This is a genomic window from Roseovarius arcticus (assembly GCF_006125015.1).
Taxonomy (GTDB): domain Bacteria; phylum Pseudomonadota; class Alphaproteobacteria; order Rhodobacterales; family Rhodobacteraceae; genus Roseovarius; species Roseovarius arcticus.
Window position 1 is genome coordinate 1,092,916 of record NZ_SZZN01000001.1, and the last position, 230,686, is coordinate 1,323,601.

Annotated in this window: 198 protein-coding genes, 3 tRNA genes and 4 pseudogenes (2 of these 205 running past the window's edge); 91 read left to right on the top strand and 114 right to left on the bottom strand. The window is 60.1% G+C overall.

Going from position 1 to position 230,686, the window contains the following annotated elements; genetic code table 11:
• The 7 genes from argC to MK6180000_RS05255 form a co-directional block, all read left to right on the top strand.
• Positions 1-939, top strand: partial view of an N-acetyl-gamma-glutamyl-phosphate reductase gene (gene argC / locus MK6180000_RS05225; protein ID WP_138933773.1) — the 3' portion only. Its footprint begins 87 nt before the window's first position; 939 of the gene's 1,026 nt are visible here — the last part of the coding sequence; its start codon lies off the left edge, out of view; its stop codon occupies positions 937-939.
• Between the two features lie 30 nt (positions 940-969).
• Positions 970-1,416 carry a cytochrome c maturation protein CcmE gene (gene ccmE, locus MK6180000_RS05230; protein ID WP_171054709.1) on the top strand — a complete coding sequence of 149 codons (447 nt, stop codon included), beginning with the start codon at positions 970-972 and terminating at the stop codon, positions 1,414-1,416.
• Positions 1,417-1,495: 79 nt separating this feature from the next.
• Positions 1,496-2,107 (top strand): holin-associated N-acetylmuramidase, encoded by a 612-nt coding sequence (locus tag MK6180000_RS05235; protein WP_138933775.1) that lies wholly within the window; start codon positions 1,496-1,498, stop codon positions 2,105-2,107.
• Positions 2,098-2,661: a holin family protein gene (locus MK6180000_RS05240; protein WP_138933776.1), complete on the top strand. Its 564-nt coding sequence runs from the start codon at positions 2,098-2,100 to the stop codon at positions 2,659-2,661. The genes MK6180000_RS05235 and MK6180000_RS05240 overlap by 10 nt, the downstream gene beginning before the upstream one ends.
• A 75-nt stretch (positions 2,662-2,736) precedes the next feature.
• On the top strand, positions 2,737-4,713 hold the full coding sequence (locus MK6180000_RS05245) for a heme lyase CcmF/NrfE family subunit (RefSeq protein ID WP_138933777.1): 1,977 nt from the start codon (positions 2,737-2,739) through the stop codon (positions 4,711-4,713).
• Positions 4,710-5,162, top strand: coding sequence for a cytochrome c-type biogenesis protein (locus MK6180000_RS05250; protein ID WP_138933778.1), 453 nt, complete (start codon positions 4,710-4,712; stop codon positions 5,160-5,162). Before MK6180000_RS05245 ends, MK6180000_RS05250 begins: the two co-directional genes overlap by 4 nt.
• Before the next feature lie 4 nt (positions 5,163-5,166).
• A complete protein-coding gene (locus MK6180000_RS05255) occupies positions 5,167-5,946 on the top strand; it encodes an enoyl-CoA hydratase-related protein (protein WP_138933779.1) in 780 nt (259 codons plus the stop codon).
• Positions 5,947-6,054: 108 nt separating this feature from the next.
• On the opposite strand, the gene gltA is transcribed toward MK6180000_RS05255, so the two are convergent.
• The gene (gene gltA, locus MK6180000_RS05260) at positions 6,055-7,350 is read right to left on the bottom strand and encodes a citrate synthase (RefSeq protein WP_138933780.1); all 1,296 of its coding nucleotides are present in this window, start codon (positions 7,348-7,350) and stop codon (positions 6,055-6,057) included.
• A 76-nt stretch (positions 7,351-7,426) separates the two neighbouring features.
• A complete protein-coding gene (gene gltX / locus MK6180000_RS05265) occupies positions 7,427-8,836 on the bottom strand; it encodes a glutamate--tRNA ligase (RefSeq protein WP_138933781.1) in 1,410 nt (469 codons plus the stop codon).
• 276 nt (positions 8,837-9,112) lie between these two features.
• Between gltX and MK6180000_RS05270 the strand changes: the two genes are divergently transcribed.
• Positions 9,113-10,969: a ComEC/Rec2 family competence protein gene (locus MK6180000_RS05270; protein ID WP_342777703.1), complete on the top strand. Its 1,857-nt coding sequence runs from the start codon at positions 9,113-9,115 to the stop codon at positions 10,967-10,969.
• Here MK6180000_RS05270 and lexA read toward each other — a convergent pair.
• The 6 genes from lexA to MK6180000_RS05300 all read right to left on the bottom strand — a co-directional run bounded on the left by lexA (position 10,963) and on the right by MK6180000_RS05300 (position 15,860).
• Positions 10,963-11,664: a transcriptional repressor LexA gene (gene lexA / locus MK6180000_RS05275; protein ID WP_138933782.1), complete on the bottom strand. Its 702-nt coding sequence runs from the start codon at positions 11,662-11,664 to the stop codon at positions 10,963-10,965. The genes MK6180000_RS05270 and lexA overlap by 7 nt on opposite strands.
• Before the next feature lie 102 nt (positions 11,665-11,766).
• Positions 11,767-12,939: a molybdopterin molybdotransferase MoeA gene (locus MK6180000_RS05280; RefSeq protein ID WP_138933783.1), complete on the bottom strand. Its 1,173-nt coding sequence runs from the start codon at positions 12,937-12,939 to the stop codon at positions 11,767-11,769.
• Between the two features lie 31 nt (positions 12,940-12,970).
• On the bottom strand, positions 12,971-13,447 hold the full coding sequence (gene moaC / locus MK6180000_RS05285; protein WP_138933784.1) for a cyclic pyranopterin monophosphate synthase MoaC: 477 nt from the start codon (positions 13,445-13,447) through the stop codon (positions 12,971-12,973).
• Positions 13,448-14,263: an indole-3-glycerol phosphate synthase TrpC gene (trpC, locus tag MK6180000_RS05290; RefSeq protein ID WP_138933785.1), complete on the bottom strand. Its 816-nt coding sequence runs from the start codon at positions 14,261-14,263 to the stop codon at positions 13,448-13,450.
• Entirely contained in the window at positions 14,260-15,282 is a 1,023-nt protein-coding gene (gene trpD, locus MK6180000_RS05295; protein ID WP_138933786.1) for an anthranilate phosphoribosyltransferase, read from the bottom strand. Before trpD ends, trpC begins: the two co-directional genes overlap by 4 nt.
• Complete coding sequence (locus MK6180000_RS05300; RefSeq protein WP_138936355.1) at positions 15,279-15,860, bottom strand: anthranilate synthase component II; 582 nt, start codon at positions 15,858-15,860, stop codon at positions 15,279-15,281. The genes trpD and MK6180000_RS05300 overlap by 4 nt, the downstream gene beginning before the upstream one ends.
• A 168-nt stretch (positions 15,861-16,028) precedes the next feature.
• On the opposite strand from MK6180000_RS05300, the gene MK6180000_RS05305 reads away from it, so the two are divergent.
• Positions 16,029-17,462, top strand: coding sequence for a divergent polysaccharide deacteylase family protein (locus MK6180000_RS05305; protein WP_246040437.1), 1,434 nt, complete (start codon positions 16,029-16,031; stop codon positions 17,460-17,462).
• 15 nt (positions 17,463-17,477) lie between these two features.
• Here the strand turns inward: MK6180000_RS05305 and MK6180000_RS05310 are convergent, their stop codons facing one another.
• The 6 genes from MK6180000_RS05310 to fabI form a co-directional block, all read right to left on the bottom strand.
• Complete coding sequence (locus MK6180000_RS05310) at positions 17,478-18,014, bottom strand: pseudouridine synthase (RefSeq protein WP_138933787.1); 537 nt, start codon at positions 18,012-18,014, stop codon at positions 17,478-17,480.
• 33 nt (positions 18,015-18,047) lie between these two features.
• On the bottom strand, positions 18,048-19,556 hold the full coding sequence (gene trpE / locus MK6180000_RS05315) for an anthranilate synthase component I (protein WP_138933788.1): 1,509 nt from the start codon (positions 19,554-19,556) through the stop codon (positions 18,048-18,050).
• A 12-nt stretch (positions 19,557-19,568) separates the two neighbouring features.
• A complete protein-coding gene (locus tag MK6180000_RS05320) occupies positions 19,569-21,410 on the bottom strand; it encodes a peptidylprolyl isomerase (RefSeq protein ID WP_138933789.1) in 1,842 nt (613 codons plus the stop codon).
• Between the two features lie 79 nt (positions 21,411-21,489).
• Positions 21,490-22,695 (bottom strand): aminotransferase, encoded by a 1,206-nt coding sequence (locus MK6180000_RS05325; protein ID WP_138933790.1) that lies wholly within the window; start codon positions 22,693-22,695, stop codon positions 21,490-21,492.
• Positions 22,696-22,710: 15 nt separating this feature from the next.
• Positions 22,711-23,211, bottom strand: a complete 501-nt coding sequence (gene gpt / locus MK6180000_RS05330) for a xanthine phosphoribosyltransferase (protein ID WP_138933791.1) — start codon at positions 23,209-23,211, stop codon at positions 22,711-22,713.
• A gap of 133 nt (positions 23,212-23,344) precedes the next feature.
• Entirely contained in the window at positions 23,345-24,151 is an 807-nt protein-coding gene (gene fabI, locus MK6180000_RS05335) for an enoyl-ACP reductase FabI (protein ID WP_138933792.1), read from the bottom strand.
• A 164-nt stretch (positions 24,152-24,315) separates the two neighbouring features.
• Here fabI and pdxH point away from each other — a divergent pair, with 164 nt between their 5' ends.
• The 5 genes from pdxH to MK6180000_RS05360 all read left to right on the top strand — a co-directional run bounded on the left by pdxH (position 24,316) and on the right by MK6180000_RS05360 (position 30,585).
• On the top strand, positions 24,316-24,921 hold the full coding sequence (gene pdxH / locus MK6180000_RS05340; protein ID WP_138933793.1) for a pyridoxamine 5'-phosphate oxidase: 606 nt from the start codon (positions 24,316-24,318) through the stop codon (positions 24,919-24,921).
• 202 nt (positions 24,922-25,123) lie between these two features.
• A complete protein-coding gene (locus MK6180000_RS05345) occupies positions 25,124-25,684 on the top strand; it encodes a cold-shock protein (protein ID WP_138933794.1) in 561 nt (186 codons plus the stop codon).
• Positions 25,663-26,151, top strand: coding sequence for a DUF192 domain-containing protein (locus tag MK6180000_RS05350; RefSeq protein ID WP_138933795.1), 489 nt, complete (start codon positions 25,663-25,665; stop codon positions 26,149-26,151). The genes MK6180000_RS05345 and MK6180000_RS05350 overlap by 22 nt, the downstream gene beginning before the upstream one ends.
• Positions 26,152-26,239: 88 nt before the next feature.
• Positions 26,240-26,316: transfer RNA gene (locus tag MK6180000_RS05355), tRNA-Pro, on the top strand.
• A 603-nt stretch (positions 26,317-26,919) separates the two neighbouring features.
• Positions 26,920-30,585 (top strand): vitamin B12-dependent ribonucleotide reductase, encoded by a 3,666-nt coding sequence (locus MK6180000_RS05360; RefSeq protein WP_138933796.1) that lies wholly within the window; start codon positions 26,920-26,922, stop codon positions 30,583-30,585.
• 219 nt (positions 30,586-30,804) lie between these two features.
• On the opposite strand, the pseudogene MK6180000_RS05365 reads toward MK6180000_RS05360, so the two are convergent.
• Both MK6180000_RS05365 and MK6180000_RS05370 read right to left on the bottom strand, forming a co-directional pair.
• Positions 30,805-31,089, bottom strand: a pseudogene (locus MK6180000_RS05365) (proline racemase family protein); the annotation flags it as partial.
• 1 nt (position 31,090) lies between these two features.
• Positions 31,091-33,136, bottom strand: coding sequence for an NADH:flavin oxidoreductase (locus tag MK6180000_RS05370; protein ID WP_138933797.1), 2,046 nt, complete (start codon positions 33,134-33,136; stop codon positions 31,091-31,093).
• A gap of 98 nt (positions 33,137-33,234) precedes the next feature.
• On the opposite strand from MK6180000_RS05370, the gene MK6180000_RS05375 reads away from it, so the two are divergent.
• Positions 33,235-33,849 carry a TetR/AcrR family transcriptional regulator gene (locus tag MK6180000_RS05375; RefSeq protein WP_138933798.1) on the top strand — a complete coding sequence of 205 codons (615 nt, stop codon included), beginning with the start codon at positions 33,235-33,237 and terminating at the stop codon, positions 33,847-33,849.
• Between the two features lie 29 nt (positions 33,850-33,878).
• On the opposite strand, the gene MK6180000_RS05380 is transcribed toward MK6180000_RS05375, so the two are convergent.
• Genes MK6180000_RS05380 through MK6180000_RS05390 form a run of 3 tightly spaced genes read right to left on the bottom strand, consistent with a single transcriptional unit; the run spans position 33,879 to position 36,309 of the window.
• Positions 33,879-34,274 (bottom strand): carboxymuconolactone decarboxylase family protein, encoded by a 396-nt coding sequence (locus MK6180000_RS05380; protein ID WP_138933799.1) that lies wholly within the window; start codon positions 34,272-34,274, stop codon positions 33,879-33,881.
• A complete protein-coding gene (locus MK6180000_RS05385; protein ID WP_138933800.1) occupies positions 34,274-35,401 on the bottom strand; it encodes an aromatic ring-hydroxylating oxygenase subunit alpha in 1,128 nt (375 codons plus the stop codon). Before MK6180000_RS05385 ends, MK6180000_RS05380 begins: the two co-directional genes overlap by 1 nt.
• On the bottom strand, positions 35,398-36,309 hold the full coding sequence (locus MK6180000_RS05390; protein WP_138933801.1) for a MurR/RpiR family transcriptional regulator: 912 nt from the start codon (positions 36,307-36,309) through the stop codon (positions 35,398-35,400). The genes MK6180000_RS05385 and MK6180000_RS05390 overlap by 4 nt, the downstream gene beginning before the upstream one ends.
• Before the next feature lie 67 nt (positions 36,310-36,376).
• Between MK6180000_RS05390 and MK6180000_RS05395 the strand changes: the two genes are divergently transcribed.
• The 10 genes from MK6180000_RS05395 (at position 36,377) to MK6180000_RS05435 (ending at position 48,376) form a co-directional block, all read left to right on the top strand.
• Positions 36,377-38,827 (top strand): FAD-dependent oxidoreductase, encoded by a 2,451-nt coding sequence (locus tag MK6180000_RS05395; protein WP_138933802.1) that lies wholly within the window; start codon positions 36,377-36,379, stop codon positions 38,825-38,827.
• Positions 38,824-39,900, top strand: a complete 1,077-nt coding sequence (locus tag MK6180000_RS05400) for an alcohol dehydrogenase family protein (protein ID WP_246040438.1) — start codon at positions 38,824-38,826, stop codon at positions 39,898-39,900. The genes MK6180000_RS05395 and MK6180000_RS05400 overlap by 4 nt, the downstream gene beginning before the upstream one ends.
• Positions 39,897-41,009, top strand: coding sequence for a mandelate racemase/muconate lactonizing enzyme family protein (locus MK6180000_RS05405; RefSeq protein WP_138933803.1), 1,113 nt, complete (start codon positions 39,897-39,899; stop codon positions 41,007-41,009). The genes MK6180000_RS05400 and MK6180000_RS05405 overlap by 4 nt, the downstream gene beginning before the upstream one ends.
• On the top strand, positions 41,006-41,170 hold the full coding sequence (locus tag MK6180000_RS20260; RefSeq protein WP_171054553.1) for a hypothetical protein: 165 nt from the start codon (positions 41,006-41,008) through the stop codon (positions 41,168-41,170). The genes MK6180000_RS05405 and MK6180000_RS20260 overlap by 4 nt, the downstream gene beginning before the upstream one ends.
• 9 nt (positions 41,171-41,179) lie before the next feature.
• Positions 41,180-42,460 carry an aspartate aminotransferase family protein gene (locus MK6180000_RS05410; protein ID WP_138933804.1) on the top strand — a complete coding sequence of 427 codons (1,281 nt, stop codon included), beginning with the start codon at positions 41,180-41,182 and terminating at the stop codon, positions 42,458-42,460.
• A gap of 45 nt (positions 42,461-42,505) precedes the next feature.
• Entirely contained in the window at positions 42,506-43,543 is a 1,038-nt protein-coding gene (locus MK6180000_RS05415) for an ABC transporter substrate-binding protein (RefSeq protein ID WP_138933805.1), read from the top strand.
• A gap of 60 nt (positions 43,544-43,603) precedes the next feature.
• Positions 43,604-44,656, top strand: a complete 1,053-nt coding sequence (locus tag MK6180000_RS05420; RefSeq protein WP_138933806.1) for an ABC transporter ATP-binding protein — start codon at positions 43,604-43,606, stop codon at positions 44,654-44,656.
• Between the two features lie 25 nt (positions 44,657-44,681).
• A complete protein-coding gene (locus tag MK6180000_RS05425; protein WP_138933807.1) occupies positions 44,682-45,545 on the top strand; it encodes an ABC transporter permease in 864 nt (287 codons plus the stop codon).
• Positions 45,535-46,332: an ABC transporter permease gene (locus MK6180000_RS05430; RefSeq protein ID WP_138933808.1), complete on the top strand. Its 798-nt coding sequence runs from the start codon at positions 45,535-45,537 to the stop codon at positions 46,330-46,332. Before MK6180000_RS05425 ends, MK6180000_RS05430 begins: the two co-directional genes overlap by 11 nt.
• A 463-nt stretch (positions 46,333-46,795) precedes the next feature.
• Positions 46,796-48,376, top strand: coding sequence for an ABC transporter substrate-binding protein (locus tag MK6180000_RS05435; protein ID WP_138933809.1), 1,581 nt, complete (start codon positions 46,796-46,798; stop codon positions 48,374-48,376).
• Between the two features lie 296 nt (positions 48,377-48,672).
• Here the strand turns inward: MK6180000_RS05435 and MK6180000_RS05440 are convergent, their stop codons facing one another.
• A complete protein-coding gene (locus MK6180000_RS05440) occupies positions 48,673-49,929 on the bottom strand; it encodes a M24 family metallopeptidase (RefSeq protein WP_138933810.1) in 1,257 nt (418 codons plus the stop codon).
• Positions 49,930-50,020: 91 nt separating this feature from the next.
• Here MK6180000_RS05440 and MK6180000_RS05445 point away from each other — a divergent pair, with 91 nt between their 5' ends.
• Positions 50,021-50,941 (top strand): LysR family transcriptional regulator, encoded by a 921-nt coding sequence (locus tag MK6180000_RS05445; RefSeq protein ID WP_138933811.1) that lies wholly within the window; start codon positions 50,021-50,023, stop codon positions 50,939-50,941.
• A 146-nt stretch (positions 50,942-51,087) separates the two neighbouring features.
• On the opposite strand, the gene MK6180000_RS05450 is transcribed toward MK6180000_RS05445, so the two are convergent.
• Positions 51,088-53,916 (bottom strand): trypsin-like peptidase domain-containing protein, encoded by a 2,829-nt coding sequence (locus MK6180000_RS05450; RefSeq protein WP_138933812.1) that lies wholly within the window; start codon positions 53,914-53,916, stop codon positions 51,088-51,090.
• Positions 53,917-54,081: 165 nt separating this feature from the next.
• Between MK6180000_RS05450 and MK6180000_RS05455 the strand changes: the two genes are divergently transcribed.
• The 5 genes from MK6180000_RS05455 to MK6180000_RS05475 all read left to right on the top strand — a co-directional run bounded on the left by MK6180000_RS05455 (position 54,082) and on the right by MK6180000_RS05475 (position 65,367).
• The gene (locus MK6180000_RS05455) at positions 54,082-61,419 is read left to right on the top strand and encodes a cupredoxin domain-containing protein (RefSeq protein WP_138933813.1); all 7,338 of its coding nucleotides are present in this window, start codon (positions 54,082-54,084) and stop codon (positions 61,417-61,419) included.
• Complete coding sequence (locus tag MK6180000_RS05460) at positions 61,407-63,182, top strand: hypothetical protein (RefSeq protein WP_138933814.1); 1,776 nt, start codon at positions 61,407-61,409, stop codon at positions 63,180-63,182. Before MK6180000_RS05455 ends, MK6180000_RS05460 begins: the two co-directional genes overlap by 13 nt.
• A complete protein-coding gene (locus MK6180000_RS05465; protein ID WP_138933815.1) occupies positions 63,182-63,742 on the top strand; it encodes an SCO family protein in 561 nt (186 codons plus the stop codon). The genes MK6180000_RS05460 and MK6180000_RS05465 overlap by 1 nt, the downstream gene beginning before the upstream one ends.
• Positions 63,727-64,761 (top strand): cytochrome c, encoded by a 1,035-nt coding sequence (locus MK6180000_RS05470; RefSeq protein WP_138933816.1) that lies wholly within the window; start codon positions 63,727-63,729, stop codon positions 64,759-64,761. The genes MK6180000_RS05465 and MK6180000_RS05470 overlap by 16 nt, the downstream gene beginning before the upstream one ends.
• A gap of 132 nt (positions 64,762-64,893) precedes the next feature.
• Positions 64,894-65,367: a tRNA (cytidine(34)-2'-O)-methyltransferase gene (locus MK6180000_RS05475; protein WP_138933817.1), complete on the top strand. Its 474-nt coding sequence runs from the start codon at positions 64,894-64,896 to the stop codon at positions 65,365-65,367.
• Positions 65,368-65,579: 212 nt separating this feature from the next.
• On the opposite strand, the gene MK6180000_RS05480 is transcribed toward MK6180000_RS05475, so the two are convergent.
• Positions 65,580-66,338 carry an IclR family transcriptional regulator gene (locus MK6180000_RS05480; protein ID WP_138933818.1) on the bottom strand — a complete coding sequence of 253 codons (759 nt, stop codon included), beginning with the start codon at positions 66,336-66,338 and terminating at the stop codon, positions 65,580-65,582.
• Positions 66,339-66,553: 215 nt separating this feature from the next.
• Here MK6180000_RS05480 and MK6180000_RS05485 point away from each other — a divergent pair, with 215 nt between their 5' ends.
• The 7 genes from MK6180000_RS05485 (at position 66,554) to MK6180000_RS05515 (ending at position 74,953) form a co-directional block, all read left to right on the top strand.
• Positions 66,554-68,044, top strand: a complete 1,491-nt coding sequence (locus MK6180000_RS05485; protein ID WP_246040591.1) for an ABC transporter substrate-binding protein — start codon at positions 66,554-66,556, stop codon at positions 68,042-68,044.
• A 95-nt stretch (positions 68,045-68,139) separates the two neighbouring features.
• Entirely contained in the window at positions 68,140-69,057 is a 918-nt protein-coding gene (locus MK6180000_RS05490; protein ID WP_138933820.1) for an ABC transporter permease, read from the top strand.
• 1 nt (position 69,058) lies between these two features.
• A complete protein-coding gene (locus MK6180000_RS05495) occupies positions 69,059-69,976 on the top strand; it encodes an ABC transporter permease (protein ID WP_138933821.1) in 918 nt (305 codons plus the stop codon).
• Positions 69,977-69,980: 4 nt separating this feature from the next.
• Positions 69,981-70,988 (top strand): ABC transporter ATP-binding protein, encoded by a 1,008-nt coding sequence (locus MK6180000_RS05500; RefSeq protein ID WP_138933822.1) that lies wholly within the window; start codon positions 69,981-69,983, stop codon positions 70,986-70,988.
• Positions 70,985-71,974: an ABC transporter ATP-binding protein gene (locus MK6180000_RS05505; RefSeq protein WP_138933823.1), complete on the top strand. Its 990-nt coding sequence runs from the start codon at positions 70,985-70,987 to the stop codon at positions 71,972-71,974. Before MK6180000_RS05500 ends, MK6180000_RS05505 begins: the two co-directional genes overlap by 4 nt.
• 18 nt (positions 71,975-71,992) lie before the next feature.
• Entirely contained in the window at positions 71,993-73,561 is a 1,569-nt protein-coding gene (locus tag MK6180000_RS05510; RefSeq protein ID WP_138933824.1) for a gamma-glutamyltransferase family protein, read from the top strand.
• 3 nt (positions 73,562-73,564) lie between these two features.
• A complete protein-coding gene (locus MK6180000_RS05515) occupies positions 73,565-74,953 on the top strand; it encodes a M20 family metallopeptidase (RefSeq protein WP_138933825.1) in 1,389 nt (462 codons plus the stop codon).
• A gap of 40 nt (positions 74,954-74,993) precedes the next feature.
• On the opposite strand, the gene MK6180000_RS05520 is transcribed toward MK6180000_RS05515, so the two are convergent.
• From MK6180000_RS05520 to MK6180000_RS05540, 5 genes are all read right to left on the bottom strand, one after another.
• Positions 74,994-75,965: a branched-chain amino acid ABC transporter permease gene (locus MK6180000_RS05520; RefSeq protein WP_425466823.1), complete on the bottom strand. Its 972-nt coding sequence runs from the start codon at positions 75,963-75,965 to the stop codon at positions 74,994-74,996.
• A gap of 5 nt (positions 75,966-75,970) precedes the next feature.
• Entirely contained in the window at positions 75,971-76,858 is an 888-nt protein-coding gene (locus MK6180000_RS05525; RefSeq protein WP_138933827.1) for a branched-chain amino acid ABC transporter permease, read from the bottom strand.
• Positions 76,859-76,932: 74 nt separating this feature from the next.
• A complete protein-coding gene (locus tag MK6180000_RS05530; protein ID WP_138933828.1) occupies positions 76,933-78,135 on the bottom strand; it encodes an ABC transporter substrate-binding protein in 1,203 nt (400 codons plus the stop codon).
• Between the two features lie 43 nt (positions 78,136-78,178).
• The gene (locus MK6180000_RS05535; RefSeq protein WP_138933829.1) at positions 78,179-78,895 is read right to left on the bottom strand and encodes an ABC transporter ATP-binding protein; all 717 of its coding nucleotides are present in this window, start codon (positions 78,893-78,895) and stop codon (positions 78,179-78,181) included.
• Positions 78,888-79,637, bottom strand: a complete 750-nt coding sequence (locus MK6180000_RS05540) for an ABC transporter ATP-binding protein (RefSeq protein ID WP_138933830.1) — start codon at positions 79,635-79,637, stop codon at positions 78,888-78,890. The genes MK6180000_RS05535 and MK6180000_RS05540 overlap by 8 nt, the downstream gene beginning before the upstream one ends.
• 376 nt (positions 79,638-80,013) lie before the next feature.
• Between MK6180000_RS05540 and MK6180000_RS05545 the strand changes: the two genes are divergently transcribed.
• From MK6180000_RS05545 to MK6180000_RS05555, 4 genes and pseudogenes are all read left to right on the top strand, one after another.
• On the top strand, positions 80,014-80,331 hold the full coding sequence (locus MK6180000_RS05545) for a bactofilin family protein (RefSeq protein WP_138933831.1): 318 nt from the start codon (positions 80,014-80,016) through the stop codon (positions 80,329-80,331).
• 143 nt (positions 80,332-80,474) lie between these two features.
• Positions 80,475-80,549 (top strand): annotated as a pseudogene (locus MK6180000_RS20995) (hypothetical protein); the annotation flags it as partial.
• Positions 80,550-80,672: 123 nt separating this feature from the next.
• Positions 80,673-82,574: a PAS domain-containing sensor histidine kinase gene (locus tag MK6180000_RS05550; RefSeq protein ID WP_342777704.1), complete on the top strand. Its 1,902-nt coding sequence runs from the start codon at positions 80,673-80,675 to the stop codon at positions 82,572-82,574.
• A gap of 30 nt (positions 82,575-82,604) precedes the next feature.
• Positions 82,605-82,961 (top strand): response regulator, encoded by a 357-nt coding sequence (locus MK6180000_RS05555; RefSeq protein ID WP_171054554.1) that lies wholly within the window; start codon positions 82,605-82,607, stop codon positions 82,959-82,961.
• A gap of 56 nt (positions 82,962-83,017) precedes the next feature.
• Here the strand turns inward: MK6180000_RS05555 and MK6180000_RS05560 are convergent, their stop codons facing one another.
• Positions 83,018-83,917, bottom strand: a complete 900-nt coding sequence (locus MK6180000_RS05560) for a LysR substrate-binding domain-containing protein (RefSeq protein ID WP_138933834.1) — start codon at positions 83,915-83,917, stop codon at positions 83,018-83,020.
• Between the two features lie 92 nt (positions 83,918-84,009).
• On the opposite strand from MK6180000_RS05560, the gene MK6180000_RS05565 reads away from it, so the two are divergent.
• The 7 genes from MK6180000_RS05565 to MK6180000_RS05595 all read left to right on the top strand — a co-directional run bounded on the left by MK6180000_RS05565 (position 84,010) and on the right by MK6180000_RS05595 (position 89,927).
• The gene (locus MK6180000_RS05565; protein WP_138933835.1) at positions 84,010-85,134 is read left to right on the top strand and encodes an NAD(P)/FAD-dependent oxidoreductase; all 1,125 of its coding nucleotides are present in this window, start codon (positions 84,010-84,012) and stop codon (positions 85,132-85,134) included.
• Positions 85,100-85,417: a (2Fe-2S)-binding protein gene (locus MK6180000_RS05570; RefSeq protein ID WP_138933836.1), complete on the top strand. Its 318-nt coding sequence runs from the start codon at positions 85,100-85,102 to the stop codon at positions 85,415-85,417. Before MK6180000_RS05565 ends, MK6180000_RS05570 begins: the two co-directional genes overlap by 35 nt.
• Positions 85,418-85,433: 16 nt before the next feature.
• Positions 85,434-86,801 (top strand): FAD/NAD(P)-dependent oxidoreductase, encoded by a 1,368-nt coding sequence (locus MK6180000_RS05575; RefSeq protein WP_281284895.1) that lies wholly within the window; start codon positions 85,434-85,436, stop codon positions 86,799-86,801.
• The gene (locus tag MK6180000_RS05580) at positions 86,798-87,568 is read left to right on the top strand and encodes an ABC transporter ATP-binding protein (protein WP_138933838.1); all 771 of its coding nucleotides are present in this window, start codon (positions 86,798-86,800) and stop codon (positions 87,566-87,568) included. Before MK6180000_RS05575 ends, MK6180000_RS05580 begins: the two co-directional genes overlap by 4 nt.
• Positions 87,569-87,610: 42 nt before the next feature.
• Positions 87,611-88,399 carry a lysine/arginine/ornithine ABC transporter substrate-binding protein gene (locus tag MK6180000_RS05585; protein ID WP_138933839.1) on the top strand — a complete coding sequence of 263 codons (789 nt, stop codon included), beginning with the start codon at positions 87,611-87,613 and terminating at the stop codon, positions 88,397-88,399.
• A 77-nt stretch (positions 88,400-88,476) separates the two neighbouring features.
• On the top strand, positions 88,477-89,169 hold the full coding sequence (locus tag MK6180000_RS05590) for an ABC transporter permease (RefSeq protein ID WP_171054555.1): 693 nt from the start codon (positions 88,477-88,479) through the stop codon (positions 89,167-89,169).
• Entirely contained in the window at positions 89,166-89,927 is a 762-nt protein-coding gene (locus MK6180000_RS05595; RefSeq protein ID WP_246040440.1) for an ABC transporter permease, read from the top strand. The genes MK6180000_RS05590 and MK6180000_RS05595 overlap by 4 nt, the downstream gene beginning before the upstream one ends.
• A gap of 121 nt (positions 89,928-90,048) precedes the next feature.
• On the opposite strand, the gene MK6180000_RS05600 is transcribed toward MK6180000_RS05595, so the two are convergent.
• From MK6180000_RS05600 to MK6180000_RS05620, 5 genes are all read right to left on the bottom strand, one after another.
• Positions 90,049-91,218, bottom strand: a complete 1,170-nt coding sequence (locus MK6180000_RS05600) for a LytS/YhcK type 5TM receptor domain-containing protein (RefSeq protein WP_138933840.1) — start codon at positions 91,216-91,218, stop codon at positions 90,049-90,051.
• Positions 91,219-91,378: 160 nt separating this feature from the next.
• Positions 91,379-91,933, bottom strand: coding sequence for a CHAP domain-containing protein (locus tag MK6180000_RS05605; RefSeq protein WP_138933841.1), 555 nt, complete (start codon positions 91,931-91,933; stop codon positions 91,379-91,381).
• A 217-nt stretch (positions 91,934-92,150) separates the two neighbouring features.
• Positions 92,151-93,209, bottom strand: coding sequence for a methyltetrahydrofolate cobalamin methyltransferase (locus tag MK6180000_RS05610; RefSeq protein ID WP_138933842.1), 1,059 nt, complete (start codon positions 93,207-93,209; stop codon positions 92,151-92,153).
• Between the two features lie 20 nt (positions 93,210-93,229).
• Positions 93,230-94,159 (bottom strand): methylenetetrahydrofolate reductase, encoded by a 930-nt coding sequence (locus MK6180000_RS05615; RefSeq protein WP_138933843.1) that lies wholly within the window; start codon positions 94,157-94,159, stop codon positions 93,230-93,232.
• 26 nt (positions 94,160-94,185) lie between these two features.
• Complete coding sequence (locus MK6180000_RS05620; protein ID WP_138933844.1) at positions 94,186-94,506, bottom strand: virulence factor; 321 nt, start codon at positions 94,504-94,506, stop codon at positions 94,186-94,188.
• A gap of 258 nt (positions 94,507-94,764) precedes the next feature.
• On the opposite strand from MK6180000_RS05620, the gene MK6180000_RS05625 reads away from it, so the two are divergent.
• Entirely contained in the window at positions 94,765-95,883 is a 1,119-nt protein-coding gene (locus MK6180000_RS05625) for a Ppx/GppA phosphatase family protein (protein ID WP_138933845.1), read from the top strand.
• Entirely contained in the window at positions 95,880-96,596 is a 717-nt protein-coding gene (locus MK6180000_RS05630; protein ID WP_138933846.1) for an RlmE family RNA methyltransferase, read from the top strand. Before MK6180000_RS05625 ends, MK6180000_RS05630 begins: the two co-directional genes overlap by 4 nt.
• A 3-nt stretch (positions 96,597-96,599) precedes the next feature.
• Here MK6180000_RS05630 and MK6180000_RS05635 read toward each other — a convergent pair whose 3' ends face one another.
• Positions 96,600-96,791 carry a hypothetical protein gene (locus MK6180000_RS05635; protein WP_138933847.1) on the bottom strand — a complete coding sequence of 64 codons (192 nt, stop codon included), beginning with the start codon at positions 96,789-96,791 and terminating at the stop codon, positions 96,600-96,602.
• 234 nt (positions 96,792-97,025) lie between these two features.
• Between MK6180000_RS05635 and MK6180000_RS05640 the strand changes: the two genes are divergently transcribed.
• Positions 97,026-97,511, top strand: coding sequence for a fasciclin domain-containing protein (locus MK6180000_RS05640; RefSeq protein WP_138933848.1), 486 nt, complete (start codon positions 97,026-97,028; stop codon positions 97,509-97,511).
• Between the two features lie 109 nt (positions 97,512-97,620).
• Here MK6180000_RS05640 and MK6180000_RS05645 read toward each other — a convergent pair whose 3' ends face one another.
• Complete coding sequence (locus tag MK6180000_RS05645) at positions 97,621-99,918, bottom strand: hypothetical protein (protein WP_246040441.1); 2,298 nt, start codon at positions 99,916-99,918, stop codon at positions 97,621-97,623.
• 148 nt (positions 99,919-100,066) lie between these two features.
• On the opposite strand from MK6180000_RS05645, the gene MK6180000_RS05650 reads away from it, so the two are divergent.
• Positions 100,067-100,735 (top strand): thiamine diphosphokinase, encoded by a 669-nt coding sequence (locus tag MK6180000_RS05650; RefSeq protein ID WP_138933849.1) that lies wholly within the window; start codon positions 100,067-100,069, stop codon positions 100,733-100,735.
• A 23-nt stretch (positions 100,736-100,758) separates the two neighbouring features.
• Here the strand turns inward: MK6180000_RS05650 and MK6180000_RS05655 are convergent, their stop codons facing one another.
• The 7 genes from MK6180000_RS05655 to MK6180000_RS05685 all read right to left on the bottom strand — a co-directional run bounded on the left by MK6180000_RS05655 (position 100,759) and on the right by MK6180000_RS05685 (position 109,109).
• Positions 100,759-101,685, bottom strand: coding sequence for a DMT family transporter (locus MK6180000_RS05655; RefSeq protein WP_138933850.1), 927 nt, complete (start codon positions 101,683-101,685; stop codon positions 100,759-100,761).
• A gap of 10 nt (positions 101,686-101,695) precedes the next feature.
• Positions 101,696-103,069, bottom strand: coding sequence for an L-serine ammonia-lyase (locus tag MK6180000_RS05660; protein WP_138933851.1), 1,374 nt, complete (start codon positions 103,067-103,069; stop codon positions 101,696-101,698).
• A gap of 202 nt (positions 103,070-103,271) precedes the next feature.
• Positions 103,272-104,546 (bottom strand): amidohydrolase family protein, encoded by a 1,275-nt coding sequence (locus MK6180000_RS05665; protein WP_138933852.1) that lies wholly within the window; start codon positions 104,544-104,546, stop codon positions 103,272-103,274.
• Complete coding sequence (locus MK6180000_RS05670) at positions 104,547-105,491, bottom strand: ABC transporter permease (RefSeq protein ID WP_138933853.1); 945 nt, start codon at positions 105,489-105,491, stop codon at positions 104,547-104,549.
• Between the two features lie 2 nt (positions 105,492-105,493).
• Entirely contained in the window at positions 105,494-106,543 is a 1,050-nt protein-coding gene (locus MK6180000_RS05675) for an ABC transporter permease (RefSeq protein ID WP_138933854.1), read from the bottom strand.
• Positions 106,533-108,077, bottom strand: coding sequence for an ABC transporter ATP-binding protein (locus MK6180000_RS05680; protein ID WP_138933855.1), 1,545 nt, complete (start codon positions 108,075-108,077; stop codon positions 106,533-106,535). Before MK6180000_RS05680 ends, MK6180000_RS05675 begins: the two co-directional genes overlap by 11 nt.
• Positions 108,078-109,109 carry a BMP family protein gene (locus MK6180000_RS05685; protein WP_138933856.1) on the bottom strand — a complete coding sequence of 344 codons (1,032 nt, stop codon included), beginning with the start codon at positions 109,107-109,109 and terminating at the stop codon, positions 108,078-108,080.
• A 349-nt stretch (positions 109,110-109,458) separates the two neighbouring features.
• Here MK6180000_RS05685 and MK6180000_RS05690 point away from each other — a divergent pair, with 349 nt between their 5' ends.
• Positions 109,459-109,929 carry a c-type cytochrome gene (locus tag MK6180000_RS05690; protein WP_138933857.1) on the top strand — a complete coding sequence of 157 codons (471 nt, stop codon included), beginning with the start codon at positions 109,459-109,461 and terminating at the stop codon, positions 109,927-109,929.
• A 70-nt stretch (positions 109,930-109,999) separates the two neighbouring features.
• On the opposite strand, the gene MK6180000_RS05695 is transcribed toward MK6180000_RS05690, so the two are convergent.
• The 5 genes from MK6180000_RS05695 to MK6180000_RS05715 all read right to left on the bottom strand — a co-directional run bounded on the left by MK6180000_RS05695 (position 110,000) and on the right by MK6180000_RS05715 (position 117,378).
• On the bottom strand, positions 110,000-112,438 hold the full coding sequence (locus tag MK6180000_RS05695; RefSeq protein WP_138933858.1) for a GcvT family protein: 2,439 nt from the start codon (positions 112,436-112,438) through the stop codon (positions 110,000-110,002).
• Complete coding sequence (locus MK6180000_RS05700; protein ID WP_138933859.1) at positions 112,435-113,328, bottom strand: phosphotransferase; 894 nt, start codon at positions 113,326-113,328, stop codon at positions 112,435-112,437. The genes MK6180000_RS05695 and MK6180000_RS05700 overlap by 4 nt, the downstream gene beginning before the upstream one ends.
• Positions 113,325-115,322: an ABC transporter permease gene (locus MK6180000_RS05705; protein ID WP_138933860.1), complete on the bottom strand. Its 1,998-nt coding sequence runs from the start codon at positions 115,320-115,322 to the stop codon at positions 113,325-113,327. Before MK6180000_RS05705 ends, MK6180000_RS05700 begins: the two co-directional genes overlap by 4 nt.
• Positions 115,319-116,338, bottom strand: a complete 1,020-nt coding sequence (locus MK6180000_RS05710; protein WP_138933861.1) for a quaternary amine ABC transporter ATP-binding protein — start codon at positions 116,336-116,338, stop codon at positions 115,319-115,321. Before MK6180000_RS05710 ends, MK6180000_RS05705 begins: the two co-directional genes overlap by 4 nt.
• A 101-nt stretch (positions 116,339-116,439) precedes the next feature.
• Positions 116,440-117,378, bottom strand: coding sequence for an ABC transporter substrate-binding protein (locus MK6180000_RS05715; RefSeq protein ID WP_138933862.1), 939 nt, complete (start codon positions 117,376-117,378; stop codon positions 116,440-116,442).
• Between the two features lie 202 nt (positions 117,379-117,580).
• Between MK6180000_RS05715 and MK6180000_RS05720 the strand changes: the two genes are divergently transcribed.
• From MK6180000_RS05720 to MK6180000_RS05730, 3 genes are all read left to right on the top strand, one after another.
• Positions 117,581-118,357: a DeoR/GlpR family DNA-binding transcription regulator gene (locus tag MK6180000_RS05720; RefSeq protein WP_138933863.1), complete on the top strand. Its 777-nt coding sequence runs from the start codon at positions 117,581-117,583 to the stop codon at positions 118,355-118,357.
• Positions 118,354-119,133, top strand: a complete 780-nt coding sequence (locus MK6180000_RS05725; protein WP_138933864.1) for an inositol monophosphatase family protein — start codon at positions 118,354-118,356, stop codon at positions 119,131-119,133. The genes MK6180000_RS05720 and MK6180000_RS05725 overlap by 4 nt, the downstream gene beginning before the upstream one ends.
• A 63-nt stretch (positions 119,134-119,196) precedes the next feature.
• The gene (locus MK6180000_RS05730) at positions 119,197-120,198 is read left to right on the top strand and encodes a GlxA family transcriptional regulator (protein ID WP_138933865.1); all 1,002 of its coding nucleotides are present in this window, start codon (positions 119,197-119,199) and stop codon (positions 120,196-120,198) included.
• A gap of 31 nt (positions 120,199-120,229) precedes the next feature.
• Here the strand turns inward: MK6180000_RS05730 and MK6180000_RS05735 are convergent, their stop codons facing one another.
• The 6 genes from MK6180000_RS05735 to MK6180000_RS05760 form a co-directional block, all read right to left on the bottom strand.
• Positions 120,230-121,222 (bottom strand): C45 family autoproteolytic acyltransferase/hydrolase, encoded by a 993-nt coding sequence (locus MK6180000_RS05735; RefSeq protein WP_171054556.1) that lies wholly within the window; start codon positions 121,220-121,222, stop codon positions 120,230-120,232.
• Positions 121,223-121,227: 5 nt separating this feature from the next.
• The gene (locus MK6180000_RS05740) at positions 121,228-122,685 is read right to left on the bottom strand and encodes a biotin carboxylase (RefSeq protein ID WP_138933866.1); all 1,458 of its coding nucleotides are present in this window, start codon (positions 122,683-122,685) and stop codon (positions 121,228-121,230) included.
• A gap of 65 nt (positions 122,686-122,750) precedes the next feature.
• Complete coding sequence (locus MK6180000_RS05745; RefSeq protein ID WP_138933867.1) at positions 122,751-125,510, bottom strand: aminotransferase class I/II-fold pyridoxal phosphate-dependent enzyme; 2,760 nt, start codon at positions 125,508-125,510, stop codon at positions 122,751-122,753.
• Positions 125,511-125,602: 92 nt separating this feature from the next.
• On the bottom strand, positions 125,603-126,628 hold the full coding sequence (locus MK6180000_RS05750) for a carbon-nitrogen hydrolase family protein (RefSeq protein WP_138933868.1): 1,026 nt from the start codon (positions 126,626-126,628) through the stop codon (positions 125,603-125,605).
• A 145-nt stretch (positions 126,629-126,773) separates the two neighbouring features.
• A tRNA-Gln gene (locus tag MK6180000_RS05755) sits at positions 126,774-126,848 on the bottom strand.
• A 152-nt stretch (positions 126,849-127,000) separates the two neighbouring features.
• Positions 127,001-127,540 carry an SH3 domain-containing protein gene (locus tag MK6180000_RS05760; protein ID WP_138933869.1) on the bottom strand — a complete coding sequence of 180 codons (540 nt, stop codon included), beginning with the start codon at positions 127,538-127,540 and terminating at the stop codon, positions 127,001-127,003.
• 105 nt (positions 127,541-127,645) lie between these two features.
• On the opposite strand from MK6180000_RS05760, the gene MK6180000_RS05765 reads away from it, so the two are divergent.
• The 6 genes from MK6180000_RS05765 to MK6180000_RS05790 all read left to right on the top strand — a co-directional run bounded on the left by MK6180000_RS05765 (position 127,646) and on the right by MK6180000_RS05790 (position 135,837).
• Positions 127,646-128,626 carry a 2-hydroxyacid dehydrogenase gene (locus tag MK6180000_RS05765; protein WP_138933870.1) on the top strand — a complete coding sequence of 327 codons (981 nt, stop codon included), beginning with the start codon at positions 127,646-127,648 and terminating at the stop codon, positions 128,624-128,626.
• Positions 128,583-130,364, top strand: a complete 1,782-nt coding sequence (ggt, locus tag MK6180000_RS05770; RefSeq protein WP_425466824.1) for a gamma-glutamyltransferase — start codon at positions 128,583-128,585, stop codon at positions 130,362-130,364. Before MK6180000_RS05765 ends, ggt begins: the two co-directional genes overlap by 44 nt.
• 95 nt (positions 130,365-130,459) lie before the next feature.
• Positions 130,460-131,650 (top strand): hypothetical protein, encoded by a 1,191-nt coding sequence (locus tag MK6180000_RS05775; RefSeq protein WP_138933871.1) that lies wholly within the window; start codon positions 130,460-130,462, stop codon positions 131,648-131,650.
• Positions 131,651-131,720: 70 nt separating this feature from the next.
• Entirely contained in the window at positions 131,721-132,398 is a 678-nt protein-coding gene (locus tag MK6180000_RS05780; RefSeq protein ID WP_138933872.1) for a hypothetical protein, read from the top strand.
• A 105-nt stretch (positions 132,399-132,503) separates the two neighbouring features.
• On the top strand, positions 132,504-135,011 hold the full coding sequence (locus tag MK6180000_RS05785) for a GcvT family protein (protein WP_138933873.1): 2,508 nt from the start codon (positions 132,504-132,506) through the stop codon (positions 135,009-135,011).
• A complete protein-coding gene (locus MK6180000_RS05790) occupies positions 135,004-135,837 on the top strand; it encodes a hypothetical protein (protein ID WP_138933874.1) in 834 nt (277 codons plus the stop codon). The genes MK6180000_RS05785 and MK6180000_RS05790 overlap by 8 nt, the downstream gene beginning before the upstream one ends.
• Before the next feature lie 64 nt (positions 135,838-135,901).
• Here the strand turns inward: MK6180000_RS05790 and MK6180000_RS05795 are convergent, their stop codons facing one another.
• Genes MK6180000_RS05795 through MK6180000_RS05810 form a run of 4 tightly spaced genes read right to left on the bottom strand, consistent with a single transcriptional unit; the run spans position 135,902 to position 139,748 of the window.
• On the bottom strand, positions 135,902-136,147 hold the full coding sequence (locus MK6180000_RS05795) for a MoaD/ThiS family protein (RefSeq protein WP_138933875.1): 246 nt from the start codon (positions 136,145-136,147) through the stop codon (positions 135,902-135,904).
• 4 nt (positions 136,148-136,151) lie between these two features.
• Complete coding sequence (locus tag MK6180000_RS05800; protein ID WP_138933876.1) at positions 136,152-138,395, bottom strand: xanthine dehydrogenase family protein molybdopterin-binding subunit; 2,244 nt, start codon at positions 138,393-138,395, stop codon at positions 136,152-136,154.
• Position 138,396: 1 nt separating this feature from the next.
• Positions 138,397-138,873, bottom strand: coding sequence for a (2Fe-2S)-binding protein (locus MK6180000_RS05805; RefSeq protein WP_138933877.1), 477 nt, complete (start codon positions 138,871-138,873; stop codon positions 138,397-138,399).
• The gene (locus MK6180000_RS05810) at positions 138,870-139,748 is read right to left on the bottom strand and encodes an FAD binding domain-containing protein (protein WP_138933878.1); all 879 of its coding nucleotides are present in this window, start codon (positions 139,746-139,748) and stop codon (positions 138,870-138,872) included. Before MK6180000_RS05810 ends, MK6180000_RS05805 begins: the two co-directional genes overlap by 4 nt.
• A 266-nt stretch (positions 139,749-140,014) precedes the next feature.
• Here MK6180000_RS05810 and MK6180000_RS05815 point away from each other — a divergent pair, with 266 nt between their 5' ends.
• Genes MK6180000_RS05815 through MK6180000_RS05825 form a run of 3 tightly spaced genes read left to right on the top strand, consistent with a single transcriptional unit; the run spans position 140,015 to position 142,286 of the window.
• Positions 140,015-140,719, top strand: coding sequence for an ABC transporter permease (locus MK6180000_RS05815; protein ID WP_138933879.1), 705 nt, complete (start codon positions 140,015-140,017; stop codon positions 140,717-140,719).
• Positions 140,713-141,429, top strand: a complete 717-nt coding sequence (locus MK6180000_RS05820) for an ATP-binding cassette domain-containing protein (protein ID WP_138933880.1) — start codon at positions 140,713-140,715, stop codon at positions 141,427-141,429. The genes MK6180000_RS05815 and MK6180000_RS05820 overlap by 7 nt, the downstream gene beginning before the upstream one ends.
• A gap of 32 nt (positions 141,430-141,461) precedes the next feature.
• Positions 141,462-142,286, top strand: a complete 825-nt coding sequence (locus MK6180000_RS05825; protein ID WP_138933881.1) for an ABC transporter substrate-binding protein — start codon at positions 141,462-141,464, stop codon at positions 142,284-142,286.
• A gap of 75 nt (positions 142,287-142,361) precedes the next feature.
• Here the strand turns inward: MK6180000_RS05825 and MK6180000_RS05830 are convergent, their stop codons facing one another.
• From MK6180000_RS05830 to MK6180000_RS05855, 6 genes are all read right to left on the bottom strand, one after another.
• Positions 142,362-143,288 (bottom strand): 3-hydroxyacyl-CoA dehydrogenase NAD-binding domain-containing protein, encoded by a 927-nt coding sequence (locus tag MK6180000_RS05830; protein WP_138933882.1) that lies wholly within the window; start codon positions 143,286-143,288, stop codon positions 142,362-142,364.
• Positions 143,288-144,028, bottom strand: a complete 741-nt coding sequence (locus MK6180000_RS05835) for an SDR family NAD(P)-dependent oxidoreductase (protein ID WP_138933883.1) — start codon at positions 144,026-144,028, stop codon at positions 143,288-143,290. Before MK6180000_RS05835 ends, MK6180000_RS05830 begins: the two co-directional genes overlap by 1 nt.
• Positions 144,025-144,816 (bottom strand): SDR family NAD(P)-dependent oxidoreductase, encoded by a 792-nt coding sequence (locus MK6180000_RS05840; protein ID WP_138933884.1) that lies wholly within the window; start codon positions 144,814-144,816, stop codon positions 144,025-144,027. Before MK6180000_RS05840 ends, MK6180000_RS05835 begins: the two co-directional genes overlap by 4 nt.
• The gene (locus tag MK6180000_RS05845; protein ID WP_138933885.1) at positions 144,813-145,961 is read right to left on the bottom strand and encodes an aromatic ring-hydroxylating oxygenase subunit alpha; all 1,149 of its coding nucleotides are present in this window, start codon (positions 145,959-145,961) and stop codon (positions 144,813-144,815) included. Before MK6180000_RS05845 ends, MK6180000_RS05840 begins: the two co-directional genes overlap by 4 nt.
• A 172-nt stretch (positions 145,962-146,133) precedes the next feature.
• The gene (locus tag MK6180000_RS05850; protein WP_138933886.1) at positions 146,134-147,147 is read right to left on the bottom strand and encodes a GlxA family transcriptional regulator; all 1,014 of its coding nucleotides are present in this window, start codon (positions 147,145-147,147) and stop codon (positions 146,134-146,136) included.
• Between the two features lie 40 nt (positions 147,148-147,187).
• Complete coding sequence (locus tag MK6180000_RS05855; protein ID WP_171054557.1) at positions 147,188-147,718, bottom strand: RNA polymerase sigma factor; 531 nt, start codon at positions 147,716-147,718, stop codon at positions 147,188-147,190.
• 264 nt (positions 147,719-147,982) lie between these two features.
• Between MK6180000_RS05855 and MK6180000_RS05860 the strand changes: the two genes are divergently transcribed.
• Complete coding sequence (locus MK6180000_RS05860; RefSeq protein WP_138933888.1) at positions 147,983-148,225, top strand: EF-hand domain-containing protein; 243 nt, start codon at positions 147,983-147,985, stop codon at positions 148,223-148,225.
• A gap of 186 nt (positions 148,226-148,411) precedes the next feature.
• Here the strand turns inward: MK6180000_RS05860 and MK6180000_RS05865 are convergent, their stop codons facing one another.
• Genes MK6180000_RS05865 through rocF form a run of 3 tightly spaced genes read right to left on the bottom strand, consistent with a single transcriptional unit; the run spans position 148,412 to position 151,334 of the window.
• The gene (locus tag MK6180000_RS05865) at positions 148,412-149,470 is read right to left on the bottom strand and encodes an ornithine cyclodeaminase (protein ID WP_138933889.1); all 1,059 of its coding nucleotides are present in this window, start codon (positions 149,468-149,470) and stop codon (positions 148,412-148,414) included.
• A complete protein-coding gene (gene ctlX, locus MK6180000_RS05870; protein ID WP_138933890.1) occupies positions 149,467-150,408 on the bottom strand; it encodes a citrulline utilization hydrolase CtlX in 942 nt (313 codons plus the stop codon). Before ctlX ends, MK6180000_RS05865 begins: the two co-directional genes overlap by 4 nt.
• Positions 150,405-151,334: an arginase gene (rocF, locus tag MK6180000_RS05875; protein WP_138933891.1), complete on the bottom strand. Its 930-nt coding sequence runs from the start codon at positions 151,332-151,334 to the stop codon at positions 150,405-150,407. Before rocF ends, ctlX begins: the two co-directional genes overlap by 4 nt.
• Positions 151,335-151,449: 115 nt before the next feature.
• Between rocF and MK6180000_RS05880 the strand changes: the two genes are divergently transcribed.
• A complete protein-coding gene (locus MK6180000_RS05880) occupies positions 151,450-151,878 on the top strand; it encodes an Lrp/AsnC family transcriptional regulator (protein ID WP_138933892.1) in 429 nt (142 codons plus the stop codon).
• Here the strand turns inward: MK6180000_RS05880 and MK6180000_RS05885 are convergent.
• Entirely contained in the window at positions 151,875-152,342 is a 468-nt protein-coding gene (locus MK6180000_RS05885) for a disulfide bond formation protein B (protein ID WP_138933893.1), read from the bottom strand. The two genes, MK6180000_RS05880 and MK6180000_RS05885, sit on opposite strands and share 4 nt — an antisense overlap.
• 3 nt (positions 152,343-152,345) lie before the next feature.
• A complete protein-coding gene (locus MK6180000_RS05890; RefSeq protein WP_138933894.1) occupies positions 152,346-152,924 on the bottom strand; it encodes a YqaA family protein in 579 nt (192 codons plus the stop codon).
• Between the two features lie 180 nt (positions 152,925-153,104).
• On the opposite strand from MK6180000_RS05890, the gene MK6180000_RS05895 reads away from it, so the two are divergent.
• Positions 153,105-153,188, top strand: a tRNA-Leu gene (locus tag MK6180000_RS05895).
• A 280-nt stretch (positions 153,189-153,468) separates the two neighbouring features.
• Here the strand turns inward: MK6180000_RS05895 and MK6180000_RS05900 are convergent.
• The 7 genes from MK6180000_RS05900 to MK6180000_RS05930 form a co-directional block, all read right to left on the bottom strand.
• Positions 153,469-154,461: an ABC transporter substrate-binding protein gene (locus MK6180000_RS05900; RefSeq protein WP_138933895.1), complete on the bottom strand. Its 993-nt coding sequence runs from the start codon at positions 154,459-154,461 to the stop codon at positions 153,469-153,471.
• Positions 154,462-154,488: 27 nt separating this feature from the next.
• Complete coding sequence (locus MK6180000_RS05905; RefSeq protein ID WP_138933896.1) at positions 154,489-155,334, bottom strand: ABC transporter permease; 846 nt, start codon at positions 155,332-155,334, stop codon at positions 154,489-154,491.
• On the bottom strand, positions 155,331-156,206 hold the full coding sequence (locus tag MK6180000_RS05910) for an ABC transporter permease (RefSeq protein WP_425466825.1): 876 nt from the start codon (positions 156,204-156,206) through the stop codon (positions 155,331-155,333). The genes MK6180000_RS05905 and MK6180000_RS05910 overlap by 4 nt, the downstream gene beginning before the upstream one ends.
• 135 nt (positions 156,207-156,341) lie before the next feature.
• Positions 156,342-157,121: an ABC transporter ATP-binding protein gene (locus MK6180000_RS05915; RefSeq protein WP_138933898.1), complete on the bottom strand. Its 780-nt coding sequence runs from the start codon at positions 157,119-157,121 to the stop codon at positions 156,342-156,344.
• Entirely contained in the window at positions 157,118-157,540 is a 423-nt protein-coding gene (locus tag MK6180000_RS05920) for a VOC family protein (protein WP_138933899.1), read from the bottom strand. The genes MK6180000_RS05915 and MK6180000_RS05920 overlap by 4 nt, the downstream gene beginning before the upstream one ends.
• A gap of 6 nt (positions 157,541-157,546) precedes the next feature.
• Positions 157,547-159,010: a dihydropyrimidinase gene (gene hydA, locus MK6180000_RS05925; RefSeq protein WP_138933900.1), complete on the bottom strand. Its 1,464-nt coding sequence runs from the start codon at positions 159,008-159,010 to the stop codon at positions 157,547-157,549.
• Positions 159,011-159,135: 125 nt separating this feature from the next.
• Entirely contained in the window at positions 159,136-160,386 is a 1,251-nt protein-coding gene (locus MK6180000_RS05930; RefSeq protein WP_138933901.1) for a Zn-dependent hydrolase, read from the bottom strand.
• A gap of 185 nt (positions 160,387-160,571) precedes the next feature.
• Between MK6180000_RS05930 and MK6180000_RS05935 the strand changes: the two genes are divergently transcribed.
• A complete protein-coding gene (locus MK6180000_RS05935) occupies positions 160,572-161,255 on the top strand; it encodes a TetR family transcriptional regulator C-terminal domain-containing protein (RefSeq protein ID WP_138936363.1) in 684 nt (227 codons plus the stop codon).
• Positions 161,256-161,311: 56 nt separating this feature from the next.
• Here the strand turns inward: MK6180000_RS05935 and preA are convergent, their stop codons facing one another.
• Together preA and MK6180000_RS05945 are read right to left on the bottom strand one after the other, a co-directional pair.
• Positions 161,312-162,616 (bottom strand): NAD-dependent dihydropyrimidine dehydrogenase subunit PreA, encoded by a 1,305-nt coding sequence (gene preA / locus MK6180000_RS05940; protein ID WP_138933902.1) that lies wholly within the window; start codon positions 162,614-162,616, stop codon positions 161,312-161,314.
• On the bottom strand, positions 162,616-163,944 hold the full coding sequence (locus tag MK6180000_RS05945) for an NAD(P)-dependent oxidoreductase (RefSeq protein WP_138933903.1): 1,329 nt from the start codon (positions 163,942-163,944) through the stop codon (positions 162,616-162,618). Before MK6180000_RS05945 ends, preA begins: the two co-directional genes overlap by 1 nt.
• A 959-nt stretch (positions 163,945-164,903) precedes the next feature.
• On the opposite strand from MK6180000_RS05945, the gene MK6180000_RS05950 reads away from it, so the two are divergent.
• Positions 164,904-167,417 (top strand): Hint domain-containing protein, encoded by a 2,514-nt coding sequence (locus MK6180000_RS05950; RefSeq protein ID WP_138933904.1) that lies wholly within the window; start codon positions 164,904-164,906, stop codon positions 167,415-167,417.
• A gap of 119 nt (positions 167,418-167,536) precedes the next feature.
• On the opposite strand, the gene MK6180000_RS05955 is transcribed toward MK6180000_RS05950, so the two are convergent.
• The 7 genes from MK6180000_RS05955 to lptF are packed head-to-tail and all read right to left on the bottom strand — an operon-like array spanning position 167,537 to position 175,642.
• Positions 167,537-168,124 carry a nucleotidyltransferase family protein gene (locus MK6180000_RS05955; protein WP_138933905.1) on the bottom strand — a complete coding sequence of 196 codons (588 nt, stop codon included), beginning with the start codon at positions 168,122-168,124 and terminating at the stop codon, positions 167,537-167,539.
• Positions 168,125-168,961, bottom strand: coding sequence for a 16S rRNA (adenine(1518)-N(6)/adenine(1519)-N(6))-dimethyltransferase RsmA (gene rsmA, locus MK6180000_RS05960; RefSeq protein WP_138933906.1), 837 nt, complete (start codon positions 168,959-168,961; stop codon positions 168,125-168,127). It abuts the gene before it with no gap.
• Entirely contained in the window at positions 168,958-169,947 is a 990-nt protein-coding gene (gene pdxA / locus MK6180000_RS05965; RefSeq protein ID WP_138933907.1) for a 4-hydroxythreonine-4-phosphate dehydrogenase PdxA, read from the bottom strand. Before pdxA ends, rsmA begins: the two co-directional genes overlap by 4 nt.
• Positions 169,947-171,236 (bottom strand): peptidylprolyl isomerase, encoded by a 1,290-nt coding sequence (locus MK6180000_RS05970; RefSeq protein WP_138933908.1) that lies wholly within the window; start codon positions 171,234-171,236, stop codon positions 169,947-169,949. The genes pdxA and MK6180000_RS05970 overlap by 1 nt, the downstream gene beginning before the upstream one ends.
• A gap of 5 nt (positions 171,237-171,241) precedes the next feature.
• Positions 171,242-173,431 (bottom strand): LPS-assembly protein LptD, encoded by a 2,190-nt coding sequence (locus tag MK6180000_RS05975; RefSeq protein ID WP_138933909.1) that lies wholly within the window; start codon positions 173,429-173,431, stop codon positions 171,242-171,244.
• Entirely contained in the window at positions 173,428-174,519 is a 1,092-nt protein-coding gene (gene lptG, locus MK6180000_RS05980; RefSeq protein WP_138933910.1) for an LPS export ABC transporter permease LptG, read from the bottom strand. Before lptG ends, MK6180000_RS05975 begins: the two co-directional genes overlap by 4 nt.
• Before the next feature lie 10 nt (positions 174,520-174,529).
• Positions 174,530-175,642 (bottom strand): LPS export ABC transporter permease LptF, encoded by a 1,113-nt coding sequence (gene lptF, locus MK6180000_RS05985; protein WP_138936364.1) that lies wholly within the window; start codon positions 175,640-175,642, stop codon positions 174,530-174,532.
• Positions 175,643-175,862: 220 nt separating this feature from the next.
• On the opposite strand from lptF, the gene MK6180000_RS05990 reads away from it, so the two are divergent.
• Positions 175,863-177,335, top strand: coding sequence for a leucyl aminopeptidase (locus MK6180000_RS05990; protein ID WP_138933911.1), 1,473 nt, complete (start codon positions 175,863-175,865; stop codon positions 177,333-177,335).
• A complete protein-coding gene (locus tag MK6180000_RS05995; RefSeq protein WP_138933912.1) occupies positions 177,335-177,805 on the top strand; it encodes a DNA polymerase III subunit chi in 471 nt (156 codons plus the stop codon). The genes MK6180000_RS05990 and MK6180000_RS05995 overlap by 1 nt, the downstream gene beginning before the upstream one ends.
• On the opposite strand, the gene MK6180000_RS06000 is transcribed toward MK6180000_RS05995, so the two are convergent.
• From MK6180000_RS06000 to MK6180000_RS06010, 3 genes are read right to left on the bottom strand one after another with little or no spacing between them, the layout of a single operon-like run.
• Positions 177,802-178,386, bottom strand: coding sequence for a retropepsin-like aspartic protease family protein (locus MK6180000_RS06000; RefSeq protein ID WP_138933913.1), 585 nt, complete (start codon positions 178,384-178,386; stop codon positions 177,802-177,804). The genes MK6180000_RS05995 and MK6180000_RS06000 overlap by 4 nt on opposite strands.
• 25 nt (positions 178,387-178,411) lie before the next feature.
• Positions 178,412-179,041, bottom strand: a complete 630-nt coding sequence (locus MK6180000_RS06005; RefSeq protein WP_171054558.1) for a MarC family protein — start codon at positions 179,039-179,041, stop codon at positions 178,412-178,414.
• 40 nt (positions 179,042-179,081) lie between these two features.
• Complete coding sequence (locus MK6180000_RS06010; protein WP_138933915.1) at positions 179,082-180,926, bottom strand: ABC-F family ATP-binding cassette domain-containing protein; 1,845 nt, start codon at positions 180,924-180,926, stop codon at positions 179,082-179,084.
• A gap of 135 nt (positions 180,927-181,061) precedes the next feature.
• Here MK6180000_RS06010 and ndk point away from each other — a divergent pair, with 135 nt between their 5' ends.
• Complete coding sequence (ndk, locus tag MK6180000_RS06015) at positions 181,062-181,484, top strand: nucleoside-diphosphate kinase (protein WP_138933916.1); 423 nt, start codon at positions 181,062-181,064, stop codon at positions 181,482-181,484.
• Here the strand turns inward: ndk and MK6180000_RS06020 are convergent.
• From MK6180000_RS06020 to MK6180000_RS06040, 5 genes are all read right to left on the bottom strand, one after another.
• Positions 181,451-181,834 carry a TfoX/Sxy family DNA transformation protein gene (locus MK6180000_RS06020; RefSeq protein WP_138933917.1) on the bottom strand — a complete coding sequence of 128 codons (384 nt, stop codon included), beginning with the start codon at positions 181,832-181,834 and terminating at the stop codon, positions 181,451-181,453. The two genes, ndk and MK6180000_RS06020, sit on opposite strands and share 34 nt — an antisense overlap.
• Positions 181,835-182,256: 422 nt before the next feature.
• Positions 182,257-184,293: an ASKHA domain-containing protein gene (locus tag MK6180000_RS06025; protein ID WP_138933918.1), complete on the bottom strand. Its 2,037-nt coding sequence runs from the start codon at positions 184,291-184,293 to the stop codon at positions 182,257-182,259.
• A gap of 117 nt (positions 184,294-184,410) precedes the next feature.
• On the bottom strand, positions 184,411-185,235 hold the full coding sequence (locus MK6180000_RS06030) for an arginyltransferase (RefSeq protein ID WP_138933919.1): 825 nt from the start codon (positions 185,233-185,235) through the stop codon (positions 184,411-184,413).
• An 85-nt stretch (positions 185,236-185,320) separates the two neighbouring features.
• The gene (locus MK6180000_RS06035; protein ID WP_138933920.1) at positions 185,321-185,776 is read right to left on the bottom strand and encodes an RDD family protein; all 456 of its coding nucleotides are present in this window, start codon (positions 185,774-185,776) and stop codon (positions 185,321-185,323) included.
• Between the two features lie 127 nt (positions 185,777-185,903).
• Positions 185,904-186,344: a DUF2852 domain-containing protein gene (locus MK6180000_RS06040; protein ID WP_138933921.1), complete on the bottom strand. Its 441-nt coding sequence runs from the start codon at positions 186,342-186,344 to the stop codon at positions 185,904-185,906.
• Positions 186,345-186,511: 167 nt separating this feature from the next.
• On the opposite strand from MK6180000_RS06040, the gene MK6180000_RS06045 reads away from it, so the two are divergent.
• From MK6180000_RS06045 to MK6180000_RS06065, 5 genes are all read left to right on the top strand, one after another.
• Complete coding sequence (locus MK6180000_RS06045) at positions 186,512-189,355, top strand: bifunctional [glutamine synthetase] adenylyltransferase/[glutamine synthetase]-adenylyl-L-tyrosine phosphorylase (RefSeq protein WP_138936365.1); 2,844 nt, start codon at positions 186,512-186,514, stop codon at positions 189,353-189,355.
• Positions 189,352-189,624, top strand: a complete 273-nt coding sequence (locus MK6180000_RS06050) for a hypothetical protein (protein ID WP_138933922.1) — start codon at positions 189,352-189,354, stop codon at positions 189,622-189,624. The genes MK6180000_RS06045 and MK6180000_RS06050 overlap by 4 nt, the downstream gene beginning before the upstream one ends.
• Before the next feature lie 199 nt (positions 189,625-189,823).
• Positions 189,824-190,471 carry a DUF6778 family protein gene (locus tag MK6180000_RS06055; protein WP_138933923.1) on the top strand — a complete coding sequence of 216 codons (648 nt, stop codon included), beginning with the start codon at positions 189,824-189,826 and terminating at the stop codon, positions 190,469-190,471.
• 37 nt (positions 190,472-190,508) lie between these two features.
• On the top strand, positions 190,509-191,717 hold the full coding sequence (locus MK6180000_RS06060) for an RSP_2647 family RNA methyltransferase (RefSeq protein WP_138933924.1): 1,209 nt from the start codon (positions 190,509-190,511) through the stop codon (positions 191,715-191,717).
• Entirely contained in the window at positions 191,714-192,253 is a 540-nt protein-coding gene (locus MK6180000_RS06065) for an RSP_2648 family PIN domain-containing protein (RefSeq protein ID WP_138933925.1), read from the top strand. The genes MK6180000_RS06060 and MK6180000_RS06065 overlap by 4 nt, the downstream gene beginning before the upstream one ends.
• A gap of 9 nt (positions 192,254-192,262) precedes the next feature.
• Here MK6180000_RS06065 and MK6180000_RS06070 read toward each other — a convergent pair whose 3' ends face one another.
• From MK6180000_RS06070 to MK6180000_RS06125, 12 genes are all read right to left on the bottom strand, one after another.
• On the bottom strand, positions 192,263-192,946 hold the full coding sequence (locus tag MK6180000_RS06070; protein WP_138933926.1) for a M48 family metallopeptidase: 684 nt from the start codon (positions 192,944-192,946) through the stop codon (positions 192,263-192,265).
• An 825-nt stretch (positions 192,947-193,771) separates the two neighbouring features.
• Positions 193,772-197,197, bottom strand: a complete 3,426-nt coding sequence (locus MK6180000_RS06075) for a type I restriction endonuclease subunit R (RefSeq protein ID WP_138933927.1) — start codon at positions 197,195-197,197, stop codon at positions 193,772-193,774.
• 18 nt (positions 197,198-197,215) lie between these two features.
• Positions 197,216-198,010 carry a hypothetical protein gene (locus tag MK6180000_RS06080; protein WP_138933928.1) on the bottom strand — a complete coding sequence of 265 codons (795 nt, stop codon included), beginning with the start codon at positions 198,008-198,010 and terminating at the stop codon, positions 197,216-197,218.
• The gene (locus MK6180000_RS06085) at positions 198,007-199,182 is read right to left on the bottom strand and encodes a restriction endonuclease subunit S (protein WP_138933929.1); all 1,176 of its coding nucleotides are present in this window, start codon (positions 199,180-199,182) and stop codon (positions 198,007-198,009) included. Before MK6180000_RS06085 ends, MK6180000_RS06080 begins: the two co-directional genes overlap by 4 nt.
• Positions 199,179-201,293, bottom strand: coding sequence for a class I SAM-dependent DNA methyltransferase (locus tag MK6180000_RS06090; RefSeq protein ID WP_138933930.1), 2,115 nt, complete (start codon positions 201,291-201,293; stop codon positions 199,179-199,181). Before MK6180000_RS06090 ends, MK6180000_RS06085 begins: the two co-directional genes overlap by 4 nt.
• A complete protein-coding gene (locus tag MK6180000_RS06095; RefSeq protein WP_138933931.1) occupies positions 201,290-201,493 on the bottom strand; it encodes a type II toxin-antitoxin system Phd/YefM family antitoxin in 204 nt (67 codons plus the stop codon). Before MK6180000_RS06095 ends, MK6180000_RS06090 begins: the two co-directional genes overlap by 4 nt.
• 260 nt (positions 201,494-201,753) lie before the next feature.
• A complete protein-coding gene (locus MK6180000_RS06100) occupies positions 201,754-202,281 on the bottom strand; it encodes a hypothetical protein (RefSeq protein WP_246040442.1) in 528 nt (175 codons plus the stop codon).
• 175 nt (positions 202,282-202,456) lie between these two features.
• Positions 202,457-202,972, bottom strand: coding sequence for a DUF488 domain-containing protein (locus MK6180000_RS06105; RefSeq protein WP_138933932.1), 516 nt, complete (start codon positions 202,970-202,972; stop codon positions 202,457-202,459).
• Positions 202,969-203,364 carry a hypothetical protein gene (locus tag MK6180000_RS20955; RefSeq protein ID WP_342777705.1) on the bottom strand — a complete coding sequence of 132 codons (396 nt, stop codon included), beginning with the start codon at positions 203,362-203,364 and terminating at the stop codon, positions 202,969-202,971. Before MK6180000_RS20955 ends, MK6180000_RS06105 begins: the two co-directional genes overlap by 4 nt.
• A gap of 68 nt (positions 203,365-203,432) precedes the next feature.
• Positions 203,433-203,927 carry a hypothetical protein gene (locus MK6180000_RS06115; RefSeq protein WP_138933933.1) on the bottom strand — a complete coding sequence of 165 codons (495 nt, stop codon included), beginning with the start codon at positions 203,925-203,927 and terminating at the stop codon, positions 203,433-203,435.
• 136 nt (positions 203,928-204,063) lie between these two features.
• Complete coding sequence (locus MK6180000_RS06120) at positions 204,064-205,680, bottom strand: phage/plasmid primase, P4 family (RefSeq protein WP_138933934.1); 1,617 nt, start codon at positions 205,678-205,680, stop codon at positions 204,064-204,066.
• Entirely contained in the window at positions 205,673-206,215 is a 543-nt protein-coding gene (locus MK6180000_RS06125) for a bifunctional DNA primase/polymerase (protein ID WP_138933935.1), read from the bottom strand. Before MK6180000_RS06125 ends, MK6180000_RS06120 begins: the two co-directional genes overlap by 8 nt.
• Positions 206,216-206,259: 44 nt before the next feature.
• On the opposite strand from MK6180000_RS06125, the pseudogene istA reads away from it, so the two are divergent.
• The 4 genes and pseudogenes from istA to MK6180000_RS06135 form a co-directional block, all read left to right on the top strand.
• A pseudogene (istA, locus tag MK6180000_RS06130) lies at positions 206,260-207,750 on the top strand (IS21 family transposase); the annotation flags it as partial.
• 99 nt (positions 207,751-207,849) lie between these two features.
• Positions 207,850-208,203: pseudogene (locus MK6180000_RS20840) on the top strand (ATP-binding protein); the annotation flags it as partial.
• A gap of 47 nt (positions 208,204-208,250) precedes the next feature.
• On the top strand, positions 208,251-208,490 hold the full coding sequence (locus tag MK6180000_RS20845) for an ATP-binding protein (protein WP_281283938.1): 240 nt from the start codon (positions 208,251-208,253) through the stop codon (positions 208,488-208,490).
• Positions 208,491-209,465: 975 nt separating this feature from the next.
• Positions 209,466-210,707: a GAF domain-containing sensor histidine kinase gene (locus tag MK6180000_RS06135; protein WP_138933936.1), complete on the top strand. Its 1,242-nt coding sequence runs from the start codon at positions 209,466-209,468 to the stop codon at positions 210,705-210,707.
• A gap of 14 nt (positions 210,708-210,721) precedes the next feature.
• Here MK6180000_RS06135 and MK6180000_RS06140 read toward each other — a convergent pair whose 3' ends face one another.
• Positions 210,722-213,088 carry a DUF1989 domain-containing protein gene (locus tag MK6180000_RS06140; protein WP_212751875.1) on the bottom strand — a complete coding sequence of 789 codons (2,367 nt, stop codon included), beginning with the start codon at positions 213,086-213,088 and terminating at the stop codon, positions 210,722-210,724.
• A 270-nt stretch (positions 213,089-213,358) separates the two neighbouring features.
• Between MK6180000_RS06140 and MK6180000_RS06145 the strand changes: the two genes are divergently transcribed.
• The 5 genes from MK6180000_RS06145 to MK6180000_RS06165 all read left to right on the top strand — a co-directional run bounded on the left by MK6180000_RS06145 (position 213,359) and on the right by MK6180000_RS06165 (position 219,830).
• A complete protein-coding gene (locus MK6180000_RS06145) occupies positions 213,359-214,381 on the top strand; it encodes an ABC transporter substrate-binding protein (protein WP_246040443.1) in 1,023 nt (340 codons plus the stop codon).
• A 283-nt stretch (positions 214,382-214,664) separates the two neighbouring features.
• Entirely contained in the window at positions 214,665-215,762 is a 1,098-nt protein-coding gene (locus tag MK6180000_RS06150) for a quaternary amine ABC transporter ATP-binding protein (RefSeq protein ID WP_138933938.1), read from the top strand.
• Positions 215,759-217,837 (top strand): ABC transporter permease, encoded by a 2,079-nt coding sequence (locus MK6180000_RS06155; RefSeq protein ID WP_138933939.1) that lies wholly within the window; start codon positions 215,759-215,761, stop codon positions 217,835-217,837. Before MK6180000_RS06150 ends, MK6180000_RS06155 begins: the two co-directional genes overlap by 4 nt.
• Before the next feature lie 235 nt (positions 217,838-218,072).
• Positions 218,073-218,876 carry a DeoR/GlpR family DNA-binding transcription regulator gene (locus MK6180000_RS06160; RefSeq protein WP_138933940.1) on the top strand — a complete coding sequence of 268 codons (804 nt, stop codon included), beginning with the start codon at positions 218,073-218,075 and terminating at the stop codon, positions 218,874-218,876.
• 183 nt (positions 218,877-219,059) lie between these two features.
• Positions 219,060-219,830, top strand: a complete 771-nt coding sequence (locus MK6180000_RS06165) for an MBL fold metallo-hydrolase (protein WP_138933941.1) — start codon at positions 219,060-219,062, stop codon at positions 219,828-219,830.
• Between the two features lie 12 nt (positions 219,831-219,842).
• On the opposite strand, the gene MK6180000_RS06170 is transcribed toward MK6180000_RS06165, so the two are convergent.
• Genes MK6180000_RS06170 through MK6180000_RS06185 form a run of 4 tightly spaced genes read right to left on the bottom strand, consistent with a single transcriptional unit; the run spans position 219,843 to position 222,310 of the window.
• Positions 219,843-220,535 (bottom strand): amino acid ABC transporter permease, encoded by a 693-nt coding sequence (locus MK6180000_RS06170; RefSeq protein WP_138933942.1) that lies wholly within the window; start codon positions 220,533-220,535, stop codon positions 219,843-219,845.
• A gap of 6 nt (positions 220,536-220,541) precedes the next feature.
• On the bottom strand, positions 220,542-221,357 hold the full coding sequence (locus MK6180000_RS06175) for an ABC transporter substrate-binding protein (RefSeq protein ID WP_138933943.1): 816 nt from the start codon (positions 221,355-221,357) through the stop codon (positions 220,542-220,544).
• Positions 221,358-221,360: 3 nt separating this feature from the next.
• On the bottom strand, positions 221,361-221,675 hold the full coding sequence (locus MK6180000_RS06180) for a GYD domain-containing protein (protein WP_138933944.1): 315 nt from the start codon (positions 221,673-221,675) through the stop codon (positions 221,361-221,363).
• Entirely contained in the window at positions 221,675-222,310 is a 636-nt protein-coding gene (locus MK6180000_RS06185; RefSeq protein ID WP_212751876.1) for a cysteine hydrolase family protein, read from the bottom strand. Before MK6180000_RS06185 ends, MK6180000_RS06180 begins: the two co-directional genes overlap by 1 nt.
• A gap of 143 nt (positions 222,311-222,453) precedes the next feature.
• Between MK6180000_RS06185 and MK6180000_RS06190 the strand changes: the two genes are divergently transcribed.
• Entirely contained in the window at positions 222,454-223,350 is an 897-nt protein-coding gene (locus MK6180000_RS06190) for a LysR substrate-binding domain-containing protein (protein WP_138933946.1), read from the top strand.
• Between the two features lie 367 nt (positions 223,351-223,717).
• Here the strand turns inward: MK6180000_RS06190 and MK6180000_RS20265 are convergent, their stop codons facing one another.
• A complete protein-coding gene (locus MK6180000_RS20265) occupies positions 223,718-223,924 on the bottom strand; it encodes a hypothetical protein (RefSeq protein ID WP_171054561.1) in 207 nt (68 codons plus the stop codon).
• Positions 223,925-224,118: 194 nt separating this feature from the next.
• Between MK6180000_RS20265 and MK6180000_RS06200 the strand changes: the two genes are divergently transcribed.
• On the top strand, positions 224,119-225,144 hold the full coding sequence (locus MK6180000_RS06200) for an amino acid ABC transporter substrate-binding protein (protein ID WP_212751877.1): 1,026 nt from the start codon (positions 224,119-224,121) through the stop codon (positions 225,142-225,144).
• Positions 225,102-227,135, top strand: coding sequence for an ABC transporter permease subunit (locus MK6180000_RS06205; protein ID WP_171054562.1), 2,034 nt, complete (start codon positions 225,102-225,104; stop codon positions 227,133-227,135). The genes MK6180000_RS06200 and MK6180000_RS06205 overlap by 43 nt, the downstream gene beginning before the upstream one ends.
• Here the strand turns inward: MK6180000_RS06205 and MK6180000_RS06210 are convergent.
• From MK6180000_RS06210 to MK6180000_RS06225, 4 genes are all read right to left on the bottom strand, one after another.
• A complete protein-coding gene (locus MK6180000_RS06210) occupies positions 227,105-228,277 on the bottom strand; it encodes an aminotransferase class V-fold PLP-dependent enzyme (protein WP_138933948.1) in 1,173 nt (390 codons plus the stop codon). The two genes, MK6180000_RS06205 and MK6180000_RS06210, sit on opposite strands and share 31 nt — an antisense overlap.
• Before the next feature lie 276 nt (positions 228,278-228,553).
• Positions 228,554-229,450 (bottom strand): IS481 family transposase, encoded by an 897-nt coding sequence (locus tag MK6180000_RS06215; RefSeq protein ID WP_138933949.1) that lies wholly within the window; start codon positions 229,448-229,450, stop codon positions 228,554-228,556.
• A gap of 30 nt (positions 229,451-229,480) precedes the next feature.
• Positions 229,481-230,473, bottom strand: coding sequence for a tyrosine-type recombinase/integrase (locus tag MK6180000_RS06220; protein ID WP_138933950.1), 993 nt, complete (start codon positions 230,471-230,473; stop codon positions 229,481-229,483).
• 179 nt (positions 230,474-230,652) lie between these two features.
• Positions 230,653-230,686 carry the 3' end of a hypothetical protein gene (locus MK6180000_RS06225; protein ID WP_138933951.1) on the bottom strand. The gene runs 521 nt beyond the window's last position, so only the last 34 of its 555 coding nucleotides appear in the window; its start codon lies off the right edge, out of view — the gene reads right to left on this strand; the stop codon is at positions 230,653-230,655.

A 230,686-nucleotide genomic window follows, 5' to 3' on the forward strand; every position in this document is an offset into this window, starting at 1 on the left:
GCTGCGCTGGCCGCCAATTCCAAGGCGGGGCAGAGCATGGCGAACGTGTTTCCCCATCTGCGCCATCTGGACCTGCCGGAGCTTGTGACCATTGACCAGATTGATTTCTCGGGCATCGATTTGTGTTTTTGCGCATTGCCGCACGCTACCAGTCAAGAGGTAATCGCGGGCCTGCCCAAAACGCTCAAGATCGTTGATTTGAGTGCTGATTTTCGCCTGCGCGATCCGGCAGCATATGAGAAATGGTATGGCAATCCGCATGCCGCACTCGAATGTCAGGCCGAGGCAATCTATGGCCTGACCGAATTTTACCGCCAGGATATCCGCTCGGCGCGGCTTGTGGCTGGGACAGGCTGCAATGCGGCGACGGGGCAATACGCCCTGCGGCCCTTGATCGCAGGCGGATTGATAGATCTGGATGATATCATCATTGACCTCAAGACGGGGGTCAGCGGTGCGGGCCGCAGTCTCAAGGAAAATCTACTCCACGCAGAGTTGAGCGAGGGCACACATGCCTATGGAGTCGGCGGTACGCACCGCCACTTGGCTGAGTTTGATCAAGAGTTCTCGGCCATTGCTGGCCGTCCGGTAAATGTGCAGTTCACGCCACATTTATTGCCTGCAAACAGGGGGATACTTGCCACAGTTTACGTAAAGGGTGAGGCAGATGCCATCCATGCTGCGCTGGCTTCGACCTACGCGGACGAGCCGTTCTTGCAAGTGCTGCCATTTGGCCAAGTGCCCAGCACGCGGCATATCAGGGGCAGTAATTTTTGTCATATTGGCGTCAGTGGTGATCGGATAGAGGGCCGCGCCATAGTGATCGCTGCGCTTGATAACCTGACAAAGGGGTCCAGCGGACAGGCCTTGCAGAACGCCAATCTGATGTTAGGTTTAGACGAGACGATGGCGCTTATGGCGCCGGCCGTCTTTCCCTGAAGAAAAACTTGAGGATCGCACCGCATGTCGATGAAATCGCTCAAAAAGACCCGGCGCGTGCAGATCATTGCAGTGGCTGCTACGGCGCTGGTTTTGTCCACCGCGTTGATCGGATATGCGATGCGCGACGGTATCAATCTCTTTCGTTCGCCCAGTCAAGTAATGGCCGAGCCGCCGATGCCCGGCGAGGTTTTTCGCATTGGGGGCCTTGTTGAGACGGGTAGCCTGATCCGCGGGGCGGGATCCGAAGTGCTGTTTTCCGTGACCGATGGCGGCGCCGCTGTGCCGGTGAGTTATGTAGGCGTGTTGCCCGATCTATTTGGCGAGGATCAGGGCATGGTCGGCCTCGGCACCTATGACGGCGAAACGTTTCGCGCAACCGAAATTCTGGCGAAGCACGACGAGTCCTACATGCCCAAAGAGGTCGTCGAGGCGCTGAAGGCGCAGGGCGTTTACCAGGCCCCGGACGCGCAGTAAGCGCGCCGTTAACCAAACATCCACCACATTTCGCACGAGGCGGGGAACAGGTCCCGGCCTGTGATGCGAAGGCGGTGGCATGATTGAAGTGCGCGAAATAGCTAGGCAGATCGTCGCCCGTGAGGGCGCCTATGTAAACGATCCCGATGATCCGGGAGGCGCCACCAAACATGGCGTGACGGTGCATACGATGCGCCGCCTTGGGCTGGATTTGAACGGCGATGGTGGCGTGGATGCAGCTGATGTGCGCCGCATCACCCCCGCGCAGGCCGAGGATATATTCATCAAACATTATTATAGCGATCCTGGCATTGGACGGTTGCCGCCAGCTCTGCGCGCCAGCGTGTTCGACATGTATGTCAATGCTGGTACTAACGCGGTCAAAATCCTTCAGCGGCTGCTGCGCCAAATGGGACAGAACGTAACTGTTGATGGCGTAATTGGCCCTCAGACCGCAGCAGCGGCCGATGTTGCGGCGCGTGTGGCGCCTGGCCATATCGGCGACGCCTACGCCATCGCGCGGCGCAATTACTACTTGCGCCTAGCTGATCGGCGACCGGCCAGTCGTAAGTTTGCCCGCACGCAAAAAGGCGGCAAGGGCGGCTGGATCATCCGCGCCGAGGAGTTCATGACCCCGCGCTATCACCTAAGCCGCGAGGAATTTGCCGAAAGGGTCGCCAAATGGGGGTGATGAGCAAACTATTGACGCTGCTTTTTGGTAGCGGGCGCAACGTGGTCGCGCAGACAGCAGAAGTTTTCCGAGAAAATGCCGAGGCTGGCGCAAGCCGCCGAACAGCAGAGAGGGGCGCTGCGCTTGATCAATTTGGTGAGGAATTTAGCGCAGGCCAAACCGGGTGGTTTGACCGGATGATGGACGGGGTGAACCGCCTGCCGCGCCCGGCGCTGGCGCTGGGAACGCTAGGCCTGTTCATCGCGGCGATGGTCGATCCGGTGTGGTTTGCCGCTCGGATGCAGGGCATTGCGTTGGTGCCCGAGCCGCTGTGGTGGCTGCTGGGCGTGATCGTGTCGTTTTACTTTGGCGCGCGTCACCAGTTTAAGGGCCAAGCGTACCGAACGACCATCGCGCAGGCTGTCGCAAGCGCGCCTCAGATCGCGCGCAGCATTGAGGCGCTAGAGGGGGCGCACCCGACGTCCGCCGATGAGCAGGGCCCTGCCGCGCCCAAGCAGCCCGCAGCCAGCGAGGCAAACCCCGCGCTGAGCGCGTGGCGCGAGCAGGAACGCTAGAGCCGCGACAATCTGAAACGTCGCGCGCGTCATTTGCAGTTGGTGGCGCGCGCTGAGGACGGTTATAGATGGGGTATGATTACAGAACTTGGCCATTTCGCCCTTATCCTCGCCCTCTTGCTTGCCTGCGTGCAAGCCACCGTTCCGCTGATCGGCGCGCACAAGCGCTGGACCGGCTGGATGGCCGTTGGTGATACCGCCGCGGGTTTGCAATTTTTGATGGTCGCGCTGGCTTTTGCCGCGCTGATGCATGCCTTCATCACGTCCGATTTCTCGTTGCGGCTGGTCACACTGAACAGCCACTCGGCCAAGCCAATGCTTTACAAAATCACCGGTGTCTGGGGCAATCACGAAGGCTCCATGCTGCTTTGGGTGCTGATTGTCGCTTTATTCGGGGCCTGTGCCGCATGGTTCGGGGGCAATCTGCCGCCCGGTTTGCGGGCGAGGGTCCTCGCAGTGCAGGGTATGATCGGAGTGGCGTTCCTTGCCTTTATCCTTTTCACGTCGAATCCGTTCCTACGCCTCGCTATGCCTCCGTTGGACGGGCAGGATCTAAACCCGTTATTGCAAGATCCGGGTCTCGCGTTTCATCCACCATTTCTCTACCTCGGCTACGTTGGCCTATCGATGACGTTCAGTTTTGCCATCGCGGCGCTGATCGAAGGCCGCGTTGATGCCGCATGGGGGCGCTGGGTGCGGCCCTATACGCTGGCCGCTTGGATATTCTTGACGATCGGCATCGCGATGGGCAGTTGGTGGGCTTATTACGAGCTGGGCTGGGGCGGTTTTTGGTTTTGGGACCCGGTGGAAAATGCCAGCTTCATGCCTTGGCTAATCGCCGCCGCATTGTTGCATTCCGCCATCGTCGTGGAAAAGCGCGAAAGCCTGAAAAGCTGGACTATCCTGCTGGCGATCATCGCGTTCGGATTCTCCATGATCGGCGCGTTCATCACACGATCGGGCGTTCTGACTTCGGTGCATGCGTTTGCCAATGATCCCGAGCGTGGGATGTTCCTGTTGGGGATCACCGCGCTCTTTATGATGGGTGGGCTGACAATGTTCGCGGCGCGCGCGGGGTCCATGCAGGCGCGCGGCGTCTTCTCACTTGCTAGCCGCGAATCGATGTTGGTGGCCAATAACGTGCTGCTGGGTGTTTCGGCATTCGTCGTATTTTTCGGCACGATTTGGCCCTTGGTCGCCGAATTGTTCTTTGATCGCAAGCTGTCGGTCGGCGCGCCTTTCTTTGATATGGCATTCACGCCCTTCATGATCGCGCTGGGGGCTGCGCTGCCTATCGGGGCGATGATGCCCTGGAAACGTGGCCAGCTTCGCCGCGTGCTGAGGCAACTGGTGCCTGCCATGGTGCTCGCGATTGCTGTGCTAGGTCTTGTCTGGTCGATACAGTCGGGCCGCAGCATGATGGGGCCGGTTGGACTTGGGCTGGGCACGTGGCTTGTCGTCGGTGCGATGCTCGATATCTGGTCGCGCACTGGCATGCGCGGCGATGTGTCCACCCGCGCGGCCCGTCTGCTACGCCTACCGCGCGCCGACTGGGGCAAAGCGACGGCCCATGCTGGCCTTGGCGTGACCATCGCAGGCATCGCCGGTTTGTTAGCATGGGAGGCCGAGGATATTCGCGTGCTGAATGTCGGCGAAAGCTTTGGTCTAGCGGGTTATACTATCACATTGCAGGACGTGCGGCGCAGCGAAGGGCCTAACTATATCGCCACTATTGCCGATATGCGTCTGTCAAAAAATGGAACCACGATCAACGTGCTGCAGCCGGAAAAGCGCTATTACCCTGTGGCTGAAATGCCGACAACGGAGGCGGCCATCGACAACGGATTTTTCCGTGACGTCTATGTCGTGATCGGCGATCCGCAGGATAACGGCGGCTGGGCTGTGCGGACCTACTATAAACCTCTGGCCAATTGGGTCTGGGGCGGCGCCATCCTGATGGCTTTGGGCGGCGCGCTGTCGCTGAGTGATCGGCGATACCGTGTAGCGGCTGGCGCGCGTAAGGCCGCGCCCGGCGGTGTGCCCGCAGAATGAAGCGCCTTGCCCTCATCCTCGCGCTGATCGGAAGCCCTCTTTTTGCGGTGCAGCCTGATGAGGTGCTGAACGATCCTGCGCTGGAGGCGCGGGCGCGGGAATTGTCCACGGGCCTGCGCTGCCTTGTCTGCCGGAATGAGAATATTGACGCCTCAAACGCGCCGCTTGCGCGCGACCTACGGCTTCTGTTGCGCGCGCGGCTTGTCGCGGGCGACAGCGACGGTGAAGCAGTTGATTTTATCGTCGACCGATATGGCGAATATGTCTTGCTTCAACCTCGCGCGACCGGAAGCACTTGGATGCTGTGGCTGGCGGGGCCGCTGATGTTACTGCTGGCCGCTGCGGTTGCGCTAATTTATATCCGGCGGCGCGGGCAGGCCGGGCCCGAAGAGGACCGGCTGAGCGATGCCGAGGCCGCGCGCCTACGCGATATTTTAGACGGGCAATAGACCGATGAAGGCCTACTCTACCATCACGATGGGCATTAAGGACGATATCGCTCTGCTAACTTTGAACCGGCCGGATAAGTTGAACGCACTTAATGCGCAGATGCGGGCCGAAATTACTGACGCCTGTGGGTTTGCTGGTCGCCATGCGCGGGTGCTGGTTTTGACTGGTAGTGGCCGCGCGTTTTGCGCAGGGCAGGATCTGAGCGATGCTGGCAATGCCGCCAGCTTGGATCTGGAGCGTGTGCTGCGCGACGAATACGTGCCGATGCTGCACGCGATTTCCGAGTGCCCTATTCCGACGATCGCCGCTGTTAATGGTGCGGCCGCGGGGGCCGGGGCTAATCTAGCGCTGGCGGCTGACGTCGTGATCGCGTCGCACACTGCCTATTTCACCCAAGCGTTCACTCGGATCGGCCTGATGCCAGACGCGGGCGGCACCTACTGGTTGCCCCGCCAGATGGGCGCGGCCAAGGCGATGGGCGCTGCCCTTTTTGCCGAACGGATCACTGCGGAGGATGCCGCCGCCTGGGGTATGATCTGGGAGGCTGTTCCAGATATGGAATTCGATTCCAAATGGCGCGCCCGTGCCGCGCATCTGGCAAGCGGCCCAACCGAGGCCTATCGCAACCTGAAATCAGCCCTGCGCGCTAGCTGGGGCAATGGAGAGAGCGCGCAGCTAGATCTTGAGGCTAAGTTGCAAGGTGCATGCGGCCAGACTCGCGACTTTAAGGAAGGGGTGGTGGCATTTCTGGACAAGCGCAAGCCGTTCTTTGAGGGACGTTGAACCAGAGGGTTTCGTATTACGAGGGTTTGCCCCAGACATTCGCCGCAGATATGACAAAGGCGCAACCGTTCTGGCTGCGCCTTTTTTCATTTTCGGTAAAACCGCTGGTTAACGCTTCTCGATATCCACGTAATCGCGGAACTCCGCACCGACATAAAGCTGGCGTGGGCGTCCAATCTTGAGCTGTGGATCGGCGATCATTTCCTTCCACTGGGAAATCCAGCCGACGGTGCGCGAGACGGCAAAGATCGCGGTAAACATCGACGTGGGAAAGCCCATCGCCTCAAGAATGATGCCTGAGTAGAAATCAACGTTTGGAAACAGCTTCTTCTCCGCAAAGTAGGGATCGGCAAGCGCCTGCTTTTCCAACTCCTTGGCGACCTGCAGGGTCGGATTGCCTTCAATACCCATCAGGTCCAGAACCTCGTCTGCGGACTGTTTCATGACCTTGGCGCGGGGATCGAAATTCTTGTAAACACGGTGGCCGAAACCCATCAGGCGGAAGGGATCGTCCTTATCCTTGGCGCGGGCGATAAACTCGGGAATGCGGTCGACTGTGCCAATCTCGCGCAGCATTTCGAGAGCGGCCTGATTGGCGCCGCCATGCGCAGGGCCCCAAAGGCAGGCGATGCCTGCTGCAATGCATGCAAATGGGTTTGCGCCCGATGACGACGCAAGCCGCACGGTCGAGGTCGAGGCGTTCTGCTCATGATCGGCGTGGAGCGTGAAAATGCGGTCCATCGCGCGGCTGAGGATTGGATTCACCTCATAATCTTCGGCGGGAACGGCAAAGCACATGCGCAGGAAATTCGACGCATAGTCGATGTCGTTGCGCGGATAAACAAACGGCTGGCCGATCGTGTATTTGTACGCCATCGCCGCAATCGTTGGCATTTTTGCGATCATGCGAACCGACGCGACCTCACGCTGCCACGGATCGTTGATGTCGGTACTGTCGTGATAGAACGCGCTAAGCGCGCCCACGACACCCACCATGATCGCCATCGGGGGCGCATCACGGCGGAAACCACGGAACAGGAACTGCATTTGCTCATGCAGCATCGTGTGGTTGGTCACCCGTGCCTCAAAATCCTCAAGCTGCACAGCAGATGGCAGCTCACCATAAAGCAGCAAGTAGCAGACCTCTAGGTAGTGAGATTTCTCTGCCAACTGGTCGATGGGATAACCGCGGTGCAGCAACTCACCTTTTTCGCCGTCGATAAATGTGATCGTGCTGTCGCAGCTCGCTGTTGAGGTAAAACCGGGGTCATATGTAAACACATGCGCCTGAGCGTATAGTTTACGGATATCAATCACATCCGGACCTAGCGTCGGCGTGTGGATCGGCAGCTCGTACTCGTTGCCGTCGATGGTCAGCTTAGCGGTCTTTTTGTCGTCGGCCATGCGGCTCTCTCCTTGTTGCAGCCGGTGCACCGCGTGTCCGGTTTCGGCTGAATACGTCATCGGCCCTTCAGGTTTATTAATTCCTGCTTTGGCCTGCATCACCAAGACGTGCCAGCGTTTCGGCCTGTCCCAAGACCAGCATCATATCAAAAACGCTGGGCGTTGCGCTTCGTCCGGCGAGGGCGGCCCGCAGAGGGCCTGCCATCTTGCCGAACTTGATATCGCGCGCTTCGGCAAAATCGTTCATCAACGCCTCGATGCCTGTCCGGTTCCAAGTAGCATCTCGCAGGTGCGGCGTCAAATCACGCAGCATGGCGCGGGCAGGATCGTCCAACTGGGCGGCGGCCTTTTCATCCGGTTCGATAGGTCTATTTGCCAAGAGAAATTCAGCCTTATCAAGCAGATCTATGAATGTGCGCGCGCGCTCTTTGAGGTGCGGCATCGCATCCAGCATCATCGCTTCCTTTTCGGGGGATAGCGGTGGCTGCGCAGTGACGGCCATGAAATCCTTTAGTTCATGCAGCAGTGCAGCATCATCTGATGCCGCCATGTGTTGTCCGCAAATATTCTCAAGCTTCTTAAAATCAAAACGCGCGGCCGACTTGCCGATTCCGTCCAGGTCAAACCACTTCTGCGCCTCCGCATCCGAGAAGAATTCGGCGTCCCCATGGCTCCACCCGAGACGGGCGAGATAGTTTCGCATGCCCGCAGCCGGATATCCCATCTGGCGATACTCCCGCGTTCCCAGCGCGCCATGCCGCTTGCTCAGTTTTTTCCCATCGGGGCCGTGGATCAGCGGGATATGGGCATAGACGGGCAGGGGCCAATCCATCGCGCGATAGATCATCATTTGGCGCGCCGCGTTGTTCAGATGGTCATCGCCGCGAATGACGTGGGTGACGCCCATGTCATGATCATCCACAGCAACAGCCAGCATATAAACCGGCGTTCCGTCAGACCGCAGTAGCACCATATCATCCAACTGGTCATTGCGGATGGTCACGTCGCCTTGCACGGCATCCTCGATCACTGTGGCGCCGTCCAGAGGTGCCTTGATGCGAATAACGTGGGGCAGGTCCGGATGAGTCGCGGCGTCTGCGTCCCGCCACGGGCTACGATAAAGCGTCGAGCGACCCTCGGCCTTTGCGGCGTCGCGGAATTCCTGAATTTCCTCCTGCGTAGCAAAGCATTTATAGGCCAGCCCGGCGTCCAGCATCTGGCGCGCGACCTCGGCATGGCGCGGCGCGCGCTCGAATTGGCTGACAACCTCGCCGTCGTGATCGAGGCCCATCCACTCCATCCCGTCAAGGATCGCCTGGGTCGCATCGGGCGTAGATCTGGCGCGGTCCGTATCCTCGATCCGCAGCAGAAAAGTGCCGCCGCGACCACGCGCGAAAAGCCAATTGAACAGGGCCGTGCGTGCCCCACCGATATGCAGATAACCAGTGGGCGAGGGGGCGAAACGGGTCACGACCTTTTGGGACATGGGGCGCATTAACCTTTCGGTAACGATGTGGGGGCTAGGTTTGGCAACTGTTTATCGGCCCATGGAAGGGGTGACAAGTGGCGGCACTCTGGGGGCGGCTCGCGGAGGTATTGCTGCTTCAGCGCGGTCACCTGATCGGCTGGGCGCCCGTTTGCATGGGCGGCGGGCATCGCGATCTACTTTGCGCTACCGCAAGAGCCGCTTTGGTGGGGCTATGCGGCTGCCATAGCGGCGCTTGTCTTCTGCGTTTAGCTGGCGCGCCTCCTTGGGCCTGCGTTGTCGCCACTCGCGGTGGGGGCCGGACTGATCGCGCTGGGGCTGCTTCTGGCTGGCGCGCGGGCGAATAGCGTATCGGGGCCCGTGATGGGCTGGCGATACTATGGCCCGGTCGAGGGGCGCGTGATCGGCATCGACCGCTCAGCGTCGGATGCCGCGCGCGTGACGCTGGACCAAGTGCGCCTGCCGGGCGTCCGTCCCACCCGAACGCCGGACCGCGTGCGACTGTCACTCCATTCGGATTTGGCGGGCGCTGTCCCGCGTCCCGGCCTGCGGATGGGGGCGACCGGGCATCTGTCGCCGCCGTCCGGCCCGGTTGAGCCGGGTGGTTTCGATTTTCAGCGCCATGCATGGTTTCAGGGGCTGGGTGCAGTCGGATACACGCGCGTGCCGCTTGTGGCGCTCGCCGCGCCTGACGGTGGCCAGTTGATGTTTCGCATTCGCATGGCCCTGTCGGCGCGGGTTCAGGCCGCGCTGCCGGGCGAGACGGGCGCCTTTGCGGCCGCGATCATGACCGGCGATAGATCGGGAATGGGGCAGGACACACTCACCGCGCTGCGTGTGTCGAACTTGGCGCATTTGCTTGCTATATCGGGCTTGCACATGGGCCTCTTGACCGCGTTCGTTTTTGCCGCGCTGCGCTATGGGCTGGCGCTGATCCCGTATGTCGCGCTGCGCGCCCCGGTCAAGCAAGTTGCAGCCGCAGCAGCGCTGCCGGTGGCGGCGTTCTACCTGGCCTTGTCAGGCGGAAGCATTGCGACTGAGCGAGCGTTCATCATGGTCGCCGTCATGCTCGTCGCGGTGATGCTGAATCGGCGCGCACTTAGCTTGCGAGCCGTTGCGCTGGCCGCGCTGATTGTGCTGGTCCTCAGGCCGGAGGCGCTGATGGGGCCAGGTTTTCAGATGTCGTTTTCCGCGACGACTGCATTGATCGCGATTTTTGGCTGGCTCCAGCATGATGCGATGCCTCGCGGGCCACGCTGGCTGCGCCCAGTGCTGGCGGTAGTTATGTCGTCTCTTGTTGCGGGATTGGCGACGGCGCCGTTCGCGGCAGCGCATTTTAATCAGATCGCGCATTATGGCCTTATCGCCAACTTGTCGTCCGTGCCGCTGATGGGGGTGCTGGTGATGCCAGCTGCCGTCGTTTCGGTCTGCTTGCTGCCATTCGGGCTGGAGGGGGTGGGTCTTTGGGTCATGGGGCTGGCGCTGGACTGGATCTTGGGCGTTGCCCATTGGATCGCGGCGCAGGACGGCGCACGTGGAATGATTGCCAGCCCCGGCCCGTGGGTTCTGCCGCTGATTGCTGTCGGGGCGTTGACCCTGATCCTTTGGCAGGGCCGCACCCGCGCGATAGGCGTTCTGCCCCTTTTGCTGGCGGGGTTCCTGTGGGCGGGGGCCGTCCGGCCCAACATTCTGATTTCCGACACCGGCGGCCTTGTTGGTATTATGACACCAGAGGGCCGCGCCCTCAGCTCGCCGCGCGGTGATGGTTTTGCCGCAAGGAATTGGCTGGAAAACGACGGCGATCCAGCCACCCAAGAAGAGGCGGCAGCGCGTTGGCCAGCCGCACAGCTCAGCCTTGGGGCCGTCACGATCCGGGCGTTCCGAGGCAAGCGCGCTGTCGCGGCATTGACGCAGTGCGCGGCTGGCGACTGGATCGTCACAAACGCCGAGTTGCCTGAAGAATTAGATGATGCTGAATGTATTATAATCGGACCGCGCGAACTGCGCGAGACAGGATCGATGGCGCTGAGCAAACGCGCAGGTGGCCCTCAGATCGATACAGCGCGCGGCATCGCTGGGGCGCGGCTTTGGAACATGCGCCGCGAGAGGCGCGGCGCATTCCAATCTCAGTAGGTTCGGATCAGACCGACGAGGCGGCCCTGCACTTTTACTTTGTCATCGGGCAAAATCCGCGTCTCGTATGCCGGGTTCGCGGCCTCCAGAGCAATTGCTCCACCGCGCCGAAAGAACCGCTTGAGGGTCGCTTCCTGATCCTCGACCAGCGCCACGACGATATCACCATTCTCGGCGGTCGACGTCTCGCGGATCACGACGACATCGCCATCATTGATCCCCGCGTCAATCATCGAATCGCCCTTAACTTCCAGCGCGTAATGCTCGCCCGCACCGGCAATCATTGAGCCCGGCACTGCTACGTTGTGCGACGCGTTCTGAATAGCCTCAATCGGGACGCCTGCCGCGATGCGGCCCATAACGGGTATCTCGTGCGCATCAATGGCGGACACGGGCAGCGCATTGGCCGGGGGCGGGACGTCGGGCATGTCGCCGTCAATCACGCGCGGAGCAAAGCCATGCATCGCGGTACCGCCCAGCGATTCAGGGAGCTTTACGATTTCCAGCGCGCGGGCACGGTGCGCCAGACGCCGAATGAACCCTCGCTCTTCGAGCGCGGTAATCAACCGATGGATGCCCGATTTCGAACGGAGATCCAGAGCATCCTTCATTTCATCAAAGCTGGGCGGGACGCCATCGCGCTGCACCCGTTGATTGATGTATTTCAGCAGATCGAGCTGCTTTTTAGTCAGCATAGCGTCCGTCCCTCCGGCCTATTTTTATCTTATTTTGTTCTATGCATGTTCTCGTTTTGTGTCAAGCGCGGCCGTAGCTATCTCTGTCCGACAGTTGCCCGGTTACAACGTCATGACGCGTGCGTTGCTTCCGCTAGCTCTAGCGGGTTCGTGCGCCGGGCGGATCAATAGCGCGTTGGAGCGCGTCAAAACACTGAGAAGGGCGCTGTCTTGCGAGGTCGCGGGCGTGACGATGCCGGCCTCTAGGTGCGCGCGCATGTAATGCGCGCGAGGTCCGTTTGCGGGCAGATCCACACCCAGCGTGGCCGCGAAGGACGGCGTCGGGGAATTGCCCAATCCCAGCATCGCACGCAACATCGGCAAGATGAATACGTGGCCGCAAACCATTGCAGAAACGGGATTTCCCGGTAATCCCACCATCACAGCCTGGCCGAGTTTGCCCGCCATCAGTGGCTTGCCAGGGCGCATCGCGATTTTATAAAATGAACGCAGGAGTCCGAGGTCCTGCGCAACCCTGCCGACCAGGTCGTGATCGCCGACGGACGCGCCACCCACTGTCAGAATAAGGTCCGCATCCCTAGCCAGCGCGAACGCCGTCTTAAGCGACGCCACATGATCGCGCGCGACCGGCAGGAGGCGCGCCGTTCCGCCATGAGCCTCAATCAACGCAGCAAGGCCGAACGTGTTCGATGCGATGATCTGGCCGGGGCCCGGCACTTCGCCGGGCAGGGCAAGCTCGTCGCCCGTTGCGATGATTGCGACGCTTGGTCTACGCGAGACGGGCACCTGCGCGATATTCATGGCGGCAAGCAGCGCAATGTCATGGGGGCCAATCAGACGCGGCGCTTCCATCATGTCACCTGCGCGAAAATCTGCCCCGGCGGGTCTCACATGAGGGCCAGCATCTAGCGATTCTTCCAGTGTGATCACAGATCCAGTGCGGATCGTATCCTCTTGAATTACAACGCGATCTGCACTAATCGGCAGCGGGGCACCAGTGAAAATGCGAAGCGCCTGACCGGGTGCCAGCGTCCCTTCCCAATGATGGCCTGCGGCCGCCTCGCCGACGACGTCAAAACGCGCGCCTGCTGATGCATCCGATCCGCGTAAGGCGTAGCCGTCCATGGCCGATGCGGCGAATGGTGGTTGGTCGCGGGTGGCCGATACGGGCCGGGCCAAGACCCTGCCAGCCGCAGCGCGTAGCGGCACCATCTCAGCCTGCAAGGGCTGAGCAAGTTCAAAGAGTTTTGACAGGGCGTCTTCAACCGTGATCATAGCACCGATGCCTCCTCAAACAGCAAGACATTCACTCTGCCTCGTAAAGACCTGATTTTCCGCCATCCTTTAGTATGACGCGAAGCCCTCCGATTTGCATCGCCCGGTCAACCGCCTTGGCCATGTCATAGACCGTCAATGCCGCAATGCTGGCGGCGGTCAAAGCCTCCATCTCGACCCCAGTTTGGCCGGTCGTTTTAACCGTCGCCTCAATCTGCAGACCGGGAAGATCAGGGTCGAGGGTCAGATCGACGCTCGCCTTGGCGATGGGCAACGGATGACAAAGCGGGATAAGGTCAGCCGTACGCTTTGCCCCCATAATCCCAGCGAGCCGCGCTACAGCGATCACGTCGCCCTTTTTAGCGCGGCCTTCTGCAATGATATCAAATGTTTCACGCGCCATCTTGATGTGGCAGGCGGCAGTGGCAACGCGAGCTGTCACCGCCTTGGCCGACACGTCGACCATATGTGCGTTGCCCTTGTCGTCAAAGTGCGTGAGGCCAGCCATCTACATGCCGCCGGCTGTCAGCGGACTGGCCAGCATATTGCGCGTTGCGCTGGCCACGTCATCCGCGCGCATCAGCGTTTCGCCAATAAGGAAGCATCGCGCGCCATAACGGGCGATGTCGGCCAGATCCTGCGGCGTCTCCAATCCGCTTTCGCAGATGATGATCCGGTCCTCTGGCACATAACGCGCCAAGGTGCGCGAGGTGTCCAATGACGTCTCAAACGTGTTCAAGTCGCGATTGTTGATACCGATCAGCTGCGACTTCAGCGCTTCGGCCCGCTTTAGCTCGTCTGCGTTATGCACCTCGATGATCGCGTCCATGCCCCATGTCTCTGCGGTCTGTTCCAGCACGGCGGCCTCGCCATCGGTGAGGCTGGCCATGATGATGAGGATGCAGTCAGCACCCAAGCTGCGCGCCTCGATCACCTGATAGGGGTCGTACATGAAATCCTTGCGCAGCACAGGCAGGTTGCAGGCAGCGCGCGCTAGGGTGAGAAACTCTTTGGCCCCTTGAAAACTGGGCGTGTCAGTCAGCACTGAAAGGCATGCCGCGCCGCCATCCTCATAGGCGCGCGCCAGCGCTTCGGGGTCGAAATCGGCGCGGATCAGGCCCTTGGATGGACTCGCCTTTTTGATCTCGGCGATCAGGCCGTAGCCGTTGATCGACGCCTGCAGCAACGCGTCCTTGAAGGGGCGCACAGCAGGCGCGGCGCGCGCGAGATCTTCCATCGCCTCAATAGGCGTTTCGGCCTTCGTCGCCGCAATCTCATCCAGTTTGTAGGCTTTGATCTTTTCCAGAATAGTCGGTGTGCTCATGTCGTCTCCGATGTAATCTTAGCCAGCGTTTCTAAACACTTGCGCGCCGCTCCGCTGTCGATGCTGGCGGCGGCCTGCGCGGCGCCCTCGTGCAGATCGCCAGCGTGACCGGCCACCACCAGCGCGGCGGCAGAATTCAGCAGCACAGCATCGCGGTAGGCGCCGGGCGCGCCGTCCAGCAGGGTGCGAAAGGCGGCAGCGTTGTGTTGCGGCGTGCCGCCCAGGATATCCTCGAACGGGTGAAGGGGCAGGCCAGCCTCTTCGGGGTGCAGCTCAAACTCGGTGATGCTGCCATCCTCGTTCAAGGCTGCGACCCACGATGACCCGCTAATTGCCAACTCGTCTGTTCCATCGCTGCCGTGGACCAGCCACGCGCGCGTTGATCCCAGCTGCCCCAGAGTTTCCGCCATGGGGCGGATCAGATCGCGTGTAAAGGCACCTGTTAGTTGGCGTTTTACGCCGGCAGGATTCGTGAGCGGCCCCAGGATATTGAAGATAGTGCGCGTCCCCAGCTCGGCCCGGACGGGGCCGACATGGGCCATGGCCGGGTGGTGCATGGGCGCCATCATAAAGGCGATTCCTGCCTCTTTTAGCGCCTTTTCAACAAGTTCTGGGCCGATCATCACGTTGACGCCCATCTGCGCCAGCGCATCCGCCGCGCCTGATTTCGAGCTGAGATTGCGATTGCCATGCTTGGCCACGCAGACGCCTGCACCTGCCACGACAAAGGCCGCGGCGGTGGAAATGTTAAGTGTACCTTTGCCGTCGCCCCCAGTGCCGACGATGTCAATCGCGCCCTCGGGCGCGCGCACTTTGTGGCATTTGGAAATCATAACAGCGGCAGCGGCGGCGTATTCATCCACCGTCTCGCCGCGCGTCCGCAGCGCCATCAGAAAGCCGCCAATCTGGCTAGGCGTCGCTTCGCCTTCAAAGAGGATGGCGAATGCGGCCTCCGCCTGGTCCCGCGTCAGCGGGCCGTTTGCGGCAGCGTTAATCAGGGGTTTTAAAGCGTCACTCATGCCGGGGTCTTCAATGTGTCTAGGAAATTCTTGAGCAGGGCGTGACCATGTTGCGATGCGATGGATTCGGGGTGAAACTGTACGCCCTCAATGGGAAGTTCGCGGTGGCGCAGGCCCATAATGGTGCCGTCCTCAAGATGAGCGGTCACCTCAAGGCAGTCCGGCAGGCTGGACCGCTCGACCACAAGCGAATGATAGCGGGTGGCCTCAAACGGCGAAGGTAGCCCAGCAAAGACGCCGCGCCCCTCGTGATACATCTGTCCCATCTTGCCATGCACGATCTCGGAATGTCGCACGACGCGCCCGCCAAAGGCCTGTCCGATGGCCTGATGTCCAAGGCACACACCCAGTAGCGGGATACCCGCCTTAGCCGCTGCAAGCGTCAGGTCCAGGCAGATGCCGGCCTGATCGGGATCGCAGGGGCCGGGCGACAGCAGGATACCGGCAGGATTCAGCGCTAGGGCGGCGGCCACGTCCAACGCATCATTGCGCTTGACCACCACATCGGCCCCCAACTCGCCGACGTAATGCACCAGATTATAGGTGAAACTATCGTAATTATCGATGAGCAGCAGCATCATGCCTGTTCCGTGTTGGATATGCCCCACCCGCGCTGGGAACCCCATCATAGGGGTGGAGGCCGGGGGGCTGGTCGCGATATACTTGTTCAGGCTTGGCCTCTAGGGTCAAGGGGCCGGTGGCAGTAAACGCTACGGTTTGAGCAAGCGATAACAGGAGGGCACGGCATGGCGGGCGGATTTTTGTCGGGACTGGTAATCGGTGCGGTCGTATCCGGCGCGGCATTGTCCGCAGTGTCGGTGGCCACGGGGACCGGGACGGCGCGTCCCAGCGCACCAGTGGCCGCTGCGCTGGAGGTGCCGGCCGGCTCGGAGTTCAACCAATCGCTTAACGACACTGCCGCGCGTTTGCCGCAGGCTGATGGCGTGCCTGGCTTCTCTGCCGAGGCGCCGCAAGTGGGCGCCGCCGCGCCTGACGACTTGGCTGCCGTCGCTGGTGAGAATACGCAGCCCTCTGATCGGCCACAGCCGGGCGGGGTCGATGCCGATCTGAGCGCGCCCCAGATCGTCGACGAGTCCAGCGGAATGGCTGAAGGTGGCATGGACGGCGCCGCGCCCGAAGTGGACACACAGACCGCAATGACAGATTCCAGTGCCGGGACGACTATCTCTGCCGATCCTGCGCAGCCCAGTCTGCCTGATGTCGAAAGCGGCGCGGGTATGTCGACGAACGCCGTATCTGCACGCGCACCAGAAGCCACAGAAAGCTCGGGAATGCCGGAGGCGGATAGCGCCGCGCCGACTGCGCCCGCTGATGAGATGCAAGAGCCCGATCAGGCGGTGCTTGGCCGCACGAACGGCGATGTTGTAGACAAGATCGAAACCGGGCGCCTGCCATCCATCGGAGCCGAGGAGCCTGCCGATACGCCTGATACTACCCAAGAGGGTTTACCTCAGCTCGACCTTAATATCAGCTCCGACTCGGCCCCGGCAATCGTGGCACATGCCGAGTCTTTCGCCAATTCCGAAGGCAAGCCATTGATGGCGATCATTCTGATCGACGATGGCAGCAGTCCAATCCGCCTTGATGCGCTGGACGCGTTTCCCTATCCGCTTACCTTTGCCGTTGACGCCGCGAAACCCGGCGCGCAGGAGGCGATGGAGCGCTACCGCGACGCGGGCTTTGAGGTTTTGGCAATAGCCAACTTGCCCGAAGGCGCGGATGCACGCGATACCGAAACGGTCATGCAAACGGTCTTTGCGGCGGTCCCCGAGGCAGTGGGCGTGCTGGAGGGAACGGGGACCGGCCTTCAGATCAGCCGCGATGCAAGCGAGCAACTGGCCCCGATCCTGCTGGAGACAGGTCATGGGCTGGTCGTATTTTCCAAAGGCTTGGAGACCGCGCCCAAGCTGATTGCCCGCGAAGGGGTACCGGTAGGCACAGTATTTCGCGATTTCGACAGCGAAGGGCAAAGCGCGACGGTCATTCGCCGATTTCTGGATCAGGCGGCATTCAAGGCCGGCCGCGACGCGGGCGGCGTGATCATGCTGGGCCGTTTGCGCGCCGATACGATCAGCGCGCTGCTGCTATGGGGATTGCAAGACCGCGCCAACCGCGTGGCGCTGGCACCGATTTCAGCAGTGCTGACAGCCGAAAAATAAGCCTTTCGCCCGTGGCTAAGCCTCGCGCCAGTCCCCCGGTGCGAGGCCGTCTAGCGACCATTCCCCGATGCGCCAGCGCACGAGGCGCAAGGTCGGGTGGCCAACATGCGCCGTCATCCGGCGCACCTGGCGATTGCGGCCCTCGGTGATGGTCAGCTCAAGCCACGTATCCGGCACTGATTTGCGATAGCGGATAGGTGGGACGCGCGGCCAGAGGTCTGGCGCATTTATGCGACGCGCAGTGGCGGGCCGCGTCGGGCCGTCCTTTAGCGTGACGCCTGACGCCAGAGCCGCGAGGGCGTTGTCGACAGGCACACCTTCGACCTGCACCAGATAAGTCTTGGGTTTATTGAATTTAGGGTCGGCGATGCGCGCTTGTAGCTTGCCGTCATCCGTCAGGATCAACAGGCCCTCACTGTCGCGGTCCAGCCGCCCGGCGGGATAGACGCGGGGCAAGTCGATGTGATGCGCGAGGGTGGGGCGACCGCTGCCCTCATCGGTGAATTGCGAGAGTACGCCAAAGGGTTTGTTAAAGAGGATCAGACGCGCCATGAGGGGCAAGTCTCCCTGATAATCTGCCAGACATCAGCTGTTGCCGCTGCCGCCAAAACGCGCGGCATCTGCGGCGGCGCGGCGGATGGCGTTGGATTTATGCACCGTCTCCATATATTCGGCCTCTGGGTCGCTGTCATAGACGACGCCGCCGCCGGCCTGAATGTATAGCTTGGCATCCTTGACCACAGCAGTGCGCAGGGCGATGCAGATGTCCATATCGCCGCCCGCACTGAAATATCCGACACCGCCGCCGTAGACACCGCGCTTTTCCGGTTCGAGCTCGTCGATGATCTCCATTGCGCGTACCTTTGGCGCGCCTGACACGGTGCCGGCTGGAAGCCCTGCCAGCAGGGCGCTGAGCGCATCTTGATCCTCGGCCAGCTCGCCCACCACGTTGCTGACGATGTGCATAACGTGGCTGTAGCGCTCGATGATAAATTCCTCGGTCGGGCGCACGGTGCCGATTCTGCAGACACGGCCCGCGTCATTGCGGCCCAGATCGAGCAGCATCAGATGCTCGGCCAGCTCCTTTTGATCGGCCAGAAGGTCGGCCTCGTATGCGCGGTCTTCTTCCGGCGTGGCGCCGCGGGGGCGGGTGCCGGCGATGGGGCGCACTGTCACCTCGTCACCGAACACGCGCACAAGGATTTCGGGACTGGCGCCAATCACCTGAAAGCCGCCGAAGTTGAAATAGAACATGAAGGGCGACGGGTTCGTCCGTCGCAAGCTGCGGTAAAGCGCGAAGGGCGGTTGCGTAAAGGGCTGCGTCCATCGCTGGCTGGGCACCACCTGAAAGATGTCGCCTGCGCGGATGTAATCCTTGGCCTTCTCGACCGCGGCCTTGTATTCGTCGCGCGTGAAGTTCGACACAGCCTCGCCATCCTCGGCGGCCTTGCCCAGTCCCCGGCTTTGCGGCAGGGCGCGCTCCAGATCGCGCACGGCGTCCATGACCCGCTCGGCGGCTTGGGCATAGGCGGCGCGGGCCGATTGGCCCGGCTCGTGCCATGCGGGGGCGACGACGATCACCTCGCCCTTGACCCCGTCCAGCACCGCAATCACCGATGGGCGCAACATCAGCGCATCGGGCAGCCCCAAGGGATCAGGGTTGACGTTTGGCAGATGCTCGACCAGCCGGATCATGTCGTATCCGAGGTACCCGAAAAGGCCAGCGCTGGAGGCTGGCAGATCGTCGGGCAGGTCGATCCGGCTCTCTGCGATCAAGCTGCGCAGATTATCCAGCGGCTCACCGTCCTGCTCCTGCCATGCGTCTGGATCAAAGCGCGCAGCGCGGTTGATGCGGCTTGTCTTGCCGTGGCACTGCCAGATCAGGTCCGGCTTCATCCCGATGATCGAATAGCGTCCGCGCACCTCGCCGCCCGTCACCGATTCCAGCATAAAGGCGTCGGTTGCGGCGCCCGCCAGCTTCATCATCAGCGATACGGGCGTATCAAGATCGGCCGCCAGCCGCGTATAAACCAGTTGGCTGGCGGAGGCGTCATAACCCGGCGCGAACGTGTCAAAAGAGGGGGTCAGATCCAAGGCACTGCACCCCTATTGGAAGTTAGCGTGGACAGCGGCGATCGCCTGCTGATCCAGCGTAATGCCCGCCCGGTTGCGGATGTCCTCGGCCAGCGCCAGATAGAGATCCTGCGCGATATCGTTCGCAGCAGAATCGCGGAGTGTGCTGCGGATCTGGTCCATCTCGCCCTCGCTACCTTCGGGCGTAGATACATCATCAAGACGTATAACGTAGAGCTTTTCATCGCCGTCCAGAAGCGTGACGTCGCCCGCCTTCATGGCAAAGACCGCGGGGATGAAGCCCGCAGGCGTGCCCGCCTGAAAGCCCTGACGTGTCAAACCTTCGACTGTTACGGGCGTCAGGCCCGCGTCCTCGAAGGTTTCGCCGCCCTGAAGCGTTTTGAGCGTTTCGCCCGCTTGGGCGCGCAGAGCGGTAAGCAACGCATCGCGCGCCCAGCCTGCGGCGACGAGGTCCTGCACATCATCCTGTGGCTGCACTGTGGGCGGCACTACTTCGTCCAATCGCATTGCAAAGACGCCGCCATCGCCAAGCGCTGCGACCTCGGGAAAGTCGCCGTCCTGCAAATCGCCCGCAGCGTCGCGAAAGGCAGCATAGCCGGCGATGCCCTCGCTCAGGCCGGGGCGCCAGTCGATGGTGTCCACCTGCATCTGCGTCTCATCGCCTAAGTTCTCAAGCGTGGCGCCGCCAGCCAGCAGATCGTTCGTGCCCTCAATTGAGGCGTCGATGACGCGGGCGGCACGGTCTGCGGCCAGCGCGTCGCGAAGCTGCGGCTCTGCCTCTTCAAAGGGCGTGGTCTGCGCTTGTAGCACGGCGTTGACGCGGAAAAGAGCGGGGCCAAGACCCGTCTCAAGCGGGCCGACGACGTCGCCAGCGGTGGCGCCAAAGACGGCATCGCTGGCGCCGTCCAGATCGCCGACAGCGACATCGCCCATGTCGACGTCTTGCAGGGTCAGCCCGCGCGCCTCGACCAGATCGTCGAACGTGGCCTCATCTGCGTCCAGTTGTGCGCGGGCGGCATCGGCGGCGGCCTGGTCGGGGAAAATCAACCGCTCGACCAGTCGGCGCTCGGGCACGTTAAATTCGGCTGCGCGTGCATCGTAGGCTTCGCGCAGGGCGTTCTCGGGGACTTCGACGTCGTCGATGATCATATCGGGCGTCAGCCACGCATAGGTGATGCGGCGCGTCTGCGGCACGGTGAAGGCGTCCAGATTGGCCTGATAATACGCCTCCAGATCGGCGTCAGTCGACACTGGCAGGCCGGTGGTCAGTTGGGCCCGGCCAAGCGCGGCGTATGTGACGCTGCGCTCTTCGGCAATGTAGTTGATCAGGGCGTTTGTGTACGCCTCTGGCGTGCTGACGCCTGCGATGATGGCGCCTTGAACCAGCGTGCTGGCCGTCTCGGTGCGGATATCGTTCTCGAATTCGGCCTCGCTCAGGCCCGCGCGCTCTAGCGCGAAGCGATATCCCTCACGGTCAAAGTCGCCGCTAATGCCCTGAAAGGCGGGAATATCCATGATCTGATCGCGCAGCGCGGCGTCGCCGACGGAAATGCCCATGCGCGCGGTTTCGTCCTCCAGTGCGGCCTGGCTGATCAGGCGCGATAGCACGCGCTGCGGCAGACCGGCCGCATCCGCCTCAACAAAACTAACGGGCGCGCCGCGTTCAGCAGTGGCGGCATTCACTTCGGCGCGCAGGGCACGGGCGTAGTCATTGACGTCCAGAACGGTATCCCCGACCGAGCCGATGCGGGTGATCCCGCCGCCCAGATTGGTCACGCCAAAGCCGCCAAGGCCAAGGATCAAGAGGCCCATGAGGATCCACATTGCGGATTTCGAGATGCTATTGGATCGCATATGAGTGGCGCCTTTGTCTAAGGATACATGCGCGGGGGCGCACGTGTCAGGGGTAGGGTGCGTATTCGTCCAAGTTTGTCTATGCGTTGGCGGCATCCGGGGCAAGGGGCCAGCCGGGCCCGTCCAGTGCGGCCAGACGGCCAAACAGCGCGGCGATCCCGCCCCGGTCGACATTGGCAAAAGCAATGCGGAAATGCCGCGCGCCCGAGGGATCATCCGTAGGCGTAAACATTGTACCGGGCAGGGTCAGCACGCCCGCATCGCGCACCAGTCGGGGGGCCAATACGTCCGAGCCTTCGGCAAAGGGATGGGCGAGATATGCGAAATAGGCGCCTGCGCCCTTTAGTTGCCAGCCTTGGGCGGCCAGTTGCGGCATATGTTCACTGATAGCGGCGCGGCGGTCCAGTATCTCGGCCCGCTCGCCTGCCAGCCATTGGGCGAGGTTCTGCATCCCCCAGAGCGCGCCAATCTGGCCCAGTTGGTTCGGGCAGATGGCGACGCAATCGAGGTACTTCTCAGCCTCTGCCAACCGCGCGGTTGATGCGGTCATCGCGCCGACGCGGTGGCCGGTCAGGCGGTATGCCTTGGAGAATGAGTAGAGCTGGATCAGCGTATCTGCCCAATCGGGATCGGTGAAGAGGTCATGAGGCGCACCTGTGCGCGCATCGAAATCGCGGTACGTCTCGTCCACGATCAGGGCGATGCCGCGTGCGCGGGCAAGGTCGAAAAATTCGCGGACCAGTTCGGCAGGGTACTCGGCCCCGCCGGGATTGTTTGGCGTGACCAGCACGATGGCGCGGGTGCGCGGCGTAATCAGGGACGCGGCGCGCTCGGGGTCGGGCAGCAGGCCGGCCTCGCAGGGCAGGGGCACCGCCCGCAGGCCATTCATATCGCACCACATTTTATGGTTGAAATACCACGGCGTCGGCAGGATCACCTCGTCGCCCTCATCGCAGAGCGTGGCAAGCGCAGCGCAGAACGCCTGATTGCAGCCCGAGGTGATCGCAACGTTTGCCGCGCCGACCACTCCGCCATAGGCCGCGCTCCACTGCTCAGCCACCTCGGCGCGCAACTCGTCGCGGCCCAGCACCGCGCCGTATAGATGCGCGTCTGGCTGGTGCAAAGCGGCCTCCGCGATCACGCGGCGCAGCGCCTCTGGAGGCAGATCAACCGGGGCCGCCTGAGAGACGTTGATCAGCGGGCGATCTGGCGGAAAATGGACGCCATCCAGCCAGCGGCGGGCCTCCATCACGGGCGGGGCAAAGCTGTGGGATGTGCGGCTCATGGTGTGTGTCTCTCGTTATTTGCCGCGATAGGGCTGAACGTATTGCAGGGCCAGATCCCACGGAAAGAAAATCCACGTATCTTGGCTGACTTCGGTGATATAACTTTGGACGCGGTCCCGGCCCATTGGCTTGGCATAGATCGTGGCAATGTGGGCTTTGGGCATATGCGCGCGCACCACGTCGAGGGTACGGCCCGTGTCGACCAGATCGTCGATCACCAGAACGCCGGTGCCGTCGCCGATCACGTCCATATCGGGCGATTTCAAAATACTTGCAGCGCCTTGGGTCTGGTGGTCGTAGCTCTTGACGCTGATGGTATCGACGATGCGAATGTCCAACTCGCGCGCGACGATCATCGCGGGGGCCATGCCGCCGCGCGTGATGGCGACGACTGCGCGCCATGCGCCGTCATCGGGGCCTTTGCCGTCCAGCCGCCACGCCAGTGCGCGCGCGTCGCGGTGAAGCTGATCCCAGCTGACGTGAAAACCTTTCTCGTGGGGCAGGGGTTCTTGCATGTAAGCCTCGTCCGGTTTGGTTGCGATGTGGGAAACCCCAAGGCAGGCGCTGGTGCCCGGCGAACAAATCAGCGCGACAACCAGTGAGTAGGGGAACTTGGACCACTGGTTGCGACTACCGGGCCACGCGCGCCTAGGTCGCGTCGATGTCGGGCGCGTCGACTGCCTTCATGCCGACCACGTGATAGCCAGCGTCGACATGCAGGTTCTCACCTGTCGTGCCGCTACCCAGATCGCTGAGCAAGAATAGCGCGGCCTTGCCGACATCGTTGATCGTGACATTGCGGCGCAGGGGCGAATTCAACTCGTTCCATTTCAGGATATAGCGGAAATCACCGATGCCGCTGGCGGCCAGCGTCTTGATCGGGCCGGCACTGATCGCGTTAACGCGGATGCCGTCTTTGCCCAGATCTTCGGCCAGGTATTTCACCGACGCCTCTAGCGCGGCCTTGGCGATACCCATGACGTTATAGTGGGGCATCACCTGCTCGGCGCCGTAATACGTGAGGGTCAGCATTGAGCCGCCGTCCTTCATCAGCGTCTCGGCGCGCTTGGCAACGGCGGTAAAGCTGTAGCAACTGACGTCCATCGTATCGAGGAAGTTCTGGCGGCTGGTGTCTATATAGCGCCCTCGCAACTCGTTCTTGTCGGAAAAGCCGATGGCGTGGACCAGAAAATCAATCTTGCCCCAGACCTTTTCGATTTCAGCGAAGGCCGCGTCTATCGAGGCAGGGTTGGACACGTTGCAATCAATCATCACCTCGGAGCCGAGCGATTTCGCCAGCGGCTCGACCCGTTTTTTGAACGCGTCGCCCATATAGGTGAATGCAAGCTCGGCGCCCGCATCGGCGCAGGCTTGGGCAATGCCCCAAGCGATAGACTTGTCATTGGCGAGGCCCATGATTAGCCCGCGTTTACCCGCCATAAGAGTGTTTGACATGTACTAATCCCGACCCAATTAAATGTCTTTATTGACCTTTAGGCGATTGGCCGAGGTGCATCAAGTGGCGGTGTGCGGCGTGTGGCGTCAGGCCAGCGCTGGTTTTGCCGCTATACTTGCGCCATATGATGCGAGGCAGGCCCATCCGGGCGGAAAGGGACATTATGACCGACAGGACCGGAAAATTCGCAGGGGACGACCCCTTTCAAATCGCGCGCCGTTGGCTGGGCGAGGCTGAGGCGACAGAGCCGATCGATCCCAACGCCATCGCGCTGGCCACGGTCGATCCCGATGGGCTGCCCAATATGCGTATGGTCCTGCTCAAGGAAATCGCGGATGACGGGTTTGTCTTTTATACCAATTACGACAGCGCCAAGGGGCAGGAACTGGCGGCAAGCGGCAAGGCCGGGTTTGTGATGCATTGGAAATCGCTGCGCCGCCAAATTCGCGTGCGCGGCCCTGTCACGCGGCAGGATGGGCCCGAGGCAGACGCATATTATGCGTCCCGCTCGCTCAAAAGCAGGCTGGGCGCGTGGGCCTCGCGTCAATCGCAGCCTCTGGCCGGGCGCGGTGCGCTGATGGCCGAGGTGGCGCGTGTTTCGGCGCGCCACGGACTTAATCCGCCGCGCCCGCCGTTCTGGGGCGGGTTCAAGATTGCACCCGTCGAGATTGAGTTCTGGGCCGACGGCGACTACCGATTGCACGATCGATTTGTGTGGCGCCGCGCTGATAATGCCGCACATTGGGACATAACACGGCTCAACCCCTGATTGCATGACGTAACGGAATGTGCTACTAATCTGTCAGCCGACCGCCTGCCTAACGTCGGCATTTTACTGCCAGAATCCGCGCATATGCGCTGATTTTCGCTTGATATAGCGCGTATGGTGCGATCGGACGACCAGTTTCCCATAGACTGAGCGACGGCGTTTCCCTATATATAGGGCGTATTAAAAGGCAGGTTTACACGTCATGGTTGAAATCGCGCGCATTGATTCTTCTAGCTCTACGGCGGTGGATCGCCAGCGGACTAGGCGGGTGCGTGGGCATGTAAAATGGTTTGATCCCGTCAAAGGCTTCGGCTTTGTTTTGGCAGAAGATGGCGGCGGCGATATTTTATTGCATGCCAATGTCTTGCGCAATTTTGGCCAGAGTTCTGTTGCCGACGATGCGGTCGTCGATCTGGACGTGCAAAGCACCGATAGGGGCGTTCAAGCCACGGCGGTCCATGATATCCAGCCGCCGGACGGTGCTCAATTCCAGGGATTAGCCGATTTCGACGATATCGACCCAAGCGTGCTTCTGGCTGCGCCATTGGTGCCCGCGCGAATCAAGTGGTTTGATAAGGCCAAGGGATTCGGTTTTGCCAACACGTTCGGCGAGAATGGCGATGTTTTCCTACATCTCGAAGTGATCCGCCGCTCCGGTCTGGCAGATTTGCAACCGGGCGAGGCGCTGGCTATACGTGTCATCGACGGCAAGCGTGGCCGTATGGCGGCAGAGGTTAGCGGATGGGAAAGCGCAACGAAATAAAACGGTTATGTGCCACTTTGGCGCTAATCGCGGGCATTGTGGGGCAGGGTCATGCCGGTACAGAGTGCAACCCAGATCAAGTGCAGCTACGCGGCGATTGGGGCCAAGCCCGATTCACCATAGAATTGGCGGACGACGCGGCCGAGCGGGCAGAGGGCCTGATGAATCGCGCGTCGATGCCGCAATCTGCAGGAATGCTCTTTGTTTACCCCGAGGCGCGCGATGTGGGCTTCTGGATGAAAAATACGCTCATCCCCCTTGATATGATTTTTCTCGATACGGCCGGCACCGTCTCGCGCGTGCATTCAAATGCGATTCCCGGTGATCTGACGCCGATAATGGGCGGCGGTGATATCAAAGCCGTGCTTGAGATCAATGGCGGCCTCGCGGAGCGCCTCGGAATCGCGCCAGGCACACAGCTGCGTCACCCGGCGTTTGAGGCGGCCAGCGCTGCGTGGAAATGCTGATCGACACATAGATGTGCGGATTGATGCAATAACCTGCCATTTGGGCTTTTCTTTGGATAAGTTTCTGCGTATTGGGTGCCGCATGGTTCGGGGTGTGGCGCAGTCTGGTAGCGCACCTGTTTTGGGTACAGGGGGTCGTAGGTTCGAATCCTGCCTCCCCGACCATAAATTTCCCCTCGTTTAGATCTGGCCGATATGGCCCTAATCCGCGCAACCTAGGGCGTGATCACGCTTGCGTGTGGCATCCGTGCACATGTGGCTGGCGCAGCTAAAAATAAATTTCTGTTCGTTCACGCACAGCGCTGCCGGCACACAGCCTTGGGATAAAGTTGAACCCATTCATGAGCCGCACGCCCTAAACCCGCTGAAAACCAGTGTATTTAAAATTATCTGCTAGGGCAGGGTCGGGCGCCGCCCGCTGTGGATATGTTGTGCGTGAATCGGCTGGCGCGAAGCGGGTCTGTCGATGCCGAAAAGGTCAACGACAAACAGGCTGGAATTCGGTAAATTTTGGATTGACGACGTAGGCCTCAATGCGTCAGGTTGTGCAGACCGGCGGCTATGCACACAAGATGTAGTGTGCCGCCACTGGAAAAGGAACATTCACAGCAAAGACCGGATTTCCGGCAGTCAAAGGCGCGCAAGCCAATTTCGCGCCCGATGGCAAGCTGCGTCTTGTTTCCATCTAAGTGGCACGGGGCGCGGAACGGCGCGCCACGGCAAGTATGAGAACACAAACGGCACCCTACGGGGGCGAGAGGCAGTGACATGAAAATCGACCGCAAATTCACCAAGGCAGGCCAAGACGCATATGCGGAGTTGGAGTTCGTCACGACCTCGTCCGAAATACGCAACCCTAACGGGACGTCGGTGTTTAAGCTGGACAATGTCGAGGTGCCCGCCGGGTGGAGCCAGGTCGCAAGCGACGTCATCGCGCAGAAGTATTTTCGCAAGGCAGGCGTTCCCGCCCGCTTGAAAAAGGTTAAGGAAAAGGGCGTGCCCGAGTTCCTGTGGCGCTCGGTCCCTGATGGCAAAGACGTCGAAACAGGTGGCGAGACGTCGGCGCGGCAAGTATTCGACCGACTAGCCGGCGCGTGGGCCTACTGGGGCTGGAAGGGCGGCTACTTTACCACCGAATCGGATGCGCAGGCCTATTTTGACGAAATGCGCATCATGTTGGCCCGCCAGATGGGCGCACCCAACAGCCCGCAATGGTTTAACACTGGCCTGCACTGGGCCTACGGCATCGATGGCCCCGGCCAAGGCCACTATTATGTCGACTACAAAACTGGCGCCCTGACAAAATCGACCAGCGCGTATGAGCACCCGCAGCCCCACGCTTGCTTTATCCAGTCGGTATCCGATGATCTGGTAGGCGACGGCGGCATCATGGACCTGTGGGTCCGCGAGGCGCGTCTGTTCAAGTATGGCTCCGGCACTGGCACGAACTTCTCTTCCTTGCGCGCAGCGAACGAGCCGCTGTCAGGCGGCGGCAAGTCATCTGGCCTGATGGGCTTTTTGAAAATTGGTGACCGCGCGGCCGGCGCAATCAAGTCGGGCGGCACAACGCGCCGCGCGGCGAAAATGGTGATCATTGATGCCGACCACCCCGACATTGAGGAATTCATCAACTGGAAGGTGAAGGAAGAGCAAAAGGTCGCCAGCATCGTTGCGGGCTCTAAGATGCACGAAGAGAAGCTGAACGAAATTTTCGCGGCTATCGGTGCATGGGACGGTAGCATCGAAGATTCGGTTGACCCCAAGAAGAACCCGGGCCTCAAGACCGCCATTCGCGGCGCCAAGAAATGCTCGATCCCCGAAACCTACGTCAAGCGCGTGCTGGACTATGCCAAGCAGGGCTACGAGAGCATCGAATTCCCGACCTACGACACCGATTGGGATAGCGAGGCATACGCCTCGGTTTCGGGCCAGAACTCCAACAACTCGATCCGCGTCACGGACGCCTTCCTAAAGGCGGTCAAGGACGACGCCGATTGGGCGTTGATCAACCGCACAGATGGCAGCACGGCGCGCACCATCAAAGCGCGTGACCTGTGGGAAGATGTCGGCCACGCCGCATGGGCCTGCGCCGATCCGGGCATCCAGTACCACGATACCGTCAACGCGTGGCACACATGCCCCGAGGATGGCGAAATTCGCGGCTCGAACCCTTGCTCGGAATACATGTTCCTTGACGACACCGCCTGCAACCTCGCGTCGATGAACCTGCTGAAGTTCTATGACGATGGCCGCTTTGACGCTGAGGCGTATATGCACGCCTCGCGCCTTTGGACTGTGACACTCGAAGTCAGCGTGATGATGGCGCAGTTCCCCTCCAAGGAGATCGCGCAGCGCAGCTATGACTTCCGCACGTTGGGCCTTGGGTTTGCCAATATTGGCGGTCTTCTGATGAACATGGGCCTTGGCTATGACAGCGACGAGGGCCGCGCCCTGGGCGGTGCGCTAAGTGCGATCATGACTGGCGTGGCCTATGCCACCTCCGCCGAAATGGCGGGCGAGTTGGGCCCATTTGCAGGCTACGAGCGTAACGCCAAGCACATGCTGCGCGTCATGCGTAACCACCGCAATGCCGCCCACGGCAACAAAGATGGCTACGAGGGTCTGGCAGTCAAGCCTGTCCCGCTCGACATTGTCAGCTGCCCCGACAGCCGCCTGATTGAGCTGGCCATGTCCACCTGGGACGAGGCGCTGGATCTGGGCGAAAAGCACGGCTATCGCAACGCTCAATCGACCGTTGTCGCGCCCACGGGCACGATTGGTCTGGTCATGGATTGCGACACGACCGGCATCGAGCCAGACTTTGCGCTGGTCAAATTCAAGAAGCTGGCCGGCGGCGGCTACTTCAAGATCATCAACCAGTCGGTGCCTGCCGCCCTCGAAATGATGGGCTATGGCAGCGCGCAGATCGAAGAGATCATCGGCTATGCCGTCGGTCACGGCACCATCGGTAATGCGCCCGGCATCAACCACACCTCGCTGATCGGCCACGGCTTTGGCGAAACCGAGTTGGCGAAGGTGGACGCCGCTCTCGGCTCGGCCTTCGATATCCGGTTCGTGTTCAATCAGTGGACGCTGGGATCTGAGTTCTGCATGAATGTGCTGGGCATCCCCGAGGCCAAGCTGAACGATCCGGCCTTCGATCTGCTGGCGCATCTGGGCTATTCCCGCGATGATATCAACGCGGCGAATGACCATGTTTGCGGCACGATGACGCTGGAGGGCGCGCCGCACCTGAAACCCGCCCATTACAGCGTTTTCGATTGCGCAAATCCCTGCGGTAAAACTGGCAAGCGCTACCTTAGCGTGAACAGCCACATCACCATGATGGCCGCCTCGCAGTCCTTCATCTCGGGCGCCATTTCCAAGACCATCAACATGGCCAACGACGCCACCATAGAGGACTGCCAAAAGGCATACGAGCTAAGCTGGAGCTTGGGCGTCAAGGCCAATGCACTGTATCGCGACGGATCGAAGCTGAGCCAGCCACTGGCGTCGGCGCTGGTCGAGGACGATGACGAGGCCGCCGAAATAATGGAAAGCGGCAGCAACCACGAAAAGGCGGTCACGCTCGCCGAGAAGATCGTGGAGAAGGTGATCATCAAAGAGATCAACAAGTCCCACCGCGACAAGCTGCCCGAGCGCCGCAAAGGCTATACCCAGAAGGCTATCGTCGGCGGCCACAAAGTATACCTGCGCACGGGCGAATATGAGGACGGCCAACTGGGCGAGATCTTCATCGACATGCACAAGGAAGGCGCCGGCTTCCGTGCGATGATGAACAACTTTGCCATCGCGGTCAGCGTGGGCCTGCAATATGGCGTGCCGCTGGAGGAGTTTGTTGATGCCTTCACGTTCACCAAGTTCGAGCCGGCCGGCATGGTGCAGGGCAATGACAGCATCAAGAATGCGACATCGATCCTCGACTACATCTTCCGCGAGTTGGCAGTCAGCTATCTGGATCGCACCGATCTGGCGCATGTGAAGCCTGAGGGCCACAGCTTTGACGATCTGGGCCGGGGCGAAGAAGAGGGCGTCAGTAACATCAGCGAGATGAGCGCTGCGTCGGCTACCAAATCGCTGGAGGTGCTCAAGCAGATCAGCTCCACCGGGTATCTGCGCAAGCGCATGCCACAGGAACTGTACGTGCTGAACGGTGGACAGGCATTTGGCCGGAGCGTCGCAGATCCAGCCGCCGCCCTGCAAGCGCTGGTGCCTGAAACGGCGGGTGCGACCACTGTGATCTCAGCATCTGCCTCGATCACTTCCGGCGCGGTGTCGATGGACGCCCGCACCAAGGCCAAGATGCAAGGCTACGAAGGCGAGGCCTGCGGCGATTGCGGAAACTACACACTGGTCCGCAATGGCACCTGCATGAAGTGCAACACCTGCGGCGGAACGTCTGGCTGCAGCTAAGCGTCAGACACCTCATGTGTCGGCAGAGGCAAAGTAGCTCCTAAATGGGGCAAAACTCGTCCCGACGACAAGGTTTGCATTAAGGAAGCGACGGCTAGGGCGGTCTCCGCCCTAGCCGGTCGGAAATCGCCAGATCATTCGGTCTGGCTGCCATAGTCATCTTTCAGATCACGCCAAACCGAATGGGGATGATTACCGAGTTTTTCAATGGATTTGTTCGACTGCGCCTGAGCCGGACATGGGCGGTGTGTCTTCGGGCTCCTTGATAATCCAGCCCATTTGTGCCTCTGGATGGACGGGCGGCAGCAACAGGTTCACGTGGCGACACACCCCGCCGCGGGGCTCGTTCAGCATGGAATTGAGCAAGGTTTGATCCTGGGCAATCCACATTCGCTGCTTCTATAGGGTCTTGCCCGGTGGCGGGGCCACGCCGCCGACGATGATATCGCCGACCTCGCCTTCGGCATGGCAGGACACGACATGTATGGTCTTGCTGCTGCGCACGTCAGATATCCTTTACCAGACGTAGCGCGTCATAGATTGCCGCATGTGTGTTGCGTGCCGATACGGCGTCGCCGATGCGGAATAACAGAAAATTGCCGTTCTCGTTGCGCCTGACAGTTTGCGGACTGCCTGCAATCAATGCGTCATAATCGACCTCACCCGAGTTGGATGCGTGAGGCTTGAGGTCAAAATAGAGATCATCCAGCGGCATGGTGCCATAGTTCACAACGACCTGATCAACCTCGACGTCATAGGTATGATCGCTGTAGTCAGTGCCAATCGTGGCGGTCAGTGTGTTGCCGCTGCGCGTGACGCCCATGAGACGGCGCGTGACGGTAAAGGTCACGTCCTTATCCTGCAGCGAGCGCATGTAGGGCACGAGGTTCATCGCCATCACATCAGGGGAGAAGGTGCGATCCGGTGTCATGATCTCGACCGAGGCACCGGCATTTGCGGCAATCTCTGCGGCTTGCAGGGCAGGGTGATCGCCGCTTTCGTCGTAAATCAGCACTTTGCCCGCAGGCTTTACGTCGCCCGAGATGATGTCCCAAGACGTCACGACATGTGCTTGCTCTCCGTTCTGTTCAAACAGTTCGAGATTTGGCAGTCCGCCTGTCGCAACAATGACCGCATCGGGGTTCAGGGCTGTCACATCCTCTGCCTCGGCCCATGTATTGAAATGGAACGTCACGTCTCGCGCGGCACATTGTGCCATGCGCCAGTCGATGATCCCGATCATCTCGCGGCGGCGGGGCGATTGTGACGTCAGCAAGACCTGCCCGCCGGGCAGTGCAGCGGCCTCAAACACCGTCACGTCATGGCCGCGCTCTGCGGCAACACGTGCAGCCTCTAGCCCTGCTGGACCGGCGCCTATGATCACGACCTTCTTCTTGGTTGCGGCCATCGCAATATCATGCGGCATCGTCAATTCGCGCCCGGTGGCGGCGTTGTGGATACACAGCGCGTCACCCGCCTGATAGATGCGATCAAGGCAGTAAGTCGCGCCGACGCAGGGGCGAATGTCATCTTCGCGCCCTTCGATGATTTTGCGCACGATATGCGGGTCCGCCATGTGGGCGCGGGTCATCCCGACCATATCCAGAAGGCCCGCCTGCACGGCATGGCGCGCGGTCGCCACATCAGGGATGCGGGCCGCGTGGAATGTTGGCATACCCGTCGCTTTGCGCACTTCACCCGCGAAATCAAGATGTGGCGCGGATTTCATACCCTGAATGGGGATCACGTCGGTCATGGCCGGGTCGGTGTGAATGCGTCCTTTGATGACGTTGAGAAAATCGATCTGCCCCGTTGCGGCAATGCGCTTGGAAATCTCCAACCCTTCGTCGTGCGTAATGCCGCCCTTTTGCGCCTCATCCGCCGTATACCGCAGCCCAACAATGAACTCCGCGCCAACACGCTTGCGGATCGCTTCGACGACATCGAGCGGGAACCGCATACGGTTCTCAAGTGTATCGGCACCATATGGGCCAGTCAGATCATTGGTCAGCGGCGACCAGAACTGGTCGAGCAAATGGCCGTAAACCTGCAATTCGATCCCGTCCATGCCGCCCGATTGCATCCGCTCAGCAGCATCCGCGAAGTCGCTGATGATCCGCTCGATATCCCAATCTTCGATGAGTTTAGGAAAAGAGTGGTGCGCGGGTTCACGGTGTTTGGAGGACGACACTGAGGGCAACCAGTCGCCTTTGTTCCAGTTGGTGCGACGCCCCAGATGGGTTAGCTGGATCATGACGGCGCAACCATGTTCATGTATTGCGTCCGTCAGGTTCTGGATCCACGGCACCACTTCGTCCTTGTAGGCCAGGATATTGTTGAACACTGGCGGGCTGTCGCGACTAACAGCAGCTGACCCCGCCGTCATCGCAAGGGCAACGCCCGCCTTGGCGCGTTCCGCGTGATAGGCGGCGTAGCGCTCCTTGGGCATGCCGTCTTGCGGATAAGCGGGCTCATGGCTGGTCGTCATGATCCGATTGCGCAAAGTCAGGTGTTTGAGTTGAAAGGGCTGAAGCAATGGGTCGGTGGACATATGGGAATCCCTTTTTTCGGTCGAATTCATCCTGACATAGGCATCAGGATGACAATTTCCCCAATTGACACACCTGTCAAGTTCTTTAGAAAAGTGGTATGAAAGATGTTCCTCCCAGTCGAATACGCGCAAGCCGGGAAATTTGGCTGGATGCCGCGTATGATCTTTTCGTCTCCGAGGGGATTGAAGCCGTCAAAATCATGCCTCTGGCAAAAAAGCTCAACCTGACCCGCACAGGATTCTATTGGCACTTCAAGGATCTGTCGGAGCTGCATGACGCCATTGTCGAGATCTGGAAGGCCCGCAATACCGGCATCGTGCTGGAGCGCTGCGCAGCACCGGCAAAAAGTCTCTGCGCTGCCCTCCTAAACCTGATCGATTGTTGGATTGATGAAGACCTTTTTGACGCGCCCCTTGATCTCGCGATTCGAAACTGGGCGCGAAGCGATGCCAGGCTACAGGCGCTGGTGGATCAATCCGACGAAGATCGTTTTGTGGCGGTCAAAGAGCTGTTTACGCGATTTGGTAGAACGGGTGATGCCGCCCATTATCGTGCGCTGACAGTGATCTTGACCCAGACAGGGTACTATTCAATGCACGTATCTGAGCCTCGGTTGCAGCGCGCGATTGCAGGCTGCCACTATGCAGAGATTTTTGCGGGCGAAGCGCCAACTCAATCAGAGAAAGATGCGTTTCTAGCCCGGCATCGCTGAGCCCCCTGGGGCGCTACTGGTGCGCCGTCTCAGCGATTGAGCTCGCCCGCCTCCTCCAGCACCTTGCGCGCGACGCGGAAACATTCGAGCGCTTGCGGCACGCCGCAATAGATGCCGATCACGTGGATGATCGCGCGGATTTCGTCGCGGGTCACACCATTCTTGAGGGCACCGCGGCAGTGGATCTCCCATTCGTGCATCTTGCCCAAGGCGCCTATCATGGCGAGGTTCATCATCGAGCGGGTTTTGGGCGGAATCACCTCGTCGCCCCAGCCAAAGCCCCAGCACCAAGCGGTCATTGCCTCCTGAAAGGGGCGGGTGAAATCGTCGGCGGCGGCAAGGTTCTTTTCGACATACTCTGCGCCCAGCGTCGCCTTGCGTTGCTCGAGCCCTTTCAGGAACAGGTCTTCGTCGAACGTATCCATCAGCGTAATTCCTTGTCGCTTGCACCATCGGTGTCCACGGCATCGCGCATCCATTGCTGCAATGTCTGCACCGAGTGTTCCGAGTTTAGCCCGCAGGCCGGGTCAAGAACCAGCGGGCCGGGTTTGTAGCCACGGCTTTGCAGCCCGCGATATACGCTTTCGACCAAGTGGATATCCTCCTCTACCGTCGTGCTGCGGTCCTGGATGGCAAGGCGGCGGATCACCTCGCTATCCTCACCGCGGGGAGAGAACCAGCCGCGCCAAACGCTACAAGAACCCACGTCATGCGCGCGCCAGTGATAGGTGTTCAGTACATTGCCCGGATAAACTTGGAACGAGAACATCGGCCACAGAAAGAAGCTACGATATTCGCCCGCATGCGGCTGCGACAGGTCGATGTCATAGCTCATCGCTTCGAGTGACTGGCACTCAGTCGTATGGCGCAGGACATAGCCGCGCGCCGATGGCTGAATGTCATAAGTTTCGGGCTTGATGACGCCGGTCGAAAACGTCGGATGGTTTAGCGAGCAGTGATAGCACTCAGAATAATTCTCGATCGAGACCTTCCAATTGCAATGCTCGGGGATTTCGACCCATTCAAGGGGCTCCAGTGCATCGATCTGCGGCACATATTCGCCCAATTCAGTGCGCACGCCCGGATACCACTCGTCCATCGGGGCGGCGTCATTGTCGAGATTGACAAAGATGAAGCCATGGAAGGTTTCGGTGCGCACCGATGTCAGGCAGATTTTGGTGCGGTCGAATCCGGGAACAGATTTGGTGTTGGGGCCGGAGCGAAGTTCGCCGGTCATTTCGTAGCTCCAGGCATGATATGGACAGACCACGACGCGCGTCGTTCCCGAACCTGAAACCAGCTGATGTGCGCGGTGCTGGCAGACATTGTAGAATGTCCTCAGAACTTCGTCGCGTCCCCGGATGCAGAACAGGCTTTCACCCGCCACCTCGAAGCAGAAATAGTCGCCCGCGCCGCGCATCTGGCTTTCATGGCCGGCATATTGCCATGTGCGGGCCAGCAGGCCTTCGCGCTCCTGCGCGAAAATTGCGGGGTCGGTATAATAGCGCGCGTCCAGCGAATGGACCGGACCGGGGGGCGCGTGACTTGTCATGTCTGCCAATCCTTTTCCTCGACATAGATACCCAAAGCCCGGCGCTGCGTGTGATAGGCTTCGACGGAGGCAATTGCATCTTCACCAGCCTCGGCGATGATGAATGCGATCAGAACCTCGAAGAACGCGTTTAGCGCGATGGTCGAGATAAAGAATTGCGGCGTGTCTGTCGGCACGACAAAGCGGTGCTGGGCGTCGACCATGATCGGGCAGGCCGGACTGTCAGAGATGGCGATGACCGGCACGCCTTGCGCACGCGCCACGGCGACCGCCTCGACGATCTCGCGGCGGTAGGGGCGGAAGGTCATAGCGATCAGGATGTCACGTTCGTCGGCGCGGGCGATGCCGTCTACCGGCAGGGTGCCGCCCTGCGGCAGGGCGCGCACACCGTCAATCGCCATGCCGGCGAGATAGGCAAAGTTGCGAGCGACGGCATTGTTCACCCCGACCCCCAGCACATAACAGCGCCGCGCGGCGACGATCTCGCGCGCCGCTGCCTCGATCAGATGGTGGTCGGTCGCGGCGAAAAGGCTCTCGATATTGTCAATGGCCGATTCCGCGCTGGCGGCATAAAGCGCGCCCATCTCACCGCGCTGCGCCAGCGATTGAAGCCAACGGGCGCGATCGGGATAGGTCTCGCGGCCTTGCCGGATCTCGTCGCGGAATACTTCGCGAAACGCCTCATAGCTGTCCATGCCAAGCGCGCGGGACAAACGTACCAGAGTGTTTGGCTTGACCTCTGCCTTGGTGGCAAGCTGGCGGATTGAGCAAACGCCAATCTCATAAGGATTTTCCAGTAGGTAATCCGCTAGCTTCCGTAATTCAGGTGTCAGATCCAAACGCCCGGACTGAAGCGTCTCGAGAAGTTCGGCGGGCGTGGCAGGTGAGGGAACATTTGTTTTATTCATGTTGACGAGGCTACATTTGTCTTTTACGCCTGTCCATACAAAACATTTGTTTGAAAGGACTGTTCGCATGGTTCCATCTCACGCCCGGGTTGTCATTATCGGCGGCGGCATCATGGGCTGCGGCCTCGCTTATCACCTGGCTCACGAGGGCTGGAGCGACGTGGTGCTGCTAGAAAAAGCGGAGTTGACCTCAGGCTCGACATGGCACGCAGCGGGGCAGATCACCCATTCGACATCCAGCTTTGCTTTGGGCACATGCGTTGGCTACAATATCGACCTTTATTCCAAGGTGCTTGAAGAAGAGACCGGGCAGTCCGTCACTTGGCATGGCTGCGGATCGCTGCGGCTTGCCTATACCGAGGACGAGATGGACTGGCTCTATCAGACGATCTCGGTCGGCAAGGGGCTGGGGTTTCCGATGGAGCTGGTCGGGCCGGACCGCATCCGCGAGTTGCATCCGTTTTACAATCTGGAGGGCGTCAAGGCGGCCCTGCATACGCCCGACGACGGCCATGTAGATCCGGCAGGTGCGGCGTTCGCGCTGGCCAAGGGCGCGCGGCAACTGGGGGTGAAGATTATCCGCCAATGTCGCGCCACCAATGTGACGCAATTGGAAAACGGTGAATGGCTGGTCGAGACGGAGGCAGGCGATATCACCTGCGAACACGTGGTCAACGCCGGCGGAACCTATGCGCGGCAGATGGCGGCATGGTCCGGATACGACCTGCCAGCAACGTCGATGACGCACCATTACCTGATTACCGACACGGTCCCGGAGTTTCAGAATCTAGACAAGGAACTACCTGTCGTGCGCGATGACCGGCTGGTATCGGGCTATATTCGGATGGAGCAAAAATCGGGCCTGATAGGCATCTATGAAAAGGCCAATCCCAATACGGTGTGGGAGGATCATTGCCCATGGGACGCCGAGCACGAACTGTTTGAGCCAGATTACGACCGCATCATGCCTTGGCTGGAAAACGCTATGGAGCGGATGCCGGTGCTGTCCGAACTGGGCATCAAGCGCGCGGTGCATGGCGCGATCAGCCACCCGCCCGATGGCAATCCGCTGATCGGCCCGGCGCCGGGGCTGCGCAATTACTGGTGCTGCTGCGGCACGCAGATCGGCATTGGCTGGGGGCCGGGCCTGACACGCGAGCTTGCCCGTTGGATGGTGCATGGCGCTGCCGATATCAACATGCGCGAGTTCGATCCACGCCGGTTCGGCCCGTATGCGGATCAGGCATTCCAGATCGCAAAGGCGAAGGAAGACTACCTTCTGCGCCACGAAATCCCCTTTCCGCATTTCAACCGTCTTGACGCGCGCCCGGTAAAACCCTCGCCGCTTTATGAGGACCTGAAGGCCGAGGGCGCGGTGTTCGAGGAGGTGTTCGGCCATGAGCGTCCGCGCTGGTTCGCGCCGGAAGGCATGGAGCCGAAGGACATCTACGGCTTCCGCCGCACCGCGCTGCACGACATCGTCGGCGCCGAAGTGCGCGCCGTCCGCGAGCGGGCAGGGATCATGGACATCTCGGCTTTCACCAAGGTCGAGGTGTCGGGGCCGGACGCGGCGACGTTCCTTGATGCGTTGGTGCCGAACCGCCTGCCATCTGCGCCGGGGCGCATCGCGCTTAGCCATCTTCTGACCGAGCATGGCCGGATTGAGCTGGAGATGACGATCGTCCGGCTGGCGGAGGATCGGTTTTATCTGGTCTGCGCAGCATTCTTTGAGCAGCGGCTGGTGGACTACCTCACCTTTACACGGCAAGGCGAAGATGTCGCGATCACCAACCGCTCAACTGAGTGGGGCGCGTTCACTTTGAACGGGCCACGGGCGCGCGATATCCTCGCGGCCTGCACTGACAGCGATCTCACGAACGCTGGTTTCAAATGGATGACGGCACAGGAAATCACTGTCGGCGGGCACCCTCTCTGGGCCTTCCGGATGTCGTATGCTGGCGAGCTTGGATGGGAATTCCACGGGCCGCGGGAGGCGATCCTTGAAGCATTCCGGGCGATCAAGGCGGCGGGCGGGGCGCATGGGCTGACGAACTACGGTTCCTTCGCGATGAACGCGATGCGGATGGAGAAGGGCTTCAAGGGCGCGGGCGAGTTGACCAACGAGGTGACGCTGCCCGAGGCCGATGTGATGCGGTTCGTGCGCATGGACAAGGCGTTTCGCGGCAAGGCGGCGACCGAAGCGGCGCTGGCCACGCCCCTGCGCTGGGTCTGCGCCTATCTGGAAATCGATGGCGACGGTGTATCCGATGGTAATGGCGGCGAGGCGGTGTTGTCGGGCGGCAGGCAGATTGGCACCGTCAGTTCCATCGCTTTTGGCCACGGCGTCGGCAAACTGCTCGCGTTCGCATATCTGAAGGCCGATTACGCCGCGCCGGGATCCGAACTGGAGGTCGTCATTATGGGCGAGTCGCGCAGCGCCAAAGTGCTGACGGCTCCGGTCTACGACGCCGAAAGCCTGCTACCGCGAACCGATGCACAGGCGGAGGCCGCAGAATGAGTAACACCATGCAAGCGATGGTGCTGACAGGCCATGGCGGGCTGGACCAATATGTCTGGCACGACGACTGGCCAAAACCCGAGCCCGGGCCGATGGAGGTGCTGATCCGGGTCGGCGCCTGCGGGCTGAACAATACCGACGTGAACACGCGAACGGGATGGTACTCCAAGGACGTAAGCGAGGAGACGACCGGGAGTGCCTACGAGAGCGTTTCCGAGGAAGACCCGACATGGGGCGGTGCGCCAATCACCTTCCCGCGCATCCAAGGTGCAGATGTGGTGGGTACGGTCGTTGCGGTGGGCGAGGGTGCGGATCCTGGCCTTATCGACAAACGGGTCATGACCAATGCCTGGCTGCGCGACTGGTCCGATCCGGACAACATGGACAAGGCGGGCTATTTTGGCTCTGAAATGGATGGTGGTTTCGCCGAATTTACCAAGATCGACATGCGCAATCTGGCCGTCCTCCAATCGGAGCTGAGTGACGCCGAGCTTGCGACATTCTCCTGCTCCTACACTACGGCAGAAGGAATGCTTGCACGCGCGAATGTCACAGGGGGCGATACCGTCCTGGTGCCCGGGGCGTCGGGCGGGGTCGGCGGTGCGCTGGTGCAGCTTGCCAAGCGGCGCGGTGCGCGGGTGATCGCAATGGCGTCGGACGCCAAACATTCCGAAGTGGCCAAGCTGGGTCCGGACCGCATCCTGCCGCGCGCGCCCGATGATCTGCGCGCCGCGCTTGGTGGTGAGAAAATCACCGTCGTTGCCGATATCGTCGGCGGACCCTATTGGCCCAAACTGATCGACATTCTCGAACGCGGCGGACGCTACACCTGCTCAGGCGCGATCGCGGGGCCGATAGTCCAGCTCGACCTGCGCACCTTCTACCTCCGCGATCTGACATTTACGGGCTCAACTGTGATTCCGCTCGCCGTATTTGAAAATCTGGTCCGCTACATTGAGCGAGGCGAGATTAAGCCGGTGCTTGCCGCCACCTACCCGCTGTCCGACCTGCGAATGGCGCAGCAGGCCTTTATTGACAAGCGATATACCGGGAACATCGTGGTGGTGCCATGAAGATCACACGCATCACGGTTTGGGCGCTCGACCTGCCGCTATCGCAGCCTTACTGGCTCTCCGGTGGTCGGCTTCAATTCGAGCGTCTGGATAGTACCTTCGTCAGGATCGACACCGACGAGGGCATCAGCGGCTGGGGCGAAGGCTGCCCTTGGGGTACCAGCTATCTGCCCGCGCATGGGCCGGGGATCCGGGCGGCTATAGCCACGCTTGCACCTGCGATTCTGGGCCGCGACCCGCGCAGTTTGCGTGCCTTGAACGACGCGATGGACATGCAGTTGCCCGGCCATCTCTATGTCAAATCAGCGATTGATATCGCGTGCTGGGACATCTTTGGACAGGCTGCGGGGATGCCGCTTTGGCAATTGTTCGGCGGGGATGGGGCGGCAGTGGCGGTGAACTCCTCTATCTCTACCGGCACACCAGCCGAAATGGTCGCGCTGATCCGCAGTGCCAGCCAGAGGGGATACAGGGTTCATTCGGCCAAGCTGGGCGGGCATGACATCGCCGCCGACATCGCGCGGATCGAGGCGATATCAGCCGCTCTGCCGATGGGCGAGAAGGTGACATACGACATTAACCGCGCCTGGACGCCCGGCGTGGCGGTGCAGGTCCTGAACACGGCTCCGGCGCGCGACTGGGTTGAACAACCCTGCGAGACGCTGGATCAATGCGCCCATGTCGCGCGCCGCGTCGCCAATCCGATCATGCTGGATGAATGCCTGCACAGCTTTCAGGATCACCTCGACGCCTGGAGGCTGGGTGCCTGCGAGGGGGTCAAGGTAAAGCCGAACCGCGTGGGTGGCCTGACCAAGGCGATGCAGATCCGCGACTTTGGTGTCTCGGTTGGCTGGCAGATGCATATCGAGGATGTGGGCGGCTCGGCGCTGGCCGATACGGCAGCGATCCATCTGGCAAGCGCCACGCCCGAGGCGAACCGGCTGGCAAGCTGGCTGTGCCATTACCACCTCACCGTCGACCCAGTGCCAGGTCAGGGAGCGCGCAATGAGGATGGTTTTGCCACGCCGCCTTCTGTGCCCGGCCTGGGAATCGTGCCCGATCCCGCCCAGCTAGGCGATGCGGTCGCAACTTATGGCGCACTGCCATGACCACCGCCCGTCTAACCCTGTGGGAGGTCCGGCCAATCACCCACGTCGCCGATCAGATGGCAGGCGTGAAAGGCTGGGGCGCGCACAGGTCCGCCGCGCTGCGCCTCAATACCGATACGGATATGGGCATACCCCGCCTGTCCGCGCCCATCAAAGATTAGGAACCTGCCATGACCGATAGAACCGCAATGGATACTTGGGCGATGCGCGCCCGCGCCGTCCTCCCTGCTGGGGGTTTTGGCAATTTCGACCCGTCGATGTTCATCCAGCGTGGCAAGGGCAGCCGCGTCTGGGATGAGAATGGCAAGGAATATGTCGACTATCTAATAGGCTCGGGGCCGATGCTACTGGGCCATGGCCACCCCGAGGTGCTGGAGGCGGTTGCCGACCAGCTGCCCAAGGGCATGACGTTCTTTGCCAACAACACCGCCGGGGTCGAATTGGCCGAGGAAATCTGCAACGCGGTCGCTTGTGCCGAGCAGGTGCGATTCCTGGCATCAGGCGGCGAGGCTGACATGTATGCAATGCGTCTTGCGCGTGCCTTTACAGGGCGCGACAAGATCCTGAAATTTGAGGGCGGGTATCATGGCATGTCGTCCGAGGCACAGATGAGCCTTGCGCCGTCGCGTCTTGTGAATTTCCCGCAGGCCGTGGCTGACAGCGCCGGAATCCCCGAGTCCGTTCGCGGTGAGATGCTGATCGCACCCTTCAACGATCCTGACTATCTTGAAAGCCTGCTGAAGGAACACGGCGACCAGATTGCCGGTCTGATCGTCGAGCCGTTGCAGCGCATCATCCCGCCCGAACCGGGGTTTCTTCAGACGGTGCGCGACCTGTGCGACCGCTATGGCATCGTGCTGATCTTTGATGAGATCGTGACCGGCTTTCGCTTTGCCTATGGCGGCGCGCAGGAGGCGTATGGCGTCACGCCGGACATCTGCACGCTGGGCAAGATCATCGGTGGTGGTTTCCCCCTCGCTGCGGTCGCAGGGCAGCGCAAAATCATGGATCATTTCGACAAGGCCATCGTCGGCGCGGATCGTTGGCTGATGATGCTGGGCACGCTCTCGGGCAATCCGGTGGCGGCGGTTGCGGGGTTGAAGACGATGGAAATCCTGCGCCGCGACGGGGCCTATGACCAGATCAAAGCGAACGGCAAGCGTCTGATGGATCTGAACCGCAAGCATCTGACCGAGGCAGGCGTCGCCCACCGGATCGTTGGCCACGAAACGCTGTTCGACGTGATTTTTACCGACCATGACATTCGCAGTTACCGCGATGTGGTTAGCGCAGATACCGCCAAGAACGCCCGGTTCAACGCCGTGTTGCGCGAAAATGGCATCTTTAAATCGCCCGGCAAAACCTATCCTCATCTGGCCCTCACCGAAGAGGACTTTCAGATGACAGACGCGGCAATTGCCAAAGCGGCACAGGCCGTCGCCGCGCAATGACAAAATCACAACAATCAAAACACTGACCAAAGGGAGACCAAAGATATGCATATTTCAACCAAACTGATGGCGTCGGCCGCGATAATTTCCACGGCGGGGATGGCCCAAGCCACGGAAAGCCTGAACGTATCTGCCTATGGTGGCAGTTGGGGCGACGCACTGACATCGTGTGTGTTCAAACCCTTCGAGGCAGAGACCGGCATCTCCGTCCTGCTAGAGCCAAGCGCGTCAACGGTGACGCTGTCCAAGCTACAGGCCCAAGCGTCGGCCCCGGTCATCGATGTCGCGTGGATGGATGGCGGCGTGTCCGAACTGGCCCGCGACAGCGATGTTGTCGCCGCCATCGACCCGGCTATGGCGCCCGGCTTGGCAGGGGTGGCCGAACAGGCAAAGTACAAAACGGACGCGGGCGATATCTATGCGGTCGGCAACGGGTATTTCGCGATCGGTCTGGTCTACAACACCGAAGAGATCACGACGCCACCGACCTCATGGGAGGATTTGTGGAATCCCGACTATGCCGGACGCGTGATTTTGCCCAGTGCGGTCCACTCGTCAGGCGTGCCGTTTCTGGCGCTGGTCAACACGCTCGCAGGCGGAACATTGGATGATCTGACACCGGGTATTGAGAAAATGTCGACATTGAAGGCGGCGTTGTTCTTTGACTCGTCGGGTGTCGCGAACAGCGGATTTCAGACCGGCGAGGGTCTGATCGGCGCGCATGCTGCAACCCAAGCCTTTACTATGGCCGATAGCGGTCTGCCGATGGCCTACGTGATCCCAAAAGAAGGCGCCATGGCGTCTGATATCCGGATTCACATCGTGAAGGGCACAGATGACCTTGAGGCGTCGCACCAGCTGGTCGATTTCGCGGTGCAGCCGGCACAGGCCGGGTGTCTGGCCGCCGCGTTGCAGGTGGGTCCGGCGACCCAAGATGTGGACATGCCCGGCGATGTCGCCGCACGGATGCCGTGGGGCCCTGATGGGACGATTGCCGATTTGTCAGTCTCGGACTGGACGGCGATCAACGCGCACCGCGATGCGCTGACTGACGCTTGGAACCGGATCGCCTCGGGCAACTGAAACGCCGGGCCGGGGGCGATCAGCGCCCCCGGTCCTTTACTGAACAAAGGACGCATTTTGATGGACCTTATCCAGCTGGACGGAATATCGCGCAGATTTGGATCGATAACCGCACTGGCGGATATCACCCTATCCGTGCGCCAAGGCGAGTTTCTGGCGCTTTTGGGACCATCGGGCTGTGGCAAGACCACGCTGTTGCGGCTGATCGCGGGGTTTCTTGATCCGTCCGCAGGCGAGTTGTCGATTGGCGGCAAGCGGATGAATACCGTGCCGCCGGACCGGCGCCCGGTAAACACGGTGTTCCAAAATTACGCGCTATTCCCGCACATGGATGTCGCGGACAACATCGCCTTTGGGCTGAAACGGGCGCGCCTGCCAAAGGCCGAAATTACCCAACGCGTAAAGGAGACGCTGGAACTTGTGGGGATGGCTGCCTTTGCCGCGCGCTGGCCCAACGAATTGTCGGGCGGGCAGCAGCAGCGCGTCGCGCTGGCGCGGGCCATCGTGAACCGCCCCAAAGTGCTGCTGCTGGATGAACCGCTTGCGGCGCTCGATCTGAAACTGCGCAAGCGCATGCAGATCGAGTTAAAGCGCCTGCACGAAAAATTGGGGATGACCTTTATTCTGGTCACCCACGATCAGGAAGAGGCCCTGACGATTGCTGATCGGATCGTGGTGATGGACCACGGAAAGATCGCCCAGATCGGTACCGGCCAAGAGATCTACGAGGCCCCCGGCACTCGTTTCGTGGCCGATTTCATCGGCGAAGCCAATCTGCTCGCGCTTAGCGTTGAGGACGGACGAAACATCTTCCCCGGTCTTGACCCGTCGGATTCTCTGGACGCGGTGATGTCATCGGCGCAAGGCGTCATGATGGTCAGGCCGGAGAACGTCGAGATCGTCGGCGATGCGACACCCGCCGGATGGGTGACGGGGCAGGGCACCCTGATCCAAAAGATATTCCGCGGCGTCGCTTGGCGGCTATACCTGCAGCTTCCCGATGGTCAGGAAATTGTAATCGATACGCAGCACGATGACGCAGGGCAGATCGAAATCGACAGCAATGTGCGGTTCGGCTGGCCACTCGCACGGTGCAAGGTTCTGGACGCATGAGCATTTCGGCGAAAGGGGGGCGGTTATGAGGATTGGATTGTGGGGCACCGTTCTGCTGCTCGCGGCGCCCGTCGCCTTTATGCTGGCGTTCTTTGCTGCACCCTTTGCAGCGGTCGTTGTGTCTAGCCTGCAAAATCCTGACGGGGACTGGAGCGCCGCGAATTACATCCGCGTCGTCAGCGACCCATATTATCTAAAGGCCCTCTGGACGACGATTTCGATTGCTCTTTGGGTGACGGTCATCACGTTCCTGCTTGGATATCCGCTGGCTTATTTTATGGCCTTCCGAGTGCGCAATCGCTGGTTCAAGCGGCTGCTTTACATCATCGTCGTAACGCCGCTTTTCACCAGTAACGTTGTGCGCGCGTTCAGCTGGATCATACTGCTGGGGCGAAACGGGTTCGTGAACGATCTGCTGATGTGGTTGCACCTAATTGATGAACCGCTTCCGCTGCTGTTTAACAAGGTTTCGATCGTGATCGGGCTGTCCTATATCATGTTGCCATTCATGGTCCTGTCCGTCGCCGCGATCCTTCAAAACACTGATACACGGCTGAAGGATGCTGCGCGCGACTTGGGCGCCGGCCCATGGACCACTTTCGCCTGTGTGACTTTCCCTCTTAGTCTGCCGGGCGTCGTATCAGGTGCGCTGATGGTGTTTACGCTGTGCGTCTCGGCCTATGTCACGCCCAGCATCCTCAGCGGCGGGCGCGAAGTGGTCATGTCGATGCTGGTGTTCCAGCAATACGCTACCGTGTTGAATTTCAGCTTCGGCGCAACGCTTGCCGTGACGCTGTTGATAACAGCCTTTGTCCTACTCGTAGCCTACCAGATCGCCCGACTAGGGTACCAGAAATCGCGAAGACTGCGGGGCCTCAATGCTACATAGACTATTCGGCCATTTCGGCCTCACCCTCTACAGTTGGCTGATCATCCTCTACCTTGTGTTCCCATTGGCAGTTCTCATTGCGGCGTCCTTTACGGCCAGCGACTTTCTGGCCTTTCCGCCCAAGGGGTTTTCGCTGAAATGGTACGCGCGTCTGGCGGGCAACGAGGGCTTTATCGAGGCGGCTTGGATTAGTATCAAGCTTGCAACGATCGCGACCCTATTGGCCCTCGCGCTGGGCGTTCCTGCCGCGCTGATCCTCGCCAGACAGCGATTCAGGGGCAAATCTGTGGTCAGCGCATTGTTCATTTCGCCCCTTCTGTTGCCAGCCATCGTGATTGGCGTCTCCATTTTGCAATATGCGCACCTGCTTGGCTTTGCGCGCACGTTCTGGGCGCTGTTGGTCGGGCATGTCGTGATTATGGTGCCCTATGTGATCCGCACCACGATGGCCTCGCTGGGCGGTTTGCCTATGAACATTGAGGAGGCGGCGCAGGATTTGGGTGCCAACCGGTTCGAGACTTTCTTTTTGATCACGCTACCGCAGATCAAGCCGGGGGTGATCGCGGGCGGGCTGTTCGCGTTCATCATATCTTGGATCAACGTCGAAGTAAGTATTTTCAACTCGACTGCCGAATTGGTGCCGATCCCGGTCAAGCTGTTCAATTACATCCAATACAATATCGATCCACTGGTTGCGGCAATATCTGCGGTGACGGTTTACGTGGCGTTTGGCGTCGTGTTCCTGATTGATGCTCTGGTCGGCATCGACAAGGCTGCGACAGGCTAGCCCGAAGGATGAGTGGTTTACCGTCAAATGCGCGCGGTACGGCATTAAACTGGGATCGTTAATTTAGTTAGTCGGATACGTCGCTTTTAGATTTTGACATGCGTAACTTTTTCTGGTTGCAGGTCTGCCGCAAATTATTGCGGATAGCCCCGCTAGCAAGGCAGACCTCGTCGGCGCGCACTGCCCGCATGAGCATCCGATGCAGGACGGAGTATCACGCCCGTCGCCGCAATCAGAAAACACAGCCAGTTCGCACGCCAGATGCCAAACCACGGTGCATCCTCACTCAGTGGCTTGATCGGTGCGCAAAATAGCAGCAATATGCAATGCAGGGCGTTCTACCTGGGGGATGTCGATCTATAGAGCGCAAGCCTCCGTTACTCTTCAAAAGCGTCCAGCCTATTCTCGAGTTTGAGATGCGCGCCGGTGCGGTTTCTGCGCCGAAATCATGAAAGAGAGAACCATGAGCCAGATCACCAAACCGACCAAAATTACCGGACCAACGCGCCGCGGATTTCTCGGCACAACTGCGGCCGCTGTCGGCCTCGCATCTGCAGGAACGCTCTTGGGACTCAGGCCCGCCCGCGCCCAGCAGCAGCGCGGTGGCACACTTCGGGTGGCCAAAGGCCATGGCCAAACTGGCGACACGCTGGATCCCGCAACATGGACCAACGGCTTTGAGGTTGCGCTGACCTTCGGGTTGAACGGCTACCTCGCCAAAGTGGGAGTCGATGGCTCGGCCGAACCCGATGTGGCCGAAAGTTGGGAAGCCAGCCCAGACGCCAAGACGTGGACGTTCAAGATCCGCCCCGGCATGACCTTCCATTCCGGCAAGCCGGTCACGCTGGACGACGTGATTGATTCGATTAACTATCACCGCGGCGAGGATTCGAAGTCGGCCGCAGGTCCACTTGTTGCGCCCATCATAGAGATCACCAAAGACGGTGAAGACACGGTGGTCTTCGAATTGGAATCCGGCAGCGCCGACTTCCCCTTTGTCTTTACAGACTACCACATGGCGATCTGTCCCTCGGACGGCGCCGGCGGCATCGACTGGCGCTCCGGTGATGGCTGCGGCCCCTATCGGCTGGTGGAATTCGATCCCGGCGTCGTGGCGCGGTTCGAGCGTTTCGAGGACGACTGGAACCAGGATCGCGGCTTTATTCAGTCGGTCGAGATGCTCTCTATCGTCGACGTGAACGCCCGGACCACCGCACTCGCCTCCGGCGAGGTCGATGCCATCGACAAGCTGGACCTCAAGACGGTGGCGCTTCTTGGCCGCAATCCCGAAATCTCGATCCATTCCATCCCCGGCCCGCAGTACTACAGCTTTGCGGCGCGTGCGGATACGCCGCCGCTTGATGATGTCAACGTGCGCCTCGCCCTAAAGCACGCCATTGACCGGCAGGAACTGGTCGACAAGATCCTGTTTGGCCACGGCACCGTGGGCAACGACCAGCCGATTGGACTGAGCTATCGTTTTCATAATCCCGACGTGCCGCAGACCACCTATGACCCCGACAAGGCGAAGTTCTACCTCAAGGAGGCCGGGCTCGACCGACTGACCGTGCGGCTGTCGGCGGCCGATGCAGCCTTCCCGGACGCCGTCAATGCTGCCACCTTATACCGGAATTCAGCGGCCAAGGCCGACATCACCATCGACGTCAATCGGGTTCCGAATGACGGCTACTGGTCCGATGTCTGGATGAAGCACGAGTTCAGCGCGGTCTACTGGAGCGGCCGTCCGACCGAGGACCAGATCTTTTCCACCGCTTTCGGGGGAGGCGCGGCGTGGAACGACAGTTTCTGGGCAAACGCTCGTTTCGACGAATTGCTGGTCTCGGCCCGCGCCGAACTGGACGAGGCAAAGCGCCGCGAAATGTATGGCGAGATGCAGCAGATCGTTGCGCAGGATGGCGGCACGGTCCTTCCGATGTTCGCCAATTGGGCCTTCGCCACCTCCAAGCGCGTTGTCCATGGCGAATTCGCATCGAATTTCGACCAGGACGGCGAGCGCTGGATGGAGCGGTGGTCTCTGGCCTGATCCAGTACGGGCGCCGCCACCTGTCATAGGTGGCGGCGCCGTCAGACATTTAATGGAACGCGTGGGGAATTGCCCCTGAGACATAACGACGAGTTATTCAACATAATGTTTGTTGATCGCGTGCTGGCCATGTAGCTGGCCCGTGCCAAGGTGGGTCGGCGAAGGCTATCGCGTCTCATCCCCGGTATATGGGTATCGGTTTTGGGCTTGCGGCTCTGGCGCAGGCGGAAACAGCGCTACGAGCGCGCGTCTTGGACGTAACAAAGCACAGTTCGTCTGTAATCAGATGGTCTTCGCTACCCGAGCAGGTCTTCTTCAAAGGGAAAGCGCGACAGCAATTCGATACCAGTCTCTGTCACGAGGACCTGTTGTTCCAGCTTCACGCCTTCGCGGCCCCCAGCTTCGCCAGTATAGCTTTCAACGCAAAGGGTCATGCCGGCAAGGATTTCACCGTCATAGCCCGCATCTGGGAAGTCGCCACGGTGGTAGAGGTAGGGATACTCTCCAGTCATGCCGCAGCCGTGCGCCGACAGGTAGTAGCGGTTTTGATAGTATTTCTCGGGGATGTCCCAGGCGCGATCAGCGTAGTCGCGAAAGCTCATGCCTGCCTTCAGGATGCCCATGTTGTGGACTACCTGCTCGTGCGCGACTTTGTATAACTCGCGCTGCGCACTGGTCGGCTTGCCCGGACCCGAATGGAACGTGCGCGAGAAGTCGGAATAATAGCCGTGGCAGCCCACTACATCCGTATCCAGTGCGATCAGTTCGTTCTCTCCGATTACGTTGCTGGAAGTTTCCTGAAACCACGGATTGGACCGCCCCCCGGCATTCAGCAGGCGCGTCTCGCAGTAATCCGCGTTCTGCGCGATAACGGACTGGTGCAGGACCGACCATAGCTCATTTTCGGTCATACCGGGGCGGATCGCGGCGCGAAGTTTTTCCACGCCGTTTTCCGTGGCGCGGAGCGAGGCATTGATGCATTTCATCTCCTCGTCCGATTTAATCGCCCGCGCCATTTCGACGGGCTGCTGCGCATCGACGATGGTCAGCCCGCACTCTTTCAGCGCAATCGCAGTGCCTGCATTTAACCGTTCCAGCCCGACAGTCGCGCCAGCGCCGACCAACTCGCCGATCAGGTCTGCCATCTCTGTGGCCCATGCCTTTTCGCGCGCCGCAATATCAGGCCCCGCTGCAACAAAGCTGGCGGTTTTGGAGGGGCGAACTTCGTCGATAGTCTCATAGCCCTCGCCCAGGTGGAGGCAGCCGGTGAACTCGAAGAGGATCGATTTGCCGGCCGTCAGCAGCAGATAGCGTGACGGCGCGTTGCGCTGGCAGAACACCTGCATGTTGCGCGCGCCGGTTGCGTAGCGGATGTTGATCGGGTCCGACAGGATCACCGCGTCCACGCCGTAGCGCAGCATCTCGCGGCGCACGCGCCCGAGCCGATAAAGACGGACGGCCCTCAGGTCGATGCCTTCGCTTTCGGGCGCGCGATCCAGCAAGGCAATCCCGGCTAAATCACTGCGTTCCGCGTGCCAATCAAAATTCGCCAAGTCATGCTCTCCTGCGTTCAAGTGTAGCTTCGGCTATGCGGCGAAACGAGTAAACACTTGAAAAATTCAGGCTTTTGGATAACCACAAGGAATGGAACGTCTCAGAAAATCCCTGCCGCCGCTGGACACGTTGTTGTTTTTCGATGCCGTCATCCGAAATGGCGGCTTCACGGCGGCATCGTCCGAGCTTTATGTCTCGCAAGCCGCTGTCTCCAAGCGGATTAGGCAACTCGAGGATTGGCTCGGTACGCCCCTGTTCGAGCGCGGTACCCGCAGCCTGGCAACCACGCCGGCGGGCGCGAAGCTGGCCGAGCCTGTCGCGATGGCGCTCGACTACCTGACCACGTCCCTCGAAGGCATCAGATCGCCCGCGAAACCCGCGGTGCGGATCGCGGCCAATAATGCTGTATCGGTGTTCTGGCTCTTTCCGAGGATCAAGGCATTCGCCTTCAGCGAGGCATCCTGCCCGATCGAAACCGTGGTGTCGGATGACCCTGCGGCCTTGCTGTCCTCTGACCACGATCTTGCAATCATCTATGCAAGCGCGCCGCCAGAGGGCTGGGAAGGGGTCATGTTGATCGCGGAGGAACTCACCCCCGTCTTGTCACCATGCTGTTTAGAGGCTTTTCAAAACGAGCCAGAGAGCCAATTTCTACTTGATTACGAACGATATGCGCCGGATTGGATCAATTGGGACGTCTGGGCGAAGCGTCATGGCACGTCGGTTTTGACGACACTGCCAAGAAAGGTTTGCAAGACCTACAGCCAGTCCATAGGCCGGGCGATCGCGGGAGAAGGACTTGCCTTGGCCAGTTGTGCCCTTTTGCGCGATGAGTTGGCCTCAGGCGCGCTCCTCGCGCTTGGCGGTGAGCGCTATACGACAGGCAAGGGGTACTTCCTCGTGCACCGATCCGGGCGCGTCGCTGGGCGGCAGGTCGCGGAGTTTGCAGATTTTTTGGCGGATGCCGATTGTTTTCCATCCCAACCGTTGAATAAGTCAGGAATAGACTGAAGCTGTTGGCAGAGCAGGCGCAGGCACACCCGAAGAGTCGCCCGTGCTGCCAACGTACCCGCGTTCTACCGCCCATTCGTGTCAAACAGGCGAACCACGAAAATTAGGAATTGGCGTGTTCGCGCCGCCCCAAGCCAATAACAGGATCACCTAAATCGCATCGTGGGCGATGGTGCGCGGCCCTTGATCGTTGCGACGAGCGCGTTCAGCAATTTGGGGTCGGTACAGCAGGCGGCAAGGTTTCCGGGCGTGTCTGAAGTCTCATCCGGCTTGGCGCGAACTGTGCAGGCCGCCCCGCCCATCGCTCTTTCCGCCAGATCTGCCCAGTCACCGGCATAGGGTGCCAGGTTACTCGTGTCCCGGCGGGGGCCAAGCGGCCAGACCCGGTGGGCATAAGTGCCGTTGCGGATTGGCTGCGCGACCGGGCCGACCTGAAGCAGCCGGGTTATAGCAGGCTCGCCCCTTTGGACCGCCTCATCAATCTGGGCAGAGGCAGCTATAGCCCCAGCGCCGAAGGACAGCATCGACAGGGACCGTCCCTTGGCCGCCTCGATGCACAGGGCTGCACCGGCCTGCCACAGCGGCCCGCCCGGCTGCGCGGAGATCGCCGCGAAGTTTGCAAAATCCGCGAGCAGCCTACCGCAAAGACGCTCGGCGCGGCGTTCCAGATAACTCCCTGCGCCACTCGCCGCCTGTCCGAAACGGTCGCTGACCAAAGTAGCTTCGGCCCGCATACGGGAGGCAAATGTCGTAATCTCGTCAAGCCCGTAGGTGATGTGCAGCGGAAAGATCCTGTTGCTCAGCAGGACAGGCGTCAGGTAAGCGGCGACCCGGGCCAGCGTCTCAGCGCCAAGGAACGGATCGTGATGCAGGATCAAAAGGTGCGGGCAGCGCACACTGCTTTTGGGATCGCAAAGCTCGGCAACCGCCTCGCGTAGGGAGGCAAGGCCCAGACCAAGCCTGCCAACTTCGACAATTCCGTCGCGTTCGGCGTGGATGACATGACCCAAAAGCACGTGACGCGGCGCTCGCGGTAATTCTCGGATAGCCGCTGGAAGGGCCGCGTCGGCCTCATCGGATACCCTCGCTGCCGGGGCCAGTCCAAATCCTGATGGCGCAGGTGGGGCGAGGCGGATGATCCAGGCGTCGATCAGGTTCTGCGCCCAATCTTTGTAGCTCCAATGTGCGAGACCGTCGAGATCGTGCCAGCCGCCCCACTGCGGCCCCCATGAGTTTTGCACAATGAATCCGTCCGCGTCATAGCCGATGATAGCAAACGCATGTGCGCCGATACGGTCACGGCTGTAGCGGATCGAGTGGATGCGCTTGCCGTCGCTGCGTATCCATCCTGCGTGGATATGTGCCGAGACCGCGATTGCCCCCATCTCTTGTATTGCGGATTGAAAATCGGCCAGCCGGGGGCGCAGGCGGTAATAGGCGCCAGACGTGATGGCGCGCGCATTGCGGGCAACCTGCCTTGTCATCGTCCAGCCGCGTTGACCGGGCACCCACGGGGCAAGATCGGCAGTGCATGCACCTGAATAATGAAGCCCCTTGATAGCCGCGCGCAGGCTGGTTCCGCCGAGCCGGTCATCGATCCACTCATCCTGACTTTGCGCCATTTCATACAGCATCCGGGCACTGACCGCCGGGGCATTTGGTGCGGTCTGGCGCCGTTGCAGATCAATTACTGCGGCCAGCGCAAATCCAACGCAGGCCGCCTCTGATCGCTGGTTATGGATTATGCGGGCCGGATCACGAACCGGCAGGACTGCGTTGCGTGGCATACACATTGGCGGTGTGTAGAAAAAGTCGCGCGTATCTGGTCTGTCTTGCGTTGCTGCGGAAATCAAAGGTAGCGGAATGTCTGCCGGGTCCCCGCCGATAAAGGGCGACGCTGCCTCATCATCGGGATCGACCAGCGCGGCTGACCATGAATCCGGAGGACGCAGTTCCGGCGGTGCGCGCTCGGCTACGGGCAAGGTATTCTCTATCTCTTGGTGCATCCGAACCTCGCGCAATAGCTGAGGCATCGAAACCGCGCGATTGGCCTCTTCTGCGGCAGGATTGCCGCCCACTACGAACTGCCCGCCGCTGGTATGCAGGCCGACGATCCGCCCGGTGCGCAGACTAAAGACGGGCGAGCCGGAATTGCCGCCAAGCGTAGAGGCATCATGGCGCAGCATCAGGGCCTCGGCCTCAACATGGGTCGTGGCTGCTGGGGCCTGAGCGGGCGGCGCACCTAGGCAAAGACCGGGGCAAATGCGGCGAACGCCGAGCTCGCCCTCAAAGATTGAGGCGAAACCGCCGCTATCCTCCAGACCCTCTGGTACGAAACCTTGCGCCACAGGGTACCCCAGAACTGCCATCGGTTCGTCCGGGTCATGTGTCCAGTCCAGATCGGGCTCAAGCGGGGGAGGGACCACCGCAAGGGGGCGATCAAGTTCGCAAAGCAAGACATCCCAAAGCGCGTGCGGCCAGATGACCGACGTGATGTCGATGCCGTCTGCCTCCGGGTCCGGATTATCGGCAAAGGTGATCCGGGTCTGGCGCAATGCTGTAGGATCGGCCGGATCGACCGGGATGCGGCGAAGCCGCCGAATTGCACGCGTTTGAGAGTTCATCATATACCGCAGCACATGGCCGGCGGTCAGCAGACGGGCAGTTTCGCCGTTTGCGCCGGCACTGACGACCCATCCGGTCCCGATACGCATCCAGCCCTGTTGGTGGCGCACCTCAATCCTGCCGATCGCAGCGGAATGAGTGGCGGCAATATCAGCCAGCGATCCTGCGAAATCGCGAAACTCAACTGGGAGGAGCGGTGGAGGAGGGCCGGGCAATGCATTGTTCGCTAGCGCGATGCCCGGCCGCAGAAGCCGGATGATCCGCCCGACGCGTGAAAGGCTCCCGCGCGCGGCTGCACCGTCGTCACGCATCAGTGGGCGAAGATTGGAAACGATTTTAGAATTTTTCATCGGATAATCTCCGAAATAAAATTAGCACAACGCCAAGTTGCGCGAAAGCCTGTTAGCGAATCGTAAAATAAGGCATACTGGACCTACCCTACGTTTTATTTGCAGCACATCGCGCCTTTATTGACCGCAGCGATTTAGGCCGGTGAATTGATAAAGGGTTTGATCATGCCTATTGTTCTTCGCCTTTTCGTATTTGCTTTGGTTGCTTTATCTTTTGCCGCCGTGGCGCCTGTCCCGGCGCGGGCCGCCGAGCAGATTGAGACACGCCCGACGATGGCAGAGATTTGTCGAGAGGCGCCTGAGGACGGCAGGGTGATCTGCGCCGATGTTGGCGCGCTTGACCAAACGCTGGTTTATAACCGCTTCGGCTCGTTCAATCCGTTTGGGATGATCTTTGCGCTGGATCGCGATCTCGCTGTACTGCGCCGCGAGAGTGAGGCGCAGGCTGACCCATCGGTAGATTTGATAACCGCATCCGACTGCTCGGCGTTGACGGGGGCTGAACACGGCCATCCAGGGATCGCGCTAGAGGCTGGAAACGTACGCCTGAAGGATTGCAAGCGTCCGCGCCCACTGGTTCTGCGGGCAAATGTCGGAGACGTGCTGATCGTACGGGTGTCCAACTGGCTGTTCGATCCGGACGCGCCCGACTTCTCAAAGAATTTTTGCAAGGCCGCCCCGACCACCGATAGCAACGCCGAATCCGTGCGGCCGCATGTCACGCGAGGCAATTCCAGCGAACTGCGCCATCAGGAAGTGTCCTGCCTTGCCACCGATGCGCTGGAAGAGGACGAGGCTGCGCAAGACTTCCCCGCGCCCACCGACTGGCCCCGGACCCGGCATATCAACTTTGTCACCCAAGGTCTGATGCCGCTGCAGATAGATGGCGAAATTCATCCCGGATGCATCGGAACAGGCTCAGCGGGGCCGAATGAGAGCTTTCTCTGCAAATACAAACTGCCCCAAGAGGGAACCTACTTCTTTGCCTCGCAAGCGGCTCCGGCAGGGGGCGAGGGTAATGGCGGATCAATCGTACATGGTTTGTTTGGCGCGCTGATGGTTGAGCGGGCCGGCACCCGCAGCTTTCGCAGTCAGACATCGACTGCAGCCTTTGATGCCGTCTGGCCCCGCGCCGAAAATGGTGTCCGCCACGCGCGCAGCGAAATCCTCGATTACGAGCGCACGCTGGCCGATCATCTTGGCACGCCGGGGGCCGATCTTGAACAGCGCGCGCCGCTCCTTAATATGGCAATGGTGCTGGACGCGCCCGCACCGCAATCGCCGCCAGACCAGCGCGCCTTTGCTGAGGCCACCCGGCTGGAAATCGTGCATTCGGATCTGAATGCAATCATCTATTGCGATCCGGCGGTTGACGGCAATGATTGCCGCGCCGACCAAGCCAACACACCAGCACTTTCGCGCGAGCCGGTGTTCAAAGCCTTCCGTGAATTCTCGGTCTTCTTTCACGATGAGTTAAAAACTTTCTACACGCGCAACTACGAAGAACTGGCGCGGTTCGGCCAGCTTGCTGGCGTAAAGGATGGCTTTGCGATTAATTATGGCTCGTCTGGCATGGGCTCTTTGCTGCTGGCCAACCGCAAGGGACTGGGCCCGGCGGCGGAATGTGCTGAATGTATGTATGAGGAGTTTTTCCTCGCGTCTTGGGCCAACGGCGATCCGGCGCTCTTGGAGTGGTATGCTGACGATCCGTCGAATGTGCACCATTCCTACCTCAACGATCCGGTGGTTTTCCGCAATTTCCACGCTGGACCTAAAGAAACGCATGTCTTTCACCTGCACGCGCATCAGTGGTTCGCCGGTAATGACCCTAGCCGTGGGACCTACCTGGACAGCCAGACGGTCGCGCCGCAACAAAGCTTTACCTACAATATATATCATGGAGGATTGCGCGCCTTCGACGGTGCCGATGAAGGGTGGTGGGATACCCAAGGGTCAGGAAACCGCAACCGGACGATTGGCGATTCCATCTTTCACTGCCATCTTTATCCGCATTTTGCCCAAGGAATGTGGGCGCTGTGGCGCGTTCATGACGTTCTTGAGGACGGCACCCGCAAGCTGCCCGACGGTCAGTTAACGGCAGAGCTGTCGACACGGTTTCCGACGGCCGACGAACGCGGTCACAGCCGTCCCGGCTCGGTCGACAGGCTGACGGGCGCTTGGACCGGCCCCGAGGCGGGTGATCCGAATGAAAACAACGGAACGCCCATTCCGGCACTGATCCCCCTGCCGGGAGAGCCGCTGCCGCTGTTGCCGACCTACGCCGCTGATAGCGATGTGGATGATAGCGGCGCAGCGCCGGTGCTAAAAGCCGAGGCCAAGACGCCCATGCCCGGCTATCCATTCTACATCGCCGGCCAGCCGGGACACCGCCCACCGCAGGCACCGCTGGATATTGCGCGGGATCTGGGCGAGCACGCCGACGGCACGATTACGGACGCCTCGCCAGTCGCCGACATCACGGCTGAAATAGACGAACGGGTGAACACCGAGGCGTGGCTTGATGGCGGGATCGGGCGCCATGTGGTCAGCGATGGATCGCAGCGCGAACTCGGTTTTGCATTGCCACCCGATACGGCGGACCTGCTGGAGTCCGCCGCATTCGACGCACTGAGCGAAGAGGAGCGCGCCGCGCTGACTTATCAAATCGTCGCCAAGGCCTTTGCGCTGGGCGATCTCTCTGCCCATTTGACCGAGGCGCGGATTGAGACGCTGCCGAATGACGGCACTCGGTTAGAGCGTGCTGCGATGGGATTCCATTTCAACGGCCAGCTTTACCGCGCCGATGGGCTGAACGCCGCCTTGCGACTGACCGATTTCACGGGCACCGATCTGGCCGATGGTCCGGTCGACGGGCTTTACCCGACTGGGGATGCGCCGCTTCCCGATGGATCATTTCCTCTAACCCCCCGCAATGCATTTCCGGTCAACGGCAATGCGCCAAAACCCGGTGCGCCCTTCGCAGATCCGTGCGGAGTAACGGCGCCCGAAATGCGTGCCGAAGTGACACCCGGCATCGACCCACTGACGCGCAACGCAGATCCCGGTGATCCCTATTTTCACGATCCGTTGCTGCTGGGGTTCAGGCGGTACGAGGTGTCGGCGGTACAGCTCGACTTGATCGTGAACCGCGCGGGTTGGCACGATCCGCAGGCGCGCATCAATGTGCGGACCGCGCAAAGCGAACGCTTCAAGGAGGCGGCAACGCTGGAGGGTGCCAAGCCGATTTCGCCCACAATCAGCGATACCGAAGAGCCGTTCTTTTTCAGGGCACTATCGGGGGAATGCATCGAATTTCGGCATACCAACGAATTGCCCAAGGATCTGGAGCTGGACGATTTCCAAGTCAAGACACCGACAGACACAGTGGGCCAGCACATCCATCTGGTGAAATTTGATGTCACCGCATCTGACGGGTCCGGCAATGGCTGGAATTACGAGGATGGCACTTTTGCCGCCGATGAACTGGCTGCGCGGCGCTGTGCATCCGCAGGCAATGTGACCCCGCGAGAGGACGCAGGGGGGATCACGCTGAACGGCGGTGAATGCAACGGGTCCGACCCTGCGCAGAGTGATATCTGGCGGCTGAGCCGGACAGAGAACCGGGACAAGTTTCAGACCACCGTCCAACGATGGTTCGCGGACCCGATCCTAACGATGAATGGCGATACGGACGATCCGCAATTGCGCGACCGGACCTTGCGCACTGTGTTTTCGCATGATCATTTCGGTCCATCGTCAATCCAGCAGCACGGGTTCTACTCTGCACTGGTGATTGAGCCGGGCGTCGGCGTGCCGCCCGGCCCGCTCGGACAGCCCGACGCGACAGGCAGCGTTGGCGGCGAAATGGAACTGGCGTCGATTTGTAACCAGAGCGGCGGCGATTGTGTCGGGCCAATTCCCGACGCGAGCCGCCTGAACTCGGTCGCTTGGTCGGGCGAGGTCTGGGATGGCACAAAACGCCGGGTACGGATGCAAGGCACAAACCCCGCGCACCCTGATTATCGCGAATTTGCCCTTTCAATTGCGGATTTTGCACTGCTCTACGATCCGCGTGACCGCACCAGCGTCGCCGATCTGCAAGAGCCGGCAAAGTCCAAGGCGTACGGCGCAGGCGAGGCCGAAGAGCTAGCCTTTGCCGATGCCTTCGGCATGGGGCAGTTATTTTGCGAGGCCAAATGGCGGCTGAGCCCCGAAATGCTGGATCAAAAATGCGGGGTCGCAGCCACCTTGGAATTCGCGTCCGATTTCGAGTCGGCGGACGGTTTGACGAATGACAGCTGGTACCTGCCCGGCGATATGGCCCCCGCATGGATAGCGGGCGGGACGGCCGGCGACGAGGCCCATAGCGCGCGCCTGTTTGGTGATATGTTCGATGACACGGCCACCGATGAAGTGAGCGAACTTTTCGATCATATGGTCTCTTATCGGCAAAGGGCGGCAGGTTTTCTTAGCCCGCCCGACGACGATAAGGTTGCGTCGCTGGCCAAACCAGTCGCGCCGCCGATCCGGCCTGAATCGATCTCGGTCGATCACCACGATCCTTATCTGGTAAACTACCGCGGCGCGCCGATCCCTCTGCGGATAGGTGACAAGGAGGCGCTGGCGACCCCCTCAGATGACTGCCGCCTCCGTGATATGGGGGTGCCGGGCGAACACGCACTGGATGATGCCGGCAACCCGCTGAACGATCCTAGTGAGGTCGCAGAGACCTTGGCGAATGGGGATTTCGGCGAATGTTCCGTTGACATGCAGCTGACGGGATCTGCTGGCGATATGGGCGAGGCACTGCGTTCGGCAGTGCACGGCGATCCGGAAACTCTGATCCTTGAGGCCTATCAGAACGAGCGTTTGGTGATCCGCCTGATCCAAGGTGCGCAGGAGGTGCAGCATACGTTCAACGTCGCCGGGCTCGCGTTTCATCGCAACATCGATCAGGCGTATCCGGCAGGCAAGCAGCCACTGGGCCTGTCACAGGAGCGCCAAGACACGCTTTCGCTGCGCGACCGCTGTCTTGGGAATGGGGTGCCGCTTGGATCGCCCGTTCCTGCGGCGCTTGATGGGCGGCCGGATGAATACCGGACCTGGCGCGATACGGCTGAGGATCATGCGTCCCATTCCGAGTATTGGCGCGACTATGAAAAGTTGATCGCCGAATGTGACAACGTGGAGGGGTTTACGTTCGCGCAGGAGGTAGGGATTTCCGAACATTTCGAGATGAACGGATCGCTCCGGGCCGATGTGCCGATCAGCGTCGAGGCCGCCGCCTTTCCAGTCGCTGAGGAGCCATCGGGCGACGTGCCGGACAAGTCGTCAGACTTCCTCTACAGCTTTGGCTCGGTTGATGCGCTGTGGAATGGTGCATGGGGCCTCGTGCGCATCTATAGCGACCCGAGCGCGCCTGATCCGGCCACGGTTGCCGCGTTTAATCCAGGGTCTGATGCCGAGGAGGGCGATTCACCCGCTGCAAACGTTCCAATCAGAGACCGGCTCGGCGAGACAGGAGTGCGCGACGAAAGTTTGGGCGATGAGGGATCTGCCGTTGGCACCGGCGGGCTGATGTGCCCCTATCCGGACAAGGACGCGCCGCCGCAGCGTATCGTTGATGCGGTGCTTGCTGCGGTTGAGACCCGCACAGTCTGGCCTTCGGATGGCGGCACAAACTATGGGGGTGGGCGCTATGACCCCGATGGGCTGATGCTGGCGCTGTTGTCGGCGGATGATCTGGGCATTGAAGGCGGCGTCGCTGCAACCGATGGATGGGACGCGCTGACACGGCCGGACGTTCTGGACGCGGTAGCGCTGAACTACCGGCACGGACCACGCCCGATGACGTTGCGGGTGCGCGCAGGCGATTGTGTGCGGCTTCGTTACATCAACGCGCTAGAGCAAAGCGAGGGCGGGCTGAGCGACCTGCTGGGCGATGCGACAATGCCGCCAATTGTTCCGCTGAACACCGATCCATTCCCCCACGCGCCAGCACATGGCGGCAGCGATGGTCTGCTGCAACCTGTAGAGGCTGGGATGCGAAAAGGCGGGGTTCGCCCATCAGCGCAACTGGCGTTGAACGTGGGGCTGCCCGGTATGGACCTGATCCGCGATTTGCCGCTGGCTTATGGGTACGGCACTGCCGGGCTGCCCGCGGCGGAAGGCGACGGCGTCACTGTCAGCCCGCCATTCCTGTTTTATGCCGGGCGCATGCGGCTGGACCTGCCGGGCGAGGCTGCGTTAAACGATCTGCTCGTGCGGATTGCGGCGCGGACGGCACAGGAACTGGCAGCGTTGTCGCCCGCCTGGATATCGGACGGGACAGACACATTTCCAGCGGCTGGCGAGACTGATGTCTTTAATCCAAAGGATCTGCCGCCCGAGTCTGCCCAAGATGCCATCTTCTCGGTCCTTGGGGTGGGATATGCTTTGGAGCTGATACCTCAGATCGTGTCGGGGCCACTATCCCAGCGGCTGGATGAAGCACTACCCATCATCGACGCGTCGGAGGACGGGTTTGACACACTTGTCGCGGCGGTTTGTGAGGGTAGCGATTGTCTGGACACGGATACCGTGCGCGCACAGCTTATGGACGCCGCGCGCAACGCCGCGCTGGAGGAGCTTGACGCGCGGGTTCACTGGATGCCCTACGCCTTTGGGGCGGTGCCGATCCGGTCCACATCCGACGTCATCAGTCACGTCCAGCACGGTCTTTTCGGCGCAATCGATGTGGTGCCACGGGGCTGGACACCGGTCGGGTCAATGGGACAACAGCTGGATTGCGAGGTGATCGACCGATACGAGGTCTGCGGCGCGCGTCATTCCGAGGGCGCCGATCCGGTGCCGGGCGATGGCGGCACGATGCTGTTCGAGGCCGAAGGGCCGGAGGGTACAGTCGAACGCACGCGCGAATTTGTGCTCTATTATCAGGACGGTCTGAACCTTTGGGACGACGCATCGCGCATCGACTGGTCATGGCAGGACGAGAGTGCGACGCCCGCTGTTGAGCAGGATGGAACACCTGTCAAGATGGTACCGGACTGCATCGTTTGCGATGACAGCTATGATCGCGGTGAGAAGGGCGTGAACTATCGCTCGCCCTCGTTCACACAGGCGCTAACGACAGCCGCGCTAAGGGTGGAAGAGAGTGATGACCTGAATGCCTTTGTCTTTGCGCCTGACTACCTGACTGCGCATCCCGGCGCTCTGCGGCTAAAGGCATGCGAAGGCGAGCAGGTCGTGATCCGCGTGATCCATCCGGGCGGCCGTGCGCGACAGCGAGCGTTTGTGATGAACGGCTACAACTACGATGATCTGTTCCCCGGTTTTGGCTTTCCACGCTCTGTGCTGCTGGCACCGGGCAAGAGCATGACAGCATGGCTAACCCCAAAGGCAGTTCCGGGCGTTGCGGTCTGGCATGATGGACCGGCGCATATTCGCACCGGCGGCGTCTGGGGCCTGCTGGACGTGGCGGAGGCCGCGCAATGCGGTGGCTGATAGGTGCATTCTTGCTCATGTTTGCCGCGCCGCTAGCGGCGCAAGACGAACTGCGCCCCGCGCTGTCGGCCGACGTGGTATTCACCGAACTGACAGGCGCGGCGCTGGTTCGACCCGAACCGGGCAAGCCGTTCGAGGTCACGGTACGGATCGATAACCGGCTGGGCACTGATCCGCCTGCTGGCCTGCAACTGGCCGGGTGGTTCCGCCCTGTCGAGGACAACAATCTTGGCTGCGTTGAGGCGGCCCGCAGCTTTTTCGCCACGGGCCGTCTGCCGCGAGGCGCGATCAAGCTGAACGGGGCGCTGATCGGTGTCGCCTCAGAGGACGGATCGTTCACGATTGTTGACCCTGAGATCGATCTGGCCAGCGCCAACCTCGTCGGTGCCGCGCGCTTTGACGAGGCGCCGGCCACCCTTGTGGCCGATATTGCCGGACGCCGTTTCATTGCCGCATTGACGGAGCGGGGCGAGGTCTTGGAGATTGCAGTTCCCAGCGCCGCTCTAAGGGTACTGGCCGAAGGTCTTGCGCGTCCCGTCGCGATCCATCCAGTGCGTGGCGGCGACGTCTGGGTCGTCGAGTCGGGGCGCGGTAGCCTCAGCCGGATTGGTGCGGACGGTAGTTTGACGGTCGTGGCCACAGACGTCCGCCACATGCTGCCCTCGCCGCCGGGCGATACGTTGGCTGTGTCGGGGCCGGGAGGGGCCGCGCTCCGCGATGCCGCAACGGGCCGTATGCTGATTGAGGTCAGCGGACCTGCGGATCACGCCGTCGCACTAGCAGATTTTGATGAGACGTTCGCGCTGGCTTCGCTTGCCGCGGGCACTGTGGCTATTCGCTATACCGATGCGCCAGACACGCCTGTGATGATTGAGTTGCCCGCGCCTGCGACCAGGCTTGCCGCTGGACCCGAAGGGCGCTGGATACTGGTCTACGATCCCCGCAAGGCAGGCGACATGATGCTGATTGATGTGGGGCGCGGCGCGGTAATACAGTCGATTGCGACACCGGGGCCGATATCGGAAATCGCCTTTACTGACCGCGCGGCCTATCTGATGACGTCAGACCAGTCGCGGATTGGCGTGTTGGATCTAGCCGCGATCCGGTCTGATCGGCCGACGCAACTGCGCGAGGTGATGCTGGGGCAGGCGCGAAAGAAGCCCCTTGAGCATGGTGGTTATCTTGCGCCGCTTTGGCCGCAACCGGGGATGATCGCCGTTCACGCCGAAAGCTATACTGGCTTTATCGTCCATGATTACAGCATGATGGGCGACGCCCCGCCGATGAGTGCGATCCGCCTGAGGGGCGGCGTTCCGCGCCTTGTCACGGGGTTCGACCGCAGCTTTCGCGAAGTGTTGCCCGGTGTGTTTCAGACCACGGCGATGCTGCCAATCGCGGGCGAATACGAACTGGTGACGACGACCGGCATTGGATCGCTCTCCTTTTGTGCAGGCTTGCCCGCGATGGAAGGTGCCGGGGCGGGTGATCTGTCCGCGCCTGGCCACATGATCGCCGAGCGGATTGATCCCACCCATGTGCGCCTGAGCTTCCGGGGCGAGGACGGCGTGCCTGTCACAGACGCCCGGTTCCGGGTCCTTGTTACCGGGCTCGCCACACCTTGGAGGAACACGGTGGTATTGACGTCGGACGCTGCCGGTCAGGCTACAGACGCTCTGGCAGTGCCGCAGGGCGGGCCGGTGGTGATCGCCGCCCAAGGGCGCGACGGCCATTCCTTTCACCCTTTGGTAATGGAGACACCGTAATGCGCATATTTCAGGTTCTCGCAATCTTCTGCGCGCTGCCCTTTGGCCCCGCATCGGCGGCAGATGCACCAGCGGAGCTACTGATGCCCCCCAACATTCCGGTCACCGACAAGGATGGCCATACCGAAGGGTTTGTTACACGGCTGCGACCGCGCGGGCCGGTCATCATCAGCTTTTTCTACACAAGCTGCGAGTCGCTCTGCGATGTGACAAATGGCATCCTCTACGGTGTGGATCAGATCATTAGGGAAGAACGCTCAGAGCCGATTACCCTCGTCAGTCTCAGCATAGACCCCATGTCAGACACTCCGGACGCGCTGCATGCGAATGCGGCGAATTTTTCGCCCAGCAAAGAATGGCTGTGGTTGACCGCCGGCATGCGGGGGACCGATCCGCTACTGGATGGTCTTGGCGTCTCATTCGACAGCATCTTTGCCCATGACCCAATGTTCCTTGTCGGTGATTTTTGTTCCTCTCGATTTGTCCGGGTTATCGGCCTGCCCGAGCCGGCCCTGTTGATAGAGATGGCGCGAAAGATACCTGAATGCGTTGCGGGCTGATCCTAGCGTTTTTGGTCGGGGCGCCCGCCTTTGCTGAAACGCCGGGCGCCGCGCTTTACCTGCACGGCGAGGGAGCCGAGATCGCAATTGGGGGCGGCAGCGTCAGTTTGCCTGCCACGCGGTTTGCGTGCGCGGGATGTCATGGAGCAGATGGCAGAGGCCGCGCCGAAGGGGTGACGGTTTTTCCACCTGTTCGCTGGTCCGATCTGTCGGCGTCTGGACCCTACGACCGGATGAGCTTTGCCCGCGCGTTGACAGAAGGTGTCGCGCCCCATGGCCGCGTGCTGGCGCAATCCATGCCGCGTTTTCGCCTTGAGCCGGATGTGCTCGCCTCGCTTGTCGATCACCTGACTGCGCTGGATGCCAGTGACAGGGCAGGGGTGACAGCCACGCAGATACGTGTGGCCGCATCGGGAAACGCCGACCTCGACCGCGGATTTGCTGCGGCGATCGAGATATTCAATGCGGGCGGCGGCGCGTTCGGGCGCCAGATTGTCGCGACCCTAGACAGCGCGGCGCTCGATCTTGTCTCCTTTGATCAGGGTCAGGCGCCGCGCGTCAAAGCCGCCTGCCTCGCAGCCGCAATTGCCGCTATCCGCCAAGATGGGTACGAGGCAGTGCGCCTGGCCGGCCCGTCCGGCGATGATATTGCTTACCGATTGCGCGCTGCTGGTCTGTTGGTTGATCCTGATTCCGAGGCCGTCCTTCATGCAGGTGAACCGGATGTCACACCGGCGGCGCCGGGATTGACCCACTATGGCTGCATTGATCAACTTGGCCCTTTTGTAGCTGAGCTGGTGCGCGGGGGTAATCACGTGGCATTGGCTGTTCCTGATCGGGCAGCGCTTGGCTGGGCGGCGGCATCGCACCGATCGGCAGACGCCATGCGGGGGTTTGCCTTGGGGATGCTGCTGGGCCGCGCGGCGCTTACTGCTGGCCGCAAGGTCACACTGGCCGAACTTGTGGAAACTGCCAGCGCGCTTCCGATAGTTCCGGAAATTGTGCGCTTGGCACCGTGACTGGTAGCGGTGGCGCGTATTGCGGCCACTTTGGCGGCAAGGTTGACGTTGTGACGGACCCCTCAAGTGGGTTAACGGGATGCCAACGACGGTTCAATCCTGCGCCGGTGACCTAGAAAGCCTATTCATCCTATGTCTGATCCGTGTCTGAAGATGGTATTGGTGACACCTGAAATTCCGTACAACACCGGTGCTATCGGGCGGACCTGTTTAGCGTTAGATCTGGAGCTGATCCTGATCAAACCCTACGGGTTTTCGCTCGACGAAAAGGCAGTGCGGCGGGCCGGACTGGATTACTGGCAGCATGTTCATCTGACTGAATATGACGACTGGCACAGCTTTTTGGACGACAGAAAGCCACCACGGGCAAGCCTGCACTTCTTTGAAGAGAGCGGCGCGCAGAGTTTTTACACGCCAGACTATCAACGCGATGCCTATTTGGTTTTCGGGTGCGAATCCAAGGGTCTGCCAATTGCGGTCTTGGATGGCATGGAGGATCGGACATTCAGCTTGCCAATGCGCAATCCAATTGTCCGGTCGCTGAACTTGGCGAATGTCGCCACAGCGGTGGTTTATCAAGCCATGCGGACCCAGTTGGGCGGCTAGAGGCTGTCAATGCTGACTAGCGGGGCGATACGAATGGCAGCTTATCAGCAGAGGCATAGCATTTGCCTCTCAGCTATTTGTGATTTCACCGCGTTCTTGCGCCCGCTGCAATAAGTCTATGACCATTTCCTCGCGTGCCTTAACGCAAAGCGCTTTGAAAACCTCGTCCACGGCATAGCCGTCCCGCGCCGGATCATGGAGAGAGGCGGCGGTCAGATCGTGTTTGCAGTATCCTGTAGCCACGGTAGGATTTCTGCTTTGATACGGGCATCGTCCCAGTGGTGGGCTGAAACCGAGCAATGAACAGCCGCTCGCCCCCTGCCATCGGGGCTGCGAATCACGCATGCGACGCCCACCTCATTCAGGATCATCTGATCGTAGGTGATGGCGTAGCCGTTTTGCGCCGCAGACTCGATTTGGCTGGAAATCTCGGCGCGATCCATCGTGGTGCGGTGTGTCTGGGGATACAGATGCCAATCGCGGATTGCAGCCGCGCGTTCCTCAGGCGGGAATGTCGCCACGATGACCTGCCCGGCTGAAATGCTGAGGGCGGGCACCGACCGGCCCGGCACCGATGCGGCAAATATTGTGCGCGTGCAGGGCAGGCGGGCCGCATAGATAATGTCCTGCCCGGATAATTGCGCCAGATTTACCGTCTCGCCAAGGCGCTGAGACAGGTCAATCAATTTGGGCATGGCGCGCGCGATCAGCGGATCAGACCAGTAATAGGCATAGGCCATCCGCAGCCACGCATGCGACGGCCGGTAGAGCCGCGTCACCGGGTCCTTGTCCAGCATCCCCTCGACGTGCAGCGTATTGGCAAGGCGCTGAACCGCGCTTTTGTCGAGGCCGGTAATCTTGGCCATCGCCGCCAGCGATAATTCCGTATTGGTGTGATCAAAGGCGCGTAATATGCGCAGACCCTTTGCCAGTGAGGCTACAAAGAGGGTATTCTGTTTAGGCTTGGTCACCAAATGTCGCTTTTCAAAAGTGGAGCGGGCGAGGCCGCCCAAGTTTGCTCTTGATTTATGCCGGTCCGCAGGGTTCAAATAATTAAATGGTAATGCAGCGTATCATTATATGATGCGCTGCACATGTAAACAGAATTTGGCGAAGAACCGCAGCATGACTGCGGAAGGGAGGACGAAAGATGAAAGCTGCATTTTTGAAAACAACAGCGCTGGCAATGGCCATGTCGGTAGGCGCCGCTGGCGCCGCGCTGGCAGATAAGGCGAACGATACGCTGAGCATCGCATTTACCAAGGAGCTAGAGAACGTCGACAGTTTCTTTAACTCCTCACGCGAGGGCGTGGTGATGCAACGCGCCGTCTGGGACGGGCTGATCTACCGCGATCCCGAGACCAATGAATACAAAGGCAATCTGGCGACAAGCTGGGAATGGATTGACGACAAGACGCTGGAGTTCAAGCTGCGCGAAGGCGTGAAATTTCACGACGGGTCAGACTTCAACGCTGATGACGTTGTCGCCACGGTCAATTTCGTCGCCAAGGAAGAGAACGGCGTCAAGACACAGCGCAACGTGAACTGGATGGAAGCGGCCGAGAAGATCGACGATTATACCGTCCGCATCACCACCAAAGACGTTTTTCCTGCTGCGATCGAATTCCTGTCTGGCCCGGTTTCGATGTATCCGGCGGACTATTACGCCGAAGTTGGCCCCTCAGGCATGGGCTTGAAGCCCGTCGGTACCGGCCCCTACAAAGTGACCGAGGTCATTCCCGGCCAGCATTTCGTTCTGGAGAAGAACGAAAACTACCATGATAGCCCCAAGGGCCAGCCGACTGTCCCCAACATCGACATCCGTACGATTCCGGACGTTAACACCCAGCTGGCTGAGCTGTTCTCAGGCTCGCTAGACCTGATTTGGCAGGTTCCGGCGGATCAGGCCGAAAAAATGGCCGAGATGGGCGACCGCTTTACCGTGTTGAACGAATCCACGATGCGCGTCGGATACCTGTCGATGGATGCGGCGGGCCGCTCGTCGATGGACCCGAACCCGTTTACCGACGTTAGGGTGCGCCAAGCCGTGAACCACGCCATCGACCGTCAGGCGCTGGTTGATAACCTGCTCAAAGGTAAATCCAAGGTCGTGTCGACCGCCTGCTATCCCAGCCAGTTCGGCTGTTCGCAGGATGTCACCAACTATGATTACGACCCCGAAAAGGCCAAGGCGTTGCTGGCCGAGGCGGGCTATGAGGACGGCTTCAGCACCGAATTCTACGCCTACCGCGACCGCGAATACGCCGAGGCAATTTCGAGCTACCTGAACGCTGTCGGCATTCAGACCGATTTCAAATTGCTGCAGTATTCCGCACTGCGCGAGTTGAACATGAAAGGCGAAGTGCCGATCCAGTTTTCGACCTGGGGCAGCTACTCGATCAATGATGCCTCGGCAATGGTCAGCCAGTTCTTCAAGAAAGGCAGCCTTGACGACGCGCAGGACGATCAGACGAAGGAATGGCTAGACGTTGCCGACAGCTCGACCGATCCGGACAAGCGGCTGGAGTTCTACACCAAGGCGCTTCAGCGTATCGCGGATGAGGCGTATTGGGCGCCGCTGTTCAGCTACAACACCAACTACGTCATGACCAAAGAGGTGCAATACACCCCGACGGCAGACGAGGTGCTGCGCTTTACGGATATGACCTGGAACTAAAGCCGATGATTGGCCCGGTGGATCCACGCGATCCTCCGGGCCTTTCGCTTTGCGCATTGTAGAAACTCGCCAATCCGGCAAGGAGACAACGGCACATGCTGCCATTCATTCTCAAAAGGCTCGGCCTCGCGCTTTTGGTGGCCATTACGGTCAGTTTTATCAGCTTTTCCCTGTTGTTCCTGTCAGGCGACCCTGCCGCGGCTCTCGCGGGCGAGACAGCCAGCGGCGAGGATATCGAATCGCTGCGGCGTCTCTATGGCTTTGACCGGCCTATGCTGGTGCAATACGGCGATTGGCTGTGGCAGGCGCTACAGGGCAATTTCGGCGAGAGCTACTATTTCAAACTACCGGTCGCCAGCCTGATCGCGGACCGCCTGTCAGTCACGATGACGCTGGGCGTTTGCGGGATCACGTTCGCGCTCTTGACGGCTGTGCCGTTGGGCGTCGTTGCAGCGATCCGGCCAAATTCGATCATCGACCGCATCGCGTTGTTCGTATCGGTGGCGGGGCAGGCGATGCCCAGCTTCTGGTTTGGCCTGATCCTGATCGTCCTTTTCGGAATCCAACTGGGATGGTTGCCGCCGTCGGGTGCATCCACTTGGCGCCATTTTATTATGCCGACCGTTGTCTTGGGCTATTACGCCATGCCCGCGATTATGCGTCTGACGCGCGCCGGGATGCTGGAAGTCCTGAACTCAGATTATATCCGCACTGCGCGTGCCAAGGGTGCCGGCGAGGGCCGCGTCATGTTCAAGCACGCGCTACGCAATGCGATCATCCCGGTGGTCAGCCTTGCTGCCGTCCAGATGGGCTTCATGCTGGGCGGCTCGATCGTGGTCGAATCGGTCTTTGCCCTGCACGGCGCGGGCTATCTGGCGTGGGAGAGTATCGCGCGCAACGATCTGCCCACCGTCCAAGCGCTGATCCTGATCTTTTCGATGTTCTACATCATCTTCACTTTTCTCGCGGACGTGCTGAACGCGTGGCTCGATCCCCGCATGAGGAGTTCGTAGAATGGCCGTGCATAAATCCGAGCTCAGCCGGGCCTCCGACCCTTTGCTAGAGGAAATCAGCGGCCCGACGCCGCGCCAGATCCTGCGCAAGCGCGTGCGGGGCCATACCGGACTGCTCTTTGGCGTCGGCGTGGTGTTGGTGCTAGTCATCATTGCGATCCTCGCCCCGGTGCTGGCGCCGCATGATCCCTATTCGCAAAGCCTTAGCAGCCGGATGGTCAAGCCCGTCTTTATGGGCGGCACGTGGGATCATCCGCTGGGCACCGACCATCTGGGCCGCGATTACCTGTCGCGCCTGATCTACGGCGCCCGGGTGTCGCTGCTGATCGGTACCGTCGCGGCTGTCATCTCGGGCATCATCGGCACCGCGATGGGCGTCGCCGCCGGGTATTTCGGCGGCAAGGTAGATGCAGTCGTCACCTTCCTTATCAACGTGCGCCTTGCCATGCCCGTCGTGCTGGTCGCCCTGGCAGTCGTCGCTATCCTTGGCGGATCCCTTGAGGTGGTAATCGGCGTCTTGGGCCTCTTGCTGTGGGATCGGTTCGCCGTTGTGATGCGCGCCTCGACCCTCCAAGTGCGCAGACGCGAATATGTGGCAGCGGCGCAGGCCATCGGCGCGTCTACTACCCGCGTGATCCTGTCCGAAATCATGCCGAACATTGTCAACAACCTGATCGTGATCGTGACGCTGGAAATGGCGCATGCCATCCTGCTGGAGGCGGCGCTGTCCTTCCTCGGCCTCGGGGTGCAACCGCCGACGCCCAGTTGGGGCCTGATGGTCAGCGAGGGCAAAAACATGATGCTGTTTGAGCCATGGCTGGTGCTGATCCCTGGCGTTGTTCTCTTCATCCTCGTGCTGGCGATCAATCTGATGGGTGACGGCCTGCGCGACGTGACCGCCCCCGAAAACCGGAGCTGACTGAATGAGCGACGTATCCGCCAAGCCGCTGCTTTCCGTGCGCGGCCTCACGCTGGACATACCCCTAGCCAGCGGAACCTTGCACGCTGTGCGCGGCATAGATTTCGACCTGCACCGGGGCGAGACGCTGTGCATTGTGGGCGAGTCGGGGTCTGGCAAATCACTGACCTCGCTGGCCATCATGGGGCTGCTGGAGAAGAACATCAAACGCACCGCTGAGCGGATGGATTTCGACGGCATCGAGTTGACCCGCGCGTCCAAACGCCAGATGCGCGGCTTGCGCGGCGACCGGATTGCGATGATTTTTCAAGAGCCGATGACGTCGCTGAACCCCGCCTATACCATCGGCGATCAACTGGTCGAGGCGCTGCGGCTGCATCGCCGCGTCAGCCGCGACAAAGCCCGTATGCGCGCCGTCGAGCTGCTGGAGAAGGTTGGTATCACCGCCGCTGCCAGCCGCCTTGGCCAGTACCCCCACCAGCTGTCGGGCGGTCTGCGCCAGCGTGTCGTGATCGCCATGGCCCTGATGTGCGAGCCCGAGCTGATCATCGCGGACGAGCCGACAACAGCGCTGGACGTGACAATTCAGGCCCAAATCCTGCGATTACTGGTCGACCTGACCAAAGAGATGGACGTTGCCATGATCCTTATCACACACGACCTTGGCGTCGTCGCGCGCGTGGCCGACAATGTTGGTGTCATGTATGCGGGCGAACTGGTGGAAAGCGGTCCCGCAGCCAGCGTCTTTGGCAAACCGCTACATCCCTACACGCGCGGCCTGCTGCGCTGCATCCCGCAACCGGGCAAGACTGCGCGCGGGGCCGATCTGGGTACCATACCCGGCATCGTGCCTTCGCTGGTGGGCGACGTGCAGGGCTGCGCATTCCGTACCCGGTGTCCGCACGCCGTGGACGCCTGCCGCGACAGCATCCCTGAGCGCGGCGAGCCGCCGCATGAATTTCTTTGCGTCCACCCCGATGGCGCCCGCGCCGCCGAAGGAGAACCCGCATGAACGCCCCCGTTCTGGAGCTGCGCAATGTCGCCAAGACCTACAGCGTCAAACAGGGCATCTTCGGCAAGCCAAAGCCTCTGAAGGCCGTCAATGACGTCTCCCTGACGCTGAACCGCGGCGAAGTGCTGGGCCTTGTGGGCGAGAGTGGTTGTGGCAAGTCGACACTGGCCAAGATCCTGCTGGGGCTAGAAGAGCCGACATCGGGGCAGGTACTGGTCGATGGCGAGCAAATCGGCGGTCAGGATCGTCTGGCACTGGCGCGGCGCATTCAGCCGATCTTTCAGGACCCCTATTCGTCGCTGAACCCGCGCAAGACTATTGCCGACATCGTGTCGTTGCCGCTGCTTGTTCATGGCGTAGGCGATGCGAAAAGCCGCGCCAAATCTGTGCGCGAGATGTTGGAATTGGTCGGGTTGCCTGCGCGCGTGCTGAACACCTATCCCAGCCAGATGTCGGGCGGCCAACGCCAGCGTGTCGCCATCGCGCGCGCCCTCATCATGCACCCCGAAATTGTTATCTGCGACGAACCTACCTCGGCGCTAGACGTATCGGTTCAAAGTCAGATCCTGAACCTGCTCAACGAACTGCGCGATGAATTCGGGCTGACCTATCTCTTCATCAGCCACGATTTGGCGGTGGTTGAGCATCTGGCGACGCGCGTTGCGGTCATGTATCTGGGCCGCATCGTGGAAGAGGCGGAGGTAGGCGCGCTGTTTGACGCGCCGCGTCACCCCTACGCGCGCGCGCTTTTGAATTCAGTGCTGACGCCCGACCCGTCGCTTGGCGTGCCCGACACGCAGCTGGGTGCGGCTTATCCTAACCCCATCGCGCCGCCTTCTGGTTGCCATTTCCACCCTCGCTGCCCGTTTGCTCAGGCGGAATGCAAGAGTAAGGCACCGCGCCCAGTGCCACGCGACGCCGGGATGGTAGAGTGCCATTTGCACGATCCCAAAAGTGCGATGTATCGCCCGGATTTCACCGTTTAAGCCCTAAGGAAGCCGCCCATGACCTCGTCCCTGTCGCGCACAATGCAAACCCGCAAGACCGTTATCGAGACGAAAGGGGGCGTCGTCGCATCCCAGCACCGCCTTGCCGCTGAGGCGGGCGCGGAGGTGCTACGCGCCGGGGGCGATGCGGTGGACGCTGCGGTCGCTACATCCTTCGTCGTCGGCGTGCTGGAGCCGTGGATGAGCGGCCCAGCAGGCGGCGGTGCAATGATGCTGTGGCGCGCGGGCGAGGAAAAGGCGATTGCTGTAAACCACGGAATGCGTTCGCCGGCCTCTCTGCGGGTCGAGGACTTTCCTCTGTCGGGGGCAGGGATAGCCAGTGACCTTTTCCCGTGGGAGCAGGTCACCGGCGATGTCAACGTGCAGGGGGCCAAGGCGATCGCCGTGCCGGGCGTCGTCGACGGTCTGGGGCAGGTCCACGCGCAGTTCGGACGCATGCCATGGGCCGATTTGCTGGCCCCGGCGATTGCCCACGCGCGCGAAGGAATGTTGGTCGATTGGTATGCCGCACTTGTCATCGCCTCGACCACGCGCGCACTGGCCGAGGATGCCGACGCCGCCGCGCTGTTTCTGGAGGACGGCCAGTGGCCGACTATCTCAGGCTGGACCGCGCTGGCCGAAAAACGGCTGGATCAAAGCCGCATGGCCGATAGCCTCGACATCATAGCGCGGGGCGGGGCGCGTGCGCTGTATGACGGGGATCTGGGCGCCGCGATGGCCCGCGACGTGCAGGACAAGGGCGGCTATCTGGCCCATGATGACTTGCGCGCATACCGCGCCGAAATGCAGGCGCCACTAAGCGTGTCCTACCGCGACGCGCTTTTCCATGTGATGGATGGGCTGACCGCGGGGCCAACACTCGCCCACGCAATGAGCGAGCTGGAGGCGCGCGACCTCAGCGCCAAGCCTGAGGCATTCGCCGCATACGCCGACGCGCTCGACACGGCCTACGCCGCGCGGCTGGGCAAAATGGGCGACACAGGCGAAAGCCCGCACGCGCCCGGATGCACCACGCATTTCTCGGTCGTGGACCGCGATGGCAACATGGTCAGCCAAACGCAGACGCTGCTGTCGATCTTTGGCAGCCGGGTCGTGTCGCCCTCGACAGGATTTCTGATGAACAACGGCATCATGTGGTTCGACCCGGTGCAGGGGCGTCCCAACTCGCTGGCGCCCGGCAAGCGGTGCCTGATGAATGTCTGCCCGATCATCGGCGAGGTTGGCAGCCGCCGCTTTGCCTTCGGCGCGTCGGGGGGGCGCAAAATCGTGTCGGCCATGACGCAGATGGCGTCCTTTGTCGCCGATTTTGGGATGGACATCGAGGCCGCGTTTCATCACCCGCGCATCGACGTTTCCGGCGGCCCAAAGGTGGTCGCCGACGAGGCGCACAGCAAAGAGGTACTGGACCGATTGCGCAAAGGCCGCGATGTGGTCACTGCCCCGCGCACGGTGTTTCCCTACGCCTTCGCTTGCCCCGCGGGGGTGATGCGCGACGGCGACGCCAACACCGGCTGCACCGAGATCATGTCGCCCTGGGGCGACGCCGCGCTAGAGACAAAGGACTGAGCTATGAGCCGCGAGACCGCAATCGACACCGTCGCCGCCTATTTTGACAACGGCACATTTCAGAGCGAACTGGCCACGCTTGTCTCATACCCTAGCGAGAGCCAGAACCCCGATGCCGCACCCGAACTGATGCGCTATCTGGTCGAAGCGATGCAGCCTCGTCTGAAAAAGATGGGGTTCGAGACCGAGATTATCACAAACCCCGATCCCAGCGGCGGCCCGCTTCTGATCGGTGAGCGGCGCGAGGGCGATGGCCTGCCCACGATCCTGACATACGGCCATGGCGACGTGATCCGCGCGCAAGAGGGTATGTGGCGCGAAGGGCTGGCGCCGTTTGAACTGATTGAAGAGGGCGACCGCCTTTATGGGCGCGGCACGGCCGACAACAAGGGCCAGCATCTGATCAATATCGCCGCGCTTGAGGCGGTGCTGGCAGTGCGTGGCAACCTTGGATTTAACACCCGCATCGTGCTGGAGATGAGCGAAGAGGTCGGATCGGGCGGTCTGGCCGATGTATTCCGCAGCCACAAAGACCGGCTGACGGCCGACGTGCTGATCGCCTCGGACGGCCCCCGCCTGCAGCCCGAAGTGCCGACGATATTCATGGGATCGCGCGGCGGCGTGACCTTTGATCTGGAATTGAACCTGCGCGAGGGTGCGCATCATTCCGGCAATTGGGGCGGCCTTCTGGCCGATCCTGCGATCATTCTGGCCCATGCACTCGCGACGATCACCGACCGGCGCGGGCAGATCCAGATTGCCGAATGGCGCCCCGATAGCCTGACGGACGATGTGCGCGCAGCGCTCGATGGTTTGCCTGTTACTGGTGGCGACGGCCCAGAGGTCGACCTGGATTGGGGCGAGGAAAGCCAGACCCCGGCCGAGCGTGTTTATGGCTGGAACAGTTTTGCCGTCCTCGCGATGACCAGCGGTGTCCCCGACGCGCCGGTCAATGCCATTTCCGCCTCGGCGCGCGCCACCTGCCAGCTTCGCTATGTTGTGGGCACCGACCCTGAGGATATCATCCCTGCGCTGCGCCGGCATCTGGACGCACACGGGTTCGACGCGGTCAAGATCGTTGCGCATGATCGTGGCTTCTTTGCCGCGACGCGGCTTGACCCAAAGCATCCTTGGGTTCTCTTCGTCACGAAATCGATTGAGAAAAGTGCGGGTAGGGCACCGCATGTTTTGCCCAATTTGGCTGGATCGCTGCCGAATGACTGCTTTGCTGACATTCTAGGCATGCCAACCGTGTGGGTGCCACATTCCTATCGCGGATGCTCGCAGCATGCGCCGAACGAGCATGTTCTGAAATCCCTCAGCCGTGACGCGCTGCGGGTGATGGCGGGGCTGTTCTGGGATGTCGGTGCAGGTGGAACGCCAAGCGCGTAGCTCAGGCAAGCTGGCTGATCCGGGGGCGTCATGCGACAGGTCAGAGCGGTCTTTTCAGCCAACGCGCCAGAACGCCCACAATCCCCTCGCGAAACATCAGAACCCCGAGAACAAAGATGACGCCCTGAATGACCGTGACCCAAGCCCCAAAGGTTGCCAGATAGTTCTGCATTGTGACGATGATGCCCGCGCCGACGAGCGGCCCGAATATCGTCCCCATGCCGCCCAGCAGTGTCATCAACACGACCTCGCCCGACATCGACCAATGAACATCCGTAAGCGATGCGAGTTGAAACACCTGCGCTTTGGTAGCCCCGGCGACACCTGCCATGGTGGCCGACAGGGTGAACACGATCAACTTGTACCGATTAACGTCGTATCCCAATGAAATGGCGCGCGGCTCATTCTCGCGGATCGCTTTGAGAACCTGACCAAAGGGTGAATGCACAATCCGGTATAGCAGCAAGATGCCACAGAACGTGACGGCGAGAACAAAGAAATAGAGTGCGATATTGTCCGCAAGCGGGATCAATCCAAACAGATCACCGCGCGGAACGCTCTGAATGCCGTCCTCGCCGCCGGTAAAGTCCGCCTGCAGGGCCACGAAATAAACCATTTGCGCAAAGGCCAGCGTGACCATGGCAAAATAGATCCCCTGTCTACGGATGGCCAGCGATCCGATCACAAAGCCCAGCACCCCGGCAGCCGCGGCGCCGCAGAGCACCGACAACTCGGGCGTAAGGCCCCAGACCTTGGCGGCATGTGCGGCGATGTAACTTGCCCCGCCAAAGTAGGCGGCATGTCCGAACGATAGCAGCCCGCCAAAGCCCAAGAGCAGGTTAAAGGCGGCCGCGAAGAGGGCAAAACACATCACCTTCATCGCAAAGATCGGGTAGACGTAGAATGGCAGAATGATCAGCGCGATCAGCAGAACGGCAAAGATGACCCTGTGGAGCATCGGCATGCTCTCGGTCTGCGCCATCGGGTCAGTATCAGTTTTTTTGTCAGCCATAGCCATTATACGGGCCTCCCGAATAGTCCCTCAGGTTTGATCATCAGGACGATTGCCATGATCACAAAGATAACAACGGCCGATCCTTCTGGATAAAACACGCGGGTCAGTCCCTCGACGATACCCAGCATATAACCCGTCAGGATCGCCCCCATGATTGATCCCATCCCGCCGATCACAACCACGGCAAAGACGACGATGATCAATTGCTCGCCCATGGTGGGGTTTACTGAATAGATCGGTGCGGCCAGTACGCCGGCAAATCCGGCCAGCGCGACGCCGAACCCGTAGGTCAGCATGATCATCAGCGGCACGTTCACCCCAAAGGCGCCGACCAGCACGGGATTTTCCGTGGCAGCACGCAGATAGGCGCCCAAGCGGGTCTTTTCGATCATGAACCACGTGCCGAAGCACACAACAACTGAGGCGGCAACGACCCACGCGCGGTAGTTCGGAAGGAACATGAAGCCAAGATTGTGTCCACCAGAAAGCAAGTCAGGGATCTGATACGGCAGCCCCGAAATCCCGTAATAGTTGCGAAACAGGCCCTGAATGATCAACGCGAGCCCAAAGGTCAGCAATAGCCCGTACAGATGATCGAGATGGTAGAGCCGCGACAGCATTGTCCGCTCAAGCACGATGCCAAAAACCCCCACGATCAAAGGCGCCAGAATAAGCGCCGGCCAGTAGCCGATGCCGAGGTATGCCAGCAGCATCCACGCGACAAAGGCACCAGCCATGTAAAGCGCGCCGTGGGCGAAATTGATGATGTTGAGCAGGCCAAAGATTACCGCCAGCCCAAGCGACAGCACCGCATAGAACGACCCGTTGATCAGGCCCAGCAATAGCTGGCCTAGCAGAACCTGCGGCGGTATTCCCAGAAGTTCAAACATGATGCGGTCTCGTTCGTCGGTGGGGTCAAGGTAGATCCGCCCGGCCAGAACGGCCGGGCGGGCGTTAGCAGTGATTACTGCTTGGTAAAGTCACACTCTTCCAGCATCGGCAAGAACGCGTCTTCGCCGCTGATCGAGGAGATCTGGTTGTAGAGGTCCCATTCGCCAGTCGACTCGTCGGGCGATTTGACTTCAAAGAGGTACATGTCGTGGATCGCACGGCCATCGCCGCGCACTGTGACCGTACCAAAGAGCGGATCTTGGAATTCCATCTCTTTCATCTTCGCCACCACGGCCTTGCCATCATCGGCACTGCCGACGGCTTCGACTGCGGCCAGATAGGCCATAGTGCCGGAATAGACGCCCGCCTGCACCATGGTCGGCTGCGAGCCGTGCGCATCCATAAAACGCTTGGACCATGCGCGCGTATCGTCGTTTTGGTCCCAATAGAACGCTTCGGTCAGCGACAGGCCCTGTGCGGTCTGCGCGCCCAAGGCATGCACGTCGGTGACAAAGAACAGCAGCGCAGCCAGCTTCTGACCCGCCTGCGTGATGCCAAATTCCGACGCTTGCTTGATCGCGTTGACGGTGTCGCCGCCGGCATTCGCCAGACCGATTACATCAGCGCCGCTGCCTTGTGCCTGTAGCAAAAAGGACGAGAAATCGGTCGCCGGGAAGGGCACATTGACTTGGCCGACCACTTCGCCGCCATTTTCCTCGACCACACGTGCCGTGTTTTCCTCCAGCGAATGACCAAACGCATAGTCCGCTGTCAGGAAGAACCACTTTTTGCCGCCTGCATTTGTCATCGCGGCGCCGGTACCGGTGGCCAGAGCGGCCGTGTCATAGGTCCAGTGAACTGTCGTCGGGCGGCACTGCTCGCGGGTCAACGAAGTGGAGCCGGCGCCTGAGTCGATCAGCACACCGTTTTTCTCAGTGGTGATGTCACTGACGGCCAGCGCGACGGACGAGGTTGGCACGTCGAGAATGGCGTTCACGCCATCCACATCATACCACTGGCGCGCGATGTTCGAGCCGATGTCAGGCTTGTTCTGGTGGTCGGCAGAGATAATTTCGACGCTCATGCCCTTGTCCGCGGCTTTGAAATCCTCAACTGCCATGCGCGCAGCCACTACCGAGCCTTCGCCCGACAGGTCTGCATAGACGCCCGAGCGGTCGTTGAGCACGCCAAGCTTCACTGCGATATCCTGGGCAAGCGCGGGTGCGCCCGTCATCGCGGCAAGCGCCGCTGAACTGATAGCAAGTTTCCTGAACATGTCTTTCCTCCTTGGTTGTAGCGCAGATGCGCCCTTTATAGCTCTAGACGCCCAGATAATCGTGAAGTTTCTGGGTGTTCTCATCCGACTGGTCGTTCGGGATCATGTCCACGACCTTGCCTTGATCCACAACGTAATGCCGGTCAGCGACCGACGCGGCAAAACGGAAATTCTGCTCCACGAGGACGATGGTGAATCCCTCTTCCTTGAGAGCTGCGATAGTATGCCCGATCTGTTGGACAATGACCGGGGCCAGACCTTCGGTAGGCTCGTCCAGCAGCAAAAATTTGGCTCCGGTGCGCAAAATGCGTGCGATTGCCAGCATCTGCTGTTCGCCCCCCGACAATTTGGTGCCTTGGCTGCTGGTGCGCCGTTCGCTCAAATTGGGAAAGAGATCATAGATCCGTTCCACGGTAAGGCCGCCATCCGCGATGCGCGGCGGCAGCATCAGGTTTTCCTCCACACTGAGCGACGAAAAGATGCCGCGTTCCTCAGGGCAAAGCGCGATGCCAAGCCGGGCGATCTGGCGCGGTTGCATCCCGATCAGTTCAGTCCCTTCAAAGGTCACCGACCCGGAGCGCTTGCTCAAAATTCCCATGATCGCCAACAGCGTTGTGGTCTTGCCCGCGCCGTTACGGCCCAGCAGGGTGACAACTTCGCCGCGCCGCACCTCAAAGTCGATACCGTGCAAAACATGGCTTTCGCCATACCAGCCCTGCAGGCCGCTGACTTTCAAAAGTACATTTGCCGCGTCACTCATGGCTGGCTCCGATGTAGGCTTCGATCACTTCCGGGGCTTTTGAAATCTCGGCGTAGGTGCCTTCGGCCAGGATCTCGCCGCGCGCCAGCACCGTGATGCGGTCGGACAGATCTGCAACCACCGACAGGTTATGCTCAACCATCAGCACGGTTCGGTTTTCGGCAATGCGCCGGATCAGGTCGGAAATACGATCAACGTCTTCCCGGCCCATGCCCGCCATAGGCTCGTCGAGCAGCAACATGTCCGGACTGAGCGCCAGCGTTGTGGCAATCTCAAGCGCGCGCTTGCGCCCATAGGGCAGGGCGGCGGCGCGCTCATAGGTGAATTCGGTCAGTCCGACCTCGTCAATGTAGCTACGGGCCTGATCGTCAAATTTCGTCAGTACCTTTTCGGACCGCCAGAAGTCATAGCTTTCGCCGCGCGCCCGCTGCAATGCGACCCGAACGTTCTGCAAAACGCTCAGATCCGGAAAGATCGCCGAGATCTGAAATGACCGTACCATGCCCAACCGTGCAATTTCCGCAGGCTTCAGACGTGTGATGTCGCGGCCTTCGTAGATGATCGTTCCACGGGTCGGTTGCAGAAACTTGGTCAACAGGTTGAAACAGGTCGTCTTGCCGGCGCCATTCGGGCCGATCAGCGCGTGAATGGTTCCTTTTTCGATCGATAGATCGACGTTGTTCACGGCAACGAAGCCCTTGAACTCTTTCGTCAATCCCTTGGCTGCAAGCGCGATTGCCATCCCATCCCCATGTCATCTTTTTTGCCGAACTGCACACGTTGAGCGCGTGTCCGAGCATTGTTGTTACGAAGATTCGTAACGTTTGGCTGTAGAATGTAAACACTATTACGGCGCCTACGGTAGGTTTACGCGGTCGGCATACGCAGACCTTGATCGCCACTGCGTGTTGAAAGCTCAGTGCGCTCAGTGACGATTTCGAACGAGAACATTTTGCGACGACCTATTCAAGACTGCTTTTGCTGGGTGCGCGATGCGGCGTCGCGTGCTAGACAATTGGCCTAAATTCACAGTGTGGCCAATCTTCGCCTATGCTGGAGGTGTTAAAACGATTCAATGCATTCTAGTGTTTCCAATATCGAGGTGAGGGGAACTCAAAATGGCAAGCTCAATAATCGAAGAAGACCTGAAGGTTGAAGGCAACATAAGCTCAACCGAAGGAAGCGTCGAAGTAAAAGGAAGCGTGGTTGGCGACGTCGCTGCCGAAGAAATCACGATCCATTCGAGTGGCTCAGTCGAGGGCGCCTTGTCTGCGAAAAAGATATATATAGAGGGCAAGGTCAAAGGCAGCCTGAAATGCGACGATCTGAAAATCGTATCCACGTCCATTGTGCAAGCCGACGTCGTAGCCAAAACGATGACCACCGAAAGTGGCGCGAAGGTCGTAGGCAAGGTCGAAATCACCGGAGGGCAATAGAGGATATTATGTTGAATAATATCGCATAGGCCTCGTAAGCTCTTAAACTCACCTTCCTTGGTCAATTTCCGCAAAGTGAACCAGTCACGATGTCGCTTACCGCTTCTACCGAAATGTCTGCGCTGCAACCCTTTATCGATGCCATGCAAGATGGTGTCGCGATTGTTGCGCGGGACGGAACGATTATTGGCGTGAACAAAACTTGGCGGCAGTTTAGTGGGGCCAATGGCGGCGACCGGGTGTCGGACTACCTTGGCGCGAACTATCTCGACGTCTGTCACAAAAGCTCGATCGAAGGAGACACCCTCGCCACGCCCATCGAGCGGGGCATCTCTGGTGTTTTGACAAATGGAAAAGAGTTTTTAGCGGAATATCCATGTCACTCTGCAACCGAAAGGCGATGGTTTGAAGTAATTGCGCGCCCCTTTGACATTTTGGGCCAACGGCTCGCTTTGGTCGCCCACCGAAACGTAACCTCCAGAAAGCTTGCGCAAGTTGAAGCGAACTACGCAGAGCAGAACGCGCAGAACCTTGCCGCTATTGTCACGACGATGCCGGATGCCGTCATTTCTTTTGATCTGGAAGGCCGGATCACTAATTGGAACGCCGCTGCCACGGTTCTTTACGGATATGAGCGCGATGAAGTTATTGGCCAATCAATGGAGATCCTATATCCGCCCAATTGGCCAACGCGGGTTAAGACCTATATTTCCGAGATTATAACGAGCGAATTGAAATACTTTGACGCCGTACGTCAGACCAAATCCGGCGGACTGCGAACGATTGCGATAACCGCCGCACCGATACGGTCTGAAGTGGGTGAAATCGTTGGCATTTCGAATGTTCATCGCGACGTCACGCACAAACGCAAAGCGGAACAGAAGCTGCGTAGCGTGCTCGACAATCTCTTTGCTTTTGTAGGGATATTAGAACTCGATGGGACGCTTGTTGAGGCCAACAGGGCACCTTTGGAGGCCGCCGGGCTAGAGGCCAAAGATGTCATTGGAAAAAAGTTCTGGGATTGTTTCTGGTGGAATTTTTCGCCGGATGCACGGCAGAAATTACGCGATGACTGCACGCGGGCGCGCAATGGCGATATCGTCCGGTATGACACACAGATCCAAGTCGTCGGCGGGCATCTTGTCTGGATAGATTTTCAGTTGGCGCCTTTGCGAAACGCTGATGGACAGATCATCAACCTTGTGCCTTCGGGCATTGATATTTCCGACCGCGTTAAGATGGTCGAGGCTCTTGAATTGTCTCACGACACATTCAAGAACCTTGTGGCTCGCTCTCCGTTCGGAATCTACACCGTTGATGCAGACTTTCGCCTTTCCCACGTGAGCGACGGCGCACAGCCGGTTTTCGCCAACGTCCGCCCACTGATCGGTCATGATTTTGAAACAGCGTTAAAGATCATCTGGCCAGCAGATTTTGCAGCCGAGGCAGTTGCGTTATTCCGGCACACTCTCGCGACCGGTGAGCCCTACCATTCGCCTTCAACTACTGAACGCAGGCAGGACAAAGGCGAAGTCGAATCCTACGACTGGATGATCGAACGCATTGTAATGCCCGACGGGCGGTTTGGCGTCGTTTGTAACTTTTACGATCTGTCTGAGCGTGAAAAATACGAGCAACACGTCCGCCTTTTAATGAGTGAGGTGAACCATCGCTCGAAAAATCTTCTTGCGGTTGTTTTATCTATGGCGCGTCAAACCGCCCGGAGCTCTACATCAGAGGAATTCGTTGACCACTTTTCACAGCGTCTTCTTGGTCTTTCAGCGTCTCAGAACCTAATCGTAGAAGGCGGCTGGGGGGGCGTGAGTGCCAAGGAATTGGCCCGCTCTCAGCTGAATCATCTGGGCGAGGAAATGCGCACTAAACGTGTCAGGATCGAAGGGCCAGAAATTATAGTATCACCGCCAGCCGCAGAGGGCATCGGGATGGCATTGCATGAGCTGTCGACGAACGCACTTAAATACGGATCCCTGTCGGGCCCTGCCGGGTCGGTTGAGATTACGTGGGGCATTGACGAATGCGCCAACACATTCCAAATACAATGGACTGAGAAAGGTGGGCCGCCGGTTTCCAACCCTGAAAGGATAGGGTTCGGGCGGACAGTGATAGAAAAAATGGCGGCAAACTCTGTTGGCGGGTCAGTCGAGGTTCGATATGCATCAACCGGGCTGGTCTGGGTTTTAACCGCGCCACTGCAGGGCATCGAGATGGCCAAAGAGGCGTAAATTCGGCTAATCTTTTGGGGAGCAAACATTTTGGGCAGCCGGATTATCTTAATCGAAGACGAGCCGCTTATCGCTGCCGATATTGAGTTTGCTATTCAGGACGCTGGCTACGACGTTGTAGGCTCTGCGCGGACCGTGGATGAAGGACTTCGCCTGCTAAAGACGACAGTCTGCGACGGGGCGGTGATTGATGCAAATCTCAATGGTCAAAGCTCCAAAGCGATAGTGGACAAGTTGGATTTAGCCGCTGTGCCCTACATCGTCGTTTCGGGATACACTCGTGATCAGATCGATTTTCTAAAGGAAGGCACTGTATTGATCGGCAAACCGTTTCGCATGTCTGATCTTACAAATGCCATCCGAGAAAACTTGGTTCGTGAAAACTAGATATCTATAATAACGCCGCGATCCTCAAAGACTGGATTACGTCTGACTGCGCACATTCAAAACATCTCGAAGCGGTCGTTGACCAGTTCCAGAAACCGGGCGGCAACGCGCGAAGGCTGGCGCAGCGCAGGAAGAAGCAGATCATAGCGAAAGGGCTGCTCGGGCGTCAGGGGGCGCACGGTGACGCGTCCGGCATTTGCAAAATATGTCGCTGTGACAGGCTCGATGATGGAAATGCCCGACCCAGCCGCGACCATCTCGCAGATTGAGGCCGAGAGTTGGGCTTCGGCGACGATCCGGGGACGCGCGCCGCCAGCGGACAAGAACAGGTCTGTCTCGGACCGGGTGCCGATTTCGGCGCCAAGCGCGATGAACGGTTGCTGGTCAAAATCCGCGGGTTCCAAAATCTCCTTTCGCTCCAGCGCATGGCCGATCGGCAGGACGGCTAGCATTGGCGCTGTAAAAATCGGCCTGCGCAGTACTGCGGGATGATCGTTGTCCAGCGCAGCAAACCCCAGATCAAACTGCTGCGAACTGAGGTGCCGCAAAACCGCCTGCGAGCTTCGGGCGCGCAAGGATACGGTGATGCCCGGCTCTTCGGCGATGAATTGCGCGATGACGTCTGGCAACAGCTTTAGCGCCAGTGCGGGCATCCCGGCAACCAGCAGGCTGCCTTTGCGAAAATCTCGGATATCCTCGATCACGCGAGAAATCTCGGCCATCCCGACGAAGGAGCGTTCTACCTCCTCATAAAGCGCCAGCGCCTCGGACGTCGGCAAGACCTGCCGGCCGCGCCGCTCAAACAGGTCAAACCCCGCCGCGCGCTCAAGATCCGCGATGACTTTGCTGATTGAGGGCTGCGTGGTGCCCAGTACCTCGGCTGCTGCTGTGATCTTGCCCGTCTCGATAACGGCGCGAAAGGCCTCGATCTGGCGATGGGTGAGACGATGAAGCATCAATAATACATATCCCAGAGGAATGGCTTGCGCGTATATTGCGACTATTCATATGAACGTAAAGCTGCGACGCTGTTCTGTGGAGGCAGCAGATGACCAGAACCGATCCTGAAATTACGATTGTCGGTGGCGGCGTTGTTGGGCTGTCCGTCGCGCTTGGGCTGCTGCTTGCTGGGCGCAGCGTGCATGTCCTGGACGGCGCGGATGGTGACGCGCGGGCGTCTCAGGGCAATTTTGGCCTTGTCTGGGGGCAGGGCAAGGGATGGAATTTTGCACCCTATGCCAAGTGGACCAGTGACGCGCTGGCCGCATGGCCAGAATTTGCACGCAAGCTGGCCGATCTGTCGGGCATCGACGTAGCGCTAGATCAATCAGGCGGCTTTGAATTTTTCACGGACGCGGCTGAGATGGACGAATTCGCATCAATGCTGGCGCAGCAACAGCGGCATCTGGGCAATCGGTTTAGCCCCGAGTTGCTGAGCGGAGATGACCTGAGGGCGCAGATTCCAGGCATCGGCAGGGGGGTCGTCGGGGCTAGCTATTCCCAGCGGGACGGGCATGTAAATCCGCTTCGATTCTTGCGCGCTTTGCGCCTTGCTGTCGGGGCCGCTGGCGGCCACGTGACGTTGAATGCATCGGTTGCAAGGATTTTGCCTGTAGCGAGCGGTGGATTTGATCTGGCGCTGGCGAATGGTGAAAAGGCCCGCGCGGATAGGGTCGTCCTGTGCGCCGGCTTGGGCGCCATGACCCTCGCCGCCGATCTGGGATTTTCGGCGCAGATCAGGCCCCAGCGCGGCGAGTTGCTGATAACCGAGAAGCTGCGCGATCGTCTGCCGTTCCTGTCCAGCACGATCCGGCAGGTGGACGAGGGCGGCGTGCAGATCGGCGGGACCAAGGCGGACGCCGGGCTGGACGACAGCGAAACACTGGACGTGATGGCCGGGCTGGCGCGCCATGCCGTCACCGTCTTTCCGTCGCTTGCTGATGTACGAGTTGTGCGCGCATGGGGCGCGCTGCGCGTTATGTCGCCCGATGGATATCCGGTTTATGCCCGTTCAAACCGCTATCCGGGCGCCTACCTCGTCACTTGCCATAGCGGCGTCACGCTGGCCTCTTTGCACGCCTCAGTCCTTGCGGATTGGATCGAAGGAACGCCTTCAGCACCTGATTTGGAGGCATTCGATGACAATCGTTGCGCGATTTCAACCGCCGCCTGACACGGGCGCGACCGCTGAGTTCGAATATGAAGGCGCGGCCATCACCGCCCCGCTTGGCATATCTCTTGCGGCGGCCTTGCTTGCGCATTCGGGCGCATTCACCCGCCAAACGGCGGGCGGCGACACGCGCACCGCGTTTTGCATGATGGGCGTCTGCTTTGATTGTCTGGTCGAGGTCGACGGCGTGCCCAACACGCAGGCTTGCATGACCTCGGTCCGCCAAGGCATGGTAGTCAGGCGCCAGATTGGATTGCGCAGACTGAACGGGTGCAGCGATTCCTGAATTTCACCTCATCATCATCGGCGCCGGCCCTGCTGGCATGTCAGCGGCTGTAGCAGCAGCCGATGGTGGCCTGCGTGTGCTGCTTCTGGACGAGCAGCCGCAGCCCGGCGGCCAGATTTATCGCAACGTCGGCGCGGGCTGCGCCGCACCCAAATGGCTGGGCAAGGACTATGCGGCCGGATCTCAGCTGGTCGATGCGCTGGCCCGGTCCGGCGTCACGGTACAGTCCGGCGCGGCGGTCTGGCGTGTGGATGGCGGGCCGCGCGTGGTCTGGTCCCAGAACGGCCTTAGCCGGGTAACGACCGCGCCCTATGTCCTGCTGGCCAGCGGCGCGCAGGAGCGGCCTGTGCCGTTTCCGGGTTGGACGTTGCCGGGCGTGATGACGGCAGGAGCCGCGCAGATACTGATGAAGACAGCGGGGATGCTGCCGAAAGATGCCGTGCTCGCAGGCTCAGGTCCATTGCTCTATCTGGTCGCGGCGCAGATGATCGACGCGGGATGCCCGCCAAAGGCGCTGGTCGAAACGCAGACACATGGCATGCTGTTGCGTGCCTTGCCGCATTTGCCCAAAGCGCTGTTTTCACCGGATATGCTGATGAAAGGGCTCGGCCTGATCGGCAAAATTCGCGCAGCGGGCGTGCCTCGTTACAAGGGCGCCTCAGGCTTTGCGGCGACGGGCGATGGCAGCGGCATGGTCAACTTCTCGTTTCGCTGCAAGGGCAAGTTACAGAACCTGAAGTGCACTTTGCTGCTGACGCACCAGGGCGTCACACCGTCTACGCATATGAGCCGCGCGGCTGGGATCAAGCATGAGTGGAACGCGGCCCAGCACGCCTTTCAGCCCATCTGCGACATCTGGGGCGCGACTGATCGGCCCGGCCTATATGTCGCGGGTGATGGGGCAGTTATCAACGGTGCAAGCGCTGCGAGCGCCACTGGAAAGCTGGCGGCGCTGGACATTTTGCGCGCCTCGGGACGTATCAGCGCCGATGCCCGCAACCAGCGCGCCACGACGTCCCTGTCGGCCCTGTTTCGCGCCCGCGCCATACGTCCCTTTTTGGACGCAGCCTACCAGCCGCCCGCCGAAATCCTGTCGCCGCCAGACCAGACGATCGTCTGCCGCTGCGAGGAAGTGACGGCCCGCGCAATCCGGCAGGGCATAAGCGAAGGCGCGAACGGCCACCGCCAGATCAAGACTTCGCTGCGCGCTGGTATGGGCCCGTGTCAGGGCCGGATGTGCGACGCCACCGTTCGCGGTATCCTGAGCGCGGGGAAGGCATCCCGCATGGGGGGCATAGACCCGCCAAGAGCACGCGCGCCGATCAAGCCGATCACCTTGGGCGAACTTGCCGCGCTCTCACCCCAGTCGGAGGACACTGCATGAGCCATCCCGCAGCACTGAAGATCGAAAACCTGCACAAAAGTTTCGGCAGTCACAAGGTCATCAAAGGCATCTCGCTGGAGGCGCAAAAGGGCGAGGTCATCGCCATTCTGGGCGCCTCCGGATCGGGCAAAAGCACGTTTCTGCGCTGTATTAACTTGCTGGAGACGCCCAATTCCGGCGATGTCTGGCTGGCCGGTGAAAAGATGCGGATGAAGCCGGGCCGCCATGGCGATGCTATCCCTGAGGATATTCGGCAGGTCGAGCGAATGCGCGCGCGCCTCGCCATGGTCTTCCAGAGCTTCAACCTCTGGTCGCATATGACAGTGATGGAGAACGTCATGGAGGGGCCGCTCTACGTTCAGAAAACGCCCAAAGCCGAGGCCCGTGAAAAGGCAAAGGCGCTGCTCGCCAAGGTCGGGCTTTCGGATCGCGCGGATTATTACCCGGCGCATCTGTCAGGTGGCCAGCAACAGCGCGTCGCGATTGCGCGCGCGCTGGCGATGGACCCTGATGTGATGCTGTTCGACGAGCCTACCTCAGCCCTTGATCCCGAGTTGGTGGGCGAGGTGCTGGGCGTCATGCGCGATCTGGCAGACGAGGGCCGAACGATGCTGGTCGTCACACACGAGATGAGCTTTGCCCGCGATGTATCGTCCAAGACCGTTTTTTTGCATCAGGGCGAGATCTGCGAACAGGGCCCGCCAACCGAGCTGTTTTCCAAACCGAAAACCACCGAATTTCAGGCGTTCCTATCGCGCATGAATTGATCCGACCGACCAAATAAACCAACCCAAAGAGAGGATAACCCCATGATCCGTAGAACTTTTGTAACCACAGTCGCTGCTGCAGCTCTTGCTGCATTCACCATTCCTGCCGCAGCCCAAGACGTGCTGCGCATCGCAGTTGAGGGCGCGTACCCTCCGTTCTCGTCCACGGAATCGGACGGCTCACTTGTCGGCTTCGACATCGACATCGCAGAGGCGTTGTGCGCTGAAATGCAGCGCGAATGCGAGCTTATTCAGCAAGAATGGGACGGCATGATTCCGGCGCTCAAGGCGCAGAAGTTTGACGCCATCGTCGCCTCCATGTCGATTACAGAAGAGCGCAAGAGCCAGGTCGATTTCTCGGACAAGTATTACCAAACGCCGGCCCGTGTCGTCGCGCCCAAGGATGCGGGCTTCGAAGACACCGCTGAGGGGATGGCGGGCAAGCGTATCGGCGTACAGCGCGGGACCACGCACCAGTGCTATGCTGAAAAGATGTTCCCGGATGCCGAAATCGTCCTTTATGGCACGCAGGAAGAGGTCTTTCGCGATCTGGCCCTTGGCCGTGTAGACGCCCAACTATCCGACAGCCTGATTGCGTTGGAGGGTTTCTTGAAAACTGATGAGGGCGCCGACTATGCGTTTTTGGGCGGCGATCATCTCGACCTCGAATGCTACGGCGAAGGCGTGGGCGTCGCTGTGCGCAAGAACGAAGAAGAGCTGCGCGACGCAATCAGCGCTGCGATTGCCGCCATTCGTGAGAACGGCACCTATGCCGAGATCAACGATAAGTATTTCGATTTCGACATCTATGGCGCACGTCCCGCCGAGTGATCGAAGCTGCGGCATGTGAAACGAACAGACCGGGGCGGCCTTGCGTCGCCCCGGTAACCCCAGCTTAAGGACGGCAGATGGACCTGATACTGGAGTATAAATCCCAGCTTATTGACGGCACGCTGATGACAGTGCAACTGGCGCTGACGTCGCTGGTCATTGCGCTGATCTTTGGCCTGCTCGGGGCATGGGCCAAACTCTCGTCCAGCAAGGTCGCGCGCCGGGTCGCTGGACTATACACCACGATCGTGCGCGGCGTGCCTGACCTGGTGCTGATTCTGCTGGTCTTTTTTGGCGGGCAGGTAACGTTGAACAATATCGGTGCGATGACGGGCCTCTGGGGCTATATCGAAATCAGCCAGTTCGCGGCTGGCGCCTGCACCATTGGCGTCATTTTTGGCGCCTATTTTACCGAGACGTTTCGCGGCGCAATCATGGCCATTCCCCGTGGCCAGATCGAGGCCGGAATCAGCTGCGGTATGTCTAGGTCGCTGATTTTTCGCCACATTATCTGGCCCCAAATGGTTCGATACGCCTTGCCCGGCTTCACCAACAACTGGCTTGTTCAGCTCAAGGCGACGGCGCTGGTATCGATAATTGGACTTCAGGACTTGGTCTATAATGCGTTCACCGCAGGCCGCTCTACCGGGCAGCTTTTTACGTTTATGGCGGCGGCCTTCGTCATCTATCTTATGCTGACGGCAATTTCGGACCTACTGCTGCGCGCGCTGGAACGGCACTACAGCCGCGGCGTGGTTAGGGCACGATGATGGAGCATATACTGTCCTACATTCCGCTCGACATTTCGCTCATCGCCGAGAATTTCGACCGCTTTCTTTATGGGGTTTGGGTTACGTTGAACCTGACATTTCTGGCGTTGTTTTTGGGCGGGCTTCTCGCGATTCCGATGGCGATTGCACGGGCATCCCAGCACCGGATCTTTAATCCGATGATCCAAGTCTTTACCTACGTTTTTCGCGGCACGCCCCTGCTGGTTCAAACCTATCTGATTTACTACGGCGTCGGCCAATTCGATGTCATACGCAATAGCTGGCTATGGGATCCCATTTTGTCGTCGGCATGGTGGTGTGCACTGATCGCGTTCACGCTAAATACTGCGGCCTATACCACCGAACTTTTACGCGGTACCATCGCCGATACCCCCACCGGCGAGGTCGAGGCGGCAATTGCAACGGGCCATTCCTATCGCAGCCGGATGCGCCGGATCATCCTGCCTTCGGCGTTTCGGCGGGCAATTCCGGCTTATTCGAATGAGGTCATTTTTATGCTTCACGGATCGGTCATCGCCAGCACGATCACTCTTCAGGATATACTCGGGGTCGGTCGCTGGCTGAACGGGCGCTACTACCTTGCCTATGAGGGGTTCATCACGGCCGCGCTGCTGTATTTTCTGATAGTTTTATGCATTACGTGGGCCTTCCGCTGGTTCGAGCGCCGTTACCTGCGGCATCTGGTACGCCGCGATGCAGGACCAGAGCCTAGTGAGGCGCCAAAGCCTGCCACCTGAGAGCTTGGGTCTCCTCACTAGATCCGGTCTGCACGAGCGTAGTCTGGATCACTCGGCATTCATGCTGAGGCGATAACAGAACTGGTCACTCTGCCGCGCGGCGAACTAGGGCAGGGGCAGCCTAGCCCGTGTCCTTTGTAGCAAATAGAACGCTGGCTGCGGCAAAGAGGCGCTCTTGTTGCGGGCGACGCGTCGCTTGCGGTGTATCAGTGTTAGCACTGGTGATCACGCTCTTGCTGCGTTGTGTGCCAACCGTCGCGTGCGAGCTGCTGATAGACAGCCCATCGAGAGCCGCCTCCAGTTTTCCGGGCGTCGGGGCTGCATGCACGTCGACTGATACGCTGATGCGCAGAGAAGGATCATCCTTCAGATGATAGGCGTGATCATTCAGAACGCGGCGCACTTCTGTCATTATGCGCTCGGGCTCTGCAACTTGGCGAAAATCCAGCGACATGACGATGCGCCCGTCATTGGTTACTGCGATCGCAACTTCAGTTGCGTCAAATTCCTGTAGGCGAAGGCGCATCGCGCTTTGAACCTCGCGAAAAGCATCGCGCCCCAGGTCTTTGGCCAGACGCCTCGCGCCAAGGGTGCGAACCACCAGCAGACCGGTGACGCGCCCGTTGCAATCGCTGCGGGCAAGAGCCAGCGCGTCGCGCTTGAATTGTTCGAAATTGGCAAGTCCACTGATGGGATCGAACGTAAGGTCTGTCGCCAGCGCGCGCTCTGCCAGCATGCGCAGTCTTTCATGTTCAAGAAATGCCGCTGCTATCGGAATTGACAGCATGTTTAGCCCAGCCATGGGTAAGGCGGCCGTCGCAAAGAAGGCAATGCAGACCTCCCAAGGTAGCAAAAACGCCGCGATCATGTGGCTGCTCACGAGGGCCGCTAAAACCATCAATTGTACGATTCCACGCCGCTTGGCGCGCATGGTGTAGTAGTTCCAGAGATAGCCAGCGCCGCAAGCGATCATCATCGCGGCGATGCCGGACGGCATACCAACCCCGCCAATCGTGAAACGGGTCGCAGCAGCAATGGCAACGCAGACAAGCGCCCCGCGCCATCCCAAGAACGCACCGGCAAGCGCCACGGGAACGTTCCGCATGTCCAGTATAACGCCCGGCACCATCTCAATCGGGGCGTTCATCTGGAACATCGCGACCAAGCCAAAGGCCAAACCTAGCGCAAGCTGCGCACGTGCGTCGTGCAACCACGACCTAATTGCTCCAAATGCCGAAGCCAGCAACGCGACGACCGCAAGCGATCCAATAATTTCCGGTAACAATAGCATGAGAAATACCCCCTAGGCCCACATCTCATCAATGAAGGGAGGGGAATAACATTGTCTTAACAGATAAAATCGAGCCTAAAAGGAGCGGCACATTTTTCTGTGGGCCCGCGCTTACAGTTCCCTAGAACAGACGTCATTACAGAGCATTAGAGGATGACGCTCACCCGCCAGAATTCGGCGGGAGGATGAAGCCGTTTATTGGGTAGACGCTGCCGAACGCGTCTGGATTGCTCTCGAGGCGGACTGCAGTCCAGTCGCCCTTGGGAGAGACGTCGATGACAGCCATGCCCTGGCTGACCTGATCGCGGTGCCAGTTTGCGTGATCAATCAAAATTCGGTCTTGGGACACGATTTCCGACACGACGGCGACATGGCCCAGCGGCATTGATGGGGTTGAGCGGAAAGACATGACCGCACCAACGGCGGGCTTATGGCTTTGATCAAAGCTATTTTTCGCCTTGCCCCACCAGGTATGCGCATTGCCGCGAATGTTAATGCCGCTGACGTTGCGTGCGAAGGGCACGCACCAGACGCGCTGGCCTTTGGCACGCAGCGCTGACGCCTCGCGCAGGGCCATCGCCTCGCGGACGGGATCGATGCTGGCGTGGCTGACCTCTTCCATCCGGGGGGCGCCTGCGCAGGCCGACAAGGCGAGTGCGGCAACACACATAAAGGGCGCTATGCGCCATGATTTCCGGCTATATTGGATGGTCATGTAGGTCCCTCAAAGAGTCTCGTGCCCGTGACGCTCTTGCGGCGCTCGCAGGAATGTTTCCTACAATTTTCCTGCAAACCGAAGTGTTTAGAATCTCGCCGGCGAGATTCCGCTTGAAATCGCGGTCCGTTAAACAGGTTAAGGATCGTGGTAAATATACACCGCACACGAAAAAGCCCCGCCGAAGCGGGGCTTTAAGGCCTGTCTCAGGTGCATCTTAGCGGCGTTTGCGGCCGCCAACGCGGCCAGCACGGCCGCGACCTTCTTCGCCAGCTTTGGGTGGCTGCTTGTTAAAGCGGATCCACTCGCCGCCATGCGGGTCATTGTTGGTCAGGAAGTTGGCAGCGCGAATCGCTTCCATTTCGGTCCCGGATTTTGGCAGCGTGCTGCCGAGGCCAAAGAGCTGGCAGAACGTCTCGTCGTCCATATCCTCGGGGATTTCGAGGCCGGTCGCAGCGACTTCGGCGCGCTTTTCCGCGATCTTGGCGGCAGGGACGGGCAGGCCGACCGGGTTCATGATGGCCGACGTCATGCCAGCGCCCATCGCCATGGGCAGGAACGCGTTGTTGATACCGTGCCGATTAGGCAGGCCAAAGCTGATGTTGGACGCGCCGCAGGTGGTGTTTACGCCAAGCTCTTCGCGCAGGCGGCGGACGAGGGCAAAGACCTGAAGGCCGGCGGTGCCCATAGCGCCGATGGGCATGACCAGCGGATCGACCACGATGTCATGCGCAGGGATGCCGAAATCAGCGGCCCGCTGGACGATCTTTTTTGCCACTTCGAACCGTACATTTGGATCCTCGGAAATGCCGGTGTCGTCGTTTGAAATCGCCACGACGGGCACGTTGTATTTCTTGACCAGCGGCAGCACGAATTCCAGCCGGTCCTCCTCGCCCGTCACAGAATTTAACAGGGGGCGACCCTCGCAGGCCTTCAGCCCCGCCTCAAGCGCGGCAGGAACCGAGCTGTCGATGCAGAGCGGCAGATCAACGAGATTTTGCACCATCTGGACAATCTTGCTCATCAACGGCGGCTCTGTCTCGTTCGGGTTGGGGTTGGAGTTATAGACGACGCCCGCATTGATATCGAGGACGGTGGCGCCGGCGTTGGCCTGCGCGACCGCGTCCTTCTCCACGGTCGAGAAGTCGCCCGCCTCTAGTTCGGCCGCCAGCTTCTTGCGACCTGTCGGGTTGATGCGCTCGCCGATGACGCAAAAGGGCTCGTCAAAGCCGATGACGGCGGTTTTCGTTTTGCTCTCGACGATAGTGCGGGTCATGTGTGTTCCTTGTATTTGAATTACTTGGCCGAGGCAGGCACGCCAGACGCGCCTGCATTCTCGATCGCCCATGTCGCGTTTGCCTTGATCCCGCCCAGCGGAAAGAAGTGGACATTGGTGATGTTGAAATCGGGGTTCGCGGCCTTGTGCGTCGCCAGTTGGCCGATGACGTCAGTCGGCTCATAGGGCAGCAGCAGCTTGGTCACGTCCATCGCGCGTTTTTGCAGCACTTTCAGCGACGGGCCGACGCCGCAGGCGATGGCGAACTTGATAAGCGTCTGCAATTTGGCCGGGCCAGCGATGCCGATATGGATCGGCAGATCAATGCCTGCGGCCTTCAATCCGTCTGCCCATTCGATGATCGGGCCTGCCTCAAACGCGAATTGCGTGGCAAGCGCCATTTCAGCGTCGGACGTCTCGGAAAACGCCTGCTTCCACTTGAGCGCAGCGGACACGTTGTCCATGCCCCCCGACGGATCGATATCGCGGTTGCCCTCGGGGTGGCCAGCGACGTGCAGCCGCTTGAATCCTGCCTTGCCGAATTCACCCGATTCCAGCAGCTGCATTGAGCTGTGATAATCGCCATGCGGAGTGGTGACCCCGCCGGCCAGCAGCAGCGCCTGATCGACGCCGGCCTCGCCCTGATAGCGTGCAATCCAGTCGGCCAACATCGCGCGATCCTTGATGATGCGCGCGGGGAAATGCGGCATTACAGGATAGCCATCCTCGGCCAGACGCTTGGCCGTCGCGACCATATCCTCGATCGGGGTGCCCTCGATATGGGCGATATAGACGCGCGTTCCCTCGGGCAGAAGATCGCGGAAATTCTCGACCTTTTCGGCGGTGCGCGGCATTACCTCGATCGAGTAATCCTTGAGCAGCGCCTCGACAGCGGCAGGCGGGGCGGCGGGTGCAGCATGGGTGCGCTTCTTGAAGTTCAAAAGAGCCATTATAGCCTCCTTAATCCCGGTAGGGGTCATTCCTGAGGGGTCTCGCCTGCGTTGTTCCAACCGTCATTGGCAATCAATGCCTTGATACGGTCGCGGTCATATTCTGCGTCGATACGGGCGGCCTCCGCGGCGACGACGTCGGATGCCTCGCCGTCCAGCTGATAAGGCGAGGCTTTGCGCCATTCGGCAAGGTAGGCATCGCTATCGCCTGCGCCAATTTTCATCGCCGCGCGGTCGATGGCTTGCTCGAACCGTTCGGGCAGCTGCTTCTTAGCGCCGCTGCGGCCCTTGCCGACTATGACCTGCGCGGGAATGTCCCGCCAGTAGACTATTGTGACATCGACCATGGTGATTCCTCCGGCTGCTCGCCTTTGCTTCTATTGCACGTCCGGCAGCGCGCGGCGCCTGTTTTCGACCCAACGCGCGCCCTGCGCGACGTGCCCTTGGTAACCCAAGTCCGCGCATGTCGCCAATCGGGTTATCCGCCCCATAAATATCGGGTGGTCATTGAAATGGATGGGTGCGCGCGGCCATGCGCGAGCGGGCTTGCGCCGGAGCGCCATAGCCCATACCTTGATGGTAACTCGAAATGGAAGGCGTTCCCTATGACGCCCAAGCGTCCCGAAGGTGCGGGCGCAATCCCTATACCGGTTGAGAGCCCCGCGCCGAAACCGCCCAGCAGACCGCCGCTTTATGCGGCGCTTGATCTGGGTACGAATAGCTGCCGGATGCTGATCGCGGAGCCGCGAGGCAGCCAATTCCGTGTGATCGACAGCTTTAGCAAGTCTGTGCAACTAGGCGCCGGTCTGGAAAAGACCGGACAATTGTCGCGCGCCTCAATCGGGCGCACGATACAGGCGCTGCGCGTTTGCCAGCAAAAACTCAAACGCCACAAAGTCACATCAATGCGCCTTATCGCAACAGAGGCATGTCGCCGCGCAGGCAATGGCGCCGCTTTTATGGCGCGCGTTCAGCGCGAGACGGGCCTCTCGCTGGACGTTATCTCCCCTCTGGAGGAGGCGCAGCTGGCTGTTGTTAGCTGTGCGCCGCTGGTGGCCCCCGAAACGGACCAACTGCTAGTTGTCGATATTGGCGGCGGCTCAACCGAATTAGTGTGGATTGATCTGACGGAGGTGCCACCCCATGACCGGCGCCGCGCCATCATGCGCCTGCACGGCGGCTTTGACATCGGCAGCGGGGAAGGCAAGCCGCGCGCGCGGGTCGTTGACTGGATCAGCGTGCCGCTGGGCGTCGCGACCTTGCGTGACCAGTTTCGCGACGTCGATGACGACGCCGCCCGGTTTGCGCTCATGAGCTGGTTTTTCGAGGAAAATCTGGTCGAATTCGCCCCCTACAAGAGCGAGCAGTCGCGCAAGGGTTTTCAGATCATCGGCACGTCAGGCACAGTCACGACTGTCGCGGCCAGCCACCTTAACCTCAAGCGATATGATCGCAACCGAGTTGATGGCCTGCGCATGACATCGGACGAGATTGACACGGTCATCCACAGCTACCTGGCGCTTGGTCCCGAGGGCCGGCGCACCGATCCGCGAATTGGGCTGGACCGGCACGCGCTGATCATGTCGGGCGCGGCGATATTACAGGCGCTCTTGCGCTGTTGGCCAACAGACCGTCTATCGGTCGCTGATCGCGGGCTGCGCGAGGGGATGTTATACGCTCAGATGTCAGCAGACGGCGTGCTGAGTGTCGAGGAGGACGCATGAACAAAGGACCGGATGGCAAGAACACGTCGGGGCGTGGCCAACGCGACCTGACCGTCAGAGTCAAAAGCGCGCGCGGTCGTAAGGCGTCGTCGACGCGCTGGCTGCAACGGCAGCTCAACGATCCATACGTCAAACGCGCGCAGGCCGAGGGGTATCGCGGCCGGGCGGCGTACAAGATCATGGAGGTGGACGACAAGTTCCGCTTTCTGGTGCCGGGCGCGCGCATCGTCGATCTGGGCTGTGCGCCTGGTGGCTGGGTGCAGGTGGCGGTGCCGCGCATCAACGCGCTTGGCGAAAAGAGCGGCAAGGCGATCGGCACCATTCTGGGTATCGATTTGCAAGAGATGGAGCCGATTACAGGCGCGACGTTGCACCAGCTGGATTTCATGGCCGAAGGCGCGGACGAGCAAGTCAAGGAATGGCTGGGAGGGCCTGCCGATGTGGTGATGTCCGACATGGCGGCCTCCAGCTCAGGGCATAAGCAGACAGATCACCTTCGCATCATATCGCTCTGCGAAGCGGCGGCCTATTTTGCGTTCGATGTATTAGAGGTCGGCGGCACGTTCGTCTCCAAGGTGCTGGCCGGCGGTGCAGAAGGCGAGTTGCAAAAGCTGCTCAAGCAGCGCTTTACCAAGGTGTCAAACGTCAAGCCGCCAGCATCACGCTCGGACAGCTCGGAAAAGTTCGTGGTCGCCACCGGCTTTCGCGGCTGAAGATCAGCGCATCTTTTGCCAAGAGGCGGCGGCGCGGCGCGCGATCTGCGTAAGTGCGCCCTGCGCCTCCGGTGTGTCGCCTTTCATCCTTTGGGCGACGCACTGGGCGCGCTGCTGCTGGCGGAGCAATTCGAAAAGACGCGCGTGACGCGCTGCGACCGAGTCCGGGATGCCAAGTTCAAAATTGGAATTCATCACACTGTCCTCCTACCCTCCTTAAGAGCTATGCGTCAGAATAACGCAGGATCACGAACCGGGCGTGACCGAAACATGGCAAAATAAGACTATTTTGCATAAAATTGAGCGCGCCTCGACCTAACGGTAGCCCCAAAATCGGGATCTCACGGCTCCGTGAATGATCTGCTCGCAGTTCCGTCCGTATCTCTCCCATCGTCAATACCGACGACACCCTGACAGGAGAGTTTGATAATGATCCGTAGAACATTCATGGCACTGGCCGCATCGACCGCTATGGCATTTCCCGCATTTGCCGACAACCATTCCAGCATGGACGTCGTTGACACAGCCGTCGAAGCAGGCTCCTTTACCACGCTGGTTGCAGCCGTCGAGGCCGCAGGCCTGGTCGAGACGCTGAAGGGCGAAGGCCCGTTCACCGTTTTTGCCCCCACCGACGAGGCATTTGCAGCACTGCCCGAAGGCACCGTCGATGACCTGCTGAAGCCCGAGAACAAAGATAAGCTGACAGCAATCCTGACCTATCACGTCGTCCCCGGCAAAGTCATGTCGACCGACCTGACCGATGGTATGACTGCGGCGACGGTCGAGGGCAGTGATGTCACCATAAAAACTGAGGGCGGCGTCATGGTGAATGATGCAGCCGTCACGAAAGCTGACATTGAAGCGTCCAATGGCGTCATCCATGTTATCGACAGCGTCCTGATGCCGTCAATGTAAGCGATCCTAACATAGGGCGCGGTTATTTGCGCGCTATGTCGAACGCTTAACGCGAAACGCTGCCGAAGATTACTTCGGCAGCGTTTTCGTTGTCGATGACGGCACGTCCCTACGCCGACTGGCGAAATTCGGTGACAGATGTGACGGCAAAGCGGCCACCCTTCAACTTTTGCAGCTTACCTTGGCGCAGCAGTTGACCGAACGACCGCAGGCCATCCTCGCGTGAGAAGTCTTCGTCCTGCGCCTCGCGCAGCTTTTGCATCAGCATGGGTCGCGAAAATTGCGGCGTCCCCTCAACATCGGCCAGGTAGGCGGCTGCCGCCTCTAGCATTTCGGTCAGGCTGCTGGCGCCCTTCTGTTCGGCGAAGTCTGCAAAGCTTGCACTGCCTTGCGCATTTTGCGCGCCAGAGCTTGGATTTGCGCCGTCTGTCCGTGCTGATTGCTCGGGTCTGGCCGGAACCAGGTCGGCGCGGGTAATGCGGCGCGGGCGCACGGGCTGAACTGCGTCGGACGGCGAGTCGATGCGCTGCTCGGCAACCAGTTTCAACGGGGCAGGGCGCGAGGCGAGAGTTGCCCCCGGGCGCGGTGTCATTGATGTGGAAACAGGTTGCGGTCGCCGCGGGCGAACTGCGCTTTGCAGGTCGTTGCGATAGGGTTGGTCGTCAACGTCCACCTGCATGGCGCCGCCTGCGCGGCGCTCGGCCTTGGTTGCGGCGACTGCGGCGCGCAGATGCTGGATCGCGCTGCGCCGCTGATTAGATTCCGGCTCTTCCAGCTGGGTGTCAGCCTCGTCAAAGATGCGCGCGGCCTGCGCGTCGGACGCAGGCGCGTCCAGATGCTTGGCCCGGGGCGCGTCATTCTCGTGGTCGCTTTTCTCGTCGGTGCCGTCGGTCTCAGGCGTGACGTCAGGCGCCTCATCTGGCGTGATTGCAGTGGTTTCGGCTTCACAGTCCGAATCCTCGATGGACGAGGGTGACATCGTGACATCCGCAGTAATCGTCTCGGGCGCGCGTGTTTGGTGCAGCTCTGCCTCGACCTCGGCCAACTCGCGCTGAAGATCCGCCTCGGCTTCGTCACTTAGATCGCTGGGGGCATCTGTCGCCTCGATCACTTCTTGCAGGTTTTCACCGGCGAGGGCCGCATCCAGATCCGAACGCTTCATTTTGATGACGCGCGCGGCTAGGGGCCGCTCGTCTGAGGGGGCTGCGTCGGCTTCGTCGATTTCAGACGCGTTGGCATCGGCGGTATCCTGTGCCTGAACGTCATTTTCTGGTGCGCTTTCAACCTTCGAAGTTTCATTACCTGCGGCGCCACCGTCCAGCGCATCGGCCAGAAGCTGAGATAGCGTGTCGTCGCCTGCGCCGTATTCGTCATCTGCCTCGTCGTCATAGTCGTCGGCGTCATCGCTGGCTTGCGCGCCAAGGCTCGCATCGCGAAGGAATGCGTCTAGGTCATCTGATTGCTCGGCTTCGCTCGCTTCTTCCTCTGAGGCGTCTGTTTCTGAGGCGTCTGCCGTCAGGTCGGGCACGGCGCCCGCATCGGCGTTCAACCGCGTCAAAATGTCGTCGTCGTCGTTATCGTCTACTTCGTCTGTGATCTCAGGGACGGCATCGTCGCTGTCATCCGCGGTTTCCGTCTCTGCCGCCACAACGTCATCCTGCGCCGTTTCAAGGGTAACTTCGGATGTGGGCTCTGCGGTGTCCGTAGCGGGATCGGCGGCGGCGTCCTCGGCGGTCTCTGGTTGCGGATCGGGCAACACGTCAGCCTCATCGCTATCACGCGATGCTTCGGATGGGACGTCGTCTGCTGCGTCCTCGGCAGGCTGGTTCATGCCCGATTGAATTTCCTGAGGCTGGATGGCAGCGCCTGCCAGGAAGTCTTGTGTATTATCGTCCTCGTCAAAGCCGCTTCCTGGAAAGGTAGAGATGCTGGGTGCGGCGACTGCGCGGATGCGGCGCAACTTGTCAGCCATGCTCTCGCTGGATGTATGATTGGTGCGCGGGGCAGGCGCAGAAGCGGATGGCGGAGCAGATTGCGAGACCGGCTCTGCTGTTGCGTGCGGCGTTGGGGCAGCCCATTCAGCAGTCTCATTCGCAGCAGTCTGATCGGCGGTAGTCTGGTCAGCAATAGGATCGGCGGCGGGCAGGGCGGCGGTGCCTGCGCGCAGGTGGATTTTGCCGTTGGTGTCATGCGCCTCGACCCGGCGGGAAATCTCGCGCTCGGCGATGCGGGCCAGCATTTCGGCGTCAGGCGCCGCAGGTTCGGCGCCGAAGTAGCGGTCGTCAGCGGCGAGGTCGCGGAAATACTCGGCAATCGCCTTCATGGTGTCGAACGAATCATCAAAGCCTTCCAACGTGCAGGAGAAAGTGCCGTAGGAGACCGTGAGGATCTTGCTGTTGCTGACCATAATTAACTCGCCTTTCCTTGACTGCGAAGCCAATGTTTACCATGGCGTGAAAGCCCAAAGAGGCCCGAATCTGCGATCATCAAAGTATTATTTCATGGCAAGATTGTGATTTGTTTCCAAAAAAGATGTAAGTCCGAAGGAATTTAGTATGATTGTTCACAGATCCGGCACTGTCGCGTTGATTGGTGGGGCGGATGTCCCCTCCGAGGTGATGCGGCTGGCACTGTCGCTGGGCGAACGGACCATTGCCGCTGATGGTGGGGCCGCGACCGCGCTGGCGTATGGAGTCGTGCCCGAGGCGGTCATCGGCGATTTCGATTCGATTTCAGACGAGGTGCGCACGGCGTTGCCGAAGTCCGTGCTGCATCCCGTTACAGAACAGGATAGCACCGATTTCGAAAAATGCATCAGCCGGATCGATGCGGCCCTGATTGTCGGCGCGGGTTTCAGTGGCGCGCGGGTGGATCATCAGCTGGCAGTTTGCAACGTCTTGGTGCGTTGGCCCGCCCGTCGCTGCGTGCTTATTGGCGCGGATGACGCGATTTTTCTCGCGCCGCCTACCATGGCGCTGGATTTGCCTCAGGGCTGCCGCGTGTCACTCTTTCCCATGGGCGCGGTCGAGGGGCGCTCGGACGGGCTGAATTGGCCGATCGATGGCCTGACGCTGACACCGGACGGACAGATCGGAACGTCGAACTTTGCAGTTGGTCCCGTGAACCTAACTGTGACGACGCCCAAGCTGCTGGTGATTCTGCCGGTAGAGCATCTGGGGCAGGTCGCAGATATGTTGTTGAGCAATCCGGCACGCTGGCCCTGACAATCGGCCTCGGGGCTGTAATCTCAGGGCTGTGGCAGAGGGCGGCGCTCTAAATGTCTTTCGCGCAAAAGGACAAAGAGGCCGGACGCCACGATCAGCGCAATACCGATGAATGCGATGGCATCCGGCAGATCACCAAAGATCCAGAAACCCAGCGCCGTGGCGGTGATGATTTCCATGTATTGCACCGGTGCAAGCGTCGAGGCAGGCGCGAATTTCAGCGCAAAGCTGATGCAGATATGGCTGACGGTGGCACACAGGCACAGCCCGACCAATAGCCACACCTCGCGCATGGCAGGCCACGCGGGGTCCAGCTGCGCAAAGCCTGAGCCGTCAAAGGCGATCAACACAGGCAAGGCCAGGGCCAGCGCGGCAAGACCGGTATACGCCTGAAGTGTGATCGGGTGCATCCGCGTGGCCATGCGCCGCGTCAAAATCATATAGAAAGCAAAGAGTAATGCGGTGCAAAGCGGCAAGATAGAGGGCGCACCAACCTCCTGAAAGCTGGGCCGGATAATCAGCAGCGCACCCGCAAAGCCGACTGTGCAGGCGATGTAACGTCGCGCGCCTACCACCTCGCCTAGTAGCAGCCCGCCCAGAATGGTCAGGATGAACGGCTCAACAAAGAAGATGGCGATGGCATCGGCAACCGGCATGAATTGCAGCGCATAGAAAAAGCATGTGGTGGCGACCAGAAGTAACGCGGCGCGCACCAGATGCAGGGCGATTTCGGCCCTTGGCGGCCAGTGCAACCAGCCCATTGCGGCGGCCAAAGGCATAAGGAGGGCCGCCTGTGCAAAAAACCGGATCGCCGCGACCTGCGTCACCGGGAGGGCGTCGCCGATCAACTTGGCAAAGCTGTCCATCGCCGGCGCGATCAGTCCGAACGCGACCATCATCAAGATGCCGAGTGAGGCGCGTGTCGCCGGATTGGCTAGAACGGGTTCCATTATTCGCGCGTTAACAATTCGGCACGTTGACGGCGAGGCCGCCCAGCGATGTTTCCTTGTACTTGTCCATCATGTCGGCGCCGGTCTGTCGCATCGTCTCTATACAGGCGTCCAGCGGCACCAGATGCGTGCCATCGCCGCGCATCGCGAGGGAGGCCGCCGATACGGCCTTGATCGCGCCCAAACCGTTCCGCTCGATACATGGCACCTGCACGAGGCCTTTGACCGGATCGCACGTCATGCCCAAGTGATGCTCCAGCGCGATTTCGGCCGCGTTCTCAATTTGCATCGGGGTGCCGCCCATCACGGCGCAGAGGCCCGCAGCGCCCATCGCGGCGGCGCTGCCGACCTCGGCCTGGCAACCTGCCTCGGCGCCCGAAATAGAGGCGTTGAACTTGACGAGTCCGCCGATCGCGGCGGCGGTCAGCAGGAAATCTTCGACATGCGCCTCCGACGCGCCGGGATAGTGGTCGAGGTAGTACCTGATGACTGCCGGCACGACGCCCGCTGCGCCATTCGTCGGCGCCGTCACAACCTGGCCGCCGGCCGCGTTCTCCTCGTTGACGGCCATGGCGTAGCAGCTCATCCAATCGTTGATCTTGTGCGGCGCTTGCAGGTTTGTACCGCGCTCGGCGATCAGGCCGTCGCGGATGCTTTTCGCGCGGCGCTTCACGTTCAGACCGCCGGGCAGGATGCCATCGGTCGTCATGCCGCGCTCAATACAGTCATTCATCACTTGCCAGATGCGCTTTATCCCAGTGGTCATGTCGGTCTCGCCCCTACGAGAGATCTCGTTAGCCTTCTTCATCTGGGCGATTGTTTTGCCGGAGGTCTCGCACATCTGCAGCATCTCGGTGGCGGATTTGAACGGGTAGGGAACAGGATCGCCCTCATCGGTATTGCGCCCTGCCGCCAGCTCGGCTTCGGTCATGACAAAGCCGCCGCCGATGGAATAATACGTCTCTTGCAGGATCGTGTCGCCCTGACTGTCGGTCGCCATCAGGACCATGCCATTTGCGTGACCGGGCAGATTGGGGCCGAAATCAAAGAGCAGATCTTCTTTGGGGTTAAAGGAGAGCGGCGGCAGCCCGGCGGGCGTCAGGGTGTGGGTCTCGCGGATCTGGTCCATGGTTTGTTCGGCCGCGGAGTGATCGTAGGTGTTGGGCAGATAGCCCGCGAGGCCAAGGATCGTCGCGCGATCAGTCGCGTGGCCGATCCCAGTAAAGGCAAGGCTGCCGTGCAGTGATCCCTTGACGCCGTGGCAGGCAAAGGGGGCTGCGCGCATTTTGTCCAGAAACCGTGCGGCGGCCACCATTGGGCCCATCGTATGCGACGACGACGGGCCGATGCCAACCTTGAACATGTCGAAGACGGATAGGAACATAAGGTGGCCTCCTTTTAGTATATGCGCGGCTGCGCCCTTGTCGCAGGTTGCGGGAGCGCGGCCTATACCGAATACGACATAGAGCGGCGCTGTTGTGACGCGGGCGTTGCGGTTAGGGGCGTTGCCCCTCACGCTGAATTCCAGAGGAATTCAACGCTCACCCCAGGATATTTTTGGCAAAAAGAAAGATGCAGGGAAGGGGCTATTGAACTTGATGGCGGCGGCGGATGGTTTCGGGGCGTCCGGGAATCGTGAGGGCAGCATCCATGCGAGGGGTGCGGGATATGACGCGGCCTTTGGCGATGACGCACAAACGCGCGGCGCGCAGGCGCAATGCCTCGATTGGATTTGCGGCATCGAGGATGACAAGCGAAGCGGTCGCGCCGACATGCAGGCCGTAATCCTCAAGGCCCATGATGGCCGCGTTCTGGTGCGTGACCATATCAAAGCAGTGCGCCATTTCATCGGGTGATGACATTTGCGCGACGTGCATTCCCATGAACGCAACGTCGAGCATGTCAGCAGTGCCCAGTGAATACCAAGGGTCCAGCACGCAGTCCTGCCCCCAGCCGACAGTGATGCCGTGGGCTTGCATTTCCTTGACGCGGGTCATGCCGCGCCGCTTGGGGAATGTGTCTTGGCGTCCTTGGATCATAATGTTGATTAGCGGATTGGGCACCGCTGACACCTCTGCCTCGGCGATCAGGGGCAGCAGTTTGGACACATAGTAATTGTCCATCGAGTGCATGGATGTGAGGTGGCTGCCGTTGACGCGGCCTTGCAGGCCGAGGCGCTGCGTCTCGTATGCTAGGGTTTCGATGTGGCGGCTCATCGGATCGTCCGATTCGTCGCAATGCATGTCGACGCGCAGGCCGCGCGTGGCGGCCATTTCGCACAGATCGCGGACAGACGCCGCGCCATCCGCCATCGTGCGCTCAAAATGCGGGATGCCGCCGACAACGTCGACGCCCATATCCAGCGCGCGGATGGTATTGGTCCGCGCGGTGGGATCGCGGTAGAGGCCGTCCTGCGGGAAGGCGACCAGTTGCAGGTCAATATACGCCTTTACCGCATCTTTGACGTGCAGCATCGCCTCGACGCCCTTGAGGCTGTCGTCGCAGGTATCCACATGACTGCGGATCGCCAGAAGGCCCATGGACGCGGCCCAGTCGCAATATGTCAGCGCGCGGGTCACCATGTCGCCCACGGTCATGACCTCCTTCAACTCGCCCCAGAGGCCGATCCCCTCTAGCAGCGTGCCCGATACGTTGATGCGCGGTGTGCCGTAGGACTGGGTGGCATCCAGGTGAAAATGCGGGTCCACAAAAGGCGGCGAGACGAGATCGCCAGTCGCGTCAATCACTTCGCCCGCGTCTGCGTCCAGCGATCCGATGGCTTTGATCCGTCCCGCCTCAATGCCGATATCGGTGATGCGGCCATCTGGCAGCGTGCCGCCCTTGACGATAATATCGAACATTCAGCGTTCCCCTTTGTTGAATGGCACCATCAATGCGGCGGGCACCTCGGCCCGGCGCGACATCACGACCAGTGCGAGGATGGATAGGAAGTAGGGCATCATCAGGAACACCTGATAGGGGATGCCCGCCCCTAGCGGCGTCTGCTGGATGCGGATTTGCAGCGCATCGAACGCGGCAAAGAGGATCGCGCCCAACAGCGCCTTGCCCGGCCTCCACGCACCAAAGACGACGAGGGCGATGCAGATCCAGCCGCGCCCCGACACCATTTCGAAGAAGAAGCTGTTGAACGCCGACATAGTCAGGAACGCGCCGCCGATAGCCATCAGGCCGCTGCCGACCATCACCGCGCCCATACGGATGGCTGTAACCGAAAGGCCCTGCGCGGCCACGGCCTGCGGGTTTTCACCCGCTGCGCGCACAGCAAGGCCCAGAGGCGTGCGGTAGAGGATGATCGCGACGATGGCGACCATCGCGAAGGCCAGATACGTCAGCGGCGTCTGTGCGAAAAGGGCCGGGCCGATTAGCGGGATATCCGACAGAACCGGTATTGGCAGCGGTTGAAACGCGTCAATCTTCGGCGGGCTGGTGACTTCGGGCAGGGCGAGGCGATAGGCGTAGTAGGTGCTAGACGTCGCCAACAGGGTGACGCCAAGGCCAACGACATGCTGCGAGAGGCCAAAGGGCACCGTCAGGATCGAGTGGATCAGCCCAAACCCCATGCCGACGACGAACGCCACAGCGACGCCCGGCCAGAGGCCAAGGCCCGAATAGACCGCCATCCACCCAGCGAACGCGCCCGCGACCATGATCCCCTCAATCCCAAGGTTCAGAACGCCCGCGCGCTCGCAAATCAGCTCGCCCAAGGTCGCAAAAATCAGCGGCGACGCAATGCGGATCGCGGCGGTCCAGAAGCTGGCTGTCATCAGGATTTCGAGGATGTCCATTCCTATTCCCTCACCACGCGGAACCGGGTCAGAAGGATGGCCACGACCATCAGCAGCAGCGCGGTGGCCAGCATTATGTCGGCCAGATATGTCGGCACGCCGACCGCCCGGCTCATACTGTCGGCGCCGACGAATATACCCGCGACAAAGAGAGCGGCCACGACGACGCCCAGCGGATTAAGCAGCGCCAGCATAGCCACGATGATGCCCGTGTAGCCAAAGCCGGGGCTCAGATCGAGGGTGAGCGAGCCCTTGAGGCCCGCCACTTCGGAGTATCCTGCGAGCGCCGCAAGACCGCCCGACAACAGCGCTGTTTTGATCAGTACGCGGCCCACGGGAATGCCCGCGAATTCGGCGGCGTCGCGATTGAGGCCGACGGCGCGCATCTCGTAACCCAGCGTCGTGCGCGCGCCGATAATCCAGACAATGACCGCCGAGATCAAAGCAAGGCCGAAGCCCCAGTGCAGGCGCAAGCCGTCCATGATGCGGGGCAGGCGCGCCTCATCAATCAGGCGCGCGGATTTAGGCCAGCCCATGCCCATGGGGTCCTTGAGCGCGCCTTCAAGCAGCATCGAGACGAATAGCAAAAAGATGAAGTTTATCAATAGGGTCGTGACCACTTCGTCGACGCCAAGCCGGACCTTGAGCAGGGCCGGGATGAGCAAGAGCACCGCCCCCGCGATCATGGCAAGGATCGCCATAAACGGCAGCAGCACGGCGCTGGGCCAGTCCAAGAGGCCCGCGCCGAGGATCGCAACGACGAGCGCGCCGGCGTATAACTGGGCCTCTGCCCCGATATTCCACAGACGCGCGCGGAACGCGACAGCGACCGCAAGACCGGTAAAGATCAGCGGTGTGGCGCGGTTTAACGTCTCCAGAAGGGCAAACTGGCTGCCAAACGCGCCTTTTATGATGAGACCCAGCACTGCGAGCGGATTTGCCCCGGCGAGCATTGCCAGCAGCGAAGCGGTGACCACTGTAGCGATGATTGCCAGCGCAGGCGGCGTTAGGGTGCGGGCCAGTGATGGGTTTGCGATAGGCTCAAGACGCATGGGCGGCCTCCGCAAAGCCGTGACCGGCCATCCAGATGCCTAAATCGGCCGGGCTCATGCTACCACGGGGGAACGGTGGTGACAGGCGGCCTTCGGATATGACGTGAATAACGTCCGACAAGGTCATGATTTCATCCAAGTCTTCTGAGATCAGAAGGACCGCCGCGCCGCGATCCCTAGCGGCCAGTAACTGCGAATGGACGTAATTTACAGCGCCAATATCGAGGCCGCGCACGGGCTGATTGGCGAGGATGATCTGCGGTGCGCCCTCCATTACGCGGCCAAGGATCAGCTTTTGCATATTGCCGCCCGATAGCAGGCGAATGCGCGTGCCGGGGCCGGGGCAGCGCACGTCATAACGGGTGATGATCGCTTCGGCAAACCCCTTAGCTGCGCGCCAGTTCATCCAGCCATGATGGCTGAAGGGGGCGTCTGCATAGGTCTCAAGTATTGCATTCTCGGTCAGGTCGAAATCGGCGATCGTCCCGGTCTTGTGCCGGTCCTCAGGGATGCGCGCGATCCCGGCATGAATGGCGGCGCGCGGCGACCATGTCGTGACCTCCGCGCCATCCAGCGCAAGTGTCCCGGTGGCAGGCCGGATCATTCCGCCGATGAGGTCGGCCAGCGCCGCCTGACCATTGCCCGACACGCCCGCCAGCCCGGTAATCTGCCCGGCCAGCAGGCTGAAATCCAGCGATTTGAGGCCGGGTGCAGCGCCGCGATCCGGTGTCGACACAGCTGCCAGTGACAGCAGCGCCGCGCCGGGGGTGCCGGGACTTGCCTCTGGCGCGTTTACTTCGCCGCCGACCATTCGCGCGGCCAGATCCTGTGGGTCCGTCTCGCGCGTGGCGCCTTCGTGGACGACTTCGCCGTGGCGCAGGATCACGACGCGGTCCGAAATGGCCATGACCTCATGCAATTTGTGCGAGATAAAGACTATGGACAGCCCCAAGGCCACCGCTTTGCGCAAGGTTTCGAACAGATCGTTCGTTTCTTGGGGTGTCAGAACCGCTGTCGGTTCGTCCAGTATCAAAATCCGTGCGTCGCGGTAGAGCGCCTTGAGAATCTCGACCCTCTGCCGCTCGCCCACGGTCAACGTGCCGACGCGGGCATCCGGATCGACGCTGAGCTTAAAATCGGTCGCCAGTTGAGCAATCCTGGCCCGAGCGGCAGCGCGGCCCTGGCCCAGCGACCATAGCGAACGGGTGCCCAGCGTCACGTTCTCTAGCACGGTCATGTTGCCCGCCAGCGTGAAATGCTGGTGCACCATGCCGACGCCAGCATCCAGCGCTGCGCGTGGATTGCCGGCGGGCAGGGGCGTGGCCATAACCTCGACCGTGCCGCTATCTGCAGTGTATTGGCCAAAGAGGATGTTCATCAAAGTCGTCTTGCCGGCGCCATTCTCGCCCAAGAGCGCGATGACCTCTCCCTTGTGCAGAGAGAGGCTAACCGCGTCGTTCGCAGTGAGGGCGCCGAATGTCTTGGTGATTTGGTCGAGGCGCAGGACGACCTGCGCCTCTTTGGTATCAGGCATTTACTGGGACTTCGGCTCTTCGTCGTTAATCTCGGTGACGTAGTCGCCGGCCATGATTTCGGCCTTACGGGCCTCGACCATATCCATCGCCTCCTGCGGGACTTTGCCCTCAAAGGTGCCCAGCGGAGCCAGCTCTGCGCCGCCTTCCTTCATGGTGGAGTATATCCCGTAGTCAAAAGCCGAGAACGTGCCATCCCTGACTTGACTGATCGCCATGTTCAACGTCGGCTCAAAATTCCAGATGGCCGAGGCGACGACGGTGTCCGGATAGTCGGCTTGGGTGTCGATCACGTTGCCAATGGCCAAAACGCCCTTTTCCTGCGCCGCGTCAGAGACGCCGAACCGTTCGGCATAAAGCATGTCCGCGCCGTTTTCGATCATCGCATAGGCCGTTTCCTTGGCGGCGGGCGGATCGAACCAAGAGCCAATGAAGCTGACCTGAAATGTCGCCTCAGGCTTTGTCTCACGGACGCCTGCCATAAAGGCGTGCATCAGGCGGTTCACTTCGGGAATGGGAAAGCCGCCGATCAGGCCGATATTGCCGCTTTCGCTGAGTGATCCGGCAATGATACCAGTCAGATAGGACGCATCCTGAATGTAGTTGTCAAAGACCGCAAAATTCATAAGCGCATCGTCAGGCTTGAAGCTGGAGCCAAGCAGGAACGCAATTTCAGGATACTCAGCAGCCACCTCGCGTGCCTCCTGCTCGACGGCGAATGCCTCGCCGATGATCAGGGTGTAGCCGTCATTTGCGTATTCGCGCATGACGCGGGCATAGTCGGTGTTGCTGACGTTTTCGGAAAACGCATATTCAATATCGCCGCGCTCGGCCGCTGCTGTTGCGGCCTTGTGGATGCGGCTGACCCATTGCTGCTCAACGGGGACGGTGTAGATGCCGGCAGTCTTGATCGGGTCCGCGGCCATTGCGGGGCGCGCGCCGCCTATCAGCCCGGCGGTGAGTGCAGCGGCCGCAGCCGTCGCCAAGAAGTGGCGGCGGGTCATGCCGCGCCGCGGTGTCATCAGCTTTGTCATTTGTCGTATACCCCCTCAGGTTTTCGTCTTCTTATTCTGGGGTGAGCGTAAAATTTTTCCGCGCGAATGACCAGTATTTTGACACGCTTCTGGGCTTTGCTGCGCTGCCTTCGGTCGGCTGCCAATTTTTGGTGCAGGTAAAGGTGGCAAAGCCGGTCAGGCAGTGCGGTATCCGGTTGCACGCAGCAGGGCGGGTTTCGCGAATGCGTTTTATTCCGGGCGCGGCACCTGCGGCAAGGTGACACCTCGCATTGAGGCCCGCAGATATGGAGTGTCGGGAACCTACGGTATGCTCTATAAGTTGGAGTATCTATTAGAAGTAAGGTCCGTAAAGGGCCAAGGAGGAACCATGAACCGCTTTATTCTAACGGCAACCGCCGCCGCACTGACGCTAGGTGCGCCTGCCTTCGCGGCAAGCGACGACACTGCAATGGCCGCCCCCAGCGGCGACGTCGCCGCAGGCGAAGCAGCGTTTGGAAAGCAATGTGTGTCGTGCCATGTGGTCAAATCAGACGATGGCGAATTGCTGGCGGGCCGCAATGGCCGCCAAGGCCCGAATCTATTCGGCGTCGCGGGCGGTAAAGTTGGGTCTGTCGAAGGTTTCAAATATGGCAAGGCGTTGGCCGCGGCAGGCGAGGCTGGCAATATGTGGGACGAGGAAAACTTTGTCGCCTACGTCCAAGATCCGACAGATTGGCTACGCAAAGCTACAGACGACAAGAAGGCCCGCAGCCGCATGGGATGGAAGGTGCGCGACCCGCAAGAGGCCGCTGATCTGTACGCATATCTCTATTCCATCGCGCCAGCCGCAGCAGAATAAACCTCCGTAGACAAAACGATCAAAAAGGCAGGCCGCAAAGCCTGCCTTTTTTCATTGGTGCCGCGAAGTCTCAGGCTTTTACCCGTTCCATTTTAGGATCGTAGAGCGCAGTCAGATGCACCTCGGCGTGCACCCGCTCGCCCGCGACCTCTAGCTCGTACGCGCCTGCCATTACATCCTCGCGCGTCAGTCCGGCCGCATCGCGCACATACCCCATGCCAATGGATTTTTGGACCGTGTGGCCAAAACCCGCAGAGCTGAGCCAGCCGCAGCGCTTGCCGTTTCGGTAAATCGTCTCGCGCCCCGACAGGATCACGTCTGGCGCGGTGGTGAATGTTGCCATGATCTTGCGCACGCCATCCGCCCTTTGCGCGATGCAGGCATCGCGGCCCCGGAAATCGAGGTTCGTCTTTAGCTTGACCGCCCAACCAAGCCCCGCCTCAATCGGCGTATGATCCGGCCCAATATCGGATGCCCAGGCGCGGTATCCCTTTTCCAAGCGCAGCGTTTCAATCGCGCGGTAACCTGCGTTGCGCAGCCCGTGGCGCGCGCCTTCCTCGGTCAGTTTGGCATAGACGGCAGTGGCATATTCGGTGGGAACGTGCAGCTCCCAGCCCAGCTCGCCCACGTAGGTTACGCGCAGCGCGCGGACGGGCGCGCCTGCGATACCGATGGTCTGCGCGGTGCCAAAGGGGAATGCGGCGTTCGACATATCCGCGTGAGTTACGGCCTGCACGATGTCGCGCGCGCGCGGTCCCATGATCGACAGAACCGAGTAGGCAGAGGTCACATCAACCAGCTGCGCGCGCGTTCCATCCGGGATATTTCGCGCGATGTGGTCGAAATCATGGGTGGCATAGCCGGTGCCGGTGACGATGTAGAATTCATCAGGCGCGGTGCGCAGGCAGGTCAGATCGCATTCGATGCCGCCGTGATCGTTTAGCATCTGGGTATAGGTCAGCGTGCCAACCGGGCCGCGCACGTCATTCGCAGCGATCCAATTCAGCGCCGCCTCCGCATCTGCGCCCTTCAGCACAAACTTGGCAAATGACGTCTGATCGAACAGGACTGCCGCGTCGCGTGCTGCATTGTGTTCGCGGGCGACGGCGGTGTGCCAATTAGGCGTCTGGAAGGTATAGATATCGCGCGCCTCTTCGCCGGGGGCGGCAAACCAGTTGGGCCGCTCCCATCCCAGCTTTTCACCGAACACCGCGCCTTGGGCTTTCAGCGTGTCATAAAGCGGTGACTTGCGGCAGGGGCGCGCCGACGCGTGTTCTTCGCTGGGCCACGCCATGGTGTAGTGTTTGCCATATGCCTCGTAGGTGCGGGCGCGGATCCAGTCATCATCGAAATGCGGCCTGCCAAAGCGGCGGATGTCGACCGCCCACAGATCATATGGCGGCGCGCCCTTGGCGACCCATTCGGCCAGCGCCATGCCCGCGCCGCCGCCCGCCGCGATACCGTACGCGTTAAAGCCCGCCCCAACAAAGAAGTTGCGCAACTCGGGGGCCTCACCAAGAATGAAATTGCCATCGGGGGTGAAGCTTTCGGGGCCGTTCGTCAGCGTCTTGACCCCTGCGGTCTGCAACGCAGGAACGCGGCCTAGCGACAGCTCCATCAGTTGCTCAAAATGGTCAAAGTTGCTGTCCAGCAGCGTGTAGTGAAAATCCTTGGGAATGCCGTTTTTCGCCCAAAGGATCGGATTGGCCTCGTAGCCGCCCATCACCAGTCCGCCGACCTCCTCTTTGTAATACGTCAGGCGGTCGGGATCGCGCAGAGTAGGCAAATCCGGGGTCACGCCGTCAATGGGCTCGGTCACCATATACTGATGCTCCACCGGGACGAGAGGGACGTTGACGCCCACCTGCTTGGCAAACTGGCGCGTCCACTGGCCGCAGCAGGCGATAACGATAGGCGTGTCGATGCGGCCCTTTTCGGTCTCGACGCCCTTGATGACGCCGTCCTCCATGATGACGCGGGTGACTTTGGTATCTTCAAAGATCCGCGCGCCCTTTTGCCGCGCACCCTTGGCCAGCGATAGGGTAATGTCGGATGGGTTGGCCTGCCCGTCGGTGGGCATGTAGGCGGCGCCGATCACGTCATCGACCTGCATCAGCGGCCATAGCTCTTGCGCCTCTGACGGTGTCAGCAGCTCCATCTCCAGCCCGAATGAATGCGCGGTTGTCGCCTGACGCTTCACCTCGGTCCAACGCTCCTCGTTACAGGCAAGGCGAAGACCGCCGTTCATCTTCCACCCGGTCGCCTGACCCGTCTCGGCCTCCAGCCGCTTATAAAGATCAACGGAGTAGCCCAGCAGTTGCGTGATATTCGCGTTCGAGCGTAGCTGGCCAACCAAGCCGGCGGCATGAAACGTTGTGCCCGATGTCAGCTTCTTGCGCTCCAGCAGGACCACGTCCCAGCCCAGATCGGCAAGGTGATAGGCGGTGGAGCATCCGATGATGCCGCCGCCGACGATGACCGCGCGGGCCTGATTGGGAAAATCGCTCATGTCAGGGTATCCTTGGCTTTGAGGTCTGCCAGCGCAGCGCGATAGCGGCTCAGGTTCTTGTCGGTGTATTCGGAGTAGTCAAAGTCGATGACAGAGGTCTGCTCGCTGACCATCGACCACATCGTCTCGCGCAGCAGGGAGGCGCATTTCATGGCGCTGTAGCTGCGCCACAACGCGGCATCGGGTGGGGCGCCATAATAGCGCGCCAGCATCGCCTCCTCGGCGCCGCGCGGCAGGTCGCAGTTAGACGCGAGGCCGCCCAGATCGAAGAGAGGCGAGTTGAACCCGCCGTATTCCCAGTCGATCACCCAGAGGCGATCATCGGCGCGCAAGATATTAGCAGGCAGCAGGTCGTTATGGCCCAGCACCAGTCTCACAGGGCCGACCGCGCGCTCCAACATGTCGGCCTCGTCCAAGAGGCCCGCGAGCGCGGGCGCATGGCGCGATCCGCGCTCAGCCAGATCATGGGCATAGCTGCGTAGAATGTGGAACACCCAGAAGGCGAGGACAGGGCCATGCGCGTGGCGCGGCAGTTGGCGATGCACCTGAGCGATCAGGTCCGTCGCCCGCATCAGCGTGGCCGCGTCGTGCAGATCGCCCTCGGTCAGTGCCACGCTGTCGATGAAATCGATGACCAGCGCGCCCGTTTCATGATGATGCACTCGCGGCGATAGCCCCGCATCTGCGGCGGCGCGGCTTAGCGACAGCTCGTGCCAGCGCAGGATGCCATGCTCAGGTATATCCTCACCCAGCCGCACCACATAGTCGCGGCCCTTATCGGTCACCTTGATGTTGTGATTGGTGATGCCGCCGTCCAGCGGCACAGCGGCTGTCACCGTGGTCCAGCAGGGCAGAGTGCGCGCGATGCGGATTGCCTCATCAGGTGTCATGTCAGGCCCAGCCTTTCCTTGGATTTAGCGGCCATGGCCGAGATCATGCGATCCGCGATGATCGCAATGAACGCCACGGAAAGGCCTGCGACGATGCCCTGACCCACATTAGCCTTGGTCAGCGCGATATAGACTTCCTGTCCCAGATCGCGCGTGCCCACGAGGGCGGTGATGACCAGCATCGACAGCGCCAGCATGATCGTCTGGTTTAGCCCCAAGAGAAGCGAAGGCGCGGCCAGCGGCAGCTTGATGCGCCATAGTAATTGGCGGGGCGTGCAGCCGGCGACCAGCCCCGCCTCGATCATCTGCGGATCGACAGACCGTACGCCATGCGCGGCATAGCGAACGGCAGGGGCGAGCGCATAGAGGACGACCGCGATCATGGCCGAGAAGTCGCCAACTCGGAACAGCATCACCACCGGGATCAGATACACAAAGCTGGGCAGCGTTTGCAGCGTGTCGATGAACGCGCCGACCCAAGCATGGGCGCGCGCCCGTTGCCCGGCCCAGATGCCCAGCGGCACGCCAATTGCATAAGCGATCAGTACGGACACGCCGCACAGGTAGACGGTCGTCATCGCCTTGTCCCAGAGGCCCACAGCCGCGATCAGCCCAGCCATGACCGCAGCCATCAGGCCCAAGCGCCAGCCGCCCACGCGCGCCGCCGCCAGACCAGCGGCGATGATGCCCCAAGCCCACGGGATGCCAGTGAAAAAGCGCTTGACCGGCAGCAGCAGCCACGTGAGGAAGAAGGATTTGATCGTGTCCAGCGTGTCAAAGAACGTAATATTGATCCAGCGCATCGCATCCTCCCAGAACGCGCTGGTCGTCAGCGTAAACCGCTCGGGGTAGTCCTGCACGAAAGGCAGCGCGAGGCTGGCAAGGTATGTAACAACCACGATGAGCGCGGCAACCACCAGATAGGGATGGCGCTGGGCGATGTTTGCGCCGCGCACGGGCGCCGCGTCTGGCAGGCGGCTCGCAAAGGCTTGGCTTACCCGGTCCAGCGCGATGGCGATGACCACAATAGCGAGGCCCGCCTCAATGCCGCCGCCAATGTCGAGGCGGCGCAGCGCACTGAGCACGTCAAAGCCAAGGCCGCCGGCGCCGATCATAGACGCGATGATGACCATGTTCAGCGATAGCATGATGACTTGGTTGACGCCCACCATCAGCGTCGGTGCGGCAGAGGGCACCAGCACCTTCCACATCATCTGGCGCTTTGTGCAGCCGGCCATATGGCCGGCCTCGACCACCTCAGGCGGCACCGATTGCAGGGCAACCGTCGCCACCCGCACCATCGGCGGCATGGCGTAGATCACGGTGGCAACCAGCGCCGAGACGGGGCCAAAGCCGAAGAGGAAGAGGATCGGCACCAGATAGGCAAAAATCGGGACCGTCTGCATCAGGTCCAGCACCGGGCGCAACGACCGTTCGACCCACGCCGCGCGATAGCTCGCGATGCCAAGGGCAAGGCCCCCCAGCACCCCGATCGGGACGGCGATGACGACGGACGCCAGCGTGACCATGGCGCTGTCCCACTGGCCAAAGACCGCCAGATAGACAAAGCATGCACCGACGAGCGCGGCCAGCCCCCAGCCGCGTGCGTAGCGCGCCAGCAGCACCATAAGCGCTGTAACCGCGATCCAGCTAAGCGGCGGCGCGATGTCGACCGCATTGCTGCCCAGACCGCGCACAAAACCGTCTGCCAACAGCGCGCGTGCCGCGTCATACGGCACCTCAATGATGGCCGAGATAAAGCGGGTCAGTTCTTGAAACGTGAAGAGACCGAAACTGGCATCCTCCAGCAGCCATTTCATTGCCGACGATATCCAACCCTCGAAATTTAGCTGCCAACCCTTGGGAAAGCGGATGATCCAGCGGGCGTCCAGCGCCTTGTAAAGTGGGAATGAATAGGTCGAAAGCGCCCAAGTCAGGCCCAGCAAACCCCACCAGAAAAGCGCGCTGGGCGTGGTGAGGCGCCGCCAGTTCATGTGCGGGGCCGTCCGATCAGCACGTCGACGACGGCTGCGGCATCCACTTGGCCTACGGCCGCTCCGTCCTGGGTCACGCGAAACGGGCGCTGGGCCGCCTCGACAGAATCGGCCACGTCGGCGATGCGGGACGCCGCATCCAAATCGCCCGCAAAGGGGCCGCTGCCGAGGGGGGCCATAATTGCGCCGATGCTAAGTACTTTGCCGCGCGGGATATGCTTGGTAAATTCGGCGACGTAGTCATTGGCTGGATTTAGCACCAATTCCTCGGGCGTGGCGGTCTGCACAATGCGCCCGTCCTTCATCACTGCGATCCGGTCAGCGAGGCGGATTGCCTCGTCAAAATCATGCGTGATGAACACGATTGTCTTATGCAGTAGGCCCTGCAGCCTCATAAATTCATCCTGCATCTCGCGCCGGATAAGAGGGTCCAGCGCCGAGAACGGCTCGTCCAGAAACCAGATCTCGGGCTCGCCCACGAGGGAGCGCGCGATACCGACGCGCTGCTGCTGGCCGCCAGATAACTGGCGGGGAAAGTTATCCTCGCGGCCCTTCAGGCCAACGATGTCGATCATCTTATGCGCGCGCGCCTCGCGGGTAGCGCGGTCGACGCCCTGCACATCCAGCGGAAACGCGATGTTTTGCAAGACGGTCAGATGCGGCAAGAGGGCAAAGTTCTGGAACACCATCCCGATCTTGCGCCGGCGCAACTGCGTCAGCTGCGCCGCGTTCATCGCCAGCAGATCTTCGCCGTCAAATTCGATCTCGCCGCCCGTCGGCTCCACCAGCCGCGACAGGCACCGGACAAGCGTAGATTTGCCGGAGCCAGACAACCCCATGATGACGAAAATCTCGCCCTCGCGAATTTCGACATTGGCAGCGCGCACGGCGCCGATCATGGCGCCCTCTGCGAGGTCCGCATCAGTAGGGTCGGCGTTTTGGTCTAGAAAGCCGCGCGCGTCCGCGCCGTACAGCTTCCAGACGTTGCGGCAAAGAAGTTTACGCGCACGGGGCATCAAACACCTCGGAGTGGCCCACTTGCGGGCATTATCAGGGCTTGAGAGAAAAACGGGGGGCAAAACGCGCCCCCCGGTTAGCCTCAGGAAGGTTCGTGTGCTTAGTTGATCCAGCCGTCCACTTTGGCCGCGTTATCAGCCATCCACTGATCCGCGACTGCCTCAATGGATTGCCCATCCAGATCAACGGCCGACACCATCGCGCCCATTTCCTCATTAGTGAGGGTGTAGTTGCGGACAATCTCGGCAGCGCCCGGCCATTTATCCTCGACTCCAGCCCACGCGACCTTCCAGATGGGGCCTGTCGGCTTGCCGCAGTCATAGGCGGCGTCCGGGTTTATACCGACCGAGGCATCATCGTAGCAGGCCTTGGAGTATTCGGGGAATTCGATGAACTTACCATCGTATTTCGCAGGGGCCCAGTGCGGCGAGTAAAGCCACAAGACAATTGGCGCCTCGCGCTGATAGGCCGACTCAAGCTCCGCGAATAGTGCCGCATCCGTGCCCGCATGGACCACCTCGAAATCTAGGCCAAGCGCCTCGACACGCTCTTCGTCAAAGCCGCCCCATGTGACGGGCCCCCCCAGATAGCGGCCCAGCGGGGCCGTTTCGGACGTGGCGAATTCCGACGCACAGTTGTTCAGCGCCTCCCAATCGGGCAGTCCGGGGCAGCGCGCCTCCATATAGCTGGGGTACCACCATTCCTCGATGGCGATCATCCCGCCTTCGCCCATGTTAACGACGTTGCCGGTCGCGACGGCCTCGTCCATCGCCTCGCGGCCCGTCGTTTCCCAAATTTCGGTGGCGACGTGCAGATCGCCGGTTTTGAGGCCTGCGAATTGCGCGATGTAGTCGGCTTGTACCAGTTCGGTATTGTAGCCCGCCTTTTGCAGCACGTCCTGAAGGATGGTCGTGTTGATGATCTGGCCGGTCCAGTCATGCGTGGTCAGACGGATCGGATCCTGGCTTTCAACCTCGGCAATGGCGGGCAAGGCGGCAAGCGTGGCGCACGCGGCGGCGGAGAAGGCGATACGTTTCATTAATGGGACTCCCTGAAATATGCGCCGCCCTCATTGAATCGGGTGCGGCGTTATAGCAGCGAGTGAAGCGCAGATTCCAACATATGGCAACACTAAATGTGGTTTTATGTTGGATATGTACGGCTGCCGTGCCAAGGTCCGCTTGCGCCCGAAATGCACTGATGCCATTTCGGAAATGACCCGTTCTTAATCGTCAGGCCCTATGGACAACGCCCATCCCACTCATCGACAGCAAGAAATTCTCGACGCGCTGCGCAGGGGCGGCGGATCGTTGCGCGTGCAGCGATTGGCCAGCGATCTGGATGTCAGCGAGGAAACCGTGCGCCGCAATCTCAAGCGGTTGGTGAATGCGGGCCTCGTCGAAAAGATGCATGGTGGCGCGCGACTGGCCGAGGCGGGCGGCGAGGGCGATTTTCAGCATCGTCTCAGCATTGCGGCAGGCGCCAAGCAGCGCATAGCGCGGCATGTGGCAGGGATGATCCCTGATGGCGGATCGGTGTTTTTGGATGTCGGCAGCACGACCAGCTACATAGCCGATGCCCTGCGCGATCATGCGGATCTGCTGGTGGTGACCAACTCTGTCTCGGTCGCGTACAAACTGGCGACGCGCGGCGGGAACCGCGTTTATATGGCTGGCGGCGCGCTGCGCGCCCATGACGGCGGTGCGTTCGGTGCAGAGGCACTGGCGTTTGCAGATAACTTCAAAACGGATTTGGCCGTATTGTCGACGGCAGGCATCACGGCAAAGGACGGCTTCATGTTGTTCGATCTGGAAGAGGCTAATTTCAGCCGCGCAATTATCAAGGGCGCGGCCCGGCGCATCGTGGCTGCCGATTCGTCGAAATTCGGGCGCGCGGCGCCGATTACTGTGTGCGATCCGTCGCTCATAGATACGCTTGTCACGGATGCCCCCCCGCCTGATGATTTGGCGGCGGCGGCGGCCCGATGGGGGACAAAAGTAGAGGTGGCAAGGACATGAAACTACAGCAGATAGCATCAATCGCCGCGCGTATCGCCGAGGAGGCAAGCGCGGTTCCAATGCGGCATTTTCGGCAAGCGGGCCTTGGGGTCGAGACGAAGGATGACGCCGATTCCAGCCCCGTCACCATCGCTGACCGCGCGACGGAGCAGGCGATCCGCGATGCATTGGCCGCCGAATTTCCCGGTCACGGTATTTTTGGCGAAGAGTTCGGCGTAGCCGGGTCGCTGGACGGGCTCGCGTGGATCATCGACCCTATCGACGGCACGCGGTTCTTTCTGACCGGGTATCCGGGATTCGGCATGCTGATCGGGCATTTACAGGCGGGTGTGCCGCAGGTGGGCATCGTGCGTATGCCCGCCTTGAACGAGACATATGTGGGCATCCTTGGCGGCGGCGCCACACTGAACGGCGCAGCCATCGCGGCACGCGGGACCACGCAATTGGCCGAGGCGCGCGTATATATTAACGAGGCTGAACGCACGTATGACCATGATCCGGCACTTTTTGCGAAGCTATGCAAGATCGGCCACACGCGGCGCATGTCCTACGATTGCTATCCCCACGCGCTTGTCGCGGCGGGGCAGATCGACGCGGTGACGGATATCGGCCTTGAGCCGTATGATTTTCTACCGCTCGCCCCTCTGGTCGAGGCGGCGGGCGGTGTCATGACCGACTGGGACGGGCGCGCGCTGACTTTGGGATCGGACGGGCGCGTGGTCACGGCGGCCACGCCAGAGCTGCACGCGGCGCTGCTGGATATGCTGAACGGCTGAGGTCGCTGGGCCTGGCGGTGGCGCCGTGATATAGTGTTGCCCGTCTCACGGAAATTTAGCGACATGACCCAATCGGACTATATCCCCAAAGGCGCGGCCAGCTTTCGCATCGCGCCGGTCGCAGCGCCGCGCATGTTCGATTTCGTGCTGTTGCCCAAGCTGACGATGCTCGCGCTATCCGCTGCCATTGAGCCGTTGCGCGTTGCCAATCAGATATCGCAGCAGGAGCTGTACCGCTGGCGCACCATGACGTCCGGCGGCGGGCATATCCGCTGCTCCAACAACCTGGCGCTGGTGCCTGACGCGCCCCTTAGCCCGCCAGCGCGGGGGGCGCGCGTTTTCATCTGTTCGGGCGTGGAGCCGGCAGAGACCGTGGACACGTCCGTCATCCACTGGGCCGCGCGGCAGGCGGCGCATGGCACACCGGTGGGCGCGATCTGCACGGGGGCATTCACGCTGGCGCGAGCCGGACTGCTGGGCGGGCGCACGTTCACGCTGCACTGGGAAAACCAGCCCGCCTTTGTCGAGGCGTTTCCGAATTTGGTGCCAACCCCGAACCTTTATGAGGTGGACGGCGATCTAATGACGGCGGCGGGCGGGTCTGCGTCGACCGACCTGATGCTAAGCGTCATCGAGGATGATTTCGGTCCAGATTTCGCGCTGGTCGTGTCGGATATGTGCCTGCACGGACGCAGCCATTCGGACCACGCGCCGCAGCAAACCGCGCGCTCGGCAGTGATTGGCAGCCGCAATAGTCACTTGATCGCCGCGATGCGCCTGATGCAGCTGCATCTGGAAGAGCCGATGACGGTAGAGGCCATCGCCAGCGAGGCGGGCATATCAAAACGCCAGTTGGAGCGAAGTTTTTCGCAGCATACTGGCCTTAGCCCGCGACGATACTACACTGATATGCGGCTGTCGCGCGCCTACTCGCTGCTAAGTGAGACGGACCTGCCCATCGCCGAGATCGCCGCCGCCACAGGCTTTGGCGGCACGTCAGCATTTGCACGGGCCTTTCGGGCCAAGTTTGACGTGGCGCCGGGCAAATTTCGCAAGCGTTGGTAGAATGGCAGGCGTCCGCCGCGCCAGATGCAGCTCACTCTGCCGCAGATGACACCCCTTCGGGTGTATAAATCACACGCGTATCCTCGCGGAAATCATGTAAGTCCAGCGGCCAGCGGGCGCGGGGCCAGCGCATTTCCATTTGCAGCCGTTGAGGCCGGTAGACCGCCGTGTATAGCGTTCCGAACCCCTGATCGAACCGCGAAGAATAGAGCGGCGGGCGCAAGAAGGCATTGATGAACTTTTCCTCAGGCTCCACATGCAGGGTCATGCGCTGGAGCAGGTAGCGCTCGCGCTCGACCGTTGCGGTAAACCGCGCATGGCTCGCCCATTCCACCCGCTCTTGGTGGTTTGTCGCGACGGCCTGATGGGTGATCACTGCCTTGCGGTCGGGCGCCATAAGGGCGGTCAGGAACTGCCGCTTGGCGTCAACCACGGTGACGTTATAGCTCATATGCGTTGGGATGCGGGCCAGCGCGCGGCCCGCCTCGGCGGCCGTCTCGCAGGTTTGCAGGACGTAGCGCAGGATCAGCGGCACGCCAAAGCCGTCGCCAACCACGCGCCGACCGCCAAATGTCAGCGAGACCGCCAGCCCCGCATCGTTTATCCCGTCGACCAGCCCCCAAAGGCCGTCGGACGTGCCCATAACGGCGCGGCCTTGCCACTTTGTGCGCAATGTCAGGCTGTCGAACGCCTTGGGCGAATAGTCGTAATTGCGCACTAAAACGGGCTCGGCCCCCGGCCAGATCGCTTGGGAGCAGGACGACAGGTAGGGTGGCGGACAGTAAAAGCTGAGAAAGCGCGCCGCCTGATCGCTGCCGCCTGCCAGCTCGACAAGCTGGTCGTAGAGGGGCAGCATTTCGGGCATATGCGCGCGCAGCGCCTTGTGACTATCGAGGAAGCCTGGCCGCGCCTCGGCACCCTCGCGCGCCCACCAGCGATGGTAGTCGGGCCAGTATTCACGGAAAAGCCCGGCCCATTTAGGGCCGGGATCATCCTCGGAAATTGCGCGCCAGTTCAATTGCATGGGACTTACATGATCTTGAATGCCGGATCGGCAAGGGCTGGCCCCGCCTCGGCGGTCGGCAATGGCCGCCCATGAACGCCGTTCTTGATGCCGTGAATCCAGCGCTTGCCACGCTCATTCAGCTTAAATCCATTGGTCATTGAGCGCCCGCGCGTGACGAGAATACCGATATCGGCACCCTCATAGCGGTAATCGCCCGGCTGCAGAATACGCAAGAAGAACGCCTCATTTTCACTTTCCACCGCGCGGCGGTGATAGTCAAAGCGGTTGAAATCGATGCTGCCGTCTTCCTTCATCCGGTAGATGCCCGTCTCGGGGACTTCGGTCGCGATGTCGACGGTGTCGTCGGTGTGCTTTATGACCATCTGGGACCAGCTGTCGATCATCTTGGGATCGGCCCAACGGCTGTTCAGTTCGTCCACGTCCAGCGAGAATTTTTTCTTGGAGAATTCGAGCAGGTGGAACAGGAACAAGGGCGCGTCCGCATGCGCAAAGGCCGCGTGGTTCGTCATCGACGAGCAGCCAGTGATGCGCGGGTTCAACTCGCCCAGCCAGATATCGCCGGTTTTTTTGTCGATCAGGAAATCCAACTCAAAATAGCCGCGATAGCCCTCCTTACGCAGTTGCTCACCGAACTTGAAGGTCAGCTCACGCGCTTTCTGGCGGACCTTCGGAGGGAAGGCCGTCGATAAAATCTCGTTCCCGCACCAACCGCCGCGATAAGGTGTCAGTTCTTTGAAGCCGACAAGCTCGGTCATCAGTGGGCCGACGATCGTGCCCTCCTTGGTGGCGCAGCCCTCAATCGCCGATCCGCGGCAATCAATTCGCTTCATAATCTTGATCTCGCCCTCGCCGACGATGTCGTGCTCATGGCGGCGGAAATCAGCCTCGGATTTTATGAAAAACGTTGTATGGCCACTATCGCCAAAGGCCGATTGCAGTACCAGATCGTGGCCGAGGCCCGCTTTGTCGCAAATCTCTTTCAGGTTATCGTAGCTCTCGACCACGCTCAGCGTGTTTGGCACAGACGGCACGCCGGCCTTGTTGCCGATGCGGACGGTCTCGATCTTGTTGTCCATCTTCTGGCGCAGCTTGGCCTTGGGGAACCAGACATCGGCGCCCAGCTCTTTGGACAGGCGCTCGGTTTCCTCGTCGAACATGAGGAACACAAACTTGGGCTTGCCGCCGCGCCGCTTGATGAGGTCGATGACCTCTTTGTGCTGCAGCAGATAGTTGTTGATGTCCTCAATCGACTGGAATTCAGCATGCGGCTGCTCGCTAGGGACGAACGTGTTCGGATGTTTGCCGCCGTAGCAGTCGATATAGCAGATATACTTGAAGTTCTTGCACCATTCATCCAGCCCCAAAAGGTTGAAGTTGGTGGCCGAGATGAAATAGATCGGATCTTCGTTGCGGTGAAAGTGGCGGCGGATTTCCGAGATATTCTTGAGCTCTGCGGACATGTTGGGTGGTCCTCCTGTTGGGTAGGTCTTTTTTTTGATTTTGTCGTTGGTCAGAGATTGGCTGGCTATAGATTGGCCCGAGCGTCGTTAAGTTTCAACCTTGCAGTGTTAGCTTTGCCCGCGCGCTTCAGCGCATCTTGGGTAAAGACGCGCAGGCCCAGATCGCCGCGATAGCCGTGGATTTCGCTGACGTCCAACGCGCGCATGAATGCCAGGATTTCCGCGCTAACCACCTGTCCGGGGACGAGGATGGGAAAGCCGGGGGGATAAGGGATGATGAACTGCGCCGATACGACGTCGTCCCCGGTGGACATTGCCTCGTGGATGCTGCCGTCCAGCTCCAAATAGTCGCAATTCTTGTCGTCATAGCTAAGGAAGAAGGCCGAGCGTATGTCGCCCTCGGGCGTTTCCTTACCAGAGCGGAAGGAATCGTGGAAACGGCTGAAGTCGGGCAGGGGTGGCAGATCATCCATCAGATTGGCCACGCGCTTCTCAAAGCCGCGCCGCTCCATCATTGAGGCGTCGTCCTGCAATTCGTCCAACTCGCGCGCGATTTCGACCAACACTTCGATCAGGTAGGCGACCGAGGATCGCGTGGTGCCGATATTGGTCATAAAGAGGACCGTATTGCGCGACGTCTTGTTGATCTGAATACCGTACTTATCCATCAGGATCTCGGTCTTGAACGTGTCACCGTCCCAGCCAGTGGCACCAACGGCCAGCGTCACGCGGGTCGCGTCCAGCACAAACTCGTCGTTCTCCCAGCAGTCCCAGATATCGGTCCAACCCTGCTCGGGATCGTAATACGACTCAACGCCGCTCTCGCGGTGCTCCTCAGGGATCATGTCGCCGGCGGTCAGCACCTTGAAGTATTTTTGCAAGAGCGGATGGGTCGAGATTGCCCGCCGCATCGACATCGCCGCCTCAACCTGTCTTTGAACGAATTCAAAGCCTTCCAGCTCGACTTGCCTGCGGCCCACGTCCAGCGACGCGATGATCTGGTAGTTGGGCGAGGTGGACGTATGCGTCATGTACGCCTCGCGAAACGATGCCTCGACTTCGCCTTTGAAGTCCTGATCGTTGACGTGGATCATCGAGCCTTGGCGCAGCGACGTCAGTGTCTTGTGCGTCGATTGGGTGGCATAGACGCGGACGCGGCTGGTCGGCGGCGGAATGAGGCGGGTGTTTATCAACGTCTCCGCGTCCGCGTCCTTCAGCTTTTCCTGCTGGGCGGCATATGCCTCTGCGTGGCTGTCGCTGCGGAACCGCTCGCGCAGGTTGTTTGCGGCGTTCATTGCAGTGCGCTGTCGGTAGGTCGGGCCAAAGCGGGCAAATGCGAACCACGCCTCGTCCCACAGGAACACGAGGTCGGGCTTGATGGCGAGGCATTCCTCCATCATCCGCTCAACGTTATAGACGATGCCGTCGAAGGTGCAGTTCGTCAGCAGCAGCATCCGCACACGGTCAAGCTTTCCGGCGGCTTTCAGCTCCAACAATTGGCGCTTGATGTCCTTCAGCGGCACCGCGCCATACATCGAATACTCATTGAGCGGATAACTATCCAGATAGCAGACCTGCGCGCCCGCCAGCACCATTCCGTAGTGATGCGATTTGTGACAGTCGCGGTCGACTAGAACGATATCTCCTGGTCTTACAAGGGCTTGGACGACGATCTTGTTGCAGGTTGAGGTGCCGTTAGTGGCGAAATACGTCTGTTTCGATCCGAACGCGCGGCTGGCAAGGCGCTGCGCCTCTTTGATCGGGCCATGCGGCTCTAGCAGACTGTCGAGGCCGCCGGACGTGGCAGATGTTTCCGCCAGAAAGATGTTGGGGCCATAGAAGGCGCCCATATCCTGAATCCAGTGCGACCGGGAAATGGACTTGCCCCGGCTGATGGGCATCGCGTGAAACACGCCTGTCGGCTGCTTGGAATACTCGACCAGCGCAGTAAAGAACGGCGTTTTGTAGCGCGCCTGAACGCCGCGGATGATGTTCAGGTGCAGCTCTAGGAAATCTTCTTGGTTGTAGAACACGCGGCGGCAGATGCCGAGGTCCAGACCCGCAATATCCTCGACCGAGCGGTCGGTGATGAGGTATGCGTCCAATTCGGGCCGCACGCGGGCGATCATGCGACACAGCTCGGGGCCGTAGTTGCTAGGGTCCAGCTCCTCCAGCGCCTTCATGCCGCCGGCGCGTTTCAGATACCGCTCAAGGATGGGCAGCACCATTTTCGACGTCAGCGTCAGACCGGGGCGCACCACGATGGCCTGAATGTTGTGATTAAACAGTACCCCCAATAGTGCATCCTGAAGGCTGGGCACGACGACCGCCTCGTAGTGAAAGGGGTCCTCTGGGCGGCGCATCCGCTGGAAATTTGACTTCAACCAGCGCTCCTGATGCTCGTTCAGGTTGTCGACGACCATCACCTCAAAATAGGGCTTGGTCAGGGCACGGGCCTCTAGCGATTGCATCGCCTCGTCCTCGTGATCGTCTGCGTCGACGCTGTCGCGATCCAATGGGATATGTCGCCGGCGGTACGCGCCGCTGGTCAGCGCGCGCGTGATGCGCTGCACGGTATGGGACAACTCTTCATGATGTCCGGCATCGAAGTGGCGGCGCAGGACGTCAAAGGCAGGAGTGCCGGGAAAGGCCCAATATGTCTCTATCGGGGCCAGTTGGTCCAGCAAGTTGTCGATCTTCTCGATCAGACCCTTGGACCCGCGCCCGCCGTCCGCGCGCACCAACTCCGCGGAGGCTTCGCGCAGCGAACTCCACCTGTCGGACCGCAGTTGAACCGCTGAATAATAGTCTGCCATCGAATGCATATTAATTCCCCGCTATTATTGGCAGGCGATCAGATGATGAGAGCAGTGACGTCGTGCCGTCTCAGTCTGATCGGCCGCAGTTATTATTTATATCAGTTGGTAATCGGCGGCGTGCCTCCGGCCTTTATGCCGGGCATAACGCCGACGGGCGGCTCTGCATCCTCTTGCATCCGCAGCGGCAGGGGCATGTGCCCTTGTCCCTCCAGCGTGCCGGGCCTCGTGCCCACCGGATCGCCCAGACCCGCCCGCGCTGCACCTGAATGGTCCTGTCCGGGCACAACTAAAGGGCCCAATGTGTGCAGGTAAGCATCGGTGCCGCTGCTGCGGTCGTAGACGGAAAAATCGACCTCGCGGTCGCGAAAGCTCTTGAGGACTTGGCCCAGCCCCTTCATGCCGCGCTCGCGCTGGCGGCGCACATAGCTGAGGTCGACCTCAATGGGAAACATGTCCTCCTGTCCCGCCGACTGGTGCAATACTGTCGAGGTTGGGTCAATCACGCATGATTTGCCCACACCGCCGGCACCAAGGCCATTCACATCAATGACATAGCACTGGAACTGCGCGGCAGTGGCGCGGGCAATCGACAGCTCTGCCTCGCGGTCGGTCGTGCCGGTCAGGACCGGATGCAGTAACACCTCGACGCCCTGCGAGGTCAGTTGGCGCGTCGTTTCGGGAAACCACATGTCATAGCAGATCGAGAGGCCAAAACGCCCCACATCGGGCACATCGAACACGCAAAAACCCGTGCCCGCCTCAACGCCCGCTTCATAGGGGCGAAATGGGAACATCTTGCGATAGTTGCACACAACTTCGCCCGCGGGATTGATCACCGAGGAGGTGTTATAGATGCGCCCGTCCTCGGCCGTCTCAAACATCGAGCCGGGGATCAGCCAGACGTTATGGCGGCGCGCTGCCTCGCAGAACCGATCAACGGTTTCATTCCGCAGCGGCAGCGAAAACTTGGTCAGCGGCCCGAATGGCGCCAGCTCGGAAAACAGCACCATCTGCGTCCAGGGAAAGCGCGTCATCAGCAGGTCAAGCCTGTGGATCATCCCATCGACATTGGATTGCAGCGCGTTCACGTACATCTGAACACCTGCGATTGCGAATGGCGTCATAGAGAGCATTTTTCCTTAGGAATGCATGCGGGTTCGGCCACCATACGACAGGTATTTGCTAAATAACAACAGGGGAGGAGGCGTGCCACAAGCGATTACGCAGCGTCAATCATGTGCGCACCGGGTCGGGCAAGTCAATAAAAGCTGGCTGGGGTGGTAGGATTCGAACCTACGATACACGGTACCAAAAACCGATGCCTTACCGCTTGGCTACACCCCAACGTGGCGTGGGTGTTACTCCGGAGTGCATTGGGGCGCAAGGCCGAATGGCGAAAAATTCTGGTGAATTTGGGGATTGGTTTTCCGGATCATGTGCTTGGCTTGTCGCGGTTGTAGGCATTGGACGGGGCAGGCGGCAGAATAAAGGCGGGATCAGTCCAGAATTTCGTCCGCGCCCACACCCCAGATCGCGGTTTTCTGCACCCAGCCCCCGTAGCCGCCGACCTTTAGCTCGCACCAGTCTATCCCGCATTCCTCGATCCGGGCAATCACGCCCAGTTCCAGTTGTGCGGTGGTCATCGTGTTGAGGTCGGGCGAAGTGTGCATTTGCAGCATGTCCTGCTCGACGATGGCGGTGCGCACGCCCGATAACAGCGAATAGTGCATCCAGCCGCCTGCGCCGTCGCGGTCGCGCACGCGGCGCCAGTGGCCATGCTCGGCGGTGATTTCCAGCGGGGTATCGCGCCGCTTGAATATCCAGTCGATCCGGTGGGTCCGGCTGGGTCCGCGCCGCACGTTACCCTCAGCGGCCTTTAGCGAGACAAAGCGGGGGATGGGCAGGTTCGTCACCGGCCCCCGCACCTGCAAAGTTGGCGGCTGCGCAGCCTCTTGCACCGTCTCTTGCGCAGTGACGGCAAAGGGAAGCGCGGCGACCAACGCCAGCGCATATGCAAAGGGGGATCTTCTGCCCATATCGCTATTTCTGCCTCATCCGGTCTGCGGAGTTCTTGTGCCCCGCCCGTTCCTGCGCCACCATGGCACCAAAGCGCAACATATGAAAGATCAAGGAGGCGCCCCATGCCATCAGAACGCCTGAGTGTTGTCGTGACGCGCCGCCTGCCGGCGCCCGTCGAGGCGCGACTAAGCGAATTGTTCAACGCCCATCTGCGCCCCGACGACACGCCAATGACCCGCGATGAGCTGGTCGAGGCCGCGCGCGGCGCCGACGTGCTGGTGCCGACGCTGTCCGACCGGATCGACGCAGGTCTGATCGGGCAGGCGGGCGACCGGCTGAAATTGATCGCAAATTATGGCGCGGGCGTTGACCATATCGACGTGGCCACGGCGCGACAGCGCGGCATACTGGTGTCCAACACACCGGGCGTGTCTGCGGACGATACTGCCGATATGGCGATGGCGCTGATCCTCGCCACATTGCGGCGCATCCCCGAGGGGCTTGCGATGATGCAATCAGGGGAATGGGCCGGCTGGTCGCCGACGGCCCTGATGGGCGGGCGCGTGTCAGGCCGGCGTCTGGGAATACTTGGCCTTGGACGGATCGGACAGGCGGTAGCGCGGCGCGCGGCGGCCTTTGGCATGCAGGTACACTACCACAATCGCAAGCGCCTGCGGTCCGAGATTGAGGAGACATTGGGGGCCACCTATTGGGAGAGCCTCGACCAGATGGTCGCGCGGATGGACGTGATTTCGGTTAACTGCCCGCACACGCCGTCGACCTTTCACCTGATGAATGCACGCAGGTTAAAGCTGATGAAGCCGGAAGCGGTGATTGTGAACACCTCGCGCGGCGAAGTGATCGACCAAAACGCGCTAACGCGGATGCTGCGCGCGGGCGACATCGCGGGCGCGGGTCTCGACGTTTATGAGGATGCCGCCAACCCGCGCCTGCGCGAGATGAAGAACGTGGTTTTGCTGCCTCATATGGGTTCGGCCACGCATGAGGGCCGCGTCGAGATGGGCGAAAAAGTGCTGCTGAACATCAAGACATGGGCAGATGGCCACCGCCCGCCCGATCAAGTCGTTCCGGCGATGCTGTAGGATGCGCGCGCTTTTCCTCGCTCTGATGTTCGCGGCTTCGGGCGCAGCCGCCCAGCAGGCTGCCGACGCAGTTGCGCCGGAGGTGGGTGCGTTTCAGGTCGGCGAGGCAGTCGCGCCTGTGACGGCCGAAAACTGGATGGTCGTCGCGGCCCATCCATTGGCAAGCAAGGCAGGCGCACGCGTTTTGCGGCAGGGCGGCACGGCCGCCGACGCCATGATCGCCGTGCAGCTCGTGCTGGGTCTTGTTGAGCCGCAAAGCTCAGGCCTTGGCGGCGGCGCGTTTTTGGTCTGGTGGGACGCGGCGGCGCAGACGCTGACCACCCTCGACGCGCGTGAAACGGCGCCGCAGGGCGCGACGCCGCTGCTGTTTCAAAATGCCGCCGGGCAGCCAATGGACTTCTTTGACGCCGTCGTCGGGGGCCGCTCGGTGGGGGTGCCCGGCACGCCGATGCTGCTGGGCGAGGCGCATGCGCGCTGGGGACGGCTGGACTGGGCGGACCTCTTTGAAGAGGCGCACGATCATGCGACGAACGGCTTTGCCGTCAGCCCGCGCATGGCCGCCTCCATCGCTGCCAATGCAGACACCCTAGACCGTTTTACCGCCACGCGGGATTACTATTTTCCGCAAGGCCGCGCGCTCAGGGAAGGGGATACGCTGAAAAATCCGGCCTACGCCCAGACGCTTGCGACCATTGCGCAAAACGGACCCGCGCCGTTCTATATTGGCGATATCGCGCGCCAGATCGTCCGCGCTGTGCAAACTGCGCCGGGCAATCCTGGCACGCTCGATCTGCTCGATCTGGCGCTTTACGCGGTCAAGGAAAGGCCCGCCGTTTGCGCTTCTTATCGTGCCTATGAGGTTTGCGGCATGGGGCCGCCATCCTCGGGCGCGATCGCCGTAGGCCAGACGCTGGGCGCCTTGGAGGCGTACGATCTGGCTGCATATGGTCCGCAATCGCCGGATGCGCGGCGGCTGATTGGCGATGCCAGCCGCCTCGCCTTTGCCGACAGGGGGCGCTATGTCGCCGATGCCGATTTTGTGCCTGTCCCGGTCGAAGGTATGCTCGATCCCGCCTATTTGGCTGCCCGCGGTGCGCTGCTGGGCGGCGATGCCGCACTGGAGAATACTGATCCCGGCCAGCCAAAATTCGACCACGCGCTGAACTGGGCGGATGACATTGCAGTGGAGGCGCCCTCGACCTCGCATATCTCCATCGTTGACAGCTACGGCAACGCACTGTCGATGACGACGACCATTGAGAACGCCTTCGGCTCGCGTGTCATGGCGGCTGGTTTTATGCTGAATAATGAGCTGACTGATTTCAGCTTTGCCAGTCACGAAAATGGCGTGCCCATCGCCAACGCGGTCGCGCCGGGCAAGCGGCCGCGCTCGTCCATGGCGCCAACGATTGTTCTAAAGGATGGCGCGCCTCGCCTCGTATTGGGCAGCCCCGGCGGCAGCCGCATCATTCCCTACGTCGCAAACGCGATCATCGGATATGTTGATTGGGGCATGGACGCGCAGGCAATCACGGCGATGCCGCATCTGGTAAATCGCTTTGGCACCTATGATCTGGAGGAGGGGACAGACGCCGAGGCGCTGGCCCAACCCCTCCGCGATATGGGCTATGAGGTAGAGTTGCGCGGCCTGAATTCGGGCCTTCATGCGATAGCTATCGGGGATGCCCTGACAGGCGGCGCCGATCCGCGCCGCGAGGGGCTGGCCATCGGCGAATAACCCGTTGCCGCCAAAGCGCCGCGACCGCATCGCGAAAATGCCAAGGTTGCCGCCTAGCGTGACGCGCAAACGCACATACCAGCGGGAGCGCATGCATGAACTATTTCGCCATCGGATTTGGCGCGGTTGCCCTCACGGCGGTCGGGGCTATCGACTATGCCAATCAGGCGAATGCGGCGGGCGAGGCGGCGGGGCGATTCTCGGCGGGCGCGTATGTCGCAACCTACGGCGCGCGCATCACTGGTGTGCGCGAGGCGCGCGCCGATGCTGCCGCCGCCAAGGTGCAGGCATCACTGCGCAAGGCCGGCGCGCGCCCCTATCTGCCAGGCGCGCCTGCTGGCTGGACCCGGCGCGCATGGCTGGACGGCAATAATAGCGCGGTCCTCGTCCCGGTGGCCGATAACATGCCAGAAAACACGCCCGACCTGCTCAAGAATATGGCCGCCAAGAGTGCCAAGTCAGCTGAGGAGCGCCGCGACGATGAAACGTGGGTCTACCAGCAAGGGGACCGCATCATTGCCTTGCGCGCCAAGTATACGCCGCGCGATGACGCGCGCAATCTGGCAGGCGTGGTGGCCGATACTCTTGCGGCGACTGCCTTTGTACCCAGCACCGGCTGGGCGGTAATCGGCGGCGTGGCATTCGCTGAAACCTCTGCCAAGCTGGGCGATGCGGGCGCTCCCTTCATTTCGCAGGCTGGTACGCCCTTTCATGCCTATGAGGCCCCCATCGGCCTGCACGATGCAGTGCAGCTAAGCGTGTTAAGCAACGCGGGGGAGGATGATCTGCGTGCCGTTCTGGGCGCGATTGACTATAATGGGTTGAACGCGCTACTCAGTTATCCCCTCGTCCATATTGGTTTGAATGCGCCTGATATTCCGCTGGAGGCGCAGCCGCAGATGGCAGATCTCATGCTAAAGATGCACAGTGACCTGAGGGCGCGCCGCAGCGTTGAGGCGCAGGCTTGGCTGCAGCGCGCTGCGACGCCTGAAAACGCGATGAAGATGATGATGAACGAGCTTGCTACGGGTTGGGGGGCGGGCGGTATTCCGCAGCTGGATCCCGGCGCCGCGTCCGGATCTATGCAAGAGACAGACGAACCCGCGCAGGCCAGCGCATCCGGCGACGTGCCCAGCAGCAAAAGTGTCGTAGATTTCGCCGCCTCCCTCTTTGGCGGTGGCGAGGACCCCGCAGAACGAGAACCTGCACCCAAGCCAAAACGCCTGATGTTGTCTGGCGGCTCTAGCTGCCTTGCCGGATCGGCAGGAAAGTTCTGCCGCGACTGACATACACCCCTTGGCCTTTGCCCGCGAACGCGCGAGGATGCGCGCCGGTGACGCATTGGGGCAGAATTAGATGGGGCAGGTACGCACGCACTTGATCGGCAGGGCCGCGCTATGTGCGTTTTGCCTTGTGCTGGCTGCGTGCGCGCGCCCATTGACGCAAAACGAGCGCCAATTTGCCGCCGACATCATTGGCCCGACGCTGGATGTGGACGCAGTGCGCATCGCCAATGGCTTTGCGGCGCTGCCGCCTGCGCCTGCTGAGCCCGATCTATCGGACCTCTACCCTGTCACGGATGAAAACACCGTTACCGGCCTCTGTGCGCGCGCCGCGCCCGAGCCGCGAAGTGGCCCGCCCCCCGGCTGGGCGCTATGGAACCGCGTGCATTTCAGCCGCGAATTTTATCGCGCCGATCTCGCGCTGGAATGGCCGCGCGCTGCGCGCTTCCCTCAGGCGTTGGTGCTGGCGCATGAACTGGTTCATGTCTGGCAATGGCAACAGCGCGCCAGCACTGGCTATCGCCCCACGCGTGCTGCGCTGGAAAGTATGATGAACATGGACCCCTATTTTTACGTCCCAGACGCGGATGCCACATTCCTCAAGTTCGGCTATGAACAGCAGGCGGCGCTGCTGGAGGACTACCTCTGCCACGCGCTATATGACCCTGCTGCCCCCCGCCGGGCCGAGCTGCGGCCGTTGCTCGCGCCCTACTTCCCGCTGGACCGGCTGGATGCGGCACTCGGCCACTGACGCCGCGCTTGTCGGTTTTGCATGGCGATTGGTCGGATGGGCTGCGCGCCATATGGGGAAACTGATAGAACCGGAGGCAACGAATGCCCATCGGAGTCGCATCGCATGAAAACTAAAGTCAAAGCTCTTGTCGTCGGCGGCGGTGCCGTAGGCACGTCCATCGCATACCATCTGGCCAAGGCCGGCTGGGACGACGTCATGCTGCTGGAACGGGACGAGTTGACATCAGGCTCCACATGGCACGCGGCTGGCCTCTTGCCCTACTTCAACATGAGCTATGCGACGACCCACATCCACGACTATTCGATCAAGTACTACAAGACGCTGGAGGAGGAGACGGGCCTGAACGCAGGCTTTGCGGTGGTCGGCAACCTGCGCATGGCACAGACGGACGAGCGGATGGACGAATACCGCCTCTATGCGTCGACAGCCGAGACTTGCGGCGTGCCCTACGAGTGGATGACCCCCGACCAGATCAAGGCGAAATGGCCGCTGATCCGCACGGACGATCTGAAAGGCGCGATCTACCACCAGACCGACGGCTACATTAACCCCGCCGACGTTACCATGGCGATGGCCAAGGGCGCACGCCAGCGCGGCGTGATGATAGAGCGGAAATGGCAGGCAGACGCGTTCCACTGGACCGGCGATGCATGGGAAGTAACGGCGACCAAGATGATCGAAAAGGGCGGCAATCTGGTGCCCTCAGATGAGCAGATCGTCATCACCGCCGAGCATGTCGTGACGGCATCAGGCAACCACGCGCAGCGCACCGCGAAAATGTTGGGGATCAAGATGCCAGCCATCCCGGTCGAGCATCAGTTCATCGTGATGGACAGCGATCCGGCGCTGGTCGCCTTTCGCAAGGACGGCAACCCCGAGCATCCCGTCATCCGCGACGCCGACGCCCAAAGCTATGTCCGCGAGGAGCGGGGTGGCTGGATCCTGGGCGTTTACGAGCCGAACGCGCCTGCGCGGTTTGAGCATGGCGTGCCGGACAGCTTCCGCGCGGATCTGTTCCAGCTGGATCTGGACCGGATCGAAGACCAGTATATGGCGATGAACCACCGCATCCCAAGTTGCGAGGAATGCGGCCTGAAGGACGATTTCAACGGCCCGATCTGCTATACCCCCGATGGCAATCCGCTGGTCGGCCCCGCGCCGGGACTGCGCAACATGTGGCTGGCCGAAGGCTTCAGCTTTGGTATTACGGCGGCGGGCGGCACCGGCTATTACCTCGCCCAGTTGATGGTAGATGGCGAGGCCGAGATCGACATGGCGAGCCTTGATCCTAAGCGCTACTCATCAAATTGGATGACCACCGAGTTCGCCGCGCGCAAGAACGAGGAATGCTACGAGCACGTCTATATCCTGCACCACCCAGATGAGGAGCGTCCCGCCTGTCGCCCCCTGCGCACAGCGCCGGCCTACGAGCGGCAAAAGGCGCGCGGCGCGCAGTTCGGCTTCGTCAACGGTTGGGAGCGGCCCAACTACTTTGGCCCCCTCGATGCGCCTGATAACTTTGACCACGACGCCCGCAGTTTCCGCCGGGGCGGCTGGTGGCAGCACGCTGTGGACGAGGCGACGGCAATCCGCGAGGGCGCCGGGCTGATCGACGCGACCGCATTCTCAAAGCATGTCGTCAAAGGACCGGGCGCGACCGCGTTTCTTAATTGGTTTACCTGCAACAAGCTGCCCAAAGTGGGCCGAATCAATCTGACCTACGCGCTGACCGCCCATGGTACAACGCGCACGGAATACACCATCGTCCGCAATGGCGAGAATAACTATTACCTCGTCTCGGCAGGTGCATGGACGGAATACGATGCTGATTTCCTGCGAAAGGCCGCCGAGGATAAGATGGAGGAGTTCGGTTATATCGAGATTCAGGACGTCACCACCCAGTGGGGTGTTTTCGCCATCGCCGGGCCAAAATCGCGCGACGTGCTGAAATCTGTGATCGTCGACGCTGATCCTGAAACGGCTCTCTCGAACAAGCGTTTTCCGTGGCTGACCGCCCGCCAGATCGAACTGGGCATGTGCCCTGTCAATGCCATCCGCGTCGCCTATACAGGCGAGCTGGGATGGGAACTGCATCACCCGATGGAGATGCAGAACTACCTCTTTGACTTGCTGGAAAAGGCAGGCGAACCGCACGGCATGAAACTGGTCGGCGCCCGCGCGCAAAACTGGCTACGGCAAGAGAAATCCTACCGCGCGTTTGGCAACGAGCTGGGCCGCGACGCGACCCCGCTGGAGGCCGATCTGCCGCGGTTCGTTGATCTGGAGAAGGATTTTCACGGCAAGGACAAACTGGTGGAGACGGGTGTGCGCGCCAAATGCTGCACCTTCCTGATCGACGGGCCGGATGATGCCGACCCTTGGGGCCGCGAAGTGCTGTATACGGAAAGCGGCGAGCGCGTTGGCCGCCTCACCTCGGGCGGCTATTCGGTCGCCTTCGGCAAGAGCATCGGCATGGGCTATATCAAACCCGAACTGGTGGTGCCGGGCACGGTGCTGAAGGTCAAGATTATGCACAAGCTCTGGGACGCCACTGTGACCGAGGACAGCCCGTATGATCCGAAGAACGAGACTATTCGCAAGGATGGCTAAAGCGCGCCCCGGTTTCATACCAGCGATACTTCTTATTGCTGCGCTGTCTATCAGCGCAGCAGTTTTTCATACCAAGAATCCCATAGCGCGCGGAGCTGAAGGTTATGCCGCCTCCATCGCTACGGTTAGCGCTGCGACATATGTGACCCTACGCACGCTCAATGCGATACTTTCAACCGCGCAGGAGGTCGAAGTTGGCGCGTCTGTCGGTGTTTCGGGCAGTTTGCAGCCAGGAAAGATCCTGGAACCCGTAGACGACACCATTGAACGCATAGCGTCGGCGGTGTTCACCCTCATGCTGGTGTCTGGCGTTTTGGCCATCGCCATGGGGCCTATTGGCGCAATAGGAGCGGGAATGATTGCTTTGGCCTGCCTTTTTTGGCTAGTGGGTCAGCATGAAAGAGTGCTTTCCACTGCACGCAAACTTGGCGTTTATGGTGCATTTCTTACGCTAGGTCTGCCGCTCTGTCTGATTGCTTCGGATTTGTTGGCCGTCCCGCTGACGGGCTCGGTGTTAGTTCAGCATCAGTCTGTCGTAGATGCCATTGTTGCTGACGTTCCGAACTCTGCTTCCGATAGTTTCGAGATGAGCGTTGATGATGACCGTTGGTTTGACGGGCTGCGTGATACGTTCAGCGCAGGGTCTGATTATCTTGCCAAAGGCCAAAGGTTTCTTGCTCAAGCAAACAACATCATGAGTAACGCCGACACGCTCATTACAAGCTACCTATCAATTTTGGCTGTACTCATCTTTCGCATTTTTCTTTTGCCGATACTTCTCGTCGCCGCTGTCTGGCTCGTCGCGCGCAGTTTTGCGCGATCTTAAGATTAATGCAGGCTTGGTAGGTGTTTGCTCAGATTTCCGACCTGCGCAGGCTGCAGCATTTCAATCACCCGCCCTTCATATACGGCATCAGCACCACTTCGCTGTCCGGCTTCACCTCAGTGAACCAAGAATTGCGGTAGACCAGCCCGTCGACCGCGAGCGATACCCCGCGGTCGATCTGTGGTTTCAACGCCGGATACTTTGCGGCAAGCGCGTCCAGCAATTCCTTGAAATTGCTGGCCTCAACCTCGACCGTCTCTTGCCCCTCCGCCAGATCGCGCAGCGAGCCCCAGAGTTTCACCGACACCATTGCTTTAGCCCTTTGTCATGACCGCCTTGAGGATCTTGGGTGGCGACATAGGCAAATCGTGCAGGCGAACACCGATAGCCCGGCCGACCGCGTTCGACAGCGCGGCTAGGGGCGGCACGATCGGCGTCTCGCCCACGCCGCGCACGCCGTAGGGGTGGCCGGGGTTGGGGATTTCCAAAATAACGGTGTCGATATTCGGCAGATCAGACGCAACCGGGACGCGATAGTCGAGGAAGCCCGCGTTTTGCAGGCGGCCATCCTCGCCATAGATGTATTCCTCATTCAGCGCCCAGCCGATGCCTTGGACTGCGCCGCCTTGCATCTGGCCCTCGACATAGTCGGGATGCACGGCCTTGCCTGCGTCCTGAAATACCGTGTAGCGCAGCACTTTCGTCGCGCCTGTCTCGGGGTCGACCTCCACATCGGCCAGATGTACGCCAAAACTGACGCCAGCGCCCTCGGCGTTCACCTCGTGATGGCCGGCAATCGGCCCGCCGGTTTCCGACGAGATTGCGGCGATCTCGGCCAGCGTCATTGGCTCAAAATCACCCGCGTTTGGCCCGGAGGGTTTGGCTGCGCCGTCCTCCCATACTACGGCATCTTCGTCGATGCCCCAGATTTTGGCCACACGCCCGCACATCACGCGGATCGCGGCGCGCGCCGCCTTGATCGTGGCGAGGCCCACAGCAAAGGTCACGCGGCTGCCGTCGGTCACGTCGTTTTGGCCCAGCGAGTTTGTGTCGGTGATGATCGTGCGGACCTTTTCATAGGCAACGCCCAGCTCCTCGGCTGCCATCATCGAAATTGACGCGCGGCTGCCGCCGATATCGGGGTTGCCCTCGGTCACGCTGACTGTGCCGTCGCTGTTGATGGCCAGTGACACGCTGGTATTGCCGCCGAAGTTGAACCAGAACCCGCAGCTCAGGCCGCGGCCTTGGTTTTCGCCCAGAGGCGCGCGGTAGTGATCGTGCACTTTTGCGGCCTCCAGCGTTGCCAGCAGGCCGATCTGGTCAAAGGTTGGCCCGTAGGACGATTTCGTGCCGGCATCTGCGGCGTTCAGGATCCGCACGTCCAGCGGGTCGAGGTCCAACTGCTGGCAGAGCTCGTCCACGACGCTCTCGACGGCATAGATCGCCATCGGCGCGCCGGGCGCGCGATAGGCAGCCTCTTTGGGCCGGTTGGTCAACGCATTCCAGCCTTGGGTGCGCACAGCCTTCAGGTCGTAGGCTGCGAACGCGGCTTGCGCGCCCATATCGACCGTCCCGCAAGGGAACGCGCCGCCCTGATAGCGCAGCTTGGCCTCAGCAGCCGTGATGCGGCCATCCTTGGTCATGCCGATGCGCACATCCATCGACGACGACACTGTTGGGCCGGTGGCGCGGAACACGTCGACGCGGCTCATCACGATCTTGACCGGGCGGCCCGCTTTGCGGCTTAGCGCCAGCGCGACGGGCTCAATAAAGACAGTCGTCTTGCCGCCAAATCCGCCGCCGATTTCCGACGCGGTGACGCGCAGTTGGCTGCCCTCGATGCCCAGGATCCCGGAGCAGAGATCGCGAACGAAGTACTGCCCTTGCGTAGTGCACCAAAGGTCAGCCTTGTCGTCATTGCCGTAGGAGGCGACGCAGGCATGCGGCTCGATATAGCCTTGGTGCGTGGCGGCAGTGGTAAAGCTGCGCTCAAGGATCAAGTCGGCCTTGCCGAAGCCGGCCTCCAGATCGCCGTGCCCGAACTCGCAATAATGCGTCACGTTAGGGCCGCAGCCTGCTGGCACGGATTCGTCTGCGCGGGCCTCTTGGACCACAGGCGCGTCCGACTTCATCGCCTCGTCCACGTCGGTCACGTGGGGCAGGGGCGTATAATCCACCTTGATCAATTTCAGCGCGGCCTTGGCTGTTGCCATATCCTTGGCCGCGACGGCGGCGACGGCGTGCCCGTCATACAGCACCTTGCCCCGCGCAAGGCAGTTGTCCTGCACGTCGCGCAAGCTTTGGTCCTCTGGCACGCCCAGATCGGCGGAAGTCACAATTGCCTTGACGCCGGGCAGGGCCGCAGCCGCGCTCGTGTCGATTCTGTTGATCGTCGCATGCGCATGCGGGCTGCGCAGGATCAGGCCCACCTGCATCCCCGGTACGTTCAAATCCGCACCATAAAGCGCGCGACCAGTGACCTTGTCCACGCCATCGGGGCGCGGGACTCGGGTGCCGACGACTTTGAAGTTAGCCTTTGTATTGGATTGAAAGTTCATGTCATGCGCCTCTCATGTCGGCGGCTGCGATCTGAACAGCCTTGATGATCTTGTCATATCCGGTGCAACGGCACAGGTTTCCGGCCAGCCAATACCGGATCTCGGTATCGGTAGGGTCCGGGTTACGCTCTAGCAGGTTTTTCGCCGCCACCAGGATGCCCGGTGTGCAGATGCCGCATTGCAGGGCGGCGTGATCGATAAACGCCTGCTGCAGCGGGTGCAGCGCCTCGCCAATGGCCATGCCCTCGACCGTCTTGATCTGGGCATCCTGCGCCTCTGCCCCCAGCACGAGGCAGGAGCAGACCAGCCGTCCATCCATTTCGACAGTACAGGCACCGCAATCGCCGGTGCCGCAGCCTTCCTTGGCGCCGCTAAGCCCAAGGCGGTTGCGCAGCGCGTCCAGCAGCGTTTCTTCGGGCGCGCAGACGAATTCGGCTTCATCACCATTAAGAGTGGTTGATACGTGGATGTTTTTCATGCCTTTTCTCCGGTCGCATTCTCTTGGGCGCGGTCCATCGCGATGCGCGCCGCGCGTTTGGCCAAAACGCCCACGACTGTGGTGCGAAATTCAACTGTGCCGCGTTTGTCGTCTATGGGGCTGGCTGCTGCCTCGCAGGCGCGTATCAGCGCGGCAATTGCCGGATCCTCCAGCTTGGAGCCTATGATGGCATCCGCCGCATCCAGAACCAGCACGACCCTTGGCCCAACCGCGCCGAGGGCGACGCGGGCGGATTTGATCGTCCCGTCACCTGCAAGTTCAATGTTCACTCCGGCAGAGGCGACGGCGATGTCCATTTCCGTGCGCGGGATAAATCGCAAATAGGCATCGGAGGCCGCCTTGGGCCGCGCAGGCAGAAAGATCGAGCTGACAAATTCGCCCTTGCCGAGGACCGTCTTGCCGGGGCCGGTCACGAATTCTTCGACAGGGCAATCGCGTGCGCCCTTCGGCCCCTCGATCCGCGCCACTGCGGCAGCGGCGATCATTGCGGGAACAGAGTCGGCGGCGGGGCCACCATTGCAAAGGTTACCCGCCATGGTGCAGCGCCCTTGGATCTGGGTCGAGCCGATCAACTCGCACGCCTCGACCACACCGGGCCACATCGCGCGGGCGCCCTCATGCTCGCCCAGGAGCTGGCCGGATACCGCCGCGCCGATGCGCAGGCCGCCGTCTTCGGAAGTGATGTCGGCAATGCCCTCCAGATGCTTGATATCAACAATCATTTCCGGCTCAATCATGCCGGAGCGCATCTGCACAAGCAGGTCGGTGCCGCCGCCCAGGATACGGGCGGCGCCCTCGTTCCGGGCGAGGATGTCTGATGCCTCGGCTGCTGTGCTGGGTTTCATGTATTGCATAGGACGCTCCATGGCTTGCGGGCAGTTGGGTGGCGCGGCGCAGATGCGGCGGCCAGAAACGGCGTTGGCTGGCAAATCTACATTGAGTAAACCTTAATCAGCGCGCGCCCGCAATGCGCTGTGGCGTGAAATCGCGATCAAATTGACGCGCGCAGCCTGCGCATTTCAAGGGTTGCAGGCCGCGCCCGGCAGGGGCAGGTTGCCGCGCAGAAGCTGGTTGCCAAGGCACTTGGCAATGTCGCGGTATATCTGGGGCGGAGGCACGCATGAACGATCTGTGGGACGGCCTCGCTCAGGCGTTTTGGCTGATTGTGTCATTTGACGCGGGTCTCTACGAAATTGCATGGCGAAGCCTTCAGGTGACGGGCGCGGCGCTGCTCATTGCCTGCATTATCGCCCTGCCGCTCGCCGCGTTGCTTGCTGTGCAGCGCTTTCGCCTGCGGCGCGGGACGATCGCGGTGCTAAACGCTCTGATGGGACTTCCACCTGTTGTCGTTGGCCTCGTTGTCTACGTGCTTTTGTCGCGGTCCGGTCCGTTCGGTGTGCTGGGCCTTTTGTTCACGCCCACTGCGATGATCATCGCGCAGGTCGTCATCATCGTGCCGTTGATCGCGTCCATCGCGCACCAATCCCTGCGCGATCTATGGGCCGAATACCACGATCTGCTGATTTCGATGAACGCCACGCGCGCGCAGCGTATCGCGACCCTTCTGATGGATGGGCGGCGCGCGTTGCTCACCGCCGCTCTGGCCGGATTTGGCCGCGGCGTGGGCGAGGTGGGCGCGATTATGATCGTCGGCGGCAATATCGACCACGCGACGCGTGTGATGACAACTGCCATTGCGCTGGAGACGGGCAAGGGCAATTTCGCGCTCGCGCTTGGCCTTGGCTTTATCCTGATAGCGTTGTCGGTGACGATCAATCTGGCGATCCACGCGCTTAGCCGTACCGAAACGGGGGGCCGGTGGTGAGCGCGCTGTTACCCCTGACGCTGGCTGGCGCGGCCGTGCATAGGCGCGGCAAGCGCCTGATCGGGCCGATCAATCTGGTGTTGGACGGGCAGGGGATCACCGCCGTGATTGGCCCCAACGGTGCGGGCAAATCGACCCTGCTCAAGGCCCTGCATGGGCTGGAGCGGCTGAGCGCTGGCAGCATTTCATGGGCCTGCCCGCGCGACGACGCGCTGCACCGCCAAGCATTTGTGTTTCAGTCGCCTGTGATGCTGCGCCGCTCGGTGCTGGACAATCTGGCCTATCCGCTGCGCCTGAATGGCACACCCCGCAGCACCGCGCGCGATGCGGCCGCAGGGTGGTGCACGCGCATCGGCCTTGCCGGGATGGAGGGGCGCGCCGCAGCCGTCCTATCTGGCGGCGAAAAGCAAAAGCTGGCCCTGGCGCGCGCGATGATCACCGCGCCTGATCTGCTTTTTCTGGATGAGCCGTCGGCCTCATTGGATGGCCGGGCCACGCGCGAGATCGAGGCGCTTTTGAGGCTTGCAACCGATGGGGGAACCCGTATCGTCATGGCGACGCACGACATGGGGCAGGCCCGTCGCCTGGCCCGTAATGTGGTGTTCCTGCGCGGCGGAATGATCCACGAACAGGGCGCTGCGCCCGAGTTTTTCGATGCCCCCACCACGGACGCCGCCAAGGCGTTTCTGGCAGGCGACATCGTCGACTAAAACCCGAAAACGCAATTCAAAGGACGATCCAAATGCGTAACCTCACCCTAGCCATAGCCCTTGGCCTGTCTGCCGCCGCCGCACAGGCCGAAGAAATGAAAATGGCTGTCACGACCAGCTTTCACAATTCCGGCCTTGCCGAAGTGCTGCTGCCCGAGATCAAGCAAGACACCGGCATCGACGTACAACTTTTGGTCGTCGGGACAGGTCAGGCGATCAAGCTGGGCGAGACAGGCGATGTCGACGCGATCCTCGTCCACGCAAAGGCCGCCGAGGAGGCGTTTGTCGCTGCAGGTCACGGCACGCACCGCCGCGAGATCATGTATAATGATTTCGTCATTATCGGCCCTGACGCTGATCCAGCAGGCGTGCGCGAAGCTGATTCTGCGGCCGCCGCATTGACGGCGATTGAGCAGGCGGGCGCGCCTTTCGTCAGCCGCGGCGATGATAGCGGCACTCACAAAAAGGAACTGAGCCTCTGGAACGCCGCGGGGATTGACCCGGGTGCAGGCGCCGAATGGTACAAAGCTGCAGGCGCAGGTATGGGCGCCGCGCTGAACACGGCATCTGGCATGGGCGCCTACATCATGTCGGACCGTGCAAGCTGGCTGAATTTCGGCAACAAGGGCGATCTGGCGCTGCTCTTTGCGGGCGATCCGATACTGTTCAACCAGTATGCTTATCTCCCGGTTAACCCCGACAAAGGCGACTATATCAAGAGTGATCTGGCGGCTGAGCTGGAAGGCTGGCTAACCAGCGCACGCGCCAAGGCGCTCATCGACGGTTACCGGGTCGCGGGCGAGCAGCTTTTTACGTTCAATGCGCAGATGACCGATGCGTCAAAGGCGGCGGAATAAGCTGCATCAATCCCTGCGGAGGCTTCGTCAATAGCCTTCGCAGAACCCTTGCAGGCACTTAATCTGCGCCTGCTGTCAGCGATATGGGCGCAGCACCTGCTGCATCGCTGTAATCATTGCATCGCGCCGTACCAGCATATCTGCATGACCCTCATCGCCCGCCGCGTCGGCGGCGCCGGCAACGATCAGCGCAATCGTCTTATCATCTAGGTAGGGCTCGCCCATATCCTTCCACCAGCCATTAAACGTATCGCGAAAATGGTCGCAAAACGCTTGCAGCCCGCCCGGCCCCGCGCCCATGCTAAAGCACGCGGTTGGCCCCATCGCGGCCCACCTGAGGCCCGGCCCGGCCCACATCGCCTTGTCTATATCGCCGACACTGGCGACGCCTTCGACCGCCAGATGGATCGCCTCGCGCCAGACGGCGGCTTGCAGGCGGTTGGCCACGTGCCCCGGCACTTCCTTGTGGATGCGCACCGTCACCTTGCCGATGCTGTCGTAGAACGCGGCGGCGGCGTCCGCGATGCCGGGTCCGGTGCGGTCATTGCCCATGACCTCTACCAGCGGCACCAGATGCGGCGGGTTGAACGGATGGCCCAGAACCAGCGGGGCCGGATCGCGCCAGCCTTCCTGCATCTGGCCCAGCGTCAGGCCTGAGGCCGAACTGGCGACGATGGTGCCGGGGGTCAGCGCCGGTTCGATCTCGGCAAAGAGGGCGTGCTTGATCGCCACACGCTCTGGAACGCTCTCTTGGATAAACGCGGCGCTGCGCGCGGCGTCTGCGGCAGTGCTGTGAAATGTGATGGCATCGGGCGTGCCGTTTTCGGTCAGGCCCATCTGCGTCAAAGTGGGCCACGCCGTTTCGACATAGTCGCGCACGGTTTTCTCTGCCTCGGGCGACGGATCATAGACCGCGACCGAACGGCCTGAGGCTAAAAACAGCGCCGCCCAACTGGCGCCGATGACACCTGCGCCAATGCAGGCGGTGCGTTCGTATTTCATCAAAACAATCCCGGATTGAGGGGGGAGGCAGCCGTCATGCCGCCGTCCACGGTAAAGGACGCACCGCTAACGTATGCCGCCTGATCGGAGGCGAGCCATGATACCATATTTGCAATATCGCCGGGTGCGCCCATGCGGCCGACGGGGTGGCGGGCGAGGGCGTCGGCCTTGGCCGCCTGCGGATTATTCGCCAGTGCGAAGGCATCATCGGCCATTTCCGTCAATATCCAACCGGGCGCGATCGCATTGCAGCGCACATTCGGCCCGTGATCGACGGCGATGGAGCGGGTCAGACCATGCACGAAAGCCTTGGACGCATTATAGAGCGCCATTGACGGATCGGCAGCACTGGCCGAAATCGAGCCGATATTGACGATCACGCCGCCTGTTTTCTCCATCGCCGGCAGAACGGCGCGACACATGTTGAAAACGCCCCGGCAATTGGCGCCGATGACCAGATCCCAATCGGCGTCCGTGCTATCAGTTACTGTCTTTTCGACCTGCACGCCGGCGTTATTGACCAGCAGCGCCACCTCGCCCAGTTTCGCGGCCGCCGCGTTAATTTCAATCGCACCCGCCGGATCAGCAACGCTGGCCTGAACCCAATGCGCGCCCGCCGGAAAATCCGCACCATTCGCACTTCGCCCGCAGCCGACGACGGTATAACCATCAGCCATCAGGCGCTGCGTGATCGCGTGCCCGATGCCGCCCCCGGCGCCAGTAACGATAGCGACGCTCATAGCTTCATCTGCTGCACTTGGGCGCTCAGGCCGCCGTCCAGCACCCATAGCTGGCCGGACGCATACCGCGCCTCATCGCTGGCCAGCCAGTTAACCAGATTGGCGATGTCGTCAGGGGTGCCGTAGGCGCGCATTGGATGCACATCCCGCACGGCTTGCTGCAACTCGCCAATATCCTTGCCGCCGCCGCCCGACCCGTCGCCGGTAAAGAAGCTCTGCAGCATTGGCGTGTCGATATAGCCGGGGCAGATCGCGTTGACGCGGATGCCCTCAGGTCCGTGGTCGCAGGCCATCGCGCGGGTCAGCGCATGTACCGCGCCCTTGGTCGCGCAGTAGGCGGCAAGGCCCGGATCAGCGATAAAGCCGTCATAGCTGCCGAAATTTATCAGCGAGGCGGTGGTGCCGTTTTGCGCGGCCTCTCGCATCAGGGGCAGGGCGTATTTGCTGGTCAGAAACGTGCCGGTGACGTTAACGGCAAAGCTGCGGTTCCATTCTTCAAGGGTGGTATCCTCGATGGTTTTCTCAATCTCGATACCCGCAGCGTTAACCAAGATATCCAGCTTGTCCGCCTCAGTACTGACGCGGTGCATTGCGCTGCGCACCTCGTCCTCATTGCTGACGTCCAGCTTGATAAATTCCGCGTCGCCGCCAGGCGCATCCAGCGATCCGCCTTCACTCAGATCGGCTGCGTAAACGCGCGCGCCCTCAGCTAGAAACCGTGCGCAGATGGCGCGCCCGATGCCGCCGCGCCCGCCAGTGACGAGGGCCGTCTTGCCTTGCAGCTTCATGCGGCAACCTCGGCCGCGCGGGCGTAGGCGTCCAGTACCAGCCCGTGGAAATGATGCACCGCATGCTCGGATTTTCCCGATCCGGCGGGGTCATTGACGATCCGCCCTTGGGTAAAGGCTGGCGTACTCATCCCGCGCTGAACGCTCTCAACCAGTCCGATATCCTCGGGCTGCAGCACCTCGTCGATGTACCGCATCGCATCAATCTCCATCGCGTCAGGCTCGGGCGTTTCCAGATAAAAATCATACGTCTCAAGCGTGCGGTTCGGCCCCAGTGGGATCACATTCAGCACGATAATGCTGGACCGCCCCGGATACCGCATCAGGCAGGTCGTCGGCCATAGCCACCAGACAGCATGCGTTTTAACCGTCGCGTTCGATACGTCATAGGCACTGTTGGGCGAGGTGCCGGCCTCGGCCATGTGGGATGAATAAATGCCGTAGGTGGTGACCTTGTAGGTATCCATATCGACCAGATCGCAGAAGTCCTTGTGTGCGGTCGGGCAGTGATAGCATTCAAGGAAGTTGTCGACGACGTTCTTCCAGTTGGACTTGATGTCATAGGTCAAACGCTTGGCAAACGTCAGCCCGTCGATATCGGGTGCCCAATGGCGGATTTCAGTCTCTAGATCGCCGGTTTGGCTGGCCAATGACGGCGCCGCGCGGTCCAGATTAACATAGACAAAGCCGCAGAACTCCTCGACCTGCACCTCGTCGAGGCAAATTTCGGATGGGGTAAAATCCTCCAGATGCTCAGTCTCGGGCGCGCGGACAAGCTGGCCGTCCAGTTTATAGACCCACGCGTGGTAGGGGCACATGATGCGGGTCGTGTTGCCCTCGCCGCTAAGCAATTCATGCGCGCGATGTTTGCAGACGTTATAGAAGGCGCGCAGCGTACCTTCGCGGTCCCGCACGATAGCGATAGGCTGGCCCGCGACCTGCAAGGCGATGTAGCTGCCCGGGGCGCGCAGCTTTTCGACATGGCAGACCCACTGCCAATGCTTGGCCATGATTGCGCGCAGATCGGCGTCAAACCACTTGGCTTCTGTGTAGGCATCAGCGTTCAGCGATAGCGAGCGGTTGGTGTCGGCGTCATAGCCGCCGCGAATGGCGGCGAAATCGCTGGGTGAGGGGAACTGTGTCATGGCGGCGCTCCGGGGCATGGGATGGATCACGGTTAGCATGGCTGAGCGGCGCTGAGAATATGTGCATGGATCGCCGGGAGTTTAACGTGGATAGCCGCCGGGTGCCAATTGCAATCGCGCGCGGGCGGCTCATCTGGCGGGCTGCGCTGGCATTGCGCCTGACCGGCGCGCCCTAGCTGCTTTTGCGATGCATCGGCCACGCCCTAAACTCGAACGGCACGCGGCCCTCTACCCGGTCCGCGCTTGGCGGCAGGCCAAAGCGCGCGCGATAGGCCCGGCTGAAATGCACCTGACTGGCAAACCCCGATGCCACCGCCACCTGCGCCAAGGGAAGATCAGTCTGGGTGACAAGCCCGCGTGCGCGGTCCAGCCGGATGTCGCGGTAATAAAGCGCGGGTGTTTTGCGGACGTGGGCGGCAAAGAGGCGGTCTAGCTGGCGATGCGAGATGCCGACCTCGGCGCAGATCTGCGCTATAGGCAGGGGCGTTTCCAGATGTTTCTCCATCAGGGCGATGGCGCGTTTGACGGCGCCGGGCGCGGTGTTGCCGAGCGGCTCGACCGGGGCGTCATTCTGGGCGGTTCCTGGCGGGCGCACGGCACCGTGAAACAGATACCGCGCCGCACCATTTGCCGCCGCATCGCCGCGCGCCATGCGGATGATCTGCAGCGCAAAATCCATTGACGCCGCGCCCCCGGCACAGCTGATGCGATCACCGCCCAAGATATAGAGGTCCTCGCTCAGTATGCATTCCGGAAAACGCTCGGCAAAGGCATCCATATGCTCATAATGAACTGTTGCGCGCCGCCCATCCAATAGGCCCGCCTGCGCCAAAAGGAACGCGCCCGTGTCGATCCCGCCCAAGGTTGCGCCGCCCCGCGCCCATCGCCACAGCGCGCTAGAGAGTTGCGGGACAAAATGCGCCTCAGGTGTCCAACTGGACGAGACAATGACCATATCGCGCGCCGCGCCGCGCAGATCTGCCAGCGGCACGGTGTCGATGCACATCCCATTGCTGGCAAGGCATGCGCCGCCGGCCGCCGACGCAATGTCCCAAGTGAAATGCGCCGTGCCATCTAGATAGTTGGCCGCGCGGAACGGGTCGATAAAGCCTGCCGTCGCCGCCATATTGAAATGGGGCGTGACGATCAGGACCAGTTTTGTGGGCGGCGCGTCGGTTTTCACCATGCGCCCGAATGTCGGCTCATTCCACGCTCAGGGCAAGGCGCTATAGCAGGCTGGCCACGGGTGCGCCCGGTGCCATGTCCATGTCGCGGCGCAGTTGCGCACGCGCGCGGGCGAGGCGGGACATCACCGTATTGACCGGGCAGTCGGTCTGATCGGCCAGTGCGGCCGGGCTCGTCTCGCCCGCCATGACCAGCGTGATGAGGTCTGCTTGATCGTCGGGCAGGCGGGTGATGGCGACGCGCAGATCGGTGAGGGCCAGCATGGCGAACAACTCAGGCTGGATAGCTGGGCCGTCCTCATCCTCTAGCGGCAGGTGCGGGGCGCGGCGTAGGCCCTGCCGGAAAAGGTTGCGCATCGCGGCGCGGGCGTAGGCGCGCAGATCATCGACGGCCTCGACCTGCGCGCGCCGCCGCCACAGGCGCAGCAGCGTTTCCTGCGCCAGATCCTGCGCTTCGGCCTCGCTGGCGGCAAGGCGGCGTGCGAGGCGTATCAGATCGCCCTGCAACGCGCTGATGCATTGCGCGACGTCTGGGGCGATGTGCGATGTCGTGTCGGGCAGGGAATGGATCATTGGGCTGGCCTTGTGATCGGGTTGTATGCGGCCAACATTGGGCGGCGCGCGCGCCACTTCAATCGGGGGGTTTCCGCCGATTGTGCACGCGCACCCTTTTTGCGCGGTAGGGCGCCTGCCCGTGCAAGCCATATCGGCGATGCGCCGCCGCCTAACCCATTGGAGAGCCAAGGAAGGGACGCAAAGCTGCCCCATAGCGTCTTGTTAGGTGAAGCAGGCAATGACGCCTCTTCCAAAGATCGAAACCGCTACAGGAGAAATCAAATGACAAAATTCGTCGTACTGGCACTCGGAATGGGCGCACTGGCAACAACCGCATTCGCGGACATTTCGGCAATGGATACGAACGGTGATGGCCTGCTGACCATGGACGAGGTTCAGGCAGCCAACCCAGAGGTTACGGCAGATCAGTTCAGCCAGGTTGATATTAATGGTGATGGCGCCGTCGACGACGCCGAACTGACGGCCGCCCAAGAGGCGGGCCTGATGCCTGCAAGCGAAAGCTAATAATATGTGCGCGGCGGGGGCCATCCCCCGCTGCGCAATAGCATTTTCCCGGCCGCATATCTTTCTCCAGCGGACATTGCGGTTCGGGGAAAGGTAGCCGTGGGGCGGCCCCATCTGGGCCACGCCTCACGGCGCCAATTCCCCGCATGACACATATCGCAGATCCACTAGAACGGCCGACCGCGTTTATTGCTTGGGTGCCGCCCGCCGCACCATACCAAACAAATCGCGTGGATCATCGGGATCGGCCAGCAGGTCGAGTGGCTGGTGATAGTTCGTTCCCTTAATCTGGGCACGTACATATCGCAGCGCGCTGAAATCCTCGGTGGCAAATCCGACAGAGTCGAATAGCGTGATCTGCGCGTTCGACGTGCGCCCCTTGGCGGTCCCGGTCATCACCTGCCACAGCTCGGTCACAGGGAAATCCTCGGGCATTTGCTGAATCTCGCCCTCGATGCGGGTCTGGGGCGGGAATTCGACAAAGACGTCCGCGCGCTCCAAAATGGCGGGGGCCAGCTCGGTCTTGCCGGGGCAGTCGCCGCCGATAGCGTTGATATGCACGCCCGCGCCGACCATGTTGTCGGTCAAGATCGTCGCGTATTGCTTGTCCGCGGTGCAGGTCGTGATGATCTGCGCGCCTTCCATGCTTTCCTCAGCCGTATCGCATTCAACCACGTTCAGGCCCAGCCCGGCGAGGTTCTTGGCCGCCTTGGTGGTTGCCGCTTTGTCGATATCGTAAAGGCGCACATTTTTGATGCCCACGATCGCCTTCATCGCGAGGCTTTGGAATTCGGACTGCGCGCCGTTGCCGATCATCGCCATGGTGTCCGCGCCCTTCGGGGCCAGATACTTCGCCACCAAGGCCGAGGTCGCAGCCGTGCGCAGTGCGGTCAGGATTGTCATTTCGCTCAGCAGCACCGGGTATCCGTTGCCGACATTCGCCAAGAGGCCAAAGGCCGTGACAGTCTGAAGCCCCTGCTTGGTATTGCTGGGATGCCCGTTCACATACTTAAATCCGTAGACCTCGCCATCGGAGGTCGGCATCAACTCGATCACGCCCTCTTCTGAGTGGCTGGCAACGCGGGGCGTCTTGTCAAACAGCTCCCAGCGTTTGAAATCCTCTTCGATATAGGTGGCGAGGCCGACCAGCATCTCTTCGATACCGATATGGTGGATCAGCTTCATCATGTTGTCGACGCTGACAAACGGCACGTAGGCCTTGTCGGAGGGGGATGGTTTGCTCATTTCGGTGCCTTTTCAGGATTGGATTTGCGTTTGGCAAGGTGCAGGCCAGCGATCATGCAGCGGACGGACCCTCCGGCGCTTTCGATTGTGGGGATGTCCAGCGCGATGATGCGGGACGAGCGCTCAATCACCGCGATCTGCTGCTTATCCAGCGCGGCCAGCGCGCGTGCGGACATGGCAGTCAACAGGCCGGTGGGTGTGCTGAGCTCTATGGCGTTGCCGGCGAACTCGGCGATCTGGGTGTGCGTCAGGTCGATGACGTCGCGGCCCGGCTCTGCCAGACGTTCTGCGATCTCGTGGCGGCGCGCGGTGTTTTCGATCATATCTAGGCTGACCATGGCAAAATGCGTACCGATCGCCATGATGACATTGGTATGATAGACGGGCGCGCCGTCCTCGTCCACGGCGTCGAACACCATCGGCTCATATCCGAAGTTTGTGCAAAACCGCTCTAGCAAAATCGGATCGGCGCGGTGCGATCGGGCGACATAGGCGATGCGCCCGATATGGTCGATCACCATCGCGCCAGTGCCCTCTAGCGCCATTCCGTCCTGCTCCAGCCCCGAATAATCGGTGACGACTTGCACGCGGTACTCATCTTTTAGCATCTCGATCACGTCGCTGCGCCGTTCGCGGCGGCGACTGGGCACGAACATCGGATAAATCGCGACATGCCCGCCCGGATGGGTGGAAAACCAGTTGTTCGGAAATATCGCGTCGGGGGTATCGTCCCGCTGGTCCTGAAACACATGCACGCCCACGCCCTGATCGCGCAGCTGCGCCACCGCGCCGTCGAATTCAGCGCAGGCGTTGGCTGCGACCTCTTCGGGCGTGTGGCCGGGTAGGGACTGAAACCTATTGTCGGCGGCAGTCTCGGGGTTTGGGTGAAACCCGTTGGGACGGATCATCACCACGCTGGAAGGGGCCTGAACGGTCATGTAAAGGCCCGCGTCGGGCGGTCAAATACGCGGCGCCCAAGGGCCGATGCGGCCAGATCGACCATCACCTGCGCAGTGCGGCCCCGGTCATCCAGAAACGGGTTCAACTCAACCAGATCGAGCGAGGTCATGAGGCCGCTGTCGCAGATCATCTCCATCGCCAGATGCCCCTCGCGCATTGTCGCGCCGCCCGGAACGGTGGTGCCGACGGCGGGGGCAATACTGGGGTCGAGGAAATCGACATCCAGCGAGACGTGAAGCATCCCATTGGCGGCCTTCACATCGGCGAGGAAACCGGCGAGGGGCTGCGCGATGCCCGTCTCATCGATGCTACGCATGTCGTGATAGCGCACGTTCGTCGCCTGCATTGCGTCGCGCTCGCCCGGATCGACCGAGCGTAGACCCAGCAGGCAGATATTGTCGTGCGGAATGGGGTGCGCAACCTCTGGAAACCCGTGAAAGCCGTCGCGGCCCGTCACATACCCAAGCGGCGCGCCGTGCAGATTGCCCGACGCCGTGCTTTGGGGGGTGTGAAAGTCGGTATGCGCATCCAGCCACAGCACAAACAGCGGGCGCTTCGCCTTGGCCGCATGGTTCGCCGCGCCAAGCACGGAGCCAAGCGCGAGGCCGTGATCGCCGCCAAGAAAGATCGGCAAACCGCGCGGCAGCGCCTCTTCGGCGGCGCGGGCCAGTGCGGATGTCCAGCCGATCATTTCGGACGGGGCATAAAGGTGATCTGGCAGATCGCTGTGCGCCTCGGCCGCATCAGGGGCGACGTTGCCAATATCGACCACGTCATGGCCCAGATCGGCCAGTGCGGGGCCAATACCCGCGACGCGGTAGGCGTCCGGGCCCATCAGGCAACCCTGCCGACGCTTGCCACTGTCCATCGGCACGCCGATCAAAATGCAGGTCTTGGCGGTCATGTCGTTCTCCCATTTGAATTCCGGTGCAGTGTGTTGCGCAAATGGGGCGGATGGAATAGCACAATTCGCACGGATGGGAACAAGTTTGCGCAAAACGGAAGGGTAATCTACCGAAATGGACGATACAGACAGATCTCTCGTTTCTGCGCTACGCCACGACGCGCGCGCGTCGCTGTCAGATTTGGCCGCCGCCTTGGGCGTGTCGCGCACCACGATCCGCAGCCGGATCGAGCGTTTGCAGCGCAGCGGCGAAATCGTGGGGTTCTCGGTGGTGCTGAAGGCAGATGCAGCCCGCGATCCGGTGCGCGGCCTGATGATGCTGGGGATTGAAGGACGCGGCACCGACCGCATCTTGCGCCAACTCAATGGACTGAGCGCCGTGCGCACCAGCCACACAACCAACGGGCGCTGGGATATCATCGTCGAAATCGGCGCCGAGACGTTGGAGGAGTTTGACCGCGTTCTCAGCCAGATTAGGCGTATGGACGGCATCGTCAGCAGCGAGACAAACCTGCTGCTGTCGACGCGCAAATCGGCCGGCTAGCGGCGCGCCGCCATGCCCCACAGCACCGCCAGCGCGAGGGATGCCAGCATGTTCCAGCTTGCCATCGACAAGCCCGCCATCTGCCATGCGACCTGATCGCACATTACCACGCCTAGCGGTCCATCAAGGCTAAGCAGATCGGCGCCCGACCCGGCGCCGATGCTGCCACCAGTGCAGGAGGTCGGACCCTGCCACCAACCACGCTCAACCCCCGTATGATATGCGGCGATGCCAGCCGATGTCAGCGCGGCGAGCATACCCAGCCAAGGCATGAGGCGGCCATGTGACCAGCGCCCCAGCGCCAGTGCGAAGAGGCCGATAAACGCCGCAGCCACATGCGGCCAGCGCTGCCACAGGCACAGCTTGCAAGGGGCCAGACCGCCGATATGTTGAAAGGCGTAGGCCCCGGCAAGCAGCGCGACAGAGCCGAGCGCGGCGAGGGCGATATATGCGTTGCGCGACATGGGTTAGAATACCTTCAGCACTAAAAAGCCGCCAACGAGGCAGGCAAAGAACAGCACGAACATCAGGCCCAAGCGCCGCTCGACGAAATCGCGGATAGGCGCGCCAAACTTCCACAAGAGCGCAGCAACGACGAAAAACCGCAATCCGCGCGCGAGGATTGACGTGGCGACGAACGTAACCAGCGGCATTCCCGTCCAGCCCGACATGATCGTGATAACCTTGTAGGGAAAGGGCGTGACGCCCGCCATCAGCACCGCCCAGAAACCCATATCGTTAAACCGGGTGCTGAATTCGTCCATCGCATGCGCCTTGCCCAGCGATTGCAGGATCGGCTGGCCGATCTGCTCGAACGCCAGCGCGCCGATGGCATAGCCCAAGAGGCCGCCCAGCACCGATGCCAGCATGGCGACGCCGGCGATCAGCCACGCGCGGGATGGCCGCGCGAGGATCATAGGGATCATCAGAACATCGGGCGGTATGGGAAAAACCGAGCTTTCGACAAAGGCGACCAGCGCCAGAACCCACAGGGCGTGGGGGTGTTCGGCCATGGCGAGGGTGCTGTTATAAAGGCGTCTGATCATCAGCGTCGTGCGCTCCGGTTGTGGACAGATGGCTCAGACCACGGACGGGCAGGGCCGGTCAAGCCCTGCCGGCGCCTGCATGCGGGCATTAAGGCCCGACCGTGGGTACAAAAAACCGCGTAGCCGGTCAGCGGGGGCTGGACGGGCGCGCGGCCATTCGTTAGACGACAGTCCTAGTGCGCCCAAGTGGCGGAATGGTAGACGCAGGGGATTCAAAATCCCCCGCCGCAAGGCGTGCCGGTTCGAGTCCGGCCTTGGGTACCACCTTGCTTTTGCAAGGTTTTCCGTGAAGATAGTGGAAGTGTCGTGTGTAAGATTTCGCTCCGGCGGCCCCGCCCGGCTTTCATATGGTCAGTTGGCGCGCCGCATCTGCGCGTCGCGCGCCATTTCCCTTCGATTCGCATCCTTATTAAATTGCTTCCGTCGCAGGGCCGGGGCGACGAAGCCTCAGCCGAGCAATGCTGCGGGCTGCGCTGCACACTCTGCACATAATTTAGGGCGCCGAGGTTGCCCCCGCCGCCCTTAGATCATCTGGCTGCTTGTTTCAGTTAAGAGCTTTGTCCGAAATTGCGTGTGTCCATGCGGCATCGCCGGGATCGGCCGTAATTACCGGATCAGAGCCGCCCGACAACAGCGAGTCCACCGTGCGCTGAAAGTCTGCTGGATCAAGCGCGCCATTGCTGCCTGCTGTCAGCTTGGCTACTTCCTTCATCATGCGGATTTGGTGCTCTTCGGTTTGCGCACCTGAGGCGTCATTATCGAGAACAATCATGGCGGCATCTTCGGGGTTTTCCTCGGCCCATTTCCAGCCCTTCATCGACGCACGAACGAAGCGCACCATTTTGTCTGCAAATGCGGGATCGCTCAGGTTCTCTTCCAGAACGTACATCCCGTCTTCTAATGTCGCGACGCCCTGATCTTCGTACTTGAACACGACCAGATCCTCTGGCGTCAGACCTGCATCGATGATCTGCCAGTATTCATTATATGTCATCGTCGACACGCAGGCCGCTTGCCCTTGCAGGAGTGGGTCAACGTTAAAGCCTTGCTTCAGCACTTCGACGCCAGCGTCAGAGCCGTCAGTCGGCAGGCCAAGTTTGCTCATCCAGCTGAGGAACGGATACTCGTTACCAAAAAACCAGACGCCCAGCGTTTTGCCTGGGAAATCTTCGGGGCTCTCGATCCCGGCATCCTTGCGGCAGGTCAGCATCATACCCGAGCTTTTGAAAGGCTGCGCGATATTCACCAACGGCAGACCTTTTTCCCGGCTCGCCAGCGCCGATGGCATCCAGTCCAGCACCACGTCAGCGCCGCCACCCGCGATGACCTGCGCGGGTGCGATGTCTGGCCCGCCGGGCTTGATCGTAACGTTCAGATCCTCGTCGTCATAGAACCCTTTGTCCTGCGCGACGTAATAGCCCGCGAACTGCGCTTGTGTGACCCATTTCAATTGCAGGGTCACGTCGTCGGCGGCGTAGGCGCCCACACCCCATGCGCCAAGCGCCAGCGTGCCCATTGCCGTTGTAAATTTCTTCATTTTCAGTCTCCCAAGTTGGTTTTTTATCTATTTTCGACTACGTTGCGATGGATGCCAGAATGTCACCGCTTTTTCGACCAGCGCAACCCCGCCGTAGAATGTGCTGCCGGCAATAGCGGCCACGACAATTTCGGCCCAAACCAGATCCATCGCCAGCTGGCCGACGGAGGTAGAAATCCGAAACCCCATTCCGTGCGTTGGCGAGCCAAAGAATTCAGCGACGATTGCACCAATAAGCGCCAGTGTGGTGCCGATTTTCAACCCGTTAAAGATGAATGGCATCGCGCTAGGGAGCCGCAGCTTTAGCAGCGTCATCCAGTATCCCGCGCCGTATGTTCGCATCAAATCGCGTTGCATCGGCTCAGACTCTTGCAAGCCCTGCACCGTGTTCACCAGCATCGGGAAAAACACCATGACCACGACAACCGCAGCTTTTGACTGCCAGTCGAAGCCGAACCACATGACCAATATCGGGGCCATGCCGATGATGGGCAGGGCGGCTACGAAATTACCAACGGGTAGCAACCCGCGCTGCAGGAACGGGAACCGGTCGATTGCGACGGCGATAACAAACGCACTGCCGCAGCCAATGGCGTAGCCTGATAGCGCGCCTTTGATCACCGTCTGCAGAAAATCCTTCCACAGGATCGCAGTTGAATTGGCAAAGGCCACTGCGATGTCTGACGGCGCTGGTAGCAACACTTTTGATATGCCCAGACCGCGCACAAGCGCCTCCCACACCAGCACAAGCGTCACGCCAAAGATGATCGGCGCGATCACCCGCGCCAGCGAGCTGTCGGGCCTGCGCGCCAGCCACGCATTAAACTGCCAGCCACTGATCCAGACGATCAGGCCAAATGCCAGCCAGCTCATTGCGCCATCCCCATGGATTTAAGCGTGATCCGCTGCACGGCACCAATCAGACCGACCAAAGCCGCCGCTAGTACCGCCGCCATGATCAGTGCGCTCCAGATTTGGATGGTCTGGCCGTAATAACTACCGGCCAGCAATCGCGCGCCCAAGCCTGCGACCGCCCCGGTCGGCAATTCGCCAATGATCGCGCCCACGAGGCTGGCAGCGACACCGATCTTCAACGACGTAAAGAAGTACGGCATCGACGATGGCAGCCGCAGCCGCCAGAATGTCTGCGCCGCACTCGCGTGCCATGTCCGCATCTGGTCAAGCTGCATCGCGCTGGGGCTGCGCAGACCTTTGACCATGCCGACGACGATTGGAAAAAATGATAAATACATTGAAATCATCGCCTTGGGCAGCAAACCTGATATGCCCACTGCATTGAGCACCACGATGATCATCGGCGCGATTGCAAGGATGGGAATGGTTTGACTGGCAATGACCCACGGCATCACGCTCATATCCATTGTGCGGTTGAAGACAATCCCGACCGCCAGCAGCGTGCCCAAAACTGTGCCAAGCACAAAGCCAAGCATGGTCGCGCTGAACGTGATCCAAGCGTGATAAATAAGCGAGCGTTTGGAAAATCCGCGCCCTTTAAGGACCATCGCGCCAGTGGTTTCCCATATCTCCGCCGCGACTTGATGCGGGGCTGGCAGTTTTGGCTTTTGTTGGCTCCATGTGTCGGCAACAAGTTGGGTGAAGCTTAATTCGACGCCAGCCCGCGTCGCCTTGTCTTTGGCCCACGGTGTGTTGAGCATCACAGCACCCGCGTACCAAAGCGCAAGAATGGTCGCGACGACGGTAAGGATTGGCAGGACATTGCGCATCAGACCAGCCTAACTTTCATCGTTCGGCAAATACCTGAAGTGTGACGCCGGTTTGGGACTGGGTTGAGCATTTTAAGATATATGAACGTCCGGCGCCGGACAGAACGGGCAGCGCCAAGCGTGATCCAGCGGCGCTCAATCATCAGCATGCCCCGCACGCAGGCCATCGCGAACGCGGTGGGCGATTTCGATAAATTCGGGCGTGTCACGAATGTCGAGCGGCCGGTCGCGGGGCAGGGGGCTGTCGATCACATCCGCGATCCTACCTGGCCGCGGCGACATGACCACGATTTTGGTGCTAAGGTAGACCGCTTCTGGGATGGAGTGGGTGACGAAACAGATCGTTTTGTTTGTTAGCTTCCACAATTGCAGCAACTGCTCGTTCAGGTGATCGCGCACGATCTCGTCCAGCGCGCCGAATGGCTCGTCCATCAACAAGAGGTCGGCATCAAAGGCAAGCGCGCGCGCGATTGAGGCGCGCTGCTGCATCCCACCCGATAGCTGCCACGGGAATTTATTTTCGAATCCAGCAAGTTCCACCAGTTTGAGGACTTTGGCGACGCGTGCGGTCTGATCAGCCTTGTCGTAGCCCATAATCTCTAACGGCAGACGGATATTGCCGCCAATGGTGCGCCACGGATATAGGCCCGCCGCCTGAAAGACGTAGCCGTAAGCGCGCGATCTGCGCGCCTCCTCGGGGCTAACGCCGTTAACGGTGATCGTGCCGGATGTGGGTTTTTCGAGGTCGGCCAAGACCCTCAGGAAAGTCGTTTTGCCACATCCCGAGGGGCCAATAAAGCTAACAAATTCGCCTTGTTGTACGTCTAAGCTGACGTCCTTTAGGGCGTGGACGGGGCCGTCATTTGTCTGAAAGGTCAGGGAGAGGTTATTGGCGGAGATTACAGTATCGCTCACGCGTCAAATCCCCATAGTTTCGCTTCTGCAAATTCCACCGAATTGCCCGCCGGGTCCCGGACATAAATGGATCGTGCGCCGCCGGGCCAGTGAAAATCTGCTTCGATCTCGATGTTGGTATTTGCCAGATGCGCGGCCCAAGCGCCCAATTCGCCCGGTTCAGCGCGAAAGCAAATGTGCCCCTGACCGATGGCGCCATGCGGCGGCACAGGGAGCTTGCCTGAGGCCTTGTCGGTGGCCGCCGGGTTAAACAACAAAACCATCGATGTTTCGCAGCGTAGGAATACATGCCGCCCAGGCACGCGGCTGTCCTCTTGGAGGCCAACGGTATTTTTGTAAAAGTCTGCAGCGGCATCCAGATCAGAAGCGTACAGGGCTGTTTCCAACACAAAGCGAGGGACATGAGGTTTTGGTGTCATGTCCACTTAAATCCCCGCCGGAATGTTCAGCGGATCGCGGTGGATCATCTTCGGCGCGGTCAATGCTTTCCACTTGCTAAGTGCCGTCATTGCCGATGGGAACGCTGGGCGCGGGACGAATTTGCCGCGACCGGGCTGTGGCTGCGAGTTTTGCCCCCAACTCCAGATGACTTCGCCGCGACTGATCGTGTAGCGGCTGTTGGCAGTGACCTCAAAACCCTCGAACACATTGTAGTCAAGGATTGAGTGGTGGTTGGAGTGCGAGATTGTCTTGGTGATCTTGGGGTCCCAGACCACGATATCGGCGTCTGCGCCCTCGACTATCGCGCCTTTGCGTGGGTAGATGTTCAGGATTTTTGCCACATTGGTCGAGGTCACCGCGACGAACTCGTTCGGTGTCAGGCGGCCCGTCTCGACCCCGTGGGTCCACAGGACCGGCATGCGTTCCTCCAGCCCGTTCGAGCCGTTGGGAATGATGCGGAAATCATCGCGGCCAGCCCGCTTTTGCGCGGTGGAAAAGGCTGCGTGATCGGTCGCGACCACCTGTAGTGAGCCCGATTGAAGGCCCGCCCAGAGGCTGTCCTGATGGGATTTGTTGCGGAACGGCGGCGACATGACACGCTGTGCGGCATAATCCCAATCGGTGTTGAAATAGACTGACTCGTCCAGCGTCAGGAACTGCGCCAATGGCTCGCCATAGACGCGCATGCCCTTTTGACGGGCGCGCCGGATCGCCTCGTGCGCCTGTTCGCAGCTGACGTGCACAATGTACAAAGGCACGCCCGCCGCGTCGGCGATACAAATCGCACGGTTCGCCGCTTCGCCCTCAAATTCGGGGGGGCGGGAGTAGGCGTGGCCCTCTGGCCCGGTGATGCCTTCGTCAAAGTACTTCTGCTGCATGTGCGCGACCAGATTGCCGTTTTCGGCATGCACCATCGGCAGCGCGCCCAGTTCGGCGCAGCGTTTGAATGACGCGAACATCTCGTCGTCCTCGATCATCAGCGCGCCCTTGTAGGCCATGAAATGCTTGAAGGAATTGACGCCCATCTCCACGGCATCTTTCATCTCGTCAAAGATGTTCTCGTTCCAGCCGGTGATCGCCATGTGATAACCGATATCGCTGCAAATCTGCGGCGCGGACTTCCTGTGCCATTCGTTTATCGCGTTCTTGATGCTGCCATCCGCGCCCGGCAGGCAGAAATCGACCAGCATCGTGGTGCCGCCGCAAGCCGCGGCCCAAGTGCCTGTCTCGAACGTTTCCGCCGCCGTGGTGCCCATGAATGGCATCTCCAGATGCGTGTGCGGATCAATGCCGCCGGGGATGACATACGCGCCCTCGGCGTTGATATATTCGTCGCCCTTGAGGTCCTCGCCGATCTGCTTGATCGTCTCGCCCTCGATCAGGACGTCCGCTTTCCAAGTGCGGTCGGCGGTGCAAACGGTGCCGCCTTTGATGACTTTGGTGGTCATTGATCTTCTCCCTGATTTCTCATTCGGATTGGTCTGAGCGCCGGGACTCCAGCAATCCGCGCGTTAAGTGTCCACCTGATGCCGCTACGGCAACCACCGCTATTTTTAGACGCCGGGTCATCAACTCACCCCTCAACCCCCGCAGTCTCCACAACCGCGTGCATCAGAACGTCCGCCCCTGCCACGGCCCATTCCTTGGAAATCTCCTCAGCCTCGTTATGCGACAGCCCGCCGACGCAAGGACACATCACCATTGCCGTTGGTGCCACTTGGTTAATCCAGCAGGCATCATGCCCCGCGCCCGAGATTAAATCCATGTGCGAATAGCCCAGCCGTTCGGCGGCATTTCGGATGGCTGTCACGCAGCTTTCGTCAAAGGTGACGGGATCAAAGCCGCCTGCAACTTCGAATTCTACACCCAGCCCCATGTCATCGCAAATCTGCGTCGCGGCGGCCTTCATTTGCGTCACCATATCCGCGATCACATCAATATCGGGTGAGCGGAAATCAACTGTAAAGACCGCCTTGCCGGGGATCACATTGCGCGAGTTTGGGTAGATGTCGATATGGCCTGCCGCGCCAACCGCGTGAGGCCCATGCGACAGCGCGATTTCCTCGACCTTCTCCAACACCCGCGCCATACCCAGCCCGGCATTTTGACGCATCGGCATCGGGGTCGATCCGGTGTGGCTGTCTTTGCCGGTGATAGTGACTTGGGTCCAGCTGAGGCCCTGACCATGGGTGACGACGCCGATATCTTTTCCTTTGGCCTCAAGAATTGGGCCCTGTTCGATGTGCAACTCGAAAAATGCATGCATCTTGCGCGCGCCCACAGGCTCCTCGCCCTTCCAGCCGATGCGCTCCAATTCAGCGCCAAAGGTTTTACCTTTGGCATCCTCGCGCGCGTTCGCCCAGCCTTCGTCATGCACGCCCGCGAACACACCTGAGGCAAGCATGGCTGGAGCAAACCGCGTACCTTCCTCGTTGGTCCAGTTGGTGACGACGATGGGATGCTTGGTTTTTATGTCCAGATCATTCAGAGTGCGGACCAGTTCGAGCCCGGCCAGTACACCAAGGACGCCGTCGTATTTGCCGCCCGTGGGCTGCGTATCCAGATGCGAGCCGACATACACTGGCAGCGCGCCCGGATCGGTGCCCTCGCGGCGGTGGAACATGTTGCCCATCGTGTCGACGCCCATCGTCATGCCCGCGTCGTCGCACCACAATTGAAACAGCGCGCGGCCTTCGGCATCCTCATCAGTCAGGGTTTGTCGATTGTTGCCACCTGCGATGCCGGGGCCGACCTTGGCCATGTCCATCAGGCTATCCCACAGCCGGTCGCCATTTACCTTTAGATTTACACCTGGTGCGGTCATGTCATCCCCCTTGCTAAGTTGTGTGCGGTTTGGCAAAGCGGCCCCGCGCATTTTTTACCAACTGGTTAAAGATACGATTGCGGAGCGCCCCGGTAGTGTCAACTATAGTCTTGGTGCAACGCGCAGTTCTGGCTATTCTAGCCTTTGATGCGCTGAATTCCGCGCCGCAGCCTGAGAGGAACCAGATGCCGCGAGACGCGACCAAAACTGCCCCCAAGGATGGGGAAGACGCGCAGCTTAGCCGTATTCAGCAGCGCAATCGCGGGCTGATACTGAATGCGGCTCTTGATGTATTCTCGCAGCATGGGTTTCGCGGTGCAACGTTGGACCAGATCGCCGATGGCGCTGGTCTGAGCAAGCCGAACATTCTGTATTACTTCGACGGTAAAGAAGACATTCACGTCACGCTTTTGAACCAGTTGATGGATCGCTGGCTGGCCCCTCTGCGCGAGATCGACAAAGACGGCGCGCCACTGGAGGAGTTGATGCGCTACGTGCATCGCAAGCTGGAGATGAGCCAGACATATCCGCGCGAAAGCCGCTTGTTTGCCAATGAAATCCTGCAAGGTGCGCCCCGTATCGCGCCGCATCTGGAGGCGGATTTACGCCCGCTAGTCGATGCGTCGGCGGCCATGATTGAAGGGTGGATTGCAGAGGGAAAACTAGCGCCAGTGGACGCGCGTCACTTGATATTCTCTATTTGGGCAACCACGCAGCATTACGCGGATTTTGAGGTGCAGGTAAAGGTTTTGACGGGGGACGCCGACGTACATGAAAGGGCAAAGGCGCATCTGGATGCGCTCTTTCGGCGTTTGTTGACGCCCTTGGTGCCCGCAATCAACGAAGGCTGCGGCCGCGAAGCAGTTTGACGCTCACGCGCAGAAAAGCCGCTAAACTTATCGGGCTAGACGTTCTGGCTGCGAACCTATTCTGCGGCGCAAGTGCCGGGGTTGTTCGGGTGTGTTGTCCAGTTTGCGTACTCTTTCTCTACGACCTTGCCCGTACGTGGATCGACGCTGCCGGGAGCCATGCGTTCCATCGTGATGCAGTCCTCGACCGGGCAGACATTTACGCATAGGTTGCAAGCGACACACTCGGCGTCGATCACTTCGAACACACGCGCGTCTGACATGGAAATCGCCTGATGCGACGTGTCCTCGCAGGCGGCGTAGCAGCGACCGCATTGGATGCAGGCGTCCTGATCAATGACTGCCTTGGTCACGTAATTCAAATTCAGGTCCTGCCAGTTGACTGTGTTTGGCACGGCCCGCCCGACGATTTCAGATGTGCTGGACAAACCTTTTTCGTCCATCCACTGACTAAGCCCTGAAATCATCTCCTCCACGACTTTGAAGCCATAAGTCATAGCGGCGGTGCAGACCTGCACATTGCCCGCACCGAGGGTCATGAACTCTGCGGCGTCACGCCAAGTCGTCACCCCGCCGATCCCGCTGATTGGCAGACCTGCCGTTGCAGGATCACGGGCGATTTCGGCCACCATGTTCAGTGCAATCGGTTTGACGGCGGGGCCGCAATAGCCGCCATGCGCGCCTTTGCCGTCGATGGTCGGTTCGGGCGCGAATAGGTCGAGATCAACAGAGGTGATCGAATTTATCGTGTTGATCAGGCTGACCGCATCTGCGCCGCCCTCTTTGGCGGCCCGCGCGGGCAGGCGGATATCGGTGATGTTCGGCGTGAGTTTTACGATGACTGGCAAATCGCTGTGTTTTTTGCACCAATGCGCGACTTGGCCGACATACTCGGGCACCTGGCCCATGGCACTCCCCATGCCGCGTTCGCTCATCCCGTGGGGACAGCCAAAGTTCAGCTCGACCCCGTCGCATCCGGTATCCTCGACCCGGCGAAGTATCTCTCTCCACGCGTCCTCGTTCATTGGCACCATCAGCGATGCGATAAGTGCATGATCGGGGTAGTCGCGTTTGACGCGCGTCATTTCCTCAAGGTTCACCTCAAGCGGCCTGTCGGTGATCAACTCAATGTTGTTCAGCCCCAATAGCCTGCGATCCGCGCCGTAAATCGCGCCATAGCGGGGGCCGTTTACGTTCACGACTGGCGGACCAGCCTCGCCGAGTGTTTTCCAGACAACGCCGCCCCATCCGGCATCGAATGCGCGGCGGACGTTGTATTCCTTGTCCGTCGGCGGCGCAGATGCCAGCCAGAACGGGTTTGGGGATTTAATTCCAATGAATGTGCTGGTCAGATCGGCCATCATGTTGCTCCGGTCAGTGTCGCGTGAATATCCATCGCGGCGTCGCGTCCCTCGGCCACCGCCGTGACGGTCAGATCGTCGCCGCCAGCCGCGCAGTCGCCGCCCGCCCAAATGCCGCGTATACTGGTGCGGCCTGTGCTGGATACGGCGATCTTGCGCCCGTCAAGCGCAGGGAGGCTGTCGCCTGTCAAACTCTGGCCAATGGCCCTAAACACCTGATCCGCAGTGAGGCGGAAAGTCTGGCCTGTGGCCACCAGATCATCGTCTGAATACTCAAATTCGATCTCGCGCACCGCACCGTTGCCGATCACGGCGCGGGGGGCGGCGTTGGTGATGATCCGCACGCCCTTGGACGCGGCAAGATCCTGCTCAAACACGCTCGCATTCATTCTGTCGCGGCCTCTGCGATAAACCAGCGTGACATTCAGCGCGCCAAGTAATTTGGCTTGCACGGCGACATCTATAGCCGTCATGCCGCCACCAATAACGACCACATCGCGGCCAATAGGCAGCGTTGCCACATCGCTTGCCTGGCGCAGGGCGGCGATAAAATCGACCGCATCATGCAACCCGCCCATGTCATCGCCATCCAGCCCCAGCGCATTCACACCGCCCAGTCCGATGCCGAGAAATACGGCGTCAAACTCTGACTGCAGCGTTTCCAGCGATAGGTTTTGACCGAGCGCTTGCTCCGTTTCCACGGTGATCCCGCCGATCTGCAACAGCCAATTGACCTCGCGCTGTGCGAAATCGTCGACCGTTTTATAGCTTGCGATACCGTACTCATTCAGCCCGCCCGGCTTGGCGTGCGCGTCAAATAGCGTGACGTCATGGCCGTGCATTGCCAACCGGTGTGCGCAGGATAGTCCCGCAGGTCCGGCGCCGACGACCGCGATCCGCTTGCCCGTGCTAGCGGCGCGGGTGAAGGGATGAACGCCTGCGTTCATTAGCGCGTCGGTCGCGTAGCGTTGCAACCGGCCAATCAGCACTGGCTTGCCCTCCGCCACCTCGCGCACGCAAACCTCTTCGCAAAGTGTCTCGGTCGGGCAGACGCGGGCGCACATACCGCCCATGATGTTCTGCGACAGGATCGTGCGTGCCGCCGCCTCTGGCGTCCCGGTTGCGATCTGGCGGATAAAGAGCGGAATATCAATATCAGTCGGGCAGGCCGTGATGCAGGGCGCATCGTGGCAAAAATAACAACGATCAGCGGCGACGAGCGCCTCATGGTCATCCAACTGGGGATGAAGGTCCGAGAAGTTCTCGGCGTAATTCTCAGGAGGCAGCCGACCAGGCAGAATCCCGGCGGTATAAGTGTTATCTGTCACGGGATACGATCCTCTGGCTACTGGATAAGACAGGGTTACTATCTCACAGAAAATTATTTTATCAAACGGTAAAAAATTTAGATCGAAAAAAGTTGTCTTTCCCGCTGCTTTTCCATCTTGGGCAGGGCAAAAAAAGGCTCCGGCTGTGGCGCTGATGGTGACAATTACCCAGCAATTGCACGCTATAGCGGCGGGGCAGCGTGTGCCTGATTTTCCACGGTCTAGCCCAGTCTCAACGCCATCGCCGACGGCCCTCGCTACAAGAGCAGTTTTCCCAAATCCGCGGCGATTCAGACCACGATCCGTCGATTCGAATGGGCCCGTTTCCAATCTGGAACAAATTTGCAATATGGCGGGTGATTGTTGCCATATCAGCGCGCCACATTTACCATAACTGTTGCCTAATTTATGTCACAATTCAGCCTTCCGTGCAGCATTCGTGTGTCTTTTCCCACAACTTAAACGTGTGATTGAATTCATGCAGCGAGCGAATTTCCTCGCAATAATTTGCTTTTTACGATTATTTAATCGAATTTTCGGGCGATTTCAGACCCCTGTGGATAAGTGAAAAAACACGGTATGCGGGTTTTTCCACAGGGTGCATCGCCATTTAATTGCCACATTTCGATCAAAATTCATTGGGCAAGACGGCGTGTGTGACTTAAACGGAACTAGCCCAACTGGGGGGCAAATGTTTGTGGTCACGGAGGCGGCCGCGCGAAACACACATCGTTGCGGATGTGGCAGTCGCGCACGCGCTACCTCTCTACGAGAACCGTGTAAAACACGACAATCGCAGGTCTGTCCTGCGCGGCGATAGTGCATCTGCACACGCCACTCTCCCTCAGAAGAGGTGCGCGGCCTGAGGGCCGCAATCTGGCCGCTGCCCTAATCGGCGGCGTTGTGTAATGACCGCTCTTTGCGGTGTGCCGGCAACGGTGGTGTATGAGGATAAAGTTATGGCTATCGATAGAACGGACACCGGCACTGGCGTCGTAGACGGAACCACCGGGAACGACATAATCGACAATACATACACTGCCGACGCAGATTGCGATGTCGTTGATGGCGGCGATGCTCACCTTGCAGGCGAGAACGGTGACGATGACATCATCAATGCAGGCGATGGCAATGATGTGGTCGCTGCGGGCGCAGGCAACGACGAAGTGTTCGGCGGTGCGGGCGACGACAGCCTGGATGGCGGCGCGGGCAATGACCTCTTGGTCGGCGATCGCGACATCACCGACAATATCGCGAGCCGCGAAGCCTTTAAGTGGAGCGATGCGCCCGATCCCAACGGCGGCGGCCGTTCGGGCATCGACAACGGCGACGCGCTGACCTCGTTCCAGCAGGATACAGGCAACGTTAACGTGTCTTTCACCAGCACGTCGGGCGGCCCGACCGTCTATAACCCTAGCTCAAATCTCGTCTCGGGTATCAATACCGGCGGCGCAGGCACGGCCAATGCATGCAGCTCGCTGGACAGCCTGCTAAGCGAGGGTGCCAGCACTACATTCGGCCTAGACTTCTCGAACCCGGTCGAAAATGTATCGTTTCGCATCAATGACATCGACGGTGACGGCGTGGTGCAGGTGCGGGCGTTTGATGAAAGCGGCAACAGCATCCTTGTCAATCTGACCGGCGGATCGCGCGTAACCTTGCTGGATAATGACAGCGTGGCCGGCGCCGAAACGGCTGACGCCAATGGCAGCTATGGCTCTGACGACGACGCTAAATATTCGATCCTGATTGATATTCCCGGTCCCGTCGCGCGGGTTGAAGTTGTGCACAGCCAGGATGGCCCGCGGACCTCGGGCATCAAGGTGACGGACGTCTATTACGACAGCTACCCCGAAGTAGCCGAGGGTGACGATACCCTCAACGGCGGCGACGGCGACGATACTCTGTTGGGTGAGGGCGGCGCTGACGTTCTGAGCGGCGGTGCAGGTGCGGACGTGATTTCGGGCGGCGACGGCGCGGACAGCATCATCGGTGGCACTGCTGGCGATGTGGTCGATGGCGGCGCTGGCGGCGACGACAACGACACGCTCGACCTGTCGGGTAGTGGCCCGCTGCGCGTGGTCGGCCTGACGGACGATGCCGATGGGAATTCGGTTAGCGGCACGGTCGAATACCTCGACGCTCAAGGCGCCGTGACTGGCACCAGCACGTTTACCGAGATCGAAAACCTGATCCTGCCCGATGCGCCCGCGCCCGACGGCATAGTTGCCGGCACCGATGGCGACGACCTGATTGATCTGGGTTATACTGGCGACCCCGACGGCGACCGTATCGATGCGAATGACGCGATCCTTGGAAATGTCGGCTCAAACGACGATATCGTCGAGGCTGGCGCCGGCAACGACACTGTGTTCGGCCTGGACGGCGACGACGTGCTACGCGGCAATGAGGGCGATGATAACCTGAATGGCGGCAGAGGCAACGACACGATCGAGGGCGGCATTGGCGATGATTTCATTCGTGGCCAGAATGGTAACGATAGTATCCTTGGCGGTGATGGCAACGACACGATTAGCGGCGATCAAGGGAACGACTTTCTCGGCGGTGGCGATGGTAACGATCTGATCGAGGGCGGTGCCGACAACGACACCATCATAGGCGGTGCAGGCGCCGATACGATGCGGGGCGATGCAGGCCGGGATACGTTCATCATCGGGACTGCCGCCGACGGCAACGGTGATATCGCCGATGGCGGATCGCGCGGTGACGATTTCGACACGCTGGATCTGACCGGCGTGGGCAGATTCGAAATTGTTGGCCAGACCGTAGACGCCGATGGCAATTCGACCAGCGGCACCGTAAACTTCCTCGATGGGGCAGGCGCCACCACAGGTTCACTGACTTTTAAAGAGATCGAAAGCATCATACCCTGCTTTACGCTAGGCACCGTGATTGCCACCCCCAAGGGTGAGCGTGCGGTCGAGAACCTGCAAGTCGGCGACCGTGTCATCACGCGCGACAACGGTCTGCAGGAAATCCGCTGGATTGGTCGGCGCGATCTGGCGGGGGCGGAACTGCTTCAGGCGCCGCAGCTAAAGCCTGTCCTGATCCGGGCCGGCGCCTTGGGCCGCGGACTGCCCGAGCGTGACCTGCTAGTCAGCCCCAATCACCGGGTGCTGATGAACAACGAGAAAACAGCGCTCTATTTCGAGGATCGCGAAGTGCTGGCCTCGGCCAAGCACCTGACGGACCTTGAGGGTGTGGATGCGGTGGATACCGGCGCGATCAGCTATATCCACTTCATGTTTGACCAGCACGAGGTGGTGCTGTCCAACGGGTGCTGGACCGAAAGCTTCCAACCCGGCCAGCAGACATTGGATAGCATGGGCACCGCGCAGCGCGATGAGATCTACAGCCTCTTTCCCGAACTGCGCGATCTTGAGGGTGTCGAAGCTTACCAATCCGCCCGCCGCTCGCTCAAGAAGCATGAGACGCGCCTGCTGACCAGGTAGGCCAAGCCCGCCAGACAGGGTGCTGAGGCTTTATCGACGGCAAAACGGAAACAATCTCGGCCTAGCGCCGGGATTGCTTCGTTTTTGGAGGATGCAAATCAGATGCGTCTTGCAGGCGGTCAGTCCCGCGCCGCACGCCACAGCGCCCAATCCTTGGGTGTGTCGAGGTCAGTAATAGCGCGGTTGCCAAGCAAGGGGACAGGCGTGAACCCTTCCTTGCGCAGCAGCACTTGCGCGCCGGTATCGCCCGTAAGGGTGCCAAGAGCAGCAAATAATGAACGTGGAAATATTGTGGGATGGCCGGGTGTTCCGTCCTGGGCCGTAGCGCGTAGGATCTGATCCGGCGCGGCGACCTGTGCGGCAATCATCGTGTGCAAATCTGCCGTCTCAATATCAGGCAGATCGGGCAGCAGAACCAGCAGCGCGGTCACATCGCCGGGTAGCGCCGCTACACCCGCGCGGATTGATGCAGACAACCCCTGATCGGGGTCTGCGACATGAACCTGAGCCACATCTAAACTATCGAGCGCTGCGATCCGCGCCGGACGATCATGCCGGGTGGTGACGTAGACGGGCGCGCCGGTGGCAAGCGCGCGAAGGGCCTGCCGCACTAATAGCGGCTTGCCGTCCACGATTTCCAACAGCTTATCGCGCCCGTCCATTCGGGACGATGCCCCTGCGGCAGGCAGCAAGATCGCGCAAGTCACTCAGCTCTCCAGAGTGCGGGCCAGCGCGCAAAACTGCTCTAGCCCGATAGTCTCTGCGCGGTCCGTCGGCTTGATACCCGATGCGACCAGCCGATCCTCGATATCAGGTGCCAGCCCCTTGAGCGCAGAGCGCAACATCTTGCGACGTTGGTTGAATGCCATGGCGACTGTCCGCTCCAGCAGCTTGGCCTCTGCGGGATAGCGCGGCTGGGCCAGAGCCGTCAGATGCACAACAGCGCTAGACACTTTGGGCGGGGGCGAGAACGCGCCCGGTGGCAGGTGCATGACAACACGCGGCTCGGCCCGCCACTGCGCCAAAAGGGCAAGGCGACCATACGCCTTGGAGCCGGGCACGGCGACGATCCGTTCGGCCACTTCGCGCTGAAACATCAGGCTTAGGGACTGCCAGTAGGGCGGCCAAGTGTCGGGAGTTAGCCAGCGCACCAGCAACTCTGTCCCGATATTGTAGGGCAGGTTCGCAGCCACCCGGATGGGCGGGGTCAGGTGCTGGAGCGGATCAACTTTCAGTGCGTCACCCTCAATCACGGTTAGGCGGCCGGGATATGCCTCGGCAATCTCGGCCAGTGCGGGCAGGCAGCGGGGGTCCTTTTCAATTGCCAGCACATGACGCGCGCCCTCGGCCAGCAGGCCGCGCGTCAGGCCGCCGGGGCCAGGGCCGATCTCAATCACGTCGCAATTTTCCAGATCACCCGCGAGGCGCGCAATCTTGGCCGTCAGGTTCAGATCTAGCAGGAAGTTTTGGCCCAGCGACTTACGCGCGCTTAACTCATGCGCCTCAATGACGGCGCGTAGAGGGGGCAGCGCATCGATGCTCATACGCGGGCTGCGCCCATGCGCGCGGCCATTTTCAGCGCTTCGATCAGCGACGTGGGATTGGCAATACCGCGCCCGGCAATATCCAGCGCGGTGCCGTGATCGGGCGACGTACGCACGATAGGCAGGCCCAGCGTCACATTAACGCCCCGGTCAAAATCCAGCGTCTTGATTGGGATAAGAGCCTGATCGTGATACATACAGATCGCCGCGTCATAGTGTGCGCGTGCGGCGGCGTGAAACATCGTATCAGCGGACATCGGCCCAATCAGATCCATCCCGCCGGTCTGCAGTTCGGCAATGACCGGCGCAATCAGGTCCAGTTCCTCGCGGCCCATCTTGCCGCCTTCGCCAGCATGTGGGTTTAGCCCGGCGACGGCGATGCGAGGCGCGAGAATGCCAAAATCGCGGATCAGTCCGGCGTGCGTGATGCGGATCGTATCCAGCAGTAACTCGCGCGTCAGCGCGGCGGGCACTTCGGACAGCGGAATATGGATCGTGGTCGGCACAACGCGCAACTGCTCACTGGCCAACATCATCACAACGCGGGGCGTGCCAGTCAGCGCAGCCAGATATTCGGTATGGCCGGGATGGGCAAAGCCCGCACCGTCCGACAGCGCCTTTTTGTGGATAGGCGCGGTGCAGAGCGCCGACGCCTCACCGCTGCGGACCAGATCGACACCGCGCGCGATTGCGTCGATGACGCCCTGCGCATGGGCAGGATTTGGGATGCCGGGGGTCAGCGCGCCTTGCATGGGGAGGGGCAGCACAGGCAACCCAGTCGCGCCCGCCACTTGGCCCGGCCTGTCGATCAGGGTGACAGGGCAGCCCGCAGGCAGGTGCGATGGATCGCCGATCCAGAAAAAGGGCAGGGACGGTCCCAGCGCCTCCCACGCCTTTTGCGCCAGTTCAGGGCCGACGCCCGACGGCTCGCCGCAGCTGAGGGCGATAGGCTGAGAGTTGGATTTGGCCGGGGCTATGGCAGCCATTAGTACTCGATAATCCGCGCCTCGGCCTTCAACCGCTCCAGATAGCCATCTGCGAACGATTCCAGTCGGCGCGCGGCGATTTGCTGCGACAACTGCTCGGTCTGGTCGGGCGCGGCGGCTTGGCCATCCTCGCCAACTTCGCCCGCGGGCGCGGCTACTTCTGGGGTGTTGTTGCGCCCGCACATCATCAGCAGGACCAATGTCTGGCCATTCGCGCGCGTCACATCATACGATACCTCGCCGGGATCAAGCCGCGACAGCGAAATGGCAATGTCGTTTGGTATCTCGCCCGGTGCCTTTGTGCCGCGCTCCAGCACGTTGGCGGGCTGGCCCTTTGCGATCCCGTATAGGTCGTCGCAGGTGTCGGTCTGGGCCGCGACTTGCGCAGCCCGGCTTAGGGCCGCCGGGGTCCGGCCGCCGGGGATGTAATAGGCGGCGTATTCAATCGCGCTATAGGCGCGCTCGGGCGTGTCCGTTTCCTCGATATCGCGCAATTGGAACAGCGCAACGGCACCGTCCAGTGGCAAGGGATCGGTTACTTCGCCGGGCGCAAGGCCAAGCACCAGAGGCCGCAGAACTGGTGGCAGATTGGTGACCGCCTGCCATGGCAGCAGCCCGCCCGCATCACGGGTCTGCGTCGCCGACACTTGCCGGGCCTGCGCGCTGAACGCAGCGGTCGAGGTCAGGTCAGCAATTTGGCGCGCGCGCGCCATGACCTGCTCTTCGCCTGCGCCCTCGAAGGGGATGATGATCTCTGATAGCAGGACGCGGATGCCCGTGCCGTCTGTGTTGGCCGCGCGGGCGCGTTGCAGATCGGCCTCGCTGACGGACACGCGGGCGCCAAAGCGCGCCTGCGTCACTTCGCGCCAGATCAGGCCCGAGCGGACGAAGGCTTCGAACGTTTCCTTGGACACGCCGCCGCGTTCTAACAGAGTGATCATCTGATCGGCCTCAAGGCCACCCTGGGCTGCGAAATTCTTCATGCCGGCGAGGATCTGTTCGTCGCTGATGACAACCCCTTGCGCGTCGCCTGCGGTGGCCTTCAGCCGGTCCTCGATCAGTTGCTCGCGGGCAAGGCGCGTGGGATCGGCCGGTGCGCGCAGCAGTTTCAGCAGCTTGGCACGCTGGTCCAGCTCGTAGCGGGTAATGGCGGCGCCATCGACCTTGATCACCGGATCAAACAACCCTTGGGCCATTGCGGCATTTGGCGCGGCCAGTGGAGCGGCAGTGAGCGACACTGCCAAGCCAAGCAAGGTGGCGCGCATTGCGTTAGTTGCAGTCGTGGTCATAGAGGTCATCTTTTGCATTCCCGAACATAGCTTTTGTCCTCGGCGCGGGCGCTGAAGCCGCGCAGGCCGACGGTCAAAGAGATGTCCGTCGACGGCTCGAGGATAGTGGAAGAGGTGAAGCGGCGCGAGGCCGAAAGCGAGACATCAACGCATTCATTGGTATAAGTCACGCCGACGCCTGCCGTAATGTTGCTGTCGTTGGCCACGTCATAACGCCATTCGGCGCTGCCCGTCCAGTGCCGCGACACACGGTAGGATCCGTCGAATGCCCATTCCGATATGGTCCCAAGGCGATCTTGCTGCGGGTCAGACCGCAGCCAGATATAGGTCGCGCCCAGATTCAGCGCCGAGTTACTCCAACTGGCGCGCGCTTCGGCGCTGGTGGCGTCGGCAAAGCCGTTCAGCAGACTACGCGCTGTAAGGGTCAGACCGCTTTGCGTAGCAATTTGGCCCGCGACCAGCAGATCCGACGTGGTGCCTTGCAAACCTGACGATATCGAAAACGTCTGTTCGCCCGTCGCCTCGCGCTGGGTGCGGTCGCGAACAACCTGGCCCATGCTCAGCGTGCTGCGCAGTCCGCCGGGCGCGAACCTTGTCCAGCTTAGGCCATAGACGGCGCTTGCCCCCCGCTCGCGGCGGTCGGCCGACATGAAGCGCGACAGCGACAGCAGATTGCCCTCGTCGAATTCGGTGCGCGTGCTTTCGTCATTGGCGATGTTGAGCGTCTCGCCGCCCGCCCACGCCAGTTGCATCACCGGCTCAACGACGTGAACGGTTCCGCTCGCTGCTGTCTTGGACAGGGGATAGCGCAGGGTCACACCAATGGCGGGGGTCGCCTGCGTTATTGAGCTGAGCGATGTGGTGCCAGCGCCGTAGACCTCGATATGATCGACTGCGACACCTGCCTGCACACCTGCGCGCAGGCCGCCCAGCAGTGTCCAGTTGCGCAACCATTCGGCGGTGGTGGTCAGGCGCGCGACATCGCGCCCATCGGCAAATAGATCATAGTCCGTCCCGTCCGTGCGCAGCGAGGAGGAGCGGTAATGCCCATGCACTTGCGCCGAAAACCGAAGCTCGCCGCCGATGCGAGCCGGAAAGTATCGCTTCTCATAGTCTAAATCGCCAACACCGCTGGGCAATGTGCTGTTGCTTTGATCGACGCCTAACGTGTGATAATAGGTCAGCGCGGCACGGCGCCATTCGTCGCGGCGCACCCGCTCGACCGAGACGCCGCTATCAAGGCGATCCTTGCCGGAATAATCGTAATCGACGAGATAGGCATCGTCCTTGACCGTCTCGATGTTAAAGCGCAGCGTATAGTCGCGCGGCAGCTTAAACGTGCCGCTTCCGAACAGATAGGCGCGCCGGTCGCGCCGATTCAGATCATCGTCACTAAACGCGCCGTTAAATTCGATATCGCCTTTTGCAAAGGCTTGGCGATATCTGAATTCCAGCGTGCGCGTCTGGGTCGCGTAGTAGGGCGTCAGCGTCAGATCCTTGTCGTCGCCGATGCGGATAAAATACGGCACCTTGATGCCAAATCCCAGCAACGAGGTATTATAGAGCGTGGGCGCCAAGAAGCCGGTCGCGCGCGTCACTGTCGGGTCGGGCAGCCGCAGACGTGGGAAGTACGCGATCGGCACGTTCTTGATGCGGAACTGCGCCCCATCAAGGTAGAGTTGCCGGGTTTCCGAATCGTGAATGACGCGCCGCGCGCGGATCTGCCATAGTGGCGTCGTTCCATCGGCGCAGACGCGGCAGGACGTAACGGCAGCCTTGTAGAGTTGCGAGTACCGGCCATCGACGCGGTTCACCTGATTTGCGGCCAGCTGCAATTGGTCGTCCATAACCACCCGCGCGCCAGTCAGGATGCCGTTGCGCAGATCGCTATCAAGCGCGGCAGAGTCGGCCAGAACGGTCGTGTATTGACCGTCGAACAAGGTCAGCGGCCCAATAATTTCCAGCCGCCCGGTATCGCGATCATAGGCAATGCGCCGCGCCTTCAGGCGCTGGCCATCATAGACCGCCTCGACATTGCCGTCCGCGACCAGCGTTGTGCCGCCATCAATGAACACGTCGTCGGCGATCAGCAGCGCCGGGGCAGGGGCCGCAGGCGTGGCCCCGCGATCCTGCGCCAGCGCAAGAGCGGGCAAGATGGCCAACAGCAGGATAAGGAGGCGTAAAACGGGCGTCATCCGTCCTCCATATGCAGAACGATGCCGAGGGCAAGCATCAAAGACGCGGCAGGCGGCGCCCAAGCTGCGAGAATGACGGGGATTTGACCGTTTTCACCCAAGACCTGCGCAAAGTTGCGGATGTAATGCAGCGAGAATCCCAGCATGATCGCCACAAGCACCGACGCGCCGGTATTGGTGGTGCGCACATGCCGCATGGTGAAGGCCGCGGCGACCAACACCAACGCCATCAGGAAAATCGGGCGCGCCAGTTCCATCTGGTACCACACGGCATAGCGGCGGGCGGAAAATCCAGCCTCCTCCAGATTGGCGATGAAGTCGGGTAAATCCCAGATCGGGATGTATTCCGGCTTGCCAAAGCTGTCGACGATGCCCTCGCGCGTTAGCGCAGACGGCACAGTCATGCTGGCCAGGCGCTCGGCCCCTGCCTCGGAATTGGCGCCCATCGACAACTGCCAAAGCTTGACGTCCTCCAGCACCCACTCGCCTACGCCCAGCGATGCGCGCCGGGCCGAAATGCGGCGGATCGGTTCGCCGTCTGGCGAGAAGGAAAGGAACGTAGCATCAAATAACTCGGACACGTCCGCGCTGGCGGCGTCGGCGTGAATAACGGTCTGGCCCGACGCGCTGCCTTGGCGCAGCCACAGTCCTTCGGATGCAAGCGCAAGGACGTTGGTGCCGTCGCCCCTATAGCTGGCAACGAGGTCGTGATAGCGCTTGGACGATGCGGCGACTAACGGATTAAACACCGTGATCGACACCAACCCGACCAGTGCCGCCATCAACATGGGCGCGCTTATACCGCGCAGGCCTGACAGGCCGGACGCACGCACAACCACCATTTCGGACGACCGCGCTAGACGCACGAACAGTGCAACAGATGCGAGGATCATCACCAGCGGCAGGATCTCGTAATTGGCATGCGGAAGGTTCAGCAGCACGATTTCGGCTACGTCCCAGACGGGCAGTTCAGGAAAATCCTGCAACTCGTCGACCATGTCGATCAGGCCCAGTATCACAACGAAAACGGCGGTGATGCCCAGATAGGTCCACAGAAACTTGCGTGCAAAGTAAAGATGCAGGGTCATGGATGCATCCTCATGGCGCGGCGACGCGAGCGCCGCTCAGGCGGCGCAGCAGGCTGGGATTGGCCGCCGAATAGAGCAATAGCCACGACAGCGCGCCGCCCACCAAGATCGGCAGATATAGCAGCGGCCACATCTCGGGCGCGGCCAGCACGGGCCCTGCGACGGCGCCCTCGACCAGTTTGACCCCGATCAGCAAAACAAGCGCAGTGACGATCTGCCGCCACACCCCAAACCTGCTGAACCCGCCCTGAAGCAGTGTGGCAAAGCCGACCAGCGCCGCCACGACGCACATCATCGCCTGAACAAAGCGCCCATGCAGCATCGACACAGCAGTACCCAGGCTGACATTGGTGCGCTCCGCCACACCGGCAGGATCGCGGATCAATTCAGGCGTCATGGCGAAGGCGATACGGTCGATGTTCAACGCGTTCTGCGACACGAGGCGACTGATATCATAGGAAAAATCGTCAAAATGCGTGGTAAAGAGGCGCTGGCCGGTTGCCTCCACGTTTTGCGCGAGGCCGTTCAGCATAACCAGCTTGGTCCCGCCGCCCTGTTGCACTAGATATGCCGTGGCCGACGTATAGGTCGTCGGCGCGGCCGGGCGGCGACGGTCCGATAGGAACACATTGCGCAACTCGCCATCCGGCGTAATCTCGCGGATGTAGAATGTGACGCCAGAGGCGGGATGCAAAAATTCGCCCTCCGTCAATAGCTTGGCGGTGATGTTGCTTGATACTTCGCCGCGCCGCACCTCTAGCTGCTGCAGGCTGAGCGGGACCAGCACATGCGCCAGCAGCGTCATCATGGCAGCTACGACAAGGCCGTAATAGAGCACTGGCCGCGCCATGCGCCCCGGCGAATAGCCAGTGGCTTGCATCACGGTCAGCTCGCTTTCAGTTGAAAGGCGGTTGGTCACGTAGACGGCGCTTGCGAAGGTCGCGATAGGCAGCACAACGCCGATGACCGCAGGCAATGTCAGCACGGTCAGTTCGGCAAATACCCAAGCCGACTGTCCGTCGCTAATGACGCGGTCGAACATGCGGACAGCCTTGTTGATCCAAAAGATCGAAACCAAAACCAATGCGAAAAAGCCGAACAGCACCATGAATTGCGACAGCATGTATCTGTCGAATCTGGCCACCTCATTCCCCTCGAAACCCTATATCTAGCGGCAAGCTATCCGATTTGGCCGCGCGGGAAAACTGCTAAAGCGGGATCGGCGCACGCGATGCGCGCCATTGCACTCAGCCGCAAAATCGGCACAGTCCGCCGCAGACACCAAATGACCGGCCAGCCGCATCCGCGCACTGCCCCTAGCCCACCCCTCAAGGAGCCGCCACATGACCACGCCCGCAAAGACCCGCATCATCGAGACTGATCTAGACGCAATCGCAGATGCCACAGGCCGGATCGCCGTCGTGATCGGCAAGGACGGCACGCTGAACGCAGGCGCGCGCCGCGTGAACAAACTGGCGAAAGGCGCGCTGGCGCGGATGGTTGAGGGCGGCGCGCTGGAGGGCATGAAATCTGGCGAGGTCAAAACGCTGGCATGGCCTGCGGGCCTCAAGGCGGAGGCCGTCGATGTGCTATTCCTTGAGCCGCGCGCGACCGCGCTTGAAGCCCGCCGCGCCGGCGCCGCCCTTGGCAAGCTGCTGGGCGAAGGGGGCATGACCGTGCTGGCCGCCTCACAAACACGCGCCGTTGATCTGATGCAGGGCATCGCCTTGCGGGCCTACAGCTTTACCGCGCGCAAAACGGGCGCGAAAAAGGCGCTGGGTGATGTGACGATCATGGTCTCCAAGGCAGACAGCGCCCAGACCCAAGCCGATGATGCACGCGCGGTCGCCGAGGGCGTCTTTTTCACCCGTGATCTGGTCAGTGAGCCTGCCAACCATCTGACTACCACCGAATTTGCCAGCCGTATCAAGGATATGGAGAAGCTGGGTCTAAAAGTCACCGTGCTGGAGGAGGACAAGCTGGAGGCCCTCGGCATGGGCTGCCTGCTGAGCGTCGGCCTCGGCAGTGCCAGCCCCACCAAAATGGCGATTATGGAATGGATGGGCGGCAAAGACGGCGATGCGCCGCTCGCGCTGGTCGGCAAGGGCGTCGTGTTTGACACGGGCGGCATCAGCCTCAAGCCTGCTGCGGGCATGGAGGACATGACCATGGATATGGGCGGCGCTGGCGTCGTCGCTGGCGTCATGCGCACGCTGGCGCAGCGCAAGGCGCGCGCGAATGTTGTAGGCCTCGTCGGCCTGGTTGAAAACATGCCGTCCGAGCGCGCAACGCGCCCTGGCGATGTGGTAACCTCAATGAAGGGCGACACGGTGGAGATTATCAATACTGACGCCGAGGGGCGTTTGGTTCTGGCCGATGTCATGTGGTACGCGCAAGAGACGTACAAGCCTCGCGCTATGATTGATCTGGCAACGCTGACGGGGGCCATTATCATCGGTCTGGGCCACGAAAACGCGGGCGTTTTCAGCAATGATGACACGCTGTCGGCCGCGTTCCTCAAGGCTGCGGGCACCGAGGGCGAAGGCGCGTGGCGGATGCCCATGGGGCAGGCCTATGACGACCAGCTAAAGAGCCAGATCGCGGATATGAAGAACGTCGGCGGACGGCCCGCAGGATCGATCACTGCGGCACAGTTCCTCAAACGTTTTGTCCAGGACGGAATGCCGTGGATCCATCTGGATATCGCCGGTGTCGCGTCGGTGAAATCCGACACTGATTATGCCCCCAAGGGCGCGACGGGCTGGGGCGTTATGGCGCTGAACCGCCTCGTCGCGGACATGCTTGAGCAGGATTGATGGGCGCCGCCTATTTCTATCATCTGACCCAAGCGCCGCTAGAGGTGACCTTGGCCATGCTTTTGGACAAGGCGCGCGGCGCAGGCTGGCGCGTGGCCGTTCGGGGGGCTGAGGCGGCCCAGATGGACAATCTGGACGAGGCGCTGTGGCAACAGGACGGCGATGAGGCGTTTCTGCCCCATGGCCGCGCGGGCCAGCCGCATGAGGCGGACCAGCCGATCCTGCTAACCACGGGCGCGGATATGCCGAACGGTGCCACTTGCCTGATGACGGTGGCGGGCGCGGATGTGACGCCCGGCGAGGTGCAAACCCTCGACCGGGTTTGCGTGATCTTCGACGGTAATGATGATGCTGCCATCGCCCACGCGCGCACCCAATGGAAGGCGCTGACCGACGCGGGCTGCGCTGCGCAATACTGGTCCGAGGCGTCGGGCAGGTGGGAGAAGAAGGCCGAAAAAGAAGCCTCCTAACGCTGCAGCACCAAGGTGCCGCCAGTGATATGAACGCTGGTAAACCGTTCTAGATACCCCATACCCAGCAGCGACTCGCGCAATTCGCCCGAGTTGACGACCGCGCGCACATCCCGGTCGGTCAGGCCGCCGGCAGCGATGCTGTCCAGCCGCACGGGCGCGGTGCGCACGATGCCGTTGGCTGTACTGGCCTGCCCGGTAAAGTTCAGATCGTCTGGGTGCAGACCCGCCGCGATCGCATCCTCGCGGCTGAGGACGATGTCACTGGCCCCGGTATCGACGACAAAGCGCACGGGCGCGCCGTTGACTTCTGCCGCCAGATAATAATGCCCGTCAGGCGCGCGGGGCAACTCGATCCGGCCCTGCTCGGTGTTGATGGATTGGCGCGGCGCGACCGTGTCGCTGATATCGTCCCATAGGCCGATGGCTGCGATGACGCCAATAAAAATAAGACCCCAGACCGCTGCCTGCTGAACGGTTTTACCCAGCGAATCGCGGTTGGCGGCAAAGAACCAGATCATGATCGCGCAGCCCAGCACGATGAGATAGATGAGGTTCGCGGTATCAAAATTGGTGTTCATCTTAGCAAGATAAGGCTGGCGCGCGTCAGGCGCCAGACCATCCGACCATGATAGTATCGCGAAGGCCGTCCAGCACGAACTGCACCGCCAGCGCTGCCAGCAGCATCCCCAGAACGCGCGTGACGACGCTAATCCCAGTCTTGCCCAATGCGCGCTCCAGCATTCCTGCGCTCAGGAACGACACGTAGACCAGACACATCACGAACAGCATCATGCCCAGCACCCATGTCAGGCCCAGATAGCCCTCATTCTCGCCGGTCAGCAGGATGACGGTGGCAATGGCGCCGGGGCCTGCGATCAGGGGAATGGCCAGGGGGAAAATTGATGGATCCTCGTGATCGTCCGCCTCGACCTGGCCCTCGCGCCGCTTGGTGCGTCGCTCAAACAGCATGTCCAGCGCGGTCAGGAACAGCAGGACGCCGCCCGCGATCCGAAAGGCGGGCATCGATATACCGATGAAGCCCAGCACCGCCTCGCCGAACGCCCCAAAAACGCAGAGCAGCAGCGCCGCCGTCAGGCATGAGTGCAGCGCGATGGTGCGCCGCCTGTGGGCCGGCATCCCCCGCGTCATGGCAAGGAAGAGAGGCACCAGCGCAAACGGGTCCAGCACGATGAAGAGTGCGGCGAAGGTGGTGATCAGCGTGGTGGTTTCCATGATGGTCCTCGTCCGTTCGGGTCTGCCCGCGCGGCGGCGCTTAGGCCTGCGCGCGCTCCAGTTTCTCCAATGCGCGCATCCACATAGATTCGGCGCGCGTTTGCGCCTCCATGACCTCGGAATACTTCTTCTGCCAGACGGTCGCTTCGTCTTTGTTATCCTCGTCGTACATGGCGGGATCAGCCAATTTTTTGGCCAGCTTTTCCGTCATTACGTTAAGTTTTTCAACACGCTCTTCGCATTTCTTCGCGTCTTGCTTGAGGCCCGCAATCGCGTCCTTCGATGGCCGTTTGACCTTCTGCTCCTTAACCGGTTTTGCGGGCTTGTCGCCCGCAAGCAGCATAGTGCGATAGCTCTCCAGATCGCCCTCATAGGGGGCAACGCCGCCGTCCTTCACCAGCCACAGCCGGTCAGCAACCAGCGACAGAAGGTGCATGTCGTGACTGACGAGGATCACAGCGCCCGTATACGCAGTCAGCGCCTCAACCAGCGCCTCGCGCGATTCGATATCAAGGTGGTTCGTCGGCTCGTCAAGGATCAGCATGTGAGGCGCGTCGATTGTGGCCAGCATCAGCGATAGCCGTGCCTTTTGCCCGCCCGATAGCTTGCCGACCAGCGTCTCGGCCTGCTCGGCGCCAATGCCAAAGCCGCCCAGCCGCGACCGCAGGCGCGACGGTGTCTCGCCGGGGCGAAGACGGCGGATGTGGTCGATGGGCGTCTCGTCGACGTGCAGTTCCTCGACCTGATGCTGCGCGAAAAAGCCAACGCGCAGCTTGGACGACGTCGTCATCTTACCACCCATCGCCTCAAGTTTTCCTGCTAGAAGCTTGGAAAGAGTAGATTTTCCTTCGCCGTTCTTGCCCAGCAGGGCGATGCGGTCGTCCTGATCAATGCGAAGGTCCAGACGACGCAGAACGGGTGTGCCGTCATAACCGACCGAGCCACCCTCGATATGGATGATAGGCGGCGACAGCTCCTCTGGTGACGGGAAGGTAAACCGTTTGAGTGCGGCCTCTTGCGGGGTGGTGATCGGCTTCATCTTGGCGATCATCTTGAGGCGCGACTGCGCTTGGACGGCCTTGGATGCCTTGGCGCGAAAACGGTCGACAAAGCTTTGCAGATGCGCGCGTCTCGCGTCCTGCTTTTTCGCTTCGCTCTCAAGCGCCGCCAGACGCGCGGCGCGCGTTTCGGCAAAGGTATCGTAGGCGCCCTGGTAAAGCGTCAGTTTTTTATCTTCGAGGTGCAGGATTGAATTGACGGCACGGTTCAGCAGGCCCCGGTCGTGGCTGACGATCAGCACGGTATGGGGATAGCGGGCCAGATACGTCTCCAGCCATAGCGCACCTTCAAGGTCCAGATAGTTCGTCGGCTCATCAAGTAGCAAAAGGTCTGGCTGCGAAAAGAGGACGGCCGCCAGCGCTACGCGCATCCGCCAACCGCCAGAAAAGGCGGAGCAAGGCTGGCGCTGTGCGGCGTCGTCAAAGCCCAGACCCTTGAGGATGGACGCCGCGCGCGCCTCGGCGCCCCAGGCGTCGATATCGGTCAGGCGCGTCTGTACTTCGGCGATGCGGGTCGGATCGGTTGCAGTCTCGGCCTCGGCCATCAGGTCGGCGCGTTCGGTATCGGCCGCGAGCACGGTGTCGATCAGTGACACCTCATTGCCGGGAACCTCTTGCGAGACGCCGCCAATACGGGCCCGCAGGGGCAGGGTGATCGCCCCGCCATCTAACGCCAGCTCGCCGCGGATAATGCGGAAGAGCGTGGTTTTGCCCGTGCCATTGCGGCCCACGATGCCCACCTTGTGGCCATCCGGGATACTCGCCGAAGCGTTTTCGATCAGCGGGCGACCCGCGACGGAGTAGGATATGTCATCAATACGCAGCATCCGCACGCCATGCCCCAGCCAGCCGGCAACGTCAATCGCACCTTTTCATGTGGGCACCTGCATGCTACCCGTGCCGCGATTATAGCACGAGGCAGGGCATGAGGCCCGGCCCGCATTTCCAGACAAGAGGCTGACATGGCAATCGAACGCACACTGAGCATCATCAAACCCGACGCAACCAAGCGCAACCTGACCGGCAAGATCAACGCCAAGTTCGAAGATGCGGGCCTGCGCATCGTCGCGCAAAAGCGCATTCATCTGACCCCGGCCCAGGCGGGTGAGTTCTATAAGGTCCACGCAGAGCGTCCGTTTTTCGGCGAACTGCGCGATTTCATGGCGTCCGGCCCGGTCGTCGTGCAGGTTCTGGAAGGTGACGGCGCCATCGCGAAAAACCGCGAAGTTATGGGCGCGACCAACCCCAAGGATGCGGCCCCCGGCACCGTGCGCGCCGATTTCGCCGAAAGCGTCGGCGAGAATTCGGTTCACGGCTCGGATGCGCCAGAGACGGCGGCCGAAGAAATCGCCTACTTCTTTGCAGGTCTTGAACTGGTCGGCTGACTTCGTTCAACCACTCCAATCTCGGCAAGGGCCGCATCCATCGGGGTGCGGCCTTTTTCATCTTTATGAGCGACTTGCGCGGTTTTCTTGATGTAATCAAAGCGGGCGCGCAGGGCAGATTTCTCGGCGCCCTGACAATCATTCCATGGGCGCCCCTGAAGGCCCATGACCATGGCGTAATATCCGATAAAGTGGGGCGCTGTGCCGGAGGCTATCAGCCGCGCATAGCCCGCGTCGGGGCCAATGTCGCGCAGCGCTTCGGCGGAATGAATACCTGCACGCGCGCAAGCTGCCTCTACGGCAGGGCCGAGATTTCGGATGGAGGAAACGGGATCGCGCGTGTCTGTCATAGGCTCAGAGTAGCCGCGCGACCCTATACTTCCAATGCTTAGATACTGGCGAAGTCGCTGAAAACCTGCCGTGAGATGATCTGCGGTTTTTTCGCTGTCTTGTGAGTCGCTGTTCGCTGGGTTTGAGGTTGCGCAGGCTCTGCGGCCTTGGCGTCTTGCGCCTTGGGCGCTGGGGTCGAACTTGGCATCGCTTTGCTCCTAAAAAGGGTCACGCGCCGGAAAAGCATCCAACTGGCAGCTGGTGATTGCCTTAGGATACCCACGAACCCGGGCGTGAATGCGGTGCAATTGGGGCAAAATCTGGGCATTGGCAATATACTATATTCTGCATGAGCGAAGCAGGGCCGACGCCCTGCCAAGCCGTTGCAATATAGCCGCAAAATGGGAGGTGCATTCTGACGCGCGCCGTGCGTTTTTTACCCCTAGCCGCGCCGCCTGCGCCGTCCCCCTTCGCCGCCCGAGCCTGCGTTAAAGTTAGGGCTGGGCAGGGTAATGATTTTGAACAGTTCCGGGAATTGGTCAGTCTTGTGCGGGATCGCATTGGCAGCCACGAAATGCTCCTGAAACTTCGGCGCAATGGCCGTCTCAACCTTGTTGATCTCTAGCACCATACGCTCAATTTCCGCACGCGAACTGATGTTGCACAGTGCGATGCGCGCCCCTGTCCCGGCGGCGTTGCCTGCCGATGTCACCTTGCTCAGATGCGCGTCGGGGATCATGCCCAGCACCATCGCGTGCAAGTTCGAGATGTGCGCGCCGAAAGCGCCTGCCAGAACGATCCGGTCTACTTTGTCGACGCCGCGCTCGTCCATTAGCAGGCGCGCGCCGGCGTAAAGCGCGGATTTGGCCAACTGAATGGCGCGAATGTCGCCTTGGGTCACAGTGATGCGGGGGCCGCCCTGATCCGTCGAATCGTGCACCAGATAGCTGTGTGTGCGGCCCTCGGGCACCATACGCTCGGTTCCCGTTGCGGCGGCTGATCCCATAAGGCCATTTTCGTCCAACAACCCTGCGATGCGCAACTCGGCCACCGCCTCAATAATTCCGGAACCGCAGATGCCGGTGATGCCCGTCGCGCCAATAGCCTCGTCAAAGCCGGGCTCATCCGACCAGATTTCGCTGCCAATCACGCGAAAGCGCGGCTCTTTCGTCACCGGATCGATTCGGATCGCGTCGATCGCACCGGGCGCAGCGCGCTGGCCCGAGCTGATCTGAGCACCCTCAAACGCAGGGCCAGTCGGCGAGGAGCAGGCCAGAACGCCATGCTTATCGCCCAGAAGAAGCTCGGCATTCGTGCCCACGTCGATGATCAGCACTAGATCGTCGGATTTTCCCGGCTGCTCGGACAGGGCGACGGCGGCCGCGTCGGCGCCCACGTGCCCGGCGATGCAGGGCAGGATGTAGGTGCGCGCGCGCGGATTGATCGCGTTCAGGTCCAACTCGCGCGCGTTCAGCGTGATGGATTGCGACGTGGTCAGGGCAAAGGGCGCCTGTCCCAGCTCGACCGGGTCGATGCCTAGCAAAAGGTGATGCATGACCGGGTTGCAGACGAACACCGTCTCGACGATCAGCGTGGGGGCAATGTTTGCCTCCTTGGCGATCTCCTCGGCCAGCGTGTTGATTGCCTCGCGCACCGCGCGGGTCATTTCCACGTCGCCGCCGGGGTTCATCATGGAATAGGAAACGCGGCTCATCAGATCCTCGCCAAAGCGGATTTGCGGGTTCATGATGCCCGAGGATGCGATCACCGCGCCGTTATGCAGATCGGTCAGGTGCGCGGCCACGGTGGTGGAGCCAAGGTCGATGGCGAGGCCGTATAGCCCGCCCTCATGCAGCCCCGGCCAGATTTCCAGAACGCGCGCCACTTCGTCGTCATGCGCCTTGTTCAGGGCGACGGTTACCTGCCATTTGCCTTTGCGCAACACCGGCTGCAGCTTGCTCAGCAGGGTCAGATCGGCGGTGATGCCGGGGATCTCCCATTGCTGCTTCAGCGCGCGGGCCAGACGCTCAAAATCGCCGGTAGGCTCGTGCATGTCCGGCTCGTCAACCTCGATCATGTAGAGGCGCGTGGCCGGGTCCATCTCGATGACGCGGGCAGAGGCGGCTTTGCGCACGACTTGGCGGTGGACTTGGCTCTCAGGCGGCACGTCAATCACCACATCGCCCTGCACGGTTGCCTGGCAACCGAGTCGGCGGCCGGCTTTCAACCCGCGCTTTTCATCATAGCGCTGTTCGACCGAATTCCATTCGGACAGCGCATTTGCGGCAACGGTCACGCCGTGTTTTGAGAATTCACCGTAGCTGGGCGTGATCTGGCATTTTGAGCAGATGCCGCGCCCGCCGCAAACCGAATCCAGATCGACACCAAGCTGCCGCGCCGCCGTCAAAACGGGCGTGCCCACGGCAAAGTGCCCGCGCTTGCCGGAGGGGGTAAAGACGACGAGGGGAAAAGTGCTCATGGCGTGGTCCATCTGTTGCGCAAAGGCGTTACCGGGGACATTAGGGATTAAATCGCGAAGGGGAAGGCCGCCAGCGCCGCAAATTGGGTCAGAGGCGGCATGTTTCGGGCGGCGGCATCACTCCCGTCGCAACGGCTCGCCGTCGGGCAGGGTAATCCCTGCTACTTGCTCGGAAATTGGATCGTTCGACAATGGATGCACCTGCTCGGCGTAATCGCTGGGATTGCGCATCGCCTCCCACTGGCCGCGAATGTAAATCTCAAGGCCCGAGAACCCGGCTTTGTAACCCATCTTGGCGCTTCCGGGCACCCAATAGCCCAAATAGACGTGGGGCAATCCCGCCTCGCGGGCAATCTTGATATGGTCGAGAATGATATACGTGCCCATCGACGCGCGGGTGCGTTCGGGCTCAAAAAACGAGTAAACCATCGATACGCCGTCATCCAAAACGTCCGTCAGGCAAACCGCGACCAGTGCGCCTGTGTCGCGCTCCACATATTCGACAACGCGGGTTCGGATCGGCGTTTCCTCGACCATCGAGGCAAACTCGAACGTGTCCATGTCGGCCATCCCGCCCGACGCATGGCGCCCCTCCAGATAGCGGCGGAAAAGGGCATACTGGTCCTCGGTCGCCCAAGGGGAGGTGGCGCGCCGCTCAATCCCCGCGTTTCGGCGCAGGGTCCGCTTTTGGCTTTTTGATGGGATAAAATCCGCGACGTTGATCCGCGCGGATAAACACGCGGCGCAATCAGCGCAGGACGGGCGATAAAGCACGTTTTGCGACCGGCGAAAGCCTTGCTTGGACAGCCCATCGTTCAACCTCTGTGCGCCGTCGCCTTGTAGCGCGGTGAACAGCTTACGCTCCATCCGGCCCTCCAGATAGGGGCAGGGCTGCGGCGCGGTCACGTAGAATTGTGGAGCGATGGTATTAGTGTGTCGCATCAAGGGCCAATCAAGTCAGCGTTTTGCAAAACCTAGCAATGATGCCGCGCCGCGCCAAGCCGGGAATCGGCCCGTGCACCCAGCGTCAGGCGCGGCGATTAAGCGCGGCAGTGCCCAACATCACATCGCTGAGGCCCTGCGCGCGGCCCCCCGTCAGCATCATCATCACCGAAATGATCTGCGGAAGGACAAAGGCCATGGATGCCGAATAGCCCAATGTATGCAGCGTCGCCGTCAGCGTATCCAGCCGCGCCCCGTCAAAGCGGCGCAGCTCAATCGCCATCAGCGCCATGCCCCATGTGGCCGATCCGCGCGACAGTGTGGCGATGCGGTAGATCAGCCCGGTGGCCAGCATCAAAGCAGGTAGAAAAAAGAATCCGATGCCAAGCGTAAGCACCAATGCGACAACGCAGAACATCAATATCAGCGCCGAATCGACCAGCCACGCTAGGAATCGCTTGGTCGGGACACCGGCATAGAACTCGGGCTGCGTGACGGGGTCGGGCAGGTAGGTGGCGATATCGGTATCAGTGTAGGTCATCGTGCCTCTCGCTGTGGGGCGGTGCGCAGGGATTTGCCGAATATATCAAGTCATGTCGCCCGCTGAAATCAAGTCTGCGCCGCCCGCCCTGGTTGATCAAGGGCGGGCGGCACAATCCTACATCGGTTCAGCTACCGTCTTGCTTGGGGCCTTCGTCTGTTTTGGCTTCGTCAGTGCCGCGCGGTGCGGATGCGCGGTCCTGCATGAACTGGTCGAACTCCGCCTTATCTTTGGCCTGGCGCAGCCGGTCGAGGAAGCCCTCAAAGCTGGCCTGCTCGTCTTGCAAGCGGCGCAGCGTTTCGTCGCGGTAGGCGTCGAAGGCGGTGTTGCCGCTGCTGCGGGTGACGGAAGGGGAAGCCATGCGGCGCGATTTGCAGGGTCCAAACATGCGTTTACTCCATATCATATAGGCGAGAATGGCGAGGCCGACAGGCCAAATCATGGCAAAGCTGATGACCAGCGCCGCGATCCATGCCAGCTTGCCGCGCTGGTCCAGCCATGCTGCGGCGCTCTCTAACCAGCGCAGGGGGGCGGCGGTGGCCATGGGGGATTGTGCGTAGGTGTTCATTATTGGCGTCCTTTGCTTGGTTGCGATTTAGAATGTAAATCATCGTTACATTGAATAGATTGGGATGGACCCGCGCATCTACAAGGGGCAATGTTAATATAATTTACATGCGTGGACGGAAGCAGCCGACCATTGACCGCCCATGCGGCATGCGTATCACTGTCACCATGGATTTTGCCGCCCGGATCACGCGCGCCCCGCGCCCCTATCACAGCGACCGCGCGGATGATGCACTTGCGCGGTTTCCAAGTTTGAATGGCGATCTGGCGCAGGTCATCTCGGGCGCGGCGGGATGCAGCCCATATTTGCGGCAGCTTATGCAGTCCGAGGCAGACTGGCTGCCCGGTGCGCTGGACGCGCCCGAGGCCGCGCTGAAAGCCGTTCTAGATGGCCTGCATACCATCGAGGGCGATCCGTCTATTCCACTGCGCGGCGCCAAACGACGGGTTGCCCTGCTGGCGGGGCTGGCCGATCTGGCGGGCGTATGGTCGCTGGAGACGGTGACAGGCGCCCTGACTGATCTGGCATTCGCAGCCTGCGACGTGGCGCTTCGCCACACGGTCGGCCACGAAATCCGCCGCGGCAAGGTGCCTGGCATGACCGAGGAGGACATCGCGACCTGCGCCGGCATGTGCGTGTTGGCGATGGGCAAGATGGGCGCGGGGGAGCTGAACTATAGCTCCGACATCGACCTGATTTGCCTTTATGACGAGACGCGCTTTGATCCGCAGGACAATGCCGAAGCGCGCGCCGCATTCGTGCGGGCAACGCGCCGCATGGCGGCAATCCTGAGCGAAAATACTGCCGAGGGATACGTCTTTCGCACCGATCTGCGCCTGCGCCCCGATCCCGGCGTCACGCCTGTCTGCATGTCAATGGCCGCCGCCGAGGCCTATTACGAGAGCCTTGGCCGCACATGGGAACGGGCGGCCTATATTAAGGCGAGGCCCTGCACCGGCGATATCGACGCAGGCGAGCGGTTTTTAACCACGCTCAGGCCCTTTGTCTGGCGGCGGCATCTGGATTTTGCCGCGATCGAGGACGCCCACAACATGCGGCTGCGTATTCGCGCGCACAAAGGGCTGGGCGCCGATCTGGGCGGCCCGCTGGACCTGATGGGCCACAACATGAAGCTGGGGCGCGGTGGTATCCGCGAAATCGAGTTTTTCACCCAGACCCGCCAGCTTATCGCCGGTGGGCGCGATCCGTCCCTCAGGATGCGCGGCACTCTGGACGGGCTGGCCGGACTTGCGGGCAAAGAGTGGATACCCGAGGGCGTCGCGACTGATCTGACCGCGCATTACCGCTTTCACCGCGAGGTAGAGCATCGCTTGCAAATGCTGCGCGACCAGCAAACGCATGATCTGCCCATCACCGAGGACGAGTTTGCGCGCCTTGCCGCCTTTATGGACCGTGATACCGGCGATCTGAAGGATGAGCTGTTGTCGCGTCTGTCGGCTGTCGACGGAGTGATCGAGCGGTTTTTCAAGCCTGACGCGCCCGCTGAGGCCACACCGCATGAGACCGAACAGGGCGCATGGCTGGATGCAAAGGTGATCGCGCGTTGGCCGGGCTACCCTGCGCTGCGTACGGACAGGGCAGGGCAGATATTCCGCCGACTGCGCCCTGATATTCTGGCCCGCCTATCCCGCACCTCGCACCCCGAGGAGGCGCTATTGGCCTTCGATGGATTCCTTGCCGGGCTGCCGGCTGGTGTGCAGGTATTTTCGCTATTCGAAAGCAATCCGCAACTGATCGAGCTGCTTGTCGATATCGTCGGCACCGCGCCCGCACTGGCGGGCTATCTGTCGCGCAATGCCGCTGTGCTGGATGCGGTTATCGCGGGCGACTTCTTTGCTCCGTGGCCGGGGCTGTCGGCGCTGAGCGCTGATTTGGCCGCGCGACTGTCGCGCGAGGGCGATTATGAGGCGCGCCTGATTTGCCTGCGCAGTTGGCGCCGCGAGTGGCATTTCCGCATCGGCGTGCATCATCTGCGCGGGCTGGTGGATGCCGCCACGTCCGCGCGCCACTACGCCGATCTGGCCGAGGCGGTGCTGCGCGCTCTCTGGCCTGAAGTGGTGGCACAATTCTCGGTCAAGCATGGGCCGCCGCCGGGGCGCGGCGCTGCGGTGATCGGTATGGGATCGCTGGGCGCACGCGCGCTCAACGCCTCCTCGGACCTTGACCTGATCGTCATATACGACGCCGATGGCGCGGAGGCGTCGGAGGGGCGCCGACCGCTTGCCGTGGGCGCCTATTACGCCCGGCTGACGCAGGCGATGATTTCGGGACTGACGGCGCAGATGACGGGCGGGCGCCTTTACGAGGTGGACATGCGCCTGCGCCCTTCGGGCAATCAGGGGCCGGTGGCCACATCCCTGAGCGCCTTTCAAGACTATCAGCAAAACCGCGCCTGGGGGTGGGAGCATCTGGCCCTCACCCGCGCCCGCGCCGTCGCTGGGGACGCATTGCTCGGGGCAGAAATTGAGGCATTCAGAGTGGACTTGATTGCGGATGTCGCCGCGCGGGACGGCACAGCGCCGCGCCTTGCGCGCGAGGTCGCCGACATGCGCGCGCGCATTGCAGCCGCAAAGTCACCCGCTGGCCCTTTGGATGCCAAGATGGGGCCAGGAAGGCTTCAGGATATTCAGCTGATAGCCCAGGCGGCTGCGCTGGCGTCGGGACGCGCGCGGACAGGAACGCAGGCCGGCTTTGGTGCGGGCACCGCGCTGGGATGGTGGGACAAGGCTGGCGCAGATGCGCTGTCGCGGGCGGCCTCGCTTTGCCGCGACGTGCAGATGGCCGCGCGCCTTTTGGGTGATGGCGCGCTGGACGCAGATCAATTGGGATCGGGCGCGCGCGCGTTCGTCTTGCGCGAAACGGGTTGCGAGGATATTTCAGATCTGGTCGCAGCGCTGGATAGCCGCACGCGCGCTGCGGCGGATGTCGTCGACGCGGCGCTGCGCCGCGCGGGGCAACCGGCAAACACTGGGCAGGGGATTGAGGGATGAAGACAAGCGATCCTCTAGACAAGAAAGGCCTCATCTATGAGGCGTATCGCATTGACGGTATCGTGGCCGAGGAATGTCGCTCGATTTTTCTCGATTGGGCGCTGTCGCTGCCCGACGGGCAGGATACCCAAGACGCGATTGCACATTTTCTGGCAATCTACGCCCCGGATTTTCCGCAGCACCCCATGACCGCAGTGTTGCAGCAGGGCCAAGAAGCCGCTGCACGCCCCCGCCGCAGGGGCGGCTGGAAATCGCGCCCGCGCGACTAAGCGCGCGCTACTTATGCGGGAAATCCCTGAGCGAACGTTGACTGCCAACTGCGCGTGCAGCCCCGCAATGGCCGCAGGGCAAACATGCTATTGCACGTAAATTGTCTCGAATTGGCCGCATTTGCCCCGCATTACTGACCTGAACGGGCGGTCACATCTGCCCCAATGGATCCAGGCTACAGGCCGCAGGAGGACAGTAATGAGACATTATAGCACATCGATCCGCGCAGTTGCGGCCCTTGCCATCGCCCTTGGGCTGTCGGCCTGTGCAGGAACGCCCGGCGATACTGTGACGCGCGGTGCCACCTTGGACACACCGCAGCGCGCGGCGCCGCTTGCGCTGGATATTCAGCAGGTCCGCATTAACGTGCCTCGCACGTTGAAGGTTTCGGAGAAGAACGTCTTTTACCCCGGCGGTGATATCGTCTGGCGCGGCGAGCCGATAGGCGACCGTTATGCACAAGTAGGCGCGATGTTCGAAGATGCAGCAGCGCGGGGCACCGAGGGCATGGACAACGGCCTGCCCGCTGTAATGGATATTGAGGTCGAACGCTTTCACGCGCTGACCGAAAAGGCACGCGTTTTCACCGGCGGTGTTCATGCGATGACCTTCACCGTCACGCTGCGCGATCCTTCCACGGGCCAAGCGCTGAGCGCACCGCGCCAGATCAAGGCCGACCTCAGGGGCTATGGCGGCAGTCAGGCCATGGCCGCCGAACAGCGCGGCCAGACCCAAAAGGTGCGCATCACTGATCATCTGTCGCATGTTATCCGAACTGAGATGATGAACCCCGGCAGCTACCATTCGACAGGTCTGGGGCTGATGGGCGCGCTCAATACGCTTTAAGCTTTGCGCACCGCGTAAAACCCTCTAAGGGGACGGCATGACACCGTCCCCTTTACCCGTTATTCGCCTCATGCCGAAAACCTCGCCGACGGGGGTGCGCCGGGGCGTGCCCTGGCTTTATGACAACGAGCTTGTCATGGACCGCCGGACCAAGGCATTGGCCCCCGGCACCGTCGCGCTACTGGAGGATGCGAATCGCGAGCCTCTGGCGCTGGTTGCCGTCAATCCCACCTCGCGCATTACAGCCCGCGTGCTGGATCTGGATACATCCCAAACCATCGACCGCTCTTGGCTGATTGCCCGCCTGCGCCGCGCGCTGGAGTTGCGCGAGACGCTTTTTGATGCGCCCTACTACCGCCTGATCCACGCCGAGGGCGATGGTATGCCCGGCACCATCATCGACCGGTTCGGGGATACCTGCGTGATCCAGCCCAATGCGGCATGGGCCGAGGTCCTGCTGGACGATTTGGCCGCCGCAGTGGCCGAGGTTACGGGTGCAGCGCATGTTCTGAAAAACGCCAGCGGACGGGCGCGTAGCCTTGAGGGGATGGACGACGCCAGCGCCGTTCTGATCGGCGCCGCGCCGGATGCGGCTGTGCCTGTGCTGATGAATGGCGCGACCTATATGGCCGACCTGACCGGCGGGCAAAAGACCGGCATTTTCTATGACCAGCGGCCCAATCATGCGTTTGCGGCGCGTCTGGCCAAAGGCGCGCGCGTGCTTGACGTATTCAGCCACGTTGGCGGGTATTCCCTTGCCGCGCTGGCGCATGGCGCGGAATCGGCGCTGGCTGTCGACGGCTCGGAGCCTGCTCTGACGCTTGCGCAAAATGGCGCGGCCGCGATGGGCATGGACGGCAAGCTGGAAACCCGCAAGGGCGATGCCTTCGACGTGCTGGAGGCACTGGGGCAGGAGAGCGCGCAGTTTGATGTAGTGATCTGCGATCCGCCAGCATTTGCACCGTCGAAAAAGGCGCTTGAGGCGGGTCTGCGCGCCTATGAGCGCACCGCGCGCCTTGCCGCGCCGCTGGTGCGCGAGGGCGGCTATCTGGTGCTCTGTTCTTGCAGTCACGCCGCTGACATGGAGGCGTTTCGCCGCGCCTGCCTGCGCGGCATCGGACGCGGTCTGCATGGTAGCGGGCGATCCTCGCAACTGATTCATACGGGCGGTGCGGGGCCGGATCATCCGCTGCACCCGCATCTGGCCGAAACGGGCTATCTCAAGGCGCTGTTTTTCCGGTTGTGAAGGCGCTGCTCGACACTTGCGTCATCTATCCGACAGTCATGCGCCAGATGCTGCTGGGCGCGGCGCGGGCAGGGGCATTTACCCCGCTTTGGTCGGCGCGCATCATTGAGGAATGGCAGCGCGCCTCGATCAAACTAGGGCCCGCAGGCGTTGCGCAAGCGGGCGCTGAGGCGGCCCTGCTGGCGGCTGATTGGCCTGCTGCCCAAGTGACTTGGCCGCCCTCGCTGGAGGCGCGGCTATGGCTGCCCGATCCTGCCGACACACACGTATTGGCCGCCGCCATCGCAGGGTCGGCAGACGTGATCGTAACGCTTAATTCCAAAGATTTCCCGCGCCAGATACTGGCCGAAGAAGGTCTGTCGCGCAGCGATCCCGACGCATTGTTGCACGGCATCTGGCAAGCATCGCCTGAGATGATGGCGCAGGTCGCCGGGGGCGTTCTGGCCGAGGCGCGCCGCCTAAGCGGCGACGATTGGACACTGCGCGCGCTGCTGAAAAAGGCGCGGCTGCCACGTGTTGCCAAGGCGCTGGGATAGCAGAGCTGCCTAAGCCCCCCAGCGTGCCTCGAGTTTTTCGATAGCGGCAATCCGCTCGTACGTCTTGGGGTGGCTCATCAACCATGCGGGCGCGGCGCCTGAGTTGGACTTGGTCAGCGCCTCCAACTTGCGAAAGAGTGACTTTTGCGGCGCAGTTCCGATCCCGGCCTTCACCAGCAGGGCGGCGGCGTATTCGTCCGCCTCGTACTCGTCGCTGCGCGACAGCCGGGCGGCCAGCAATGATGTCAGTGCGCCTGCGATCATGACGCCGATGCCCGGAATGAACCGCGACAGCACCATTGCCAGCGCGGTGCGCAGCGCATTTTGGCCAGAAAAGTCGATCATGCGCCGCCGCGAATGGCCGAGCGCGACATGCCCAAGCTCATGCGCGATAACCGATGCCATCTCTTCTCCCGACACGTCACCGGATTGAAATTTGGCGTAAAACCCGCGCGTAATAAAGATGCGTCCATCCGGCGCGGCAAGGCCATTAACTGGATCGATCTCGTAGATATGCACCCGGATGCGCGCAAGCTCCAGCGCCGCCGCCAACCTGTCGGTCAGCGCCTTCAGTCTGGGATCGGCCAATTCGGTCGATTTGTCGGTCAAATCACGCGACGTGCGCCAAACCGAGAAATGGTACATGACGAAGGCGTAGATCAGTGCCAGCAGGATTGGGGTAAACTTCAACATAACTCTTATATGGAGCGGCGCTGCGCCATCGGCAAGCGCGGTTCATTCAGCAGGCGTGCCTCCGGCGGGAGTATTGTCAAGTAAGAAAGTAGTTCTTTATCAGTGCCATAGTAGTAGCATCAGTAATCCGATCTACATTGCAATCTACGTCTCAGGTCTGGGCTAAAAATTGTTTTTACTGAAACAGCTAATCAGGCTCATAACCTGAAGGTCGTAGGTTCAAATCCTACTCCCGCAACCATTAATTAACCAATAATATCAAAAGGTTACAAGCCACCTTCGGGTGGCTTTTTGCGTTCGTGAATAAGCCGTGTCCGGCTGGTGTCCGGTTCGAGGGCCGAACTCGAGCGCGGGATTTTCCATCCGAACGTGCGCTGCTCCGGACGCACCCACACCCACTACACCATATTTATTCGGCCTTGGCCATTCTGACTGGGACACTATAGCGTCTTCAGTCCGACCAAGTTTTGGCAATTTCCGGATGGTTCAGTTTGGTTCAGGAATTTCTCGAACTGTTCGTCAGTTAGAATCCCTTCCGATCCGCCACTTGCCCTTGCGAAAGCGTTCTCCGCTCGTTGCCCTAGGCGAAAATTGTCGTTGTTTTCAAGGGTTATGCGGCAAAGGCTGAGCACCGGCCCCGGTGCCAAGAGGCGTGAAGGTGTTCTTTCAGGGCCGATATTCTCTGGACCTGTTAACCGCGCGCAGTCCGGTTCAGAGCGCCATCCCACTGAAATAAAGCAGAATATTTTAGGTTTGCGCTCGGCGTGGTTCGCAGGTCCGTTCGCCTACCTGATGGACCCTAGATCGAACGATCAGCGAACAGCCTTATGCCGCCTGTGCGAAGCCACCATTCACGGCCTGTTGCCACACATGTGCGTAGACGCTTGCAGCAAGGGCTTTCTTTTCGTCGGGCGTGAACGGCGGTGACGGTAGGCTTCCGAAGACTTCGTCCAAGATGAAGACTTCGACATCAGCCTTGGTCTGCTCTTTCTCCCAGAAGCGATCGAGTTCGGCCAAGCGCGCCTTTATGGATGCCAAGAGGTCGCGGCTCGCCTGCTTCACCCGCTCACGAGACGTTTTGTCCAGGTTATCCTTGAGCAGCAGGTCGAAGAGCGCCAGCTCATCTTCACCAAGCCCCTCCTTCGTTGCGCGCTTCTGCTCCTCGTCCAGACTGTTGACGAGTTCGACCAATCGACGGAACGTCTCCTCGATGGTGGTGCGATCTTTCTCCCGATTGTAGTCGGCAATGATCGCCTCGTACTTCACCTGATAGTCCATCCTGGCGGGATTGCGCGCCAGCATCTCGGCGAGTTTCTGTTCGACGATGTCGCGGATGTCCTGAAGCGCAGTCGCTTTGCGTCTGACCTTCTTTGCAAATTCATCGCGCAGCTTCTCAAGATCGATCTGGCTCAGGTCGAAGGTCAGCCCCTCGGCTTGATCGTCCCCTGATGCCTGCGTTCGGATGGCTTCATTGACGATCCGGTGCAGCTCCTTCAACAGCTCTGTCACATCAGCCGTGTCGCGCCGCTCGGTCAGTTTTTTGTAGATTGCTTCAATGTTGTCGTGTCGTTCGGCGTGTGCCCACGCACTGGGCTCCATAAGCAGCGCCTTGAAGCGGATAAACACCTGTCGTGCAAGAATCTCGAAGCGGCGCTTTGCCTCGTCCGTCGAATAGACGGCTTCTACGGCGTCCTTGAGGCCCTTGATGCGCACAAAGCCCTTCGAGCCAAGCAGTACGCCTGGATCGAAGGCGAGGCTGCGCAAATGCGCCTCGGTCGCCTCGATAGCTTCTAGCAGGGCCTGTACGCGCTCCTCGATGGGCGCAATGATTTCTTCACCGCCCGTGCCATCATCGCCTAGCGCATACTGGGCGAGTGCGGCACGCAAGCTTGCTAGCATCCCGTTGTAGTCGACGATCAGGCCGAAGTCCTTGCCAGGATACACCCTGTTTGCCCGCGCTATGGCCTGCATCAGCGTGTGCGCCTTCATCGGCTTGTCGATATAGAGCGTCGACAAGCATTCCACGTCGAAACCAGTCAGCCACATCGCGCAGACGATTGCGACGCGGAATGGGTGCTCGGGGTTCTTGAAAGCCGTCTCGACATCAATCCGCTCGCCATTTCCGGTATTGAAGCCCTGCTTCATCAAGGCGCGGTGCGGGATGATGTCGAACCCCCATTTCTTGAAGTCCGCGACCTCGTTCTGCGCCTCGCTGATGATGATCTCGACGATGGTTTCCTCGAGCCACATTGCCTGCTCAGCCAGTTCTTGCGCTTGCTCCGCGAGTACAAGGCGAAGGGTTTCATCAGCAGCGGCATCTGCTTCGGCTTGCTTAGCGTCGGCGGCCGCCCTGACTTCTGCAGCCTTCGCCCGCCAGCGCGGGACGATCATTTGGTGCATCCGGGCGCAGGTGATCTTGTCGATACACACGAATAGGGATTTTCCGGACTCCCACCTCGTCGCGCAGTGCTCCACGAAATCGGCTGCGATCTTGTCGAGCCGCTCATCGGCGGTGATGACCTCGTAGTCCTTTCCGAGCAGCTTATCGAGGAGCGCCGCCTGATCTGGGTCGAGCTCCGCTTCCTCGATCTTCTCGGCGATCCGTTCGTTCAGGTTCGTCTTGGCGACCCCTAGCTTCTCGCCCCGGTTCTCATAGACTAGCTTGACGGTTGCGCCATCCTCCTCGGAGCGTTTGAAGTCGTAGCGCGAGACGTAATCTCCGAAGATGCGCTTGGTGATCTGGTCCTGTTTGAATAGGGGAGTGCCAGTGAATCCGATGAAGGCAGCGTTGGGCAGCGCCAGGCGCATATTACGAGCGAGCCGCCCCGCTTGTGTGCGGTGGGCTTCGTCAGAGATCACTATAATGTCGTCGCGCTCGCTGTAGGGGTTCTTGGGGTCCACGTCCTTGTTGAACTTGTGGATCAGGCTGAAAACGTACTGGTTGTTTTCCTTCAGGATCCGTTCAAGATCATCGCCGGATGCCGCGCGCGGGGTGTCGTTTTCCGCGACGCCGCAGCCAACAAAGGTCTTGTAGATTTGGCTGTCGAGATCATTCCGGTCGGTCATCAGTAGGAATGTGAAATTGCCCGGCACCTTGCGCCGCACCTTCTCGGCGAAGAATGCCATCGAGTAGGACTTGCCACTGCCCTGCGTGTGCCAGAACACGCCCAAACGGCCTAAATCCGGATGCGCCCGTTCGATGATGTCGACGGGACCTTCGGGAACGAAGGACGGAAGTGAAGGTTCCGCCGCTAGAAGCGCATGATGACCCCTCTTGCGCTTGGCTGGTGTCTTTCGTTCCAGCGGCAACTCCACCACGCGGTGGCGCAGGCGCTCACCGGGCGGGATCTCGGCCTTGATCGCCTCTTGCCTCGCGACGGAGGCTACCGCACGGTTCACGCCCAGAACCTGGTGATTTCTGGCAACCACCTTCCGTGCCGTACCCGCCTTGCTTTCGTCGAACAGGATGAAGTTTTCGACCAGATCTAGCAATCGATCATGCGCAAGCATGCCATTCAACAGCCGCTCCGCATCCACGCTGCCTTCGTCCGCCTCATCTAGCCGCTTCCACTCGTTGAAATGCTCCCAAGTGCTCGTAATCGAGCCATATCGGGCGCCATCACCGTTCGAGACAATTAGGAAGGCGTTATGATGGAAGGCGTGCGCGATGACGTTTTCGTCCATGTAGTCGCGCAGGTTGCCATCAAACCCGGCTCGGATGTTCTTGTAGACGGCCTTTAGCTCAATGAAGACCAGCGGCAGGCCGTTGACGAAGCAGACCAGATCGGCGCGACGGTTGTAGTTGGGCGTCCGCATGCCGGTCAATTTCAACTCTCGCACGGCAAGGAAGCGGTTGGTGCCGAGCGCGTTGTCGAAGTCGATCACCTTGGCACGAGCGGATTTCTGTCGTCCCTTTGCATCGCGATACGTGACGGGTACGCCGCCGCGCAGCATACGATAGAAATCGCGGTTGTGCTGAACCATCGACCGGCTGACGTCATAGACGGTAAGGCCTCGGATTGCGTCCTCGATTGCCGGGGCTGGCAAGTCCGGGTTGAGGCGGTGTAGCGCCGCCCGAAGGTCCCGGGTCAGGACTGCTTCGGTCGTGTCCTTTCGCCCCAGCGTGCCGTCCGGTCCGAAAGTCTCCTGGTTCCAAGCGTATATGCTGTCCCAGCCGAGCACCGTCTCCAAGTGCTCGGCGAAAGTGGTCTGAACCAGTCGATCTTCGCTGTTAATGCCGGTGACGGCCATGCAATGCCTTTCGTAAGATCACGTTTCGCGCTCCTTCAAATAAAGGCCCACGCCGTCAATGATGCCGTCGATGAGTTCGACGCAATGAGAGCAGAAATCAGGGGACATGTAATAGAGCCACGGTTCGCCATCCCGTTCGGCACTCGTGAACCAGGCTTCCGGCCATTTCTCGGACGCGATGCGGTTTGAAAACTTGCCGATCGCCTCGGCTGGCCATTCGAAGCCGTTGTGCAGCATATTGTTGCGATAGGCGAAGAGGGCGGACAGCGTGTTCCGATAGTCGGGCGGCAGAAAGGGCTTGAGCCCGCAGCTTTCAGCCAACTGGTCGATACCGGCCACGAGATCGCCTTTTGGCCCATCGCTGCGGAAAACAATCTGCGGGTTCCAGAACTGATCGTCAGCACGCTGCCTCCGCGCGTTGCCCGCATCCGTGCTCTGCCTTTTCCTCAGCCCCTCGAAGATGGCGACGAACAGGGACTCGATGAAGGGCGCCAGCATTCCGACCGCCGACATGCTGTGCGCCGAATCCATGAACACCGATTGCCAGAACTGATGATCGTAGCTCCATTCCAAGCCCACATCGTCTGGGTTCGCCTCAATTTCCGCCTTGGCTTCTTTCAGTTTGATGCTCGTTGCAGCTGAAGCTTGTTCGTTGCGGTGCATCAGGCTCTTGATGGCATCCAACTGTGTGCCCGGCATTGTTTGTCTGAGCATCCACCCGGCATGCATGCTCGGCGAAATGGAATCGACGAAGCGCTGCCAAGAGGCGGCCGCTTCTTCGTCGAAAGGTGGAGTGGAGCTGTCCTGCGTCACACCGCGATCTCCCCGTTCATCAGGTGCGGCAGGAGGAGGTCGCGGGCTTGGGCGAGCTTCTCGTTCTGGCTGGTCAGGTTGGCTATCTGCTGGTCGATGGTGGCGGCTTGGGCCTCAAACTCCGTGAGTAACATCGACGAAGGGACCGCCAGTTTCTGTCCTTCGAGTTCCTTCTTGTTCGTGGCAGCGTAAATCGCACCCGAACCGATGATATCCTCTGCATAGAAGTGGTTCTTCAGCGCGTAGAAGAGGAACGATTGATGCCCGGTGCGTGACCGGATTGCCGAGAGGCCGCGCCCAAGAACGATCTTGTCCCGCGTAATATTGATGCGTCCGACAGGGGCGCGGACACTTACGAGAATGTCGCCGGCCTCCGCAATCTTCGTGACCATAGTCGAGTATGTGCGATGGCCGACAAAGCGGAAGCCATAGTCCGTCACGCCTTGATGGAACGGCAGGCCATTGCCGGCGTCATTGTAGAACTGCGATTTCGGGCTCTGGCCCATTACGACTTCAGCTAGATCCACCAGCGTCCGCCGCTCCCAGCCATCGGGGACGCCGTCGGTGATCTTGACGTGTTCGTGCCCGGGGAAACGGAAGTGGACGAACCACTCGCGGTAGAGCAGCCGCGTCGCCTCCTCCAACAGCGCAATCCGCCGCCGGTTGGTCTCGATCAGGTCGTCGTAAGCACCGATGACTTGAGATACCTTTTGCTGAATTGTCAGGGGAGGAACTTGAAACCCAAAAGAAAGAATCTTTTTCAACGATAAATTGTCTTGAGTGGCACCTCTCGACACGCTTCGAAAAGCACGTCTCAACGCGTCAAGAGAATACTTTATGTATCGGATATCCGCCAATTCTGGATTTGGAATAAAACCTACAATGCTATCTGGAAAGCAGGCGGGGAAGTTCAAAATCGCCGTTGAGCCCGTGTTTTCACCTGCGATTGTCATACAAAGCGTTTGCTGATCCCAAATTCTACTCTGAGCAACACCTTCAGGACTGTAGGTTTGGCAGTAACCGGAAATAAACAGATCAGCGGCCTGGATGTCCGCCGTCTGGATGAAAGGGGTTTCTCCCCCGTATAATGCAGGATCATTTCGTGGCCGGTGCTTTGAACGTCCGCGGCCGACGAAACCGAGTTCATCGAGTTTGGCTTCTGGCCAACTCACACCCCCAACTCCTCGAAGTTTCGGGCGATCCGAGCCGCCAGGTCTGCTGCCTCTTTGTTCAGCCCCTTCAGGTCGATGTGGATCGACCGCAGCGCCTCTTCGAAGTCGAAATCCTCGTCCACCTCCTCGGGCGCGACGCCGACATAGCGGCCGGGCGTCAGGCTCCAGTCATGCTCTGCGATCTCGGTCCGATCCACCAGCTTCACCAGACCCTCGACATCCGCCAATCGCGCTTCGGGGAACCGCTCCTGTAGCCAGTCCGCCTGTTTTACGAAATACCGGGCGCCCCTCAGCGCCTCCACCGCGTCGACACGCACGCCTTCCAGCGCCTTGCGTGCCTTGTTCACCTCCACGTTGGCCCAGAGATCCGAGTCCCGTGCCTCCAGTTCCTTCATCGCCACATCGACCGCGCGGCCCGCCAGCTTCGCCGCCAGGTCGATCTGCTTGGTCAGATCGCGGCACCGTTCCGCCATGCCATACAATCCTTCGCGCGCCGCATGGAGCGTGGCGTTGTCGCGGCCTTCTTCGTTCGCGCCTTCGGCCCAGGCCTTCGCCCGGACGGCAACCTCTGCCGCGAAGCTTGCAATGTCGTCGTTGAGCGTGGCCTGCACAGCAGTCAGTTCCGTCCAGGTCTCTGCCAGCGGGTCCGGGTCGCGCGCCTCTTTCGCAAAGGGAGCCATTTGGTCGACCAGCTTGGCGATCGCCTCCTTGAAGCCTGTCAGCGGTTCGGCCGTCGCCTGTCCATGTGCGATGGCCTCAGCAAGATAGGATGTAACCAGGTCGAGGTATCGGTCGGACTGTCCGCGATAGAGCCAGATGATGGCGGCGATGTTCTTCTGCTGCTCGGGCGAGTAGTCAAAGATGGCCCGAGTAACCTTGCGATAAATGTTGCGCGCGTCGAGCATTAGGACGTGATCGGCGCGTTCCGGGTCACGCTCCTTTGCCCGGTCAAAGAACCAGAGCTGGCAAGGCACGGTGCGGGTGTAGAAGAAGTTGCCGCGGATATCGATCATCACGTCCACGGCGCCGGTCTCGACGAGCTTCTGGCGCACCTTCGCCTCATCCCGCCCCGCGCTGGACGCCTGGGAGGACATGACGACACCGGCGCGGCCGCTGTCGTTCAGGTAGCTGTAGAAATAGGACATCCACAGGTAGTTGGCGTTGGAGACCTTCTTGCCCTTGTTCACGCCGGGCAGGCCGAAGGGCAGACGAGCGTCGCCTTTGACCTTGTCGGCGTCGACCTCGTCCACGTTGAACGGCGGATTTGCCATCACGAAGTCGCACTTGCCGACAAGTTCGTGCGGATCCTTGTAGTAGGTGATGGCCTCGTTCCCGGCCCGGATGGTGCCCTGCAGCCCGTGGACAGCAAGGTTGGTCTGGGCGAGCTTGGCAGTCGTCTCGTTCTTTTCGTGGCCGTAGAAGGTGACGCGCTTCATCGTGTCCTGCCCTTCTTCTTGGATGAAGTGGCTGGACTGCACGAACATGCCGCCCGAGCCGCAGGCCGGGTCGAAAACGATGCCGTGGTCGGGTTCGATGACGTTGACGATGGTCTGGACGATTGAGGGTGGTGTGAAGAACTCGCCATTGTCGTGGGCGCCCTGTTTGGAAAACTCAGCGAGAAAGTACTCGTAGATGCGGCCGAACACATCACCCGAGGCATTGCGCAATGCCTCTGTGTCGAACTTGCGCATCATGCTTTCGAGAAGATCATCGTCGAAGCGCTCGTAGTCCTTGGGTAATTGACCTGCAAGCGGCGGGAAGTGTTCCTCCACTGCCTCCATGGCTGCGGTCAGCGCCTCGCCAAGTTGCCCGCCCTTGGGCATATCGAGGATCACATCGTAGCGGGCTGCCTCAGGCAACATCATCGCGCGGCGACGTCGGAAGTCGGCATCGACCAAGGGCCGATCTGGCATTTTTCCGGCAGCCTTGTCGGCCTCGATCGCGGCGAGAGCTGCGTAGTAACGGTTCGTGGCCTGTCGCAGGAAAAGGAGCCCCATGATGGGCATGAAATACTCGTTCGATGCGAGCCCGGAGTTGGCCCGCAAATCGTCCGCCATCTTCCAAAGGTCTGCACCGAACTGCTCAATTCCGGTCAGGTGGTCTGCAATCATTCGTTTGTGTTCTTTCCTACGCTATGGCGCTTGGGAGTGGCGCTACCTTCGTCCAGCGCCTTCAACCGCTCGTATTCCTCGACCGACATCACGACGACGACAGTGCGCCCATGCTTGGCTACCGCGACCGGCTCAGCTCGGGCGAGATCAATCAACCTTCCGAAACCGTACTTCGCGTCTTTCGCAGTCAAGATCTGCATCTGACTCTCCGCTTGTGTACGGCATACTTTGGCCAAATTGGCTAATAAACACAAGTCAGCGATCGACCCGAATTTGATCGTCAGCGAGGTTTGCGACGTTCAAAGTCGCAGCAATGTACGCTGCCTGCCCCAATCCATAGGGAGCTCTGACCGCGGTGTTTCCAGTTTCAGGTCGGGCGGCTGTCACCCATAGAGGATGGCCACGTACAATCCCGGGGCGGTTTCGAAAGCCGGGCCGGTTGCCGAAGTCACGCAGATGCTCAGAACAACGCAGGCTGGCCTGTATCGTCAACCCGAAGAACGCCGAGCAACTGCCATGTCTGCGGGCGCTTGGCCATGTTGCCAACGCAGAAGAGCATTCCCCGTTTTGCGTACTGTTCGTTGAAGGTCGTGCTCATCCAGTCGAGTGTTGCCTGGTCGGATCCTTCGCGCTTTCGCCCGTTGAAAAACATGGCATGAGCTTCCCAGTCCCCATTCGCGTAATCATGTGGGCCGGTGCCATCCTCAAACTTGAAACGAAACTCATAGGGGCTTGGTTCAAGTGCCGCCAGTTGCTTGTCAAAAAAGGATCCCTGGCTGGCGGCTTGCTCGTATATTTTCCGTTCGGCGTCGAGTTCCGATTCTGTCTTAGCCTTGTAGTAAAAGCGAGTATTCTTGGGGCGGATCAACGCAAGAGATTTGCCCGCAGCAGCTGCGTCCGCCACCGAATTTGAAACAAGCGGGTTGAGTACCGCGGAGCGGTCCTTTGCAGGCATTGTTCCATCTAAAATGATGGAGTCCTCCATCACGTGGCAACTTTCGCTCCTCCGGTCGCTTGTTGGTGTGCGATATTTGAAATCCACCCAATCCCATCGCTTGAAGGCAGCACCTTCTCCCAAATGTCGAAACCGGACCGGAAACAGCCGTTTGAAATCGCCATAGGGCGTTACCCCGGCGCAGCAAACTGTTTCCCCATGTGTAGCGCTACGCTGCGGTAACGCTTTCACTAGGATGGAAACGCGGCAATTTTGAAGAGTGACGGACATAGCGCTCTGGATCGTCAGCAAAAAGGTTGAAAATATTGAAGCCGAGTTGATTGGTTACTTCACGAGCAACGATCGTTCGATGGCAAGTTTCTGGGTCTCTCTCGAAACAGAGTAAGCACGTGGCCGCAGTGCTGACGGTATCCTTCAGATCCTGAAGCGCGTCCTGCGCAGCATCTGTTTCGATATGGTCGCCATAGATCGAGCGGAAGAGATCAAATTTGCCTGCTCGGGCCGCTTCCCTACCAGGTTTCGGATCTCCAAGTGCGACGAAATGAATGTATTCAATGCCTTCTTCGGTGAGGCGTTGGGCAAGCTTTTTCTTGGAAAAACCGGGTTTGCGTGAAACCGCAACCGCGCGCACGTCAGCAAGCTGCCGGACTCCGGCTGCCTTCAGAGTCCGAACGAACCTGTCAATATCTGTGCCCTCATAGCCGACCGTGAATAGAATGCTCATGCCTGTATCCTTTTCTTGAACCCTAACACGCCCGAATCTTCTCGTGAATCCCCTGAATCGCTCTGTCTTGACCAACGCGCCCTCGGTCCTAGCCAATGTTGCAAGTGGTTGGTATGGAAGGCCCATTCTGCAGGCAACGGTTTCCGAAGGATCTCCAAGGTGAACTCAACCGGCTGACGACCATCGAGAATCGCCTCGACGATGTCGGGCGAGAGCTGTGTAAGCCGCATCGTTCTCGTAAGGTACGATGCTGCGATTCTCTCATGCGAAGCCAGCTCCGCAATCGTCGTAAATTCACCCGCCTCGAGCATCCTTTGCCAGCGAAACGCTCGCGCCAGCGCCTTGATCAATGTTTTGTCTATCTTGCGCTGGCTGGATGCCCCCTCCGGCATCTGCATTTCCTTGCGGCCGCCTCGTTTCACATGGCGGAACGGCACGTGCAGGAAGCCTCAAGCTCATTTCACCTTGTTAAGCTCAACATCGGCTGGAGTTGCCGTGGCTGTCTCGAAAAATAGACATCCATCTGCTGGATTTGTTCCAGCGAGAAATAAGCAGGTTCCTCCCCTTTGCAGGCCTGCTTATGATCTCTCTGAAAAAATATCTCGAATTCTTTTGCCCTTCCTTGCCACGATCCGATCCCTCCGTTCAGCTTTGGCAATGTGCTGGTGAACAAATCTTTGCATTGATCATCCATAGAATAGCTGAGGCCCAGTCGCTCCGCTGCCCACGACCTGACAGCGCCATACATGTAGTAGATGGGGTCACCCTGAGTTTTTCTAAGGTACATTGGCGGCACTGCCTCAGGGCCTTCGCTACGAACCCTCCAATTATGCAGGGTCGCTGATGTCACGCCAAGCAGGGCTGCGGCTTGCGGGGCAGACAGCAACCACCAAGGGGGAATAAGCGGCCATTTGACTGGATTCTTGAACAGGTTTGATCCTGAAATTTTGCTCATATTTATCTCGGATTATTTGTCAAAGGGCTTGGCGGCGGCAAATGCCATGTATGTTTGGTGTAGGCCGTGTAGGCTCTAACCCTAACTTCCCTACTATTACTTTTCTCTGGAAAGTTAGGGTATAAGACTACACTACCTACACTGCTAGAGAGAGAGGGCGTTCGCCGCAGCTAATACCTGGCCAGACCTTACCCTTATTAGTTCGCGTTTGCTGAATCCTCGTTCGCTTCACGATCTCCGATTTAAAGATTGGTTGGCTGATTGCCTTGGTGCCGTTCGATTGGGACCAGCGTTGATACTTCGAATACAAACGGCTTGCTGTTACAGATCCTTCGGGGTCGAGCACGCATTCGTCCTCGATAAAGGACTGGATCATATCCGATGAAACCATATATCGAGCAGCTTCCTGCTTTATAGTTTCAGGAATATTGAGCCCAAACGCTTGATAATCCTTCAGTCCTTGAAGCAAGCGGTTGAGAATGCCGCTCCCTTCCACCCGCAGCTTCGCAGGCAGATCGCGGTCGCAGTCATCTTCTGGCACCACCTTTTCAAAAGGCAGCAGGATCAGTCGACGCCCCAGCGCTTGATCGCCTCCGTCGACGACAGGAAGCGCATTTGTCGCCATAAACATGACGCACTCTGGCTTGAACTCAAAATGTTCCTTGTATAGGGCGCGAGCCGAGATAATATCCCCGCCAGTGATGCGCTTTATCAGAGCTGTATCGAGGATCTCGCCCGTCGCTAGTTCGGATGTTGCAACCATCCTTGCTCCTTTTAGGCGGGCGAGATCATTACGAATTCCTGCGTTTTTCTGCCTTATGAACGTGCTCGGCTCAGCATTGCAGGCGTAATCATCGAGAATATACGCAATGATATCGATCAGCGTCGATTTCCCGTTGCGACCAGGGCCGTGGAAGATCGCAAAGACTTGCTCCTTAGGATTGCCAAGCAAAGCGTACCCAAACAGGCGAAGCGCAAAGCGCTGAGTCTCTTGTGAAAGCGCTGATGCCATGAAGCTGTCAAAAACGGGGCATATAGCGACTGGATCGTATGCCACCCCGGCCAGTTTGGTTGAATTGTCATTGGCACTGTGCGGTCGTAACTCGTGATCTTCGAGGCCAAGAGTACCGTTCAGCAAATTGAGCTCGCCGACGGATCGATCAAAATCGCCAAACGAGCGCATGATATTGGGATCCGTCGAAAGAAGGTCGAAAACCCTATTAACCTTTGGCGCCGAAAGGAGCTGCTTGGCACTTTTCATTGCGTCAATGTCACCCGATTTTTTTGCTGCGCTAGCAAGCTCTTCAAGGAAGCGCTTGGTTTGTTCTTTCGCATGCGCGCCCTTGGGATCGTCTACCCAGCGCGCTCCATCAAAGCGCATCCAGCCCGTAGTGGAGGTTTGACAGGACGTACCTGCAATCTTGAGGGCCACTAGGTTTGACAGGGGAACGTCATCATATTCGATTTTCGTTCCAGCTTCATATCCCGATATACTGCGGGCGATTCCCCAAACCTCATCGTCTGGTAGCGGATAGGATGCGGTCGCGTTTAGGGCCAACAAAGCCGCATATAGCTGGTCTGCATCATAGCCGTGGTGAGCACGAAGGAAGCCCGCCATGCTGGTAAGGCTATTGTTGCGTGATCCAGCTGATAAGGGGCGCGTTGGAGCTGAATTAGTGTTTGCCGCGACTAGTTTTTTTGAAGCCAGTTTGTCGATCAGCTTTTGTGGTGGCAAAGGGATTTGATTAAGCATTTGTACTCTCCCAAGTATAACGGTTTCCAGATTTGTGGATTGAAGGTGGGGCGATTACATAGCCGCCATTAGCACGCACATCGAGGTTTGGACCAAGCTTGCTGGCACTGCCGCCGACTGGTTGATCGGGCATCTGCATGTAAATGTGCCAGCCGCCACTGCCAGTTCGGACAACGGCCTCACGGGGCAGGGGGCCAGTTTCGGCCTCCAAGCGTTTCAGTGCGGCCTCGCCCTGCTTGTCTGCCCCGACATCCACGTCGAGGATGAGTAGACCCGACACTGACCCCGTAGCGATAGCGACGTTGGCTTCCGGCCAATTAGTCCACCACTGCTGAACTGTGTCGGGGTCAGTAGAGGCGGCCTTGAAACCACCCGCGACCATCGGGTGTTTACCTGCGGGGCCACAAGTCGGATTGCCACACGTGCATTCACCGTGCTGGATGCTGTGGGCAGGGAATACCGCCCAACTGTGTTTCGGCGTGCAAAACTGACCCCATTGACGGGGTAATCGGCGTCCAATTTTGACCCCCCTCATGTTTCATCTAACCATCCGTTGTGCGGCAGCGGATGGAGGGGGAGTTGAAGCGAGTGGATACGATTGCGCGGGTGCGTCGGGCGTTTCATGTGCAGGGCTGGTCGATGAAGCGCATCGCCCGGGAGTTGCATTTGTCGCGCAATACGGTGCGCAAGATCCTGCGAACGGACGAGACCGATTTCACATACGAGCGGGAACACCAGCCGATGCGGCGGATCGGGCCATGGCGGGCTGAGGTCGACCGGTTCCTGGTGGCCAATGAAGGCAAACCATCGCGTGAACGGCTGACGATGATCCGGATCTATGAGGAAGTTCGGGCGCTTGGCTATGAAGGCAGCTACGACGCAGTTCGACGCTATGCCAAGACATGGTCGAAGGCGCGCGGGTCAGCTGCAGCGGAAGCATATGTGCCGCTCTACTACGCGCCGGGCGAGGCTTACCAGTTTGACTGGAGCCATGAGATCGTGCTGATCGGCGGCGTCACGACGACGGTGAAGGTCGCACATGTCCGGCTGTGTCACAGTCGGATGATGTTCGCGCGGGCCTATATGCGTGAGAGCCAGGAGATGGTGTTCGACGCGCATGAGCGCGCCTTCGCCTTTTTCAAAGGGGCCTGCACGCGCGGCATCTACGATAATATGAAGACAGCAGTCGAGGCAGTCTTCATTGGCAAGGAGCGGCTTTATAACCGGCGGTTTCTGCAGATGTGCAGCCATTATCTGGTTCAGCCGGTCGCCTGCACCCCGGCGTCCGGCTGGGAGAAAGGTCAGGTCGAGAACCAGGTCGGCCTTGTTCGCGAGCGATTTTTCACGCCCCGGCTTCGGGTCAAAAGCCTGGACGAGCTGAACGTCTGGCTACTCGACAAGTGCATCGCCTATGCCAAGGCGCACAAGCATCCCGAGCGCAGTGATCAGATGATCTGGCAAATGTTCGAAGCGGAACGCGCGACCCTCGTGCCCTATGTCGGCCCGTTCGACGGGTTTCATTCAGTTCCGGCTTCGGTGTCGAAGACGTGCCTCGTCAGGTTCGACAACAACAAGTATTCGGTCATCTCAACAGCCGTCGGGCGGCCCGTCGAAGTCCACGCCTATGCCGAGAAGATCGTCATCCGACAAAATGGCGTTGTCGTGGCCGAACATCCCCGCTGCTTCGGTCGCAACGAGACGGTCTATGATCCCTGGCACTATGTCCCTGTGCTGGCGCGTAAACCCGGTGCGTTGCGCAATGGCGCACCGTTCCAGAACTGGGTGCTGCCAACTGCGATGGCCGACGTGCGGCGCAAACTCAAGAGCGTCAGCGACGGTGATCGTCAGATGGTCGCCATTCTCGGCTGTGTCGCTGGTGATGGCATTGTCGCCGTCGAGGCGGCCTGTCAGGAGGCGCTGGCACAAGGCGTGTTCTCGGCGCCGGTGATCATCAACATCCTCGCCCGCAGCCGGGATCATACACCACCGCCATTGCTTCTCACCCCCACCGCGTTGCGACTGACCCACGAGCCCGTGGCTGATTGCGCACGCTATGACAGCCTCAGGAGAACAAGTCGCTATGGAACGCACCGTGTTCTGGAACTGATGGGAACCCTCAAACTCTACGGGATGCGCAGTGCCTATGACGAGGTCATGGCCACGGGCATCAAGCGCCAGTTCGAGCCGCCGCGCATCGTGGGAGATCTGCTGCAGTCGGAGATCGCCGAGAAGCAGGCGCGCTCGATCAAATACCAGCTCACCGTGGCGAAGCTGCCGCTCGCGAAGGATCTGGAAGACTTCCACTTTGCGGACACGCCGGTCAACGAAGGGCTGGTGCGCGATCTCGCCACCGGCACCTTTGTGGCCGACCAGCGCAATGTCGTTCTGATCGGCGGCACTGGCACCGGAAAATCGCATCTGGCGATCGCAATTGCCCGGGCGCTGATCCGCAATGGCACACGCGGCCGCTATTTCAACGTCATCGACACGGTGAACCGGCTCGATGCCGAGACCCGCGCTTAAGCAAGCAGGGGCGCACCGCCGATTACCTGACACGCCTCGACTTCATCGTGCTTGATGAGTTGGGGTATCTGCCCTTCGCCCAAGCGGGCGGGCAGCTGCTGTTCCATCTGATCAGCAAACTCTACGAGCGCACATCCATCATCGTCACAACGAACCTCGCCTTCGGTGAATGGCCGTCGGTATTCGGGGATGCCAAGATGACGACCGCGCTGCTCGATCGGCTTACGCATCACTGTGAGATAGTCGAAACCGGAAACGAGTCCTGGCGCTTCAAAAACCGCGCCTGATCCCAACCGATCAAGGTCTATCCCGCCTCCGCAACTTGATCAGCTAAGTCGGGACAGACCCTGATCAACACACCACAAGGGGGTCAATATTGGATGCCGATATGGGGTCAGTATTCAGCGCCGATTGACATTCTGCGCTTTGGTTAAATGTAACCCGTCACATTGGGAGACCTACCAGCAATAGGCCGCGAAACTCTAAAAGGCCAGGTGAAGGGCCGGGTTATGTAGATGTGAATGGCTGGAATTTAGGCCGCGCTTCGGGACGTTTTTGGGGGGTCCTAAAGTCTTCAATTTATCCCAAAGATGTTGACGTCAGACCCTTCACCGTATGATCCGGATTTCGCGGAGCGTTGTGAAACAGTGTCCAAATCGAGCTCCCGCAACCAAATTTTCCAATTAAACCAACGATCTAGTGCCCCTCGGGGCACTTTTTGCGTTTCGGAGCAAAGCCACGGTGCTACACTGGTGCTGCGGCAGGGCGCAAAGCGGTGCGCCAAAGGCACGGCCGGTTCGAAAGCGGCAAAGGCGGGATGCAGATGCGCTCTGCAGACGCTCTGCGCTCAGCTCTCGAAGGGGAGGGCATTCAGTTTCTCGCAACCGGCGATATAGCCAACGCCCCGGGCGTGACTTTGCAAAGTAAGGCTACGTGACCCGGAGGGGCAGAGCGATGAAGTGTGAACTGCTCCAAGTTTGCCGCAGGCACTAGCTCATAAGTAGGATGGAGTTGTTCAGACGCGCAACTCCTTGAAATGGCCGCCTCGAGGCTAATTGTGCGAGTTTTCTCGATTTCGAATTGCAATCTGCTTCGGCTTGCACAGCGCGAGGGTTAGGTCCGTGGCGCCTTTCAGTCGTTATAGGCACAATGCATACCGCCTGGCATTTCCGATATTCGTCCGGTTGGTCCGGTAGATAGTGGCAATCTATTTGCTCTGCGCTCCACGGGTGTTACCGAGGGGGCAAGCATGGGAGACAACAATGAACGACAAGACGCTGCGGCAAGCCGTCATTCAGGATCATACCGCCTTTCTGGCGGGTGAGCATGACTTTCAGTCCGATATTCAGATGCTCGCGGGCAGCGATCTCGTCGGCACCATCCTCGAAACGGTCATGCTGGCCACGAACATGCGTTTCGCAGCCGTCGCGCGGGTGACTGCCGACCGCTGGGTCGCTTGCCGCACTGTAGACGAGGTCAATTTTGGCTTGGTTGAGGGCGATGAGATAGAGATCCAGTCGACCTTTTGCCAGTCAGTCCGCGAAACGTCCAAGAAGGTCCTATTTAACGATACTGCGACTGACGACGTTTATGGAGACCATCCCATCGCTGCCAAGTTCGGCATTGTGAGCTATGCCTCGATCCCGATTCACCGCAGCGATGGGAGCTTCTTCGGAACACTTTGCGCGATCGACACGGAGCCCCGCGACGTTAAACACCCGCGCGCGGTTGCCATGCTGGAGATGTTTGCGAATGTCATTGGCCAGAGCCTAGAGACAGAGGAGCGACTGGAAGCACAGGAACAATTAGTAGCGCAGGAGCGCGAGTTGGCCCGTATTCAAGAAGAGTTCGTGGCTGTCCTCGGCCATGATCTGCGCAACCCCGTGGCGGCGCTCGATGCCGGGTTTAGGCAACTGGACAAGGAGCCATTGACCGACAGGGCGCGAGAAATCCTGCCTTTAATGCGATCTTCGCTGCATCGCATGAATGACCTGATCGAGAACATCATGATGCACGCTAAGGCACGGCTCGGAGGTGGCATCCGTATTTCCGCCACGCCGGAGGCGCCGCTGGCCGAGGCCATTACCCAGATCGTCGAGGAGATCCGCGTGGCATCTCCGGAGCACAAGATCCTACTTGATCTGTCTTTCGACCGGCCAGTCAGCTGCGATGCGCCCCGCGTCGCGCAGGCGATCTCAAATCTGTTGTCGAACGCCGTTCGCTACGGGACACTTGGCGCGCCGATCAAGGTGCAGGGTCTGATCAGCGAGTGCAGCATAGAGATCAGCGTGGCCAATCAAGGCGAGGCCGTGCCCAACGAACTGCGGGGAAACTTGTTCCACCCGTTTCAGCGCGGCGCTTGTGCGAATGGAGAGGGCCTGGGGCTCGGCCTTTACATCGCTTCCTGCATCGCAGTCGCCCATGGTGGTGAAATCGAAGTGATCTGCGAGAGCGGGACCACTACGTTCGCTTTCAAGGTGCCTGTGCTGGTAGCGGCCGCCTGATAAGGTCCGTTTCGTCATGCACGTAGACGTCGCCTTTCGGGATCGTAGACAGGAGTTTGAACGACCTGCGCCTTGATGCGTTTCTGGTGTCCGTCCAGCTTGCCAACTTCAACTGAGGTTCCGGTATCGGCATGAGATTTATCAATTCGGCAGAGGGCGAGGTTCTTGTCCAATAGCGGGGACCGCGCGGCGCTTGTGATCACCCCGATCCGAGCACGTCCTTGATAGACTGCGTCACCATGCACGGCCATCTCATTGCCAGCCAGTTCCAGTGCAACAAGGCTATGCCACCCATCCGTCTTTCGTCGCTCCAACGCGGCGCGTCCGATAAAATTCGAATTTTTGGATTTCAGCGGAACAGTAAACCCGATGCCGGCCTCAAAGGGGTCAATGGTATCGTCGAACTCATGGTGCCCCATGACCAGACCCGCCTCCACGCGGAGCATCTCGAGCGCGTCGAACCCGCAAGGCATGATCCCAAACGCGTCGCCTGCGTCAGCGATAGCATCCCAAAGCGTGACGGCGTTATGGGGGCTGCAAAAAACCTCATACCCCAACTCGCCGGTATAGCCGGTGCGCGATACCACGATGGGCACGCCGTCAAAGCCGTACAGTCTGGCAGTGGAAAACCGAAAACATCCAAGTTGCTCCAACGGCGTTTCGTCATCGCGGGTCCAGATGATTTTAGCCAGCGTATCGCGGCTGCATGGCCCTTGCACCGCGAGATTTGCTAGTTGCTCAGTCGATGACTTGACCCAAGCCTTGAAATTATGCTTTTCCGCCAGTTCGCGCAGCCAGACACCGCAATAGTCTTCGGCACAGACCCACCGAAACAGGTCCTGCCCCACACGAAACAGCGTGCCGTCGTCGATCATGCCGCCAGTTTCGTAGCACATTGAGGAATAGACAACCTGCCCAACCGACATAGCTTGGACATTGCGGGTAAGCGACAAGTTCAAAAGCGCCTCGGCGTCTGGGCCGGTGATCTCGAATTTGCGCAGCGACGACATGTCCATCATCATCACTTTTTGACGGCAGGCATGATATTCGGCCACAGCGCCGTGATTGCGGTAGCTTTTTGGTAACCAGACCCCCGCCACGTCTACGTAGTCTTTGGCCAAGCCCGACGTGCGCGGATGAAAGGCGGAATTCCGGGTTAGCTTGGGTGAGGCATCTGGAGTCATTCTGATTGCTACCGATTTTGAGAAGAGTTCTTTTTTGCCGTAGGTCCGGATATGAATATCAGTTGGGTTCCAGCCATTCGCCGGGTCTAGGTCATTGGGACAGGACGTCGAAACGCAGACGCAATCCGTAAGCGCGCGCAAAAGCACATAATCGCCAGGCCGCGACCAGCCCTCGTCCATGGATAAGGAATTGTCGTGCTCGGCGCGCGAATTAAAGAAAAAGTTGACGGCCTCCCATCCTGCCCGCGGGGCGACGCCATAGGGATCGAGAACAACGTTGATGTTGTCGGTGCAATTGACGTGACCAGGATAACCCAATTCCTCGTAAAAGCGCGGGAAACAGGCCAACCCGAATGTGTCATGGCGTCCAACGGTATCCCTAATCACCTCGAACATCTGTTCTTGGTCCACATTGAAAAATTTGGAATGCAAGCCGGGACCCGGATAAGCATTGCCGTTCAACGACCGTGTCGTGGAATGGTCGATCCCTAGGTCTCGCCCCCGGTCCAGTCCCCGCAGAGTCAACGCCTGAAAGTCCGAGCACTGACGTCCAGAGACATCCATTATCTGAATGTATTCACCCTCACGTATTTGGTATTCAACGGCAGATGAATGGGCCACGTGGATTTCCTGCAAGGGATCGGCCAATGGGTCTGGCAGTCGTTTCCAAGTGTTCAACTGTGGATTAGTTCGCCCGACCAAAAATTCAATCGTCGCGGGCGCGTCGCGCCCATCAATTCCCATTTCGCGTGCAGGCGCGACGGCGATCAAAAGGCCCTCGGCTCGGGCAGTGAATTGGTAATGTACATGCGGCTGGTGGCGATCTTTGAAGAGCTGGAACGCCCGCGCGCGGGGCGTACTGCCAGGCTGTATTTGAATTAAGGCCCGCAGCCTGCCAAGAAAGACCGGATCGAGGCAGTTGTCATAGCGGTTGAAATCTACGACGACATCGTGGGCCTGCTCACTCGTTTGCTGCAAGCCTTCCAAATCCGGCTTAGTACCACCCGCAAGAAAGAAAAGGTCGCAGGCTTGCCCCCCTTCGACATCTTGGATGTCGAGGGTGTCTCCTTCTGAGACATTCAGCACGCATATCGAACGCGACATAACCTCGTGTCGCTCAATGCCCTGCTGCCAGAGCGATAACCCCGGTTCAACAAGATGCCCCCAGCGGCTAGCGTTGACACTCATTCGACCCATGCCCGTTCCCCTTGGTTCGGTGTGTGAACGTGTCATCATCGGCCCGCATGACTCTTGGCAAAGCTTGATGCAGTGTCGGGTGCGCGACCATCATGAACGCTAAATTGGCTTGTACTATTGGCGAAGTTTGTCGATTTACACTCAGCATAAGTTCAAAAATGTCTCAAAACAATGAAAATGTGTTGATTTATATCGTTTACGCGGCAATAAATACTTGAAAATTACTGGGCCTGCTATGGGAGGGACAACTTCACTGAAGCTTAGACGCGCGTGGATTTCTATCCCCGCGAAACAAGGCCAAAGGCCGACACGGAGGAAATAATGAATTTATTTAATAAAAGGGCCAGAAAGGCATTTTTGCCCGCGCTTGCCCTGGCTGCCGCGAGCATAGCTGCGCCTGCTGTCGCAGACAGCAATGAGCCGATCAAGATCCCGATTAAGAATTGGTCCAGCCAAATCGTTATGGCGCATGTCATCGGCGGCATGTTTGAAAGCCAGGGAAACACTGTTGAATACGTTCCTGTCGACAATCAAGCAGCTTTTGAGGCCATTCGAAACGGCGATCTAACAATCGGTCACGAAGTCTGGCAGGCGACGCATCAGAATGCCTTTTACAACGCGATGGAGCAAGGCGGACTGATCGACGCGGGGACCCATGCGGCGGAAACCCTCGAAGAAATGGGCGTGCCAAATTGGGTCATCGAACAGGATCTCTGCCCAGGTTTACCTAACTGGGAAGCTTTGAAAAATTGTCAGGAAGTCTTTGCGACGCCAGATTCTGGCGGCAAGGGGCGTTGGCTAGAAGGGCCTCTCAGCTGGCACGGCGACGTGATGCCGAACCGTCTGGAGGGTCTGGGTCTGGACGACACGTGGATGGTGAAGTTCGCAGGCACCGGTGATGCACTTTGGGTCGAACTGGATGCAGCCGAGCGCGAAGGCCGGGGAACTATCATCTTTAACTGGACACCCAACTTCACCGATGCGTCGGGCTTTACCTTTATCGAATTCCCCCCTTACTTCGATGGGTGCAGGATTGCTGATGGCGGCGATATGTCGACGACTGGCTGCGGATCTCCGCGCGGGTGGCTGAAGAAAGCTGCCAATTATAAGTTCCCGAAGTCGCATCCAAAGGCGTATACCGCATTCTCAAAGGTGTCATTCACGACCCCTCAAATTGGCCAAATGGCTGCCTTGGTAGATGTCGACAAAATGACGCATGAAGATGCCGCCAAAAAATGGCTGGCGGACAATGAAGAGGTCTGGAAACCCTGGACCGAGTCATCGCTACCGTAAAAATCGGCATCTTGCCTCTCGTCCGTCGATACAGGCGGACGGGGGCACCGAGACGCTGTGATAAATCGCGTCTCGGTGCGGACTGATCTCGCCTCCGTATGTCGTGCCGTCGCACCTACATAGTCATCCTTCCGGCTTATCGACGGGCATACGGCAGGCGCATGGCGCCCGCAGCAACCGGCGGCCACCCGTACCTTCGCCTAAGTAAGGAGTGTCGCGCCACGCTTGCCAAGCCTCCTTGATGACACAAAATATTGGCGCATCGACGCGCTTAGGGAACTCAATGCAGGACACATCCAATATAAAAAGGCGGGCTTTGCCTCTGCAAGAGGAGGCCAAGGATTCAGCCGGAGTTGCGGTGCGGTGTGAGGGTGTCTTCAAGGTCTTCGGCAAGAACGCCGCCAAGCTGATAGGGCAAGCCAAAGGCAATATCGACGCCGAGACGGCACAGGCCGTAGGTTGTGTCGTTGGCGTCAACAACGCTACGTTCGACGTCTTTGAAGGGGAGTTGTTGGTGATCATGGGCCTGTCGGGGTCTGGCAAATCAACTCTCCTGCGCTGCATTTCCCGGCTAACCAGGGCGACCGCCGGCAAGATTATCGTTGACGGGCAAGACCTGCTGTCGATGACCTCTAAGCAATTGATCGAACTGCGGCGCAACAAGATGGGCATGGTGTTTCAGAATTTCGGATTGCTACCTCACAAGACTGTTCTTGAGAACATCGCCTTTCCATTGCAGGTGAAGGGCAAGACGACAAAGGCCAGCATTACGCGGGCGATGGAGATGGTGCAGCTGGTCGGGCTGCATGGGCGCGAAAACTATTTCCCCCGGCAACTCTCAGGCGGCCAGCAACAGCGCGTCGGCATTGCCCGGTCCCTTGCCATCGAGCCTGACATCTGGTTTCTGGATGAACCTTTCTCGGCTCTTGATCCGCTGATCAGGAAGGAAATGCAGGACGAGTTTTTGAGACTCCAGCAAGTGCTAAGTAAGACAATCCTCTTTGTAACGCATGATTTTGACGAAGCGCTTCGTTTGGCAGACCGGATCGCGATCATGAAACATGGCGTGATTGAGCAACTTGATACGCCGGAAACCATCGTTCTTAACCCTGCAACTGACTATGTGCGCAAATTCACAAAAGATGTTCCGCGCGAAAAGGTACTAAAAATTCAGGCTGTCATGGACCCCGTCGATCCAACCGAAGAGCTGAGCGATCTGAGAGTTTCTAAAGACGCGATCATCGCGACTGTCGCCGAGGCCGTGCTAAGCCAGCACATGGGCGTCGGGGTGGTCGACGCCCAAGGCACATTGGTAGGTTCAGTGCATCCGTCTCATGTACTCAAAATCCTGTTCGGTGATACGGGCAGGCAGCCGACATGAAATCCAAAGGCGCGTTTTCATCCATCCCAAAACTTACCAAGCCCGTTCAATTCGCGCTGCTTTTGGCCGTCTTTACGGCGCTGTGCGCGCTGATCGCGCCGTCCGAGACCAATCCGCTGTGGCGCTTGCCCCCGTTGCTGAAGCAATTGCCTTATCTCATCAATGACGGCGTCCGGTTTGTGATGTTCGAATGGTGGCCAATCGACGTCTATGACCCTGTCATTGATGAGTACGAACCAAAGCCGCTTTTCCGTGAGCTGACGCGGGCGATCTCGACAGGAATCCTATTTGTCATCAACGCCGTGCGTGAGGTTTTGCTGGGTGGCGTAAAAACTATCGTCGCCTTTACAAGCTGGGATTTTGTCAAGGAAAACCCCTGGGCCGTCTGGCCTGCGCTGCCTTGGACGGTCGTGGTGGGTTGGGTGGTTTTTCTAGGCTACAAACTTCAAGGTCTGGGCTTGGCTGTTTTGGCTGGAGTCACCACGGTCTTTATCTCCATATTTGGACAGTGGGAGCCATCGATGCAGACCCTGTCATTCGTCTTGATCACTGCGCCGGTCGCGGCCCTTTTGGGCTTGGCGTTGGGTGCTTGGAGCTACAAAAGCCGCATGGTCGAGGCAGCGGTCAACCCGTTCCTAAACGTTGCGCAGACGATGCCGCACTATTCCTATCTGGTCCCTGTAATCGTGTTGTTCGGTGTAGGCGATCACGCGGCCGCCATCGCCACGATTGTCTTTGCGACACCGCCGATGGTGCGTCTGACTTTACTGGGATTGAAGAATGTGCCCGATGAGGTAGTTGAGGCCGGATTGATGACCGGGTGTAGCAATTCACAGCTGATGCTGAAAGTTATGATCCCCGCAGCGAAACGCGACGTGTTGTTGGGCGTCAACCAAGTAGTCATGCAATGTCTGGCGATGACGGTGATCGCGTCCTTTGTAGGCGCGCAAGGCCTTGGCTCAAATCTGATGATAGCGCTGAATTCGCTGAAGATCGGAACTGGTATAGAGATCGGTATCTGCATTGTGTTGCTCGCCGTGCTTCTGGACAAACTGTCACTATCTTGGGCCAACCTGCAAACTGATTATTTTGCAGAGCAGACATTTCTTCAACGACACTCAAACGCGCTTATCCTGCTGGCCATTTTGGTTGCCGGGTCCGCGCTGGCCTATCTCGGGAAATTCATATTCGATCAGGATTTCAACTATCTCTATCAGATCCCCCACAATAAGGGCCTGACGACCGAGCCGTTCTGGCAGGCCGTGGTCGACTGGATCTGGGATACGTTCTTCGGGCCGCTCAACGCCTTTAACAAGTTTGTAATATCCTTCGTTTTGGTCCCAATGCGGGACGCTTATTTGGCGATGCCGGTGATCGCCACCTTCGTGCTTGTAGTGGGGGTCGCCCTTATTCTGGCAGGCATCCGCTCAGCCGTGATCGTGTGCTTCTACCTGCTGTTTATCGCGTTTTCGGAATACTGGGACCGGGCGCTGATCACGGCTTACATGGCATCGCTCGCGGTGGTCATTTCGGGCGTTCTAGGTGTCACGGTCGGAACGCTATGCGCTCAGAATGAGCATGCCAGCCGCGCCACCCTGCTGGTGTGCGATTTCTTTCAAACATTCCCGTCATTCATCTATCTGATTCCTGTGATCCTGCTGTTCGGCATCACTGACACGTCGGTTATCATTGCGGCCATTATTTATGCCACGGTGCCCGCGACACGGTTCACGGTGGAAGGGTTGCGCAGCATTCCCCCAGTCCTGCAAGATGCTGGATCGATGTCCGGAGTTTCACGTATCCAGCGGCTGGTCTCGATCGACTTTCCGGTGGCGTTTCCACACATCATGCTGGGGATCAGTCAGACGGTGGTGTTCGCGCTCTTTATGGTCATCATCGGTGCCTTCATCGGCACCACCGATCTGGGACAGCTGATCCTAAAAGCAATATCGGATCCGCAGGGCACCGGGATAGGCCTGACTTTGGGACTGTGCGTGGCGTTCATGGGGTTGGCTGTCGATCAGATTGTCCGGACCTGGGCGGCGCGCAAAAAGGCGCTGCTGGGTTTGGATTAGGCGCGGCCTACTTGCTGGAGCAGATCAAAGTCACGGCGTCAAATCGACAAGAAGCTACAATATTGTATAATTATATGGGAGATGTGACCCCTATCACTTGATAATTAGAACCCTATGGGCCGACCAAGGCCTTCTGGATGCTACCAACATGCAATATGGACGGAACGCTAGCCTTTTCCGCTTTTCCTGATGCAGGAAAAACGCAAAAGACTTTCATCAACGTGAGTGTATTCACATGTCCAAGCACGAACAGGATATCCTGAACACCGTCAATTTGCGTGGCACCGTGACCGTCGTCGAATTGGCGCAGATCCTACACGTCTCAGATCAGACTATCCGCAGGATCGTCAAGCCAATGGAGGCGCGAGGGGATCTCAGGAAGGTTCACGGGGCCCTGGTCAGCACCCAGAACCCGACCGATCCGCCATTTCTGCTACGCATGAATAGGAATCGCAGCGCCAAAGTCGCCATCGCAAACCGCATTGCGAACCTCATCGAAAACGGAAGTTCTCTTGCTATTGATACCGGGTCGACATCTGGCTTCGTCGCGCAGGCGCTGCGGGCCAAGAAGAACCTCAGCGTTGTGACTAATTCAGCGTACATTGCCAGCACCCTGTCCATGATCGAGGGCAATCGGGTGTTCATGGCAGGAACGCAGTTGCGCAATCACGACGGAGCTGCTTTCGACAAGGCCGCCTTCGATGTGATCGCCAGCCTGTCGGTGGATTATGCCGTCGTTTCATCGTCTGGAGTGGATCCCGCAATGGGATTCCTAGGCTATGATCAATGCGAAGTGGATATCGCGCGGGCAATGATCGACATATCCCGTATTACGGTGATGGCGGTCGACAAGTCCAAATATATGCTAGATGGATCATTGCCGCCTCTGCGCTTGCCACGACTAAGACCCGACGACATCATCGTGTGCGACGCCGATCCCGGCAGCCGTTTTGCTCAGCTTTTTGAAAGCAAGCAGTTGCTGGTTGCCGGAGGCGCCTCATCGCACCTATGCAAAGCTCAGAATCATCGCCGGAATTAGACCGCTGGTTGATCTTTATGACGCATCAAATCTATGGCCTTTTCCCCTGAAACAGGCGTGATTTGGGCTTAGTTTTTTCGACTAGTGAGAAAGACGGTCAAGAGATCAAGATTTGCTATCACAACAGAAGGCAACATATCCCATAGTGCTCAAGATTCGCGTATATAAATTTGGACCCTCACCATGACTCTACTCCGCTTAAAGCCGGATGCTCCCTGGTTTTCGACTACGGAGGTCACCGACAACATCCAATGCCTCTCCGAACCTTACGTTATTAAATTCATGCAATCGAACATCTGGTTCCTACGGGGGCGTGACGCCGATCTGTTGGTCGACACCGGCAATGGTATCGTACCACTTCTTCCAGAACTATCTGTAGAAGATCTGACGCGCCTCATCGTTGTGGCGACCCATGCGCATGCTGATCACGTCGGCGGATTAGTGGAATTTCCCGGCATCTGGTGCAATACAAATATCGTGGAGGCACTGAAAACGGCGGACCCAAACGAGACTTTGGCGGGACCCGGATATGCGCTGGACGATATCAGCGCAATGATCGTACCGGCCCCCAACCTGTCCGGGCCGTTGGTTACCATGCAGCCCAACAAGTTTGATCCTGCACAATTCGGGCCGCAGCCCGCGACAGTAAGCCGGGCATTGGTCGAAGGCGATACGATCAGCTTAGGTGATCGGATATTTGACGTGTTGGAGGTTCCGGGGCACTCCCCAGCCTGCATCGCTCTTTATGATGCGCAAAACAGGCTTCTGATAACGGGGGACGCTATCTATGACGGTATGTTGGTCGATGGGCTATTTCACTCTAATCGCGCCACCTATCGGCGGAGTTTGAAACGATTGCTGACCCTGCCGGTGGATCTTGCGCTTGGCGGTCACGGACAACCGATGACGGGCGACCGTATGCGGCATCTGATTCAAGTCTATTTGGCTGGTTGAAATCACTTGAAATCAGGATAGGCGCCCAGCTAGATAATCCGCCCGCCGCCCCTCGACTAACATCTGCACCAGCATCAGGATTGATACAATTCCGATGTAATAGACCAGAGCAGCAGAATACCACTCGACGAAGCGAAAGGTGCTCGCGATTGCATCATTTACCACTGCCATGATCTCACGTAGCGAGATTATGTATGCAAGCGACGTCAGCTTCACCAAGCTTATCAATTCGTTCATCAACACAGGTGCTGCCACGCGTAGCGCCTGAGGAAGAACTACCAGAAAAAAACTTAGAAATGGCCGAAGGCCAAGCGCACGGGCCGCATCCTTTTGTCCCGACCCCACGGAGCGAAGGGCACCGCGCATGATTTCTGCCATGTAGGCCACCGTCACGAGGGACATCGCCAAAAAAGCCGCAACGAAGGGGGAATACCAGTCGGATCGGATCAGCGCGGGGATGATCTGCGGCAGACCGTTCCAGACAAGCAGGAGGATCAACAGCAATGGCGCGGCGCGAAAAATCCACGTGTAACTGCGTGCAAATATGCGAAGTGGGGCTTGCGGCGCATCCAGCCAGAGCGCCATCGGAAGGCATAGTAGAAACGAAACCGCGAAAACAAGCGCCGAGAGCAACACTGCGACTCCAGCTCCCCACAGAAGCGCCGGGGTGACCAAGGCGTTTAGAAAGAGCTGGAAGTCAAACATTATGCTTCAGGAGTCGTAGTCGACATCGAAAATGGTCGGGTTAAGTCCATATTTCTCGGCAAGTGTTATAAAAAACCCTTCGGACTTCATTTCTTTCAACGCAGAAACAACTGCCTGCGTATTCGCCTCGTCGGGTTGAATATAGATGCCATACGTGAACGCCGATGGATAGACGTAGGCGACCCGCAACTTGCCCGGCGCCTGGGCCATCCGGTACGCAGCCTCGGTTCCCTCAGACATCGTAGCGTCGACCCGCCCGATCATCACCTGCTGCGTGGCTTCTTGGGGCGTTGGATAATCGCGCACTTGGATCGCGGGCTTGCCCGCGGCCTCGAGCTCGGCATTCAGCGGCACGATCTGTTCTTCATTATAATATGCGCCGCTTTCTAGCGCGATAACCTTGCCACTCAAATCTTCGGGCGATGTGATGTCCGTGTTGGTGGCGGCCGTTATAATCGCTGTGGTCGACTGCATATACGAAATGCCAGAGAAGGTCTTGCGCCGTTCGGTATTGATATAGATGCCGCTGATGATGAGATCGCACCGTCCTGCCGAAAGTGACGGAAGCAAACCTGAAAAGTCGGTTGTTTGATACTTTGGCGTTGCGTCGAACCGACGGGCCAGTTCCGTTGCCACGTCGATGTCAATGCCTATAGGCGCTGTGTCACCCGGGTCGGCCCGATAGGTCAGCGGAGGAAAACTCGCAGTGGTACAAACCACTAATTCTCCGTTTTCGACGAAATTTGGTGCGCTCGTCTGTGCCGACGCGACACAGCTCAACGCGGCAAGGATTGCAGCGGAGGCCAAGGATAGTTGAAGCATGAGTCAAGTCTCCTGTGAAAGTTGGGCGATGGCACCGGTCACGATGGCATCGTAGTTGGTGGAGTCGAATGCGGGCAAGATGATCGGATCCACAAATCCATCCTGCCGGGCGAGTAAGGCGTATTGCAGCATGGACGCAGAGTCTGGCATCTCGAACAGTTGAACAAAATCGTAAGGACCGAGCGTCGCGTGAAACGATATCGACCGCCCTCCGAGTGCCGCAACTCGACGTTCGCTTGTTTCGCGTCTGGCCGGGCTTTCCTTAAGCGAATCCAAGCCGCGTTGGGTGAGGCGCATAAGAGAGATAAACAATGGCATCAGGTCTTCTCTGTTCTGTCTTGGCAAGGGTCACAGTTCTTGGCCAGGTTATCGAAACCGGCGACCACGGCATCTGTGGTGGCGACAACGCCAAAGATGCCATTCTCGACAGTCACCATCCTTATCGCAGCCTTGTGCATGTCGGCATCTCCGCTGGCACAGGCATCCGATACTGTAAGGCATTGATAGTTGCGGTCGCAGGCTTCGCGAAGGGTGGTGTGAACGCAAACCTCGGTAGTGACACCTGCAAGGATCAGGTGAGTGATCCCGTGCGCGCCCAACACATGCTCCAGATCGGTGTGCGTGAATGATCCATTGGCGGTTTTGTCGATGAGAACGTCGGTCGGCTCCACGTTCACTCCGCTGTCGATTTCAAAGCCGGGCTGGCCGCGCAGCATCACTTGTGTTCCGGCTAAACCGTTACGTTCGCGCCGCCAGACCTCGTACGGTGTCATATCGGCTTTGTCCGCGCGATATCCTTGCCGTGTATGGACGATCAGCCCCCCTGCTCGACGCATTGCTTTGCTCAATCGGTTCACGTTGGGAATTACTGCGCGCAAGATATCTGGATCATAACCCAGCTTTGCGAAATATCCTTGCGCCGAGACGAAATCATGCTGCAAATCGATCGCCAAAAGCGCTGTCCGCGCAGGGTCTAAGCGATGGTCATAGGGCCAGTCAAAGGGGTGTGATGTTATCATAGCGCTAGATTAGTGCGCTTTGATCATCTATAAAAGCGAGTATATCTCGTCAATTTAGCGCAGGAAAACTCAACAGTTTGAAACCTGGTTCCTTCCGTTACCTTCCCTTTCTGCGCTGTTTCGAAGCGGTCGCGCGATGCGGCTCGTTGCGCACTGCCTCTCGCGAACTTGGCCTGTCACCCGGCGCGGTATCGCTGCAATTAAAGAAGCTTTCGAACGCCTCAGGCCTCGATCTGTTCATGCGCGACGGGAGGCGCCTTGTTCTTACCGCTGACGGTCAGGCCTTCTACGGTGTCGTGCGCCGATCGCTTGTCGACTTGGAGCTAGGCATTTTCGGAGATAAACGCGAGTCAGAGCCGCCGAGTCGGCTTGCTTTGTCGGTGCCCCCCTCGCTGGGTACAGCTTGGCTTTGCTCTGCGTTGATCGATTTCTGCCGAGCCCACTCGATCGCGAATGTCAAAATTTCGTCGGATACGCGCGCGTCTACCCTGGACTGGACCGATCTCGACATGGCCATCGTCTATGATCATCCGCCTTTCGAAAACCTCTGGTGGAGCCTGCTGCGCGAGGTAAATCTGCGCACAGTTTGTGCGCCCTGCGCATTGCCAACGATGGACGGCCAGGACGATAGAAGATCCTTGCGCGGGCATACGCTGTTGCATGAAGATGACGGTCAGGAATGGTTGCGTTGGAGCCAAACCGCAGGTGTTTCACTGGACGGGGTCTCAAACGTTTTTCTTCCGTCAATCGGACAAGCGGTAACAAGCGCTTTGAACGGTCAAGGATTGGCCCTCGTGTCGGACGCCCTAGTCGGCGGTGATCTCCGTAGCGGCCGTCTGGTACAACCATTTAACATGAGTATCCCAGGCTCTCGAGCTTACTATTTTGTCTCCCAACCATCAAAAATAAATAACTGGTTTCATGAGAAAATACGCGCAGAAGTCTTGCGTATGCTCCCTCCGGATATGGGGTGATTTTTTGTCCGTCATTTATCAGTCCCGATTATGAAGTCAGGTCAAACCAAAACCGGTGGTTACACTGACGGTTTCAATGATTGACTTGCAAGCAAAAAATTTTAACGTTTCTGCGGCATTCCACCCCGTCCTCTCTTGCTGTTGACTAAGTGTTCCATCCCGGATGATCACATTAGTAATCGGCGATCTGCGTTTTTCGTGGCAAGATCTGGTCTGAAGAAAGCCCTGGGCGGAGTGGGACCACCCTGATTCATCTTCACAAGCAAGCCATAACAACACAAAGGATGCGGTCATTGATCCGGGCGAGCGCGGAACCTGCGCCGATGCTGGGGAAGTGCTTCGGTATCATGCAGCCCCTCGATCCCGATCACCCGCCCTGCCGGATCGACACGTGCCATGCGATCGTCCACAGCGCCCATCCGTAAACTGCCGCAAGGGTTTTATTGCTCAGCACGTTGTCGCGAACGAAACGCTCCAGCTCGCTACCTTCCATTTGCCCCGAGCCGATCAGAGACCTGTCGCTGGCTTTGATAATGCCAAGTTGACAACCGCTATGCTCAATCATCTCACTCATCGCTGCCACATTCTGACAAGACCGTAACGATAGCTAGCGCTTCAATGCCAGGTCCAAGCCGGTGAAAAGGAAATGGAGGGGACAACACCGTTGACGCAATCATGATGCTGCGAGCATAACAAACGGGTGGGTCAAATCCCGATTTTAAAACCGGGGCAGTCTTGAGTGACATTTAATATAGAAATGAGAAAACATTGAAAAAGCACATCTTACTTACACTTGTGGTCTCTGCAGCCGTAGCAACGGGTGTAACGGACGCTGAGGCTGGCGCGACACTAGATAAGGTCAAGGAGCGCGGAGAGTTGGTCTGCGGTGTGAGCCAAGGCTCTGCTGGGCTGTCGCTCCCTGATTCCAATGGAGCTTGGTCCGGTCTCGACGTGGACTATTGCCGAGCGGTAGCTGCTGCCGCCATCGGCGATCCGGCCAAGGTCCGCTTTGTGCCGCTCAGTTCGGCGCAGCGTTTTCAGGTCTTGGAGGCTGGCGATATTGATGTTCTGTCTCGCAACACCACCAAAACCTCGACCCGCGACGGCACACTGCCGGTCCTATTCGTCGACACGATCTTCTACGACGGACAGGCTTTTATGGTGCCAAAATCACTGGGCATTACCGCTTCAAACGAATTAGACGGTGCCACGGTTTGCGTTCAGCCCGGCACGGTGAACGAACAAAACCTAGTCGACTATTTCGCCGCAAACAGCATGACCTTTAAATCGGTCGTTATCGAAAGCCTGCCTGAACTAGAGTCGGCCTTTTACGCTGGGCGATGCGACGTCTACCTGTCGGATGCATCTACCCTGTCGGCCAGCCGCGCGACGCGCGCCGAGATTCCGGCAGACTTCATGATCCTGCCTGAACGCATCACCAAATCGCCCCTTGCGCCAGTGGTGCGCAGCGACGATGTTGAATGGTACAAACTAGCCGCTTGGACTCGCAACATACTAGTCGAGGCAGAAGAATTGGGCATTACCCAAGCGAATGTCGAAGAGATGGAGCAATCTCCAAACCCCGCCATCCAGCGTCTTCTGGGTGTGCAGGAAGGGATAGGCAAGTCATTCGGGCTGGACGATGATTGGGCGGCGCGGGTCATCTCCGCGGTCGGCAATTATGGCGAAGTCTATGATCGCAATCTCGGCCCCGATACGCCCTTACAGCTAGAGCGTGGCCTGAACGCGCTTTGGACAGATGGTGGTTTAATGTATTCGTCGCCCGTGCAGTGACCACGCGCATCTCGGACGCGCCGCGCTCAAAGGCAATGATCGGCGCTGCGGCGTTGGTCATTGTTATTTTGACGATCTACGTTCTGTCTAGCGGCGGATATGTTTCCGATGTGCTGGCTCTTCTTCGCCAACGCGCAGGATTTCAGATTCCGGAATCAGTATTTGCGGTCTCTGCGTCTGACGCGCTGTATTGGACGCTGTTGGCTGGGCTGGCCAACACAGTAAGAGTAGCATTGGCCGCCGCCGTTCTTGCCACACTTATAGGGTTGGTGCTGGCAACGCTGCGACTGAGCGCCTTTCCGGGATTCCGCCTATTGGCCGGTTTGGTGATTGAGCCGTTGCGCAATACCCCCGTCGTGCTGCAACTCTTCTTATGGTATGGGCTGCTGATCAATAACCTGCCAGCCGCGCGAAACGCGGTAGAAATCCTGCCGTCAGTCTTTCTCAGCAATCGCGGTGTCGCCATTCCAACCATCACGATGAATGGTCTTTCCTTTCCCGAGCTCACCGGATTTAACTTCACTGGTGGCATGACGCTGAGCCCTGAGCTGGCGGCGCTTCTCTTCGGGCTGACGCTGTTCCATGCCAGTTATCTAGCTGAGATTTTCCGCGCCGGGATCATGTCCGTACCGTCTGGGCAGATAGACGCGGCGCAAGCGCTGGGGATGAGGTTTTACCGACGGATGCGTTTGGTCGTGCTGCCCCAAGCGCTGAACTTTATAATCCCACCGTCGACCAACCAGTTTCTGGCATTGGTCAAGAACTCATCGCTGGCCGTCGCCATCGGATTTCCCGATCTGGTCGCCGTGGTCAGTACCCTCATGAACCGGAGCGGAGATGCCGTTCTTGGAACGGTCATCGTCGTGGCCGCATTCCTTGGGTTGAACTTGCTTTTGTCGGGTGCGCTTGCACTCTACCATCGCAGCCAGATGCTACGCGGCAAGGCATCGCTTTCGGTATCACTCCCGGTGAGTGTCCAGATGGAATGGCAAGACTGGATCAAAACGCCATGGCGCAAGGCAGGGACAATTGCATTGGGCGTCGTAGGGGGATTCCTAGTTTGGCATTTGCTGAATTGGAGCGTGTTTCAGGCGGTGTGGACTGGTTCGCCCGAAGAATGTCGCGCGGCCGACGGCGCGTGCTGGGCGATGATCGCCGAAAAGTACCGCCTGATCTTGCTTGGTTCATATCCTTTCGGGCTAGGATGGCGTCCGGTGCTGGCGACCGCCGTGCTGGCACTATCGCTTATCTTTGCGGCCCGTTTCGTACGGCGCAAGCCGCTGCTGGCCCTGCCAAGCATCAGTGTCGCCATTGCTGTCTGGTATTGGCTCATGGGAGGTGGCCTGTCACTGCCTACAGTTAATATCGTGCTCTGGGGCGGCCTACCATTGACCATAGCACTGTCGGTGCTGTCGATCTTCCTCGCGCTACCAATTGGTCTGGCGCTCGCACTGGCGCGGATGTCGCCGCGGCGCATCTTTTCCGTCCCGGCCTATGCAGTGATCGATGTTTTCCGAGCAGTACCGCAGATCTTTTTGCTGTTTGGCGTGGCAATCCTGCTACCGCATATTCTGCCCGCGGCATGGACTCCAGACAAATTCTGGCGCGCTCTTTTCGCGCTCATCATGATCACCAGCGCCTATTTGGCCGAAGTCTTCCGAGCCGGCTTGCTCGCCGTGCCTCCGGGCCAAGCAGAGGCGGCGCGGACGCTGGGCATGAATCGGGTAATGATCTTTGGCCTCATCGTGCTGCCTCAAGCGGTACGAATTTCCTGGCCCGCCATCGTCAACACCTTCGTCGGCGCGATCAAGGACACGTCCCTGGTGTTCATCGTCGGTTTGATGGACGTGCTGGCCGCGACCAAGGCGGCAGTCGTCGATCCGTCCTGGCGGCTTTACTCGCTAGAGGGCTACTGCTTCACGGCTTTGATTTATTTCGCCATATGCTATTCTCTGGCTCGCTACGCGCGTCGCTTCGAACGGCTAAGATAGCTCTCCAGTGCAGCGGCGAAACGGGCCGCATCGCGCCCACCACTATAAATGTGCGGCGCGACCCGGACAATATCGTCGCGGGCGCTGACGAAGACATTCTCTGATCGAAGAGCCTCAACTAGGCCGTCGGAAAATCCCTCTGGTCCGGACAATCCCAAAAGATGGGGCGAACGTTGGTCGGCGGCGATGACACCAACGCCGCATGACTCGGCATGTCCTGCAATCGCAGTGGTGATATCTGCAATGTGCTCGCGGATAACGGAAATTCCGATTTCCTGTAGATAGTCCAGCGCCGTTATCGCCATAGGCAACGTCATGAAGTTGCTGCGCTCGCCCATGTCATAACGGCGCGCACCCGGCATAAAATTAAGCGAGCGGTCATATTGATTGCTGTATCCATCCGCTCCAACGCGGCTGAAGGCATGATGCTCGAGCGGCTGTCCGTCCTGCTGCCATGGCGCGGCATAAAGAAACGCCAACGAATAAGGCCCGAGCAGCCATTTGTAGGTCGCGAAGGCGATAAAGTCTGGTTTTATAATCTCGACGTCAAGATCCATGATCCCGGCCGACTGAGTGGCATCCACTACGAGTGCAATCCCATGCGCCCGCGCCACCACACCCATCGCTACCAAATCGATAACAGATCCATCCGACCAATGAACCTGCGTCAGCGCGAGCACGGACACAGGTGGTCTACTGCGGTCCTTGATCCGCGCAATCAACGCGTCTGCCCAGGATTGTCCATTTACACGGTCGACGTGCTCGACAGTTGCGCCAACCTCTTGAGCCAGCATAGTCCACGCATATGTCTGCGATGGGTGCTCGCCAGCGATGCCCAAAATTGTCGTGCCGCCAGCAACGGTCAGGTTTTTCGCAGCGACTGCGATCCCGTAGCTGGTGGAGCCGACGATGGCGATATCATCGGGCGCTGCGTTAATCAGGCGCGCCGCCGATGCACGCGCCTTCTCTACATCGTCATAGAAGCTTGCGCGGCTAAGCTTCCATGGCTGCGCTTTTGTTCCCACTCCCTCACGTCCGGCGTGAAGCACATGACGCGGTGGCGGAGTCATGAAGGCGGCGTTGAGATGGCTGATATCTTCGGGGATACCAAAGTCTGAGCGCCAAGGGGCAATATCGTCCATGGTCGCGCTCCAAGTTTTTGTTTGATCCGTGATCTGTTTGCATGGATTGCCCGAGGCTTCAACCAACGTCAATACTGTACAGTATCACTGAACATTGAGGTGCTCCCCATTCCTTGGACAGGATCTGGCGCTTTCTAAGCTCGTCTTTGCTCCTGCTGATCGGGTTGCGTGACTTTGGTTCGTAGTGAGTAGACCACTGCAGGTGGTCGACCGCCAAGGGCTTTGTGCGGGCGGCGGTGATTGTAACCTGGACGGACCCACGGGACACTTGCTGGGTTACTGTAGCTTGTCTCTGAGAGCTTCGTAAGGGGTTTGCCCGTTGTGGGCACCATGCGGTCTGGCGAAGTTGTAGAACCGTTCCCATTCGTCGAGTTTGGCCTCGAGATCGACGTCACCTTTGTAGCTTAGAAGCTGGTAAAATTCCTGCTGATCGGATCGGTGTGAGCGCTCGACTTTTCCGTTGAGCTGAGGCGTGCCGCGTTTGATGTAGGCGTGCCTGATGCCGAGGTCTTCGACATGCCAATGGAATTTGGCTTGGAACTCATGGCCGTTGTCAGTTCGAACTTCACGAATACGGAATGGGAATTTTTCGATGATGTGGTCAATGAATTTGATCGCGTTCGCCTGGGTGTGCTTCTCGTAGATCTGAAGGGCGCGGACTCTCGTTGCGTCATCAATTGCTGTGTATTGGAAACGACGTACTTTCTTGCTACCTTTTTCGTTGAAGGTCAGGAACTTAACGTCGACCTGTATATGGTGCCCCGGAACCTGTTTTTGATAGCGCTTGGTGTGCAGTTTACGCATTCGTGTGCCTCTGGGCAGACGGTTGAGACCGTTGCGCTTGAGGATGCGGTAGACCCCAGCATCCGAGATTTTGATGTCGTGATAACGCGCCAAATACCAGACGATCCGGATTGGCCCCAGGTGATACTTGCGACGCAGATACAGGACCTTATCAACGATCTCGGGCGGCGTTTGATTGGCTGGGTTCTTAGGAATTGATTTGGCATTCTTCAGGCCAGCTTCGCCATGTTTTTGATACGCATCGCGCCATCTATAGAAACTGGATCTTCCAACCCCGAAATATCGACATGCTTTGCGGGCATTGCCGACCTTCTCGGCATGTTGAAGCACTCGCAACTTACGTTGGATGTCCCGTTCTTCGTTCGTCATGAAAACTTCCTCCACCCCAAATCTGGGAATTTACAGGAAGTGTCCCGAGAGTCCGTACATATCTACATTGTCGAGGCCCGCCCGGTCACGGATGCGCCGCCAAGGATGCTGTAGGTCGGTTGCATAGCGGCCCGCCAATTTGCCTACGATAATATAGGGATTGTCAGGAAGCCGTGGCAGGGCCGCTAGAACCGCTCTTGCGGCTTTGGGCAGGGGTATGCGCCGCGCTCCGGTCTTCGTGTCCGGCAGCTCCATGCCCTGATCTGTGATGAAGCTCCATTGCAGGGTTTGTATCTCGCCCAACCGGCAACCGGTCAGGATCAGCAGTCGAAAGGCGGCGATCACATAAGGCGTTTCTGATCCATCGCGTTCCGCCTCTGTCAGCGCCTGTCCAAGATTTTGGAGCTCGTATTGGCTAAGGAACCGTTCCCGCTTCTCCTCGCGGTATTTTGGCACGTGGCGGCAGGGGTTTGACCCGTCTGGCCGCAGCCCCCATACCTCGGACAGATTGAACATCTTGGACAAGACGCCTAGGACTCGGTTGGCCTGATAGGGCTTGTTGCGCATTTTGTGGTGCAACTCGGACACGTCACGACGTTCGACATCAACAACCTTGAAGTTGCCTATCGCCGGATTGATGAACAGATCAATCGCGCGGCGATACTCGCTTTGTGTGCTGGGTTTGCAGCGGTGCTGCGCATGATCCTTGAAAAACCTTTCGCACAAAGCGGCGACGGTTGGCGCACGGCGATGCTGCGCAATCTCTTCCACCGGGTTTTCGCCCTTGGACAGCTCGCCCATGATTTCCTTGGCTCGGGCGCGGGCTTGCTCTGCGGTTACATTGCCATGCCGACCAATAGACGCGCGCCGTGTGCGCCCACCTTTGCGATACTGGACCTGATAGGTCTTGGAGCCGGACGGCATGATGCGGACGCCAAATCCTTTAATCTCGCTATCCCATTCGAAATAGCCTTTGTCGCGGATGCCGAAGCCGTCAACGCTACGCTTGGTCAGTTTAGGCATGCCATATCCCCTTAATCCCGTTTCGTCTGTGGAAGCACAGTGGAAGCATTTGAAAGCAAATCATGGGGTAAAGCGTAGGGCCCAAGCGTAACGAGCGTCAATGAAGAATGAGTGATTTCAATAAGATAGGGTAGGTGAGCGCAATCCAGCGAACCATGTGGGAAACCCCAAAACGTGACTCATAACCTGAAGGTCGTAGGTTCAAATCCTACT

Excerpts from the sequence above, each read along its gene's own strand:
- ccmE (WP_171054709.1), top strand. The coding sequence starts at position 970 with ATGAAATCGCTCAAAAAGACCCGGCGCGTGCAGATCATTGCAGTGGCT.
- MK6180000_RS05235 (WP_138933775.1), top strand. The coding sequence starts at position 1,496 with ATGATTGAAGTGCGCGAAATAGCTAGGCAGATCGTCGCCCGTGAGGGC.
- MK6180000_RS05240 (WP_138933776.1), top strand. The coding sequence starts at position 2,098 with ATGGGGGTGATGAGCAAACTATTGACGCTGCTTTTTGGTAGCGGGCGC.
- MK6180000_RS05245 (WP_138933777.1), top strand. The coding sequence starts at position 2,737 with ATGATTACAGAACTTGGCCATTTCGCCCTTATCCTCGCCCTCTTGCTT.
- MK6180000_RS05250 (WP_138933778.1), top strand. The coding sequence starts at position 4,710 with ATGAAGCGCCTTGCCCTCATCCTCGCGCTGATCGGAAGCCCTCTTTTT.
- MK6180000_RS05255 (WP_138933779.1), top strand. The coding sequence starts at position 5,167 with ATGAAGGCCTACTCTACCATCACGATGGGCATTAAGGACGATATCGCT.
- gltA (WP_138933780.1), bottom strand. The coding sequence starts at position 7,350 with ATGGCCGACGACAAAAAGACCGCTAAGCTGACCATCGACGGCAACGAG.
- gltX (WP_138933781.1), bottom strand. The coding sequence starts at position 8,836 with ATGTCCCAAAAGGTCGTGACCCGTTTCGCCCCCTCGCCCACTGGTTAT.
- lexA (WP_138933782.1), bottom strand. The coding sequence starts at position 11,664 with ATGCTGACTAAAAAGCAGCTCGATCTGCTGAAATACATCAATCAACGG.
- MK6180000_RS05280 (WP_138933783.1), bottom strand. The coding sequence starts at position 12,939 with ATGATCACGGTTGAAGACGCCCTGTCAAAACTCTTTGAACTTGCTCAG.
- moaC (WP_138933784.1), bottom strand. The coding sequence starts at position 13,447 with ATGGCTGGCCTCACGCACTTTGACGACAAGGGCAACGCACATATGGTC.
- trpC (WP_138933785.1), bottom strand. The coding sequence starts at position 14,263 with ATGAGCACACCGACTATTCTGGAAAAGATCAAAGCCTACAAACTGGAT.
- trpD (WP_138933786.1), bottom strand. The coding sequence starts at position 15,282 with ATGAGTGACGCTTTAAAACCCCTGATTAACGCTGCCGCAAACGGCCCG.
- MK6180000_RS05300 (WP_138936355.1), bottom strand. The coding sequence starts at position 15,860 with ATGCTGCTGCTCATCGATAATTACGATAGTTTCACCTATAATCTGGTG.
- MK6180000_RS05305 (WP_246040437.1), top strand. The coding sequence starts at position 16,029 with ATGGCGGGCGGATTTTTGTCGGGACTGGTAATCGGTGCGGTCGTATCC.
- MK6180000_RS05310 (WP_138933787.1), bottom strand. The coding sequence starts at position 18,014 with ATGGCGCGTCTGATCCTCTTTAACAAACCCTTTGGCGTACTCTCGCAA.
- MK6180000_RS05320 (WP_138933789.1), bottom strand. The coding sequence starts at position 21,410 with ATGCGATCCAATAGCATCTCGAAATCCGCAATGTGGATCCTCATGGGC.
- MK6180000_RS05325 (WP_138933790.1), bottom strand. The coding sequence starts at position 22,695 with ATGAGCCGCACATCCCACAGCTTTGCCCCGCCCGTGATGGAGGCCCGC.
- gpt (WP_138933791.1), bottom strand. The coding sequence starts at position 23,211 with ATGCAAGAACCCCTGCCCCACGAGAAAGGTTTTCACGTCAGCTGGGAT.
- fabI (WP_138933792.1), bottom strand. The coding sequence starts at position 24,151 with ATGTCAAACACTCTTATGGCGGGTAAACGCGGGCTAATCATGGGCCTC.
- pdxH (WP_138933793.1), top strand. The coding sequence starts at position 24,316 with ATGACCGACAGGACCGGAAAATTCGCAGGGGACGACCCCTTTCAAATC.
- MK6180000_RS05345 (WP_138933794.1), top strand. The coding sequence starts at position 25,124 with ATGGTTGAAATCGCGCGCATTGATTCTTCTAGCTCTACGGCGGTGGAT.
- MK6180000_RS05350 (WP_138933795.1), top strand. The coding sequence starts at position 25,663 with ATGGGAAAGCGCAACGAAATAAAACGGTTATGTGCCACTTTGGCGCTA.
- MK6180000_RS05360 (WP_138933796.1), top strand. The coding sequence starts at position 26,920 with ATGAAAATCGACCGCAAATTCACCAAGGCAGGCCAAGACGCATATGCG.
- MK6180000_RS05370 (WP_138933797.1), bottom strand. The coding sequence starts at position 33,136 with ATGTCCACCGACCCATTGCTTCAGCCCTTTCAACTCAAACACCTGACT.
- MK6180000_RS05375 (WP_138933798.1), top strand. The coding sequence starts at position 33,235 with ATGAAAGATGTTCCTCCCAGTCGAATACGCGCAAGCCGGGAAATTTGG.
- MK6180000_RS05380 (WP_138933799.1), bottom strand. The coding sequence starts at position 34,274 with ATGGATACGTTCGACGAAGACCTGTTCCTGAAAGGGCTCGAGCAACGC.
- MK6180000_RS05385 (WP_138933800.1), bottom strand. The coding sequence starts at position 35,401 with ATGACAAGTCACGCGCCCCCCGGTCCGGTCCATTCGCTGGACGCGCGC.
- MK6180000_RS05390 (WP_138933801.1), bottom strand. The coding sequence starts at position 36,309 with ATGAATAAAACAAATGTTCCCTCACCTGCCACGCCCGCCGAACTTCTC.
- MK6180000_RS05395 (WP_138933802.1), top strand. The coding sequence starts at position 36,377 with ATGGTTCCATCTCACGCCCGGGTTGTCATTATCGGCGGCGGCATCATG.
- MK6180000_RS05400 (WP_246040438.1), top strand. The coding sequence starts at position 38,824 with ATGAGTAACACCATGCAAGCGATGGTGCTGACAGGCCATGGCGGGCTG.
- MK6180000_RS05405 (WP_138933803.1), top strand. The coding sequence starts at position 39,897 with ATGAAGATCACACGCATCACGGTTTGGGCGCTCGACCTGCCGCTATCG.
- MK6180000_RS20260 (WP_171054553.1), top strand. The coding sequence starts at position 41,006 with ATGACCACCGCCCGTCTAACCCTGTGGGAGGTCCGGCCAATCACCCAC.
- MK6180000_RS05410 (WP_138933804.1), top strand. The coding sequence starts at position 41,180 with ATGACCGATAGAACCGCAATGGATACTTGGGCGATGCGCGCCCGCGCC.
- MK6180000_RS05415 (WP_138933805.1), top strand. The coding sequence starts at position 42,506 with ATGCATATTTCAACCAAACTGATGGCGTCGGCCGCGATAATTTCCACG.
- MK6180000_RS05420 (WP_138933806.1), top strand. The coding sequence starts at position 43,604 with ATGGACCTTATCCAGCTGGACGGAATATCGCGCAGATTTGGATCGATA.
- MK6180000_RS05425 (WP_138933807.1), top strand. The coding sequence starts at position 44,682 with ATGAGGATTGGATTGTGGGGCACCGTTCTGCTGCTCGCGGCGCCCGTC.
- MK6180000_RS05430 (WP_138933808.1), top strand. The coding sequence starts at position 45,535 with ATGCTACATAGACTATTCGGCCATTTCGGCCTCACCCTCTACAGTTGG.
- MK6180000_RS05435 (WP_138933809.1), top strand. The coding sequence starts at position 46,796 with ATGAGCCAGATCACCAAACCGACCAAAATTACCGGACCAACGCGCCGC.
- MK6180000_RS05445 (WP_138933811.1), top strand. The coding sequence starts at position 50,021 with ATGGAACGTCTCAGAAAATCCCTGCCGCCGCTGGACACGTTGTTGTTT.
- MK6180000_RS05450 (WP_138933812.1), bottom strand. The coding sequence starts at position 53,916 with ATGAAAAATTCTAAAATCGTTTCCAATCTTCGCCCACTGATGCGTGAC.
- MK6180000_RS05455 (WP_138933813.1), top strand. The coding sequence starts at position 54,082 with ATGCCTATTGTTCTTCGCCTTTTCGTATTTGCTTTGGTTGCTTTATCT.
- MK6180000_RS05460 (WP_138933814.1), top strand. The coding sequence starts at position 61,407 with ATGCGGTGGCTGATAGGTGCATTCTTGCTCATGTTTGCCGCGCCGCTA.
- MK6180000_RS05465 (WP_138933815.1), top strand. The coding sequence starts at position 63,182 with ATGCGCATATTTCAGGTTCTCGCAATCTTCTGCGCGCTGCCCTTTGGC.
- MK6180000_RS05470 (WP_138933816.1), top strand. The coding sequence starts at position 63,727 with ATGCGTTGCGGGCTGATCCTAGCGTTTTTGGTCGGGGCGCCCGCCTTT.
- MK6180000_RS05475 (WP_138933817.1), top strand. The coding sequence starts at position 64,894 with ATGTCTGATCCGTGTCTGAAGATGGTATTGGTGACACCTGAAATTCCG.
- MK6180000_RS05485 (WP_246040591.1), top strand. The coding sequence starts at position 66,554 with ATGGCCATGTCGGTAGGCGCCGCTGGCGCCGCGCTGGCAGATAAGGCG.
- MK6180000_RS05490 (WP_138933820.1), top strand. The coding sequence starts at position 68,140 with ATGCTGCCATTCATTCTCAAAAGGCTCGGCCTCGCGCTTTTGGTGGCC.
- MK6180000_RS05495 (WP_138933821.1), top strand. The coding sequence starts at position 69,059 with ATGGCCGTGCATAAATCCGAGCTCAGCCGGGCCTCCGACCCTTTGCTA.
- MK6180000_RS05500 (WP_138933822.1), top strand. The coding sequence starts at position 69,981 with ATGAGCGACGTATCCGCCAAGCCGCTGCTTTCCGTGCGCGGCCTCACG.
- MK6180000_RS05505 (WP_138933823.1), top strand. The coding sequence starts at position 70,985 with ATGAACGCCCCCGTTCTGGAGCTGCGCAATGTCGCCAAGACCTACAGC.
- MK6180000_RS05510 (WP_138933824.1), top strand. The coding sequence starts at position 71,993 with ATGACCTCGTCCCTGTCGCGCACAATGCAAACCCGCAAGACCGTTATC.
- MK6180000_RS05515 (WP_138933825.1), top strand. The coding sequence starts at position 73,565 with ATGAGCCGCGAGACCGCAATCGACACCGTCGCCGCCTATTTTGACAAC.
- MK6180000_RS05520 (WP_425466823.1), bottom strand. The coding sequence starts at position 75,965 with ATGGCTGACAAAAAAACTGATACTGACCCGATGGCGCAGACCGAGAGC.
- MK6180000_RS05525 (WP_138933827.1), bottom strand. The coding sequence starts at position 76,858 with ATGTTTGAACTTCTGGGAATACCGCCGCAGGTTCTGCTAGGCCAGCTA.
- MK6180000_RS05530 (WP_138933828.1), bottom strand. The coding sequence starts at position 78,135 with ATGTTCAGGAAACTTGCTATCAGTTCAGCGGCGCTTGCCGCGATGACG.
- MK6180000_RS05535 (WP_138933829.1), bottom strand. The coding sequence starts at position 78,895 with ATGAGTGACGCGGCAAATGTACTTTTGAAAGTCAGCGGCCTGCAGGGC.
- MK6180000_RS05540 (WP_138933830.1), bottom strand. The coding sequence starts at position 79,637 with ATGGCAATCGCGCTTGCAGCCAAGGGATTGACGAAAGAGTTCAAGGGC.
- MK6180000_RS05545 (WP_138933831.1), top strand. The coding sequence starts at position 80,014 with ATGGCAAGCTCAATAATCGAAGAAGACCTGAAGGTTGAAGGCAACATA.
- MK6180000_RS05560 (WP_138933834.1), bottom strand. The coding sequence starts at position 83,917 with ATGCTTCATCGTCTCACCCATCGCCAGATCGAGGCCTTTCGCGCCGTT.
- MK6180000_RS05565 (WP_138933835.1), top strand. The coding sequence starts at position 84,010 with ATGACCAGAACCGATCCTGAAATTACGATTGTCGGTGGCGGCGTTGTT.
- MK6180000_RS05570 (WP_138933836.1), top strand. The coding sequence starts at position 85,100 with ATGACAATCGTTGCGCGATTTCAACCGCCGCCTGACACGGGCGCGACC.
- MK6180000_RS05580 (WP_138933838.1), top strand. The coding sequence starts at position 86,798 with ATGAGCCATCCCGCAGCACTGAAGATCGAAAACCTGCACAAAAGTTTC.
- MK6180000_RS05585 (WP_138933839.1), top strand. The coding sequence starts at position 87,611 with ATGATCCGTAGAACTTTTGTAACCACAGTCGCTGCTGCAGCTCTTGCT.
- MK6180000_RS05590 (WP_171054555.1), top strand. The coding sequence starts at position 88,477 with ATGGACCTGATACTGGAGTATAAATCCCAGCTTATTGACGGCACGCTG.
- MK6180000_RS05595 (WP_246040440.1), top strand. The coding sequence starts at position 89,166 with ATGATGGAGCATATACTGTCCTACATTCCGCTCGACATTTCGCTCATC.
- MK6180000_RS05600 (WP_138933840.1), bottom strand. The coding sequence starts at position 91,218 with ATGCTATTGTTACCGGAAATTATTGGATCGCTTGCGGTCGTCGCGTTG.
- MK6180000_RS05605 (WP_138933841.1), bottom strand. The coding sequence starts at position 91,933 with ATGACCATCCAATATAGCCGGAAATCATGGCGCATAGCGCCCTTTATG.
- MK6180000_RS05610 (WP_138933842.1), bottom strand. The coding sequence starts at position 93,209 with ATGACCCGCACTATCGTCGAGAGCAAAACGAAAACCGCCGTCATCGGC.
- MK6180000_RS05615 (WP_138933843.1), bottom strand. The coding sequence starts at position 94,159 with ATGGCTCTTTTGAACTTCAAGAAGCGCACCCATGCTGCACCCGCCGCC.
- MK6180000_RS05620 (WP_138933844.1), bottom strand. The coding sequence starts at position 94,506 with ATGGTCGATGTCACAATAGTCTACTGGCGGGACATTCCCGCGCAGGTC.
- MK6180000_RS05625 (WP_138933845.1), top strand. The coding sequence starts at position 94,765 with ATGACGCCCAAGCGTCCCGAAGGTGCGGGCGCAATCCCTATACCGGTT.
- MK6180000_RS05630 (WP_138933846.1), top strand. The coding sequence starts at position 95,880 with ATGAACAAAGGACCGGATGGCAAGAACACGTCGGGGCGTGGCCAACGC.
- MK6180000_RS05635 (WP_138933847.1), bottom strand. The coding sequence starts at position 96,791 with ATGAATTCCAATTTTGAACTTGGCATCCCGGACTCGGTCGCAGCGCGT.
- MK6180000_RS05640 (WP_138933848.1), top strand. The coding sequence starts at position 97,026 with ATGATCCGTAGAACATTCATGGCACTGGCCGCATCGACCGCTATGGCA.
- MK6180000_RS05645 (WP_246040441.1), bottom strand. The coding sequence starts at position 99,918 with ATGGTCAGCAACAGCAAGATCCTCACGGTCTCCTACGGCACTTTCTCC.
- MK6180000_RS05650 (WP_138933849.1), top strand. The coding sequence starts at position 100,067 with ATGATTGTTCACAGATCCGGCACTGTCGCGTTGATTGGTGGGGCGGAT.
- MK6180000_RS05655 (WP_138933850.1), bottom strand. The coding sequence starts at position 101,685 with ATGGAACCCGTTCTAGCCAATCCGGCGACACGCGCCTCACTCGGCATC.
- MK6180000_RS05660 (WP_138933851.1), bottom strand. The coding sequence starts at position 103,069 with ATGTTCCTATCCGTCTTCGACATGTTCAAGGTTGGCATCGGCCCGTCG.
- MK6180000_RS05665 (WP_138933852.1), bottom strand. The coding sequence starts at position 104,546 with ATGTTCGATATTATCGTCAAGGGCGGCACGCTGCCAGATGGCCGCATC.
- MK6180000_RS05670 (WP_138933853.1), bottom strand. The coding sequence starts at position 105,491 with ATGGACATCCTCGAAATCCTGATGACAGCCAGCTTCTGGACCGCCGCG.
- MK6180000_RS05675 (WP_138933854.1), bottom strand. The coding sequence starts at position 106,543 with ATGCGTCTTGAGCCTATCGCAAACCCATCACTGGCCCGCACCCTAACG.
- MK6180000_RS05680 (WP_138933855.1), bottom strand. The coding sequence starts at position 108,077 with ATGCCTGATACCAAAGAGGCGCAGGTCGTCCTGCGCCTCGACCAAATC.
- MK6180000_RS05685 (WP_138933856.1), bottom strand. The coding sequence starts at position 109,109 with ATGACAAAGCTGATGACACCGCGGCGCGGCATGACCCGCCGCCACTTC.
- MK6180000_RS05690 (WP_138933857.1), top strand. The coding sequence starts at position 109,459 with ATGAACCGCTTTATTCTAACGGCAACCGCCGCCGCACTGACGCTAGGT.
- MK6180000_RS05695 (WP_138933858.1), bottom strand. The coding sequence starts at position 112,438 with ATGAGCGATTTTCCCAATCAGGCCCGCGCGGTCATCGTCGGCGGCGGC.
- MK6180000_RS05700 (WP_138933859.1), bottom strand. The coding sequence starts at position 113,328 with ATGACACCTGATGAGGCAATCCGCATCGCGCGCACTCTGCCCTGCTGG.
- MK6180000_RS05705 (WP_138933860.1), bottom strand. The coding sequence starts at position 115,322 with ATGAACTGGCGGCGCCTCACCACGCCCAGCGCGCTTTTCTGGTGGGGT.
- MK6180000_RS05710 (WP_138933861.1), bottom strand. The coding sequence starts at position 116,338 with ATGCCCCGTGCGCGTAAACTTCTTTGCCGCAACGTCTGGAAGCTGTAC.
- MK6180000_RS05715 (WP_138933862.1), bottom strand. The coding sequence starts at position 117,378 with ATGAAACGTATCGCCTTCTCCGCCGCCGCGTGCGCCACGCTTGCCGCC.
- MK6180000_RS05720 (WP_138933863.1), top strand. The coding sequence starts at position 117,581 with ATGGACAACGCCCATCCCACTCATCGACAGCAAGAAATTCTCGACGCG.
- MK6180000_RS05725 (WP_138933864.1), top strand. The coding sequence starts at position 118,354 with ATGAAACTACAGCAGATAGCATCAATCGCCGCGCGTATCGCCGAGGAG.
- MK6180000_RS05730 (WP_138933865.1), top strand. The coding sequence starts at position 119,197 with ATGACCCAATCGGACTATATCCCCAAAGGCGCGGCCAGCTTTCGCATC.
- MK6180000_RS05735 (WP_171054556.1), bottom strand. The coding sequence starts at position 121,222 with ATGCAATTGAACTGGCGCGCAATTTCCGAGGATGATCCCGGCCCTAAA.
- MK6180000_RS05740 (WP_138933866.1), bottom strand. The coding sequence starts at position 122,685 with ATGTCCGCAGAGCTCAAGAATATCTCGGAAATCCGCCGCCACTTTCAC.
- MK6180000_RS05745 (WP_138933867.1), bottom strand. The coding sequence starts at position 125,510 with ATGCATTCGATGGCAGACTATTATTCAGCGGTTCAACTGCGGTCCGAC.
- MK6180000_RS05750 (WP_138933868.1), bottom strand. The coding sequence starts at position 126,628 with ATGACGCCATTCGCAATCGCAGGTGTTCAGATGTACGTGAACGCGCTG.
- MK6180000_RS05760 (WP_138933869.1), bottom strand. The coding sequence starts at position 127,540 with ATGGGCAGAAGATCCCCCTTTGCATATGCGCTGGCGTTGGTCGCCGCG.
- MK6180000_RS05765 (WP_138933870.1), top strand. The coding sequence starts at position 127,646 with ATGCCATCAGAACGCCTGAGTGTTGTCGTGACGCGCCGCCTGCCGGCG.
- ggt (WP_425466824.1), top strand. The coding sequence starts at position 128,583 with ATGGCCACCGCCCGCCCGATCAAGTCGTTCCGGCGATGCTGTAGGATG.
- MK6180000_RS05775 (WP_138933871.1), top strand. The coding sequence starts at position 130,460 with ATGAACTATTTCGCCATCGGATTTGGCGCGGTTGCCCTCACGGCGGTC.
- MK6180000_RS05780 (WP_138933872.1), top strand. The coding sequence starts at position 131,721 with ATGGGGCAGGTACGCACGCACTTGATCGGCAGGGCCGCGCTATGTGCG.
- MK6180000_RS05785 (WP_138933873.1), top strand. The coding sequence starts at position 132,504 with ATGAAAACTAAAGTCAAAGCTCTTGTCGTCGGCGGCGGTGCCGTAGGC.
- MK6180000_RS05790 (WP_138933874.1), top strand. The coding sequence starts at position 135,004 with ATGGCTAAAGCGCGCCCCGGTTTCATACCAGCGATACTTCTTATTGCT.
- MK6180000_RS05795 (WP_138933875.1), bottom strand. The coding sequence starts at position 136,147 with ATGGTGTCGGTGAAACTCTGGGGCTCGCTGCGCGATCTGGCGGAGGGG.
- MK6180000_RS05800 (WP_138933876.1), bottom strand. The coding sequence starts at position 138,395 with ATGAACTTTCAATCCAATACAAAGGCTAACTTCAAAGTCGTCGGCACC.
- MK6180000_RS05805 (WP_138933877.1), bottom strand. The coding sequence starts at position 138,873 with ATGAAAAACATCCACGTATCAACCACTCTTAATGGTGATGAAGCCGAA.
- MK6180000_RS05810 (WP_138933878.1), bottom strand. The coding sequence starts at position 139,748 with ATGCAATACATGAAACCCAGCACAGCAGCCGAGGCATCAGACATCCTC.
- MK6180000_RS05815 (WP_138933879.1), top strand. The coding sequence starts at position 140,015 with ATGAACGATCTGTGGGACGGCCTCGCTCAGGCGTTTTGGCTGATTGTG.
- MK6180000_RS05825 (WP_138933881.1), top strand. The coding sequence starts at position 141,462 with ATGCGTAACCTCACCCTAGCCATAGCCCTTGGCCTGTCTGCCGCCGCC.
- MK6180000_RS05830 (WP_138933882.1), bottom strand. The coding sequence starts at position 143,288 with ATGAAATACGAACGCACCGCCTGCATTGGCGCAGGTGTCATCGGCGCC.
- MK6180000_RS05835 (WP_138933883.1), bottom strand. The coding sequence starts at position 144,028 with ATGAGCGTCGCTATCGTTACTGGCGCCGGGGGCGGCATCGGGCACGCG.
- MK6180000_RS05840 (WP_138933884.1), bottom strand. The coding sequence starts at position 144,816 with ATGAAGCTGCAAGGCAAGACGGCCCTCGTCACTGGCGGGCGCGGCGGC.
- MK6180000_RS05845 (WP_138933885.1), bottom strand. The coding sequence starts at position 145,961 with ATGACACAGTTCCCCTCACCCAGCGATTTCGCCGCCATTCGCGGCGGC.
- MK6180000_RS05850 (WP_138933886.1), bottom strand. The coding sequence starts at position 147,147 with ATGGTGAAAACCGACGCGCCGCCCACAAAACTGGTCCTGATCGTCACG.
- MK6180000_RS05855 (WP_171054557.1), bottom strand. The coding sequence starts at position 147,718 with ATGATCCATTCCCTGCCCGACACGACATCGCACATCGCCCCAGACGTC.
- MK6180000_RS05860 (WP_138933888.1), top strand. The coding sequence starts at position 147,983 with ATGACAAAATTCGTCGTACTGGCACTCGGAATGGGCGCACTGGCAACA.
- MK6180000_RS05865 (WP_138933889.1), bottom strand. The coding sequence starts at position 149,470 with ATGAGCAAACCATCCCCCTCCGACAAGGCCTACGTGCCGTTTGTCAGC.
- ctlX (WP_138933890.1), bottom strand. The coding sequence starts at position 150,408 with ATGACCGTTCAGGCCCCTTCCAGCGTGGTGATGATCCGTCCCAACGGG.
- rocF (WP_138933891.1), bottom strand. The coding sequence starts at position 151,334 with ATGACCGCCAAGACCTGCATTTTGATCGGCGTGCCGATGGACAGTGGC.
- MK6180000_RS05880 (WP_138933892.1), top strand. The coding sequence starts at position 151,450 with ATGGACGATACAGACAGATCTCTCGTTTCTGCGCTACGCCACGACGCG.
- MK6180000_RS05885 (WP_138933893.1), bottom strand. The coding sequence starts at position 152,342 with ATGTCGCGCAACGCATATATCGCCCTCGCCGCGCTCGGCTCTGTCGCG.
- MK6180000_RS05890 (WP_138933894.1), bottom strand. The coding sequence starts at position 152,924 with ATGATCAGACGCCTTTATAACAGCACCCTCGCCATGGCCGAACACCCC.
- MK6180000_RS05900 (WP_138933895.1), bottom strand. The coding sequence starts at position 154,461 with ATGAAGAAATTTACAACGGCAATGGGCACGCTGGCGCTTGGCGCATGG.
- MK6180000_RS05905 (WP_138933896.1), bottom strand. The coding sequence starts at position 155,334 with ATGAGCTGGCTGGCATTTGGCCTGATCGTCTGGATCAGTGGCTGGCAG.
- MK6180000_RS05910 (WP_425466825.1), bottom strand. The coding sequence starts at position 156,206 with ATGCGCAATGTCCTGCCAATCCTTACCGTCGTCGCGACCATTCTTGCG.
- MK6180000_RS05920 (WP_138933899.1), bottom strand. The coding sequence starts at position 157,540 with ATGACACCAAAACCTCATGTCCCTCGCTTTGTGTTGGAAACAGCCCTG.
- hydA (WP_138933900.1), bottom strand. The coding sequence starts at position 159,010 with ATGACCACCAAAGTCATCAAAGGCGGCACCGTTTGCACCGCCGACCGC.
- MK6180000_RS05930 (WP_138933901.1), bottom strand. The coding sequence starts at position 160,386 with ATGACCGCACCAGGTGTAAATCTAAAGGTAAATGGCGACCGGCTGTGG.
- MK6180000_RS05935 (WP_138936363.1), top strand. The coding sequence starts at position 160,572 with ATGCCGCGAGACGCGACCAAAACTGCCCCCAAGGATGGGGAAGACGCG.
- preA (WP_138933902.1), bottom strand. The coding sequence starts at position 162,616 with ATGGCCGATCTGACCAGCACATTCATTGGAATTAAATCCCCAAACCCG.
- MK6180000_RS05950 (WP_138933904.1), top strand. The coding sequence starts at position 164,904 with ATGGCTATCGATAGAACGGACACCGGCACTGGCGTCGTAGACGGAACC.
- rsmA (WP_138933906.1), bottom strand. The coding sequence starts at position 168,961 with ATGAGCATCGATGCGCTGCCCCCTCTACGCGCCGTCATTGAGGCGCAT.
- pdxA (WP_138933907.1), bottom strand. The coding sequence starts at position 169,947 with ATGGCTGCCATAGCCCCGGCCAAATCCAACTCTCAGCCTATCGCCCTC.
- MK6180000_RS05970 (WP_138933908.1), bottom strand. The coding sequence starts at position 171,236 with ATGACCACGACTGCAACTAACGCAATGCGCGCCACCTTGCTTGGCTTG.
- MK6180000_RS05975 (WP_138933909.1), bottom strand. The coding sequence starts at position 173,431 with ATGACGCCCGTTTTACGCCTCCTTATCCTGCTGTTGGCCATCTTGCCC.
- lptG (WP_138933910.1), bottom strand. The coding sequence starts at position 174,519 with ATGACCCTGCATCTTTACTTTGCACGCAAGTTTCTGTGGACCTATCTG.
- lptF (WP_138936364.1), bottom strand. The coding sequence starts at position 175,642 with ATGCTGTCGCAATTCATGGTGCTGTTCGGCTTTTTCGCATTGGTTTTG.
- MK6180000_RS05990 (WP_138933911.1), top strand. The coding sequence starts at position 175,863 with ATGACCACGCCCGCAAAGACCCGCATCATCGAGACTGATCTAGACGCA.
- MK6180000_RS05995 (WP_138933912.1), top strand. The coding sequence starts at position 177,335 with ATGGGCGCCGCCTATTTCTATCATCTGACCCAAGCGCCGCTAGAGGTG.
- MK6180000_RS06000 (WP_138933913.1), bottom strand. The coding sequence starts at position 178,386 with ATGAACACCAATTTTGATACCGCGAACCTCATCTATCTCATCGTGCTG.
- MK6180000_RS06005 (WP_171054558.1), bottom strand. The coding sequence starts at position 179,041 with ATGGAAACCACCACGCTGATCACCACCTTCGCCGCACTCTTCATCGTG.
- MK6180000_RS06010 (WP_138933915.1), bottom strand. The coding sequence starts at position 180,926 with ATGCTGCGTATTGATGACATATCCTACTCCGTCGCGGGTCGCCCGCTG.
- ndk (WP_138933916.1), top strand. The coding sequence starts at position 181,062 with ATGGCAATCGAACGCACACTGAGCATCATCAAACCCGACGCAACCAAG.
- MK6180000_RS06020 (WP_138933917.1), bottom strand. The coding sequence starts at position 181,834 with ATGACAGACACGCGCGATCCCGTTTCCTCCATCCGAAATCTCGGCCCT.
- MK6180000_RS06025 (WP_138933918.1), bottom strand. The coding sequence starts at position 184,293 with ATGAGCACTTTTCCCCTCGTCGTCTTTACCCCCTCCGGCAAGCGCGGG.
- MK6180000_RS06030 (WP_138933919.1), bottom strand. The coding sequence starts at position 185,235 with ATGCGACACACTAATACCATCGCTCCACAATTCTACGTGACCGCGCCG.
- MK6180000_RS06035 (WP_138933920.1), bottom strand. The coding sequence starts at position 185,776 with ATGACCTACACTGATACCGATATCGCCACCTACCTGCCCGACCCCGTC.
- MK6180000_RS06040 (WP_138933921.1), bottom strand. The coding sequence starts at position 186,344 with ATGAACACCTACGCACAATCCCCCATGGCCACCGCCGCCCCCCTGCGC.
- MK6180000_RS06045 (WP_138936365.1), top strand. The coding sequence starts at position 186,512 with ATGGATTTTGCCGCCCGGATCACGCGCGCCCCGCGCCCCTATCACAGC.
- MK6180000_RS06050 (WP_138933922.1), top strand. The coding sequence starts at position 189,352 with ATGAAGACAAGCGATCCTCTAGACAAGAAAGGCCTCATCTATGAGGCG.
- MK6180000_RS06055 (WP_138933923.1), top strand. The coding sequence starts at position 189,824 with ATGAGACATTATAGCACATCGATCCGCGCAGTTGCGGCCCTTGCCATC.
- MK6180000_RS06060 (WP_138933924.1), top strand. The coding sequence starts at position 190,509 with ATGACACCGTCCCCTTTACCCGTTATTCGCCTCATGCCGAAAACCTCG.
- MK6180000_RS06070 (WP_138933926.1), bottom strand. The coding sequence starts at position 192,946 with ATGTTGAAGTTTACCCCAATCCTGCTGGCACTGATCTACGCCTTCGTC.
- MK6180000_RS06075 (WP_138933927.1), bottom strand. The coding sequence starts at position 197,197 with ATGGCCGTCACCGGCATTAACAGCGAAGATCGACTGGTTCAGACCACT.
- MK6180000_RS06090 (WP_138933930.1), bottom strand. The coding sequence starts at position 201,293 with ATGATTGCAGACCACCTGACCGGAATTGAGCAGTTCGGTGCAGACCTT.
- MK6180000_RS06095 (WP_138933931.1), bottom strand. The coding sequence starts at position 201,493 with ATGCAGATCTTGACTGCGAAAGACGCGAAGTACGGTTTCGGAAGGTTG.
- MK6180000_RS06105 (WP_138933932.1), bottom strand. The coding sequence starts at position 202,972 with ATGAGCATTCTATTCACGGTCGGCTATGAGGGCACAGATATTGACAGG.
- MK6180000_RS20955 (WP_342777705.1), bottom strand. The coding sequence starts at position 203,364 with ATGCCGGAGGGGGCATCCAGCCAGCGCAAGATAGACAAAACATTGATC.
- MK6180000_RS06115 (WP_138933933.1), bottom strand. The coding sequence starts at position 203,927 with ATGAGCAAAATTTCAGGATCAAACCTGTTCAAGAATCCAGTCAAATGG.
- MK6180000_RS06120 (WP_138933934.1), bottom strand. The coding sequence starts at position 205,680 with ATGCTTAATCAAATCCCTTTGCCACCACAAAAGCTGATCGACAAACTG.
- MK6180000_RS06125 (WP_138933935.1), bottom strand. The coding sequence starts at position 206,215 with ATGAGGGGGGTCAAAATTGGACGCCGATTACCCCGTCAATGGGGTCAG.
- MK6180000_RS06135 (WP_138933936.1), top strand. The coding sequence starts at position 209,466 with ATGAACGACAAGACGCTGCGGCAAGCCGTCATTCAGGATCATACCGCC.
- MK6180000_RS06140 (WP_212751875.1), bottom strand. The coding sequence starts at position 213,088 with ATGGGTCGAATGAGTGTCAACGCTAGCCGCTGGGGGCATCTTGTTGAA.
- MK6180000_RS06150 (WP_138933938.1), top strand. The coding sequence starts at position 214,665 with ATGCAGGACACATCCAATATAAAAAGGCGGGCTTTGCCTCTGCAAGAG.
- MK6180000_RS06155 (WP_138933939.1), top strand. The coding sequence starts at position 215,759 with ATGAAATCCAAAGGCGCGTTTTCATCCATCCCAAAACTTACCAAGCCC.
- MK6180000_RS06160 (WP_138933940.1), top strand. The coding sequence starts at position 218,073 with ATGTCCAAGCACGAACAGGATATCCTGAACACCGTCAATTTGCGTGGC.
- MK6180000_RS06165 (WP_138933941.1), top strand. The coding sequence starts at position 219,060 with ATGACTCTACTCCGCTTAAAGCCGGATGCTCCCTGGTTTTCGACTACG.
- MK6180000_RS06170 (WP_138933942.1), bottom strand. The coding sequence starts at position 220,535 with ATGTTTGACTTCCAGCTCTTTCTAAACGCCTTGGTCACCCCGGCGCTT.
- MK6180000_RS06175 (WP_138933943.1), bottom strand. The coding sequence starts at position 221,357 with ATGCTTCAACTATCCTTGGCCTCCGCTGCAATCCTTGCCGCGTTGAGC.
- MK6180000_RS06180 (WP_138933944.1), bottom strand. The coding sequence starts at position 221,675 with ATGCCATTGTTTATCTCTCTTATGCGCCTCACCCAACGCGGCTTGGAT.
- MK6180000_RS20265 (WP_171054561.1), bottom strand. The coding sequence starts at position 223,924 with ATGAGTGAGATGATTGAGCATAGCGGTTGTCAACTTGGCATTATCAAA.
- MK6180000_RS06210 (WP_138933948.1), bottom strand. The coding sequence starts at position 228,277 with ATGGACGATATTGCCCCTTGGCGCTCAGACTTTGGTATCCCCGAAGAT.
- MK6180000_RS06215 (WP_138933949.1), bottom strand. The coding sequence starts at position 229,450 with ATGACGAACGAAGAACGGGACATCCAACGTAAGTTGCGAGTGCTTCAA.
- MK6180000_RS06220 (WP_138933950.1), bottom strand. The coding sequence starts at position 230,473 with ATGCCTAAACTGACCAAGCGTAGCGTTGACGGCTTCGGCATCCGCGAC.